This window comes from Pseudomonas sp. BT76 TE3572, assembly GCF_050435365.1.
Classification (GTDB): Bacteria; Pseudomonadota; Gammaproteobacteria; order Pseudomonadales; family Pseudomonadaceae; genus Aquipseudomonas; species Aquipseudomonas fluorescens_W.
Genome location: NZ_JBNDKE010000001.1, coordinates 2,896,030 through 3,125,673 on the forward strand (window position 1 = coordinate 2,896,030; position 229,644 = coordinate 3,125,673).

General features: G+C 59.0%; 198 protein-coding genes, 1 tRNA gene and 7 pseudogenes (2 of these 206 cut by a window edge). 95 read left to right on the plus strand and 111 right to left on the minus strand.

Annotated elements, in window-relative coordinates; all coding sequences use genetic code 11:
* Both ABH912_RS13290 and ABH912_RS13295 read right to left on the minus strand, forming a co-directional pair.
* Positions 1-992: the beginning of an ATP-binding protein gene (locus ABH912_RS13290; RefSeq protein WP_429510859.1), read on the minus strand. It extends 1,297 nt beyond the left edge of the window; the window shows 992 of its 2,289 coding nt (coding positions 1-992); the start codon lies at positions 990-992; the stop codon falls past the left edge of the window.
* A complete protein-coding gene (locus tag ABH912_RS13295) occupies positions 976-2,241 on the minus strand; it encodes a DNA cytosine methyltransferase (protein WP_429510860.1) in 1,266 nt (421 codons plus the stop codon). The genes ABH912_RS13290 and ABH912_RS13295 overlap by 17 nt, the downstream gene beginning before the upstream one ends.
* A gap of 727 nt (positions 2,242-2,968) precedes the next feature.
* Between ABH912_RS13295 and ABH912_RS13300 the strand changes: the two genes are divergently transcribed.
* From ABH912_RS13300 to ABH912_RS13315, 4 genes are all read left to right on the plus strand, one after another.
* Positions 2,969-3,502, plus strand: a complete 534-nt coding sequence (locus ABH912_RS13300) for a BRO-N domain-containing protein (protein WP_429510861.1) — start codon at positions 2,969-2,971, stop codon at positions 3,500-3,502.
* 121 nt (positions 3,503-3,623) lie between these two features.
* A complete protein-coding gene (locus ABH912_RS13305) occupies positions 3,624-4,337 on the plus strand; it encodes an HNH endonuclease (RefSeq protein ID WP_429510862.1) in 714 nt (237 codons plus the stop codon).
* A 95-nt stretch (positions 4,338-4,432) separates the two neighbouring features.
* A complete protein-coding gene (locus ABH912_RS13310) occupies positions 4,433-4,849 on the plus strand; it encodes a very short patch repair endonuclease (protein WP_429513104.1) in 417 nt (138 codons plus the stop codon).
* 27 nt (positions 4,850-4,876) lie between these two features.
* A complete protein-coding gene (locus ABH912_RS13315; protein ID WP_429510863.1) occupies positions 4,877-5,866 on the plus strand; it encodes a hypothetical protein in 990 nt (329 codons plus the stop codon).
* 6 nt (positions 5,867-5,872) lie between these two features.
* On the opposite strand, the gene ABH912_RS13320 is transcribed toward ABH912_RS13315, so the two are convergent.
* On the minus strand, positions 5,873-6,688 hold the full coding sequence (locus ABH912_RS13320) for a sulfite exporter TauE/SafE family protein (RefSeq protein WP_429510864.1): 816 nt from the start codon (positions 6,686-6,688) through the stop codon (positions 5,873-5,875).
* A 111-nt stretch (positions 6,689-6,799) separates the two neighbouring features.
* Between ABH912_RS13320 and ABH912_RS13325 the strand changes: the two genes are divergently transcribed.
* From ABH912_RS13325 to ABH912_RS13335, 3 genes are all read left to right on the plus strand, one after another.
* The gene (locus ABH912_RS13325; RefSeq protein WP_429510865.1) at positions 6,800-7,567 is read left to right on the plus strand and encodes an AraC family transcriptional regulator; all 768 of its coding nucleotides are present in this window, start codon (positions 6,800-6,802) and stop codon (positions 7,565-7,567) included.
* A gap of 93 nt (positions 7,568-7,660) precedes the next feature.
* The gene (locus ABH912_RS13330; protein WP_033056760.1) at positions 7,661-7,978 is read left to right on the plus strand and encodes a helix-turn-helix transcriptional regulator; all 318 of its coding nucleotides are present in this window, start codon (positions 7,661-7,663) and stop codon (positions 7,976-7,978) included.
* An 11-nt stretch (positions 7,979-7,989) separates the two neighbouring features.
* Complete coding sequence (locus ABH912_RS13335; RefSeq protein WP_429510866.1) at positions 7,990-8,250, plus strand: XRE family transcriptional regulator; 261 nt, start codon at positions 7,990-7,992, stop codon at positions 8,248-8,250.
* Between the two features lie 51 nt (positions 8,251-8,301).
* On the opposite strand, the gene ABH912_RS13340 is transcribed toward ABH912_RS13335, so the two are convergent.
* Positions 8,302-9,360: an MBL fold metallo-hydrolase gene (locus ABH912_RS13340; protein WP_429510867.1), complete on the minus strand. Its 1,059-nt coding sequence runs from the start codon at positions 9,358-9,360 to the stop codon at positions 8,302-8,304.
* Between the two features lie 214 nt (positions 9,361-9,574).
* Between ABH912_RS13340 and ABH912_RS13345 the strand changes: the two genes are divergently transcribed.
* Positions 9,575-10,183 carry a TetR/AcrR family transcriptional regulator gene (locus tag ABH912_RS13345; RefSeq protein ID WP_033056763.1) on the plus strand — a complete coding sequence of 203 codons (609 nt, stop codon included), beginning with the start codon at positions 9,575-9,577 and terminating at the stop codon, positions 10,181-10,183.
* A gap of 139 nt (positions 10,184-10,322) precedes the next feature.
* Entirely contained in the window at positions 10,323-10,862 is a 540-nt protein-coding gene (locus ABH912_RS13350) for a DUF1003 domain-containing protein (RefSeq protein ID WP_429510868.1), read from the plus strand.
* Positions 10,863-10,869: 7 nt separating this feature from the next.
* Here ABH912_RS13350 and ABH912_RS13355 read toward each other — a convergent pair whose 3' ends face one another.
* Positions 10,870-11,811, minus strand: coding sequence for a LysR family transcriptional regulator (locus tag ABH912_RS13355; protein WP_429510869.1), 942 nt, complete (start codon positions 11,809-11,811; stop codon positions 10,870-10,872).
* Between the two features lie 15 nt (positions 11,812-11,826).
* On the opposite strand from ABH912_RS13355, the gene ABH912_RS13360 reads away from it, so the two are divergent.
* Both ABH912_RS13360 and ABH912_RS13365 read left to right on the plus strand, forming a co-directional pair.
* Positions 11,827-12,534, plus strand: coding sequence for a CTP synthase C-terminal region-related (seleno)protein (locus ABH912_RS13360; protein ID WP_429510870.1), 708 nt, complete (start codon positions 11,827-11,829; stop codon positions 12,532-12,534).
* On the plus strand, positions 12,531-12,854 hold the full coding sequence (locus ABH912_RS13365) for an antibiotic biosynthesis monooxygenase family protein (protein WP_429510871.1): 324 nt from the start codon (positions 12,531-12,533) through the stop codon (positions 12,852-12,854). The genes ABH912_RS13360 and ABH912_RS13365 overlap by 4 nt, the downstream gene beginning before the upstream one ends.
* Here ABH912_RS13365 and ABH912_RS13370 read toward each other — a convergent pair whose 3' ends face one another.
* Positions 12,855-13,220, minus strand: a complete 366-nt coding sequence (locus tag ABH912_RS13370) for a DUF2025 family protein (protein ID WP_429510872.1) — start codon at positions 13,218-13,220, stop codon at positions 12,855-12,857.
* A 234-nt stretch (positions 13,221-13,454) separates the two neighbouring features.
* Here ABH912_RS13370 and ABH912_RS13375 point away from each other — a divergent pair, with 234 nt between their 5' ends.
* From ABH912_RS13375 to ABH912_RS13385, 3 genes are all read left to right on the plus strand, one after another.
* The gene (locus ABH912_RS13375; RefSeq protein ID WP_429510873.1) at positions 13,455-14,582 is read left to right on the plus strand and encodes a glycerophosphodiester phosphodiesterase; all 1,128 of its coding nucleotides are present in this window, start codon (positions 13,455-13,457) and stop codon (positions 14,580-14,582) included.
* Between the two features lie 108 nt (positions 14,583-14,690).
* The gene (locus tag ABH912_RS13380) at positions 14,691-14,996 is read left to right on the plus strand and encodes a PepSY domain-containing protein (RefSeq protein ID WP_033056770.1); all 306 of its coding nucleotides are present in this window, start codon (positions 14,691-14,693) and stop codon (positions 14,994-14,996) included.
* Positions 14,997-15,130: 134 nt separating this feature from the next.
* Entirely contained in the window at positions 15,131-16,309 is a 1,179-nt protein-coding gene (locus ABH912_RS13385) for a GAF domain-containing sensor histidine kinase (RefSeq protein ID WP_429510874.1), read from the plus strand.
* On the opposite strand, the gene ABH912_RS13390 is transcribed toward ABH912_RS13385, so the two are convergent.
* The gene (locus ABH912_RS13390; protein ID WP_429510876.1) at positions 16,306-16,743 is read right to left on the minus strand and encodes a hypothetical protein; all 438 of its coding nucleotides are present in this window, start codon (positions 16,741-16,743) and stop codon (positions 16,306-16,308) included. The two genes, ABH912_RS13385 and ABH912_RS13390, sit on opposite strands and share 4 nt — an antisense overlap.
* Before the next feature lie 112 nt (positions 16,744-16,855).
* Positions 16,856-18,481 (minus strand): methyl-accepting chemotaxis protein, encoded by a 1,626-nt coding sequence (locus tag ABH912_RS13395; protein WP_429510877.1) that lies wholly within the window; start codon positions 18,479-18,481, stop codon positions 16,856-16,858.
* Positions 18,482-18,784: 303 nt separating this feature from the next.
* On the opposite strand from ABH912_RS13395, the gene ABH912_RS13400 reads away from it, so the two are divergent.
* Both ABH912_RS13400 and ABH912_RS13405 read left to right on the plus strand, forming a co-directional pair.
* Entirely contained in the window at positions 18,785-19,807 is a 1,023-nt protein-coding gene (locus ABH912_RS13400; RefSeq protein WP_429510878.1) for a transporter, read from the plus strand.
* A gap of 233 nt (positions 19,808-20,040) precedes the next feature.
* On the plus strand, positions 20,041-21,654 hold the full coding sequence (locus ABH912_RS13405) for an inorganic phosphate transporter (protein WP_429510879.1): 1,614 nt from the start codon (positions 20,041-20,043) through the stop codon (positions 21,652-21,654).
* A gap of 43 nt (positions 21,655-21,697) precedes the next feature.
* Here the strand turns inward: ABH912_RS13405 and ABH912_RS13410 are convergent, their stop codons facing one another.
* Positions 21,698-22,135 carry a multidrug/biocide efflux PACE transporter gene (locus tag ABH912_RS13410; protein ID WP_033056777.1) on the minus strand — a complete coding sequence of 146 codons (438 nt, stop codon included), beginning with the start codon at positions 22,133-22,135 and terminating at the stop codon, positions 21,698-21,700.
* A 90-nt stretch (positions 22,136-22,225) separates the two neighbouring features.
* Between ABH912_RS13410 and ABH912_RS13415 the strand changes: the two genes are divergently transcribed.
* Positions 22,226-23,080, plus strand: a complete 855-nt coding sequence (locus ABH912_RS13415; RefSeq protein WP_033056778.1) for a LysR family transcriptional regulator — start codon at positions 22,226-22,228, stop codon at positions 23,078-23,080.
* Between the two features lie 142 nt (positions 23,081-23,222).
* On the opposite strand, the gene ABH912_RS13420 is transcribed toward ABH912_RS13415, so the two are convergent.
* The 3 genes from ABH912_RS13420 to ABH912_RS13430 all read right to left on the minus strand — a co-directional run bounded on the left by ABH912_RS13420 (position 23,223) and on the right by ABH912_RS13430 (position 25,356).
* Entirely contained in the window at positions 23,223-24,500 is a 1,278-nt protein-coding gene (locus tag ABH912_RS13420; RefSeq protein WP_429510880.1) for an RNA polymerase sigma factor, read from the minus strand.
* Positions 24,500-24,850, minus strand: coding sequence for a YciI family protein (locus ABH912_RS13425; RefSeq protein WP_008151161.1), 351 nt, complete (start codon positions 24,848-24,850; stop codon positions 24,500-24,502). The genes ABH912_RS13420 and ABH912_RS13425 overlap by 1 nt, the downstream gene beginning before the upstream one ends.
* Before the next feature lie 80 nt (positions 24,851-24,930).
* Positions 24,931-25,356, minus strand: a complete 426-nt coding sequence (locus tag ABH912_RS13430) for a YybH family protein (protein WP_429510881.1) — start codon at positions 25,354-25,356, stop codon at positions 24,931-24,933.
* A gap of 141 nt (positions 25,357-25,497) precedes the next feature.
* Between ABH912_RS13430 and ABH912_RS13435 the strand changes: the two genes are divergently transcribed.
* Together ABH912_RS13435 and ABH912_RS13440 are read left to right on the plus strand one after the other, a co-directional pair.
* Positions 25,498-25,983: a GNAT family N-acetyltransferase gene (locus ABH912_RS13435; RefSeq protein WP_033056781.1), complete on the plus strand. Its 486-nt coding sequence runs from the start codon at positions 25,498-25,500 to the stop codon at positions 25,981-25,983.
* A gap of 7 nt (positions 25,984-25,990) precedes the next feature.
* Positions 25,991-26,596, plus strand: coding sequence for a pyridoxamine 5'-phosphate oxidase family protein (locus ABH912_RS13440; RefSeq protein WP_429510882.1), 606 nt, complete (start codon positions 25,991-25,993; stop codon positions 26,594-26,596).
* Between the two features lie 136 nt (positions 26,597-26,732).
* On the opposite strand, the gene ABH912_RS13445 is transcribed toward ABH912_RS13440, so the two are convergent.
* The 3 genes from ABH912_RS13445 to ABH912_RS13455 all read right to left on the minus strand — a co-directional run bounded on the left by ABH912_RS13445 (position 26,733) and on the right by ABH912_RS13455 (position 28,534).
* The gene (locus tag ABH912_RS13445; RefSeq protein WP_429510883.1) at positions 26,733-27,221 is read right to left on the minus strand and encodes a GNAT family N-acetyltransferase; all 489 of its coding nucleotides are present in this window, start codon (positions 27,219-27,221) and stop codon (positions 26,733-26,735) included.
* A 97-nt stretch (positions 27,222-27,318) separates the two neighbouring features.
* Positions 27,319-27,804 (minus strand): GyrI-like domain-containing protein, encoded by a 486-nt coding sequence (locus ABH912_RS13450; RefSeq protein ID WP_033056784.1) that lies wholly within the window; start codon positions 27,802-27,804, stop codon positions 27,319-27,321.
* Positions 27,805-27,871: 67 nt separating this feature from the next.
* Complete coding sequence (locus tag ABH912_RS13455; protein WP_429510884.1) at positions 27,872-28,534, minus strand: LysE family translocator; 663 nt, start codon at positions 28,532-28,534, stop codon at positions 27,872-27,874.
* Between the two features lie 139 nt (positions 28,535-28,673).
* On the opposite strand from ABH912_RS13455, the gene alaC reads away from it, so the two are divergent.
* Entirely contained in the window at positions 28,674-29,891 is a 1,218-nt protein-coding gene (gene alaC / locus ABH912_RS13460) for an alanine transaminase (protein ID WP_429510885.1), read from the plus strand.
* Between the two features lie 179 nt (positions 29,892-30,070).
* Here the strand turns inward: alaC and ABH912_RS13465 are convergent, their stop codons facing one another.
* Together ABH912_RS13465 and ABH912_RS13470 are read right to left on the minus strand one after the other, a co-directional pair.
* Positions 30,071-31,423, minus strand: a complete 1,353-nt coding sequence (locus ABH912_RS13465; RefSeq protein ID WP_033056787.1) for a GntP family permease — start codon at positions 31,421-31,423, stop codon at positions 30,071-30,073.
* Positions 31,424-31,505: 82 nt separating this feature from the next.
* Positions 31,506-32,039, minus strand: coding sequence for a gluconokinase (locus ABH912_RS13470; RefSeq protein ID WP_033056788.1), 534 nt, complete (start codon positions 32,037-32,039; stop codon positions 31,506-31,508).
* A 215-nt stretch (positions 32,040-32,254) separates the two neighbouring features.
* Here ABH912_RS13470 and ABH912_RS13475 point away from each other — a divergent pair, with 215 nt between their 5' ends.
* The 3 genes from ABH912_RS13475 (at position 32,255) to ABH912_RS13485 (ending at position 35,012) form a co-directional block, all read left to right on the plus strand.
* Positions 32,255-33,286, plus strand: coding sequence for a LacI family DNA-binding transcriptional regulator (locus ABH912_RS13475; RefSeq protein WP_429510886.1), 1,032 nt, complete (start codon positions 32,255-32,257; stop codon positions 33,284-33,286).
* Between the two features lie 312 nt (positions 33,287-33,598).
* Positions 33,599-34,231 carry a glutathione S-transferase family protein gene (locus ABH912_RS13480; RefSeq protein WP_033056791.1) on the plus strand — a complete coding sequence of 211 codons (633 nt, stop codon included), beginning with the start codon at positions 33,599-33,601 and terminating at the stop codon, positions 34,229-34,231.
* Between the two features lie 40 nt (positions 34,232-34,271).
* Positions 34,272-35,012, plus strand: a complete 741-nt coding sequence (locus ABH912_RS13485; RefSeq protein ID WP_033056792.1) for an NAD-dependent epimerase/dehydratase family protein — start codon at positions 34,272-34,274, stop codon at positions 35,010-35,012.
* Positions 35,013-35,130: 118 nt separating this feature from the next.
* Here the strand turns inward: ABH912_RS13485 and ABH912_RS13490 are convergent, their stop codons facing one another.
* From ABH912_RS13490 to ABH912_RS13500, 3 genes and pseudogenes are all read right to left on the minus strand, one after another.
* Complete coding sequence (locus ABH912_RS13490; protein ID WP_429513105.1) at positions 35,131-35,670, minus strand: methyl-accepting chemotaxis protein; 540 nt, start codon at positions 35,668-35,670, stop codon at positions 35,131-35,133.
* Between the two features lie 3 nt (positions 35,671-35,673).
* Positions 35,674-36,456: pseudogene (locus ABH912_RS13495) on the minus strand (PAS domain-containing protein); the annotation flags it as partial.
* Between the two features lie 408 nt (positions 36,457-36,864).
* Entirely contained in the window at positions 36,865-37,737 is an 873-nt protein-coding gene (locus tag ABH912_RS13500; RefSeq protein WP_429510887.1) for a LysR family transcriptional regulator, read from the minus strand.
* Positions 37,738-37,836: 99 nt separating this feature from the next.
* Here ABH912_RS13500 and gstA point away from each other — a divergent pair, with 99 nt between their 5' ends.
* Positions 37,837-38,439 (plus strand): glutathione transferase GstA, encoded by a 603-nt coding sequence (gene gstA / locus ABH912_RS13505; RefSeq protein WP_429510888.1) that lies wholly within the window; start codon positions 37,837-37,839, stop codon positions 38,437-38,439.
* A gap of 31 nt (positions 38,440-38,470) precedes the next feature.
* On the opposite strand, the gene ABH912_RS13510 is transcribed toward gstA, so the two are convergent.
* The 4 genes from ABH912_RS13510 to ABH912_RS13525 form a co-directional block, all read right to left on the minus strand.
* Entirely contained in the window at positions 38,471-39,484 is a 1,014-nt protein-coding gene (locus ABH912_RS13510) for an ABC transporter substrate-binding protein (RefSeq protein ID WP_429510889.1), read from the minus strand.
* Positions 39,481-40,023 carry a sigma-70 family RNA polymerase sigma factor gene (locus ABH912_RS13515; RefSeq protein ID WP_429510890.1) on the minus strand — a complete coding sequence of 181 codons (543 nt, stop codon included), beginning with the start codon at positions 40,021-40,023 and terminating at the stop codon, positions 39,481-39,483. Before ABH912_RS13515 ends, ABH912_RS13510 begins: the two co-directional genes overlap by 4 nt.
* Before the next feature lie 221 nt (positions 40,024-40,244).
* Positions 40,245-41,036: a phosphate/phosphite/phosphonate ABC transporter substrate-binding protein gene (locus tag ABH912_RS13520; RefSeq protein ID WP_429510891.1), complete on the minus strand. Its 792-nt coding sequence runs from the start codon at positions 41,034-41,036 to the stop codon at positions 40,245-40,247.
* 8 nt (positions 41,037-41,044) lie between these two features.
* Complete coding sequence (locus ABH912_RS13525) at positions 41,045-41,986, minus strand: fatty acid desaturase (RefSeq protein WP_033056799.1); 942 nt, start codon at positions 41,984-41,986, stop codon at positions 41,045-41,047.
* 192 nt (positions 41,987-42,178) lie between these two features.
* On the opposite strand from ABH912_RS13525, the gene ABH912_RS13530 reads away from it, so the two are divergent.
* Both ABH912_RS13530 and ABH912_RS13535 read left to right on the plus strand, forming a co-directional pair.
* A complete protein-coding gene (locus ABH912_RS13530) occupies positions 42,179-45,109 on the plus strand; it encodes a hypothetical protein (protein WP_429510892.1) in 2,931 nt (976 codons plus the stop codon).
* A 263-nt stretch (positions 45,110-45,372) separates the two neighbouring features.
* Positions 45,373-45,789 (plus strand): GNAT family N-acetyltransferase, encoded by a 417-nt coding sequence (locus ABH912_RS13535; protein WP_033056801.1) that lies wholly within the window; start codon positions 45,373-45,375, stop codon positions 45,787-45,789.
* Between the two features lie 12 nt (positions 45,790-45,801).
* Here the strand turns inward: ABH912_RS13535 and def are convergent, their stop codons facing one another.
* From def to ABH912_RS13550, 3 genes are all read right to left on the minus strand, one after another.
* Entirely contained in the window at positions 45,802-46,341 is a 540-nt protein-coding gene (gene def, locus ABH912_RS13540; RefSeq protein WP_033056803.1) for a peptide deformylase, read from the minus strand.
* On the minus strand, positions 46,338-47,297 hold the full coding sequence (locus ABH912_RS13545; RefSeq protein ID WP_033056804.1) for a YihY/virulence factor BrkB family protein: 960 nt from the start codon (positions 47,295-47,297) through the stop codon (positions 46,338-46,340). Before ABH912_RS13545 ends, def begins: the two co-directional genes overlap by 4 nt.
* 170 nt (positions 47,298-47,467) lie before the next feature.
* Positions 47,468-47,659 carry a CsbD family protein gene (locus ABH912_RS13550; protein ID WP_033056805.1) on the minus strand — a complete coding sequence of 64 codons (192 nt, stop codon included), beginning with the start codon at positions 47,657-47,659 and terminating at the stop codon, positions 47,468-47,470.
* Positions 47,660-47,857: 198 nt separating this feature from the next.
* On the opposite strand from ABH912_RS13550, the gene ABH912_RS13555 reads away from it, so the two are divergent.
* Positions 47,858-48,235 carry a hypothetical protein gene (locus tag ABH912_RS13555; protein WP_033056806.1) on the plus strand — a complete coding sequence of 126 codons (378 nt, stop codon included), beginning with the start codon at positions 47,858-47,860 and terminating at the stop codon, positions 48,233-48,235.
* 192 nt (positions 48,236-48,427) lie between these two features.
* On the opposite strand, the gene fadD1 is transcribed toward ABH912_RS13555, so the two are convergent.
* Together fadD1 and fadD2 are read right to left on the minus strand one after the other, a co-directional pair.
* The gene (fadD1, locus tag ABH912_RS13560; RefSeq protein ID WP_429510893.1) at positions 48,428-50,128 is read right to left on the minus strand and encodes a long-chain-fatty-acid--CoA ligase FadD1; all 1,701 of its coding nucleotides are present in this window, start codon (positions 50,126-50,128) and stop codon (positions 48,428-48,430) included.
* A 348-nt stretch (positions 50,129-50,476) separates the two neighbouring features.
* Entirely contained in the window at positions 50,477-52,165 is a 1,689-nt protein-coding gene (gene fadD2 / locus ABH912_RS13565) for a long-chain-fatty-acid--CoA ligase FadD2 (protein WP_429510895.1), read from the minus strand.
* Positions 52,166-52,410: 245 nt separating this feature from the next.
* On the opposite strand from fadD2, the gene ABH912_RS13570 reads away from it, so the two are divergent.
* Together ABH912_RS13570 and ABH912_RS13575 are read left to right on the plus strand one after the other, a co-directional pair.
* Positions 52,411-53,355: a lysophospholipase gene (locus ABH912_RS13570; protein WP_429510896.1), complete on the plus strand. Its 945-nt coding sequence runs from the start codon at positions 52,411-52,413 to the stop codon at positions 53,353-53,355.
* 41 nt (positions 53,356-53,396) lie between these two features.
* Positions 53,397-53,867 carry a MaoC family dehydratase gene (locus tag ABH912_RS13575; protein ID WP_033056810.1) on the plus strand — a complete coding sequence of 157 codons (471 nt, stop codon included), beginning with the start codon at positions 53,397-53,399 and terminating at the stop codon, positions 53,865-53,867.
* 234 nt (positions 53,868-54,101) lie between these two features.
* On the opposite strand, the gene ABH912_RS13580 is transcribed toward ABH912_RS13575, so the two are convergent.
* The 4 genes from ABH912_RS13580 to ABH912_RS13595 all read right to left on the minus strand — a co-directional run bounded on the left by ABH912_RS13580 (position 54,102) and on the right by ABH912_RS13595 (position 57,788).
* Positions 54,102-54,971: an efflux RND transporter periplasmic adaptor subunit gene (locus tag ABH912_RS13580; RefSeq protein WP_429510897.1), complete on the minus strand. Its 870-nt coding sequence runs from the start codon at positions 54,969-54,971 to the stop codon at positions 54,102-54,104.
* Between the two features lie 10 nt (positions 54,972-54,981).
* Positions 54,982-55,188 (minus strand): DUF1656 domain-containing protein, encoded by a 207-nt coding sequence (locus tag ABH912_RS13585; RefSeq protein WP_429510898.1) that lies wholly within the window; start codon positions 55,186-55,188, stop codon positions 54,982-54,984.
* Positions 55,175-57,163: an FUSC family protein gene (locus ABH912_RS13590; RefSeq protein ID WP_429510899.1), complete on the minus strand. Its 1,989-nt coding sequence runs from the start codon at positions 57,161-57,163 to the stop codon at positions 55,175-55,177. The genes ABH912_RS13585 and ABH912_RS13590 overlap by 14 nt, the downstream gene beginning before the upstream one ends.
* Positions 57,164-57,320: 157 nt before the next feature.
* Complete coding sequence (locus ABH912_RS13595) at positions 57,321-57,788, minus strand: PA2169 family four-helix-bundle protein (protein WP_429510900.1); 468 nt, start codon at positions 57,786-57,788, stop codon at positions 57,321-57,323.
* Between the two features lie 203 nt (positions 57,789-57,991).
* Between ABH912_RS13595 and ABH912_RS13600 the strand changes: the two genes are divergently transcribed.
* Positions 57,992-58,228, plus strand: a complete 237-nt coding sequence (locus ABH912_RS13600) for a DUF3820 family protein (RefSeq protein WP_429510901.1) — start codon at positions 57,992-57,994, stop codon at positions 58,226-58,228.
* Positions 58,229-58,264: 36 nt separating this feature from the next.
* Positions 58,265-59,446: an aminotransferase class V-fold PLP-dependent enzyme gene (locus tag ABH912_RS13605; RefSeq protein ID WP_429510902.1), complete on the plus strand. Its 1,182-nt coding sequence runs from the start codon at positions 58,265-58,267 to the stop codon at positions 59,444-59,446.
* Between the two features lie 2 nt (positions 59,447-59,448).
* On the opposite strand, the gene ABH912_RS13610 is transcribed toward ABH912_RS13605, so the two are convergent.
* The 4 genes and pseudogenes from ABH912_RS13610 to zwf all read right to left on the minus strand — a co-directional run bounded on the left by ABH912_RS13610 (position 59,449) and on the right by zwf (position 63,195).
* Entirely contained in the window at positions 59,449-60,174 is a 726-nt protein-coding gene (locus tag ABH912_RS13610; RefSeq protein ID WP_429510903.1) for an intradiol ring-cleavage dioxygenase, read from the minus strand.
* 167 nt (positions 60,175-60,341) lie between these two features.
* Positions 60,342-61,007, minus strand: coding sequence for a bifunctional 4-hydroxy-2-oxoglutarate aldolase/2-dehydro-3-deoxy-phosphogluconate aldolase (locus tag ABH912_RS13615; RefSeq protein WP_008151112.1), 666 nt, complete (start codon positions 61,005-61,007; stop codon positions 60,342-60,344).
* A gap of 17 nt (positions 61,008-61,024) precedes the next feature.
* Complete coding sequence (gene pgl, locus ABH912_RS13620) at positions 61,025-61,738, minus strand: 6-phosphogluconolactonase (protein ID WP_033056816.1); 714 nt, start codon at positions 61,736-61,738, stop codon at positions 61,025-61,027.
* Positions 61,725-63,195: pseudogene (gene zwf, locus ABH912_RS13625) on the minus strand (glucose-6-phosphate dehydrogenase). Before zwf ends, pgl begins: the two are co-directional and overlap by 14 nt.
* Positions 63,196-63,438: 243 nt before the next feature.
* Here zwf and ABH912_RS13630 point away from each other — a divergent pair.
* Positions 63,439-64,299 (plus strand): MurR/RpiR family transcriptional regulator, encoded by an 861-nt coding sequence (locus tag ABH912_RS13630; RefSeq protein WP_177318169.1) that lies wholly within the window; start codon positions 63,439-63,441, stop codon positions 64,297-64,299.
* Between the two features lie 160 nt (positions 64,300-64,459).
* Here the strand turns inward: ABH912_RS13630 and ABH912_RS13635 are convergent, their stop codons facing one another.
* The 11 genes from ABH912_RS13635 to edd all read right to left on the minus strand — a co-directional run bounded on the left by ABH912_RS13635 (position 64,460) and on the right by edd (position 78,198).
* On the minus strand, positions 64,460-65,317 hold the full coding sequence (locus ABH912_RS13635; protein ID WP_033056818.1) for a D-hexose-6-phosphate mutarotase: 858 nt from the start codon (positions 65,315-65,317) through the stop codon (positions 64,460-64,462).
* 108 nt (positions 65,318-65,425) lie between these two features.
* The gene (locus ABH912_RS13640; protein ID WP_033056819.1) at positions 65,426-66,772 is read right to left on the minus strand and encodes a carbohydrate porin; all 1,347 of its coding nucleotides are present in this window, start codon (positions 66,770-66,772) and stop codon (positions 65,426-65,428) included.
* A gap of 208 nt (positions 66,773-66,980) precedes the next feature.
* The gene (locus tag ABH912_RS13645; protein ID WP_033056820.1) at positions 66,981-68,141 is read right to left on the minus strand and encodes an ABC transporter ATP-binding protein; all 1,161 of its coding nucleotides are present in this window, start codon (positions 68,139-68,141) and stop codon (positions 66,981-66,983) included.
* 2 nt (positions 68,142-68,143) lie between these two features.
* Positions 68,144-68,989: a carbohydrate ABC transporter permease gene (locus ABH912_RS13650; RefSeq protein ID WP_033056821.1), complete on the minus strand. Its 846-nt coding sequence runs from the start codon at positions 68,987-68,989 to the stop codon at positions 68,144-68,146.
* Positions 68,982-69,890 (minus strand): carbohydrate ABC transporter permease, encoded by a 909-nt coding sequence (locus ABH912_RS13655; protein ID WP_033056822.1) that lies wholly within the window; start codon positions 69,888-69,890, stop codon positions 68,982-68,984. The genes ABH912_RS13650 and ABH912_RS13655 overlap by 8 nt, the downstream gene beginning before the upstream one ends.
* A 149-nt stretch (positions 69,891-70,039) precedes the next feature.
* Complete coding sequence (locus ABH912_RS13660; RefSeq protein WP_033056824.1) at positions 70,040-71,341, minus strand: ABC transporter substrate-binding protein; 1,302 nt, start codon at positions 71,339-71,341, stop codon at positions 70,040-70,042.
* A 117-nt stretch (positions 71,342-71,458) separates the two neighbouring features.
* Entirely contained in the window at positions 71,459-72,718 is a 1,260-nt protein-coding gene (locus tag ABH912_RS13665; protein ID WP_429510904.1) for an AGE family epimerase/isomerase, read from the minus strand.
* Between the two features lie 328 nt (positions 72,719-73,046).
* On the minus strand, positions 73,047-74,516 hold the full coding sequence (locus ABH912_RS13670) for an ATP-binding protein (RefSeq protein WP_429510905.1): 1,470 nt from the start codon (positions 74,514-74,516) through the stop codon (positions 73,047-73,049).
* Complete coding sequence (locus ABH912_RS13675) at positions 74,506-75,237, minus strand: response regulator (RefSeq protein WP_033056827.1); 732 nt, start codon at positions 75,235-75,237, stop codon at positions 74,506-74,508. Before ABH912_RS13675 ends, ABH912_RS13670 begins: the two co-directional genes overlap by 11 nt.
* Positions 75,238-75,415: 178 nt before the next feature.
* The gene (locus tag ABH912_RS13680) at positions 75,416-76,375 is read right to left on the minus strand and encodes a glucokinase (RefSeq protein ID WP_429510906.1); all 960 of its coding nucleotides are present in this window, start codon (positions 76,373-76,375) and stop codon (positions 75,416-75,418) included.
* Positions 76,372-78,198 (minus strand): phosphogluconate dehydratase, encoded by a 1,827-nt coding sequence (gene edd, locus ABH912_RS13685; protein ID WP_008155848.1) that lies wholly within the window; start codon positions 78,196-78,198, stop codon positions 76,372-76,374. Before edd ends, ABH912_RS13680 begins: the two co-directional genes overlap by 4 nt.
* Positions 78,199-78,418: 220 nt before the next feature.
* Here edd and gap point away from each other — a divergent pair, with 220 nt between their 5' ends.
* From gap to ABH912_RS13775, 18 genes and pseudogenes are all read left to right on the plus strand, one after another.
* Positions 78,419-79,420 carry a type I glyceraldehyde-3-phosphate dehydrogenase gene (gene gap, locus ABH912_RS13690; RefSeq protein ID WP_033056829.1) on the plus strand — a complete coding sequence of 334 codons (1,002 nt, stop codon included), beginning with the start codon at positions 78,419-78,421 and terminating at the stop codon, positions 79,418-79,420.
* Positions 79,421-79,449: 29 nt separating this feature from the next.
* Positions 79,450-79,914, plus strand: a complete 465-nt coding sequence (locus ABH912_RS13695) for a methylglyoxal synthase (RefSeq protein WP_008155845.1) — start codon at positions 79,450-79,452, stop codon at positions 79,912-79,914.
* A gap of 90 nt (positions 79,915-80,004) precedes the next feature.
* Positions 80,005-80,523: an RNA polymerase sigma factor gene (locus ABH912_RS13700; protein WP_429510907.1), complete on the plus strand. Its 519-nt coding sequence runs from the start codon at positions 80,005-80,007 to the stop codon at positions 80,521-80,523.
* A gap of 123 nt (positions 80,524-80,646) precedes the next feature.
* Positions 80,647-81,612: a FecR family protein gene (locus ABH912_RS13705; RefSeq protein ID WP_429510908.1), complete on the plus strand. Its 966-nt coding sequence runs from the start codon at positions 80,647-80,649 to the stop codon at positions 81,610-81,612.
* A gap of 122 nt (positions 81,613-81,734) precedes the next feature.
* Positions 81,735-84,299 carry a TonB-dependent receptor gene (locus ABH912_RS13710; protein WP_429510909.1) on the plus strand — a complete coding sequence of 855 codons (2,565 nt, stop codon included), beginning with the start codon at positions 81,735-81,737 and terminating at the stop codon, positions 84,297-84,299.
* 114 nt (positions 84,300-84,413) lie between these two features.
* Positions 84,414-85,010, plus strand: a complete 597-nt coding sequence (locus ABH912_RS13715; protein ID WP_429510910.1) for a biliverdin-producing heme oxygenase — start codon at positions 84,414-84,416, stop codon at positions 85,008-85,010.
* A gap of 118 nt (positions 85,011-85,128) precedes the next feature.
* Entirely contained in the window at positions 85,129-85,518 is a 390-nt protein-coding gene (locus ABH912_RS13720) for a YbaN family protein (protein ID WP_033056834.1), read from the plus strand.
* A gap of 451 nt (positions 85,519-85,969) precedes the next feature.
* Positions 85,970-86,929 (plus strand): annotated as a pseudogene (locus tag ABH912_RS13725) (chemotaxis protein); the annotation flags it as partial.
* A gap of 378 nt (positions 86,930-87,307) precedes the next feature.
* Positions 87,308-87,835: pseudogene (locus ABH912_RS13730) on the plus strand (methyl-accepting chemotaxis protein); the annotation flags it as partial.
* 72 nt (positions 87,836-87,907) lie between these two features.
* Positions 87,908-89,236, plus strand: coding sequence for a CoA transferase (locus ABH912_RS13735; protein WP_033056837.1), 1,329 nt, complete (start codon positions 87,908-87,910; stop codon positions 89,234-89,236).
* A gap of 166 nt (positions 89,237-89,402) precedes the next feature.
* Positions 89,403-89,768 carry a DUF5064 family protein gene (locus ABH912_RS13740; protein WP_033056838.1) on the plus strand — a complete coding sequence of 122 codons (366 nt, stop codon included), beginning with the start codon at positions 89,403-89,405 and terminating at the stop codon, positions 89,766-89,768.
* Positions 89,769-90,012: 244 nt separating this feature from the next.
* Positions 90,013-91,521 carry a sigma-54-dependent transcriptional regulator gene (locus ABH912_RS13745; protein WP_033056840.1) on the plus strand — a complete coding sequence of 503 codons (1,509 nt, stop codon included), beginning with the start codon at positions 90,013-90,015 and terminating at the stop codon, positions 91,519-91,521.
* Positions 91,522-91,969: 448 nt separating this feature from the next.
* The gene (gene gcvH, locus ABH912_RS13750) at positions 91,970-92,353 is read left to right on the plus strand and encodes a glycine cleavage system protein GcvH (protein WP_033056841.1); all 384 of its coding nucleotides are present in this window, start codon (positions 91,970-91,972) and stop codon (positions 92,351-92,353) included.
* Positions 92,354-92,364: 11 nt separating this feature from the next.
* Positions 92,365-95,217 (plus strand): aminomethyl-transferring glycine dehydrogenase, encoded by a 2,853-nt coding sequence (gene gcvP / locus ABH912_RS13755; protein ID WP_429510911.1) that lies wholly within the window; start codon positions 92,365-92,367, stop codon positions 95,215-95,217.
* Positions 95,218-95,423: 206 nt separating this feature from the next.
* Entirely contained in the window at positions 95,424-96,800 is a 1,377-nt protein-coding gene (locus ABH912_RS13760; RefSeq protein WP_033057607.1) for an L-serine ammonia-lyase, read from the plus strand.
* A gap of 38 nt (positions 96,801-96,838) precedes the next feature.
* Positions 96,839-97,963: a glycine cleavage system aminomethyltransferase GcvT gene (gene gcvT, locus ABH912_RS13765; RefSeq protein WP_429510912.1), complete on the plus strand. Its 1,125-nt coding sequence runs from the start codon at positions 96,839-96,841 to the stop codon at positions 97,961-97,963.
* 403 nt (positions 97,964-98,366) lie between these two features.
* Positions 98,367-98,579 (plus strand): cold-shock protein, encoded by a 213-nt coding sequence (locus ABH912_RS13770; protein WP_003175786.1) that lies wholly within the window; start codon positions 98,367-98,369, stop codon positions 98,577-98,579.
* Between the two features lie 96 nt (positions 98,580-98,675).
* Positions 98,676-99,164 (plus strand): RDD family protein, encoded by a 489-nt coding sequence (locus ABH912_RS13775; RefSeq protein ID WP_429510913.1) that lies wholly within the window; start codon positions 98,676-98,678, stop codon positions 99,162-99,164.
* Between the two features lie 63 nt (positions 99,165-99,227).
* On the opposite strand, the gene nadA is transcribed toward ABH912_RS13775, so the two are convergent.
* The 18 genes from nadA to ABH912_RS13865 all read right to left on the minus strand — a co-directional run bounded on the left by nadA (position 99,228) and on the right by ABH912_RS13865 (position 113,647).
* Positions 99,228-100,286 carry a quinolinate synthase NadA gene (nadA, locus tag ABH912_RS13780; protein WP_008146918.1) on the minus strand — a complete coding sequence of 353 codons (1,059 nt, stop codon included), beginning with the start codon at positions 100,284-100,286 and terminating at the stop codon, positions 99,228-99,230.
* Between the two features lie 272 nt (positions 100,287-100,558).
* Positions 100,559-100,634, minus strand: a tRNA-Lys gene (locus ABH912_RS13785).
* Between the two features lie 63 nt (positions 100,635-100,697).
* The gene (gene queC, locus ABH912_RS13790; RefSeq protein ID WP_033057619.1) at positions 100,698-101,390 is read right to left on the minus strand and encodes a 7-cyano-7-deazaguanine synthase QueC; all 693 of its coding nucleotides are present in this window, start codon (positions 101,388-101,390) and stop codon (positions 100,698-100,700) included.
* Position 101,391: 1 nt separating this feature from the next.
* A complete protein-coding gene (gene queE, locus ABH912_RS13795; RefSeq protein WP_033057618.1) occupies positions 101,392-102,039 on the minus strand; it encodes a 7-carboxy-7-deazaguanine synthase QueE in 648 nt (215 codons plus the stop codon).
* Positions 102,040-102,204: 165 nt separating this feature from the next.
* Positions 102,205-103,044, minus strand: coding sequence for a tol-pal system protein YbgF (gene ybgF / locus ABH912_RS13800; RefSeq protein ID WP_033057602.1), 840 nt, complete (start codon positions 103,042-103,044; stop codon positions 102,205-102,207).
* 6 nt (positions 103,045-103,050) lie between these two features.
* Entirely contained in the window at positions 103,051-103,548 is a 498-nt protein-coding gene (gene pal, locus ABH912_RS13805; protein ID WP_003178634.1) for a peptidoglycan-associated lipoprotein Pal, read from the minus strand.
* 52 nt (positions 103,549-103,600) lie between these two features.
* Entirely contained in the window at positions 103,601-104,881 is a 1,281-nt protein-coding gene (tolB, locus tag ABH912_RS13810; protein ID WP_166675809.1) for a Tol-Pal system beta propeller repeat protein TolB, read from the minus strand.
* Between the two features lie 17 nt (positions 104,882-104,898).
* Entirely contained in the window at positions 104,899-105,978 is a 1,080-nt protein-coding gene (gene tolA / locus ABH912_RS13815; RefSeq protein WP_033057600.1) for a cell envelope integrity protein TolA, read from the minus strand.
* Entirely contained in the window at positions 105,978-106,430 is a 453-nt protein-coding gene (gene tolR, locus ABH912_RS13820) for a protein TolR (protein WP_161807482.1), read from the minus strand. Before tolR ends, tolA begins: the two co-directional genes overlap by 1 nt.
* Before the next feature lie 23 nt (positions 106,431-106,453).
* On the minus strand, positions 106,454-107,149 hold the full coding sequence (gene tolQ, locus ABH912_RS13825) for a protein TolQ (RefSeq protein ID WP_008147369.1): 696 nt from the start codon (positions 107,147-107,149) through the stop codon (positions 106,454-106,456).
* On the minus strand, positions 107,139-107,606 hold the full coding sequence (gene ybgC, locus ABH912_RS13830; RefSeq protein WP_008147372.1) for a tol-pal system-associated acyl-CoA thioesterase: 468 nt from the start codon (positions 107,604-107,606) through the stop codon (positions 107,139-107,141). Before ybgC ends, tolQ begins: the two co-directional genes overlap by 11 nt.
* Before the next feature lie 127 nt (positions 107,607-107,733).
* Positions 107,734-108,795 (minus strand): Holliday junction branch migration DNA helicase RuvB, encoded by a 1,062-nt coding sequence (gene ruvB, locus ABH912_RS13835; protein WP_429510914.1) that lies wholly within the window; start codon positions 108,793-108,795, stop codon positions 107,734-107,736.
* Entirely contained in the window at positions 108,796-109,413 is a 618-nt protein-coding gene (gene ruvA / locus ABH912_RS13840) for a Holliday junction branch migration protein RuvA (protein ID WP_059182263.1), read from the minus strand.
* A gap of 115 nt (positions 109,414-109,528) precedes the next feature.
* Positions 109,529-110,053: a crossover junction endodeoxyribonuclease RuvC gene (gene ruvC, locus ABH912_RS13845; protein ID WP_008147379.1), complete on the minus strand. Its 525-nt coding sequence runs from the start codon at positions 110,051-110,053 to the stop codon at positions 109,529-109,531.
* Between the two features lie 127 nt (positions 110,054-110,180).
* The gene (locus ABH912_RS13850) at positions 110,181-110,927 is read right to left on the minus strand and encodes a YebC/PmpR family DNA-binding transcriptional regulator (RefSeq protein WP_033057597.1); all 747 of its coding nucleotides are present in this window, start codon (positions 110,925-110,927) and stop codon (positions 110,181-110,183) included.
* A gap of 125 nt (positions 110,928-111,052) precedes the next feature.
* Positions 111,053-112,828: an aspartate--tRNA ligase gene (aspS, locus tag ABH912_RS13855; RefSeq protein WP_033057595.1), complete on the minus strand. Its 1,776-nt coding sequence runs from the start codon at positions 112,826-112,828 to the stop codon at positions 111,053-111,055.
* A 122-nt stretch (positions 112,829-112,950) separates the two neighbouring features.
* The gene (locus tag ABH912_RS13860; protein WP_010457489.1) at positions 112,951-113,172 is read right to left on the minus strand and encodes an FmdB family zinc ribbon protein; all 222 of its coding nucleotides are present in this window, start codon (positions 113,170-113,172) and stop codon (positions 112,951-112,953) included.
* 115 nt (positions 113,173-113,287) lie between these two features.
* Positions 113,288-113,647: a ribbon-helix-helix domain-containing protein gene (locus ABH912_RS13865; RefSeq protein WP_033057594.1), complete on the minus strand. Its 360-nt coding sequence runs from the start codon at positions 113,645-113,647 to the stop codon at positions 113,288-113,290.
* A gap of 566 nt (positions 113,648-114,213) precedes the next feature.
* Between ABH912_RS13865 and ABH912_RS13870 the strand changes: the two genes are divergently transcribed.
* Positions 114,214-114,816, plus strand: a complete 603-nt coding sequence (locus tag ABH912_RS13870) for a cold-shock protein (protein ID WP_008147390.1) — start codon at positions 114,214-114,216, stop codon at positions 114,814-114,816.
* Positions 114,817-114,886: 70 nt separating this feature from the next.
* Here ABH912_RS13870 and ABH912_RS13875 read toward each other — a convergent pair whose 3' ends face one another.
* Both ABH912_RS13875 and ABH912_RS13880 read right to left on the minus strand, forming a co-directional pair.
* Positions 114,887-115,093, minus strand: a complete 207-nt coding sequence (locus tag ABH912_RS13875; RefSeq protein ID WP_033057593.1) for a SlyX family protein — start codon at positions 115,091-115,093, stop codon at positions 114,887-114,889.
* Positions 115,094-115,096: 3 nt separating this feature from the next.
* Positions 115,097-115,522 (minus strand): HIT family protein, encoded by a 426-nt coding sequence (locus ABH912_RS13880; protein ID WP_033057591.1) that lies wholly within the window; start codon positions 115,520-115,522, stop codon positions 115,097-115,099.
* Positions 115,523-116,435: 913 nt separating this feature from the next.
* Between ABH912_RS13880 and ABH912_RS13885 the strand changes: the two genes are divergently transcribed.
* Entirely contained in the window at positions 116,436-117,776 is a 1,341-nt protein-coding gene (locus tag ABH912_RS13885; RefSeq protein WP_033057590.1) for an OprD family porin, read from the plus strand.
* Positions 117,777-117,850: 74 nt separating this feature from the next.
* Here ABH912_RS13885 and ABH912_RS13890 read toward each other — a convergent pair whose 3' ends face one another.
* Together ABH912_RS13890 and ABH912_RS13895 are read right to left on the minus strand one after the other, a co-directional pair.
* A complete protein-coding gene (locus ABH912_RS13890; RefSeq protein ID WP_033057589.1) occupies positions 117,851-118,693 on the minus strand; it encodes a mechanosensitive ion channel family protein in 843 nt (280 codons plus the stop codon).
* Between the two features lie 187 nt (positions 118,694-118,880).
* Positions 118,881-119,366, minus strand: a complete 486-nt coding sequence (locus tag ABH912_RS13895) for a YajQ family cyclic di-GMP-binding protein (protein ID WP_007906601.1) — start codon at positions 119,364-119,366, stop codon at positions 118,881-118,883.
* 141 nt (positions 119,367-119,507) lie between these two features.
* On the opposite strand from ABH912_RS13895, the gene ABH912_RS13900 reads away from it, so the two are divergent.
* The 3 genes from ABH912_RS13900 to ABH912_RS13910 are packed head-to-tail and all read left to right on the plus strand — an operon-like array spanning position 119,508 to position 123,091.
* The gene (locus ABH912_RS13900; RefSeq protein ID WP_046054748.1) at positions 119,508-120,425 is read left to right on the plus strand and encodes a putative 2-dehydropantoate 2-reductase; all 918 of its coding nucleotides are present in this window, start codon (positions 119,508-119,510) and stop codon (positions 120,423-120,425) included.
* Between the two features lie 45 nt (positions 120,426-120,470).
* Positions 120,471-122,507 carry a sensor histidine kinase gene (locus ABH912_RS13905; protein WP_033057617.1) on the plus strand — a complete coding sequence of 679 codons (2,037 nt, stop codon included), beginning with the start codon at positions 120,471-120,473 and terminating at the stop codon, positions 122,505-122,507.
* 2 nt (positions 122,508-122,509) lie between these two features.
* On the plus strand, positions 122,510-123,091 hold the full coding sequence (locus tag ABH912_RS13910) for a cob(I)yrinic acid a,c-diamide adenosyltransferase (RefSeq protein WP_429510915.1): 582 nt from the start codon (positions 122,510-122,512) through the stop codon (positions 123,089-123,091).
* A 112-nt stretch (positions 123,092-123,203) separates the two neighbouring features.
* Here the strand turns inward: ABH912_RS13910 and ABH912_RS13915 are convergent, their stop codons facing one another.
* The 4 genes from ABH912_RS13915 to secA form a co-directional block, all read right to left on the minus strand.
* A complete protein-coding gene (locus ABH912_RS13915; RefSeq protein ID WP_429510916.1) occupies positions 123,204-124,148 on the minus strand; it encodes a Nudix family hydrolase in 945 nt (314 codons plus the stop codon).
* A complete protein-coding gene (locus ABH912_RS13920; protein WP_033057582.1) occupies positions 124,145-124,777 on the minus strand; it encodes a glutathione S-transferase family protein in 633 nt (210 codons plus the stop codon). Before ABH912_RS13920 ends, ABH912_RS13915 begins: the two co-directional genes overlap by 4 nt.
* A gap of 92 nt (positions 124,778-124,869) precedes the next feature.
* Positions 124,870-126,087, minus strand: coding sequence for a bifunctional glutamate N-acetyltransferase/amino-acid acetyltransferase ArgJ (gene argJ / locus ABH912_RS13925; protein WP_008147411.1), 1,218 nt, complete (start codon positions 126,085-126,087; stop codon positions 124,870-124,872).
* Positions 126,088-126,209: 122 nt separating this feature from the next.
* Positions 126,210-128,945 carry a preprotein translocase subunit SecA gene (secA, locus tag ABH912_RS13930; RefSeq protein WP_149628437.1) on the minus strand — a complete coding sequence of 912 codons (2,736 nt, stop codon included), beginning with the start codon at positions 128,943-128,945 and terminating at the stop codon, positions 126,210-126,212.
* A gap of 307 nt (positions 128,946-129,252) precedes the next feature.
* Here secA and ABH912_RS13935 point away from each other — a divergent pair, with 307 nt between their 5' ends.
* On the plus strand, positions 129,253-129,708 hold the full coding sequence (locus ABH912_RS13935) for a DUF721 domain-containing protein (RefSeq protein ID WP_008147416.1): 456 nt from the start codon (positions 129,253-129,255) through the stop codon (positions 129,706-129,708).
* A gap of 115 nt (positions 129,709-129,823) precedes the next feature.
* On the opposite strand, the gene ABH912_RS13940 is transcribed toward ABH912_RS13935, so the two are convergent.
* Positions 129,824-131,311 (minus strand): helicase HerA-like domain-containing protein, encoded by a 1,488-nt coding sequence (locus ABH912_RS13940; protein ID WP_429510917.1) that lies wholly within the window; start codon positions 131,309-131,311, stop codon positions 129,824-129,826.
* 189 nt (positions 131,312-131,500) lie between these two features.
* On the opposite strand from ABH912_RS13940, the pseudogene ABH912_RS13945 reads away from it, so the two are divergent.
* The 5 genes and pseudogenes from ABH912_RS13945 to ABH912_RS13965 all read left to right on the plus strand — a co-directional run.
* A pseudogene (locus tag ABH912_RS13945) lies at positions 131,501-132,532 on the plus strand (HAMP domain-containing protein); the annotation flags it as partial.
* 93 nt (positions 132,533-132,625) lie between these two features.
* Entirely contained in the window at positions 132,626-133,390 is a 765-nt protein-coding gene (locus ABH912_RS13950) for a methyl-accepting chemotaxis protein (RefSeq protein ID WP_409077343.1), read from the plus strand.
* Between the two features lie 243 nt (positions 133,391-133,633).
* Positions 133,634-134,755, plus strand: coding sequence for a glycosyltransferase family 4 protein (locus tag ABH912_RS13955; protein ID WP_429510918.1), 1,122 nt, complete (start codon positions 133,634-133,636; stop codon positions 134,753-134,755).
* Positions 134,748-135,524, plus strand: coding sequence for a DUF2334 domain-containing protein (locus tag ABH912_RS13960; protein ID WP_429510919.1), 777 nt, complete (start codon positions 134,748-134,750; stop codon positions 135,522-135,524). The genes ABH912_RS13955 and ABH912_RS13960 overlap by 8 nt, the downstream gene beginning before the upstream one ends.
* Entirely contained in the window at positions 135,521-136,516 is a 996-nt protein-coding gene (locus ABH912_RS13965) for a lysylphosphatidylglycerol synthase transmembrane domain-containing protein (protein WP_429510920.1), read from the plus strand. The genes ABH912_RS13960 and ABH912_RS13965 overlap by 4 nt, the downstream gene beginning before the upstream one ends.
* Here ABH912_RS13965 and ABH912_RS13970 read toward each other — a convergent pair.
* Both ABH912_RS13970 and purU read right to left on the minus strand, forming a co-directional pair.
* Complete coding sequence (locus ABH912_RS13970; RefSeq protein ID WP_197281742.1) at positions 136,503-136,679, minus strand: hypothetical protein; 177 nt, start codon at positions 136,677-136,679, stop codon at positions 136,503-136,505. The two genes, ABH912_RS13965 and ABH912_RS13970, sit on opposite strands and share 14 nt — an antisense overlap.
* Before the next feature lie 86 nt (positions 136,680-136,765).
* Positions 136,766-137,614: a formyltetrahydrofolate deformylase gene (gene purU, locus ABH912_RS13975; protein ID WP_008147434.1), complete on the minus strand. Its 849-nt coding sequence runs from the start codon at positions 137,612-137,614 to the stop codon at positions 136,766-136,768.
* Between the two features lie 340 nt (positions 137,615-137,954).
* Here purU and mvaT point away from each other — a divergent pair, with 340 nt between their 5' ends.
* Positions 137,955-138,332 (plus strand): histone-like nucleoid-structuring protein MvaT, encoded by a 378-nt coding sequence (mvaT, locus tag ABH912_RS13980; protein ID WP_007945872.1) that lies wholly within the window; start codon positions 137,955-137,957, stop codon positions 138,330-138,332.
* 99 nt (positions 138,333-138,431) lie between these two features.
* Here mvaT and sbcB read toward each other — a convergent pair whose 3' ends face one another.
* The gene (sbcB, locus tag ABH912_RS13985) at positions 138,432-139,862 is read right to left on the minus strand and encodes an exodeoxyribonuclease I (protein WP_033057575.1); all 1,431 of its coding nucleotides are present in this window, start codon (positions 139,860-139,862) and stop codon (positions 138,432-138,434) included.
* A 183-nt stretch (positions 139,863-140,045) separates the two neighbouring features.
* Here sbcB and ABH912_RS13990 point away from each other — a divergent pair, with 183 nt between their 5' ends.
* Genes ABH912_RS13990 through ABH912_RS14015 form a run of 6 tightly spaced genes read left to right on the plus strand, consistent with a single transcriptional unit; the run spans position 140,046 to position 146,762 of the window.
* Positions 140,046-140,771, plus strand: a complete 726-nt coding sequence (locus ABH912_RS13990; protein WP_429510921.1) for an RDD family protein — start codon at positions 140,046-140,048, stop codon at positions 140,769-140,771.
* Positions 140,768-141,745, plus strand: a complete 978-nt coding sequence (locus tag ABH912_RS13995; RefSeq protein WP_033057573.1) for a stage II sporulation protein M — start codon at positions 140,768-140,770, stop codon at positions 141,743-141,745. The genes ABH912_RS13990 and ABH912_RS13995 overlap by 4 nt, the downstream gene beginning before the upstream one ends.
* The gene (locus tag ABH912_RS14000; protein WP_429510922.1) at positions 141,732-143,276 is read left to right on the plus strand and encodes a DUF4129 domain-containing protein; all 1,545 of its coding nucleotides are present in this window, start codon (positions 141,732-141,734) and stop codon (positions 143,274-143,276) included. The genes ABH912_RS13995 and ABH912_RS14000 overlap by 14 nt, the downstream gene beginning before the upstream one ends.
* Complete coding sequence (locus tag ABH912_RS14005) at positions 143,273-144,436, plus strand: DUF4350 domain-containing protein (protein WP_429510923.1); 1,164 nt, start codon at positions 143,273-143,275, stop codon at positions 144,434-144,436. Before ABH912_RS14000 ends, ABH912_RS14005 begins: the two co-directional genes overlap by 4 nt.
* Positions 144,433-145,434 carry an AAA family ATPase gene (locus ABH912_RS14010; protein WP_033057568.1) on the plus strand — a complete coding sequence of 334 codons (1,002 nt, stop codon included), beginning with the start codon at positions 144,433-144,435 and terminating at the stop codon, positions 145,432-145,434. Before ABH912_RS14005 ends, ABH912_RS14010 begins: the two co-directional genes overlap by 4 nt.
* The gene (locus tag ABH912_RS14015; protein WP_429510924.1) at positions 145,431-146,762 is read left to right on the plus strand and encodes a DUF58 domain-containing protein; all 1,332 of its coding nucleotides are present in this window, start codon (positions 145,431-145,433) and stop codon (positions 146,760-146,762) included. Before ABH912_RS14010 ends, ABH912_RS14015 begins: the two co-directional genes overlap by 4 nt.
* Positions 146,763-146,770: 8 nt before the next feature.
* On the opposite strand, the gene ABH912_RS14020 is transcribed toward ABH912_RS14015, so the two are convergent.
* The 4 genes from ABH912_RS14020 to ABH912_RS14035 all read right to left on the minus strand — a co-directional run bounded on the left by ABH912_RS14020 (position 146,771) and on the right by ABH912_RS14035 (position 162,005).
* Complete coding sequence (locus ABH912_RS14020) at positions 146,771-150,808, minus strand: hypothetical protein (RefSeq protein WP_429510925.1); 4,038 nt, start codon at positions 150,806-150,808, stop codon at positions 146,771-146,773.
* Positions 150,801-154,874: a neuraminidase-like domain-containing protein gene (locus ABH912_RS14025; RefSeq protein ID WP_429510926.1), complete on the minus strand. Its 4,074-nt coding sequence runs from the start codon at positions 154,872-154,874 to the stop codon at positions 150,801-150,803. The genes ABH912_RS14020 and ABH912_RS14025 overlap by 8 nt, the downstream gene beginning before the upstream one ends.
* A 55-nt stretch (positions 154,875-154,929) precedes the next feature.
* Positions 154,930-158,385, minus strand: coding sequence for a Tc toxin subunit A (locus ABH912_RS14030; protein ID WP_429510927.1), 3,456 nt, complete (start codon positions 158,383-158,385; stop codon positions 154,930-154,932).
* 350 nt (positions 158,386-158,735) lie between these two features.
* A complete protein-coding gene (locus ABH912_RS14035) occupies positions 158,736-162,005 on the minus strand; it encodes a hypothetical protein (protein WP_429510928.1) in 3,270 nt (1,089 codons plus the stop codon).
* Positions 162,006-162,201: 196 nt separating this feature from the next.
* Between ABH912_RS14035 and ABH912_RS14040 the strand changes: the two are divergent.
* Positions 162,202-162,363, plus strand: a pseudogene (locus ABH912_RS14040) (DUF6124 family protein); the annotation flags it as partial.
* Positions 162,364-162,456: 93 nt separating this feature from the next.
* Here the strand turns inward: ABH912_RS14040 and ABH912_RS14045 are convergent.
* Both ABH912_RS14045 and ABH912_RS14050 read right to left on the minus strand, forming a co-directional pair.
* Positions 162,457-162,816: a PilZ domain-containing protein gene (locus tag ABH912_RS14045; RefSeq protein WP_033057560.1), complete on the minus strand. Its 360-nt coding sequence runs from the start codon at positions 162,814-162,816 to the stop codon at positions 162,457-162,459.
* A gap of 242 nt (positions 162,817-163,058) precedes the next feature.
* Positions 163,059-163,445 carry a tetratricopeptide repeat protein gene (locus ABH912_RS14050; RefSeq protein WP_429510929.1) on the minus strand — a complete coding sequence of 129 codons (387 nt, stop codon included), beginning with the start codon at positions 163,443-163,445 and terminating at the stop codon, positions 163,059-163,061.
* Positions 163,446-163,602: 157 nt separating this feature from the next.
* Between ABH912_RS14050 and pyk the strand changes: the two genes are divergently transcribed.
* A complete protein-coding gene (gene pyk / locus ABH912_RS14055; protein WP_033057558.1) occupies positions 163,603-165,054 on the plus strand; it encodes a pyruvate kinase in 1,452 nt (483 codons plus the stop codon).
* Between the two features lie 208 nt (positions 165,055-165,262).
* Here pyk and ABH912_RS14060 read toward each other — a convergent pair whose 3' ends face one another.
* The 3 genes from ABH912_RS14060 to ABH912_RS14070 are packed head-to-tail and all read right to left on the minus strand — an operon-like array spanning position 165,263 to position 168,075.
* Entirely contained in the window at positions 165,263-166,012 is a 750-nt protein-coding gene (locus ABH912_RS14060) for an enoyl-CoA hydratase-related protein (RefSeq protein WP_033057557.1), read from the minus strand.
* A 28-nt stretch (positions 166,013-166,040) separates the two neighbouring features.
* Complete coding sequence (locus tag ABH912_RS14065) at positions 166,041-166,976, minus strand: iron-sulfur-binding ferredoxin reductase (protein WP_429510930.1); 936 nt, start codon at positions 166,974-166,976, stop codon at positions 166,041-166,043.
* On the minus strand, positions 166,969-168,075 hold the full coding sequence (locus tag ABH912_RS14070) for a GGDEF domain-containing protein (protein WP_429510931.1): 1,107 nt from the start codon (positions 168,073-168,075) through the stop codon (positions 166,969-166,971). Before ABH912_RS14070 ends, ABH912_RS14065 begins: the two co-directional genes overlap by 8 nt.
* Positions 168,076-168,610: 535 nt before the next feature.
* Between ABH912_RS14070 and ABH912_RS14075 the strand changes: the two genes are divergently transcribed.
* The 7 genes from ABH912_RS14075 (at position 168,611) to ABH912_RS14105 (ending at position 183,369) form a co-directional block, all read left to right on the plus strand.
* The gene (locus tag ABH912_RS14075) at positions 168,611-170,134 is read left to right on the plus strand and encodes a fumarate hydratase (RefSeq protein WP_007945624.1); all 1,524 of its coding nucleotides are present in this window, start codon (positions 168,611-168,613) and stop codon (positions 170,132-170,134) included.
* A gap of 206 nt (positions 170,135-170,340) precedes the next feature.
* On the plus strand, positions 170,341-174,879 hold the full coding sequence (locus ABH912_RS14080; protein ID WP_429510932.1) for a SpvB/TcaC N-terminal domain-containing protein: 4,539 nt from the start codon (positions 170,341-170,343) through the stop codon (positions 174,877-174,879).
* Positions 174,876-177,671 carry an RHS repeat domain-containing protein gene (locus ABH912_RS14085; RefSeq protein WP_429510933.1) on the plus strand — a complete coding sequence of 932 codons (2,796 nt, stop codon included), beginning with the start codon at positions 174,876-174,878 and terminating at the stop codon, positions 177,669-177,671. The genes ABH912_RS14080 and ABH912_RS14085 overlap by 4 nt, the downstream gene beginning before the upstream one ends.
* Before the next feature lie 202 nt (positions 177,672-177,873).
* Positions 177,874-179,640 carry a sensor histidine kinase gene (locus ABH912_RS14090; RefSeq protein ID WP_033057611.1) on the plus strand — a complete coding sequence of 589 codons (1,767 nt, stop codon included), beginning with the start codon at positions 177,874-177,876 and terminating at the stop codon, positions 179,638-179,640.
* On the plus strand, positions 179,634-180,968 hold the full coding sequence (locus tag ABH912_RS14095) for a sigma-54-dependent transcriptional regulator (protein WP_429510934.1): 1,335 nt from the start codon (positions 179,634-179,636) through the stop codon (positions 180,966-180,968). The genes ABH912_RS14090 and ABH912_RS14095 overlap by 7 nt, the downstream gene beginning before the upstream one ends.
* 296 nt (positions 180,969-181,264) lie before the next feature.
* Complete coding sequence (locus ABH912_RS14100; RefSeq protein ID WP_033057548.1) at positions 181,265-182,584, plus strand: MFS transporter; 1,320 nt, start codon at positions 181,265-181,267, stop codon at positions 182,582-182,584.
* 155 nt (positions 182,585-182,739) lie between these two features.
* Complete coding sequence (locus ABH912_RS14105) at positions 182,740-183,369, plus strand: flavin reductase family protein (RefSeq protein ID WP_429510935.1); 630 nt, start codon at positions 182,740-182,742, stop codon at positions 183,367-183,369.
* On the opposite strand, the gene ABH912_RS14110 is transcribed toward ABH912_RS14105, so the two are convergent.
* Positions 183,370-183,600 (minus strand): hypothetical protein, encoded by a 231-nt coding sequence (locus tag ABH912_RS14110; RefSeq protein ID WP_429510936.1) that lies wholly within the window; start codon positions 183,598-183,600, stop codon positions 183,370-183,372.
* A gap of 42 nt (positions 183,601-183,642) precedes the next feature.
* Positions 183,643-183,996, minus strand: a complete 354-nt coding sequence (locus ABH912_RS14115) for a putative quinol monooxygenase (RefSeq protein ID WP_033057542.1) — start codon at positions 183,994-183,996, stop codon at positions 183,643-183,645.
* Between the two features lie 335 nt (positions 183,997-184,331).
* On the opposite strand from ABH912_RS14115, the gene ABH912_RS14120 reads away from it, so the two are divergent.
* On the plus strand, positions 184,332-185,261 hold the full coding sequence (locus ABH912_RS14120; RefSeq protein WP_429510937.1) for an AraC family transcriptional regulator N-terminal domain-containing protein: 930 nt from the start codon (positions 184,332-184,334) through the stop codon (positions 185,259-185,261).
* A 206-nt stretch (positions 185,262-185,467) separates the two neighbouring features.
* On the opposite strand, the gene ABH912_RS14125 is transcribed toward ABH912_RS14120, so the two are convergent.
* The 6 genes from ABH912_RS14125 to ABH912_RS14150 all read right to left on the minus strand — a co-directional run bounded on the left by ABH912_RS14125 (position 185,468) and on the right by ABH912_RS14150 (position 192,889).
* The gene (locus tag ABH912_RS14125; protein ID WP_008156048.1) at positions 185,468-186,523 is read right to left on the minus strand and encodes an ABC transporter ATP-binding protein; all 1,056 of its coding nucleotides are present in this window, start codon (positions 186,521-186,523) and stop codon (positions 185,468-185,470) included.
* 15 nt (positions 186,524-186,538) lie between these two features.
* Positions 186,539-187,387: an ABC transporter permease gene (locus ABH912_RS14130; RefSeq protein ID WP_033057537.1), complete on the minus strand. Its 849-nt coding sequence runs from the start codon at positions 187,385-187,387 to the stop codon at positions 186,539-186,541.
* A complete protein-coding gene (locus tag ABH912_RS14135; RefSeq protein ID WP_046056484.1) occupies positions 187,384-188,292 on the minus strand; it encodes an ABC transporter permease in 909 nt (302 codons plus the stop codon). Before ABH912_RS14135 ends, ABH912_RS14130 begins: the two co-directional genes overlap by 4 nt.
* Positions 188,293-188,484: 192 nt before the next feature.
* Positions 188,485-189,588 carry an ABC transporter substrate-binding protein gene (locus tag ABH912_RS14140; RefSeq protein ID WP_033057532.1) on the minus strand — a complete coding sequence of 368 codons (1,104 nt, stop codon included), beginning with the start codon at positions 189,586-189,588 and terminating at the stop codon, positions 188,485-188,487.
* Between the two features lie 218 nt (positions 189,589-189,806).
* Complete coding sequence (locus ABH912_RS14145; protein ID WP_429510938.1) at positions 189,807-191,255, minus strand: aldehyde dehydrogenase family protein; 1,449 nt, start codon at positions 191,253-191,255, stop codon at positions 189,807-189,809.
* Positions 191,252-192,889 carry a 5-guanidino-2-oxopentanoate decarboxylase gene (locus ABH912_RS14150; RefSeq protein WP_033057530.1) on the minus strand — a complete coding sequence of 546 codons (1,638 nt, stop codon included), beginning with the start codon at positions 192,887-192,889 and terminating at the stop codon, positions 191,252-191,254. The genes ABH912_RS14145 and ABH912_RS14150 overlap by 4 nt, the downstream gene beginning before the upstream one ends.
* A gap of 159 nt (positions 192,890-193,048) precedes the next feature.
* Between ABH912_RS14150 and ABH912_RS14155 the strand changes: the two genes are divergently transcribed.
* Positions 193,049-193,930 carry a LysR substrate-binding domain-containing protein gene (locus ABH912_RS14155; protein ID WP_429510939.1) on the plus strand — a complete coding sequence of 294 codons (882 nt, stop codon included), beginning with the start codon at positions 193,049-193,051 and terminating at the stop codon, positions 193,928-193,930.
* A 217-nt stretch (positions 193,931-194,147) separates the two neighbouring features.
* On the opposite strand, the gene ABH912_RS14160 is transcribed toward ABH912_RS14155, so the two are convergent.
* Positions 194,148-194,762, minus strand: a complete 615-nt coding sequence (locus tag ABH912_RS14160) for an NAD(P)-dependent oxidoreductase (RefSeq protein WP_429510940.1) — start codon at positions 194,760-194,762, stop codon at positions 194,148-194,150.
* A gap of 174 nt (positions 194,763-194,936) precedes the next feature.
* Positions 194,937-195,818, minus strand: coding sequence for an MBL fold metallo-hydrolase (locus ABH912_RS14165; RefSeq protein ID WP_429510941.1), 882 nt, complete (start codon positions 195,816-195,818; stop codon positions 194,937-194,939).
* Between the two features lie 208 nt (positions 195,819-196,026).
* Here ABH912_RS14165 and ABH912_RS14170 point away from each other — a divergent pair, with 208 nt between their 5' ends.
* Positions 196,027-196,932, plus strand: coding sequence for a LysR family transcriptional regulator (locus ABH912_RS14170; protein WP_429510942.1), 906 nt, complete (start codon positions 196,027-196,029; stop codon positions 196,930-196,932).
* Between the two features lie 217 nt (positions 196,933-197,149).
* Positions 197,150-197,326 carry a hypothetical protein gene (locus tag ABH912_RS14175; protein WP_170206612.1) on the plus strand — a complete coding sequence of 59 codons (177 nt, stop codon included), beginning with the start codon at positions 197,150-197,152 and terminating at the stop codon, positions 197,324-197,326.
* A gap of 9 nt (positions 197,327-197,335) precedes the next feature.
* Here ABH912_RS14175 and ABH912_RS14180 read toward each other — a convergent pair whose 3' ends face one another.
* Positions 197,336-198,232 carry a helix-turn-helix domain-containing protein gene (locus tag ABH912_RS14180; protein ID WP_033057522.1) on the minus strand — a complete coding sequence of 299 codons (897 nt, stop codon included), beginning with the start codon at positions 198,230-198,232 and terminating at the stop codon, positions 197,336-197,338.
* Positions 198,233-198,420: 188 nt separating this feature from the next.
* On the opposite strand from ABH912_RS14180, the gene pobA reads away from it, so the two are divergent.
* Both pobA and ABH912_RS14190 read left to right on the plus strand, forming a co-directional pair.
* Positions 198,421-199,605 (plus strand): 4-hydroxybenzoate 3-monooxygenase, encoded by a 1,185-nt coding sequence (gene pobA / locus ABH912_RS14185; RefSeq protein WP_429513108.1) that lies wholly within the window; start codon positions 198,421-198,423, stop codon positions 199,603-199,605.
* 80 nt (positions 199,606-199,685) lie between these two features.
* A complete protein-coding gene (locus ABH912_RS14190; RefSeq protein ID WP_429510943.1) occupies positions 199,686-201,203 on the plus strand; it encodes an MDR family MFS transporter in 1,518 nt (505 codons plus the stop codon).
* A gap of 87 nt (positions 201,204-201,290) precedes the next feature.
* On the opposite strand, the gene ABH912_RS14195 is transcribed toward ABH912_RS14190, so the two are convergent.
* The 4 genes from ABH912_RS14195 to ABH912_RS14210 all read right to left on the minus strand — a co-directional run bounded on the left by ABH912_RS14195 (position 201,291) and on the right by ABH912_RS14210 (position 205,350).
* The gene (locus tag ABH912_RS14195) at positions 201,291-202,139 is read right to left on the minus strand and encodes a cache domain-containing protein (protein ID WP_429510944.1); all 849 of its coding nucleotides are present in this window, start codon (positions 202,137-202,139) and stop codon (positions 201,291-201,293) included.
* 279 nt (positions 202,140-202,418) lie between these two features.
* Entirely contained in the window at positions 202,419-203,291 is an 873-nt protein-coding gene (locus tag ABH912_RS14200) for an ATPase (protein ID WP_429510945.1), read from the minus strand.
* Between the two features lie 118 nt (positions 203,292-203,409).
* Entirely contained in the window at positions 203,410-204,402 is a 993-nt protein-coding gene (locus tag ABH912_RS14205; RefSeq protein WP_033057516.1) for an NAD-dependent epimerase/dehydratase family protein, read from the minus strand.
* A gap of 54 nt (positions 204,403-204,456) precedes the next feature.
* Complete coding sequence (locus ABH912_RS14210) at positions 204,457-205,350, minus strand: LysR family transcriptional regulator ArgP (RefSeq protein WP_008156078.1); 894 nt, start codon at positions 205,348-205,350, stop codon at positions 204,457-204,459.
* Between the two features lie 96 nt (positions 205,351-205,446).
* Between ABH912_RS14210 and ABH912_RS14215 the strand changes: the two genes are divergently transcribed.
* From ABH912_RS14215 to ABH912_RS14265, 11 genes and pseudogenes are all read left to right on the plus strand, one after another.
* Positions 205,447-205,848 carry an ACT domain-containing protein gene (locus ABH912_RS14215; RefSeq protein ID WP_033057513.1) on the plus strand — a complete coding sequence of 134 codons (402 nt, stop codon included), beginning with the start codon at positions 205,447-205,449 and terminating at the stop codon, positions 205,846-205,848.
* Positions 205,849-205,855: 7 nt separating this feature from the next.
* Entirely contained in the window at positions 205,856-206,458 is a 603-nt protein-coding gene (locus tag ABH912_RS14220; protein WP_429510946.1) for a LysE/ArgO family amino acid transporter, read from the plus strand.
* Positions 206,459-206,634: 176 nt separating this feature from the next.
* On the plus strand, positions 206,635-207,231 hold the full coding sequence (locus tag ABH912_RS14225) for a superoxide dismutase (protein WP_008156084.1): 597 nt from the start codon (positions 206,635-206,637) through the stop codon (positions 207,229-207,231).
* Between the two features lie 421 nt (positions 207,232-207,652).
* Positions 207,653-208,614 (plus strand): annotated as a pseudogene (locus ABH912_RS14230) (IS110 family transposase).
* Between the two features lie 700 nt (positions 208,615-209,314).
* Entirely contained in the window at positions 209,315-211,366 is a 2,052-nt protein-coding gene (locus tag ABH912_RS14235) for a putative bifunctional diguanylate cyclase/phosphodiesterase (protein WP_429510947.1), read from the plus strand.
* Between the two features lie 209 nt (positions 211,367-211,575).
* Complete coding sequence (locus ABH912_RS14240) at positions 211,576-212,922, plus strand: imelysin family protein (protein WP_429510948.1); 1,347 nt, start codon at positions 211,576-211,578, stop codon at positions 212,920-212,922.
* 189 nt (positions 212,923-213,111) lie between these two features.
* Positions 213,112-214,539, plus strand: coding sequence for a di-heme oxidoredictase family protein (locus ABH912_RS14245; protein ID WP_429510949.1), 1,428 nt, complete (start codon positions 213,112-213,114; stop codon positions 214,537-214,539).
* A 26-nt stretch (positions 214,540-214,565) separates the two neighbouring features.
* Entirely contained in the window at positions 214,566-215,630 is a 1,065-nt protein-coding gene (locus tag ABH912_RS14250) for an imelysin family protein (RefSeq protein ID WP_429510950.1), read from the plus strand.
* Between the two features lie 14 nt (positions 215,631-215,644).
* Positions 215,645-216,742 (plus strand): DUF1513 domain-containing protein, encoded by a 1,098-nt coding sequence (locus ABH912_RS14255; protein WP_429510951.1) that lies wholly within the window; start codon positions 215,645-215,647, stop codon positions 216,740-216,742.
* Between the two features lie 250 nt (positions 216,743-216,992).
* Positions 216,993-218,141, plus strand: coding sequence for an efflux RND transporter periplasmic adaptor subunit (locus tag ABH912_RS14260; protein ID WP_429510952.1), 1,149 nt, complete (start codon positions 216,993-216,995; stop codon positions 218,139-218,141).
* Positions 218,142-218,154: 13 nt separating this feature from the next.
* Positions 218,155-221,181: a multidrug efflux RND transporter permease subunit gene (locus ABH912_RS14265; RefSeq protein ID WP_429510953.1), complete on the plus strand. Its 3,027-nt coding sequence runs from the start codon at positions 218,155-218,157 to the stop codon at positions 221,179-221,181.
* Between the two features lie 143 nt (positions 221,182-221,324).
* Here ABH912_RS14265 and ABH912_RS14270 read toward each other — a convergent pair whose 3' ends face one another.
* The 5 genes from ABH912_RS14270 to colR form a co-directional block, all read right to left on the minus strand.
* Positions 221,325-221,552, minus strand: a complete 228-nt coding sequence (locus ABH912_RS14270) for a hypothetical protein (RefSeq protein ID WP_080932046.1) — start codon at positions 221,550-221,552, stop codon at positions 221,325-221,327.
* A 2-nt stretch (positions 221,553-221,554) separates the two neighbouring features.
* Positions 221,555-222,268: a lipopolysaccharide kinase InaA family protein gene (locus ABH912_RS14275; RefSeq protein ID WP_429510954.1), complete on the minus strand. Its 714-nt coding sequence runs from the start codon at positions 222,266-222,268 to the stop codon at positions 221,555-221,557.
* A gap of 4 nt (positions 222,269-222,272) precedes the next feature.
* Entirely contained in the window at positions 222,273-222,941 is a 669-nt protein-coding gene (locus ABH912_RS14280) for a methyltransferase domain-containing protein (RefSeq protein WP_429510955.1), read from the minus strand.
* 153 nt (positions 222,942-223,094) lie between these two features.
* Complete coding sequence (locus ABH912_RS14285; protein WP_429510956.1) at positions 223,095-224,378, minus strand: sensor histidine kinase; 1,284 nt, start codon at positions 224,376-224,378, stop codon at positions 223,095-223,097.
* Positions 224,368-225,051, minus strand: a complete 684-nt coding sequence (gene colR / locus ABH912_RS14290) for a two-component system response regulator ColR (RefSeq protein ID WP_008155536.1) — start codon at positions 225,049-225,051, stop codon at positions 224,368-224,370. Before colR ends, ABH912_RS14285 begins: the two co-directional genes overlap by 11 nt.
* A gap of 218 nt (positions 225,052-225,269) precedes the next feature.
* Here colR and ABH912_RS14295 point away from each other — a divergent pair, with 218 nt between their 5' ends.
* Positions 225,270-226,013 carry a phosphatase PAP2 family protein gene (locus tag ABH912_RS14295; RefSeq protein WP_429510957.1) on the plus strand — a complete coding sequence of 248 codons (744 nt, stop codon included), beginning with the start codon at positions 225,270-225,272 and terminating at the stop codon, positions 226,011-226,013.
* 191 nt (positions 226,014-226,204) lie between these two features.
* On the opposite strand, the gene groL is transcribed toward ABH912_RS14295, so the two are convergent.
* The 4 genes from groL to ABH912_RS14315 form a co-directional block, all read right to left on the minus strand.
* Positions 226,205-227,848 carry a chaperonin GroEL gene (gene groL, locus ABH912_RS14300; RefSeq protein WP_033057493.1) on the minus strand — a complete coding sequence of 548 codons (1,644 nt, stop codon included), beginning with the start codon at positions 227,846-227,848 and terminating at the stop codon, positions 226,205-226,207.
* A gap of 49 nt (positions 227,849-227,897) precedes the next feature.
* Positions 227,898-228,191: a co-chaperone GroES gene (locus ABH912_RS14305; protein WP_033057492.1), complete on the minus strand. Its 294-nt coding sequence runs from the start codon at positions 228,189-228,191 to the stop codon at positions 227,898-227,900.
* Between the two features lie 248 nt (positions 228,192-228,439).
* Positions 228,440-228,916, minus strand: coding sequence for an FxsA family protein (locus ABH912_RS14310; RefSeq protein ID WP_429510958.1), 477 nt, complete (start codon positions 228,914-228,916; stop codon positions 228,440-228,442).
* A gap of 66 nt (positions 228,917-228,982) precedes the next feature.
* Positions 228,983-229,644 carry the 3' portion of a HugZ family protein gene (locus ABH912_RS14315; RefSeq protein ID WP_429510959.1) on the minus strand. Its footprint extends 70 nt past the window's final position, so the window shows 662 of its 732 coding nt (coding positions 71-732); its start codon lies off the right edge, out of view; the stop codon is at positions 228,983-228,985.

Below are 229,644 nucleotides of genomic sequence, written 5' to 3' on the forward strand. Positions count from 1 at the left end.
TCTCCAACAGGGTAAACCCGGAATCCATTTTTAAACAAAAAAACTGAGCCAAAGTTAATTGACGATATACCCATCCGTCTTGCAAAAGTGCTTTTCGCAGATCTATTTAGATAAAAAAGATTACATTCAAAACCAGCGCCATCAAGCTCCAAATAAGGATTAGGCTCAGACACCTTATACAGCACCTCTCCCCTATCAATTAACTCGGACACAACCATACCATCGATAATCTTAGTCGAAAGCCAAGTAGTTTTTTTCTGAAGAGTTTCAAATATAAAATTCTGGACAGCACTATTTACTATCGCATTAGGTGGGAGTTCACCGTCAAAATCTGAAATCAACCTCTCATCTTCGGACAACTCTTCAATGCAGTGAAACTCAATACCAAAAGTCTCAGAGGTACTATTGAATGGATTTATTAGCTTCGACAAAGAACTTTTCAAACTTAAAATTCGATCCCGAGACCATTCATCTCTAAGCTCGTAAATTTTTAATACTGTACCAGTACCACTGGGAGGCTCCACAGCTTTAGGCAGTTTGAAAATCGCTAATCGATCATACTCAACTTGCACATCAACAAAATTCTCTACAGAAGAGTCTTCAAAATCTCCCCAATCAACCCTCACTCTAGATACGTAATCACCATCAAGCGCTCTAGACATCATAGAGAGCTTTACGCCAAGCCGGTCACATGAAAATCGACCCACTCCTTTACTTCCAGCATAACGCTGTGTTGCTCCATCATCCTCAGTACCGTCATTTTTCGCTGAATAAGCGACATAAAGCCATTTATGCTCAATATCCTCAAACGACATCCCCTTGCCATTATCAACGATATAAATACAATCGCTAAAAAAGTGTATATGCACCTTAGTGGCACGAGCGTCATATGAATTTTTAACTAATTCAAATATCGCAACATAATCATCAGTAATTAGATCTCTTCCGATAATAGACTTTAACTGCGGACTGACTTTAAAGTTCAGCTGCATTTTTCTTGTCCTTACAAAGACTAATATCGTCGAAAGCTGCTTTAATGACCTGAGCAATGGCTTCTGACAGAAGAGGAGGGACCGCATTACCTACTTGCGTATAGCGAGGACAATCAAGTTTCCTACGTGCCCCCCCTGTGGTGTATTTGCCTAGAAATTCAAACCAATCAGGGAAAGATTGCAACCTTGCGGATTCTCGAACTGTCAAAATCCTAGCTTCTGAATAATGAATTATGTCATCAGGCAAGGTCGTTACTGTCGGTGCGGGTTGATTCCTTCCAAGCACCGTAATTGCTTGTTTTTTTATACCAAGACTCTCTCGTACACTTTTTGATACCGAGCGCCCAGGAATTGATGCAATCTGTATTCTCTTAAAATTAACAATGGTATCAGGTGCATGCCTAGGCAATCGAAGACTGTTAGGCGCAAGATCACTCCCAGCCCTCATTAAAGACAAGTAATTAGATTTAACATCAGGTTCAACATAGTCAATTTGAGCAAATCCTGATCTATCGCCATCTACAGATGGTATTAGCCGCTTAGTTCCAATCTCCAAATCCGATAGAGCTTCAAATACAGAGGTGGGCCGATCGAGGTTAAGCTTCTTACTGGACAAAAATTGCTTTGAAGATCCGATCAAACTGTCAAACAATGGTTCAGCCAACTTCTTTAACGAACAAATTATCAAATATCTATGTCGATTTTGGGGAACGCCGAAATTTGAACAATTGACCAGTCCAGAACTCACCGAATATCCTAAACCTTCTAAACTATCGACAATAAACTCGGCGTACGAAGCCTTACTAAACTTGTCATTCAACTCATTGTTCTTAGTTTCGTTAAATCTTGAGGCGAATCCTGAGACGTTCTCAATCACAAGATAGGTGGGTCTTAGTATGCTAACCAGCTTTAGATATTGCTCTGCCATTTGATTGCGTGGATCAGATGGATTTCGCCTTCCAGCTGTCGAAAAACCTTGGCAAGGTGGGCCACCAACTAACAAATCAATCGTTCCAGATATTTCTGCGAGTTCAGTTGAGTACTCAGAGAGAAGTTCTTCACAACTCATTGCTTTTTGAGGAAGCCATTCCGGCCAATCAAATTGGAATTTTTTTCCATTTATCAAGTTATGCTGAAGGGTGGAAAATGCCATCGGATTTTTTTCGATAGCAAAGACGCCAGACATCCCAGCTTGCAGCAGCCCCAAGGAAAGACCACCACACCCCGCAAAAACGTCAATAAAACGCATCTTTACCTCGCCACCCATAATAGACATTCACACGCAACCGAAAATCAATTGAGATCAAGGATCTACGACCCAGAACTTCAACATAAAATAACTATGTAAACTGTGATGTATCCCCAAACCTAAAGATAACAACACCACTTTCAATAAACCGCCAAAAACAATCGAGAAGTTTATTCTTATGCGTCCCCATGAATTCTCACACTCCTTGTAGCAATCCTATGGTGCACAATATCTAAGGTAGGAATTTTCGCGAAGTCTCGCGGCTTTTTTCTCGAGACTTTGTCATCCATATCGAGCGGGCCAACGCTACTGCTTTGCCATCATTTTGTCTACAAGATAAGGAGACAAATTTAGAGGTTTCCTCGGCCGAAAATCGGCGAGTAAACGTATTGACCAGAGAGTGGAGAGCTCATAGTCTCTTGCCCATGGTGCCTAAGAAACACCTCACACAGCGGACTGACCGCACCCGACAGTAGCGGCTTTTTTGTGCCTACGGTTTCTCCGTGCGCATCAAAAAATCTCTGTTATGCCGGGAGTGGACTAATACAAGACCCGAAAGGGGAATATGTCCGGCCCTCTGTGTGGGGTTTCTTAACTCCCGGCACCCAGCCCTAAGAAAGCTGACATCACACAGAGGTAAAGGATATGCCTAAAAATCTCTACTTCTCTCCGAAGGTAATCTGCTTTAGCCGCGTCATCTTTGAGCTTCCATCTGCGGAGGCTTGCCATGATTGACCCCTACACCCCTACAATCTTCACCCGCCACAAGCTCCCCCTCCACGCCCTCCTTCTTGAAAACCAGCCATGGTTCTGCGCCCGCGATCTCGGTCGGTTAATGGGCTTCCATTTGAACGATCGTGTGGTCAGCAAACTGGACGAGGATCAGCGGCATACGTTGCTGATTGAGTGCCACGGCCAACCGGAGAAGCGGTTGATGCTCAGTGAGTCCGGCGTGTATGCGTTGTTGGTGTATCACTACGCGCCAGGGAACCGGTTGTTGCGTGAGTGGCTGACACATCAAGTGGTGACGGCCTTGCGCGATGCGGGACAGTCGAAGAACGCTGATCGACCGATGTTGAGCTTGTTGGATTGGCCGGAGATGTCGTTGAGTCTGTTGCATTGGCAGGATGAAGGCTGGATTCGGCTGCGTGACATGCCTTGTCTACTGTTAAATCGCACGCGGCGGCGGGTTCCGGTGGTTAAGCCTTGGTGGCGGAAGGTGGCAGAGGTATTTCAGTCTTCGAATCATTCAGTGGGTTAGTACCGTTACTCCTTTGTAGCGATCGATTGAACGTTGTGTCGGTTATTTCTGTAGGAATTTTCGTAGACAATCGTAATGGCCACTCAGTATCGTCCGAGGGTTTTCAACCCTCGGCGATCTTATGGATATTGAAACAAACAACACCGATTGGAGTGTCACCGAGCTCGAAGCAGCTGTTGACGCTTACCTGAAAATGTTGGAACTCGAAAAGATCGGGCAGAAATTCAACAAGGCCCAGGAAAACCGTACTCTGCGAGCAGGCGCCTTGGCTGGGCGCACCGAAAGCTCCATCGAGTTCCGGATGCTAAACATTTCAACTGTGCTGGAGCGGATGGGCAAAAAGCGCATCAATGGTTACAAGCCAGCACCTCATGTCGGTTCGAATGTCGAAAACTCAATTCGCGACGTCCTTGCCGGCCGAGGTATTTTGGCTGGCGACGAGTGCATTCCAACCGCTGATGACGAGACCCTGGAACGTCGCGCCATTGCGCTTCAAAAGCAAAAGATTAAGGAACCGCCGAAGGGCATCCTGAAACCGAAACGCGCGCCAAGCTTAGGTAAGGTGTATGTGCGTGATCCCGAGGTTAGGGCCTGGGTTCGAAACGAAGCAGAAGGCCAATGTGAAGCCTGCGATGAGCCAGCTCCGTTTCAAAAGCTTGGCCTGCCTTATCTAGAAGTTCACCATGTAAGGCCACTCGCCGAAAAAGGTTCGGATCGCATCACTAATGCCATAGCGCTGTGCCCGAACTGCCATCAGCGCTGTCATCATTCGAATGATAGGCACGATTACACAGAGTCGCTGTATTCGAAGATCGGTCGACTGATTCGAGAGTAGGCGGTCGAGCCGTTCTCCAGACTAACCTTGACCTAACGGCAACACCGTTAGCATGCTCTCCTAAGATGCAAGGCAGTCGAGAAGGCAAATCTGAAATGTGCGCTGACAGACTCACACCAGAACAACGCTCCAAAATCATGGCGCAGATAAAGGGCAAAAACACGAAACCAGAGATGGTTGTTCGATCCTTGTGCCATGCGATGGGGCTGCGCTTTCGGCTGCATCGAAGAGATCTGCCCGGAACACCCGATCTAGTGTTCCCCAAACATCATCTATGTCTGTTTGTTCACGGTTGTTTTTGGCATCAACACGGGTGCAAATATACGTCCACACCTAAAACCCGCCCCGATTACTGGGCAAAGAAGTTCGACATAAACACCAGTCGTGACGAGCGATGCATCAATCGATTAAAACTGATGGATTGGCGGGTGGATGTGATTTGGGAATGCGAGCTAAAAGACCTCGACCGCATCAAAGAAAAACTCCAAATGCTCACCACCCACCTCGACTAGACGCTTTACCAAAAGGACTTACCCCCAATGAAATTCGACCTCGCCTACTGCCTCAGCCTCGACGACAAGCTGTCGATCTATGACGTGCGCGATTTGAATTTCGACGAAACCATGGAGTTCGACTCCGCCAAGGAACACTTCCAATGCCCCAACGATGCCTGTCGTTTGGCGTTCGATGTGGCGAATGTGTTGACGACGTTCAACGCCAAGAACGTGAATTACGTGCGCACCCCGCACTTCAAGAACACGCCCAGCACCCGGCATGTGGTGGATTGTCCTTATGTCAGTCTCAAGGCGTCGGCGTCAGGTGTGGATGCGGACGGTGCGGAAACGGATGACAGTCGCGAGGAGCATTTTCCGTCGGAGTTGTTGCTGACGCGGCGTGAGTATGTGCGTAAGCCGTCGAACCCGGCGGTGGCCGATGATGTGAAGCGGGACGATCCGAAACCGCCTTCAGCGGCCAGTAATGTCGAACACCCGAGCCGCGAATCAGCACCGGACAAGACCAGTGTCTTCGCCCATCCGGTGGAGTGTTTTGTGTCGAACTTCGAGGACAAGGAGTTGCTCAAGCGCATGCCGCTGAAGATTGGCGAGCACACGGCGCCTTATGGGTCGTTCTTTAAGAAGATCGAATATCTGCAAGACAACAAGGGGCTGATTTACTGGGGCAAGATCAAGGAGATCAAGGATTACACGCAGAGCTTTCGCATCGATTTCGAACAGAAGGTCTGGTTCAAGCAAGCGGACGAGGCGAAGAAGAAGCCTTATTCAGTCAATGTTTACCTGAGCAAAAAGCTGATCGACAACTACCGCAAGCGCAAAGCGTTTCTGGAAGAGATCAAGCACGCCAGTGAGAGCGGGAAGGAGTTGTATTGCTTCTTTTATGGCGTGACGCCGGAGTTGAAGCAGGTGCCGAGCAAGAAAAACCCCGAGCAGACGTTCGGGGTGTTCAGTGCGAATATTGAGAACCTGGATCACTTCATCATTCGGGAAGCGCCGGGGTTGGAGGCGAAGTAACTGCGATTAACTCAGGCACAGGCTGATCATCACCACCACCAGCAAACCTACATACACCCGCGCATGGGATCGATCCGGTATCCGCCCAATCCACGGCGTAGCCAACCGAATCCCCACCAGCGACCCCACAGTCAACACCGCAAACGCCAGCACATCCACATAACCGACAAACCACGGCCCCAGATCAAACTCGGTGAAACCGGCCATGGCCATGTAAGTCAGCGTCCCGGCCAGCGCCACGGGCAAACTTAGCGGATTGGCCATGGACGTCGCCTGGGACATGCTCAACCCACAACGCCGCAATAACGGCACGGTCATGACGCTGCCGCCTACGCCGAGAAACGTGGCGATGGTGCCGATTCCTACACCGCCGCCAGACACTTCTGCCCTTCCCAACCGCCGTGGGATGACGGAATCGGACGCTGTGAGAAAGCCGCGTCGCAACAGGCAATCCGCTATGGTCACGCTCAGGTAGGCGATGAAGGCGTAGCGAATCACCTCGCCACTTGCCCACATCGCCGCTACGGCGCCGACTACCGCGCCCACGCCGATAAACCCGCCCAATGGCCACAGGTAATGACGAATGAGATTTCCCGCGCGGCGGTGTTTTCCGGTGGCGATCGTGGCGTTGACGATCATTACGCAGGTCGAGGTTGCCACAGCAATGTGCATCGCCGATTGGCTGACGGGGTCGTCTGTGCCGTGGCTGGTCATGAGTATGCGGTAGAGCAATGGCACGACGACGAAGCCGCCGCCGAAGCCGAACAGCACCGCGGTGATGCCGGTCATGCAGCCGAATAGTGCCAGCAGGAGATAGAACATTGCGCGTCGTCCGTTGGTTGAGAGCGGTCGACGATAGAGCGATGCGCCTTGGCCTGCTTCAGCAAGTCAGCCAATAATGTTCGCGTTTACGCCAACCGCTGGGACTGCTCGATGCGCAATGTTTCGATTGATCTGCTGGACTACACGCCACGGCCGGTGGTGGCCATCGGTACGGATTATTCCCACGGCCATTTGTTGCCTCGTCATACACATCGGCGAGCGCAATTGCTGTACGGCGCCACCGGGATGATGCAGGTCAGCACGCTCGACGGCAGTTGGGTGGTGCCGCCGCAGCGGGCGGTGTGGATTCCGCCGGGGGTGGCGCATGAGGTGCTGATGCTGGGGGTGAGCACGCGCAGTGTGTATATCGAGCCGGGGGCGGTGGATCTGGGGGATCGCTGCCAGGTGATCAGCGTTTCGCCATTGATGCGGCATTTGCTGATGGAGGCGGTGGAGATCCCGCTGGCGTATGACGAGCGCGGGCGCGACGGTACGCTGATCGGCTTGCTGCTGCATGAACTGGCGCGCAGCACTCACCTGCCGTTGCACATTCCGCTGCCCGTCGATGCGCGGCTGCTCGCGTTGTGCCAGGGCTTTGTGCAGCGGCCCGACGCTCATCAGTCGCCACAGCAATGGGCCGATCAGTTGCACATCAGCCTGCGTACGTTCAATCGCCTGTTCCGCCAACAGACAGGCCTGAGTTTCAGCCAATGGCGGCAGCGGGCCTGCGTGGTGCTGGCTCTGGCGCGGCTGGTGGTGGGCGAACCGGTGACGCGCATTGCCTTGGATTTTGGCTATGACAGCCCGGCGGCGTTCTCCACGATGTTCCGCCGCGTACTGGGACAGGCGCCAACGACCTGGCTGGACGGGACGAGATAGAACCGATCAAAAAATGAGTTTGATTCGGGCTCAAAACAACTGTACAAAAACACAGTATTTTTTGAATCAGCACTCTTGAGCCCGGAGAACACCATGGCCTCTCTTGCGATGAAAATCACCCTGGAACGTATCGCCCTTTTCCAATTCACCCCCGCGCATAGCGTTCAGGCCCGAGCGATGCTGGGTTGGAGTGTGGAGGAATTGTCTCGGGAATCCGGGGTTTCGGTTGACGCTATACAGCGATTTGAGGATGAACGCGATGTGCTGGATGTTACGCGGCTGGCGCTGGCCTATCGGTTTGAATCAGAGGGATTGGTGTTCTTCCCGGGGTTCGCGCCGGGTCGAGGGATGAATGTGAAAGGGTCTACGCCTGATCCGGTGGGGCGGGCGGATTATGCGATGGTTGAGTGAGGTGTCAGCGAATGAATGAAGTCGATGGAAGCGACAGCTGTGTTTATGAAGAGCTGGGATATCCCGATGCGGGTGAGATGCGGGCCAAATCTGAGTACGTTATGAAGATTGGCATACTTCTCGAAACCGGTCGGCTGAGTAAGACTGAGGCGGCACAAAAGCTCGGACTGTCTCAGGAGGAGCTGAATGAAATGCTCCGCGGAAAATTTCGCGATTTGACCGTGGCAAAGATCTCGGAATATCTAAACCTGTTACTGGATGAACGCAGCTAGTTTAGTTGTGAAATTCGGGCCGCTCCCGTGTGGCGGCCCGGCGGCACGTTATCAAGCGCTCTGAGGCTCCACCTGATCGCCAACGTTTTCCATCTCCGACCACCAGGCACTCCCCCGCTGCGGATACATCACATTGAACGCCTGACCCATCTGCGGCGTGGTGATCGACACATTCCGCTCCCAGGCCAACGCCAGAATGCGGTCGAAAGGTTCAAACCAGGCATGCATCGACAAATCGAACGTGCCGTTGTGAATCGGTAATAACCAGCGCCCCTTGAGGTCGATGTGCGCCTGCAGGGTTTGCTCCGGCTGCATATGAACATGCGGCCACTCGACGTTGTAGGCACCGGTTTCCATGAGCGTCAGGTCGAATGGGCCGTACTGTTCGCCGATGCGTTTGAAGCCGTCGAAATAACCGCTGTCGCCGCTGAAGAAGATTCGCGTGTCGCCGTCGATCATCACCCACGAGGCCCACAGCGTGCTGTTGCCATCGAACAGACCGCGGCCGGAAAAGTGTTGCGAAGGGGTGGCGATGAACTGAATTCCGTCGACCTCAGTGCCTTGCCACCAGTCCAGTTGTCGGACTTTGCTGGCGTCGATGCCCCATTTGATCAGGGTGTCGCCCACGCCCAGTGGCGTGAGGAAGTACTGGGTCTTGTCCGCCAGTTTGAGCACCGCCTGATAATCGAGGTGGTCGTAATGATCGTGGGACAGGATCACCGCTTCGATCGGCGGCAGTTCTTCGAGGCTGATCGGCGGCTGGTGAAAGCGCTTCGGCCCGGCCCATTGCACCGGTGAGGCGCGCTCGGCGAAGACCGGGTCGGTGATCCAGAATTTGTCCCGCAGTTTCAGCAGTACGGTGGAATGACCGAGACGGTAAACGCTGTGGTTGGGGGCGGCGATCAACGCTGCCTGAGTCAGGGTTTGCACCGGGACAGGCGCCGTCGGGCGGGTGTTACGCGGTTTGTGGAAGATCATGTTCCACATGATGCGCACCATTTTGCGAAAGCCTTCACGTTGCACGGGCGCATGGTTTCGGAAGTGCCCTTCTGCCTGACGGGATGCTTCAGGTGTGGAGGCGTTGTCCGCAGGGGAAGTTGAAGTGGCCATGACTGAATGACTCCAGGAAAACCTCATGATTCGCAGTTTTCCGCTTAAGACGATAAATGGCCAAGGCACGCACGCATCAGCCGGAGATCTATTGTTCACTGCGCAGGATTAACAAAACATTACACTGCACAGTGTAGTTTCTAGGTTGCATCAAACCCGATCACAAGTAAACTGCCAAGTGTAATTCTCCACTTCTTCCTGCCGAAGCGTACTTATGACAGCTCCACAGCGCCTCACCGACCGAAAACGCGAAGCCATCATTCAAGCGGCGATTGCCGAATTCCGTGCCAACGGTTTCGACATCACCAGCATGGACAAGATCGCCGCCACCGCTGGCGTGTCGAAGCGCACGGTGTACAACCATTTCCCCAGCAAGGAAGAGTTGTTCGCCGAAATCCTCAATCAATTATGGGCGCGGGTGACGTCAGAACAGGAAACGCCCTACCACCCTGACCAGCCGCTGCGCGACCAGATGCGCCGGATGCTGATGGCGAAATTGCAGATGCTGGGCGATGACAATTTTCTCGACCTGGCGCGGGTGGCCATCGCCGCCACCATCCATTCCCCTGAGCGCGCCCAGAATATGGTTGCGCGAATGGGTGAGCGCGAAGAAGGCCTGACTGTGTGGATCCGCGCCGCCCAGGCTGATGGCCGTTTGAAACCGATCGCCCCCGAATTCGCTGCACAACAGATTCAGGGAATGCTCAAATCCTTTGCGTTCTGGCCACAGATTTCCATGGGCCTGCCCGGCCTGTCAGCCGAGATGCAGACCACGGTGGTGGATTCGGCGCTGGACATGTTCCTGGCCTGTTATCAGCTCTGAATCGAGTTGCAATAAATGACAAGGTCTGCCGATTTACCGATCACAGGTCGCTCTGAATAAAACACCGCAATGTGTTTCAGAATGAAACTGGCGCTGGGGCTATAGTGAGCCTCAGTCCCAGCGCCATGCAGAGAGCACCATGACCACCACGACCTCCGACACTCAACCCGCCCTCCCCGTTGACCATCTGCGCTTTCATCGCCCCCATGCCCACCTTGCGCCCACGTTCGGCAACGACAAGTTTGCGCTGCGTGCCGAGGCCTTTGCGCGGTTCTTCGGCACGCCGACCTTTCTCGGTGCGCAGACGCTGATCGTGGTGTTATGGGTTTGCCTCAATGTGTTTGGCGTGGCGCACTTCGATCTCTACCCGTTCATCCTGCTCAACCTGGCGTTCAGCCTGCAATCGGCGTATGCCGCGCCGTTGATTCTGCTGGCCCAGACCCGTCAAGCGGCGCGGGATAAAGCCCAGTCCGACGCCGACGCCCTGCACCGCGAAACCCTGGCCGTCGCCAACAGTGAACGTCAGGCGCAAGCGGCGCAGAACACCGCGCAACTGCTGGAGTTGCTCGAACAAAACACCCGGCTCACCGAAATGACCAAGGCCCTCACCGAACGCATTGAAAGCCTGACCTCGGAAATGCATCAACACTTCGTGCGCAAGGATCAGCCGAAGGTTTAGCGCTCGGTCAAGGCAATCGAAGCGCCCGCCCCAGCTCATCGAACAACGTCACCACCGAGCGCAAGGCGCGGCAGTCCGGGCGGGTCAGCAACCAGAGCGCTGTGTCGTAACCGTGTAGCGGCTCACTCAACGGTTGCAGCCCGTCACCGATGAGGAAGTCCGGCAATGCCGCGACACCGAGCCCGGCCCGCACCAACTCAGTCACCGACAACATGCTGTTGCAGCGATAACCCGGTGTGACGCCGGGCAACTGCTGACGGCGCCACGCGACGGTGGGGTGATCGGGAAGGAAGTCGTCCGGGGCGATCCAGGTCAGCGAAGCCAAGTCTTCGGAATCGACCGATTTCAGATACGCCTCGCTGGCGCAGACTCGATACGACACCTGGGCCAATCGCCGGCCTACCAAGTGCTCGGGCGGTGTACGAGTCAGGCGCAAGGCGATATCCGCGTCCCGGCGGCTGAGGTTGGCGAAGTCGTTGGAGGTACTCAACTCGATGGTCAGCGCCGGGTAGCCGGGCATGAACTTCGCCAACGCCGGCAGCAGCAAGCCTTGCAAGACCGAGTCGGTGCAGGTCAGGCGCACCGTGCCGCTGATGACTTCACCGCCCTGCTCCACGCCAATGCGCGCCGCCTCCAGCGCCTGTTCGGCCCGCTCAGCCTGCTCGGCCAGGGTTTGCGCCAACGTGGTGGGCAAGTAGCCGGCGCGGCTCTTTTCGAACAGTTGCTGGCCCAGCGCGGCTTCCAGTCGGCGCACCGCGCGAAACACTGTCGAGACGTCGACTTTCAACAGCGTCGACGCCCGGGCCAGAGAGCCGCCGCGCACCAGCGCGAGGATCAGGGACAGGTCGGGGTAATCCAGTCGATAGTGCGTCGGTGCATTGATCAATTGGGATAACGCCAATATTGAGTGCGTGAACGCCAATTTATAGTGGGTACCAGGAATCAACAAGCGTGGAGCGCACTCATGGAAACCCGCCCAATCCGCATCGCACTGATCGGCGATTACGACCCGCACGTCACCGCTCACCAGGCCATCCCCATCGCCCTCGGCATGGCCGCTGAACAGGCGAAAACAGACGTGCAGTTCCAGTGGCTGGCCACCGACCGCATCGGCACCGATGCGCCATTGGCTGGCTTCGACGGTTTCTGGTGCGTGCCCGCCAGCCCTTACCGCGATATGGACGGTGCGTTGCGGGCGATTCGTTTTGCCCGTGAACAGCAACGGCCGTTTCTTGGCACCTGTGGCGGTTTTCAACACGCCGTACTCGAATACGCCCGACATGTTCTGGGCTGGGAAGATGCCGAACACGGCGAGACATCGCCCGATGCGACGCGAGCGCTGATCACGCCACTGAGCTGTTCCCTGGTGGAGGCCGTCGACAACATTCATCTGGTTGAAGGCTCGTTGATCGCCGAGACATACGATAGCGCTGAGATTGTCGAAGGATATCGCTGCCGCTACGGCGTTAATCCAGCGTTCGAACATGAGTTATTGACCCAACAGTTGTGCGCTGTTGGACACGATGCTTCGGGCGACTTGCGTGCGGTGGAACTCAAAGGGCATCCGTTCTTCGTCGCAACGCTGTTCCAACCTGAACGCGCAGCACTCAAGGGCAAGCTGCCGCCGCTGGTCCGTGGGTTGATCGCAGCTTGCAAGAGGCAGAAGTCATGATCGCCAAGACTCCACCAGCGCCTTACTACGCGGTGATTTTTACCTCCCTGCGCACTGACGGTGATCAGGGTTACGAGCAGGCCGCCACGCGCATGGTCGAACTGGCCCGTGAGCAACCCGGTTTCCTGGGTGTGGAATCGGCCCGGGGTGACGACGGGCTCGGGATTACGGTGTCCTACTGGGCCAACGAAGCGGCGATCCTGGCGTGGAAACATCATCCCGAGCACAGTGAGATTCGCGAACGCGGGCGCTCGACCTGGTATTCGTCTTGCCATACGCGGGTGTGCAAGGTCGAGCGGGCGTATCGGTTTGATCAGTGACTACTTGGCGCTCTGAAGAACGCCACCACAGCCACCGCAACAGCTCTGCACCAGACTGCGAACCGCCGAAATCTCCGGCACTTCCCGCCGATTCATGTACACCCGCAACGGCTCGGTGATGTTGATCCGGTCATCGATATTTTGATCCAGCAACAACTGAATCAACTCACGCTTGAGCGTCATGGCCTGCGCGGAACCTAGGGCCCAGACGAATTCGCTGGTGGGAATAATGCCGTCATCCGCCACGTCCATGCCGAAAGAGTCTTCGCTGAAACGAACGATGTACTGGCCAGTCTTGCGATTGAGGCCGACGAAGCCTTTGAGTTGGTCGGCGGCCTGGCAGATGAGCTCGGAAGTGATGCGCATGATAAACCTCACAGAAGGTCGCAAAGGACCGGTGATCGATGGTTTACACGCAGGGCAAGCGAATGGGCGTTCCCTCTGCCGGGGTAACTGCCGGGGCCAAGAGTACTGCAAAGAAGCGCACAAAAGCGCTGAAAAAATCTGCTTTAAACACGTTTATGTCGGTCTGGCGATAGCGCAAGCGGCGCTCAGTTGTTAAAAGATACGTCTTTGAAAATCTGCGAAAGGACCTCGACCATGCCTGTTACCTTCACCAAGAGTGCCCTGCTGCTGAGTCTGATGCTGGGTCTCGGCCAGGCACAGGCCGCCAGCGAGCCAAGCCCCACCGCGCTGGCCACCCGCATGGGCATTCCGCATCCGGCCGTGATCGCCCACCGTGGCGCGTCCTTCGATGCACCGGAATCCACCGCCGCCGCCTACAAACTGGCCCGCGATCTGGGTGCCGATTACCTGGAACTGGACCTGCAACGCAGCAAGGATGGCGTGCTCTTCGCCCTGCACGACAACAACCTGCAACGCACCACCGACGTCGCCAGCAAATTCCCTGAACGCAAGGACCGCCCGGCCAACGAGTTCACTATCGCCGAGCTGAAAACCCTCGATGCCGGCAGCTGGTTCAACACCGCCTACCCGGATCGCGCGCGTCCTGCGTACGTCGGTCTGAAAGTTCTGACCCTCGACGAAATCATCGACATTGCCCAAGGCAACCCGCTGCACAAACCCGGCCTGTACATCGAAACCAAAGAACCGAAGCAGTTTCCCGGGATCGAGCGCGACCTTAAGGAAAAACTCCAGGATCGCGGCTGGTTGAGCCCGGCCGGTTCGAAACTGGCGAAGAGCGATCTGGCGGTTGGCCAGGGCAAAGGTAAAGTCGTGCTGCAAACCTTCGAGAAAAGCAGCCTCGAACTGCTCGAGAAGGAAATGCCGAAAGTGCCGAAAATCCTCCTGTTGTGGGTCGGCGAAGGCAGCATCGAACCGAAATCCAAAGTGACGTTTGCCGAGTCCGGCGACAAGGACAAAGCCACTTACTACGCCAAACAGCAACCGAAAGACAAAGCCGAATTCCAGCAATGGGTCGAGTACGCCAAAGCCCAGGGCGCGATCGGCACCGGCCCTTCTGCCGCGCTGACCCAGGGTGGTGATCAGAGTTACTCGGATCTGGTGCAACCCTGGATGAACCAATACACCCACGATCAGGGCTTGTTGGTGCACGTGTACACCATCGACGATGCCGTGGATTACCAGAAAGTCATGGACGCCGGCGTCGACGGCATTTTCACCAACCGCGCCAGCGAACTGCTCAAGTTCTACAAACGCCCGGCGGCGGCCAGTGTTGCGCAGTTGCTGCAGAACAACGGTTACTGATGAACGAGGGGCGGTCTTCGCTCAGTCGCGTTGGGAGAATTAAGGGTGGATTAAGTTGCGCCGGTTAGCCTGATCCCACTTAAACAGATCACCCAAGGATAGAACCTCATGAAAACCCTGACCGCCCTGTTCACTGCCGCTGCGCTGACCCTCACCGCTGGCCTGGCCCAGGCCGATGTCCGCGTCGACCAGATCCCTGAGCTGGTCAAAAGCGGCAAGATCAAGCCATTGGAAGAAATGAATCAGGCTGCGCTGAAACTGCATCCGGGTGCGACCATCACCGACACGGATCTGGATAACCATTTCAACAACTATGAATACGAAGTCGAACTGAAAGCCGCTGACGGCACCGAGTGGGACGTGGATTTCGATGCCGCCACCGGCAAAGTCCTGAGCGACAAACAAGACACCTGATGCACAAACACCAAGCCGCACGATCTTCGGATCGTGCGGCTTTTTTGCACGTCAAATTCAGGTAATCAAGTCGCGCCAACGCCGCGTGAGCCCGCTAGAATCCCACCACACCATTCATACAGGGATAGATTGAAATGGGGCAAGCAGCGGCAGCAGACATCGCCATGATCGGTCGGATCAGCGCGGTGCCGGCGATTCTTCAAGTGATCCGAGAACTGACGGGCCTGCGCTTCGCCGCCGTGGCCCGGATCACCGAACATTCGTGGACAGCCTGTGCGGTACTCGACCAGCTGAATGTCGGTTTGCAGGTCGGCGATGAGCTGGATCTTGTCACGACCCTGTGCCACGAAATTCGTCAGGCGCATCATTCGGTGGTCATCGACAAGGCCAGTGATGACCTGCTTTACCGCGATCACCACCCCCCTCGCCTCTATCCGTTCGAAAGCTACATCGCCGTGCCGATTGTCCGCACCGACGGACGCCTTTTCGGCACCCTCTGCGCACTTGATCCCAATCCTGCCCCCCTCAAATCCAGCACGATCCAGAGCACCATGGAATCCTTCGCCCGGATGCTGGCGCTGCAAATCGAGGCCGAAGAAAACCTGCAAAAGACCGAAGCAGCGCTGAGGAAGGAACGGGAAACCGCCGAACTGCGCGAACAGTTCATTGCCGTGCTCGGGCATGATCTGCGCAACCCCTTGTTCGCCATCAGCGCCGGCGCTGAAATGTTCCTGCGCAAACTACCCGATCCGGCGAATCAGCAGCGGGCCCGGCACATCCTCACCAGCGCCCGACGTGCGGCCAAACTGGTCGATGACGTTCTGGATTTCGCTCGCGGCTCTTGGGGACGTGGCATTCCCGTGAACATCAAGCCGTGCCCGGATCTCGAGGATGCATTGCGGCGTGTGATTTCTGAAGTTCAGAGCGTCCATCCCGGCCGTACCCTTCAATCGTCCATCGGCGACCTGCACAGCGTTCAGTGTGATCGCGAGCGGGTCGCACAGTTACTCTCCAATCTGGTGGCGAACGCGGTTGCACATGGCGATCCCGACGGCCCGATCGATATCAGCGCGCAGATCAATGAAGGACAGTTCGTGCTGAGCGTGAACAATCAGGGGTTGATTGCGGAGGATACGCTGCCCCATCTGTTCCGGCCTTACTCGCGATCGGCCAGCGGAACACCGCAGGCCGGCCTCGGGTTGGGGTTATACATTGCCAGTCAGATTGCGCAGTCCCATGGCGGAAAACTGGACGTGGTTTCGACCGAGCAACAGGGCACGACGTTTACTTTCAGCCTTCCAATCCGGACTTAAGCGGTCGTACTGACCAAGGAGCCGGAAGTACTGCCACCCTCATCCTGCAACGCCTGCAACAACGCTGCCGTCGCGGTCTGCAACGAAGCTGAAGTGGCCGCCATCTGCGACTGAACCGCCGCGACGTCCGCCGCTTTGGCTTCGGCGCTTTCCTGTTTGGCCTGCGCCGCTTGCAGTTGCTGCTGTTGTTCCTGCAATTGCTTTTGCAGCTCGGCGATCTGCTTGCGCAGCTCTTTCACCGTATCGGATTCTTCGCTGCTGCTGGCACTGCTGCCGCTCGCTGCAGGGGCGCCACCAGCGGATACCTTGGTGGTGTCGCTGGACGCCTCAGCGGTTGCCGTGACCGACGTGTCTTCGGTGCTGTCGCTGACAGCAGTCTTGTTCGAAGCAGTCGTGGCCGTCGGGGGGATCGAAACGGATGTGATGCTGACCATGGCGGTTCTCCATTGGGTTTATAGGATTACCGTGGTCATCGACATCGACACTGCGGACTTGAGATCGACTGTGTACCGACTCGGTAAGCAAACCGGTACACAGCCATTCCCGTTATGCGCTTAAACGTGCCGTTACTTCATTCAACTGCCCCGACAACCCGTGCAGGTTGTGGCTGGCCGCTTCGGTGCGCTGCACGTTGTCCAGATTGGTGCTGGCGATGCTGGTGATCTCGGTGAGGTTGCGCGAGATGTCTTCGGCCACCGACGTCTGCTCTTCCGCGGCGGTGGCGATCTGGCGGTTCATGTCGCGGATGGCTTCCACGGCAAGGGTGATGCGCTCCAGCATGGCGCCAGCCTGAGTCACTTGCTCGACACTTTCCTCACTGCGTGACTGACCGCTTTCAATAGCCTGAGCGGCGTCCACCGCACCGGTTTGCACCGTTTGAATGATCTGGTTGATCTCGATGATCGACGCCGCCGTGCGCTGGGCCAGGCTGCGGACTTCATCGGCCACCACCGCAAAACCGCGCCCGGCTTCACCGGCACGGGCTGCTTCGATGGCGGCGTTGAGCGCCAGCAGATTGGTTTGCTCGGCGATGCCGCGAATCACTTCCAGTACCTTGCCGATGCGCCCGCTGTCGGTTTCCAGACGACGGATGACCGTGGCGGTATTGGCGATTTCGCCGCGCATTTGGGTGATGGTGTGAATGGTGCCCTGCATGACCTTTTCGCCCTGCTGGGCGGACTGGTCGGCATCATCGGCGGCACGTGCCGCATCGGCTGCGTGACGTGCGACTTCTTGTGCGGTAGCAGACATTTCGTTCATCGCCGTGGCCACCTGATCGGTGCGGTTGAACTGCTCGTTAGTGCCGCTGGCCATCAGGGTGGCGATGGAATTCAGCTCACCGCTGGCACTGTCCAGATCCTTGGCGCTGCGCTGTAAACGGCTGAAGGTTTCGGCGAGGAAGTCGCGCAAGGTGTTGGCCGCTACCGCCAACCTGCCCAACTCATCCTGACGGGTGCTGGCCACGCGTTCGGCAAACTTGCCTTGGCTGAGTTGCGCCACGTATTCGATCAGTTTGCGAATCGGTTCGACCAGGTTGCGGTTGATCAGCCACAGGCTCAACAACCCGATCAGCAGACCCGAGACGAGCATCACTATGATCCCCAGCAACACGGTGCGGTCGGCTTCGGCGCTGATCAGTTTCGATTGCTCGGCACCCTGCTTGCGCAGTTCGCTGACCAACTCGCTCATCTGATCGCTGGTTGCGCGGTCCACACCTTTGACCGCCGTGTCGCCAGCCGTTGGGTCGGCGCCTGCCGCCACGTAGGCGTCACGGCCCTTCTGATAAGCCGCGCCTAACAGACGATGTTCGTCCCGCAGGCGTTCGATACGAGTCTTGAGTGACGGCTCGATACCCTTCTGTCCGGCCAGTTCACCGAGGATGCCCTGCACGTCGCGCTGACGGTCTTCGAATTGCTTCCAGTATTTGTCCAGGTCCGCAGGCTGCTTGCCGCGTAGCAGGACGTTTTTCCACTCCTGTACCTGCACCTTGAATTGCAGGTTGGCTTCATCGATCAATTGCGAGGTGTGCAGTGGGCCTTCGACCAGATTCGCGTAGTTCTGAACACCGCTGGACAGAAAGTGAAAGCAGGCCAGGGCGATCAGCAGCATCGCGAACAGACTGCCGCTCAGCAGGGCGAGAATTTGCGCTCTCAAGGACTTTTGCAAAAACATCGGGAGGTACTCATGACAGGAATGAGGCACGCCGCAACAAGGCGTGAAAGGTGTCCGGACATCCCTGTCTGCGACCTTGGTTCGTGGCCAAAGCCGTGCAAGTTAACGTCAGCGTAATCGGCGTCCCAGAGCGGTTCTTGAATGAAATCCGACCATCGGTACGGCCACTATTTTGCCGCCATCCAACTGTCACAAAACCGTCAAAACTCCTTGCGATGATGCGGCTCAAGTGAACCTGCAAAATCCGCCGTAACGCGACCTGCTACACAAAGTGACCGACAGCGCCTCCTTCAGTGAGACCTCATGAACCACAGCATCGACCAAAGTCATCGCGACACGGACCTGTTCGGTCTGCTGTACGGTTTCAGTTTTCGCCCCGGCGAGCGCGGGCGGGAGCTCGATTCGGCCAAGGCCTTGCAGTGCCTGCAACATCCCGGCGACAACGACGAATTTCTCTGGCTGCACCTGAATCTGGCTCATGCGGCGTGCGAGCGCTGGATGAAAAGCCATCTGGAATTGCCCGACGAGTTTTTCGAAGCGCTGCATGAGGGCTCCCGTTCGACGCGCATCGAGCATGTGGATTCGGCGTTGCTGGCGGTGGTCAACGACGTGGTATTCAACCTCAGCAGCATGGTCTCGTCCGATGTTTCGACGCTGTGGGTTTGCGCCCGCAGTCGGCTGATCATCAGCGCACGGCTGCAACCGCTGCACTCGGTGGACAAGCTGCGCTCGTCGGTGAAGGCCGGTGAGTGCTTTCGCTCGCCGCTGGAATTGCTGGTGCATCTGCTGCGCGATCAAGGCGAAGTGCTGACCCAGATCGTGCGCAAGACCAGCCTCAGTGTCGACCAGATCGAAGATGAGCTGCTGTCCTCGCGGCTGTCGACTAATCGTGCTGAGCTGGGCGCCAACCGACGGGTGCTGGTGCGCCTGCAACGCTTGTTGGCGCTGGAACCGGGCTCGTTGCTGCGCCTGCTCAATCGCCCGCCGCAGTGGTTGCAAAAGGAGGACGTCAAGGAGCTGCGCAAGTCCACCGAGGAGTTCGCGCTGATCATCAACGACCTCACGGCGCTGGGCGAACGGATCAAGCTGTTGCAGGAAGAAATCGCCGCCAACCTCAACGAACAGAGCAACCGCACGCTGTTCACCCTGACCGTGGTCACGGTGCTGGCGTTGCCGATCAACATCATCGCCGGGTTCTTTGGCATGAACGTCGGTGGGGTGCCGCTTTCCGGCGACCCGGAAGGGTTCTGGATTCTGGTGGCATTGGTCGCGACGTTTACCGTGATCGCCGGGCGTTGGGCGTTTCGCAAGCGCCAGGATTATTGAACATCCCACCACCACCGTCCCGTAGGAGCGAGGCTTGCCCGCGAATGAAGCGCCTCGGTTTAACTGAATGACCGCGTTATCGTTCTTCGCGGGCAAGCCTCGCTCCTACGGGGACGGGGTGGACTCGGATCAACGGATCTGTAAAAACCCAAAACACTGACCCAGCGCAGCTTCCCTGTAACATTCAGCAACGATCATGGGCGACACTCCTTCTTCCCTCAGGATTGTCCGTCATGGCTACTCCTTCCTTCACCGCCGCCCAGGCGCCCGCCCGTAGCGCCAAACCGCAACTCGATAAAAAGCCCAGCTTATTGACCATCGTTATTTTCTTCGCCGTGCTGGGCAGCGGGCTGTTGTTCACCGCCTACAGCCTGATGCACGACATGAGCGAACTCGGCACCGTGGTCACCACCTGGACGCCGTTTCTGCTGTTGGGCGTGGCGCTGCTGATTGCCCTCGGCTTTGAGTTCGTCAACGGTTTCCACGACACCGCCAACGCGGTGGCCACGGTGATTTACACCAACTCCTTGCCGCCGAATTTCGCGGTGGCCTGGTCCGGGTTCTTCAACTTCCTCGGGGTGCTGTTGTCCAGCGGCGCGGTGGCGTTCGGCATCATCGCCCTGCTGCCGGTGGAGCTGATTCTGCAAGTCGGTTCCTCCGCCGGTTTCGCGATGATCTTCGCCCTGTTGATCGCCGCGATCCTGTGGAACCTCGGCACCTGGTGGCTGGGCTTGCCGGCGTCTTCGTCGCACACCCTGATCGGCTCGATCATCGGCGTCGGCGTGGCCAATGCCCTGATGCACGGTCGTGACGGCACCAGCGGTGTGGACTGGGCGCAGGCAACCAAAGTCGGCTATGCGCTGTTGCTGTCGCCGCTGATCGGCTTCGCGTTTGCCGCGCTGTTGCTGCTGGCCTTGCGTGCTTTCGTGAAGAATCGTGCGCTGTATAAAGCACCGAAGGGTGACACTCCGCCACCGTGGTGGATTCGCGGCATGTTGATCCTGACGTGCACTGGCGTGTCTTTCGCCCACGGTTCCAACGATGGCCAGAAAGGCATGGGCCTGATCATGTTGATTCTGGTCGGCACGCTGCCGATGGCTTACGCGCTGAACCGCACCATGCCGGCAGACCAGGCGCTGCAGTTTGCCGCCGTGGCCGAAGTCACCCAGCAAGCGCTGGTCAAAAGTGCGCCGCTGCCAGCGCCGGCCGACCCGCGTCCGGTGCTGTCCGATTACGTGCGCAGCAAGGAAGTCACGCCGCAACTGATCCCCGCCCTCGCCGCGTTGACCGGCAACATCGGTAACGAAGTGAAGGGCTACGGCTCGCTCTCAAAAGTCCCGGCCGAGGCCATGGGCAACGTGCGTAACGACATGTACCTGACCAGCGAAACCATTCGCCTGATGGACAAAAACAAGGTCGGCAACTTCGACGCCGACACCACCGGCAAACTGCAACTGTTCAAGCAGCAGATCGACAACGCCACGCGGTTCATTCCGCTGTGGGTAAAAATCGCGGTGGCCATCGCCCTGGGGTTGGGCACCATGGTCGGCTGGAAGCGCATCGTGGTGACGGTCGGCGAGAAGATCGGCAAGACCCACCTGACGTATGCGCAAGGCGCCTCGGCGGAAACCGTCGCGATGCTGACCATCGGCGCGGCAGACATGTTCGGCCTGCCGGTCTCAACCACGCACGTGTTGTCTTCGGGCGTGGCCGGGACCATGGTCGCCAACGGCGGTGGCTTGCAGATGAAGACCATCCGCAACCTGCTGATGGCCTGGGTGTTGACCTTGCCGGCGGCGATTCTGTTGTCGGGCAGTTTGTATTGGTTGTTCACCCGGTTGTTCTGAGATCAGGTGGTGTTTTTGTAAACGCCACCAAGATCTTTTGCTTTTATCCCGAGACAGCCTGGCGCATCACCACCCGCTCGCGCACCACGTCATAGACCCAGTGGTAGACGTAGGTGTACGGCAGGAAAAACAGCAACACGCCGATATCCAGCACGAACGCTTGCCACAGGCTGACCTTCAGCCACCAGGCTATCAACGGCACACCCACCGCGACCAGACCGCCTTCGAACAACAGCGCATGGACTACACGTACCCACGCGTTGTGCGCGATGTCGTAGTGTTGGAGCGCACGGTCGAACAATCCGTTGAAGATCACGTTCCAGACCAGGGCGAGTGCCGCGAGAGCCATGGTCACGAGGCCCATGTCGAGCATCGGTTTGTCCATGATCCACGCCAGCAACGGGGTACAGATCAGGATGGCCAGCAATTCGAAACCAATGGCCTGGAAAATACGTTCAGTGATGGATTTGTTGGCGCTCATGGCCAGACTCCTCTGAGTGACTGTGGTTGCCATGATCCTTCTTCACACCGATACTTCATAACCAATAACCATCGATCAAGGCGATAGTTCATGGCCTCTCAAGAAGTGTTGCAGGCGTTTGTGCAGGCAGCGACTCAAGGCTCGTTTTCCGCCGCAGCGCGCAAACTGGGCCGCAGTCAGTCGACCATCAGCGCCGCCGTGGCCAGCCTTGAAATCGACTTGAACCTGACTCTGTTCGACCGCAGCAGCCGAAAACCGAGCCTGACCCCGGCCGGGCACGTGATGCTGCAACGGGCCGAGGAAATCCTGGCCGCCACCAGCCGACTGGAAATGACTGCCAGCCAATTGTCCCAAGGGGTCGAGCCAAAACTGACCGTGGCGATTTCAGACACGTATCAGTCCGACCGCTTCGAAGCGGCGCTCAGTGCCTTCGAGCAGCGTTATCCGGATCTGGAACTTGAATGCCTGATCGCCGAGTGCGATGACCTGGTGGCCCTGGTGCAACGGGGTCGGGCGCATGTCGCCTTCGCCGAAAAGCAAGACAGTTACCCGCCGGACCTGGTCAGTTCGACCGTGGAAGAACGAACCGAAATTGCCCTGTTCGTGTCCCGCGAGCATCCGTTGGCGGCGCTGAACCACATCGATCAAGACGTGCTGCAACAACACCGGGAGCTGCGTCTGGCGACGATCGTCAATCCGTATGAAAGCCGTGCGAAGGGGCGCGTCTGGTCGGCGCCGAGTTATCTGATGCTGCTGGAAATGGCCCAGGGCGGATTCGGCTGGGCGCCGTTGCCGCGGTGGCTGGTGGAGCGGTTTGGGCCAGGGACGTTGCAGGAACTGGACGTGCGCGGCTGGCCGAAACCGGTGTTCGTCGATGCACTGTGGTCGCGGCTGCATCCGCCAGGGCCGGCGGGGAGTTGGTTGCTTGGCAAGATGCTGGAATAGCGTTGGCGATGGTAAGGGCCACCCCTCACCCCAGCCCTCTCCCCACGGGGGAGAGAGGGAAAGGGAGCTCGATCTCCATAGTTTTCAGAACCTGAGTTCGACTCGATTTTTCAGGTCGATGTAACTCGAAAGAACACCTCGGTCAGTCCCCTCTACCCCCTGGGGATAGGGTTAGGGTGAGGGGTCGATCTAACTCCCGCAACCGGGCCTCAATAAACCGCCGCTCCGGAACTTGCTGCGTCAACTCCGACGCCCGCTCATAAGCCGCCCGCGCCTCATCAATCCTTCCCAGCTGCCGACAAAACTCCGCCCGCGCCGCGTGCGCCAAGTGGTAATCCAGCAAATCACCCCGCGCCAGAATCCCTTCAACCAACGTCAGCCCCGCCAACGGCCCATCCCGTTTGGAGATCGCCGCCGCACGGTTCAGTTCGATCACTGGCGAAGGCGCCGCCCGCAACAGCACGTCATACAGACCCACAATCTCCCGCCAGTCCGTTTCCGCCGCCGTGGGCGCTTCGGCATGCGACGCCGCTATCGCTGCTTGCAGGCAATAAGGACCGAATTGCCGAGTCGTCAGCGCCCGCTCCACCAGTGCGCAACCTTCTTCGATCATCGAAGCGTCCCACAACGAACGGTCTTGCTCATCCAGCACGATCAACTCCCCGCTCGCCGACGTCCGGGCCGGGCGTCGGGACTCATGCAACAGCATCAGCGCCAGCAGCCCCATCACCTCGGGTTCGGGCAACAGTTCCATCAACAGGCGACCGAGCCGAATCGCCTCGCGGGTCAAATCCTCACGGGTCAGTTCCGCGCCCATGGACGCGGAATAGCCTTCGTTGAACACCAGGTAAATCACCCGCAGCACGCTGTCCAGGCGCTCGGGCAATTCCGCCAGGGTCGGCACTTGATAAGGAATTTTCGCGTCACGGATTTTTGCTTTAGCCCGCACGATGCGCTGGGCGATGGTCGCTGGCGCCGACAGAAAGGCCCGGGCGATTTCTTCCGTGGTCAGGTCGCAGACTTCCCGCAGTGTCAACGGCACCTGGGCGTCCGCCGCGAGTGCCGGGTGGCAACAGGTGAAGATCAGGCGCAGGCGATCGTCTTCCACGTCTTCGTCACTCCAGTCGGCCTGCTCCAGCGCCTCCAGTTGAGCGATCAACATCGGTTGCGACGCGATGAAGCGTGCACGTCGACGCAACACATCGATGGCCTTGAAGCGCCCCGTGGACACGAGCCAGGTACGCGGATTGTCCGGCACACCGTCACGCTGCCAGCGCTCGACCGCGACGAAAAACGCCTCGTGCAAGGCTTCTTCGGCGAGGTCAAAATCGCCGAGCAAACGGATCAGGGTCGCCAGAATCCGCCGTGAGTCCTCGCGGTAAACCTGCTCAACCTGCGCCCGTACCGACTCGGCCGACATCAGGCGCCGGGATTCAACTGACGAACGGGACGCACCTCGACACAGCCGACCCGGGCCGCCGGAATATTGCCGGCAACCTGGATGGCTTCATTCAGGTCCTTGGCATCGATCAGGTAGAAGCCGGCCAATTGCTCCTTGGTTTCGGCGAACGGGCCGTCGGTGATCGACATTTTCCCGTTGCGCATACGCACGGTCGTCGCGGTCTGCACCGACTCCAGCGCCTCGGCGGCGACCATTCGACCGCTGCCCTGAATCGCCTCGGCGTAGGCCATGCATTCCGCGTCATTCGGGCTTTCGGGCAGCGAGTGCAACTCGTGCTCGTTGCTGTAGACCAGGCATAAATACTTCATGGGGCTCTCCTGAATCGAACGGATCAACTATGGCTGCTGATTGACGCTTTCGCGACATTCCCGACGAATCGGCCTGACGGTCAGGGTTCCAGGTTGAACAGCGCCGTGCCGCTCATCATGTCGAACGGGGCCGACCAGTGTTCGTGGACGATGCGCCAGTGCCCATCGTCGCGCCGATAGCAGGCGGTCACGCGCATCCAGCAAGCTTGGGTTTCGCCCTTCTCGTTGGTGCCGCCGCAATGGGCCAGCCAATGGGCGAAGGCGATGTGCTCGTCCGCGACGATGTTCATATGGTCGAAGTCGAACTTGTGCGCGCCCTGGCACATTTCCATGCATTCCTGCCAATGCGCGCGGTAGGCGGCCTTGCCCCGGAATTGCAGGGCTTTGACAGCGTCATAGGAGACGATGTCCTCGGCGTACAGGGGCATGAGTTTCTCGATATCCTTGGCGATGACCGCCTGACGATAGGTGTCGATCAGGGCCTGGATTTCGTGGGTAGCGTTCATGGTGGTTCTCCGTGGTTTTTGTTGTGAAGACACCCTTAGTCGTCTGGCGAAAAGCCAAATCGACAGTCAAATAAAAAATAATCCATGGGCGCAAACTCGTTAGAATTCGAAACACATTTATGTTGGAAAAAGGACACTCCAGTGACAGCCCGACTCGTGCCTTACGACAGCCTGAACGCGCTCCAGCGCCAGCAGGTCGAGGCCATTGAAGTTCATAAAGAACAAATCAGGTTCTCCGGCGACATCCACGGTGCGTTGCACACCTTGCTGTCCAAACCCGGCCCCGGCGTCAAAGGATTCGCGCTACTGGTCGAGGATATTCCCGTAGCCTTTCTCCTGCTCAAGCGTCCGCCCGTATTGCCAGCGTGGGCCGATGAACACAGTGCCACCCTTCACGCACTGCAAGTCGATCATCGGGCTCAGGGCAAAGGCTATGGCAAGGCCTGTCTGCAAGCCCTGCCCGAGGTGGCGCGTCAGGCGTTTCCGGAAATAAAGGGGCTGGAGTTGTCGGTGGATGCGGATAACGCATCGGCCATCGCGCTCTACGCAAAATTCGGCTGGGTCGACAGTGGCGAAGCCTACAGGGGCCGGATCGGTTACGAACGGCGCATGGGTCTGATTTTCTGAGGTGGTTATGCTCAACAGCATCGAAGAACTGGAAGCCCTCTACGGCCAGCCCCACGACCGCGCCGTGCGCAAGCAGATCCCTTTTCTGAACGAGGACTACCAAGCGATGGTCCGCACCTCGCCGCTGGTGATCATCAGCTCGGTGGGGCCTGACGGGATGGACGGTTCGCCGCGGGGCGACACGCCGGGTTTCGTGCGGATCATTGATGAACGCACCCTGGCGATCCCGGATCGGCCGGGCAACAACCGCATCGACACGCTGCGTAACGTCGTGCTCGATTCGCAGGTGTCGCTGTTGTTCATCATTCCAGGGATTGGCGAAACGTTGCGGGTTAACGGCACAGCACAGATCAGCGCCGAGCCTGGGTTGCTGGAGAGCTTTGCGGTGAATGGCAAACCGGCGCGCACGGTGATGCTGGTGACGGTGGAAGCGGCGTTTTTTCACTGTTCGAAAGCAATCGTGCGCTCAGACTTGTGGAACCCTGAAAAACATCTGGAGCGCTCGGCACTGCCGACGGCGGGTGCCTTTCACAAGCGGTTGAACGATGGGCAGTTCGATGCCGAGACGTATGACCGGGAAGCGCCGGCCAGGGTGCGCGACAGCCTCTACTGACACAACGCCCCCCTGTAGGAGCTGTCGAGTGCAACGAGGCTGCGATCTTTTGATTTTGGTGGTTTTGAAGCTGCTGAAGATCAAGATTAAAAGATCGCAGCCTCGTTGCACTCGACAGCTCCTACAGGGGTCGTGTTTACAGGTTCAGGATCATCTCATGCCACGCCATCCCGCCATGGTCAGACGCTGAAGGCTTGATGTAGGCAAAGCCAAACCCGGCATACAGCGGAATGTGCTGCTCCTTGCACATCAGATGGATGCTGGTCTTGCCCAACACCCGCATCCGCTCGATGAATTCGCCCATCAACCGTTTCGCCAGGCCCTGGCCCTGATAATCCGGGTGCACCACCACCGACATGATCACCACGTGCGGGCCGGCCGGGTCGTGGCCGATCAGTTCCTTGAACGCCTCGTCCGACATTTCTACCTGAAACGCCGCACCGGAATTGATGAAGCCGGCTACAACGCCATCGACTTCGGCCACGATGAAACCTTCGGGCCAGGTGGCAATGCGCGTGGCGATTTTTTCGCGGGTGGCGGCTTCGTCGCCTTCGTAGGCAACGGTTTCGATGGCGTAGCAGCGATCCAGATCAGCAGGTGTGACGTGGCGGATGACGGTGTTCATGGCAGCTCGAAATCAGCGAGGGAATGGCTGGGGATCATAAATCAGCGCCACCACGACATCGAGAGGCGAATCACCGATCCGCCTCCCGATGCAGTCATTACGGTTTGAGTGGCAGCCAGATTTCCAGCACGCCGGTGTTGAGCTTCGGGTTGAAGTCTTCGCTGTAGCGTTCGAATTCCGGCGCGTCCGCCGCCTGATAACCGGACTGCGGCAGCCAGGTTTTCCAGATGTACTGGAAGGTCTGGGGCAACTGATCGAGAGAGCCCTTGTGCTCGAAGACGGCGTAGTGCTGAGGTTGAACCTCAACCCAGCGGTACTTTTCGGGCAGGTCGTCGAGCTTGCTGATTTCAACGCCAGCAATGTATTCGAAGCCACCCTTGCCATCTGGATTGCAGCAGATGCCGTAGGTCACTTCGCTTTTTTGACCGGGAATTTTGCCAATCTCGGGAATGAATTTCTCCCAGAGATCGGGAATGCCTTTAGTCGTATCTGCAGTAAATCGTCCGCCGAGCCCTGCGATGAGCAGGAAGTGCCCGTGTTCGAAGCGTGGCTTGGCGGTTTCGACGCCTGTTTGCTCATCCATGACTCAACTCCTGGAACAAAAAAGTGGGTTCGGCTGGGAGTATAGAAGCCAAACCCGATTCGCCCAATTACAGTGCGTGCAACTGCTCGACGGCACCTGCGCCGACGAACTCGTTATAACCCGATAGGATCACGTAGACCGCGAAATAGCAGAAGATCGCTGCCGATGCCATATAGGAGTAGCGCAACAGTTTGTCCCCCAGCAACTTGCCGCCGTGACTCGCTGCGAAGCACAAAGCCACGCACCAGAGCAGCCCGGCACAGAGAAATCCGCCAAGAAACAGCGCCGAGCTGAGGGCGCCACCGCCGCCGGAACGAGCGATCAATGTGCCGCCCACCGCCGCGAACCAGAGAATGGCGCTGGGTGAAGACATGGCGAGGAAGATCCCGCGGAAAAACTCCCGTCGATGGGAGTTCTGCCCCACCTCCTCGGCCTGCGCCAGGACCGCCTCATGGTGAATCGCCGAATAGATCATCTTCGCCGCGAAGTACAGCAACAGCGCCGAACCTCCGATCCACAGCACCCAGCGCACCGTTTCGTATTGCAACAAAACGGTCATCCCGGCCAAGGCCAGCACGGCGTAGATCAGGTCACCGACACACGTCCCCAAACCCAGCGCAAAGCCTTGAAAATAGCCGCGCTGCATCGCCAACGTGATCATCGCGATGTTGGCCACGCCGATGTCCAGGCACAGCGAAAGGCTCAGCAAGAAGCCACTGGTAAATTCCATCAACCGATTTCCTTCGGACAAATTTGTTTACATAGTCGCTGGACAGTTTGCCACATCAGCCCTTACATTCCGCCACAGGTCACCGCAGTGACCAGCGTCGCTCGGACGGTTCCGGGCGCTCACGTTATCCGAGGCAACAATGGCTAACCCAGGTTCGCCGCGCCGCTTTGCGCGCATAGATCGACTCCCCCCTTACGTATTCAACATCACTGCCGAGCTGAAGATGGCCGCCCGTCGTCGTGGCGAAGACATCATCGACTTCAGCATGGGCAACCCTGATGGCCCTACTCCGCCGCACATCGTCGAAAAACTGGTGACCGTCGCCCAGCGCGAAGACACTCACGGCTACTCGACGTCCAAGGGCATTCCGCGTCTGCGCCGGGCGATTTCCAATTGGTACAAGGATCGCTACGAGGTCGACATCGACCCGGAAAGCGAAGCCATCGTCACCATCGGTTCCAAGGAAGGCCTGGCGCATTTGATGCTGGCCACCCTCGACCAAGGCGACACCGTTCTGGTGCCGAACCCGAGCTACCCGATTCACATCTACGGCGCGGTGATTGCCGGCGCCCAGGTGCGTTCGGTGCCGTTGATTCCGGGCGTGGACTTCTTCGCCGAACTGGAAAGCGCCATTCGCGGCTCGATTCCGAAACCGAAAATGATGATCCTCGGCTTCCCGTCGAATCCCACTGCTCAATGCGTGGAACTGGATTTCTTCGAGCGGGTGATCGCCCTCGCCAAGCAGTACGACGTTTTGGTGGTGCACGACCTGGCTTACGCCGACATCGTCTACGACGGCTGGAAAGCCCCGTCGATCATGCAAGTACCAGGCGCCAAGGACATCGCGGTGGAGTTTTTCACCCTGTCCAAGAGCTACAACATGGCGGGTTGGCGCATCGGTTTCATGGTCGGCAATGCCGAACTGGTCAACGCCCTGGCGCGGATCAAGAGCTACCACGACTACGGCACGTTCACCCCGCTGCAGGTCGCGGCGATTGCGGCTTTGGAAGGCGATCAGCAGTGCGTCAAGGACATCGCCGAGCAGTATCGGCAGCGTCGCAACGTGCTGGTCAAAGGCCTGCATGAACTGGGCTGGATGGTCGAGAACCCGAAAGCGTCGATGTATGTCTGGGCGAAGATTCCTGAGGCATATGCGCACTTGGGCTCGCTGGAGTTCGCCAGGAAACTGCTGGCCGAGGCCAAGGTTTGTGTTTCACCGGGCGTAGGGTTTGGTGAGTATGGGGATGATCACGTGCGCTTTGCGCTGATCGAAAACCAGGACCGGATTCGTCAGGCCGTACGCGGGATTCGCGGGATGTTCCGGGCGGATGGGTTGGTACCGAAAACTAACGGTTAACACATAACCTGTAGGAGTGAGCCTGCTCGCGATGAGGCCATCACCTCCAATTGAGGTGTGAACTGGCGCCACCGCTATCGCGAGCAGGCTCACTCCTACAATGGTGATGTCTTGAGTCATGAAATCATCACCCACAAAAAAACCGCATCGCTGCGGTTTTTTTGTGTTTGGCGTTTGTGTCAGACAAACAGCGACAACAGCAGGATGAAGCCCAGGCCCACCACGGACAGGATGGTTTCCATCGCGGTCCAGGTCTTGAAGGTTTCCGCCACGGTCATGTTGAAGTACTGCTTCACCAGCCAGAAACCCGCGTCATTGACGTGCGACAGGATCAACGAACCAGCACCGGTCGCCAGTACCAGCAGCTCACGGTTCACACCTGGAATCATCCCCACCACCGGCACCACAATGCCCGCGCCAGTAATGGTCGCCACCGTTGCAGAACCCGTGGCGATACGGATCACCGCTGCCACCAGCCACGCCAGCAGGATCGGCGAGATCTGTGCGTTCACCGCCATGTGGCCGATCACGTCACCCACGCCGCTGGTCACCAGCATCTGCTTGAAGCCACCACCGGCACCGATGATCAGAATGATCGCGGCGGTCGGCGCAAGGCTCGCGTCGAGCAACTTGAGGATCTTGTTCGAGCCCATGCCCTGACGGTGGCCGAAGGTGTACAGCGACAGCAGCAACGCCAGCAGCAGCGCCGAAATCGGGTGACCGATCAGGTCCATGAAGGTGCGGAAGAAATTGCCGTCCGGCAGCACCACGTCAGCAAAAGTCTTGAGCAACATCAGGAACACCGGCAACAGCACGGTGATCAGGGTGATGCTGAAGCTCGGCAGTTCAGCCGCATCTGGCTCGCGCGCCAATTGATCGACCAGTTCCTGGTTGGGATGACCCGGAATGTACTTGGCGATGAACGTGCCGTAGATCGGGCCGGCGATGATGGCCGTCGGCAGCGCAACGATCAGGCCGTAGAGAATGGTTTTACCGATGTCGGCACCGAACACGCCGATGGCCAGCAGCGGACCCGGGTGCGGCGGAACCAGACCGTGCACCGCGGACAGACCGGCCAGCAGCGGGATACCGATCTTGATGATCGACACGCCGGTACGCCGGGCCACGATGAACACCAGCGGGATCAACAGCACGAAGCCGATTTCGAAGAACAGCGGAATGCCGACCAGGAACGCGGCAAACATCATCGCCCATTGCACCTTGTCCTTGCCGAACGCGCGAATCAGGGTTTGGGCAATCTGATCCGCCCCACCCGACTCGGCCATCATTTTGCCGAGCATGGTGCCCAGCGCGAGGATGATCCCGACGAAACCAAGCACCCCACCGAAGCCGTCCTGGAACGCCTTGATGATGGTGCCGATCGGCATGCCGGAAGTCAGCCCGAGAAAAGCGGCGGCGATGATCAGAGCAATGAACGGGTGAAGCTTGAACTTGGTGATCAGGACGATAAGCCCGATCACCGTAACCACTGCATCGAGCAGCAGGAACGTCTCGTGGGACATGCCAAACATTAGGGGTGTCTCCTGGTTGTTGTTGTTATTAAAGCGGGTAATTCGCAAGCCAACAGGACAGCGCTATCTCTTCTGGCAAAACTCATACGGCGTGTTTCAGGCCATGAGCCTGCCACCAGTCATGAGCTTGCTTCGCCAATTGGTCGACGCTGTGAGTCGAAGCGTCCAGAGCCAGGGTCAGGGGCTCGCCAACGGGCGATTCAAGGGTGGCGAACTGGCTGTCGATCAAGGTTGACGGCATGAAGTGGCCCGGCCGATGGGAGACACGATCGGCGGCAACTTCAGGGGTCAGTTCAAGGAACACGAAGCCCAGGCCCGGCAAGGCGCTGCGCAGACGTTCACGGTAAATGTGTTTGAGGGCCGAGCAGGTCAGCACCGGGCGTTCGCCCTTGGCGTCGATGCGGCGCAATTCATCGCACAGGCTGTCGAGCCAGCCGGCACGGTCGTCGTCGTTCAGGGGGATCCCCGCGCTCATCTTTTCGATATTGGCGGCAGGGTGGAAAGTGTCGCCTTCAATGGCGGTCGCGCCGCTGAGTTGGCACAAGGCCTCGCTGACGCAAGTCTTGCCGCAACCGGCAACGCCCATGATGACCAGGGCGGTGATGGGATGATTCATGTAACACCTCAGCGCGCAGACAGCGCTACCTTTGCCGGTTATGACACTAGAACAAAGGTAGAAGTTGCCGACGCCTTCTTGTCATTTTTGTGGGTTGCAGCATGTTCGTTCCCAACGCCAAAAAACGGGGATCAGGCAAACCCCGCTCACGCATTTGCAGCTGCGTCGAGACAGCGCTACCTTAGTGCCTCGAATTTTGTTTGGCAAGCCGTCCGATGATCTCCCCTAAAAACGATAAAAATACGCGCACCACTGGCCGCCCCACTTTGAACGAAGTCGCACGCCTGGCCGGTGTCAGCCCGATCACCGCCTCTCGCGCCCTGCGCGGGGTCAGCACGGTGGCCACCGAACTGGTGGAAAAAGTCCAGAAAGCCGCCCTCGACCTTAACTACGTGGTCAACCCCGCCGCCCGCGCGTTAGCCTCGGCCCAGAGCCATTCGGTGGTGGTTTTGGTGCCGTCGCTGTCCAACTTATTGTTCATCGACACGCTAGAAGCCATTCATCAGGTTTTGCGACCAAAGGGCTTCGAAGTGCTGATCGGCAACTTCCATTACTCACGTGATGAAGAAGAAAACCTGCTGCGCAACTACATGGCCTATCAGCCTCGCGGATTGCTGCTGACCGGTTTCGACCGCACCGAAAGTTCGCGACGGATGATCGAAGCCAGCAACATTCCCTGCGTGTACATGATGGAACTGGACAGCGCCGCCGGCCTGAATTGCGTGGGTTTTTCGCAACTCGCGGCTGGCGAAACAGCGGCCGGGCATTTGCTGTCGCGCGGTCGTAAACGCTTGGCCTACATCGGCGCGCAACTCGATCAACGCACGTTGCTGCGCGGCGAAGGGTTCCGCAAAGCCCTGCAAAAGGCCGGTTTGTATGACCCGGATCTGGAAGTGCTGACCCCGCGCTCTTCCTCCGTCGGTCTCGGTGGTGAACTGTTCCTGCAACTGCTCGCCAGTCATCCCGATGTCGATGCGATCTTCTTCGGCAACGACGACCTGGCCCAGGGCGCACTGCTCGAAGCCCTGCGCTGCGGGATCAAGATCCCCGAGCAAGTGGCGATCCTCGGCTTCAACGACCTGCCGGCCTCGGCCCACATGGTGCCGCGTCTGAGCAGCATCAGCACCCCGCGAGAAGCCATCGGCCGGCGCGCAGCGGAGCAGATGTTGACGTTGATGGCTGGCAACACGGTCGCCAAACCGGTGCAGGACATGGGGTTTGAGCTGAAAGTGCGCGAGAGTACGTAGCCGGCAAGAACTTTTGTGGCGAGGGAGCTTGCTCCCGCTGGGTTGCGAAGCAGCCCCAAAATCTGCAAACGCGCCTTTCAGGTAAACCGCACTCGACGGGTTACGACTGCTGCGCCCGGGCGCGGATCGGCCGGCGGGAGCAAGCTCCCTCGCCACAGGTCAGCGTTTACTCCATCACATATCCGCACCGTCAAGCGGTGCATCGTCCACGACGTTGGTTTTCAACTAACCTTGATTGTGTTCCTCATCCTGTTTGATCTGCCGGAAACGCTGCTAAATTCCGAAGCCTCGATCCGCTAACGGAGTAGCTCAATGGAACATGCACTGAAGATTCTGGGTAAAGCCTCGTCCATCAACGTCAGAAAAGTCCTGTGGACCTGTGAGGAACTGGGTGTTGCCTACGAACGTGAAGACTGGGGCGGCGGTTATGCGTCGACCCACACGCCGGAGTTTCTCAGGCTCAACCCCAACGCACTGGTGCCCGTGATCATCGATGAGGCCGGCGTGCTGTGGGAGTCCAACACCATCTGCCGCTATCTGGCCGGTAAACACCACAACACCGATCTGCTACCCCACGAACCGGCGGCCCGCGCTCGGGTGGAACAGTGGATGGATTGGCAAGCGACTGAACTCAATGCCTCCTGGAGCTATGCGTTCACGGCATTGGTACGCAAAGATCCGGAGTTCCAGGACGCGCATCACATTGCCGCCGGTGTACACGGCTGGAATCAGAAAATGGGCATCCTCGAGCATCAGCTCGCGGCCACCAAAGCGTATGTCGCCGGGCCTCACTTCACGCTGGCGGACATCGTCATCGGGCTGTCGATCAACCGCTGGCTGATGACACCGATGGAACGCCCCGACTACCCGGCCATCGACGAGTATTTCCAACGATTGGCACAACGCCCGGGATTCCTGAAACATGGCTGCAACGGCCTGCCATAACACCAAACCCGCAACGCTCCTACCCTGAAAAGAGAGACTCATGAACGGACTCAACGTACTGCTGACCGGTGCCTGCGGCAGAATCGGCAAAACTTTTTTCGAAGCCTCAAAAGACCGCTACACCTTCGTCCTGACGGATCGCGTCGAGCCCGACTTTGTGGTCGATGCGCCTCACCGTTTCGTCAGCCTGGACCTGTCCAGCCCCGCGGCCATGGGCGAAGTATTGAAAGGGATCGACGTCATCGTGCACCTGGCCGGCATTCCTCACGCCACTGCCACTTTCAATGAGCTGCTGCCCAATAACATTCTGGCCACCACTTACCTGTTCGAAGCTGCGGCAACGGCTGGCTGCAAACGACTGGTGTTCGCCAGCAGTGCGCAAACCATCGAAGGCTATCCGGTGGACCGGCAGATCACCCCGGGCATGCAGGTCATGCCGGCCAATCTGTATGGCGTCAGCAAGTGTTACGGCGAAGCGTTGTGTGCGTTCTATGCTGCCAAACGCAACCTCTCGACTATCGCGATACGGATCGGCGCTTTCGAATTCCCGGACCGTCATGAACTGACCAATGCCCGAGACCTGAGCGCCTGGCTGAGCCCGCGCGATGCGGTGCAGTTGCTGCAACGTTCGGTGGAGGTCGAAGGCGTGCAACACCTGATCGCCCACGGCATTTCCAACAACCGCTTCAAGCGTCTGGACCTCAGCGAAACCATGCGGGTGTTGGGTTACCGGCCGGTGGATGATGCGTTTCAGACGTTCGATATCCCGATTGCGCCATAACCCCTCCGATCAGGGCACCTTCGCCTAGGCGACGTTTCTCGGGTTGTTCCTTGGCGCGAGCGAACCTGCAATCAATAAAAGAGGGTCCCTTCGAGGGACCCTTTTCAATGTGCCGCTATCAACTTATCTGCAACGTCGAATTAAACTGACTGATCGCATCCACCACATGCCGCGACCCTTGTTGAATCTCCAGAATCACGGCTCCCGCCTCATTCGCCAGTTCCACCCCAAGCCCGGTTCGACTCAAACTGGACTGCATGCTCGACACCGCACTCAATGACAAATCGTGGTTCTTGCGCACCACTTCAACGATCTCCACCGTTGCCTGGCTCGTTCGTGCCGCAAGGCTGCGAACTTCATCGGCGACTACCGCGAACCCGCGCCCGTGTTCCCCGGCCCGGGCCGCTTCGATCGCGGCGTTGAGCGCCAACAGGTTGGTCTGATCGGCAATTCCACGAATGGTCTGAACGATGGTGCCGATGATGTCGGACTGTTTGCTGACGGCATCAATGCTCAGCGCCGCTTCGTTCAAGTTTTTGGAAATGTCCTGGATGATCTGCACCGTTTGCTGCACCACCTCAGAACCCTTCTGCGCACAGGCGTCGTTTTGAACCGAGGTGCTGTGGGCCGACTCTGCGGCGGTTTGCAGGGTGGTCACTTGATCGGTGATGTCGCTGGCGAACTTGACCACTTTGTACAACCGCCCCTTGGTGTCGAACAGCGGGTTGTAGGAAGCCTCCAGAAAAACCGTATGACCGTGCTTATCTTTGCGCTCGAAACGGCGCGATTGATATTCGCCGCGATTGAGCGAGGCCCAGAACGCTTTGTAGGCCTGAGATTCAGCTTCAGCACGATGACAAAACAGGCTGTGGTGCTGGCCAACCACTTCGTTGAGCGAGTAATGCATCGTCTTCAAGAAGTTGTCGTTGGCCGTGATGACTTTGCCATCCGGGGTGAATTCGATCACGGCCATGGAACGACTGATCGCCGCGAGCACGCTCTCGTTTTCGTGTTCCTTGTAGGTCCTGGCTGAGATGTCAGTGGCGACTTTGATCACACTCCGGACCTGACGATCGGCGCCGAACACCGGCATATAGCTGGCTTCGAGCCAGATCTCCTTGCCGCTCCTGTTCAAGCGTAAAAAGGTCCCGCTCACCGGTTCGCCGCGGGCCAGGTCACGCCACAACTTGGCGTAGGCTTCGCTTCGATAAAACGCTTCTTCGCAGAATATCCGGTGATGTTTACCGCGTACTTCTTCGGCGCTATATCCCATGACATTGCAAAAGTTGTCGTTGGCATCGAGCACGATCCCTTCGGGGGTGAACTCAATCATCGCCATCGAGCGGCTGACCGCGGCCAACTTCGCGTTAGCCTCGGTCAGCGCGCAATTGAATCGTTCGATTTCCAGCAAGTCAGACTTGTGACGTCGGTTAAACATAGTCATATCACCTTCAGCGCGGTCTTTTGTTTGATGAAAGTTCTTTGGTCTTTCAACAGCTCCAGCACTACGTTCCAAGGAACAGGCACACGCATCCCTCCACAGGAAGGACTGGGTCAGGTGATCAATGATGTTTAATCGGAGAGTCCATGCTGCAACGCTCTTATCAAGACATCCTTCTCTTGATAGCCCGGAATCGGGCCAGCCCTAACGTTCTGATAAGACATTCCATTGACCGGACAGCTCCATGTTGTTCAGCGTCGGCGCCTTGGGTTGCGCGCACTTCTAACGTGTATGACGGCCTTCACATGGCAGACATAGTTAGTTACGAGTCAGCATAGACAGGCGAGGAAGGTACGCAAGGCCACTAGTCGGCCAGTATCGAGGACAAAATCGGTTCAGCATCGGTATGCGTCATTTCTCAGCGAGCATGCCCATTAACGCCTGCACTGCTGCCGAAGGTGGCTTATTCGCAGCGGCCACCAATGCAAACTCTCGATCGATGCGCGGTTTGACCGGCACCACACGCAGCCCCTGAAGTTGGCCCGGCAGTGTCATCTCCGGCACCAGCGTCACGCCGATGTTTTCCCGCACCAGAGTGAACGCACTGCTCCATTCACGGACCTCGACCCGCACATCAAGCAGTTGCAGCCCGGCATCCTCTGCCAGGCTGCGAGCGTTGGTCGAACAACCGCCTGTGGCCAGTACAAAAGGTTGTTCCGCCAACTCCGCCAGGGAGACGCCTTCTTCATTCGAACGGCGAGCCAAGGGATGGCCGCCGGGCACCACCGCCATCCAGGCATCACGTCCCAGGCGACCGGCATTGCGCTCCGGTGCCGGGTTCAACACCACGCCGACATCCACCAACCCGGCGCCGAGCAGCGTTTCCACTTCATCGTCGCTGACCTCCAGCGCGACCACCTGAATGCCGGGATAAAGCCGGTTGAACTGACGCAGCAGCGGCGGCAGGAAAGTCGCCAACACCATGGGGAAACTGGCCAGGCGAATCGTCCCGCGCTGAATGTCTTTGGTGGAATCGACAGTACTGCGAATGGTTTCCAGAGCACCGAGCATGGTTCTCGCGTGTTCGATCACAGACAGGCCGATTGCCGTCGGCAAGGTCTGGCGATTCTCTCGACTGAACAGTTGAACGCCCAGGGTTTCTTCAATCAACGCCAAGGCCTGGCTGGCACCGGACTGCGTCATGCCGACCCGCTCGGCAGCCCGCGTAATGTTGCCCGTGTCAGCCACGGCCACCACCATTCGCCAGTGCATCAGATTCATCATGGCAGTAGCTTTCCTTATGGCGGCTTTCTGAAAGATTAATTTTACCGAGGGTGCCGCGCACTATGACACTGGCGCAAATCCCCAACCAGAGCCCTGCCGATGAAGTTGTATTACGCCCCACACGCCTGCTCGCTGGCGCCACATATCGTGCTGCGCGAACTCGATCTGCCGTTCGAATTGATCCGCGTCGACAACACCACCAAGCGAACCGCCAACGGCGACGACTTTCTCGCCATCAACCCAAAGGGCTACGTCGCGGCACTGCAATTGGATAATGGCCAAGTACTGACCGAAGGTCCGGCGATCCTGCAATACCTGGCTGACCTGCGCCCCGAAGCGTACCTGGCCCCCGTGAGCGGGACGTTCGAGCGGGTGCGGTTGCAGGAGTGGCTGAATTTCGTTTCGACGGAGATTCATGGCGGGCTGGGTTGGCTGTTCAGTTCGCAGTTCCCGGATGAGGTCAAAGCGCTGATCAAGGAGAAACTGTTCAAGCGGTTTGCGGTGTTATGTCAGACGCTGGAGCGCCAGGATTATTTGATGGCTGACGGGTTCAGCATTGCCGATGCGTATTTGTTTACGGTGTTGCGCTGGGCGCACCTGTTTGCCATCGATTTGGATGAGTGGCCGGCGTTGGCGCAGTTTCAGGCGCGGGTTGATCAGCGGCCCGCCGTGAAGGCTGCATTGGCCGCTGAGTCGGAGTAAGGCTTTAGATCCCTTCGAGAGCGCCACCGAACTACAAACTTGCACTCACTTTGGTGGCCACTTCACCGGGCACCCAGCCCTTCCACACCTGCGGCTGATCACGCAAAAACGTTTCGGCCACCTGACGCGGTTGCAGGCGCTTTTCGCTCATCTGGCCGAGCGTCTGGTTCAGCAGATCGATCGGCAGATCGACCTTTTCGAAGAACGCCACCAGGTCCGGGTACTGCGCCTTGAATGGCGCGGACACGCCGATCGCCAGGCTTGCCGGCATCGACCGCGTGCCTTTCGGATTCGGGTTGTTGGCGTCGGCCAGAGTTTTCCAGGCGTCGGCATCGAAAGCCGGCTCGTCGAGTTTCACCAGTTTGAACCGCCCCAACAGCGGCGTCGGCGACCAATAGTAGAACAGCACCGGTTTGCCACGACGGATCGACGAAGCCACCTCGGCATCCAGTGCAGCGCCAGAACCCGTGCGGAAGTTGACGAAGCTGCCGGTCAGGTCATAGGCCTTGAGCTTCTGACTGTTGACGATCTCCGAGGTCCAGCCGGTCGGGCTGTTGAGGAAGCGTCCTCGGCTCGGGTCTTCCGGGTCGCGGAACACATCTTTGTAACGTGCCAGATCAGCGACGGATTTCAACTCCGGGGCCAAGGGTTTGATGCCGCGTTCGGGATCGCCCTTGATCACGTATTCCGGCACCCACCATCCTTCGGTGGCGCCTTTGACCGTGTCGCCCAGCCCAAACACTTTGCCTTCCGAGGCGGCTTTGACCCACGCCGGACTGCGCCCAGCCCACTCTTCACCGATCACTTGAATATCGTTCTTGGCCAACGCCGCTTCGAGGCTGACGGTGCTGCCCGGCAGGGTATCGGTCGGGTAGCCGTAACCTTTCTCGACTATCAATCGCAGGATTTCGGTGATGAGGCTACCGCTTTCCCAGGTGATGTCGCCGAAGTGGATCGGCGCGGTTTTCTCCGCGGCCGGTACGTGGGTTGCCACAAGGCTCAGGGCCAGCAGCGAACTGCCGAGCAGGGTTTTGATCGATCTCATGCGGACCTCCGGGTCAGGGAATTCAAGGATTGGTTGGCGCTGTGCCGGGCGCACAGGGCTTGGGTACGCGTCATGTAAACGCTGACCGAACGCTGGGAAATGCCCAGTTCGGCGGCGATTTGCGGGTAGGTCAGACCGTCGATTCGCGACAACAGGAACGTTGCCCGCACCTTGCCCGGCAAGCGCTCAAGCGTACGGTCGAGGCCATGCAACGCCTGGGTCAGTTGCACCCGTTCTTCTGGTGAGATCGCTTGCTGCTGATCGAGGTGTTGCCACTGATCGAGGTGTTGGCGTTCCAGATCACGGCGGCGCCAGAGCTGATAAATCAGCCGCTGGGCAATGGTGGTGAGCAAGGCGCGAGGCTCGCGGATCGGGGTCAGTCCCGGCGACTCGAGCAGCTGTAAAAAGGTTTCGGCAGCGATGTCTTCGACGCTGGAACTGGCGCCCAGATGCCGGCGCAACCGTGTGCACAGCCAGGGGTAATGCGCGCGGAACAAGCCGCCCACGTCGTTGCGATGGGAAAGGTCGGTGCCGGACATAGAGGCTCCAAAGGTTAGGGGTCGCTGAATGTCCGGTGATCCGGTGACGCGATCCTAGCAAGGAGCCTTATTCATTAATAATACTTAAAAAGCATTTTTATATTCCATTGGAGAATTAAACATCAAATAAACGCAGCCTCGTTTCACTCGACAGCTGCTACAGATGCACACCGACTTTCTGTAGCAGCTGTCGAGTGCAACGAGGCTGCGATCTTCCCCCCCTACCGCAATCGCCCATACCCCAACGCCTCAGCCTCCTGCTGATAGTCGAGCACAATCCGATAGTCGCTTTCGCCGGCCGGCAATACCTCTCGCAGCCCGAGTGTTTCACTGACGTCGGGCAACTCCTGCAACGACGTGTTCATCACCTGCCGCAGCGCCTCGACCTGTTCATCGGTGACGGTCGCGGCGGTGATGAACGGCAAGGTCGGACTGAACGCACTTCGCGCAATCACCCGCAGACCAGCCACTTCTTCTTCGGCGTGCCGCGCCAGATAGGCGAAGGTGACGCTGTCGATGGCCGCCAGGTCCGCCCTCTCTTCACGCAACCAACGCAAGCTTTCGCGGTGGCTGCCGCTGATACCGACACTGGCGAAGAACTGCCCGTCTTGATGCAGCGGCGCCAGTCGGTGGCGCAACAGGTTCATGCCGCTGTTGGAGTCTTCGCCATTGATCACCCCACGGCTGTCGCGAAAGGCCGGCAAGCTGCGCCGTGGATCATCGGCGCGACTCAGCAACAGGCTGCAATGGTTGCCGCCGTTGGCGTCCGGCAGTTCATAACGAGGACGACCGATGACCCGGACCCGACCGCGCAACGCGGTCATCAGCGGATAGCCGCAGGTTTGGGTCAGCAGCAGATCCGGCGAGAGCCAGAGTTCGGGCAGCGACAGGCCTTCGGCACTCAAACGGTCATGGCCCAGGTGATCGAGTATGCGCGAGAGCCAGCGCTCGTTGGCCTCGCGGATCACCTCGGGGGCGACGTACATCAAAAGTTCTGCATAGGCTGAAGTCATTGGATTTCTCAACTGAACGGATGCCGAGGGCTGTCGATGGCCTTCACCCCGTACCGGCGCCACAACTGACCATAACCCTGCACCAGAAACCCGCCGCTGCGCGCCAGCCACTGCTCGCGACGCGCGTGGTAGGCGCGGGGCAAGTCGTACCAGGGCAACCCTGGCAAGTCGTGATGCACCAAATGCAGATTGAGGTTGAGGAACAGCCAGCGCCACGGCCAGGCGGCTTCATTGATAACCGTCCTTTGCTCGGGCTCGGCGTGGGGACGGTGTTCATAGTAGGAGCGAATCATCGCAATCGATAGCGCCGGCACGCTAATCAGCAACAGGTAATGCCACACCGGCAGCACGCTGTAACGGGCGACAAACAGCAACATCAGCAGGGTCAGCGTGCCGTGGCTCAACCACATCAACCAGGCCTGCCGCTCACCTGCTTTCAGACGTTGCAGCTCTTCCCGGGCCAGCGCCAGCAAGGCCAGCGGTGCACCGAGGACGAAGCGGCCGAGCACGGTTTTGTTCAGCCAGTGCAGGCCTTGTTCAAACAGTGAACTGCCCTGCCACTGCTCGGCGCTCAGATAACGACTTTCCGGATCGCGCCCCGGAAGGGTCAGGTCTTCGTCGCGGTGATGCAGCAAATGGCTGTCGCGATACAGGGTGTAGGGATACCAGACGGCGAACGGCGCGTAGCCGAGGACCTTGTTCAGCGATGTCCAGCGGGTGGGATGACCGTGCAGCAATTCGTGCTGCACCGATAACCAGAGCACCACCAGTGGAATCAACAACACCGTGCTCCACCCGAGCCCCAGCCGATGGCTTCCTAAAACAATGCTGAACCAACCAGCGTACACGCCGACCAGCAACAGCCAGGTCGGCCACTCGGTACGAGCGGTCAAGCGTTGGCGCAGGGTGTCGATTTCTTCACGGTGGGCGGTATCGAAGTAATGGGGCATGGCGTTGCTCAGATCGGGGACCAGTCCTTCTCTGTGCAATGACGCTGATGAATCTTGCAGATTATTTCGTAAGTGTTTGACCATTCGTCTGAACTGTCATTTCTGACAGTAGCGGTGGAACCTTGGCCAAGCGCCTCATGTTTCCACGTCGATTCCGTCGACGGCAGATCATGACTCGACAGGAGCCAAGACATGAGCCTTTACATTCCACGATCAGAAAATCTCAGCGAATTCATTGACACGTCCGACTCGGCAGCGCTATCGCCGCTTAAGGTTGGCGGCATGATTGAAAACGTGGTCGACGCCGACTTCGCCTTGGGCATTGATCAGCTCAGGAACGGCGCAGTGTGCGCAATCGACCATTACCTGAATATGGCGGTAGGTGACACTGTCGAATTGTTTTTTACGTCCCAGGATCGTGCCGACGCTTACAAATTCATCCGCAAGGAAGACATCGATAATCCCGACGGGCGCATTGTCTTCACTATCTCTCGGTCGAGCTTCATCTCCAGGACGTACGAAAACGTTCACTACCGGGTCACGCGCTTCAGCGGCTCACCCGAGAACTCTCCACTTCAAAAGGTCCTGGTGTTGTTGACTCGCCCCGGCGGTGTCGACAAAAACTCGGACCCCATCAGTCATTCGGAACTGCATCAGACCCTGGAGCCCGACGTGGCCGAGCGCGGCATTGACGCAGAGCGCGCCAAGGCGGGCACCTGGGTGACGATTGAGCCTTACCCGTTCTTGCGTGTACGCGACAGAATCGAATTGAAGTGGGGCACCGAGTCGCTGCGTCATGTCGTCACCAAAGAACAGGCCGAAGCCCCCAATAGCAACCCGATCAAGATCTTCGTCAGCAGGACCGTCATCGAAAACGCCGGCAGCTCGAACAAGCTGCCGGTCATGTTCAAACCGATTGACGAAGCCAACAACCTGCCCGATGAAAACGGCCCGTGGTCAACTCCTTCCTACGTGGATGTCGATCTGGATGACTCGAAACTGGTCGAACCCTTTGTCGAAAAAGCCGACTACATCACCGGCGAGATCGACCTCAAGGCCTTGAACGGCGAGGACGTGAAGGTCGAGGTCCAGACCAATCGTCAGCATTACACACCAGGGAGCCGAATCTACCTGACCTGGGCAGGCGAAACCGTTGACGGCACACCGGTCTCGCAGACGTTCGAGATCCCTGTCGACGTCCCCGGCCGGACGTATGAAGCCTTTGTCAGCTATGAAAATGTCAAAAACATTCCCTTCGGCCGGGCCACCGTTTCCTACGAGGTGCAGACCGACAAAGGTCGGCTCTATTCGAAAAAGACCTTTGTGCGCGTCGTCGGTCAGCTCAATGCCTTGCTCGCCCCCACCATCGACAAGGCCAACGGCAACTATTTGCCGCCGAACCTGAGCAAAGTCACCGCCACTATCGCGTACTACCCTGGGCGTACCGCCAACGATCTGGTGATCCTATTCATCAGCGCCGTGCGGCCCGGCGGCGATACCGAGCTGTACGAGGATGCGCGACTGGTCGGTGACTTACCGCCCGGCCTGCCGATTCTCCGGGATATCCAGAAAGCAGATCTCGATCGTTTCGACGGACTTAACATCACGGTTCTGTATGAGATTCATACCACCAGTGTGCGAACGTCCGACGCGTTGAAACTGACCGTCGGCGAGCCAAGGAAAGAACTGCCGCCGCCGGATCTGGAAGGCGCAACGGAGGACAACGTGTACGATCCGGTCCCTGATCGCGAAGTGATTTATCGGATACCGCTGATCCTGACCATAACCAAAGATAAGGGCTCGTGGTATTTCCAGGGCGTGAATCAGGCGGCCAGCACTCAGGGCACGTTCGAACTGATGATCGGATCGTCCGCCAGGCCCATCCGCATCCCGCTGGCCCGCCACTACGTCGACCTCAATCAGGGGCATACCGTCCGGATGTTCTACAACCTGACGCGTGACGGGAAGGTGATTTACTCTGATTTCCGCGAAGTGCGCATTGGCACCCCGCTGCCGACGCTGCTGGAGCCAACCGTGGTAGAGGCGCCGGATCGCATGCTAGACCCGAACCGCTATCAGGACGGATTCACCGTTCGGGTGATGACGTCGACATTCGAACCGGATGACGCCATCGAACTGACTGTTCACGGACGTCCGGGAGATGGCTCGACGACTCCAGAACGCAAGAGGGTCAACGGCCAGGCGTCTGTGGATTTCAATGTTCCTGCCGCCATTACCGGCGCCAATCTGAAAACGGTGGTGGATATCAGCTACAAAGTGATTCGGTTGGGGCAGGAAACGCCGTCGAAAACCCTTGAACTGAGCATTGGCGCATTGTTGCAGCAGAGCATGCCGAGACCGTTGATCGAGGGGTTCGTCGGAGAACTGCTGCAAATCGGTTCAATCAAGGCCAACACCAAGGTGCTGAGCGACAAGTGGCCGTTCCAGCGCTCCGGCCTCCCGATCTGGTTAAGTTATGTGGAAAGCAGAACCGACGGAACTACGCGCTCCAGAGAGCAGTTCGTGGGCACGTCACATGATCAGGGGGCGGGACTGAGTTATACGACCGAGGTGCAGTGGCTGCGGGAGTGCAAGGCGGATTCGAAGCTGGCGATTGTTTTAAAGGTGGGGTTGTTTAAAGAGGCTACGGTGAGTGATGCGGTGGAGTGTCAGGCCAGGGTTTATACGGTCAAGACGGGGCTGGACAAACTAACAACCTTTACCGATTTCGATTGGGACCAATGGACATTGCTCGAAGATTATTACAGAGCACAAATATCACTTTTAGCAGGGGAGTATTTTGTAGAGTCAATAAGACCTGCTAATGGCACTCACTATGTGCAAATGCGAAAAATCTTCCAGGACATCAAGATTGGTGAGCAGTATCAGTTCTCTTTTGACTACCGAGTGGCAGTCAACTCGACCTTTCATATCACACAAAACGGTACGCTGGTCCAAATCATCACCATCCCGGGAGGCAGCGGATGGCAGTCCAGAAGCGTCAGTTTCTACTCAGGGACGACGCAAACAGCGTCACCCATGACAGTAGCTTTCTATGTAGGTGGCTCGGTTAATGTTGTGCAAATAGATAACATTCGTCTAAGGGAAATTGCGCATAGCTAGCCTTAGGTCTTCAGCCATTACGGTGTCCCGTAATGGCTGTTTTTGGCTTTCAATGACCGAACACATCCACCTTCTTGGCCTTCTTGTCCGCGCGCTTTTCATCGGCGGTTTTTGCCGGTTTCTTCTTTGCCGCTTTTTTTGAATCCATGCCTTTGGCCATGATACGTACTCCACTCATACGGGATGTGAGATCAGGTATACACCTATCCCTGCGCGCGCGTTCTTTTATAATCGCCCGCTTTGCGCACCGACAGTCGAAGACCATGCCCAACACCCAGTACACCTTGCTCGCCGAGCCTTTATGGCCCTTGATGAACAAGTTTTATCGCGCTCACCAATCCTCGATGAAAGCCGTTCGCGACGCTCAACTCTGGGTGGCCAGGCGCGAGGAGATCATTGGCGCACTGTGTTTGCGACCGGTGGCGGACGGGCATTGGCTGACGGGTTTGTTTGTCGATCCGGCCTGCCGTGAACAGGGCATCGCTGCGGCGCTGATCGCCGAGGCGCTCAAGGAGCTTGAAGGCCCGGTGTGGCTGTTTTGTCATCCGGACTTGCGCGGGTTTTATGAACGTCGCGGTTTTACCTTCGACCCGCCACTGCCCTACTCCATGGCGGAACGCTTGAGCCGTTATGCGCGGAGCAAACCGATGATCGCCATGGGGTTGGAAGCCTCTGGATGACTCAGAAAGGCGTCAGTCGTCTGCAGCAGGATCGAGATCCGGGAACATCACGTCGGTAAACCCGAACTTGCTGAAGTCACTGATGCGCGACGGGTATAAGCGGCCGATCAGGTGATCGCATTCATGCTGCACTACGCGCGCATGGAATCCCGAGGCGATGCGCACGATCGGATTGCCCTTGGGGTCGAAACCTTCGTACCGGATGTGCTGATAGCGATCCACCGCGCCGCGCAGGCCGGGCACCGACAGGCAGCCTTCGAAACCCTCTTCCAGCGTCGGGCTCAACGGTGTGATCAGCGGGTTGATCAGAATCGTCTGCGGCACCGCTTCGGCGTCTGGATAGCGTTCGCTGTGCTCGAAACCGAAGATCACCAGTTGCAGGTCGACGCCGATCTGCGGCGCAGCCAGGCCGACCCCGCCGACGCTTTCCATGGTCTGGAACATGTCGTCGATCAGTTGCCACAGCTCGGGGCTGTCGAACATTTCGGCCGGTACCGGCGGGGCGATGCGCAGCAGGCGCTCGTCGCCCATTTTCAGGATTTCACGGATCATTTGATGACTTCGTCAGTGGTCGGCTTGATCGAGTGGTCCCGACCCAGTCCAGAAACGTGGAGTTTGGGTTCTTCGTGGGCGAGTTCGCCGGGGACTTTTTCGCCATCATTCTTGCCCTCGGACGACATGTGCTCAATCACGGCATTCATCTCCGCGCCGAGCAACAGCACCGCGGCGGAAATGTAGAAGTACAGCAACAGCACGATGATCGCGCCGATACTGCCATACATGGCGTTGTAGTTGGCGAACATCTTGACGTACAGACCGAAACCCAGCGACGCGATGATCCACACCACCACCGCCAGCACCGAGCCTGGGGTGATGAAGCGAAACTCCTGTTTGACGTCGGGCATGACGTAATAAATCAGCGCCACCGCCATCATCAACAGAATCACGACCACCGGCCAGCGCACGATGGTCCAGAGCGTCACTATAAAGTCTTCGAGGCCGACTTGCGAGGCGATCCAGGCCATCACCTGCGGCCCGAGCACCATCAGCGCAGCGGCGATCAACAGCATGCCGGCGATGCCGACGGTGTAGATAATCGACAGCGGAAAGCGCTTCCACGCCGGCCGACCTTCAACCACGTCGTAGGCGGCGTTCATCGCGCTCATCATCAGCCGCACACCCGCGGATGCAGTCCACAGGGCAATCACGATACCGACCGACAGCAAGCCACCCTTGGATTGCTGGAGCTGGTCGATGACCGGGTTCACCTGCTCCAGCGCCTGGGGCGGCAGGACCAGTTCCGATTGCAGGCGCAGCCAGGAGAAGAAATCAGGAAGGTGCAGGAAACCGATCAGGGCGATCAGGAACAGAATGAAGGGAAACAGCGAGAACAGCATTTGATAGGCCAACGCCGAGGCATAGGTCGACATCTCGTCGTCGACGAACTCGGTGATCGTGCGCACCATGACACGGTGCAGGCGCAGACCTTTCATGTGTGGGAAAAACATTAGCGTCTCCGTTCGCCGTAAAAAGGTTGAAGTCGTGGCGACTCAGGGGCCGTTTTCTACATCAAAGTAGCCTACTTGGCGAGTTTGAAACAATTTCCTTGTGCAAGTTCAGGCTGACACAAAAACGGCCATCCGCGGATGGCCGTTACTGTTGCTCATCAAAGGCCGGATCACGCCTTGTCGATGCCTTTTTTGAGAGCATCCTTGGCTTTGCCGACCGCTTGCTGGACTTCGCCTTTCTTTTCCTGCACGACGCCTTCGGCGCGCATTTTGTCGTTACCGGTAGCCTTGCCGACGCCTTGCTTGACGTTGCCGACGGCTTCGTTGGCCATGCCTTTTACTTTATCGCCAGTGCTGCTCATGGTGTTTCTCCTGTGAACCATTCAACGGGAAAGTCGTTACACAAGGTTGACCGGAGGCGTTTGCGCGGAGTTTCATTTATTTTCACGGCGACATTTCATCGTTCAGTGCAGGTTGGGCTTTATGTTTGCCCACCAACCCCCGAGAATGCGCAACGTATTCAGGCCATGGCGCTGAAGATCCAATCCCGTAGGAATGTTATGAAACTCGATAAAAAGCAGGCCATTGCCCGCAGAAACCAGGAACTTGGCGGTGCTGTGCTTGGCGTCAACAACTGCCATTTCACCGAATTGAACCGCAACCGTAATATCTGGTGGTTCGATATTCCGGTCGCACGCCTGGCCATTGGTCAGTACGAGTGGGTTCACCTGCTGATGCACACCCCGGATACCGACGAACTGCTGCACCTGAAAGTGCCGACGGTATTCCTGCGCGAGAAGCTCGAAGGTCTGGTGGTGCGCAACGAAGGTAAACGCAAAGCGGCCTTGAGCCTGGAACTGAGCGCCGACAAGGACTCGTACCTCCAGGACATGCGCCCGGCGGGTACCAACGTCAATTTCGCGCAGTTCCGCCTCTGAATAGCACTGAGCACCTGTGGCGAGGGAGCTTGCTCCCGCTCGACTGCAAAGCAGTCGCTATCCAGGCGATGGAGATACATCAAAAGTATCGCAGTGTCTGATCTGGGGCCGCTTCGCAGCCCAGCGGGAGCAAGCTCCCTCGCCACAAGAGCACCAACAAAAAGCCCCGCATCTGCGGGGCTTTTTTTTTTGTTACGCGCTGACCTTCTTGACGCCGAGCTTCTTCAGCTCTTCGTCGCGCAACTCGCGGCGCAGGATCTTGCCGACGTTGGTGGTCGGCAGCGCGTCGCGGAACTCCACGGAGCGCGGAACCTTGTAACCGGTGACGTTGGCGCGCATGTGCTCCATCACCTGTTCCTTGGTCAGGGTCACGCCCGGTTTGGCGACGATGAAGATCTTGATCGCCTCGCCCGACTTCTCGTCCGGCACGCCGATGGCTGCGCATTGCAGCACGCCCGGCAGGGTCGCGAGTACGTCTTCCAGTTCATTCGGGTACACGTTGAAACCGGAGACCAGGATCATGTCTTTCTTGCGATCGACGATGCGCATGTAACCGTCAGGCTGGATCAGCGCGATGTCACCGGTCTTCAACCAGCCTTCGCTGTCGAGGATTTCATCGGTGGCGTCCTGACGCTGCCAGTAGCCCTTCATCACTTGCGGACCTTTCACACACAGCTCGCCGATGTCGCCTAACGGCTGTTCAACGCCAGCATCGTCGATGACTTTGCACAGGGTCGACGGCACCGGAATGCCGATGGTGCCGATCTGGATGTTCTGGATCGGGTTGACGGTGGCCACCGGGCTGGTTTCGGTCATGCCGTAACCTTCGCAGATGGCGCAACCGGTGACCGCTTTCCAGCGCTCGGCCGCAGCCAGTTGCAGGGCCATGCCACCGGACAGGGTGACTTTCAGTGCCGAGAAGTCCAGCTTGCGGAAGCCTTCGTTGTTGCACAGCGCCACGAACAGCGTGTTGAGGCCGACGAAACCGCTGAATTTCCACTTCGACAGTTCCTTGACCATCGCCGTCAAATCGCGCGGGTTGCTGATCAGGATGTTGTGGTTGCCGATCAGCATCATCGCCATGCAATGAAAGGTGAAGGCATAGATGTGGTACAGCGGCAGCGGCGTGATCAGGATCTCGCAACCTTCATTGAGGTTGGAACCCATCAGCGCCTTGCACTGCAGCATGTTGGCCACCAGGTTGCGGTGGGTCAGCATCGCGCCCTTGGCCACGCCGGTGGTGCCGCCGGTGTATTGCAGCACGGCAACGTCGCTGCTGGCCGGGTTGGCTTCAGCGACTGGCTGGCCGTGGCCCTTGCTCAGTACGTCGTTGAACTTGATGGCCTTGGGCAAGTGATACGCCGGGACCATCTTCTTCACGTACTTGATGACGCTGTTGACCAGCAGGCGCTTGAGCGGCGGCAGCAGGTCGGCCACTTCGGTGACGATCACGTGCTTGACGCCGGTTTTCGGCACGACGAGCTGGGCCAGGTGCGCCATGTTGGCCAGGCAGACCAGGGCTTTGGCACCGGAGTCGTTGAATTGGTGTTCCATTTCCCGCGCGGTGTACAGCGGGTTGGTGTTGACCACGATCAGCCCGGCGCGGATGGCACCGAAGACGGCGACCGGGTACTGCAACACGTTGGGTAACTGCACGGCGATTCGATCGCCCGGCTTCAAGTCGGTATGCTGTTGCAGGTACGCGGCAAAGGCACCGGACAATTCGTACAGTTCACCGTAGGTGATTGTCTTGCCCAGGTTGCTGAACGCCGGTTTGTCGGCAAAGCGTTGGCAGGACTGCTTCAACACCGCCTGAATATTCGGATACTCGTCCGGATTGATGTCGGCAGCAATCCCGGCAGGGTACTTATCCTTCCAAAAGTCTTCGATCATGGAAGCCCACTCCTCAGCAACGCGAATTCATCACCGCATTTGATGCGATTATTATTGGTGTATGTTTTTTTATTGGTGTCTGTGTGTTGGTGAGTCTGGCTTTATATATAGGCCGAGAAGTCACAAAGCGCGCCGAGAGTAGCAGCTTTGCCAGAGGCCGACTAGAGCCAAAAACAGCCTCTACAGTCACATTTGTGACTCAAGACCAATCAATGGTCTTTTTTAGAGCAAAGATTCTATACAGGCTTTAAGCCCTCTAAAACAGGGGTTACAGCCAAACTGCGAAGACAAAAAAAGGGGCGTCCGTATTTGGCCGCCCCTTTTTGATGCTGCGTCGCTAACAATTCATTACGCGATATCGCGCAACTCCCGCCGCAAGATCTTGCCCACCGGCGTCATCGGCAACGACTCACGCAAGACGATGTGCTTGGGCACTTTGTACGCCGTGAAGTTTTCCTTGCAGTAGGCTTTCAGCTCTTCAAGGCTGACACCCGTTTCACGGGCCACCACAAACAGCTTCACCGCCTCCCCCGAACGCTCGTCCGGCACGCCGATCACCGCACAGTTGGCGACTTTCGGGTGAGCCATCACCACGTCTTCAATTTCGTTCGGGTACACGTTGAAGCCCGAGACGATAATCATGTCTTTCTTGCGATCGACGATGCGCACAAAACCGTCCGGGTCGATCACCGCGATGTCACCGGACTTGAACCAGCCTTCGGCATCCAGCACTTCGGCGGTGGCTTCGGGTTTCTGCCAGTAACCCTTCATGATCTGCGGGCCCTTGATGCACAGTTCGCCGCGCTCGCCCAGCGCCTGCTCGACGCCTTCATCGTTGATGACCTTCAGCGTGGTGCCCGGCACCGGCAGGCCGACCGTGCCGAGGCGCGACTTGTCGCCGTACGGGTTGGTGCAAGCCACCGGCGAGGTTTCGGTCAGGCCGTAACCTTCGGTGATGCGGCAACCGGTGAGCTGTTCCCAGCGCTCGGCCGTGGCCTTGACCAACGCGGTGCCGCCGGAGTTGGTGAGTTTGAGGCTGGAGAAATCCAGGGTCTTGAAATCCGGGTGGTCCATCAGCGCGACGAACAGGGTGTTGAGCCCCAGCAGCGCCGAGAACCGCCAGTTCTTCAGCTCCTTGATGAAACCGCCGATGTCCCGCGGATTGGTGATCAGTACGTTGTGGTTGCCCGAAACCATCATGCACATGCAATTCGCGGTGAACGCATAGATGTGGTACAGCGGCAGCGGCGCGACCATGACCTCTTGCCCTTCGCGCAACAGCGGCTGGCCGTCATTGCCGAACTGCTCCAGGCACGCCCGCACTTGCTGCATGTTGGCCACCAGGTTGCCGTGGGTCAGCATCGCGCCCTTGGCCAGCCCGGTGGTGCCGCCGGTGTATTGCAGCACAGCGATGTCGTCGAGCCCAACCTTCAGCGGCTTGATGCCCAGGCCCCGGCCCAGGCGCAGCGCGCTCTTGAAGGAAATGGCCTGGGGCAAGGAGTACGCCGGGACCATCTTCTTGACCTTGCTCAACATCGTATTGACCAGCCAGCCTTTGGCGGCGGGCATCAGGTCGCCCATCTTCGCTTCGATCAGGTACTGGATGTCGGTGTCGGGCAGCACTTCCTGGACTTTGGCCCCGAACATGTTCAGGTAGACCAGCGCCCGGGCACCGGAGTCCTTGAACTGATGACGCATCTCCCGCGCGGTGTACAACGGGTTGGTGTTGACCACGATCAGCCCGGCGCGCAAGGCACCGAACACGGCAATCGGGTAATGCAGGACGTTGGGCATCTGCACCGCAATGCGATCCCCCGGCACCAGGTCAGTGTGGGCTTGCAGGTAACCGGCGAACGCTGCGCTGTAGCGTTCCAGTTCGGCGTAGGTCAGGGTTACGCCCATGTTGCTGAATGCCGGGCGGTCAGCAAATTTCTTGCAGGAACGCTCGAACACCTCGATCACCGACTTGTAGGCCCCTTGATCGATGTCCAGGGGCACGCCGGCCGGGCGTTTGTCATTCCAGAAATCAGGTTGCATTGTTCTTGTCCTCTTTACCTGAACCTATCCGGGGCCGCTTTTCTGTCCTTTTTCAAAACAAAGAGCGAAAAAGCGGGTTGCACGGACACTAGCAGCTATGGCGAATCAGGCAAATATGCGCACGGTCGACATTGATCGTGTGAATCTTGCTGCCGTGGCGTGGCCTGATCAGACGGCACGCTTTGGATGCGCTATACAATGCAACGACGTCCATGCCACATGCAGCCCTACGCAAAGGAACCGCCATGATCCACGACACCTTCTGGCTGACCGCGAGCGACCGCAGCCGCCTCTTCGTCAACCAGTGGCTGCCCGCCGCGCCATTAAAAGCAGTGATCCTGCTGGCCCACGGCATGGCGGAACACAGTGGCCGCTACGCGCGTCTGGCGGAAAAACTCTGTGATCAGGGCTACGGTGTGTATGCGCCGGACCTGCGTGGACATGGCAAAACTGCCGAAAACGGGACACTCGGCCATTTCGCCGACGATGACGGTTGGTGCAAGGTGGTCGGCGACCTGGCGAGCCTCAATCAGCACATCGGCCAACAACATCCGGGAGTGCCGATTGTGCTGCTCGGTCACAGCATGGGCAGCTACATCGCCCAGGCCTATCTGCTGCACCACAGCGCCAGCCTGCACGGGGCCGTTCTCAGCGGGTCGAACTTCCAACCGGTGGCGCTCTATCGCGCGGCGCGGCAGATTGCGCGGCTGGAACGCTTGCGCCAGGGCCCGAAGGGTCGCAGCGCGATGATCGAATGGCTGTCGTTCGGCTCGTTCAACAAGAAATTCAAACCAGCGCGCACGCGGTTCGACTGGCTCAGTCGCGACCCGGCGGAGGTCGACCTGTACGCCAACGACCCGCTCTGCGGCTTTCGCTGCACCAATCAGCTGTGGATCGATTTGCTCGGTGGGTTGCAGCAAATCAGCAAAGCGTCCAATCTCGCTCAGATTGATCCGGGCCTGCCGTTGTTGGTGATTGGCGGTGAATGTGATCCGGTGAGCGAAGGCAAGCGTCTGAAAGATCTGGCCCATGCGCTGCAAGCAGCCGGCAGCCGGAGCCTGCAACTGACTATTTACCCGCAGGCGCGGCATGAACTGTTCAACGAGAGCAACCGCGATGAAGTGATCAATGACGTGTTGAGCTGGATCGCCCAGGCGCTGAGCCACCGTCGGCCACCCAGATCGGAATAGTTTTTTCTGAATTTATTTATTCGTGACAGGAATTGAAACAGATGACCCAGGTTACCAACACCCCTTACGAAGCCCTTGAAGTCGGCCAGACCGCCAGCTACAGCAAGACGGTCGAAGAGCGCGACATTCAGTTGTTCGCCGAGATGTCCGGCGACCACAACCCGGTGCACCTGGACGCTGAATTCGCCGCCGCTACCATGTTCAAGGAGCGCATTGCTCACGGCATGTTCAGCGGTGCGCTGATCAGCGCTGCCGTTGCCTGCGAGTTGCCTGGGCCGGGGACTATTTATATCGGTCAGCAAATGAGCTTTCAGAAACCGGTGAAAATTGGCGACACGCTGACCGTGCGTCTGGAGATTCTCGAGAAGCTGCCGAAGTTTCGTGTGCGGATTGCCACTCGCGTATTCAACCAGCGTGATGAGTTGGTCGTGGATGGCGAGGCGGAGATTCTGGCGCCGCGTAAGCAGCAGACGGTGACGTTGGCCAAGCTGCCGGCCATCAGCGTCGGCTGATTCGGGGAGGGGTGTCAGCTGAATCCCCCCCTCACCCTAACCCTCCCGAAACGTCGGACCGCCCCAGAGGGTAGAGGGGACTGACCGAGGTGTTTGGACGAGCTACTGCGACCTGTAATTCCGAGTCGAACTCAGGCTCTGGAAACAACAGAGATCAGCTCCCTTTCCCCCTCTCCCCCGTGGGGAGAGGGCTGGGGTGAGGGGTGGTTCTTAAATCAGGCATCGGTCTAAAACTCACCGCGACCGCTCACCCTCCCCAACCTGCACACTCGCCGTCATCCCCGAACTCAGATTCATCCCTTCCGGCAACTGATCAATCTTGATCCGCACCGGAATCCGCTGCGCCAATCTCACCCAGTTAAACGTCGGCTCCACCTCCGCCAGTAACTGCCCATCCGGCGTGGTATTGCGATCGGTAATCCCGCGACTGATGCTTTCCACATGCCCCTGCAACGCCTCCCCCGCGCTCATCAACCAGACCTTCACCGGATCGCCAACACGAATCCGTGGCAATTTGGTTTCCTCGAAATACGCCTGCACATAGAAAGTCGAATCGTCGATCAACGCCATCACCGATTGCCCGGCATTCACGTAGTTGCCTTCAGCCAGACGCAGGTTGGTGATGTGACCATTGCGTGGCGCATGAACCTGACTACGGGCGAGATTGAGTTCCGCCACCTTGGCTTCGGCCTGGGCTTCGCGCAGTTCGCCACGGGCGATGCCGGCGTTGATTTGCGCGTTTTCACGCAGTTCGGCGCTGATGGCCTGCGGACCGAGGGCAGCGCGACGGCTGGCTTCATGTTCACGCAGATTCAGTTGCTGCTGACGGGTCTGCACCACCGCTTGGGCTTTCTCCAGCGCCGCTTCGAAACGGTCGCGATCAATGCTCAGCAATAAATCGCCGGCCTTGACCTGCTGGTTATCAAAAGCCTTGAGCTCACGCACCCAACCCGAGACATCTGGCGCGATCACCACCACGTCGGCGCGAATCCGCGCATCCCGGGTCCAAGGCGTGAGCATGTAGTACTGCCACAAATGGAAGCCGGCAAAAATCGCCGCCGCCACCAGGCACAAGGTCACCGCGACACGTATGGGTGTACGCATTTCCAACTCCTTATAAAGGTCCGAGGACGACGGTGATCAAGGTCAATACACAGACGTACAAGGCGCAATCAAACAATGCTTCGTGCCAGATCCAGCGGCCCACCGGTGTCAGGCGCAAGAGCATGCGCAAGGCTCCAGTGACGAGCAGCGCCAGCAGCACATAAATCAGAAACGGACTGAGCAGCACGCCACCCACCGACCACTCACACAAGCCCATGGCTTTGCTCCTGTTGACGGCACCATGCGCGCCAGCTGCTTTGCAATTGCAGCACCGCGCCTTGGGCCAGTTTCACCGCATCGCTGGGGGGCAATGCGTACAAGGTCTTCAGAAAGTCTTCACTCGGCTGCGCCAACGCCTCGGCGCGACTGCCAGCCGGACCTTGCTCGAGGATTTTTTGCAGCTGTTCAAGATAACGCCGCTGAGGCGCACTGACCGGTGCCTGTGCCACCGCCAGACTTAAACGCAAATGCAGCAGTTCGTCGCCGATATCCAGGCCGAGCAGGCCATCGTCCCAGCGACTGCGCGCCGGTTCCGGCAACTCGGGATAGTGTCGCGCCAATTGCAGCAAGCGGTCGGCCATGCGCCCGCCAAACCAGCTTTCGGCACCGCGCAGGTTGCGCCGGGTCAGGCGCACCAGATCGTCGAGGGTTGCCGCCAGCAAACGCCGGCCATGCCACGTCGGGTCGCGCAGGATCAACAAATGGAACGCTAGCACGGCGGCGCCAACACCGATCAGCATGGCCTGAGCGCTGTTGAAAAAGGTAGCGACATCAAACTTCATCGTGTTGAGCGGCGATACCAACACAATGAAGTGCAGACAAAACGAGGTGGCCGTGGCGCCGATCTGCGGTTTGGCCATGCCCAATGCACCGAGAAACAACGGCACGCCCATGCCCATGCACAGCAACGCAAAACCACTCCATTGCGGCAGCAGAATCTGTCCGACGAAAAACGCCGCGGGAATCGCCAACAGGATCCCGCGCAGGAAACTCATGCCGATTTGCGCACCGTTCTCGCGACTGGCGAACAGACTGCAAACCACACACGTCAGCACCAACGCACCCGAAGCGGCAGGCCAGGCCGTCGCTAGCCAAAAGCACGAGACCACCAGAAAGGCCAGCGCACTGCGGGTACCGAACATCAGCGCCAATGACAGGTCGCGGTGCGGGGTCAGGGTTCTCGGTGGATCGACCGTTTCCTTGCCCTCCTCCACCGCTTTCAACGCCGCCGTCGCCGCCATGGCGGTATCGACCAGCAAGGTGAAACGGACCAGGCAATAGCTTTGTGCAGAACTGACGTGTGGACCGTGGGAGGCGTCGAGCAACCGCGGCCGCAAGACCTGGAGGGTGGCGGTATCGGAGCCGGCGAGCGCCTCTTGAACCTCGGTCATCCAGGGCAACAGTTGCTCGGCTTCCTGGGGTTCCAATTGCTTCCACTGACGGCGTACCGAACGGGCGATGCGCAGCAGCATCAACAGCTTTTGGCTCAAGCCGCTGATCGCCCGCGCTCGTTGCCGCCCCAGGCTTCCTTCAAACCAGGCATGTTCGCGCTGGGCATCGACGGCGACAATTCTCCCGAGGATTTCCAGCAAGCCTTTACGCGCCTGAGCATCACCAGCCAGGGTCGCACGCGCGGCATTCATCCCGCTTTGCCACGCTGCTCGCGCCTGATCCGCCAGTTGCCGTTCGACCCGCATCGGCCAGAGCAGTGCACTGGCGGCGGTGGCGCAAAGAATGCCCAGGCAGATTTCTGTGCAACGAGCCACGGCTTGATCGAACACCGTCAGCGGATGAGTAATGGCCGGTAGCGCGATGATCGCCACCGTATAACCCGCCAGCACGAATGAATAGGACCAGGCGCTGCGCAGCAAGGTCGAACTCGCCGTACACAACCCCAGCCACAACGCCAAGGCCAACAAAAACAGCCAAGGCGTCTGGGCAAACAACCCCATGAACACCACGGACATGATCGTCCCGACCAGCGTCCCCAGCAATCGCGCCAACCCCTTCTGCACCACCATCCCCGACAAGGGCTGGGCGACGATGAACGCCGTCATCAACGCCCACGCCGGTTGCTCCAGGCCCCAGCGCAATGCCAGCCACAGCGCCAGGCCGCCACCGATCAAGGTCTTGATTGCGAATTGTAAGGCTCGGCGGTCAGGCGCAAACAAAGCCTGCAGGGTGATAGGCACGTAATGGACTCTTGGAAAGACGATTTAACGATAGTCGGGATCGGTTCAGTCACTTGATAAACAAATTATTAGCTAGCTAACTAACATCCGTCCAGTGCTAATTCCCGGACACAAAAAAACGCCAGACTGGCTGGCGTTTCTGACAGACAACGAACGCTTACGAGCGTGCGCGAGCCTGATTACGCAGGGCTTTTACCTGATCGTGATTGCGTTGCACGCCGTGGTACTGACGCTCAACCAGGTCACGAATGCCCACCAGGTTGTGTTTGTTGATTTTTTCCATGGCTTCTTTGTAAGCCTTCAGTGCATGGTCTTCACCCCGCTCGGCTTCGTTCAGCACGGCTTCTTCATCCTTGCCGGTGAACATCGCTTTCACGTCGACCCAGCGACGGTGCAGGTCAGCGCTGACACTGGTGGACGTTTCCGGATCGCCGCCTAGCGAACGCACCTGCGCTTGCAGTTCGGAAGCCGCAGTGGCGCAGTCCGCCGAGCGTTGCACGAACAGGGTTTTGAGTTCAGGGTGTTTGATGTCTTCAGCGCAAGTCTTGAACCCTTCCTGACCGTCTTTGCTGGTTTCAATCAGGTCGTTGAGTACAGAGATGGCTTCTTTATTCATGTCGGTCATTTTCAATTCCTCGCGGGTTGATGAAAGATGCAATAGGTATTGCACCCTGCATGCCAGCTTTGAATTGATAAATTATTTCTTATATTTCAACTGCTTATCGATCAACCCGAAATCTGTATCCGCTTTTTTTGCATGATCTGTCATTTGGCCTGCATGCAGAATGCCTGTATTTTCCAGACTGTTTGAATCAAGACGACTGATTGATGAACCCTGAAAAGCTCGAACTGTTGATTACCCGTGAAATGCCCTTCGGCAAATACAAGGGCCAGATCATTGCCGACCTCCCCGGCCAATACCTGAACTGGTTCGCCCGGGAAGGTTTCCCCCATGGTGAACTCGGCGGCTTGCTGGCCTTGATGCAGGAAATCGATCACAACGGGCTGTCGGAGCTGCTCGAACCGCTACGCGCCAAACATGGCAAACCCGCACCGCGCCATTGACCCGACATCCATACCTGGCCCCTGATTGAGTAGCCCATGCCCGATAACACCCGCCGTGCCCGTGATGAAGCCTTCTGGCGAACCTTTGCCGACCGATATGCGGTTGAACCCGGCCCGGTCAACCTCGAAAACGGGTACTTCGGGCGCATGTCGCGCACGGTAGTCGAGGAATATCAGCGCAATATCGAGCTGATCAATCGCAGCAACTCGGTGCACGTGCGACAACGCTTCGAACAGGGCGAAAGCCTGAAGATTCGCAAACAGCTCGCCGATCTGGTGGGCGTACCCGCCGACACCGTCGCCCTCACCCGCAACGCTTCGGACGGTCTGCAATCGCTGATCCGCAACTACAACCGCCTGACACCGGGCGACCAGGTGCTGATAAGTGATCTGGAATACGACACGGTCAAAGGGGCCATGCGCTGGCTGGCACGTCATCGCGGCGTCGAGGTGATCGAGATCGAACACGCGCACCCCGCCAGTTTCGACAGTTTGCTGACCACTTACCGCGAAGCTTTCGTGCGTTATCCGCGACTCAAACTGATGGCCCTGACCCACGTCACCCATCGCTCCGGGTTGGTGATGCCGGTGCAGGCCATTGCCGCAGCCGCCAGGGAACATGGCATCGACGTGATCCTCGACGGCGCCCATGCGTTCGGCCAACTCGAGTTCAATCTCGATAAACTGGGCATCGCCTTTGCTGGCTACACCCTGCACAAATGGATCGGTGCACCGCTGACGCTGGGCTTCATGTACATCGCCCCCGAGCGCCTGGCGGACATCGACCCGGACATGGGCGAGATGCATTTCCCGGTTACCGATATTCGCGCCCGCACGCCATACAGCACGCCCAACATCCCGGCGCTGCTGACCCTGCCGCTGGTGTTCGAGGAACATCAGGCCATGGGCGGTTCCGCCGCCAAGGGCGCTCGGCTCAATTACCTGCGCAACCGCTGGGTGAGCGCGGTACGCGAGTTGCCGGGGATCGAAGTCATGACCCCGGACGACCCGCGACTGTATTGCGGCATCACCTCGATGCGCTTTACCCGGCATGCCGATCAACAGGTGATGGTCGAGCGGCTGCTCAAGGACTACAACCTGTTTACCGTGGCGCGCAGTGGTGCCGCGAGTGGTCCGTGCATTCGCATCACCCCGGGGCTTACCACCACCGGTGCAGACATGGATCTACTGGTCCGGGCGTTGACCGAACTGCGCTGACGTCACACGGTGTATTTGTCGAAGTCCTCGGGCTTGATCTGCGTCGATACCGCGAAGGTGTCGATGCCGATGGTCGTGTGCCCGAAGTAGCCGTCTTTATTCGAATCTCGACTCAGGCTGTGAACGGTCAGCGTCGAGGCTTCGCCGCCCATGTTTTCATAGAAAAAGTCTTGTTCGTTGGTCCGCGGCGAAACGGCTCGGCCGCGGTACTCCCTGGCGTTGAGTACCGAGCGCGAGGCGACCTCGGGAAAGTAGAGCTGACCGACCCAGGCAACATGTCGCTCTTCCAGGTAATTGTTGCCTTCCATGATGCGTACCACGACGTGAATGTGCAGGGCACGGCCGGCATAGAACCCCGGATAGATCGTGGTAAACCGCACGATGCCGTTTTTGTCCGTGAACTGCCCGCCTCGCAGGTAAGTGTCGTCGTCGGTGCGCGGGATCGAGCCTATGTCGCCGACGTCGACTTCCTTGTCCGGATTGACCTTGGTCCAGCCCGAATACGCCCCGCGTGCATTGCAATGCCAGATATCCACCAGGGCGTCTGTCACCGGCTGCCCCGTCATGGCATCGACGATCGTCAGCCTCAGCACCAAGGGGATGCCATCCATGCCTTCGCTGATGTTTCGTCTGATCAATTTCGGATTTCGGAAATAAGGCCCGGCGATCTGTTCAGGTGAAAGCAGGTAAACCGCTGGTGAGGGTGAAACCGCAGTGTTGTCGTCCATGACGTTCTCTCTTCCATAAGATGAACGCAGGTTAGGGCGGGACGAAACCCGATGTGCGGTAATTATTTATCGCATTGCACGGTTTTCACCGGGCAAAAAAAAACGGTGCACCGACCAAGCGCACCGTAAAGCCGTAGAACACACAACGAAGTGTTTGGTAAAGCCGATCAGTCCAGCAGCGCCAGTGCCTCGGCGGTGCATTCCTGAATGCGGGCCCAGTCGCCGTTCTTGATCCACTCGGGATCAAGCATCCAGCTACCGCCCACGCACATCACGTTTTTCAACGCCATGTAGCTCTTGATGTTGGCCGGGCTGACGCCGCCAGTCGGGCAGAATTTCACTTCGCCGAACGGGCCGCCCAGGGCCTTGATGGCCGCGACACCGCCGCTGACTTCCGCCGGGAACAGCTTGAAGCGGCGATAACCCAGGCCATAGCCTTCCATGATGCCGGAGGCGTTGCTGATGCCCGGCAACAGCGGAATCGGGCTGTTGACGCTGGCTTCCAGCAGGTCACGGGTGATGCCCGGCGTGACGATGAACTGCGAACCGGCCGCTTCGGCAGCCGCCAGCATGTTGCGATCCAGCACAGTACCGGCACCGGTCACCAGTTCCGGGCGTTGCTCGCGCAGAATCTGGATAGCCTTGAGGCCGAACTGTGAACGCAGGGTCACTTCCAGGGCTGTCAGGCCACCGGCCGCGAGGGCGTCGGCCAGCGGCAGGATGTCCTGCTCGCGAGCGATGGTAATCACCGGCAGGATCCGCGCCTTGGCGCAGAGGCTGTCGATCAGGGCAACTTTGTCCGCCATGGAAACGGTCGGGGATGGGGTTGTCATAGCGGCTGTTCCTTGGCTCATGGGCACCAGTAAATCTCTAACGTAGGTTGCAGAAACGCGCGAATCGGCATGGCGGCGACATCATCACCGGCCAATGCGGCACTCAGGGTGGTCAGCTTGGACTGACCGGAAATCGATAGAACGGTGGTCTTGGCCGAGGCCAGCAGCGCGCGGCTCATGGTCAGGCGCTGATGCGGCACGGTCGGCGCCAGCATCGGGTAGCAACGACGTGTGCCGTCGGCTTTCAAGGCATCGCTCAGGTTCGGGCTGTTGGGGAACAGCGAAGCGGTGTGACCGTCGTCGCCCATGCCGAGTATCAGCACGTCGATCGGCGGCAACTCGGCGAGCAAACGGTCCGCCTGCTCGGCTGCCAGCTCAAGGTTCGCGGTAGCGCTGTACAGGCTCAGAAACTGAGCCTTGGCCGCTGGGCCTTGCAACAAATAGCGCTTGAGCAGACCGGCATTGCTGTCGGCGTGTTCAACCGGTACCCAGCGCTCGTCGGCCAGGGTCACCACGACTTTTGACCAGTCCAGCGTCTGCTTGGCCAGGTGCTGGAAAAATGCCACCGGGCTGCGTCCACCGGACACCACCAGCGTCGCGGTGCCGCGCGCGTCGATCGCGTCACTCAGTTGCTTGGCCACATTCAGCGCCAGGCCTTCGGCCAACAACACCGGGCTTTTAAATGCATGGGCGCTGACGCCCTGAGGCAATTGCAAATTAGATATCGCCATACCACGACCTCCCATCCCGCGTGATCAGAGCAATGGAGCTCATCGGCCCCCAGGACCCGGCCGCGTAAGGCTTGGGCGCATCACCGGATTTTTTCCACCCGGCGATCAACTGGTCACACCACTTCCACGCGGCTTCGATTTCATCTTTACGGACAAACAGGTTCTGATTGCCGCGCATCACTTCCAGCAACAACCGCTCGTAGGCATCGGGAATCCGCGCGCTACGCCAGGTGTCGGGAAAAATTCAGCTGCAACGGACCGCTGCGCAGCTGCATGCCCTTGTCCAGGCCTTGTTCTTTGGTCATCACGCGCAAGGAAATGCCTTCGTCCGGTTGCAGGCGGATAATCAGCTTGTTGCTGATTTGCAGGCGCTGCTCGGGAGCGAAGATGTAGTGGGACGGTTCCTTGAAGTGGATGACGATCTGCGACAGCTTCTGCGGCATGCGCTTGCCGGTACGCAGGTAAAACGGCACACCGGCCCAACGCCAGTTGCGGATATCGGCACGCAGCGCAACGAAGGTTTCGGTGTCGCTCTGGGTGTTGGAGTTCGGCTCTTCCAGGTAACCGGGAACCGATTTGCCTTCGCTGTAACCGGCAATGTATTGACCGCGCACCACCTGAGTGGTAAGGCCTTCCGGGCTGATCGGCGCCAGCGCCTTGAGCACTTTGACTTTCTCGTCACGGATGCTGTCAGCAGACAGGTCGGCCGGCGGGTCCATGGCGATCAGGCAGAGCAGTTGCAGGAGGTGATTCTGGATCATGTCCCGCAGCTGGCCGGCCTTGTCGAAGTAACCCCAGCGGCCTTCGATCCCGACTTTCTCAGCCACGGTGATTTCCACGTGGGAGATATAATTCTGGTTCCACTGGGTTTCGAACAGGCTGTTGGCGAAACGCAGGGCGATCAGGTTCTGGACGGTTTCTTTGCCCAGGTAGTGGTCGATGCGGTAGGTGCGGTTCTCCGGGAAGAACTGCGCCACGGCGTCGTTCACCTTGCGCGAGGATTCCAGGTCCGAACCAATGGGTTTTTCCAGCACCACGCGGGTGTTTTCAGTCAGGCCGACCTTCGACAGGTTCTCGCAGATCGCGCCGTAAACGGCGGCCGGTGTCGCGAAGTAGGCAATCACTCGCTGGGCGCTGCCGGCCATTTCGGCCAGGGCGACGTAATCGTCAGCCTTGAGGAAGTCGACGTGCAGGTAACTCAGGCGGGCCAGAAAGCGTTCGACCACGGCTTCGTCCAGCTCTTTGGCGACGACGTAGCGGCGCAGCTCGGAGGCGATGAACGCCAAATGCTCTTGCTCGCTGCCAGGCTCACGGGCCAGCGCGATAATTCGCGTGTCCTCGTGCAAGAGGCCTGCGCCATCGAGCTGATAAAGGGCAGGAAACAGCTTGCGCAGGGCCAGATCGCCAAGGGCGCCGAACAAGGCAAAGGTGCACGGTTCAACCGTAATCGAAGGCATGATGTTTGTTCTTTTATCAAGTTAAGCTACAAATACCTTTTTTCAAGGCATCACTCAAGGGAAAATGTAGTAATAACCACAACATTTTCGCAAAATACAGATTCCGAGTGGTGGACGGTCGGAGCCATCAGTAGGATAGGCCACCGTTTGGGGCCGCATCAAAGGCCCAATTTGCATAGCAACACGCTTGTTTGCATTGCAGATGCACTCTTGTAGGCGAACCAAGGAAACCATATGGACCGCGTGCGAAATTTACTGGAACAGATCCAGAATCGCCTTGAAGACCTGAACAAGGCAGAACGCAAAGTCGCCGAGGTGATCCTGCTCAACCCACAGCAGGCCACCCGGTTCAGCATCGCCGCCCTCGCCCAGGCCTCAAAGGTCAGCGAGCCGACGGTCAACCGTTTCTGCCGTTCGTTCGGCGTCAGCGGCTACCCGGAACTCAAGCTTCAATTGGCGCAGAGCCTGGCCAGCGGCGCGGCGTATGTCAGCCGTGCGGTCGAGGCCGACGACAATCCCGAGGCGTACACCAAGAAGATTTTCGGCAGCGCCATCGCTTCGCTGGACAGTGCCTTGCAGGCGCTGGACCCGAACCTGATCAGCCGCGCCGTCGACCTGTTGATCCAGGCCCGGCAGATCCACTTCTTCGGCCTCGGCGCCTCGGCCCCGGTGGCGCTGGATGCGCAGCACAAGTTCTTCCGCTTCAACCTGGCGGTCACCGCCCACGCCGACGTGCTGATGCAGCGCATGATTGCGTCGGTGGCACACACCGGCGAGTTGTTCGTGATCATTTCCTACACCGGGCGTACCCGCGAACTGGTGGAAGTGGCGCGTATTGCCCGGGAGAACGGTGCTTCGGTGCTGGGTTTGACCGCCGAAGGTTCGCCGCTGGCCAAGGCCAGCACGTTGAGCCTGAACATTCCGCTGCCGGAAGACACCGACATCTATATGCCGATGACGTCGCGGATCATTCAGCTGACCGTGCTGGACGTGCTCGCCACTGGCATGACCTTGCGCCGAGGCGTGGACTTCCAGCCGCATTTGCGCAAGATCAAGGAAAGCCTGAACGCCAGTCGGTATCCGATTGGGGATGAGTTTAACTGAGGCTGCAAGAGCCACCCCTCACCCCAGCCCTCTCCCCATAGGGGAGAGGGGGAAAGGGAGCTGAGCTTCAAGCGTTTCAAATCCTGAGTTCGACTCGGTTATTCAGGTCGATGTAGCTCCAAGAACACCTCGATCAGTCCCCTCTCCCTCCGGGAGAGGGTTAGGGTGAGGGAGTCCGCGCCTGCAAACTCAAATGCGCCCTCTCCCCCGGTGCCAGGCTCAGGCTATCCGTCCCGCCACTCGCGGCTTCCACACAGACAAACTCCGAAATCTCATTCCAGCTCACCCCCAACAACGGCCGCGTGCCCGGATGCCAGACCACCGTGTCCGCATGGTCGCCGGTATCGATGCACAATTCGCGTTGCCAGGCGTGGTCCTTGAGCTGTAATTCGCCGTCATGCTGGAACACCCGCTGACAGCCACCCTCTACCCGCAACTCGCCTTCCTGATGACAAACCTGCCGGTTCAACTGGTCGTAACCCTGCGCCCCGTCGAGGCCAGACAGCGCTATCTCACCGACGTCGCCAATACGCCAATACGCATGCAACGCCTGACTCAATTGGCACGGCAGGCTGTCCTGATGCTCGGTACTCAGGCGTAAATCCATGCGGTCGCCCAAGTGCGCGTGCAGGTCCACTTGCCAGTCGCACAACTGAAGTTGCCAGTGCAGGCGCACGCCATCGTCATCGGCGCTGCTGTCCAGCAGCTTCCAGTCGATCAGCCGTGCCCAACCATGGGAAGGCCAGGCGTTTTCGCTCGGATGACGGCCATACCACGGCCAGCACACCGGAACGCCACCACGTATCGCGCCGACCTGCGGCCACTTCGCCGCGCACCAGAGCCAGGGTTTCTGACCCTTTGGCTGGAAGTGCAGCAACTGCGCCCCCTGCCGACTGAACACCGCCTGACACAGCGGATGGTCGATCACCAGCACGTCGCGCTTCTGATAGCGCTCCCACGCAAACACCGGACGTTCGCGCAAGGATTTGAAGAAGCGTTGTAGCGGATGCTCATGCATGTGCCACGGTCCTGAATATCACCCGGGGTGCGCCGCCCCCAAAAAAAAGCGGACAGCCAAGGCTGTCCGCAAAAATGCGCACATGGAGAAGAGCTTATCGCAACAGCGTTAGAACACCGACTGAATTTTCAGGCCGGCGACCAGCGCGTTGTCGACTTCATCAACACCACCTGGGTGAGTGATGTATTGCAGGTTAGGACGCACGGTCAGCCAGTTGGTAACGTGGAAGCCGTAGTTGATCTCGTAGTTGTACTCGGTGCTACGCAGTGGCGAGAACAGTGGATCTTCATACTCGGTGACACCATTGGCGGCGTTGACCAGTTCGGCGTTTTTCTTCACGTCATCGTTGACATGGATACGGGCGAAACCGATACCCATGTCATCTTTTGGACGTGCATCGAACGGGCCCTTGTACACAAACATCAGCGACTGGTAGTTGTCGACGAAGTTGGTGTCCTTGTCGTGGAAAGTGGCGTTGGCTGCGATGTTCAGACCGCGAGATTTGTCGCCGTTGTGGCTGGTGAGTTGTTGTTGGGCAACAAACCAGTAGCCGTGCTTGCTGTCGTGGCTGCGGTAGGCGTTGCCGCTGGTGGCTGCGTCATTGCCATTGTCATCCTTGCGGACGTCATCGGCATTGGCGGTGCTTTTGTAGTAACCGACACGGTATTCGCCCGGCAGGTTATTCGGGTTAGGCAGCCACACCAGTTCGACTGGCAAAACGGTGCCGGCAGTACCGCTGCCGCTGAGCTTGAAGCCGTTACCGTGCTCCAGTTGCGTCGGGTTCTGGTTATACGCGCCGATCTGCGCATACCACTCAGGCGAGATGTTGTACTTCACGCGAACCGCAGCCTGCATGACCGGCCAGTTGTACCAGATGTTGGTGGCCCAGTTACCCGCTTGGGAACCGCAGAATGCCAGGTTCTGGAACTCGCAAGGGAAGGTGTTGAAGTCCTCGCCTTCACCGAAGTAACCGGCTTTGACGTCCAGTTTACCGTCGAGGAACTGGTGCTTGATCCACAATTGGGTCAGACGGACCATATGGCCTCGGCCGTAGACTTCCTGGGACGAACTCAAGGTGCCGGCACGCGGGTCGCCGACACGGTCATTGGAGATGTTCTGACCGTTACGGTTGGTGAGCTGGATCTTGGCCTGGGTGTTATCCCAGCCCCACAGTTTTTGCAGGTCCAGCGCCACGCCCAGACCAAACTGGTCGGCGTAACGCGCCGTCTTGTCATCATTAAACCCGCCGTGGAGGTTGCCGCCCACTTCACCGACGTAGTCCATCTTGATGTCGATACCCTGCTCGATCAGCTTGGTCCGCTCGCCACCCCAATCACCGGTCATCCATTCCGAATCGGCGCTGAACGCGTCAGCCGCGTGCACGCTACCAGCCAGCATCATTGCCGCAACGGCTGACAACTGGCAGATAAGCTGAGCGTTGTTCTTCTTCTTCATCCCTACATCCTCGTTTTATTGTTATTAACTGTTTTTATTTAACGCGGTGACATCCGGTGCAGCGGGTGACAGGCCACCCGCCGCATATCCCCCTGTAGGAGTGAGCCGGCTCCGGGCGGCGTTCCGACGATTGCGGACTTTCATTCAACATTTTTGTCGACTGATACACCGCTATCGCGAGCAGGCTCGCTCCTACATTTTTTGATCTTCAGCGGCCTTTGAACTGCGCCACATTGGCACTGTGAGTCTCGGTTTTAGGCTGACCGGCCACCCCCAGGCGCTCACCGGTCTTGGCATCGAACAACAGCACTTTCGATGGATCGAATTGCAGGGTCAGGGTCTCGCCCACGGCCGGTGCAACGTCTGGCGCCAGACGGCAGCAGACTTTGGTTTCGTTGAGATTGACGAACACCAGGGTGTCGGGACCGGTTGGCTCGGTGACCTGGACTTCGGCGCGAATGATCGGCAAACCATTCGGCTCGCTGCCCGCCAGAACGATCTGTTCCGGGCGCATGCCGAGGATCACTTCGCGGTCTTCAAGACCGGCGTCCTGCATGCCCAACGGCAATTCGCAGCGCGCCTGACCACTGTCGAGCAGCGCCACCAGACGACCGTCCTTGCGCTGCAAACGCAGGGGGATGAAGTTCATCGGTGGCGAACCGATGAAGCTCGCCACAAACAGGTTGGCCGGGTTGTTGTAGATGTCTTTCGGCGTGCCGAACTGTTGGATGATCCCGTCCTTCATCACCGCCACTTTGTCGCCCAGGGTCATGGCTTCGATCTGGTCGTGGGTCACGTAGACCGTGGTGGTTTTCAGGCGCTGGTGCATCAGTTTCATTTCGGTGCGCATCTCGACGCGCAGCTTGGCGTCGAGGTTGGACAGCGGTTCGTCGAACAGGTAAATCTTCGGCCGCCGCGCCAGGGCACGGCCCATCGCCACGCGCTGTTGCTGACCACCGGAGAGCTGGCCGGGTTTGCGGCCGAGCAAATGTTCGATCTGCAACAGCTTGGCTACCCGCGCCACTTCCGCTTCGATGTCGGCGGCGGGCATTTTGCGGATCTTCAAGCCAAAGGCGATGTTCTCGCGCACGCTCATGGTCGGGTACAGCGCGTAGGACTGGAACACCATGGCGATGTCGCGGTCTTTCGGGCTCATGCCGCTGACGTCCTGGTCACCGATCATGATCGCGCCGCCGGTGATGGTCTCCAGACCGGCGATGCAATTCATCAGGGTCGATTTGCCGCAACCCGAAGGTCCGACCAGGATCAGGAACTCACCGTCCTTGATCGACAGTTCGATGTTCTTGAGGGTATCCGGCAAGCCGGGGCCATAAGTCTTGTTTACATTGCGAAGTTCGAGCGTAGCCATGATTACCCCTTGACTGCGCCGGCCGTCAGCCCGCGCACGAAATACTTGCCTGCGACCACATAGACCAGCAGGGTCGGCAGCCCGGCGATCATCGCCGCCGCCATATCAACGTTGTATTCCTTGGCCCCGGTACTGGTGTTGACCAAGTTGTTCAACGCCACCGTAATGGGTTGCGAGTCACCGCTGGAGAACACCACGCCGAACAGGAAGTCGTTCCAGATCTGGGTGAACTGCCAGATCAGGCAGACCATGATGATCGGGGTGGACATCGGCAGGATGATCAAGCGGAAGATGGTGAAGAAACCCGCGCCATCCAGCCGCGCCGCCTTCACCAGCGCATCGGGAACGCTGACGTAGTAGTTACGGAAGAACAGCGTGGTAAACGCCAGGCCGTAGACCACATGCACGAACACCAGGCCCGTGGTGGTGCTCGCCAGGCCCATCTTGCCGAGGGTGAACGAGGCCGGCAGCAGGACGGTCTGGAACGGCAGGAAGCAACCGAACAGCAGTAAACCGAAGAACAGTTGCGAGCCTCGGAAGCGCCACATCGACAGCACATAACCGTTCAATGCACCGATGGCAGTGGAGATCATCACCGCCGGGACGGTGATCTTGATCGAGTTCCAGAAGTACCCGTCCACCGTGCCCCAGGCCTTGACCCAGCCAATGCCGCTGACCACGGTCGGCCAGCTCAGCAGGTTGCCGGAGTTGATGTCTTCCGGCGTCTTGAAACTGGTCAACAGCATGACCACCAGCGGTATCAGGTAAAGGAATACGGCAAGGATCAGCACGCCGTAGATCGCGATGCGACTCAGGCTGATGGAAGGTTTGGCAGCGAAACTAGTCATGGCGCTTGGTCCTCAGCTCGGAGTACAGGTAAGGCACGATGATTGCGAGAATCGCACCGAGCATCAGAATCGCACTGGCCGAACCCATGCCCATCTGGCCGCGACTGAAGGTGAAGGAATACATGAACATCGCAGGCAGGTCGGAGGAGTAACCCGGGCCACCGGCGGTCATTGCCGCCACCAGGTCGAAACTCTTGATCGCGATGTGGGCCAGGATCATGACCGCACTGAAGAACACCGGACGCAGGCTGGGCAACACCACTTTCAGGTAAATGCGCGGCATGCTCGCGCCATCGATCTGGGCGGCACGGATGATCGATTGATCAACACCACGCAGGCCGGCGAGGAACATCGCCATGATAAAGCCCGAGGCTTGCCATACCGCAGCGATCACCAGGCAGTACACCACGCGGTCCGGATCGATCAGCCAGTCCAGGCGAAAGCCTTCCCAGCCCCAGTCACGCAGCAATTTGTCCAGGCCCATGCCCGGGTTGAGCAGCCACTTCCAGGCGGTACCGGTGACGATCATCGAGAGCGCCATCGGGTACAGGTAAATGGTGCGAATGAAACCTTCGCGACGAATGCGCTGATCAAGAAACACCGCCAGCAGTACACCGATCACCAGGGTGATACCGATGAACATGCCGCCGAAAAGCGCCAGGTTCTTGCTCGCTACCCACCAACGGTCGTTGTCGAACAGCCGCTCATATTGCGCCAGGCCCGCCCATTTGTAGGTCGGCAGGAAGGTCGACGTGGTGAACGACAAGACGAACGTCCACAGGATATAGCCATAGAAACCGACCAGGACGATGAACATGCTGGGCGCCAGCACCAGTTTGGGGAGCCAGCGCTGCAGTGCATCGAACGGCGAGGCCTTGCTGAACACAGCAACAGAACTCATGGGAAGATCCCGTACGAAGAGAAAATTTACGTTGGAAATGCTTCCCCTTGCAGGAGTGAGCCTACTCGCGATAGCTGAGTGTCAGACTCTGGATGTATCAACTGATACACCGCTATCGCGAGCAGGCTCGCTCCTACAGGGGCCAAGCATTACTTGGCAGCTTTGATGGCAGTGCCGAGCTGCTTGGCGGCAACGGCAGGATCGGCTTTCGGATCGTTGATGAAGTTGGTCACGACATCAAAGAACGCACCTTGTACCGCCAGCGTGGTCGCCATGTTGTGCGCCATGCTCGGCTGCAGGCCGCCGGACTTGGCGTCCGCCAGGAAGTCCTTGGCAGCGGTCTGGGCGCAGGAGTCGAAACCGTACTTGCCCATGTCGCTCAGCATGTCGATTCGAACCGGAATCGAACCCTTGTTGATGCTGAAGACTTTCTGGAAGTTCTCACCCAACACGATCTTGGCAATGTCCTGCTGAGCGGCAGCAGTGCCCTTGTCTTTCTGCTTGAACACCGCCAGGGAGTCGATGTTGTAGGTGAAGGCCTTGTCGGTGCCCGGGAAGGCTACGCACTCGTAGTCTTTGCCGGCGACTTTCTTGGCCGCTGTCCACTCGCTCTTGGCCCAGTCACCCATGATCTGCATGCCGGCCTTGCCGTTGATGACCTTGGCCGCTTCCAGGTTCCAGTCCTGGCCTTTGCCGTCGGCGTCCATGTAGGTCGCGACTTTCTTCAGCTCGGTCAGCGCCTTGACCATTTCAGGGCCGGTCAGTGCAGCGTTGTCGAGGTCGACCAGGGCTTTCTTGTAGCCGTCGACGCCCATGACCGAAAGCACCACCGCTTCGAACACGGTGCTGTCCTGCCAAGGCTGGCCGCCGTGGGCAAGCGCAATGAAGCCCGCCGCCTTGAGCTTGTCACCGGCCGCGTAGAATTCCTGAAGGGTGGTTGGCGCTTTTTCGATGCCGGCTTTCTTGAAGACTTCCGGGTTGATCCACAACCAGTTGACGCGGTGGATGTTCACCGGCACGGCCACGTAATCACCGTCGTACTTCACGGTATCGGAGACTTTCTTGTCGAGCAGGCTGTCCCATTTTTCTGTTTTGGCAGCGTCTTTCAGGACGTCGGTGTCGAGCAGACCGGTAGACGCCCATTCCTGGATGTCCGGACCTTTAATCTGCGCTACGCCCGGCGGGTTACCGGCAACGGCGCGGCTTTTGAGTACGGTCATGGCCGTAGCACCGCCGCCACCGGCGACTGCGCCGTCCTTCCAGGTAAAGCCGTCTTTTTCGACTTGAGCCTTCAGAACATCGACCGCGGCCTTTTCACCACCAGAGGTCCACCAGTGAACGACTTCCACCGAACCTTTGGAATCGGCAGCAAGCGTACTCAGCGGGAATGCAGAAAGGGGAAGCAATGAGGCGAGAGAAATGACAGTAGCGAGGCGAGAAATCGCATTCATCTAGTAGTACCTTTCTTGTTGTTATGCATGCAAGTCTGGTGCTTGCGCTGCATAGGATTCTAAACAGGAGTGATCCCTTCGCAGGTAACGAAGGGACGTTCGAATGTCACCACATGGTTACACAGGAGCGCTCTGGGATAACTGTGCCAGGGCAGTCGCCATGCTCGGCGCCAGAGGCAATCGCGGGATCAATACGGCTTGCCAGGCGTGATAAAGATCAGGTTTACCAGCCCAGATATCGGCGCTCGGGCGATTCTGCGGATCGAGTTCGTGATGCCAGCTGCCGCTTTCACGGTCGATGAAATGGCTGTCGCAGAATTCCCAAAACAGTCGGTACCAGCTTTCGTATTGCGCATCGCCTGTGCGTTTAAGCAGCGCACTGGCGGCGGCGCTGGCTTCGCAATGGGTCCAGTGCAAGCGATGGCGAACCACGGCGCGATTGTCCCAGTCGAGGGTGTAGACAATCCCCGGCGCCCCGTCGATATCCCAGCCGTGACGGCAGTTGTGGTCGAAGAGTTTTTGCGCGTCGGTGGCGAGCCAGCCCGGCGTGAGCATCCCGGCCTTAACCCGCGCCGCTTCGAGATGCAGCATTAGCCGGGCCCATTCGAAACCGTGCCCCGGCGTGGTGCCGTAGGGGCGAAAACCATCGGCCGGGTTGTCGTGGTTGTAGTCGCGCAAGGGTTGCCAGTCGCGGTCGAAATGTTCGACCACCAGGTAATCGTTGGCAGCGGCGTGACCGTGGATCACACGCTCGACGATGCGCTGGGCGCGGCACAGCCAACGGTTCTCTTCGGTGACATCGGCCAACGCGAGAAAGGCTTCGGTGGCGTGCATGTTGCTGTTGGCGCCGCGATAGCGTTCCTCTTCACTCCAGTCGCGGTTGAAGGACTCGCGCATCGCGCCCTCTTCCTCGCTCCAGAAATGCGTGTCGATGATGTCGATGGCATCGTCGAGCAAGGCCTGCGCGCCGGGACGCTGAGCGACGACCGCAGAACTGGCGGCCAGCGCGACGAAGGCGTGCAGGTACGCCGCCTTGCCGGTGTTGCCGTCGCGAAGTTCGGGAGCCGAAAACCAGCCACCGTGTTCGGCGTCACGCAATGGGCCGCTGAGGGCTTTGACGCCGTGATCCACCAGCTCGGCGAAACCCGGCAAGCCCTGAATGTGGGCCATGGCGAAGCTGTGGATCATGCGCGCGGTGTTCATGGTTTCGGCGTGGGCGTTGGCCGGGAGGCAGCCCTTTTCATCAAGATTGCCGAAACCTTCGGGAAGCTTTGAAGCCTTGGCAAACGCCAGCAGGCGCAGGCCTTCGGCGGCGAGCCAGTGCTGATGGGCGGGTGCGTTCAGCCAACTGCTGAACGCGGGTTGGAAGGAGTCCATGGGGTGCCTTTTTTGTTGTTATGACTGGGGGCAGTCTAAACAACGGGCGGTGGTGGGCTTGTAACGAAGGGGGCAGGTTTTGTCACTGGGTGGTGACAAATGATTTAGGGGCTGTGTCGGGCTCAAAATCCACCCCTCACCCTAACCCTCCCGAAACGTCGGACCGCCCCAGGGGGTAGAGGGGACTGACCGAGTTGTTCTTGGAGTTACATCGACCTGAAAAATCTGAGTCGAACTCAGGATCTGAAAGTTCTGGAGATCGGCTCCCTTTCCCCCTCTCCCCCGTGGGGAGAGGGCTGGGGTGAGGGGTGGATCTAAAGGCAGAAACTCAATCCAACGACCGAGGCAAATGCAACGTCACCCGCAACCCACCCTCACGCAGATTTTGCAGGCTGACTTCGCCGCCATGGCTATGCGCAATATTTCGCGCAATCCCCAACCCCAACCCATAACCCTGCTGCTGCCCGGCCAGGCGGAAGTGCGGTTCGAACACCTGCTCCATTCGCTGTTCCGGCACGCCTGGGCCTTCGTCGTCCACATGCAGGATGAACGCACTCTGGTCGTCATCAATGTGCAGATGCGCTTTCTGCCCATACTTCAAGGCATTGTCGATCAGGTTGCCGATGCAACGCTTGAGCGCCAGCGGCTTCCCCGGATACGCCGCCAGCGCACGCCCTTGCTGAGTGACGCGACCATTGCCGTTGGGTGCCAGATACGGCTCCACCAGACAATCCAGTACATGGTTGAGATCGACCGGTTCGATGTTTTCGTGGATGTCGGTGTCTTTCACGCATTGCAACGCGCCTTTGACCAGCAGCTCCAGCTCATCCAGATCCCGCCCGAACTTGGCTTGCAGCGTTTCGTCTTCGAGCAATTCAACCCGCAACCGCAAACGGGTAATCGGTGTGCGCAAGTCATGGGAAATCGCGCTGAACAACTGGCTGCGCTCGGTCAGGTAACGGCTGATACGCTCGCGCATCGCATTGAAGGCGCGACCGACCTCGACCACTTCACTGCCGCCGCCCTCGGCCACCGGTTCGACTTCCGCGCCGAGGGACATGTCACGGGCTGCCCGCGCCAAACGCTTGAGCGGCCGGCTCTGCCAGTGCACCAGCAGACCAATGAACAACAGCAAAAAGCCGCTGGTGAGCACGATGAACCAGACTTGCTGCGCCGGCAGGCCTTGTTCTTCAAGACTGGTGTAGGGCTCGGGCAACAGTGAGGCGATGTACAGCCACTCGCCCGGTGCCATCTGGATCTGGGTGACCAATACCGGCGGGTTAACCGGCTCCAGGGTCAGCGCGTAATGCGCCCAGGAGCGCGGCAATTCATCGAGTTTCAGCCCGCTGTTGAAGATCCGCAGGTCTTCGGGGCTGACGAAGGTCACCGAGATATCGGTGTCCTGGCCCAGGGATTGGCGCAGCACTTCGTCCACCGCTTTGAGCACGGCTTCCTTGCGTGGGGTGATCGGCAGCACTTCCATGCCCAAGGGTTTGTCGTTGAGTGTCACCACAAAACGGGTGCCGCCCATGCTGCGCAACTGGTCGAGTACCAATGGCCGAAACGCTACCGGCAGAGAGCGGAAGTAACTGACGCTGGCGGTCATCGAATGAGCGAGGCTTCGGGCGCTGGTGACCAGGCCTTCAAGCTGGGTGGCGCGCAGTTGCGAGACCCAGATCACGCTCGACAACGTCTGGGCGAACAGCACCGCCAACAGCGTCAGCAGTAACATCCGCCCGAGCAGAGAACGCGGCACGGGAATCCGTGCGGCGAGCTTGCGGAAAAACTCAGTGGCCATTGCTGGCAACCACATTGGCGGCCAGTTGGTAGCCGCTGCCGCGTACGGTACGGATCAGACGCGCTGGTTTTTCGGTGTCACGCAGGCGCTGGCGCAAACGGCTGACGGCCATGTCGACGATGCGATCCAGCGGCATCAAATCACGACCACGGGTAGCGTTGCCGATGGTGTCGCGGTCGAGAATTTCCTGGGGGTGATCGAGGAACAGTTTCAGCAGCGCGAAATCGGCGCCGGAGAGAATCACTTCTTCGCCGTCGATGTGGAACAGCCGGTGGCTGACCATGTCCAGCCGCCAGTCATCGAAGGCCAGCACTTCACTGCCGGAACGTTCCTGACCGAACTGCGCGCGACGCAACAAGGCTTTGATGCGCGCCTGCAACTCACGCGGGCTGAAGGGTTTGCCGAGGTAATCGTCGGCGCCCAATTCCAGACCGATGACGCGGTCGGCCTCGTCGGAGCTGGCCGTAAGCATGATGATCGGCACCTGCGCCTGACGCGGGTGCTGGCGGATCCAGCGGCAGAGGCTGAAACCGTCTTCGTCCGGGAGCATCACATCGAGGATCACCAGATCGCTCGGTGCCTCGTTCATCGCCTGACGAAAGCCTGCGCCGTCGGGCGTGGTACGAACCTGGAAACCGGCGCGGGTCAGGTAAGTGTCCAGCAACTCGCGTATCTCTTGATCGTCATCGACCAACAAAATCGACTTGTTGACTGAGCTCACAGGGGCGGCATCCTTGTTGTTTGAATTGGGCGGATTATGCCTTAAGCGCGGAATCTACAAACACCGCAAAACTACTGTAGGAGTGAGCCTGCTCGCGATTGCGGTTGGACTTCCAATATTTCCGTCTACTGACACACCGTCATCGCGAGCAGGCTCACTCCTACAGGTTGATTGCATTTCAAACGGGGATGGATTGCTCCAGCGCTACCCCTGCCCCCATCAGGCCGGAATACGGCGCCGTCACCAGCCACACCGGGATGCCTTTGAAGTAATCGCTCATGCAGCCCTTGTCGGCAAAGCACCGGGCAAAGCCGCTTTCGATGAAGAAATCGGCAAACCGCGGAATTACCCCACCGACGATGTACACGCCACCCCGTCCGCCCGTGGTCAGCACGTTGTTGCCGGCCACACGACCCAGCCAGCAGCTGAACTGCTCAAGCACTTCCAGGGCAATCGGGTCGCCCGCCAGACCGGCCGCGGTAATCGACTCGGGGGAATCCAGCACGGGCTCATGACCGTCCACCGCACAAATCGCCCGGTAAACCCGCGGCAAACCGCTGCCGCTCAAGGCTGTTTCAGCGCTGACATGACCGATCTCATTGAAGATGTGCTGCCACAACTGAGTTTCCCGCGGGCTGCTCAGTGGCAAATCGACGTGACCGCCCTCCCCCGGCAACGCAGCGAAACGACCTTCGCCGAGGTCGAGCAACGTGCCGACACCGAGGCCAGTCCCCGGACCGATCACCACCGCCGGCCGCAACGGTTCCGGCGTGCCTTCGCAGACCACCCGAAACTCGTCCGGCTGCAAACGGGTCATGCCCAGCGCCATCGCCGAGAAGTCGTTGACCAGCAACAGTTGATCCACCTGCAAGGTCTTGCAGAAACCCTTGCGGCTGAGTCGCCAGTGATTGTTGGTGAACTTGAATTCATCGCCGCTCACCGGGCCGGCCACCGACAGGCACACCGAACCGATCGAACCCGGTTCCAGGCCAAGCCCGCTCAGGTAGAGCGCAATTGCCTCTTCCGGGCTGGCGTGGTCGGCCGTTGCCAGCACCTGGATCGATTCCAGTTGCTGGTTTTTCCACAACGCGAAACGTGCGTTGGTCCCACCGATGTCACCGACCAAAGCCAGTTTCAATTAAGCGTCTCCAGGGCAGAAGTAAAGGCGCTGGCGCCCTGCTCCGCCGAGCTGAAGGCCATGCGCATGAAACCAAACAGTTCGCGACCGCTGCCGATGTTATTGCCCAACAGGCCCTTGGCAGGTTCGCGCGCTGCGAATTCTTCGGCGTCCACCTTAAGCTCCAGGGTGCCTTTGACGCCATCGACGCGAATGATATCGCCCTCTTGGACGCGCGCCAAAGCGCCGCCCACATACGCTTCGGGGCTGACGTGAATCGCCGCCGGAATTTTCCCCGACGCACCGGACATGCGCCCGTCGGTGACCAGCGCCACTTTGAAGCCGCGATCCTGTAGCACGCCGAGGAACGGCGTCATCTTGTGCAGCTCCGGCATGCCGTTGGAACGCGGGCCCTGGAAGCGCATCACCGCGACAAAATCCTTCTCCAGCAAACCAGCCTTGAATGCATCGGCCAGGTCCTGCTGATCCTGGAACACCATGGCCGGTGCTTCGACGACCTGGTTTTCCAACGCAACGGCGGACACTTTCATGACACCGCGGCCGAGGTTGCCTTCCATCACTCGCAAGCCGCCCTCTGGCGAGAACGCACGAGCGACCGGACGCAGGATGGTTTCGTCGAGGCTTTCGATCGGGCCTTCGCGCCAGACCAGTTCGCCGTTTTCGAGGAACGGTTCCATGGTGTAGCGGCTCAGGCCGTGACCCAGCACCGTGTTGACGTTTTCGTGCAGCAACCCGGCTTCCAGCAGTTCGCGGATCAGGAACGACATGCCGCCCGCCGCCTGGAAGTGGTTGATGTCGGCTTTGCCGTTCGGGTAGACGTGGCTCAGGGTCGGCACCACCTCGGAGAGGTCGGCCATGTCCTGCCAGGTCAGTTGAATACCCGCCGCCATGGCAATCGCCGGCATGTGCAAGGTGTGGTTGGTCGAGCCGCCAGTGGCGTGCAACGCGACGATCGAGTTGACCAGCGAACGTTCGTCGACGATTTCGCCGATCGGCATGAAGTCGCCGCTCTGCTTGGTCAGACGCGTGACCTGATGCGCCGCTTCGCGGGTCAGGGCATCACGCAACGGCGTGTTCGGGTTGACGAAAGAGGCGCCCGGCAAGTGCAGGCCCATGACTTCCATCAGCAACTGGTTGGTGTTGGCGGTGCCGTAAAAGGTGCAGGTACCCGGGCTGTGGTAGGACTTCATCTCCGATTCCAGCAGCTCTTCGCGGCTGGCCTTGCCTTCGGCATAGCGCTGGCGCACGTCGGCTTTCTGCTTGTTGGAAATGCCCGAGACCATCGGCCCGCCCGGCACGAAGATCGTCGGCAGATGACCGAAACGCAGCGCGCCCATCATCAGGCCCGGCACAATCTTGTCGCAGATGCCGAGCATCAGCGCGCCGTCGAACATGTTGTGGGACAGCGCCACGGCGGTGGACAGCGCAATCACTTCGCGGCTCGGCAGGCTCAGTTCCATGCCCGGCTCGCCCTGGGTCACGCCATCGCACATGGCCGGGGTGCCACCGGCGAACTGGCCGACGGAGCCGATTTCGCGCAGGGCCTTTTTGATCTGTTCAGGAAAGACTTCGTACGGCTGGTGCGCCGAGAGCATGTCGTTATAGGACGAAACAATCGCAATGTTGGCGGAGTTCATCATCCGCAGACTGTTCTTGTCGTCGGTGCCGCAACCGGCTACGCCGTGGGCGAAGTTGGCGCATTGCAGCTTGCCGCGCATGGGACCGTCGCTGGCAGCACCACGAATCAGTGCAAGGTAAGCCTCACGCGTGGCGCGGCTACGGGCGATAAGCCGTTCGGTGACCTCAAGGACGCGGGGATGCATGTTTAGAACTCCAGGCTAACGGATGTGGCGACCTGATTGTCTATGCTGATCAAGAGCTGTTGTCGATGGGATGACAGACGGTTTTCTTGATCGGTCGGACCAGTTGATTCAGGTCACTCGTTGTAGATTGAACAAAATATTGCCATTAAAAAGGCTTGTTTTCTATTTTTATGCGAATAATCTTGTAATTCCAACAACAAAACGACGGCGGCCCTGTTAAATGACTCTTCGAATCGCAATCAATGGTTTTGGCCGAATTGGCCGTAACGTCCTGCGCGCACTGTATACCCAAGGTTATCGCCAGGATCTGCAGATCGTTGCCATCAATGATCTGGGCGACAGCGCGATGAACGCTCATCTGCTCAAGTACGACACTGTTCACGGCACGTTCGATGCCGATGTCCAGCACGATAAGGAAAGCCTGACCGTCAACGGCGACCGTATTTCTGTCAGCGCCATTCGCAACCCGGCCGAACTGCCTTGGGCCGCCGAGAAGATTGACGTCGTATTCGAATGCACCGGTTTGTTCACCGACCGCGACAAAGCCGCCGCGCATATTACGGCCGGCGCACGCAAAGTAATCATCTCGGCCCCGGCCAAAGGCGCCGATGCCACGGTGGTGTATGGCGTTAACCACGACATTCTGCGCCAATCGCACCAGATCATTTCCAATGCTTCGTGCACCACCAACTGCCTGGCCCCGGTGGCCCAGGTGTTGCACCGCGAGCTGGGAATCGAAAGCGGCCTGATGACCACGATCCACGCCTACACCAACGATCAGCACCTGACCGACGTCTATCATGTCGATCCGTACCGTGCGCGTTCGGCCACCCAGAACATGATCCCGAGCAAAACCGGCGCGGCTGAAGCGGTCGGCCTGGTGCTGCCGGAACTGGCGGGCAAACTGACCGGTATGTCGGTACGCGTGCCGGTGATCAACGTGTCGCTGGTGGACCTGACCGTGCAACTCAAGCGCGAAGCGTCGGCCGATGAAGTGAACGCGCTGCTGAAAGAAGCCAGCCAGCACTCGAAGATTCTTGGCTACAACACCCTGCCGCTGGTCTCCAGCGACTTCAACCACAACCCGCTGTCGTCGATCTTCGACGCCAACCACACCAAGTCCAGCGGCAAGCTGCTCAAGGTATTGGCCTGGTACGACAACGAATGGGGCTTCTCCAACCGCATGCTCGATAACTGCCTGGCGCTCTGCAACGCTGAGTAACCCGCCGTGAAAAAGCAGGAGCAGCACCGATGATCGGTATCAGCTTTACGCAAAAGACCATGGCAGCGCGCAAGCGTATTGCCTTGGTCGCCCATGACCACTGCAAAGTGTTTTTGCTGGACTGGGCCGAGCGGCAGAAAGACAGGCTCGCGCAGCATGAACTGGTCGCCACCGGCACCACCGGGTTGTTGTTGCAACAACGCCTGGATTTGCCTGTGGAGAGCATGATCAGCGGCCCGTTGGGCGGCGACCAGCAACTCGGCGCGCGAATCGCCGAGCAGCGGGTCGACATGCTGGTGTTCTTCTGGGACCCGTTCGAACCACAGCCGCACGACCCGGACATCAAGGCGTTATTGCGCGTCGCGGCGGTCTGGAACATTCCCGTCGCCTGCAACGAATGCAGCGCCGACTACCTGCTCAGCAGCCCGATGATGGAGCAGGCGCACGAACATCGGATTCCCGATTACGCGACCTATCTGCTGGGCCGCGCCTAGCCCTTCGAAAATCAGCTTCACAAATCAATACTTGACCACTCGAGCGGATGATAAGCATTATCATTCGCTCGAAATGGATCAGGTTCTCCCGTGAGTCAATCTCGCTTCAATCACGTCTTCATCGCCCAGCGAGTCTCTCTGCTGCGCACCTTGGAGAGGATGGTCAACAATCACAGCACCGCCGAAGACCTCCTGCAGGAGACCTACCTGCGAGTGACCCGGGCGCTCAATGAGCGGGCCATCGATCACCTTGAACCCTTCGTTTTCCAGACCGCCCGCAACCTGGCGCTGGACCATTTACGTGCGCGGCGCATCCAGTCCCGCACGATGCTCGACGACGTGCCGCTGGACGTGGTGGAAAGCGTCGCCGCCCCCGCCAGCAGTGCCGAGGACGCCGCCCATGCCGAACAATTGCTTGAGCGTTTGAACGTGAGTCTCAATGAACTCAGCGCCCGTCAGCAGCAGATCTTCATCCTCAGCCGTCTGCACGGGCACAGCTATCTGGAGATCGCCGAGAAGCTCGGCGTGTCATTGAGCACCGTGCAAAAGGAGCTGAAATTGATCATGGCGATCTGCATCGGCGTGGCCGAACGGTTAAACGGCGACTGAATCTGTAGGTTTATTCTCCATGCATGAGGATGACCTGCACTGACTATCGGGCTTTGCTACCCTTGCCCACTTTCAAGCTTCACTAAAAAAACAGCGGTGCCAAGACACTGCCGAGGAAACACCGTGACGGACACCCACCGCTCCCTTCCGCCCTCCCCGGCGCGGGACCCTGCAAGCGCGATGGACCAGGCCCTGGACTGGCTGATCGTGCTGGACAGTCCGAGCGAGGAACAGACCCGACAGTTTCATGACTGGCTGACCGCCCATCCGTCGCATGCCGAAGCGTTCGCCAAGGCTCAGGCGATCTGGGAGGGTCCGCAGGTCGTGCAATGCGCGCAAAGCCTGGCCGCCCGGCCGCCGAAAGTGACCGTCCTGTCGCGCCTGCGCCCCCACTGGAAACCCTTGGCCACCGCCGCCGTGCTGATCCTCGGTTTGTTCAGTTTCAGCAATCTGCCGATTCGCCTGCAGGCTGATCACCTGACCGTGGTCGGTGAACGCCAGCGGCTGCAACTGGAGGACGGCTCGAAGGTCCTGCTCAATACCAACTCGGCGTTCTCCAGCACCATCAACGATCAACAGCGCGTGGCCCGTTTGTATCAGGGCGAGGCGTTTTTCGAGGTGGCGGCCAATCGCGGCCAGCCGCTGGAAATCGACGCAGGGCCGGTCAAGGCCAGCGTGCGGGACACCGCGTTTGCGGTGCGTTATCTGGACGGCGTGGCACAGGTTCGGGTGCAGCGTGGGGATGTCGACCTGCGAGCGACCCGCGACGACGCGCGAATTCGATTGTCCGCCGGAGAAAGCATTCGCATCGGCCCCAACGGTTTCGATCGCCCCGTAAAACTCGATGCCGCGACCGAGCTGGCGTGGGTCCAGGGCCGACTGGTGTTCGAAAACTGCCCGCTAAGCCAGGTGCTGGCGGAGCTGCGTCGCTACTACCCAGGCTGGATTATCAACAACAACGAGCAGTTGGCCGACATCGCCGTCACCGGCAATTACCGCCTCGACCAGCCGCTGGACGTGGTCCGTTCGCTGGCCCACATCACCTCGGCACGGCTCCAGGAATTCCCGGCGCTGGTGATTTTGAACTAAATGAGAATTATTTTTACTCGATAGCCAAACCCCGTACGTCTCGTTATAGCCAATGCAATTGATTCGCATCTTCAGATGCCAGTCAGCACCTATAAAGATTCGTGCGACACGGAGCGCTATCGATGTCCTCTCGCCTTACCCGCCAACCTTCTTCACCTTCTCGCGTGCTGTCGCTGCTGACCGCCGCCATCCTGATGGCCGGCAGCGCGCAGCTCTGCGCCGCCCCCGCAGCAGAGCAACCGACCCGCAACATGGGTGATTACGCGTTTGCCATCCCTCAGCAGTCGTTGGTCTCGGCACTCAATGCCTTTACCGCCGTGACCGGTTGGCAGGTCGGCTTGCCGGCAGAACTGGCTGAAGGCGTGGCCTCGCCGGGCGTACGGGGTTCGCTGCCACCGGAGAAAGCCCTCGATCGCCTGTTGGTGGGGACCAACCTGAGCTATCGCAAACTGGGCAGCAACAACATCGTGCTGGAGAAGCGCAGCAACAGCAACGCGCTCAACCTGGACCAGGTGACCATCAGCGCCACCCGTAACGAGCAGGACGTCAACAGCGTTCCGGCGACCGTCACCGTCCAGACCCGCGAAGACCTGGACCGCAACAACGTCAATAACATCAAGGATCTGGTGCGCTACGAGCCGGGTGTTTCGGTGGGCGGTGCCGGTCAACGCGCCGGCCTCACTGGCTACAACATCCGCGGCATCGACGGCGACCGCGTACTGACCCAGGTCGACGGTGTGCAGGTGCCCGATAGCTTCTTCAACGGCCCTTACGCCCAGAGCAACCGCAACTACGTCGACCCCGAGATCGTCAAGCGCGTCGAGATTCTGCGCGGCCCGGCGTCCGTGCTCTACGGCAGCAACGCCATTGGCGGCGCGGTCAGCTACTACACGCTGGACCCAGACGACATCATCAAACCGGGCAAGGATGTCGGCGCACGCCTGAAAACCGGCTACAGCTCGGCCGACGACAGCTGGCTGACCTCTGGCACGGTGGCCGGTCGCACCGGCGACTTCGACGGCCTGTTGCACTTGAGTCAGCGCAATGGTCATGAAACAGAGTCCTACGGTGAAACCGGCGGCACCGGCCTGAACCGCACCGAGGCCAACCCCGAGGACGTACGCACCACCAACGTGCTGGCCAAACTGGGCTGGGACTACGCCGACGATGCGCGCTTCGGCCTGACTTACGAGCACTACAAGGATGACCGCGACACCAACCAGCTGAGCGCAGTGGGTGGACCGTTCAACGCAGGACGCGGTTTCGGCTTCTATAAATCCCGTACCGGCAACGACACCGTCACTCGCGAACGCTTCGGCCTGGAACACAGCTTCGGCCTGGACAGCATCCTGGCAGACAACATCAAATGGACGCTGAATTACCAGATCGCCAAGACCGACCAGAGCACCGAAGAAATCTACGCGCCGTCGCGCACCGTGCTGCGCAATCGCGATACCACCTACAAGGATCGCCAATGGGTGTTCGATGCCCAGGCTGACAAGTCGTTTGCCATCGCCGACACCGACCACCGCGTCACCTATGGCACCACCCTCAAACAGGACAAAGTCACTGGCCTGCGAACCGGTAGCGGCACCTGCCTGACCGTGGCTGGCGCTTGCCGGGTAATCGGTGCCCCTAGCGCCGCCGACACCCTCAAACCGGCCAGCGACTTCCCGGACCCGACCATCAACAGCTACAGCCTGTTCGCCCAGGATCAGATCAGCTGGGGCAACTGGACCTTCCTGCCCGGTGCCCGCTACGACTACACCGAGCTCAAGCCGCACATCACCGACGAGTTCCTGGTCACCGCCGACCAGAGCGGCAATGGCGTGGTGAGTGACAAGACAAAGACCTGGCATCGTCTGTCGCCTAAATTCGGCACCACCTATAGCTTCAACGACCACTACACCTGGTATGGCCAATACGCCGAAGGCTTCCGCACGCCGACCGCCAAAGCCCTGTACGGTCGCTTTGAGAACCTGGCTGGCGGCTATCAGGTCGCACCTAATCCCGACCTGGAACCGGAAAAGAGCAAGAGCTATGAAACCGGCCTGCGCGGCCAGTTCGACGCTGGCACTTTCGATGTGGCGGTGTTCTACAACAAATACCGCGACTTCATCGACGAGAACGCCATCACGCCCGGCTACACCGAGACCACCTTCCAGAGCAACAACATCGCGCACGCCACCATCAAAGGCGTCGAGCTCAAGGGTCGCCTGAACCTCGACAGCTTCGGCGCCCCGACCGGTCTCTACACCCAAGGTTCGATGGCCTACCTGTATGGCCGAAACGATGACAGCGGCCAGCCGCTTAACAGCATCAACCCGCTGACCGGCGTGTTCGGTCTGGGTTACGACCAGGACAACTACGGCGCCCTGTTGAGCTGGACACTGGTCAAGCGCAAGACCCGCGTCGACAGCACCAGCTTCAAAACCCCGGACGGCACCAGCACTCAGTTCAAAACCCCGGGCTATGGCGTGCTCGACCTGGCCGGCTTCTACAAGGTGACCGACGACGTAACCGTCAACGCCGGTTTGTACAACCTGACCAACAAGAAGTACTGGCAGTGGGACGACGTGCGCGGTTACGACAGCGTCGGCGAAGCCTCGGTCACTCAACCGGCCAACCTTGATCGCCTGACCCAACCCGGTCGCAACTTCGCGATCAATCTGGTCTGGGATATCTGACCCCATCACCTCACTGCGTTGCTTTTAGAGAAGTGGCGCAGTGAGGTTTTTTTACTGTCAGGCGCCACGTCATTCGTCTCGTTACCAAGCGCCTCATTTTCCCAAGGACTTCTCATGACCACTCAGGACACCGCTTTGCGTTCACAACGTTTGAACCAGATCACCAACGAGCCTCACACCAGACTTGATGCCTTGGTCAAAGCCCACGCACCGTTTGAAACCCAGGCCAACTTCGCGCGTTTTGTGGTGGCTCAGTATTTGTTTCAGTCGGAACTGGTGTCGCTGTACAACGATGCCGAATTGACCGCCATCGTCCCGGACCTGCCGGCTCGTTGCCGTGCTGAAGCGGCCAAGGCGGACCTGGCGGATCTGGAAACTGAAGTGCCGGAGCCAGTCACAGGCGCCGTGAAGAATCCAACCAGAGCCGAAGCACTTGGCTGGCTGTTCGTGTCGGAAGGTTCGAAACTCGGCGCAGCATTTCTGATCAAGCGTGCTGTGGGTCTTGGGTTAAGCGAAACCTTTGGTGCCCGCCATCTCGGCGAACCGGCCGGCGGTCGCGCGGAAGGCTGGAAGCGCTTCGTCAAAACCCTCGACGGACTGGAACTCAGCGCACAAGAAGAAGCCGAGCTGGATAAAGGTGCTATCGACGCGTTCAACCGCTTCACCGTGTTGCTGGAACAGGCCTACGCCTCCACCCCCGAACACGCCTGACAACACCTCCCTGTAGGAGCGAGGCTTGCCCGCGAATGGTACGGCGCGGTACTTCAGACAGACCGCGTTATCGTTCTTCGCGGGCAAGCCTCGCTCCTACAGAGCATTCGTAAACTTTATGAGCACCACTTCAAAACTCGCCCGAATCCTCTTCGGTCTGCTCGCCTACATCAGCCTCGGCATCGGCCTGATCGCCATCGTCGTGCCCGGCCTGCCGACCACCGAGTTCATCCTGCTGGCCGCCTGGGCCGCGACCAAGAGTTCGCCGCGCCTGAGCGCCTGGCTGGAAAACCATCGGCTGTTCGGTTCCATCCTGCGTAACTGGCGCAACGGCAAAATCATCGCCCGCCGAGCCAAAGTCAGCGCCACCGTCAGCATGCTGCTGTGCGCCGGGTTGATGCTGGCGATGCTCGATCCTGGCTGGCCGATCTTCCTGGCGATTGCCGGCATGAGCCTGGGCAATCTGTGGATCTGGTCGCGACCGGAATCGCTGCCGACAATTTCCTGAATTTCTGCCCTTTTCAGGGCATTTTCCTGCGCAAACGTTCACCTGTTACCGTTCGTCGGCTTCGCGTTCATGCAACCTGCGCCCACGCCGATGTGCATTAAATGGCGCTGAATGGACTTGGCGAACCGGGTCGATCCCGACTCACAGCCAACACCTCATCCATTCGCGAGTTCGTCCTATGTTCGACTCTCTCTCCATCCGCCTGAAAATCGTCCTGCTGTCCGGTCTGTGCCTGCTGGGCGTGGTCGTCCTGATCGTCGGCATGAACATCTACCAGACCGATCAGAACGATGAACTGGTCAGCGCCTCCAGCAGCAAGATGCTCACCGCCAGCGTGCAGAACCTGCTCCAGGCCAAGGCTGCCGAGCAAGCGGTGCGGGTGCAGAAGACCTTCGGCGAAAGCCTGCTGGTGGTGACTGCCCTGGCCGATCAGATCAAGGACATGCGCAACATGGCGAGCAATCGCTCCCTTGACGCCGGCGCCCTGCGTGAAGAGTTGAACCAGAGCCTGAAAACCGCCTTCGAGCGCAACAGCAAAGTGCTCGGCATCTGGCTGGCATTCGAACCCAATGGTCTGGATGGCAAGGACAGCGAATTCGCCAACGATGCCGCTCGCCAATCCAATGAAGCTGGTCGTTTCGCCAGCTACTGGAGCCGTGCCGGCGGTGTCGGGATCAACACGATCATGGTCGAAGACGACATGACCAAAACCACCTTGAGCCTCAGCGGCACACCCTATAACAGCTGGTACACCTGCCCCCGCGACAGCAAGCGCACCTGCCTGCTCGACCCGTATGCCGACACCGTCGCCGGCAAGGAAATGCTGATGACCACCATTTCCGTACCGCTGCTGGTGGATGGCAAATCCATCGGTGTGGTCGGTGTGGACATCGCCCTCGACGCACTGCAAGCGGCGGCTGTCGACTCCCAACGCGATCTGTTCAACAGCGCCGGGCACATGCTGATCGTCTCCGGCAGCGGCGTACTCGCCGGTTACAGCGTCGACGCGAGCAAGGTCGGCAAAAGCATCGGTGACACCCTGGGTGCAGACGGTAAGGACGTCCTGCAATTGCTCAGCGCTGGCACGCCGAAGATTCTCGAGCAGGGCGACCTGATCCGTGCGGTGTACCCGGTCAGTCCGATTGCCGAGTCCAAGGCCTGGGGCGTGGTGATCGACCTGCCGAAACAAGTGTTGCTGGCCGACTCGGTCAAGTTGCAAGCCGTACTCGATGACGCCCAGCAAAGCGGCACGATCAAAGCCGTTTTGCTGGCGGTGATTGCCGGGCTGGTCGGACTGGTGCTGATCTGGCTCACGGCGTCCGGCGTGACCCGGCCGATCAACAGCGTGGCCCAGATGCTCAAGGCGATTGCCAGCGGCGACGGCGACCTGACGCAGCGTCTGCACTACAGCAAGAAAGACGAACTGGGCGAACTGGTGAGCTGGTTCAACCGTTTCCTCGACAAGTTGCAACCGACCATCGCGCAGATCAAACAAAGCATCACCGACGCGCGCGGCACCGCCGACCAGTCTTCGGAAATCGCCCGCCAGACCAGCGAAGGCATGCAGGTGCAGTTCCGCGAAATCGACCAGGTCGCCACCGCGTCCAACGAAATGAGCGCCACCGCCCACGACGTCGCCAACAGTGCCTCGAACGCAGCGAACGCGGCCAAGGGTGCCGACCAGTCGGCCCGCGATGGCATGCAGATCATCGAACGCAGCACCCGCGACATCAATCAACTGGCCGACGAAGTCAGTAAGGCAGTGACCGAAGTCGAAGCACTGGCGGTCAACAGCGAGCAGATCGGCTCGGTGCTGGAAGTGATCCGCAGCATCGCCGAACAAACCAACCTGCTCGCGCTCAACGCGGCGATTGAAGCGGCGCGTGCCGGCGAGAGCGGTCGTGGGTTTGCGGTGGTCGCCGATGAAGTGCGCAACCTGGCCAAACGCACCCGGGACTCGGTGGAAGAAATCCGCATCGTGATCGAGCGCATCCAGACCGGCACTCGCGGCGTGGTGGCCACGATGCATTCGAGCCAGACCCAGGCTCACAGCAATGCCGGGCAGATCCAGCAAGCGGTGCAGGCCCTGAGCAAAATCAGCGACGCTGTGACAGTCATCAGCGACATGAACCTGCAAATCGCCAGCGCCGCCGAACAGCAAAGCGCCGTGGCCGAAGAGGTCAACCGCAACGTCTCGGCGATCCGCACCGTCACCGAAACCCTGACCGGCCAGGCCACCGAATCGGCGCAGATCAGCAGCCATCTCAACTCGTTGACCTCGCACCAGATGAAATTGATGGATCAGTTCAGGGTTTAAACAGGCGCCACCGAACGATCATCGCAGGCAGCATTTTGATCTATGATCAGGCCCTCTCCCGGAGGGCCTTCGATGACTGATTTACTCACGTCCATTCAAGCCGCACTCGGCTTGCCTCACACCCAGGTCAAGTTCACCTCGAGCGGCGCCCTGCCCTCGGCGTTTGCCGTCACCGACCTGGCGTGCGCCAGCATTGCCGCTGCCGGCCAGGCTGTCAGCGAATGGCTGCAGCTACAAACCGGTCGCTTACCCAGCCTTGAGGTCGACCGCCGCCTGGCTTCTTTCTGGTTTGCCACGTCGATCCGCCCGGTAGGCTGGAGCATCCCGCCGCTATGGGACCCGGTCGCCGGTGACTACGCGACCAATGACGGCTGGATCCGCCTGCACACCAACGCGCCCCATCACCGCGCCGCCGCCGAAAAGGTGCTCGGCGCCTGTGCCGACCGTGCCGCGATGGCGAGCAAGGTTGCTCAATGGGCCAAAAGCGATCTGGAGCTGGCCGTGGTCGAGGCCGGTGGCTGCGCCGCCGAGATGCGTAGCTGGGCGCAATGGCAGGCGCATCCCCAAGGTCAGGCGGTGAACGCCGAACCGCTGATTCAGTTTGCTGACAACAGTCACCAGAGCGCGAAACCGTGGCAAGGCTCGGTGGCGCAACCGCTGGCCGGGATCAAGGTGCTGGATTTGACCCGAGTGCTCGCCGGGCCGATCGCCAGCCGTTTTCTGGCAGGCCTCGGCGCCAACGTTTTGCGGATCGACCCACCGACCTGGAACGAACCGGGGGTAGTGCCGGAAGTCACCCTGGGCAAACGCTGCGCGCGCCTGGATCTGCACGACAAGACGGATCGCGCGGTGTTCGAAAGCCTGCTCAAGGACGCCGACATTCTGCTCCACGGCTACCGCGCCGACGCACTGGAACGCCTGGGTTATGGTGTCGCCGAACGCCAGAAACTGGCGCCCGGCCTGATCGACGTCAGCCTCAATGCTTACGGTTGGAGCGGCCCGTGGCAGAACCGCCGCGGCTTCGACAGCCTGGTGCAAATGAGCAGCGGAATCGCCGACGCCGGCCTGCAGTGGAAGCGCGCGGACAAACCGACGCCATTACCCTTGCAAGCGCTCGATCACGCCACCGGGTATTTGATGGCGGCCAGTGCGATTCGATTGTTGGGGCGTAGTGGATCGGCGCGGTTGTCGTTGGCGCGTACGGCGAAGTTGCTGATCGAAAATGGTGCGGGAACAGATGAGCCGTTGCGGGCGGAGGATGACAACGATCAAGGACTGTTGATTGAGCAGACGCCTTGGGGACCGGCGCATCGACTTCATGTGCCACTGAAAATAACGGGGACACCGCTGCAGTGGACACTTCCGGCTTCGGAATTGGGCTCCCATCGCGCGCAGTGGTAAACCACTGATCGTTCCCACGCGGAGCGTGGGAACAGACTGGAAAAGTCGCGGTGATCGGTCCACTCTCGGACACGGCGACACCCGGATAAGCTATCAATAAAAGAAACTCCGAGGGCAGGCCTGAGGTCTGCCCTGATTCAATGCCTTTTTGAAGGAGAGACGTTAAATGGCAACGTTCGAGCCCGGTCACCTGCACATCGAGCGCCACGCGCTGAACAAGGAAGATTACAGTTTCAGCCTGAGTATCGACTATGAAGTCAGCCAGGACCCCAAGGAAGGTCAAGGCATGCTCTTCAAGATGCATGGTTCGGTCGAGGGTAAGGACCTGAAGGAAGAATTTTTCCTGCCCAAGGATCAGGCGTTCGACTTCGCCCGACATGCCACGCGCATCGCGCAAAAATACGGCTTGCCCAAGGAAGCCAGCATCGTTTCGATTCACAAGCAATATGACGAGATGTTTGAAGATGTGCGCGCGCAGCTCGACGTCAAATCCGGCGACCCGATAAAACCCGAGCATCTGGATCGAATCTGAAGGCCACCCCGAGGGGCGAGGGGACTGACCACGTTGCTCTTTCGAGCTACATCGACCTGAGATATCGAGTCGAACTCAGATTTTGAAAGCGACAGATATCTGCCCCCTTTCCCCCTCTCCCCACTGGGGAGAGGGCTGGGGTGAGGGGTGGCTTTCGAATCCACCATCAATCTCAAGATTTCACCCCAGCCCTCCTCCAAGGCATACTTGCCACCCTCCGCACTCCAGAACCCAACAACGCCCCATGCGTATCCACGTCAGCTTCATCGACCGCGTCGGCATTACCCAGGAAGTCCTGGCCTTGCTCGGTGGGCGCAATCTCAATCTGGATGCGGTGGAAATGGTCCCGCCCAACGTCTACATCGACGCCCCGACCCTGAGCCCGGAAGTCCTCGAAGAGCTGCGCGATGCGTTGTTCAGCGTGCGCGGCGTGCAAGCGGTGACGGTGGTCGACATTCTTCCCGGTCAGCGTCGGCACCTGCAGCTTGATGCGTTGCTCGCGGCCATGACCGACCCGGTCCTGGCGCTGGACAGTGCCGGCAAGGTGCTGCTGGCCAACCCGGCACTGATCGCCTTGTACGGTCGCGAGCCTGACGGCGAAAGCATCGCCGACCTGTTCGCCGACCCGACACTGCTCGAAGCCCTGCTGGAAAACGGCTTCCGCCTGCCGCTGCGGGAAGTCACCGTCAACGGCCAGACATTACTGCTGGACGCCACACCGATTACCGATGCCGGCGCCCTGCTGACCCTGTATCAACCCAACCGCATCGGCGAACGCCTGTCGGCGCTGCACCACGACCATGCCGAAGGTTTCGATGCGCTGCTCGGTGAGTCCCCGGCGATTCGAACCCTCAAGGCCCGTGCCCAGCGCGTTGCGGCGCTTGATGCGCCGTTGCTGATCCAGGGCGAAACCGGCACCGGCAAAGAACTGGTGGCGCGTGCCTGCCACGCCATCAGCGCCCGGTACAGTTCACCATTTTTGGCGCTGAACTGCGCGGCATTGCCGGAGAACCTCGCCGAAAGCGAACTGTTCGGCTACGCCCCCGGCGCCTTCACCGGCGCACAACGGGGCGGCAAACCCGGGCTGATGGAACTGGCCAACCAGGGCACGGTGTTTCTCGATGAGATCGGCGAGATGTCGCCGTACTTGCAGGCCAAGTTGCTGCGTTTCTTGAACGACGGCAGCTTCCGCCGGGTGGGCGGGGATCGTGAGGTGAAGGTCAATGTGCGGATCCTCAGCGCCACGCACCGCGACCTGGAAAAAATGGTCAGCGAAGGTTCGTTCCGCGAAGATTTGTTCTATCGCCTCAACGTCCTGAACGTCGAAGTCCCGCCCCTGCGCGAACGTGGCCAGGACATCCTGCTGCTGGCCCGCTACTTCATGCAGCAGGCCTGTGCGCAGATCCAGCGTCCGGTCTGTCGCCTGGCGCCCGGCACCTATCCGGCACTGCTCGGCAATCGCTGGCCGGGCAACGTGCGGCAACTGCAGAACGTGATCTTCCGCGCCGCCGCCATTTGCGAAAGCAGCCTGGTGGACATTGGCGACCTCGATATCGCCGGCACCTCCGTGGCACGGCAGAGTGACAGCGACGTCGATAGCCTCGAACAGGCGATGGAAGAGTTCGAAAAAACCCTGCTGGAAAAACTCTACGTCAGCTACCCCTCGACCCGCCAACTGGCCAGCCGCCTGCAAACCTCCCACACGGCGATTGCCCATCGGTTGCGCAAGTACGGCATTCCGAATAAGCCGTAAGCCTGACAATTCAATCTCTCTACCAACACCAAACCACTGTAGGAGTGAGCCTGCTCGCGATAGCGATATGTCAATCGCTGCATGTATTGACTGATACACCGCTATCGCGAGCAGGCTCACTCCTACAGGTTTTATGTCCGGCTTGAAATCTGTTCAAAAACGACCTCCATCTGTACTGAAAGCGCTACAGTGGAACGATATCGCTACACTCTCTTCCGATCACCGCTGTGCAAGGCTTTGATCCACTTAGGCTTTTTTCTCCACCTTGTGCTGTAGCGATTTCGCTACAGCCAGCAAATCGCTGCACCTCGAAAAAACACATAAAGTATTGATATTTAACAATAAAAAAACATTGGCCGCGATTTTGCTTAGTAACCATCCATAAAGCAGGGCTTTGCCCAGTATTCAATCGCGTCCACCAGACGAGTCTGGCCCCTTAGGAGTTTCCATGAGCGAGTTGCGTTTTACTGAAGATCACGAATGGCTGCGTACCGAAGCTGACGGCAGCGTCACAGTCGGCATCACCGCTTTCGCACAAAACGCCCTGGGCGACGTGGTTTTCGTACAACTGCCTGAGCTGCAGTCCTACGACAAAGGCGCTGAAGCCGCCACTGTGGAATCGGTAAAAGCCGCCAGCGGCGTGTACATGCCACTGGACGGTGAAGTGCTGGAAGTGAACCCGGCACTCGACAGCAGCCCTGAACTGGTCAACGAAGACCCGCTGGGCGAAGGCTGGTTCTTCCGCTTCCAGCCAAGCGACGCCTCGGCTGTCGCCAAACTGCTGGATCAAGACGCTTACGACCGTCTGATCAAAGCCAACGCCGAAGCCTGAGGAGCGCTGACATGACTCAAGTAAGCCTGACCACCGCCAACGAATTCATCGCCCGCCACATCGGCCCGCGCGCCGGCGACGAGCAAGCCATGCTCAACAGCCTGGGTTTCGACTCGCTGGAAGCCCTGAGCGCCAGCGTCATCCCCGACAGCATCAAGGGCACCAGCGTCCTCGGTCTGGAAGACGGCCTGAGCGAAGCCGATGCCCTGGCCTTGATCAAGTCCATCGCCGGCAAAAACCAGCTGTTCAAGACCTTCATCGGCCAGGGCTACTACGGCACGCACACGCCGTCGCCGATCCTGCGCAACCTGCTGGAAAACCCGGCCTGGTACACCGCCTACACCCCGTATCAGCCGGAAATTTCCCAGGGCCGTCTCGAAGCGCTGCTGAATTTCCAGACCCTGATCAGCGACCTCACCGGCCTGCCGATCGCCAACGCCTCGCTGCTGGATGAAGCCACCGCCGCTGCCGAAGCCATGACCTTCTGCAAACGCCTGAGCAAGAACAAAGGCAGCCATGCGTTCTTCGCCTCCGTGCATTGCCACCCGCAAACCCTCGACGTGCTGCGCACCCGCGCCGAGCCGTTGGGCATCGATATTGTCGTTGGCGACGAGCAAACACTGACTGACGTGACGCCGTTCTTCGGCGCCCTGTTGCAATACCCGGCGAGCAACGGTGATGTGTTCGACTACCGCGAACTGACCGAACGCTTCCACGCCGCCAATGCGCTGGTGGCGGTCGCCGCCGATCTGTTGGCCCTGACCGTGCTGACCCCGCCGGGTGAGTTCGGCGCCGACGTGGCCATCGGCAGCGCGCAACGCTTCGGCGTGCCGCTGGGCTTCGGTGGTCCGCACGCGGCCTATTTCTCCACCAAGGACGCGTTCAAGCGCGACATGCCGGGCCGTCTGGTCGGCGTCTCGGTGGACCGTTTCGGCAAGCCGGCGCTGCGCCTGGCGATGCAGACCCGCGAGCAACACATCCGCCGCGAGAAGGCCACGTCGAACATCTGCACCGCCCAGGTGCTGTTGGCCAACATCGCCAGCATGTACGCCGTGTACCACGGCCCGAAAGGCCTGACGCAGATCGCCAACCGCGTGCATCACCTGACCGCGATTCTGGCCCAAGGCTTGAAAACCCTCGGTCTGAACGTCGAGCAGGAAAACTTCTTCGACACCCTGACGATCAAGACCGGCGCCAACACCGCCCAGCTGCACGAGAAAGCACGCGCCCAGCAGATCAACCTGCGCGTGGTCGATGCCGAACGTCTGGGCCTGTCCCTCGACGAAACCACGTCGCAAGCGGATGTGGAAACCCTGTGGGCCCTGCTGGCCGACGGCCAGACCCTGCCGGACTTCGCCGCCCTCGCCGCCGCTGTTCAAAGCACGATCCCGGCCGACCTGCTGCGTCAGTCGCCAATCCTCAGCCACCCGGTGTTCAACCGCTATCACTCGGAAACCGAGCTGATGCGCTACCTGCGCAAACTGGCGGACAAGGACCTGGCGCTGGACCGCACCATGATCCCGCTGGGTTCGTGCACCATGAAACTCAACGCCGCCAGCGAAATGATCCCGGTGACCTGGGCCGAATTCGGCGCCCTGCACCCGTTCGCCCCGGCCGCGCAAAGCGCCGGTTACCAGCAACTGACCTTTGAGCTGGAAGCGATGCTCTGCGCCGCCACCGGCTACGACGCGATCTCGCTGCAACCGAACGCCGGTTCCCAGGGTGAATACGCTGGCCTGTTGGCGATTCGTGCGTACCACCAGAGCCGTGGCGAAGACCGTCGCGACATCTGCCTGATTCCGTCGTCCGCCCACGGCACCAACCCGGCCACCGCCCACATGGCCGGCATGCGCGTGGTCGTCACCGCCTGCGACGCCCGCGGCAACGTCGACATCGAAGACCTGCGCGCCAAGGCCATCGAGCACCGCGAACACCTCGCCGCGCTGATGATCACCTACCCGTCGACCCACGGCGTGTTCGAAGAAGGCATCCGCGAAATCTGCGGCATCATTCACGACCACGGCGGCCAGGTGTACATCGACGGCGCCAACATGAACGCGATGGTCGGCCTCTGCGCGCCGGGCAAGTTCGGCGGCGACGTGTCGCACCTGAACCTGCACAAGACCTTCTGCATCCCGCACGGCGGTGGCGGCCCGGGCGTCGGCCCGATTGGCGTCAAGTCGCACCTGACCCCGTTCCTGCCGGGTCACGCCCAGATGGAACGCAAAGAAGGCGCGGTTTGTGCCGCACCGTTCGGCAGCGCGAGCATTCTGCCGATCACCTGGATGTACATTCGGATGATGGGTGGCGCGGGCCTGAAGCGCGCGTCGCAATTGGCGATCCTCAATGCCAACTACATTTCCCGTCGCCTCGAAGAGCACTACCCGGTGCTGTACACCGGCAGCAACGGCCTGGTGGCGCACGAATGCATCCTGGATCTGCGTCCGCTGAAAGACAGCAGCGGCATCAGCGTCGATGACGTCGCCAAGCGCCTGATCGACTTCGGCTTCCACGCCCCGACCATGTCGTTCCCGGTCGCCGGCACGCTGATGATCGAGCCGACCGAAAGCGAATCCAAGGAAGAACTGGACCGCTTCTGCGACGCCATGATCCGCATCCGCGAAGAAATCCGCGCGGTGGAAAACGGCACCCTGGACAAGGACGACAACCCACTGAAAAACGCCCCGCACACCGCGGCGGAAATCGTCGGCGAGTGGACGCATCCGTACAGCCGTGAGCAAGCGGTGTATCCGGTTGCGTCGCTGATCGAAGGCAAGTACTGGCCACCGGTCGGTCGCGTCGACAACGTGTTTGGCGACCGCAACCTGATCTGCGCCTGCCCGTCGATCGAAAGCTACGCTTAAACGAATAAGGGGGCGGGTTCACTCGCCCCCTCTTTCAAGAACACCACAAAACCCTTGTAGGAGTGAGCCTGCTCGCGATGACGGACTGACATTCACCATAAATGTCGACTGAAAGATCGCTATCGCGAGCAGGCTCACTCCTACAGGGGGTCCGTGCAAAGCCCCAGATTCCGTGAATTCCTATAACAAGAAACCGGAGAACAACCATGTCTTTAAGCGTGTTCGACCTGTTCAAGATTGGCATCGGCCCCTCCAGCTCCCACACCGTCGGCCCGATGCGTGCTGCCGCACGTTTCGCCGAAGGTTTGCGCCGTGAAGGGCTGCTGGCCGCGACCACCTGCGTCAAAGTCGAGCTCTACGGATCACTCGGCGCCACCGGTAAAGGCCACGGCAGCGACAAGGCTGTGTTGCTGGGCCTGGAAGGCGAACACCCGGATACCGTAAACACCGAAACCGTCGCCGCCCGTCTGCAAGAAATCCGTGGCAACGGGCGCTTGAACCTGCTCGGTGAACACAGCATTGCGTTCAATGAGAAAGAACATTTGGCGATGATCCGCAAACCGTTGGCCTATCACCCCAACGGCATGATCTTTCGCGCCTTCGATGCCGCAGGCTTGCAAATCCGCAGCCGCGAGTACTACTCGGTCGGCGGTGGTTTTGTGGTCGATGAAGACGCCGCCGGCGCCGACCGCATCGTTGAAGACGCCACACCACTGACCTTCCCGTTTAAAAGCGCCAAGGACCTGCTCGCTCACTGCACCACCTATGGTCTGTCGATCAGCCAGGTGATGCTGACCAACGAAAGCGCCTGGCGCCCGGAAGCGGAAACCCGCGCCGGTCTGCTGAAAATCTGGCAAGTGATGCAGGACTGCGTCGCTGCCGGTTGCCGCAACGAAGGCATCCTGCCGGGTGGTTTGAAGGTCAAACGGCGGGCGGCCGCGCTGCATCGGCAACTGTGCAAGAACCCGGAGTCTTCACTGCGCGATCCGCTGTCGGTGCTGGACTGGGTCAATCTCTACGCACTGGCGGTCAACGAAGAAAACGCCAACGGCGGGCGCGTGGTGACGGCGCCTACGAACGGTGCGGCTGGGATCGTCCCCGCTGTTTTGCATTACTACATGCGCTTCATCCCCGGCGCCAACGAAGACGGCGTCGTGCGTTTTCTGCTGACCGCGGCCGCGATCGGCATTCTCTATAAAGAAAACGCCTCGATCTCCGGCGCTGAAGTCGGCTGTCAGGGTGAGGTCGGCGTAGCCTGTTCCATGGCCGCCGGTGCTTTGTGTGAAGTCCTCGGTGGCACCGTGCAGCAAGTGGAAAACGCCGCCGAAATCGGCATGGAACACAACCTCGGCCTGACCTGCGACCCGATTGGCGGGCTGGTGCAAGTGCCTTGCATCGAGCGCAACGCCATGGGCTCGGTGAAAGCCATCAACGCGGTACGCATGGCCCTGCGTGGCGACGGTCAACACTTCGTCTCCCTCGACAAGGTCATCCGCACCATGCGCCAGACCGGCGCCGACATGAAAAGCAAATACAAGGAAACCGCCCGTGGCGGTTTGGCGGTCAACATTATCGAGTGCTGATGCTTACGCGCATCTGCACACTTTTTCAGGAGCTGAATATGTCCACCGAACAACTGTCGAAAACTCCGCTGCACGCACTGCACATCGAACTCGGCGCCCGCATGGTGCCGTTTGCTGGCTACGACATGCCGGTGCAATACCCGCTCGGCGTGATGAAAGAACACCAGCACACCCGTGATCAGGCCGGGCTGTTCGATGTCTCGCACATGGGCCAGATCCGTCTGACCGGCGCCAATGCTGCCAAGGCGCTGGAAACCCTGGTGCCGGTCGACATCATCGACCTGCCGGTGGGCATGCAGCGCTACGCGATGTTCACCAACGAGACCGGCGGCATCCTTGACGACCTGATGGTCGCCAACCTGGGTAACGACGAACTGTTCCTGGTGGTCAACGCCGCCTGCAAGGACCAGGACCTGGCGCATCTGCGCAAACACATTGGCGACCAGTGCACCATCGAGCCGCTGTTCGAGGAACGCGCCCTGTTGGCGCTGCAAGGTCCGGCTGCCGTCACCGTACTCGCGCGCCTGGCGCCTGAAGTGGCGAAGATGACCTTCATGCAGTTCGCCCGCGTGAAACTGCTGGGTGTGGACTGCTTTGTCAGCCGTTCGGGCTACACCGGTGAAGACGGTTACGAAATCTCCGTACCGGCCGCCAACGCCGAAGCCCTGGCTCGCGCCCTGCTGGCCGAACCTGAAGTAGCGGCCATCGGCCTTGGCGCTCGCGACTCCCTGCGCCTGGAAGCCGGCCTGTGCCTCTACGGCCACGACATGAACACCGAGACCACCCCGATCGAAGCGAGCCTGCTGTGGGCTATCTCCAAGCCTCGTCGTGCTGATGGCGCTCGTGCTGGCGGCTTCCCCGGCGCAGAAACCGTGTTCGGACAGCAACAAGCCGGTGTCAGCCGCAAACGCGTTGGCCTGTTGCCACAGGAACGTACGCCGGTGCGCGAGGGTGCAGAGATCGTCAATGAATCAGGCGAGATCATTGGTGCGGTTTGCAGCGGTGGCTTCGGTCCGACCTTGGGCGGCCCTCTGGCGATGGGTTACGTCGACAGTGCTTATATCGCTCTCGATACGCCGGTATGGGCAATTGTTCGTGGGAAAAAGGTGCCTTTGCTTGTAAGCAAAATGCCATTTGTTCCACAACGCTACTACCGCGGCTGATTGACTGTTTCTATAAGTAACGCGGTTGCGTTAACCGTGCACTAATGTGTAACGCAACCGCCATGAAACAGTGCATTACTTTACCAGTCAGCTTCGTTTATGAACTTTGCTTATAACGATCGAAAACAATTGAACACGGCGATTGCATAAGCCAACACTAGTTGCGGTATAACGCCCCGGCGCGAGCAAATCCGGGCCCTCCACAGGGCTTGTTTTTTCTCCCGTAGTTGGCGTAGAGTTTGTTCACTGTGTTTGCATGGGTCGCTTGGAATCGTGACCTGGGCAGTAGCCTACAAGTTAGCTACATCCCGTTCGACGTCTTCTTACTCTCCTGCAACCAGCCCCAGTACTCTTTCACAAGAAGGAGGCTGTCATTAATTTTTTGCGTCAAAGGAAATAAGAAATGTCCCAACGTCAGAGCGGTACCGTCAAGTGGTTTAACGACGAGAAAGGTTTTGGTTTTATCACTCCAGAAAGCGGTCCGGATCTGTTCGTACATTTCCGCGCTATTCAGGGCAACGGCTTCAAGAGCCTGAAAGAAGGCCAGAAAGTGACTTTCGTTGCTGTGCAAGGCCAGAAAGGCATGCAGGCTGACGAAGTACAAGCAGAAGCCTAATCTTCTGTAACGAAAAAGCCCCTGATGCTGACATCAGGGGCTTTTTTGTGCGCGTAAATCCGTAAAATGGCTTCTTTTTTCCGTCCAGAGGCTGCCATGTCGAAACACCTGCTCAAACCCCAGGGCGACTTTCCCGCCGCCACCCTGGGCCGTCGCCTGGCAGCGATGTTCTATGACTTCTTGTTGTGTACCGCCCTGCTGATCGTCACCAGCGGCATTTACAAGATGATCCAGATGGCGCTCATCGGCGAAGACAAAATGCGCACCCTGACCGAAGCCGGCGCGCTGGACGGCGATCCATTGCTGTCGACGGTGCTGCTGTTTGTGCTGTTCGGCTTTTTCGCCAAGTTCTGGACCTGGTCCGGCCAGACCCTGGGGATGCAGGTCTGGTGCATCCGCGTGCAAAACGCCGACGGCTCATCCATCAGCCTGTGGCAGGCGTTGCTGCGCTTTGTGGTGTCGATTGCGTCCTTGCTGTGCGTCGGGCTGGGTTTCTTCTGGTCGCTGTTCGACAAACAGAAACGCAGCTGGCATGACATCTACTCCAATACCCAGCTCGTGCGGATTCCAAAGAAAACCAAGTAATCCAGCAGATGCAAAAACGCCCCGATCGAATCGGGGCGTTTTTTTTGGCTCACTGTCGGCGAATCAGGCGTTGCCGGCCAATTTCATCCGCGCTGCCTGTGTGAAGTCGAGCATGCGCTTGAGCGGCCGAATCGCTTGTGGAATCAGTGCGGGATCGACAAAGATCTCGTTAGTCCCTTCCTTCAAGCTCTTGAGCGTGCGCTCAAGGGTATTCATCGCCATCCACGGGCAATGTGCGCAACTGCGGCACGCAGCGCCGTTACCGGCCGTTGGCGCTTCGATGAAGACCTTGTCCGGGCACAGCTGCTGCATCTTGTAGAAGATGCCGCGATCAGTGGCGACAATAAAGGTCTTGTTCGGCAGGCTCTGCGCTGCCGCAATCAACTGACTGGTGGAGCCGACGGCATCCGCCAACTCGATCACTGAAGTCGGCGACTCCGGATGCACCAGAATCGCTGCGTCCGGGTACAGCGCCTTCATGTCTTCGAGTTGCTTGGACTTGAACTCTTCGTGAACGATGCAGGCACCATCCCACAGCAGCATGTCCGCGCCGGTCTGACGCTGGATGTAAGTGCCCAAATGTTTATCCGGGCCCCAAATGATGGTCTCGCCGTTATCCATCAGGCTTTCGACGATCTCCAGCGCGCAGCTTGAAGTCACCACCCAATCCGCCCGGGCTTTGACCGCCGCCGACGTGTTGGCATACACCACCACGGTACGTTCCGGGTGCTGATCGCAAAACGCTGAGAACTCGTCCACCGGGCACCCCAGGTCCAGCGAGCAAGTCGCTTCCAGGGTCGGCATCAGGATGCGTTTTTCAGGGTTGAGGATTTTAGCGGTTTCGCCCATGAACTTCACACCGGCGACCACCACGGTCTTGGCCGGGTGAGCATTGCCGAAGCGGGCCATCTCCAGCGAGTCGGAGACGCAACCGCCGGTTTCTTCGGCCAGGGCCTGAATAACCGGATCGCAATAGAAGTGAGCAACCAGCACCGCGTCCTGAGCCTTGAGCTCGGCGGCGATGGCGGCACGGTAATAGGCCTCCTCCTCGGCAGTCAGCGGCTTGGGCTGCTTGGCGTCGAGGTGGGCTTGAACCAGAAGGCGTTCGGAAATCTGCGTCATGTTCGCAAGACCTGCAGGCGCTTTCGCGCGAAAGTCGAGTATACACCCGGCTCCGGACCCTTCAGGGTACCGCCGGGAGAGTGAGTATCATCAGGCACGGACAACGTTGGAGCTGCGCAAGGCTACAGAATATCCCGTGGATGCAAAAGATGATTCTGACCTGCGTCATGCGGTGCAGCCCCGCCGCGAGCCGAGCTCAAATCGCGGGCAAAAAAAAATCCGGAAATCCTCACTTGCGTGGGCCTTCCAGACTTTTAAAACTGCTACAAAAATGGTGGGTCGTGTGGGATTCGAACCTACGACCAATTGGTTAAAAGCCAACTGCTCTACCAACTGAGCTAACGACCCGCTGTGTGGTGGCGCGTATAATACTGATTTTTAAGGACTATTCAACACCTAATTTGAAATAAATCAAAAATAAGGTGTTGGGTCGCTGATTCCGGCTGCCGCAAAGCCTTCTGCACGCAGGCGGCAGCTGTCGCACTTACCGCATGCGCGGCCTTTATCGTCGGCCTGATAGCAGGAAACAGTCAGCCCGTAATCAACACCCAGCTTCACGCCAGCCTGGACGATCTGCGCCTTGCTCAGGTTCTGCAGTGGCGCCTGAATACGGAAGCCATTCCCTTCTACGCCGGCCTTGGTCGCCAGATTGGCCATGCGTTCGAAAGACTCGATGAACTCGGGACGGCAGTCTGGGTATCCGGAGTAATCCACGGCGTTCACACCAATAAAGATGTCACGCGCGCCCAGCACTTCGGCCCAGCCTAATGCCAAGGAGAGAAACACGGTGTTGCGCGCCGGCACGTAAGTCACCGGAATACCTTCACCCGGCACTTCCGGGACATCGATGCTGCTGTCGGTCAGTGCCGAACCGCCGATACCGTTCAGGTTCAGACCGATCACCTTGTGTTCGACCACACCCAGGTCGCGCGCAACACGTTCAGCGGCGTGCAGTTCGGCATGGGACCGCTGACCGTAGTCGAAGCTCATGGTGTAGCAGCTGTAGCCTTCAGCGCGAGCCATGGCCACGACGGTCGCCGAGTCCAGGCCGCCGGACAGCAAGATGACTGCACGCTTTTCGGTAGTGTTCAGTTGTTCAGTCATTTCAGCGCCCCGGCTCGTCATTCCAAAGATATTTATGCAGCTGCAATTGCAGACGCACTGGCAGGTTGTCCGCCACCACCCAGTCAGCCAGATCCCGAGCATTCAGGTCATGGTGGCTTGGCGAGAACAGAACTTCGCCGGCACGCTGATCCAGACCGTACTGGATCAGCTTGGACACAGCCCAGTCGTAGTCTTCCCGCGAGCAGATGACAAACTTCACCTGATCGTTGGGCGTGAGCAGTTCGATGTTTTCGTAGCGGTTGCGATGGGCTTCTTTCGAACCCGGCGTTTTCAGGTCGACAACGCGACTGACCCGGGAATCTACCGCCGAGATGTCGAGCGCACCACTGGTTTCCAGTGACACTTCGTAACCGGCGTCGCACAACTGCTTGAGCAATGGGATGGCGTTGGGTTGTGCCAGCGGCTCGCCGCCGGTAACACAGACGTAACGCGGGCGAAAACCGGCCACTTGCTCGAGGATGTCGTCGAGCGTGCGAATGGTTCCGCCAGTGAACGCGTAGGCGCTGTCGCAGTACTGGCAACGCAATGGGCAACCGGTCAGGCGCACAAAAACAGTGGGCAGCCCGGCAGTCCGCGTTTCACCCTGCAACGAGTAGAAAACTTCGGTGATTCTCAATGTGTCTTGCATAGTCGCCACGGGCATAACAGCTAAACAGGCTGTCCGCCTCCGTCAGGCACTTCAAGGAACCCCGCCACCGCGTAGATCCCAAAAAGCGTGTTTCAAAAAAGGGTGTGAATTCTAACGAAAAAACCCGCGACAAGCGCGGGTTTCTTCGAAACAGGTCAAGCAACCTTACATTTTTTGCAGATCCCGCTGAGCCAGCTGAGCGGCGGAAGTGCCCGGGTATTGCGACACGACCTGTTGCAGAATGCCTTTGACCTTGTCGGGATGACCAAGGCGGCGCTCTACATCTGCCAGCTTGTACAGCGAGTCAGGCACTTTTGGGTGCTTGGGATAGAGCTGTGAAACCTTGGCAAAAGCCTGACCCGCACCTTGCAGATCGCCTTTGGCCAGGTTCACTTCGCCCAACCAGTACTGGGCATTACCCGCGTACTGACTGTTCGGGTATTTGCGCAGGAATGCGGCAAAAGCCTGGCTGGCCTTGTCGAAATCCTTGGCTTTGATCAGGTCGAAGGCTGCATCGTAATACAGTTTTTCCTTCGCCGGATCAGCCGGTTCGCTACCCGCGGCAGGCGCTTGAGCGGCTGCCGCTCCTGCGGCTGCGCCCGCTGCTGCACCGGGGGCATTCAAGCTGCCACCGGCGGAAGAATTATCAGGAGTCGCGGCTGGTGCAACGCCGGTTCCTATGCGCCGATCAAGATCCTGATATCGCTCCAGGTTCTCTTGCTTCATGCGCGCTACATCATTTTGCAGAACTTCGATGATGCCTTGTTGGCGCGAGATCTGCTCCTGCATTGATTGCAGTTGGTTGAACAGCTCGCCCTGTGCCGAGACAGGGGCCGAAACCCCTCCCCCGGCATAGGCGCCGTTCGTACCGTAACCTGCAGGCGGATTATTAGTCCCGCTATTGGTATAGCCGGAGTCATTATCGACCACAGGAACCGCAGCCCACACCGCAAGCGGTGCGAGGCTGAGAGCCAGAACAGTTACAGCACGACGGCACGTTCGCATGACGAATTACTTACGCAGTTCGACGCGACGGTTTTGAGCCCAGGACTGCTCGTCGTTGCCGGTAGCAACTGGACGCTCTTCGCCGTAGGAAACCAGTTCCAGCTGAGCTGGGGAAACACCTTGCAGTACCAGGTAACGCTGAACGGCTTTCGCACGACGCTCGCCCAGTGCCATGTTGTACTCACGAGTACCACGTTCGTCGGTGTTGCCTTCCAGAACAACGCGAGCGCCGTTTGCTTTCAGGTCTTTGGCGTGAACGTCCAGAGCGCGCATGGCTTCTGGCTTCAGGTCCGAGCTGTCGTATTCGAAGTAGAAAGTGGTGATTGCGCGCAGAGCAGCTTCTTCGCTCAGGGAGCCGTCAACTGCACCAGTGTTTGCGCCGTAACCAGCGTTTGGATCTACAGCGCCTTCACCGGCATTGTCGCCGCCTTTGGACGAGCAACCTACAGCTACAGCCATGGCCAGAGCCAGCGCAGCAAATTTACCAAACTTCAGCATTTCCATCGTGAAACTCCTAATGAACCCCAATGTGTTAAGTACAACGTGTAGCGCCGCGTCAGTTCAGGTAAGGGGACCAGGAAGGTTCTCTGACTTCGCCTTGTGCGGTAGGAAGCGGGAGCCTTACGCGTCCATTAATGGACACGAGCATCAAGACTCCCCGGCCCTGCTGGCGGGTGGCGTAGATTACCATGGTGCCGTTGGGCGCAACAGTAGGCGACTCGTCCAGAGTGCTATCAGTGAGGATCTTTACACTACCTCGCTGCAAATCCTGGGCCGCCACCTTGAAATTAGTGAAACCTTCCTGACGATGGATCATCACCAGGGTCTTTTCGTCAGCCGAAAGTTTAGGGTTGGCGTTGTAGTTACCGATAAAGGTCACACGCTCCGCACCACCACCGCCTGCGCTGGTTTTGTAGATCTGAGGCTTGCCGCCACGGTCCGAGGTGAAGTAGATGGTCGAACCATCTTTACCCCAGAACGGTTCGGTGTTGATGCCAGGACCGTTGGTGACACGCGTGATCTGACGCGAACCCAGGTTCATCACGTAGATGTCCGGGTTGCCGTCTTTCGACAGTACGAATGCCAGACGATTGCCATCCGGCGACCAGGCTGGCGCGCCATTCAGGCCTTCGAAGTTGGTGATCTGCTCACGGCGACCGGTGTCGATGTTCTGCATGAAGATACGCGGACGCTTCTGCTCGAACGACACATAAGCGATGCGCTTGCCGTCCGGTGCGAAACGCGGCGACAGGATCGGCTCGCGCGATTGCAGCAGGGTCACGGCACGGGCACCGTCATAGTCCGAACGTTGCAGCGTGTAGCGAGTGTTCTTCTCGGAGAAACGCTCGGCTGTCACGTACAGCAGACGAGTCGAGAACGCACCTTTGATACCGGTGAGTTTTTCGAACGACTGGTCCGCGATGTAGTGCGACATGTCGCGCAGTTGATCGACGCTGCCCGACACGCTGCCGGTCAGCACTTGCTGCTCGGTGGCGACGTTGAACAGTGCGTATTGAACCTGCAGGCGACCGCCCGCAGGAGCAATGCTGCCGACCATGACGTACTGGGCACCCAGCGCCTTGAAGTCACGGAAGATGATTTCGCTGGCCTGGCTTGGCTGGCTGATCATGTTCTGTTTTGGAATCGGCGAGTAGTAACCCGAGTTGCGCAGGTCGTTACCGATGATTTCGGCCATGTCGTCCGGCAGCACGCTGCCGCCCTGGTTGCCAAACGGAACGACTGCAATCGGGGTGGCCCGATCACTGCCGCTGGTGACCAGAATGTTTTTTTCATCGGCTGCCGCTATCCCTGCCATGCAGCAGATAACGACAAGCATTCCTCGAAGAAGGTTTCTCACAAGGCTAGATCCTCAGGTGTGAATGTCATCTTGAATGAACGATACGGAGCGAAATCGCTCGGCTTCATTCCCTGCATTTCTGTCAAACGTCCAATATTCTTGACCGCCGCAACAGCCGACGCGTCGAACGGACCATCGCCACTGGACTTGGCCACACTGACCGAAGTCACCGTACCGTCCGGCAACATGCCGATTTGCAACACGACTGTCATGCCTTTGCGGGCTGAAGGTGGACGAGCCCAGCCTTCCGCTGCACGAGCACGGATCAGATCATCGAAACTGCCGGCGACTTCGTCACCCTGCTCATCCGCCAAGGCTTGCTGACGCTGCGGCGTGTCGGAAAGCAAATCTGCCAAGGCCTGAGCCTTTTTGTCTTCGGCGGATTTACGTGCCGCTTCCTGCGATTTTTTCTTCGCAGCATCGGCAGCAGCTTTCTTCTTCGCGTCTTCGGCGACTTTCTTCTTCGCGTCTTCAGCTTCAGATTTCTTCTTGGCGTCTTCCGCGGCTTTCTTTTTCGCGTCTTCGACGATCTTTTTCTTCGCTTCTTCAGCGGCCGCTTTCTTGGCCTCTTCTTCAGCTGCTTTCTTGGCGTCTTCTTCGGCTTTCTTCTTGGCTATATCAGCCAATTGTTTCTCTTCGGCCTTTTTGGCTTCGGCGGTCTTCTTCGCTTCATCGGCTTTCTTGGCTTCATCAGCCTTTTTTGCCTCTTCCGCTTTCTTCGTCTCGTCGGCCTTTTTGGATTCTTCGGCTTTTTGAGCCGCGTCTTCCTTCTTTTGTTCCGCGGCTTTGATCGCTTCCTGCTCGATCTTTTTCTGTTCCATCTGTTCGACTTCGGTCTGGCGCGCGGCGGATTTCTTCGCCTCACCCGCAATCTTCTGATTGGTCTGGGTGGTCGCCTGACTTTTCGATTTCAGTTGGTACAGAGTCGCCTGGACAATCGGCTTGGCCGGCGGCAGTTCCGGTGTGAAGGCGAAACTGACGAACAGCATGCCAAAAACCAGCACGTGCAAGACAAGCGCCCAGACACTAGGCCAGAAGTAGCTTTCCGAGGCGGACGGCTCTCGCATTTGCTGCATCAGGGTGCCTCGGTAATCAAGCCAACATTACCGACCCCGGCTTTCTGCAACCCGCCCATGGCGCCCATGACGGAACCGTAGTCGACGGTCTTGTCGCCGCGGATGAACACCTGGGTACGCTTGCCACCTTCAGTGCCGGCGCGAATGATCTTGGTCACGGCGTCAGTCATCTGCGGCAAGGTCATGGCCTTGTCCTGTTGCTTTTCAGTGTCGACTTCGCTGCCAAGGTTCCAGTAGTAGGTCTTGTCAGCCTTGATCGAAATGGTCAGGACCTGGGTGTTGTTGTCCTGCGGCAAGGCTTCGCTGGAAACCTTGGGCAGATCAACTTTCACGCCCTGATTGAGCATCGGCGCGGTCACCATGAAGATGACCAGCAGCACCAACATCACGTCGATGTAAGGCACCACGTTCATCTCGGCAACCGGCTTGCGCTTTTTGCGAGCTCGAGCGATTAAAGCCATTGGAAATTACCTGCTTATTCTTCGCTGGTGTGCACTTTGCGGTGCAGGATCGCCTGGAATTCATCGGCGAAGGTGTAGTAACGGCCCAGCAAGGTTTCACTGCGAGCAGCAAAACGGTTGTAAGCGATAACGGCCGGGATGGCGGCGAACAGACCGATCGCGGTAGCAATCAGTGCTTCGGCAATACCTGGAGCCACAGTGGCCAGGGTCGCTTGCTGGGCAGTAGCCAGACCACGGAAGGAGTTCATGATCCCCCAGACAGTACCGAACAGACCGATGTACGGGCTGACGGAACCTACGGTCGCGAGGAACGGCAGGCTCTGCTCGAGCTTTTCTTCTTCGCGGGAAATGGCGACGCGCATGGCGCGGGCCACGCCTTCCATGACCGCTTCCGGGTCAACGCCTGGCTGCTGGCGCAGACGGGAGAATTCCTTGAAACCGGCACGGAAGATCTGCTCTACGCCCGAATCCGGATCAGGGTTGCTGCCGGCCTGACGGTAGAGTTTGGACAGGTCGATACCCGACCAGAAGCGCTCTTCAAAGCTCTCCAGGGCACGTCGACCGGCGCGCAGCAGGTTGCTGCGCTGAAAGATCATGATCCATGAGGTCACCGATGCGGCTACCAGGATCAGCATTACCAGTTGCACCACGATACTGGCATTGCTGACCAGGCTCCACATGGAGGAATGGTCGACGACGTTAGCTTCCACGCTTTATCTCCTGCTTTGAGTGTGTACCCGCGCCGCTCACGTCGGCAAAGGCCGCACGTAGAGCTTCGGGAATGGCCCGGGGTTTCAAACTGTTAGTGCGCACACAGGCCACCAAAAACTGCCCTTCGCAGAGCAGCGCATTATCCGTGGCTCGCCTGACCTGCTGTTTGAAGCGCAGGCTGACACGGTTCAATTCGATTACTTCAGCGCTTACCAGCAGTTCGTCATCCAGTCGCGCCGGCGCGTGGTAACGCGCTTCGCTGGAATGCACGACGAACAACAGGTCCTCACCTGCCAGCTGGGATTGGGCAAAGCCCAGTTCCCGGAGCCGCTCGGTTCGAGCCCGTTCCATAAACTTGAGGTAATTGACGTAATACACGATGCCGCCCGCATCGGTGTCCTCGTAATAAACGCGACAACGAAGTGCGAAAGGCTCAAGCCCGTTTTGCGCGCGCATACTCTAGTGCTTACTCCTCAGGTTGCCAATCCGGCCAGGCAACTGTTTTTCATTGATTCACGGCTTTCTGGCGAAAGTACGGTCCTACGACCGCACAAACCCCGAATAAATCAGCGCGCAAAGGTTATTAATCGTCCACGGCATCGAGGAACTCGTCTACCACGGGCATCTCGCCCAATCGTGACGGGATGTTTAAACCGAAGTGCAGGTACGCATGCCGAGTCACCACCCGCCCCCGTGGCGTGCGCATAATGTAGCCCTGCTGGATCAGGTATGGCTCCAGCACGTCTTCAATGGTGTGGCGTTCTTCACTGATGGCTGCGGCGAGGCTATCGACCCCGACCGGCCCACCGTCGAACTTCTCGATCATCGTCAACAACAGACGTCGATCCTGGTGATCGAAACCACGCTCGTCGACATCCAGCAGGTTCAAGGCCAGGTCCGCGATCGGTTTGGTGATGTGGCCCTTGGCGCGTACTTCGGCGAAATCCCGAACCCGGCGCAGCAAGCGGTTGGCGATCCGCGGTGTACCACGGGCACGGCGGGCGATTTCGAAGGCGCCTTCCGGGTCCAGCGGCAAGCCGAGGATGTTAGCCGAACGACTGACAATCGTTGACAGGTCAGCGGTGTTGTAGAACTCCAGGCGCTGGACGATGCCGAAACGGTCGCGCAGCGGATTAGTCAGCATCCCCGCCCGCGTCGTCGCACCGACCAGGGTGAACGGCGGCAGATCAAGCTTGATCGAGCGCGCGGCCGGCCCTTCGCCGATCATGATGTCGAGCTGGAAATCTTCCATGGCCGGGTACAGCACTTCTTCGACGATCGGCGAGAGCCGATGGATTTCGTCGATGAACAGCACGTCGTGTGGCTCAAGATTGGTCAGCAGCGCAGCCAGATCACCCGGACGCTCAAGCACGGGGCCCGAGGTGCTCTTGATCGAGACCCCCATTTCCTGGGCGATGATGTTGGCCAGGGTAGTTTTACCCAGGCCCGGCGGGCCGAAAATCAGCGTGTGGTCCAGGGATTCATTGCGCCCACGAGCCGCCTGGATGAACAACTCCATTTGCTCGCGAACGGTCGGCTGGCCAATGTATTCGGCCAGGCTGACAGGGCGAATCGCGCGGTCCTGGACTTCCTCGCGGTCACGAGGGCCAGGTGTGGCGGCAATCAGACGATCAGCTTCAATCACTTAGATCATTCCCTTCAGGGCACGACGAATCAGGTCTTCACTGCTCAATCCTTTCTCCTTGATCGCAGAAATCGCCTTGCTGGCTTCCTGCGGCTTGTAGCCCAGGGAGATCAGCGCGCTGACCGCGTCATTTTCGGCGGTAGCGACCGGCGCTGGCGCATCCGGCCCACCCGGCTGGTTTGGTACCAACGCGAACATCGCCGGTACGGTTTCCCAGGCCTTGAAGCGATCCTTGAGTTCCACCAGCAAACGCTCGGCCGTCTTCTTGCCCACGCCCGGCACCTTGGTCAGTGCCGAGGTGTCCTGGGACTGCACACAACGGACCAGTTCATCGACTTCCAGGCTCGACATCAGGGCCAGGGCCAATTTCGGCCCTACACCATTGAGACGGATCAACTCGCGAAAAAAGTCTCGCTCACGCTTGCCGAAGAAGCCATAGAGTAACTGCGCGTCTTCGCGTACGACTAAATGGGTGTGCAAGGTCAGCGGTTCACCGACCGACGGCAAGCGATAAAGCGTGGTCATGGGCACTTCCAGCTCATACCCCAGACCGTTTACATCCAGAATCAGGTGCGGCGGCTGTTTCTCAGCCAGTGTGCCGCGCAAGCGTCCAATCACGTTTCAGATCCTTGAGCGTTGGCCAGATCAGTGCTGGCGACTGACAGAACAAGCGGTTTTGCGCCGACGGCACAGGCGCAAAACCCTCGTTCCATAAAAATGATTGCTGATGCTATCAGAGACGCAGGCGCCCGCCACGACTGCGTGCCGTACCCAGGCCATGCGGCAACAGGCTGGAACGGGTGTGAGCATGGCAAATGGCAATGGCCAGGGCGTCCGATGCATCAATTTGCGGCTTGCTGGTCAGTTTCAGCATGTGCATGACCATCATTTGCACCTGCTCTTTATTCGCCGCGCCGGTCCCGGTCACCGCCTGTTTGACCTGGGTCGCGGTGTACTCAGCGATTTCCAGGCTTTCTTCCGCCCCGGCAACAATAGCTGCGCCGCGAGCCTGGCCAAGTTTCAACGCAGAGTCGGCGTTGCGCGCCATGAAGACCTTTTCGATGCCCATGGTCACCGGGCCATAGGTCTGGATGACTTCGCGCACACCGCGATAGACGATTTGCAGGCGTTCATGCAGCTCGCCGGAACCTGTGCGAATGCAGCCCGACGCCACGTACACGCAACCTCGCCCGGTATCACGCACTACGCCATAACCGGTAATGCGCGAACCGGGGTCGATACCAAGAATTAAAGTCATAACGCCTGCAGCTTCAAAATGATGCCCGCCGGCAAACACTTGCACGGCGTAAAGGCAGAAGCCGGACGTGCGTGGCGGTGAATTCATCACGGCCTGCACTTCCGGCTTCAAGAGTATTGCAGATCAATCAACCGAGCTGTGCGGCGACTGCCTCTGGAATGTCCGCGTTGGAGTAAACGTTCTGCACGTCATCCAGGTCTTCAAGCATGTCGATCAGCTTGAGCACCTTCTCGGCGCCTTCCAGGTCCAGTTCGGCACTGGTGGTCGGCAGCATCACGATTTCCGCATCATCACCTTTGAAACCGGCCGCTTCCAGCGCGTTACGCACGGAGTAGAAACCGGCGAACGAGGTGAATACGTCGATGGAGCCGTCTTCGTGGGTGACCACGTCATCGGCATCGGCCTCCATCGCCGCTTCCATCAGCGCATCTTCATCGACGCCCGGCGCGAAGGAAATCTGCCCCTTGCGCTCGAACAGATAGGCCACCGAACCGTCCGTACCGAGGTTGCCGCCGCACTTGCTGAACGCATGGCGAACAGCGGCAGCGGTGCGATTGCGGTTGTCGGTCATGCACTCGACCATCACCGCCACGCCACCCGGGCCGTAACCTTCGTAGGTCAGCTCGACCATGTCGTCGGTGTCGGCAGCACCGGCGCCGCGGGCGACCGCGCGATCGATGATGTCGCGACTCATGTTCGCGCCAAGGGCCTTGTCCAGCGCCAGACGCAAACGCGGGTTGGAACCCGGATCACCACCGCCCTGACGGGCAGCAACGGTCAGTTCACGAATCCACTTGGTGAAAATCTTGCCCTTCTTGGCATCCTGACGTTCTTTGCGGTGCTTGATGTTCGCCCACTTGGAATGACCCGCCATATCTCGCTCCGAATTCTCTTTGAAACATTGCCCGCCGCGCCATGACGCGCGCCAGCCGGCAAATAAAAATCTCGACCATTCTATAAAGAAAGGGCGCATCCGAAGATGCGCCCTTCTGGCCAGCCTTACTCAGCTTTAGGCGTTTCGCGCAGACGAATGTGCAGTTCGCGCAATGCCTTGGCATCTACCACACCCGGAGCCTGAGTCATGACGCAAGCGGCGCTCTGGGTTTTCGGGAAGGCGATTACTTCACGGATCGACTGGGCGCCGGTCATCAGCATCACCAGACGGTCCAGACCGAAGGCCAGGCCACCGTGCGGCGGCGCGCCGTATTTCAGGGCGTCGAGCAGGAAGCCGAACTTCTCTTCCTGTTCCGCTTCACTGATACCCAGCAGACGGAACACCGACTGTTGCATTTCCTTGCGATGGATACGGATCGAACCGCCACCCAGCTCGGTGCCGTTCAGAACCATGTCGTAGGCACGGGACAGAGCGGTCGCCGGGTTGGCTTCCAGTTCTTCCGGGGTGCACTTCGGCGCGGTGAACGGGTGGTGCAAGGCAGTGAAGCTGCCGTCGTCGTTCTCTTCGAACATCGGGAAGTCGACAACCCACATCGGTGCCCACTCGCACGTCAGCAGGCTCAGGTCGTGACCAACCTTGATCCGCAGCGCGCCCAGGGCTTCGCTGACGATCTTGGCTTTGTCGGCACCGAAGAACACGATGTCGCCGTCAACCGCGCCAACGCGATCAAGGATCACATTGAGGTTGGCTTCAGGGATGTTCTTGACGATCGGCGATTGCAGACCTTCAACGCCTTTGGCGCGCTCGTTGACCTTGATGTACGCCAGGCCCTTGGCACCGTAGATGCCGACGAACTTGGTGTAATCGTCGATCTGCTTGCGCGGCATGCTCGCCGCGCCAGGAACGCGCAGAGCGGCAACGCGGCATTTCGGGTCGTTGGCAGGACCGCTGAACACCTTGAAGTCGACTTCTTTCAGTTGATCGGCAACGTCAACCAGTTCCAGCGGGTTACGCAGGTCCGGCTTGTCGGAACCGTAACGACGCATGGCCTCTTCGAAGGTCATGTGCGGGAAGTCGCCGAACTCCAGGTCCAGCACTTCCTTGAACAGGTTGCGGATCATTTGTTCGGTGATGCCCATGATCTCTTTTTCATCGAGGAAGCTGGTCTCGATGTCGATCTGGGTGAATTCCGGCTGACGGTCGGCGCGCAGGTCTTCGTCGCGGAAGCACTTGGCGATCTGGTAGTAACGGTCGAAGCCGGCGACCATCAGCAGCTGCTTGAACAGCTGTGGCGATTGCGGCAAGGCGAAGAAGCTACCTGCGTGAGTACGGCTCGGCACCAGGTAGTCGCGAGCGCCTTCTGGCGTGGCGCGGGTCAGGATCGGCGTCTCGACATCGAGGAAGCCGTTCTCGTCCAGGAAGCGACGGATGCTGGTGGTCATGCGCGAACGCAGACGCAGCTTCTCGAGCATTTCCGGGCGACGCAAGTCGAGGAAGCGATAACGCAGGCGGGTTTCTTCGCCGACGTCGGAGAACTCGTTGAGCGGGAACGGCGGGGTTTCCGCTTCGTTCAGTACTTCCAGCTCGTAGCCCAGCACTTCGATCATCCCCGACGCCATATTGGCGTTGGTGGCACCGGCCGGACGCAGGCGAACCTTGCCGGTGATCTTGACCACGTATTCGCTACGCACGCGATCGGCGGCGGCGAAGGATTCAGCGCGGTCCGGGTCGAACACCACCTGGGCCAGACCGTCACGATCACGGATATCGAGGAAAATCACCCCACCGTGGTCACGGCGACGGTGAACCCATCCGCAAAGGGTAATTTCCTGGCCTTCCAGGCTTTCGTTCAGTTGGCCGCAATAATGGCTGCGCATCATGGTAGTGGTTTCGCTTCTCGTAATTCGAAATTCGGTTGGAGACCTTGCTCATATCCTGCCCTTGTGAAAGGCGCCAGACGATGCAAGAGCTCGCTCGTGTCGTTCAACTCAGGCTCAAGACCCTAGTCAGCTTTGTCGCCGCCGGCCAGATTCTTCTTGGAACCGGTCTTGAAATCGGTTTCGTACCACCCGGTGCCGCTAAGGCGGAAGCCCGGCATGGACAGCATCTTCTTAAGCTCTGGCGCCTGGCAGGCAGGGCAGTCGACCAGCGGTGCTGCGCTGATCTTTTGAATGGCTTCCAACTGATGACCACAGGAAGCACATTGATAGTCGTACATCGGCATGGGGGTTGTCTCGGCGATCAGATTGCTACCGCACACGCTGGGTTTTGCGGCAAAGAGCGGGATTATATCCATTAAATGCAGCCTGTGCAGCCGTAAGACTGCACAGACCGACACTCTACCCATTCCACCCCTGTGGCTGAGGCATGGCGACGCAGCCGCCTTCCTTCAGGCTGTGCACGACGCACACAACCCGCACCAGCCCGGTGAAGTTCTTGACCCCGCCGTGACGCAAATGCACCTCGCGGTCCACATGGGACAACAGCGCACTGACCGTACAGCAGTTGACCTTGGCCATGTCACCCAAAATATCCCAATAGACCTGTTCAAGCCGCAAACAGGTTGCAAAACCATTCAACCGCACTGATCGGGATAAAGGCTGGGCCAGGCCCATATCAAATTCACTGACAAATGGATCGATCCTTATATCCTTGACTGGACCGCCACTCCCCTCGCTTCGCCTGTCTTCGTAAACCATATCGTTGACACTCCTTTGCCATCCTTGCTTTTTATAAGAGCAACAAGCTGTTTCTCTATAAAAGCGCAGGCGCAAAGTTATATCCAGATGACTTTATGACCATCAACGTAGGATAAGCCAACAACGGAAGAGCGATCATGGAGACCGTCCTACTCTAGATAATTTCCTACACGCCTGGGCGCAATATCGTTCAACAGAAGACACTAAAAGTTACGAGAGGACCGGGCGCGAACAGCACCCCAAGAGCGCAATCCGCGTCGATTGCCATGCGTTCCCTTAAAGGTGATGAACTCACCCATGGGTGCAGGACCACTCCAGCAAGCCTGCCGACACCCCCGTATTCTCGGGTTACCTGCGACAAATCGCACCTCAGGGCACCGCTGGACTGCCTGATTTGAGTAGCTGCAGGCTTTGCTGTTAAATAGAGAGTGTGTCGCTACCGCCTATTTTCCGGGGGCTGCGCATAGGCTGATACCGGGTACGTGTCCAACGCCTCTTATTGTTCTGAAGCGAACCGTGCTCAATCAGCTCTTCCTTGTGATCCGTCTTAACGTGAGTTACTCAAAATGTTGAAAATTGTCCACCTGCTAATGGGCGCAGCAGCCTTGCTGTTGTCCTTCATCCCTAGCCTGCGATCCGAAGCCGTACCTTACCTGCAACAACCTGATGCGCTGTACCTGGCCTTTTTCGGCCTGCTCAACCTCACCCTCGCTCCTGTCATCCCTTACTGGAACAAAGGCCCGCGTCATCAACTGCAAAACCTGGTCAGCGCCCTGCTGGTTCTGACTGTCGTCCTGCAAACCCTGACGCTGATCGCGCCAATGCCTGTCATTGCCGGTCAACCTGCTGTTCTGTTCAGCCTGGTCGCTGCCCTGATTGCCGTTCTTCTGCACCTGGCCATCAGCTTCTACAAATCTTCACCGGCCGCCGCCTCGCCAAGCTATGACATGAGCAACCGCGATACCGGTACCGTAAAGTGGTTCAACACCTCTAAAGGCTTCGGCTTTATTTCCCGTGATTCCGGCGATGATATTTTCGTGCATTTCCGGGCCATTCGTGGCGAAGGTCATCGTGTTCTGGTCGAAGGCCAGCGCGTGGAGTTCTCCGTTATGAATCGTGACAAAGGCCTGCAAGCCGAAGATGTGATCGCCGCTCTGCCGCGCCGCTGATTCAAGGCTAAAAAAAACCGCGAACAGCCTGGCTGATCGCGGTTTTTTATTGCCTGCCTGTTGGTCACACTCAGTAATGCGGCGGTGGCGCTTCTTCTTCAAACGTCTCGAATTGACCGGCCATTTCCTCTTGCCGTTTGAGCAAGGCGGTCATTTGCAGTTGCAGGCGCTCAACCGCACGCTGCTGCGTCGCCAGCACATCACTCAATGCCTGGATGGTGTCATCCTGAAACGCCAGCTGGCTCTCCAGATCGGTAACGCGTTCTTCCAGGCTCATGATTCAACCCTCCAGAAACGTAAAATCATCGGTCAATACCAGGCGCAACCGCTCGCGAATCAACGCGATCTGCTCCGGGTTATAAGGCTTGGCCGGGTGTTTACCCCAGACCGGCGCTGGCCAGGCGGCATCCTCACGCTTGCGCACAATCACATGCATGTGCAACTGACTGACGACGTTACCCAGGGCCGCGACATTCAACTTGTCCGCGTCGAACGAGTCCTTGAGCGTTTCCGCCAGTGCGGTCGTTTCCTGCCACAACTGCTGTTGATCGGCGACATCCAACTGAAATATCTCACTGATATCGTCGCGACGTGGCACCAGAATGAACCAGGGGTAGTTCGAATCATTGGACAGCAGCAACCGGCACAGTGGGAAATCACCGATCGGTAACGTGTCTTGTTGAAGCCGTGGATCTAAAGCGAACACTGCGCGCACTCCCGCCTGGTCATCAATTTCAGCTTAGCGTCCATCCCGAGAGACGGCGCACCAAGCGACAGGACGGCAGCATACCTGCGAACGTCGCTGGCTTCACGACGAACCATTGTCGAAGCTTCCCCGAGAAAATACGAACGACTGGTCGCGCGCCCCGACATGAGTCATTTTCGATCAGGGCGCACCATTACAGAACCAACCTCCATGCAAAAAACGCCGAACTGACTGAAAAATAACGACGCGTTCGCGCTTGGCAAACAGCCGCACTGTATGAATTCAGTACAGCGATTAAAATTTTTTGCACCAAAACCGCACAGTGCGTCTACGCTGAGTCGGTCAGGCATCCCCCATTTACTCACTGGTGGGGTGAACCGGTAACATTTTTGGTTGTCACGCAGTCGACCATGAGGGTACAACACGATGCAAACCATGGCGTCAAGCCCAAACAAAACGTGCTTGAACACCCCGGTTTTATGAGGTTTTTACAGCGACACGCAGGCTTTCAGAAAAAAAACCAGCAGGATTCTGATTTGTGCACGCTTGTTGCATTACACCTACATCGCCTCTAAAGCGTCCGCTGGAAGTGGAAGCCTTAAGGCAAATAAAAACAGTGGCAGGGTTGCCCGATGGAGATTCAAGCGTTTCACCAGGGACTCTTTTTACCAATGCTCAGGCCCTGGAAAACAACGCTAAAGTTGCCAGCCCGCTTGCATTGAGGCTGTAAATTTGCGACATCTACCAAGCTGTTTGCGACAGGGTCGTAAAGAAGCTGAAAGGTTAGATACGCAAGTATCGCCAACATGGTCGGCGTGATATAAGTTTGCGCCGACACAAAAAGAAAGAGCCGCCCAGATAATAAATCAGGTGGGACGGCAGTACTCTTCTAAAACCAAAGGAGCAAATCACGATGCGCGTGATGAAGTGGAGCATGATCGCACTGGCAGTTGCAGCAGCAGCCAGTACTCAATTGGCTACGGCCGCACCTTTTGTAAGTGACCAGGCTGAAGCCAAGGGTTTTGTTGAAGACTCCAAGTTGAACTTGAATCTTCGCAACTACTACTTCAACCGTGACCGCAAAAATGGCTCAAACGATCAGAAAGACTGGACCCAGGGTTTCTGGGCTAACTACAGCTCCGGTTACACCCAAGGTCTCGTAGGCGTCGGCGTTGATGCGTTCGGTTACCTGGCGATCAAACTGGACGGTGGCGACGGTACTGGCGGCACGGGCAACATGAGCCGCGACTCCGATGGCCATGTCAACGACAGCCAAGGCAAATCCGGTGCGGCCGCTAAATTCCGCATCTCCAAAACCGAGCTGAAAGTCGGCGACATGCAGCCAAGCACTGCTCCAGTGTTCGCTGTTGGTGGCTCCCGCGTCCTTCCGCAAACTGCCAGCGGTTTCCAACTGCAGAGCAGCGAAGTCAAAGACCTTGACCTCGAAGCCGGTCATTTCTACTCGTCGACCAGCCAGGACAAAAACGCTCGCGACGGCGGCCTGTGGGCAACCTACGCTGGCGTGGAAGCCAACTCCATCGACTACTTCGGTGGCAAGTACGGCATCACCGACAACCTGAGCGCATCGCTGTACGGCGCCAAGCTGGAAGACATCTGGAACCAGTACTACGCCAACCTGAACTACACCATCCCAATGGGTGGCGATGAGTCGGTTAACCTGGACGGTAACATCTACCGCACCACCGACACCGGTGACGCTAAAGCAGGCGAAATCAGCAACACCGCCTACTCCCTGGCAGCCGCTTTCTCGTTCCTGAAAGCACACACCATTACATTGGCGTTCCAGAAAGTTAACGGCGACACGCCGTTCGACTACATCGGTGTAGGTGGTCACAGTGGCGCCACTAACCGCGGCGGCGACTCGATCTTCCTCGCCAACTCCATCCAGTACTCTGACTTCAACGCCCCAGGCGAGAAGTCTGCCCAGATCCGTTACGACCTGAAAATGGCTGAGTATGGCGTTCCAGGTCTGAGCTTCATGACCCGTTACGTGAAAGGCTGGAACATCGACGGTACCAACACTCCAGCAGGCAGCCCGTACACTGGTCTGTATGGCGAAGATGGCCGTCACCACGAAACCAACCTGGAAGCCAAGTACGTCGTACAAACTGGCCCGGCAAAAGATCTGTCCTTCCGTATTCGTCAAGCATGGCACACTGCTAACGCCGAGGAAGGTGAAGGCGATATCAAAGAGTTCCGCCTGATCGTCGACTACCCGATTTCGGTTCTGTAATTGCCGAAAGCTAGTTCGCGGTAATAAAAAAAGGCCCATCTTCGGATGGGCCTTTTTTGTTGCTTGCTTGTTACTTATTGCACCGCCGATTCCTGAACCACTCGAATCACCCGCTGTGGAAACGGAATATCGATACCGGCCGTTTTCAATCGATCACGGGACTGTTCGTTGAACATGAACATCACGTCCCAGTAATCCGCCGTCTTTACCCACACTCGCAGGGAAACAGTAATCGAACTGTCACCCAGGGTAGAAATCACTGCCTGAGGTGCCGGATCAGCCAAAACACGCTCATCTTTGGCCAGGTCCAGCAAAACATGACGGGCCTTCTGCAGGTCCGCTTCATAATCAACACCTACATCAAACACAACTTTGCGCGTCGGCTGACGGTTAGTGTTGGTGATGATGCCGTTCGACAGGTTGCCGTTCGGCACGATGATGGTTTTGTTATCGCCGGTGCGCAGGACGGTGTGGAAGATCTGAATGCTGTCGACCGTACCGGCAACACCTTGGGCTTCGATCCAGTCACCAATGCGGAACGGGCGGAACAACAGAATCAGCACACCACCGGCGAAGTTCGCCAGGCTGCCCTGCAAGGCCAGGCCGATGGCCAGACCTGCCGCACCGATAGCTGCGACGAATGAAGTGGTTTCCACCCCGATCATCGATGCCACGCTGACGATCAGCAGAACCTTGAGAATGATGTTTGCCAGGCTGCTGATGAAGCCTTGCAGCGCGAGGTCGGCGTTACGCAGCGCCAGCAGGCCACCGAGCTTTTGCGTGACCTTGTTGATCAGCCACCAGCCGATGGCCAGGGTGATCACCGCCAGCAGCACGCGGCTGCCGTATTCCATGATCATCGGAATCCAGGCTTGAGACGCCTTGACCAGGTTGTCCACTTCAGTATTCAAATCCATCTACATTCTCCTGATTTCCGGCTACCCGGCACGCGAAAAAATGAGCGGCAGGAAATTGCCACCAGGTTAAACACAATCCGGGTAGGAGTGAGCCTGCTCGCGAAAGCTGCGTGTCAGTCACCGTTAATGTTGAATGACACACCGCTTCGCGAGCAGGCTCGCTCCCACAAGGTTCCCGCCTGAAAAGTCAGTCGCGGAAGTTATTGAACTGCAGCGGCATATCGAAAGTCTTGGCGCGCAGGGCCGCGATGGCTTCCTGCAAGTCGTCACGCTTCTTGCCGGTAATGCGCACCTGCTCACCCTGAATGGCAGCCTGAACCTTGAGCTTGGCGTCTTTGACATGAGCGACGATTTTCTTCGCCAGCTCTTTGTCGATGCCTTCCTTGAGGACCGCTTCCTGCTTCATCAGTTTGCCCGACGCATAGGCATCCTTGACTTCAAGGCACTGCACGTCGATTTTGCGCTTGACCAGGGCCAGCTTGAGGATCTCAATCATCGCTTCGAGCTGGAAATCGGCTTCAGCAGTCAGGTTGACGGTCAGGTCCTTTTCCTTGAACTCGAAGGTGCCTTTGCCTTTCAGGTCATAACGACGATCGAGTTCCTTGACGGCGTTTTCGACCGCGTTGGTGACTTCGTGTTTGTCCAGTTCGGATACCACGTCGAACGACGGCATGTAATCTCTCCAATAAAAGGGCATGCTCGATCACGATGGAGCACGCCTGGCTTGCGGTTAAAATCCGCGCTGATTATAACGGGTCTTTCCCATCATTCACTGCGAGCCTCCCATGCGCGCGATAAACAGAGCAAAAAGCTGATGTCCACCACCTGGCATGTTCTGGGCGCCGGCAGCCTTGGCACCTTATGGGCCACTCGACTGGCGCGGGCCGGTGTGCCGGTCAAGCTGATCGTGCGGGACGCTGCGCGCTTGCAGGCGTATGAGGCGGCGGGCGGGTTGACGCTGGTCGAACACGGTAAAGCGCAGTGCTATCCAGTGCCCGCCGAGACACCCGACAACAATGAACCGATCAACCGCCTGCTGGTGGCCTGCAAAGCCTACGATGCCGAGAAAGCCGTGGCCCAACTGGCACCGCGCCTGGCCCCAGACGCCGAGCTGATCCTGTTGCAGAACGGTCTTGGCAGCCAGGACGCCGTCGCCACACAGGTCCCGCAAGCGCGCTGCATTTATGCGTCGAGTACCGAAGGTGCCTTTCGCGATGGCGACTGGCGCGTGGTATTCGCCGGCCACGGTTACACCTGGCTGGGGGATGCCGGGCATCCCGTGGCGCCGATCTGGCTGGATGACGTGAGCGCCGCCGGTATTCCCCACGAGTGGAGCACCGACATTCTGACCCGGTTGTGGCGAAAACTGGCGCTCAACTGTGCGATCAATCCGCTGACCGTGCTGCACGATTGCCGTAATGGCGGTTTACAGGAACACCACTGCGAAGTCGCCACCCTTTGCGGCGAATTGACCGAGTTGCTTGAGCGCTGCGGTCAACCGGCAGCGGCCGAAGACCTTCAACAGGAAGTCGAACGGGTGATTCACGCGACCGCCGCCAACTACTCTTCGATGTACCAGGACGTCGCGAACCAGCGCCGGACCGAGATCAGCTATCTATTGGGTCATGCCTGCAAAGTCGCCGCGAGGCATCAACTCAACCTGCCACACCTCAATCAGCTTGAGCAAAGGTTGATCACCCATCTGCACAGCCTTGGATTGCCCAGCGACTGAGCAGCGGCTACGCTGGCCACTTGTTCCTATTCAGCGATGAACCTGATGCCATTGCGCCAGCGCCTTGAAAACCTTCCGGTCGGCCAGAAATTGCTGGCCGCCCTGCTGGTGCTGTTAACCACCGTCCTGCTGGTCGCCAACCTGACCTTTATCAGCGCCGCGTACTACATCTCCCAGGAAAGCATGGCCCCTCAGGCCTTGCAGACCATCGGCCGCCTGGTGTCCAACCCCAGCCTGGTGTCCGAAGCCTTGCAGTCACCGCAAAGCGCCGAACGCCTGCTTAATGAGCTCAACAGCTATTCACCGTTGCGCGCGGCGGCCCTTTATGACGGCAAGGGCGAGCGTCTGGCGCAGTTGCAGCATGGCGACAATCTGAGCCTGCCAACGCGTTACCGGCACATTGAATCCTGGCAAGCCACCGAGTTTCGCAGCAATCAAATCATCACCCTGCCCCGCCCCGGCACCGCGCCCGGCCACCTGTTACTGGTCGCCAGCAGCGAACTGCCGATGGCGTTCTACACCGGGACCCTGACCGCGAGCCTCGGGATTCTGATCTTCAGTGTGCTGTTGTGGCTGGTGATCGCCCGGCAGATCAAACGCCTGATCACCCGCCCAATTCATCAACTGGAAGAGCTGTCCCGGCAAGTGACCCGGGAAGAGAACTACGCCCTGCGCGCCTCCCGCGGCAACCATGACGAAATCGGCAGCCTCGCCGAGGCGTTCAACACCATGCTCTCGCGGATCGAGGCCCGCGAGCAGCAACTCAAGCGGGCCCGGGATGACTCCCAGGCTGCGTATGACCAGGCTCAGGGGCTGGCCGAAGAAACCCGGCATACCAATCGCAAGCTGGAACTCGAAGTCCAGGTGCGCAGCAAGATCGAGAAGAAGCTCACCGGTTTCCAGAACTACCTCAACAGCATCATCGATTCCATGCCCTCGGCGCTGATCGCCCTCGATGAACAGCTCTACGTGACCCAATGGAATCAGGAGGCCAGCGCCCTCTCCGGCACGCGCCTCGACGAAGCCTTGAACCAGCCGATCTTCCTTGCCTTCGAACCGCTCAAGCCGTTTCTGCCACAGCTCAAGCAAACCGTCGAGCAGCACACAGTGGCCAAGATTGAACGGGTGACGTGGCTCAAGGACGAAGAACCCAAGCACTACGCGCTGACGTTCTACCCGCTGATGGGCGGTGCCGGGCGTGGTGTGGTGATCCGGATCGACGACATCACTCAGCGCCTGTCGCTGGAAGAAATGATGGTGCAGTCGGAAAAAATGCTCTCGGTCGGTGGCCTCGCTGCGGGTATGGCCCACGAGATCAACAACCCGTTAGGCGCGATCCTGCACAACGTGCAGAACATTCGCCGACGCCTTTCGCCTGATCTGCCAAAGAACCTCGAACAAGCCGAGCAAACCGGAATCTCGCTGGAAACGGTCAACAAATACCTGCAAGCGCGCGAAGTCCCACAGTTGCTCGACGGCATTCAACAAGCTGGCGCCCGGGCGGCAAAGATTGTCACGCACATGCTCAGTTTCAGCCGCCGCAGTACCCGGCAAATGGCCCCGTGCGACCTGCCGGCGCTGATCGATCAGGCGGTGGAAATCGCCAGCAACGACTTCGACCTGGCGATCGGTTTCGACTTCAAGGGCCAGGCGATCATTCGCCAGTTCGATCCAGCGTTGGGCCCGGTGCCCGGCACCGCGAACGAACTGGAGCAAGTGCTGCTCAATCTGCTGAAAAACGCCGCGCAGGCGATTCACCAACGTGAAGACGACCGCGAGCCGGGACGGATCATTCTGCGCACCAAACTGAATCCGCCGTGGGCGGAAATCCAGGTGGAGGACAACGGCATCGGCATGAGCGAGAGCGTGCGCAAACGCACCTTCGAGCCGTTTTTCACCACCAAGGAAATCGGTCAGGGCACCGGCCTTGGCCTGTCGGTCTCGTATTTCATCATTACCAATAACCACAAGGGACAGATGGAAGTGCAATCGACCCTGGGCCAAGGCACGTGTTTCACCTTGCGCCTGCCCTTGGCGGGCACCCCGCTCGTCTCTCAAGAACTCAATCAGCTATCGAGGTAACCATGGGCTTTCGCTTGTCGAAGATTTACACCCGCACCGGCGACAAAGGCGAAACCGGGCTGGGCGACGGCCGCCGCGTGCCCAAGGATCATCCGCGGATCGAAGCCATTGGCGAAGTCGATACGCTGAACAGCCAGGTGGGTGTGCTATTGGCCGGGTTGGCGGCGGAAAGTGGCACCTATCCGGGATTAAACGAGGTGATCGAGGTTTTGGCGCCTTGCCAGCATCGGTTGTTCGACTTGGGTGGTGAACTGGCGATGCCGGTGTATCAGGCACTGAACACGGCAGAAGTCGAACGTCTGGAAGCCGCGATTGATGTGTGGAATGAAGAACTGGGACCGCTGGAGAATTTCATTCTGCCGGGTGGTTCGGCGTTGATTGCCCAGGCCCATGTGTGCAGAAGCCTGGCGCGCAGTGCCGAGCGGCGGTGTCAGCATTTGAACGCTGTCGAACCGTTGGCCGGGGTTGGGTTGGCGTACATCAATCGGTTGTCGGACTTGTTGTTTGTGGTGGCGCGGTTGATTGCCAAGCGACAAGGGATTGCCGAGATTCTTTGGCAGTCGGCTGCCAAACCAGAGGCTTGATCGGCGTATCCAAAGACGCCTTCGCGGGCAAGCCTCGCTCCTACAGGTCTCATGTGATTCTGTAGGAGCGAGGCTTGCCCGCGAAAGGGGTCAGCGGCTTCACTGCAGAATCTCAGGCTTGGGGCCAAAATGCGCGAATACCCGCCACACCCTGTGCGCCCGTTTCCCAGGCTTTCTGAAGATCCGCCGGGCCAACGCCACCCAGCAAAAACACCGGCTTGCTGAAACCTTCGATCAACGCGCTAGCCTGCTCCCAACCCAGCGGCTGAGCCCCCGGATGCGTCAGGGTAGGCTTCACGGGTGACAGGGTCACAAAATCCACCCCCATCTGTTCGGCCAACGCCAGCTCTTCAGCGTTATGGCAGGACGCCGCCAGCCAGCGTGACGCCGGTAACGGGCGGCCAGCCGCCGCGTATTTGCGCAGTTGCGCGGAGGTGATGTGCCAACCGGCGGACGGGAAATCTCCCAGCCACTCGAACGGCCCCTTGATCATCAACTGCGCCTTGCCGGCACACAGCCCCGCCGCGTCCACCGCCAGATCGCGGTACTTCGGATCGTAGCCGTTGGGTGCCCGCAACTGGATCAGCTTGATGCCGCCGGCAATGGCTTTCTGAATACCACGCAGCAAGGCCGGGGTTTCCAGATCTTCCGGGGTAATCAGGTACTGCGCCGGTAACCGTGCAGCCGCGACAATCGGCTGGTTGGCCGCCGGGAACTCGTAGTTCAGCAGATCGCGGGGCGCGACCCATTCCAACGGCTGGCCTTCGGCGCCGTGCGGTTCGCCGGTAAAGGCCGACACTTCCCAAACGTCCAGCAACACTTGCTTGTCCGGGTAGTCGTGCCGGACCTTGATCAGCGGGCGAGCCGCGTTGACCACGATGCCCAACTCTTCATGGAGCTCGCGAGCCAGGGCGGTTTCGACGGACTCGTCGGCCTCGACCTTGCCACCGGGGAATTCCCACAGGCCACCCTGATGTTGGGTGTCGGCACGGCGGGCAATGAGGATCTTGCCACTGCCATCGCGGATGACGGCGGCGGCTACGTGTACTCGCTTCACTGCCCGACCTCCTCCAGACCCGCCTTCTGCCACGCCTTGAAGGCTGGCCATTGGTAGATGGTTTCGACGTAGGCCGAGTCCGCTGCGGGCAGCCTTACCTGATAGGTGCGCAGGCGCACGGCGATCGGTGCGAAGAAGGCATCGGCCAGGGTCGCGCCGCCAAACAGGTACGGACCGGTTTCGGTGGCGGCGGCGCGGCACTCGGCCCACAACGCCAACATCCGCTCAATGTCGGCCTGGACGTCAGCCGGGGTCGGCGACAGCGCAGCGTCGTGGCTCAGGTCGAATGGCATGTTGCCGCGCATGGCGAAGAAACCGCTGTGCATCTGCGCACAGGCCGAACGGGCCTGGGCGCGGGCGGCGGTGTCTTTGGGCCAGAGGCCGGCGTCGGGGAACTGCTCTGCCAGATACTCGGCAATCGCCAGGGAGTCGGCGATGGTGCCGTGTTCGGTTTTCAACAGCGGGACTTTGCCGGTCGGCGAGTGCTTGAGCAGACGTTCACGCGTATCCGGCTGGTTCAGCTTGATCAGTTCTTCTGTGTAAGGAACGCCGGCCAGGTCGAGGGCCAACGCGCCGCGAAGGGACCAGGAGGAATGCAGTTTGTCGCCGATGATCAGGTGAAGGCTCATGTTCGGGACCTTTTGATGAGGGAAGCAGGCCAGTCTTGTGGTGACTGACAAACCGCCTTCGCGAGCAGGCTCGCGAAGGCCGCGACTCGGTCTTAAGTACGGTATTCGGCGTTGATTTTCACGTATTCGTGGGACAGGTCGGTGGTCCAGATGGTTTCGCTGCAATCACCGCGACCCAGCTCGATACGGATCGTGATTTCTTCCTGCTGCATCACGGCCGCGCCCTGAGCCTCGGTGTAGGTCGATGCGCGCGCGCCACGGCTGGCGATACACACTTCACCGAGGAACACGTCGATCTTGCTCACGTCCAGGTTCGGTACGCCAGCACGGCCCACGGCGGCCAGAATGCGGCCCCAGTTCGGGTCGGAGGCGAACAGTGCGGTCTTGATCAGCGGCGAGTGAGCCACGGTGTAACCGACGTCCAGGCATTCCTGGTGATTGCCGCCGCCGTTGACTTCAACGGTCACAAACTTTGTCGCGCCTTCGCCGTCGCGAACGATGGCCTGGGCCACGTCCATGCACACTTCGAACACGGCCTGTTTCAGCTTGGCGAACAAATCACCGCTGGCTTCAGTGATTTCCGGCAGTGCAGCCTGACCGGTGGCGATCAGCATGCAGCAGTCGTTGGTCGAGGTGTCGCCGTCGATGGTGATGCGGTTGAACGACTTGTTGGCACCGTCCAGCAGCAGGTTTTGCAGCACGTCGCGGGAGACTTTGGCGTCGGTGGCGATGTAGCCGAGCATGGTCGCCATGTTCGGGCGGATCATGCCCGCGCCTTTGCTGATACCGGTGACGGTGATGGTCACGCCGTCATGCTGGAACTGGCGGCTGGCACCTTTGGGCAGGGTGTCGGTGGTCATGATGCCGGTGGCGGCAGCTTCCCAGTTGTTGACCGACAGGTCGTCGAGGGCGGCTTGCAGAGCCCCTTCAATTTTCTCGACCGGCAGCGGCTCGCCGATGACACCGGTGGAGTACGGCAGCACCAGGCTGGCGTCGACGCCGGTCAGCTCAGCCAGCTTGGCGCACGTGCGCTCGGCGGCGGCAAGGCCAGGTTCGCCAGTGCCAGCGTTGGCATTGCCGGTATTGGTCAACAGGTAACGCACCGGACCTTGCACGCGCTGCTTGGCCAGGATCACGGGAGCCGCGCAAAAAGCGTTCAGGGTGAACACGCCCGCGACCGTGGAACCTTCGGCACAGCGCATGACCACAACATCCTTGCGCCCCGGGCGCTTGATGCCAGCCGAGGCAATACCGAGTTCAAAACCGGCAACCGGGTGCAACGTTGGCAAAGGACCAAGACCAACAGCCATGAATGCGCTCCTTAATAAATGATGTCAGCACCGCTTTCAGGAAGAACGGTGGTTTAAATGGCAAAACGCCGCGACGGCATAAGCCGGTCGCGGCGCGGGTATTTCAGCGTATGAAACGGGTTTTACTGGATCTGCCCGTGGCAATGCTTGAACTTCTTGCCCGAACCGCAGTAGCAAAGTTCGTTGCGGCCCAGCTTCTGTTCATTGCGTACCGGCGCGATGGCCAGGGCGACATCGACCTCTTCACCCAGCAGTTCCGGTTGCTCAAGCCCCGGTGCTTCGTCGTGCTGGAACTGCATGCGCGCAGCCAGCGCTTCGGCTTCCTGGCGCAGGCGTTGTTCTTCTTCGATCGGATCTTCGCGGCGAACCTGAACGTGGGACAGCACACGGATCGAGTCGCGCTTGATCGAATCCAGCAGCTCGGAGAACAGCGTGTAGGACTCGCGCTTGTACTCTTGCTTCGGGTTCTTCTGCGCATAACCACGCAAGTGGATGCCGTGACGCAGGTGATCCATGGTCGACAGGTGGTCTTTCCACAAGTCGTCGAGCACACGCAGAACGATTTGTTTCTCGAAGGTGCGCAGCGCTTCGGCGCTCGCCTGCTCCTCTTTCTCGTTGTACGCGGCCAGCAGCTCGGCCATGAGCTTCTCGCGCAGGGTTTCTTCGTACAGATGATCGTCTTCGTCGAGCCATTTCTGGATCGGCAGCGCCACACCAAAATCGCTCTGCAGCGCCGCTTCCAGACCGGCCACGTCCCACTGCTCAGGCAGCGATTGCGGTGGAATGTGCGCGCTGACGGTTGCGTTGAGTACGTCCTGACGGAAGTCGGCGATGGTTTCACCGATGTTGTCGGCGGCCAACAAACTGTTACGCATGTGATAGATCACTTTACGTTGTTCGTTGTTGACGTCGTCGAACTCGAGCAGTTGCTTACGAATGTCGAAGTTGCGGCCTTCAACCTTGCGCTGAGCCTTCTCGATGGCGTTGGTCACCATGCGGTGCTCGATCGCCTCGCCAGGCTGCATGCCCAGGGCCTTCATGAAGTTCTTCACCCGATCAGAGGCGAAGATGCGCATCAGGCTGTCTTCCAGCGACAGGTAGAAACGGCTGGAACCGGCGTCACCCTGACGACCGGCACGACCACGCAGCTGGTTGTCGATACGGCGCGATTCGTGACGCTCGGAAGCAATCACCTGCAAACCGCCCGACTCGAGCACTTGCTGGTGACGTTTCTGCCAGTCGGCCTTGATCTGGGCAATCTGCTCAGGGGTCGGGTCTTCCAGGGTGGCCACTTCCACTTCCCAGTTACCGCCCAACAGGATGTCGGTACCACGACCGGCCATGTTGGTGGCGATGGTCAGTGCGCCTGGGCGACCGGCCTGGGCAATGATCTCGGCTTCTTTTTCGTGGAACTTGGCGTTCAGAACCTTGTGTTCGATGCCTTCCTTCTGCAGCAGCGCAGACATGTGCTCGGACGTTTCGATGGTTGCAGTACCCACCAGCACCGGACGGCCCTGGGTCATGCATTCCTTGATGTCATTGATGATCGCCGCGTATTTCTCTTCGGCGGTCAAGAACACCAGGTCGTTGTAGTCTTTACGCGCCAGCGGTTTGTTCGGCGGGATAACCATCACCGACAGACCGTAGATCTGGTGGAATTCGAACGCTTCGGTGTCGGCGGTACCGGTCATGCCGGACAACTTGTTGTACAGACGGAAGTAGTTCTGGAACGTGGTCGAGGCCAGGGTCTGGCTTTCGGCCTGAATGTTCAGGTTTTCCTTGGCTTCGATGGCCTGGTGCAGGCCTTCGGACAGACGGCGACCCGGCATGGTACGACCGGTGTGTTCGTCGACCAGGACGACCTGGCCATCCTGCACGATGTATTCGATGTTGCGATTGAACAGTTTATGAGCGCGCAGACCAGCATAAACGTGGGTCAGCAGACCGAGGTTGTGCGCCGAGTACAGGCTCTCGCCTTCAGCCAGCAGGCCAACGCGGGTCAGCATGTCTTCGATGAACTGGTGACCGGCTTCGTTGAGCTCAACCTGACGGGTCTTCTCGTCGACGGTGTAGTGGCCGGCCTTGGTGACTTCGCCTTCCACTTCTTCGATGTGCAACTCAAGCTGCGGGATCAGTTTGTTGATCTCGATGTACAGCTTGGAGCTGTCCTCGGCCTGACCGGAAATGATCAGCGGGGTACGGGCTTCGTCGATGAGGATGGAGTCGACTTCGTCGATCACGGCAAAATTGAGTTCGCGCTGGAATTTTTCTTCCATGCTGAACGCCATGTTGTCGCGCAGGTAGTCGAAACCGAATTCGTTGTTGGTGCCGTAGGTAATGTCGGCAGCGTAAGCCAGACGTTTCTCTTCCGGCGGCTGGAACGGCGTGACAACACCGACCGACATTCCGAGGAATTCGTAGAGTGGACGCATCCAGTTGGCGTCACGACGGGCCAGGTAGTCGTTCACCGTCACAACGTGCACGCCCTTGCCGGACAGTGCGTTGAGGTAAACGCCCAGTGTTGCCACCAGGGTCTTGCCTTCACCGGTACGCATTTCCGCGATCTGGCCTTCATGCAAGGTCATGCCGCCGATCAACTGGACGTCGAAGTGGCGCATACCCATGACGCGCTTACCGGCTTCGCGGGCGACCGCAAAGGCTTCTGGCAGCAGCTTGTCGAGGGTTTCCCCTTTGGCGATGCGGGCCTTGAACTCATCTGTCTTGGCACGCAATTGATCGTCCGAAAGGGCCACCATTTGCTCTTCGAAGGCATTGACGAGTTGCACCGTCTTGAGCATGCGTTTGACTTCACGCTCGTTCTTGCTTCCAAAAAGTTTCTTTAACAAAGGCGCAAACATATCGGCAGGATCTTCCACACTAAAGGGATGGAGGGCGGCCCCGTGAGTCGCCCGAGCAGCCCTCATGGCCGCATGCGAACGAGCATTCTACCCGGAAACGATGGTGAGGAAAGTGGCGTTGTTCCACGATGCATGCACTGCGCTATAACGGGGCTCACTTAAAATAAGGGCTTTTTGCACAACTTCAAGCCATTCGCGGCAGAAGTTACTTGTTGATTTAATGGGTAAAGCGCTCGCAAAGCAATGGCTCGGGTGCATCCGGTGCTTTCTGCTACCATGGCGGCTCTGTTACTTCAGGTGTCTGATCATGGCATTTCGCCCTCTTACGGCCAGAGCACCCGCCGTCCTGCTTCGCGAAGCCAAACCGCTGAAAGCCATCTTCGGCCACGCTCAACGCCTGGGTCATTTACAACGCCTGCTGGAAAGCCAATTGCAGCCCGCTGCCCGCGAGCATTGCCATGTGGCGTCGTGGCGCGAAGGCAGTCTGTTGCTGATAGTGACCGACGGTCATTGGGCAACCCGCCTGCGTTATCAGCAAAAGCGTCTGCAACGGCAACTACAGATGTTCGACGAATTCGCCAGCCTGACGCGGATTCTGTTCAAGGTACAGCCACCGACCGTTCAGCAAGGGGCGGCTGGCCATACCATCAGCTTGTCGACTGATGCAGGCGCGACCATTCAGGCCACAGCCGACGGGATCAGCGACCCGAATCTGCGGGCGGCGCTGGAACGGTTGGCGGCTCACGCCAAACCCAAGACCTGAAATCACTACATTCCCCTGTAGGAGCGAGGCTTGCCCGCGAAGCTTTTAGCGCCCTCACGGGCCTCTTCGCGGGCAAGCCTCGCTCCTACAGGGGATGTGTCAACTCAAAAGTTATTCAGCGGCGTTTACTTCCGCCGAGCAGCGAGCCCATCAACCCGCGCACCAACTGTCGGCCCAATTGATTGGCCGCCTGGCGCATCGCTGATTTCAGTGCCTGCCCCGCTGCGGTGCCGAGGAATTCCCCGGCCTTGTCGGTGAAGCTTGGCTCTTCGGCGGCCGGTTTGCCCGGCACAGCGTCAGGCTCTGGCGCCAACCCTTTGCGCCCCATCAACACTTCATAAGCCGATTCGCGATCAACGGGTTTGTCATACCGCCCCTTGAATGGCGACCCCGCGATAAGCGCTGTGCGTTCAGTCTCGCTCAACGGCCCGATCCGCGATTGCGGCGGTGCCACCAACACCCGCTGGACCATCTCTGGCGTGCCCTTGTCCTGCAACGTGCCGACCAGCGCCTCGCCAATCCCAAGCTCGGTCAGCACCGACAAGGCATCGAACGCCGGGTTCGGCCGGAAGCCTTCGGCCACCGCTCGCAGGGATTTCTGCTCCTTGGCGGTGAACGCGCGCAGGCCATGCTGAATGCGCAAACCGAGCTGAGCCAGCACGTCATCCGGCAAGTCGCCCGGCGATTGGGTGACGAAATACACGCCAACACCTTTCGAGCGAATCAGCCGCACCACTTGCTCAAGACGATCCTGCAACGCCTTGGGCGTACCGGCGAACAATAAATGTGCTTCGTCGAAAAACAACGCCAGCAGCGGTTTGTCCGAATCGCCGCGCTCTGGCAGTTGCTCGAACAGTTCGGCCAGCAGCCACAACAGGAACGTTGCGTAGACCTTCGGCGCTTCGTGCACCAGACGGCTGGCATCGAGCAGATGAATGCGCCCGCGGCCCTCGGCGGTCGGCTGCAGAATGTCTTCGAGTTGCAGTGCCGGCTCACCGAACAGCGCTTCGGCGCCCTGCTGTTCCAGGGTCGCCAGACGCCGCAACAGCGCCTGACTGGAACCGGTGGTCATCAGCGCGGCGTCCTCACCGAGCAATTCGGGGTTGTCACGCAGGTGATTGAGCAGTGCCTTCAGATCCTTGAGGTCCAGCAGCAACAGCCCTTCACGGTCCGCCACCTTGAACGCGGCGTACAGCGCCGACTGCTGACTGTCGGTCAGCTCCAGCAGACTGCCAATCAATAACGGCCCCATTTCGCTCAAGGTTGTGCGCAACGGATGACCGGACTGACCGTGAATGTCCCACAGGGTCACCGGATACGCTTGAGGCGTGTGGTTCAGCCAGGGCATCCCGGCGATCCGCTCGGCGATTTTGCCTTGAGGGTTGCCGGCGGCGCCCAGACCACACAGGTCACCCTTGATATCGGCGGCGAACACCGCCACGCCGGCATCGCTGAATGCTTCGGCCATCCGTTGCAGGGTGACGGTTTTGCCCGTCCCGGTAGCGCCCGCGACCAAACCATGACGGTTCGCCAGACGCATGGCCTGGGCAATGGGCTGCCCGGCGAGATCGGCACCGATAACGAGTTGTAATGAGTCAGGCATTTTGTCACCCATGGTTAATCTTTGATCCTTCACGGCCGATAGGAATAAGCGAGAGACCCAATTGAAAGCAAGGTCCGACATTCCCCTATGGAGAGCAGGAATTACCGACTCGCTCCATTGCGCACTCATTTTGCGCGCATTCACAGCAACGCGCCCCGAACAATAAGACCTTAGCGGACCCCTCAAGCCATGAACAAAAATCTGCGCTTCAGCCATAAAATCCTGCTGGCCGCCGCCCTCATCGTCATTGCCGCCTTCGCCTCGTTCACGCTGTACAACGACTATTTGCAGCGCAATGCGATACGCCGCGATCTGGACAATTACTTGCAGGAAATGGGCAGCGTCACCGCGAAAAACATTCAAACCTGGCTGGCCGGCCGCAGCCTGCTGATCGAAAACCTGTCGCAAACCGTTGCCTTGAACGCAGATACAGCCAATGTTTCCAACCTGCTGGAACAGAAGGCCGTGTCGTCGACCTTTATGGGCGCCTACCTGGGCAACAAAGATGGCACCTTCATCATCCGCCCGGACAGCAAGATGCCCGACGGTTATGACCCTCGTGCCCGTCCTTGGTACAAGAGCGCGCAAAGCACCAGCGGTTCTGCCCTGACCGAACCCTACATCGACCTGGCTTCTGGCCAGTTGGTGATTTCCATCGTTAATAGCGTACTCAAGGACGGTCAAAACATTGGCGTGGTCGGTGGTGACTTGAGCTTGCAGGTGATCACCGACAGCCTCAACGCACTGGACTTCGACGGCATGGGTTATGCGTTTCTGGTCGGCGCCGACGGAAAAATCCTGGTCCACCCGGACAAAGCGCTGGTGATGAAGTCCCTGAGCGAGGCGTACCCGAAAAACACCCCGCGCATCAGCAGCGACTTCAGTGAAGTAGACGTCGACGGCAAAACTCGCATCGTGACCTTTACACCGATCAAAGGGCTGTCCTCAGTCAACTGGTACATCGGCCTGTCAGTGGACAAGGACAAAGCCTTCTCCAAACTCAGCGAATTCCGCGCCTCGGCGCTCATTGCGACGGTCATTGCCGTGGCCATCATCATTGCTCTGCTGGGCATGCTGATCCGCATCCTGATCCAGCCGCTGCACGTCATGACCCGCGCCATGGCAGACATCGCCGACGGCGAAGGCGACCTGACCAAACGTCTGACCATCGTGAACAACGATGAATTCGGTGTCCTCGGTACCGCGTTCAACCGCTTCGTGGAACGCATTCACGGTTCGATCCGCGAAGTGTCGTCGGCCACCGGGCAAGTCAACGAAGTGGCTCTGCGTGTCGTGGCCGCCTCGAACTCGTCGATGTTCAACTCCGACCAACAGGCTTCGCGCACCAGCAGCGTGGCCGCAGCGATCAACCAGCTCGGCGCCGCCGCTCAGGAAATCGCCCGCAATGCCGCACAAGCCTCGAGCCAGGCCAGCGATGCCCGCAGCCTGGCCGAAGATGGCCAGCAAGTGGTGGATCGCAGCATTGTCGCGATGAATCAGCTGTCGAGCATGCTCAGCGCCTCGAGCACCAACATCGAATCGCTGAACAGCAAAACCGTGAACATCGGGCAGATTCTCGAAGTAATCACCAGCATCTCCCAGCAAACCAACCTGCTGGCGCTCAACGCGGCCATCGAAGCAGCACGTGCCGGTGAAGCCGGTCGGGGTTTTGCCGTGGTGGCCGATGAAGTGCGCAACCTGGCGCACCGCACTCAGGAATCGGCGCAACAGGTGCAGACCATGATCGAGGAGCTGCAAGTCGGCGCCCGCGAATCCGTCAGCACCATGAGCGACAGCCAGCGCCACAGTCAGGACAGCGTCGAAATCGCCAACCTGGCCGGCGAGCGGTTGAACAGCGTGACGTTGCGTATTGGCGAGATTGACGGGATGAACCAGTCGGTGGCCACGGCGACCGAGGAACAGACGGCGGTGGTGGAGTCGATCAACGTCGACATTACCGAGATCAACACACTGAATCAGGAAGGGGTGGAAAACCTGCAGTCGACGTTGCGGGCGTGTGCCGATCTTGAGCAGCAGGCGGCGCGGCTGAAGCAGTTGGTGGGCAGTTTCCGTATTTAAACTTCAAGATCCCGCCCTCTCCCCAGTGGGGAGAGGGGAAAGGGAGTCGATCTTCAAGCCTTTCAAACCTGAGTTCGACTCGGACTTTCAGGTCGATGTAGCTCTAAGAACAACTCGGTCAGTCCCCTCTACCTCTGGGAGAGGGTTAGGGTGAGGGGGCGCGATCGACGCCCCGCCACAAAACCCCAACCGAACATCTATCCTTCATAAAGGTCAACCAAGGGAGCTCAACGGACCGGAGGGATGTTCATCGTGCATATCGCTGACATAACCATGTTCTACGCCCCTGCCAGCGGTGGCGTGCGCACGTATCTGGATGCAAAGCACCGTCGCCTGAGCATCAAGCCGGGCATTCGCCACAGTCTGCTGATCCCTGGGGCTCACTTGAGCGAACAGGATGGCGTTTACACGGTTCCGGCCCCCGCCCTGCCCTTCGGCAAGGGTTATCGTTTCCCCCTCCGTCTAGCGCCCTGGCGCAATGTTCTGCAGGATTTACAGCCTGACCTGATCGAGGTCGGCGACCCCTATCTCACCGCTTGGGCGGCCCTCGACGCCCGGCGGCAACTCGATGTCCCGGTGATCGGTTTTTATCATTCAGACCTGCCGCTGCTGGTCAGCAATCGCATGGGCAACTGGGTCACCACCAACGTCGAAGCCTATGTCAGCAAGCTCTATGGCAACTTCGATCGGGTTCTGGCGCCCAGCCAGGTCATGGCCGACAAACTGATCGGGCTGGGGGTGAAGAACGTTTTCGTGCAACCGCTGGGCGTCGACTTGCAAACCTTCAATCCCACTGCACGAGACTCGGGTTTGCGGGCCGAATTGGGCATTGATGAGAACACTCATCTGCTGATCTTCGCCGGGCGCGGCTCCAAGGAAAAAAACCTGCCGGTGCTGCTCGACTGCATGAAACACCTGGGCCGACGCTATCACCTGCTGCTGGTAGGTTCGTCGATGCCGGCCGCAGTGCCCGACAACGTTACCGTGATCGGTGAGTTCTGTACGGCGGCACACGTGGCGCGATTGATGGCCAGCGCCGATGCGCTGCTGCATGCCGGTGACCAGGAAACCTTTGGCCTGGTGGTTCTTGAAGCCATGGCCAGTGGCATTCCGGTGGTGGCCGTGGCGGCCGGGTCCTTTCAGGAAATCATCACCGAACAATGCGGCCTGCTCTGCCCGCCGAATAATCCATTGGCGATGGCCAACGCGGTCCGCGAGCTGTTCAGTTCGGGCAGCGTCGTTTTGGGCAAACAGGCCCGCAGCCATGTCGAGCGGCAGTACTCCTGGGACACGGTGGTCAACAGCCTGCTGGGGCATTATCACGCGGTGCTCGGCAGCCACTGGCCGCTGACCGCCAATGGTTGAGCCCATGAACCCGCCCAGCCTGTTACTCGTGCTGCACGACGTCGCACCGCAAACCTGGGCCGATTATCAACCCTTTGTTGAAACCGTCGACGCCTTGGGCGAGGTGCCGATGACCTGGTTGGTGGTGCCCGATTTCCACAAGCACAACGATCTGGAGGAGCATCCGGGATTTCGCCGTTTGCTCAACAGCCGTATCGCCCGAGGTGACGAACTGGCATTACACGGTTACTTTCATTGCGATGAAGATCCGCCCCCCCACACACCACGAGATTGGTTCATGCGCCGGATCTACACCCACGAAGGCGAGTTTTACAGCCTGTCTCAAGAAGCCGCCCTCGCCCGCCTGCGCGCCGGCATCGAAGTGTTCCACCGTTATCTCTGGCCGCTGGAAGGCTTCGTCGCTCCGGCCTGGTTGATGAGCGAAGGGACGCGCCAGGCCTTGCGCCAGTTACCCCTGAGATACACCAGCGATTCGCAGCATCTGTATCGTCTGCCGGACTTCACCGCGGTCGACGCGCCGGGCCTGGTCTGGAGTGCGCGTAGTGCCTGGCGTCGGGGGTTGTCGAAGCTCGTCAGCGATCAACGCGAACAACGCTGGCAGCAAGCACCGGTGATTCGTCTTGGCTTGCACCCGGTCGATATGCGCCACGAGTTCTCGCGCACTTACTGGCTGCAAACCCTCAAGCGCTTGCTCGACGAAGGACGTGTACCGATGACCAAGGCGCGCTGGCTGGCGCTGCAAAGCGACCGTATGGGTCGCGCCGCATGAGTCGCGGGATTCTGCTGCTCGTCGCGCTGCTCGCTGCGGTGCTGATTCCGTCGCTGCTGGGCGGTAACGAAACCTGGTATCGACTGCGAAGCTTTCCGCTGACATGGCTGCTGATCATGTTCGGCATGATCCTGCTGTGCTGGGTGCTGAACACGATGCGCTTGCGCCTGTTGCTCGGGGATCAGCGTGACAAGGTGGGCCCGCTAAAAAGTCTCGGGGTGGTGATGGCCGCCGAGTTCGCCTATTGCGCTACCCCCGGCGGCAGCGGCGGGCCGCTGACGATCATGGCGCTGCTGGCACGCAATGGCGTCCGGCCAGCCAGGGGCAGCGCCGTGTTTGCCATGGATCAACTGAGCGATTTGCTGTTTTTTCTCTGCGCGCTGAGCGGGATCCTGATTTATGCGTTGTTCCAGCACCTCAGCCAACGCATGGAATGGCTGCTGACCGTCAGCGCCATTTCAATGTTCGGCGGGTTGTTCAGTTGCGTGGTGGTCGCCCGCTACCATCGAGTGCTGATTCGTCTGAGCGGTCGGTTGCTCGCTCGCCTGAATGTCAAAACCACCACACGCCTGCGCTGGGCGCGAAAACTCCTGCACTTTCTGGCGGCGTTCACGGACACATTGAAGCTGCCCTTTCAGACGCTCATCACGGTGTTTGCCCTGACCTGCCTGCATTGGGTCTTGCGCTATAGCGTGCTGTATCTGGCATTGCGTGGGCTCGGGGCGGATTTGCAGTGGGCCTGGAGCTTTCTGATCCAGATGCTTTCGCTGAGCGCGGGGCAATTCAGCCTGTTGCCGGGCGGTGCCGGGGCGGCGGAGTTGACGTCGGCGGCGCTGCTGGCGCCAATGGTGGGAAAATCCACCGCGGCGGCGGCGATTCTGATCTGGCGGGCGGTGACTTATTACTTTTATCTGGTGGTTGGTGGCCCAGTGTTTTTGCTGATGCTTGGGCGGCCGCTGCTGAAGAAGTTGATGAAGTTCAAACAGGCTTGATTTTATCGTCGGGCTCGTTCTGCAACTGTTCCCACAACTCGGCGGCACCGGGAAACTCCGTGCCGTCTTCGGGGTTCATGTCATCCGGGTCGTAGCGGCTCAAACAGCCCTCTCCCAATGTGGCAGGCGCCTTGGATGTCGCTTTGTCGAGTGGATCGGCCATGGTCATGTCCTCAGTGCAGAAACGGCGAAGGGCCTGAAGCGATTGAACGCCCAGGCCCTTCGAATTTCAACCGTGTTGAATGGCTGTCAGAAAACGACGGTTTTGTTGCCGTGCACCAGCACCCGATCTTCCAGGTGATAACGCAGACCACGGGCCAGCACCATCTTCTCGACGTCCCGACCGAAACGCACCATGTCGTCGATACTGTCACTGTGGCTGACGCGAACAACGTCCTGTTCGATGATCGGACCAGCATCCAGTTCTTCGGTCACGTAGTGGCAAGTAGCGCCAATCAACTTCACGCCACGCATCGATGCCTGGTGATACGGTTTGGCACCGACGAACGACGGCAGGAAGCTGTGGTGAATGTTGATGACCTTGTGAGCATATTCGCGGCACAACTCGGGCGGCAGTATTTGCATGTAGCGGGCAAGTACGACCACTTCGGCGTCGTGCTGTTTGACCAGGCGTGAGACTTCGGCGAATGCCGGTTCTTTATCCTGTGGATTGACCGGTACGTGGTAATACGGAATCCCGTGCCACTCGACCATGCTGCGCAAGTCGTCATGGTTGGAGATCACGCAGGAAATTTCGCAATCCAGCTCATCACTGTGCCAGCGGTGCAACAAGTCGGCGAGGCAGTGAGACTCGCGACTGGCCATCAGGACCACGCGCTTTTTCTGCTCGGTATCGGTGATGCGCCAGTTCATCGAGAACTCTTCGGCAATCGGTGCAAACGCTTCGCGAAAGGCATCGATACCGAAGGGCAGCGAATCGGCACGAATTTCGTGACGCATGAAAAACCAGCCACTGAGATTGTCCGAGTGATGGCTCGCTTCAGTGATCCAGCCGTTATGTGACGCCAGAAAGTTACTGACTTTAGCAACGATGCCGACGCGGTCCGGGCAAGCAATCACCAGCCGAAAAGTGCGCATGAGGGTCAAACTCCAGAACTTCGCAAAGGCGGCCATTCTAGCGATTGCGCAGCAAAACTGCAGTATTGATGACGTTTGGGCCGGCACAAAGGTGGGCGGCACAGGTTCTGGCAGCACCCGCTACCCGCGCGATGGTGTTCATGTTGCCAATCTTCAAGTGCCCAATTGTGAACATCTGTGATGACTGCATCACACTATTTAACTGCACCGGCAATTTATTCCCTATTCACCGTAACTAATTTAAATAAAACTCCGGTTAAATGTTTACTTGATGAAACACCCTGACTATTATTGCCGCACTGTCACCTGCCATCCAGCGCCTCAACATAAGGTAGTCCTCATGTCCTTGATCAACGAATACCGCGCCACCGAAGAAGCTATCAAAGAGCTGCAAGCCCGTTTGAAGAACCTGTCCCAAGACGACAAACTGCAAACCGAGCTGGAATTCGAAGGCAAACTGCGCACCCTGATGGGCGAGTACTCCAAGTCTCTGCGTGACATCATTGCGCTATTGGATCCAGAGTCCAAATCCAAAGCACCACGCGGCGGCGCAGTAAAAACTACTGGCACCAAGCGTGCTCGCAAAGTTAAACAATACAAAAACCCGCACAACGGCGAAGTCATCGAAACCAAAGGTGGCAACCACAAAACTCTGAAAGAGTGGAAAGCCAAGTGGGGCGGTGACGTGGTTGAAGGCTGGGCTACCCTGCTGGGCTAAGCCGTAGCGCTTGTCGCAGACCATCCGCGACAAAAAAGAACGCCAGCATCTGCTGGCGTTTTTTTATGCCCGGGATTCAGCACCCGGACATTTTCGATTTCAAAGATTCAAACGTTTGCGTAATTCCTGGACATAATTCTGCCATTCATTCAGCACCTCTCGCTGAAACGATGTAGCCGTAATACTCCATTGGGCGGCGGCCTCTTCAAAAGTTTCCAGCGTATTTGGCGCCCCCCACTCGGGTGCTGACAAACGTTGCTGACAGAATATTCGCCAGCGTTCTTGCTCTTCGAAACTCAACGTATCGGGGAAGTTGCGTGCGCGATATCGAAACAATAATTCAGGCAATCGTTCATCATCGAAAGGCCATTGTTGTTGCGCTAATTGAGCAGGGTCGGCAGACCGGACTTGCTCACAAAGACGCCGATCCCGATCACCGATAAAACCATCGTATAACTGTTGCTCAGGGTCTTGGCTCGAGGTGAAATCTTCGCTGGCGTAAATCGCCTGAACTTTATCTCGCCAAACTGTTTGTGCGTCACTTAGCCGCAGCGTGCGCTCTTGGTAGAGCGACATATCCAGCCCCAAACGTTGCTGATCTTCAGAGCGAAGTACCGACAACGGCGCCACCACCGGGCATTTATTGATGTGGATAAGTTTGAGCGGCACCGGCAACTCGCCCTCGGCCAAGTCATCGCGGCGGGTATACAGCCGTTGACGCAAGGTGTCGGCATCAAGATCCAGCAAACCCTGAGGGTCCAGGTGCAGATCACAGACAATCAAGGCGTTTTTGTTGCGCGGGTGCCAGGCCAAGGGCAGCACCACACCGACATAACTGCGCGCCGCTGAAAAGCGCCCGGAGATGTGCACCATCGGCTGCAACAACCGAATCTGATCCATCACCTTTTGTTTACCGCGCAACTGAAACAACCAGTCATACAACTTCGGCTGCTTTTCCCGGATCAGACGCGCCAGGGCGATGGTGGCTCGAACGTCCGATAGCGCTTCGTGAGCATTTCCGTGATCAATGCCATTGGCGGCGGTCAGGCGTTCGAGTTTGAGCGTTATCCGCCCCTCGTCGTCCGTCGGCCAAACGATGCCGTCAGGGCGCAAGGCATACGCTGCACGCACCACATCGATCAGGTCCCAGCGGCTATTACCGCCCTGCCACTCGCGCGCATAAGGGTCGAAAAAGTTTCGGTAAAGACTGTAACGGGTCATCTCGTCGTCGAAACGCAACGTGTTGTATCCCGCCCCACACGTGCCGGGCGCAGCGAGTTGGGCATGCACCCGGGTCATGAAATCGGCTTCGCTCAAGCCTTGCTCGGCCAGTCGGCCGGGCGTAATACCCGTGATCGCACAAGCCGCCGGATGGGGCAGGATGTCTTCACTGGGCTGGCAGTAAAGGTTGACCGGCTCGTCTATTTCATTGAGATCGAAGTCAGTGCGAATCCCCGCCATCTGGAGTGGGCGGTCGCAACGGGGGTTGATGCCAGTGGTTTCATAGTCGTACCAGAAGATAGAGGTCACGGGCTATTCCTGAACTGAAGATCGGCGAAGTCTAGGCGTTCACATCCCGCCCCGGCCAGTAATCTCGTCATTCAATCACCTCTGGCCACTTGCCGTGCAATACATAGTTATGTCGTTTTCCCCCGAGAGGCTGCTAGCATCGGACGGACATCGAATCCCGAACAGGCCACATCAAGGTTGCCCATGCTCGAGACCACAGCACTGCCAAGGAAAGCGACGCTGTCCCCGCCACTGGATACGCGGTACCAAGTCGAAACGCCGGAAGGCATCGACCTGCCACTGCGCCCGGCCGGGTTGATGGTTCGTGCGCTGGCGTTCTCCATTGATCTGGCGCTGCGCGGTTTGATCGTCGGCCTGCTATTTATTGTCCTGGCATTCCTCGGAAAACTCGGTGCAGGGCTCGGCTCGATTCTGTTGTTCGTGGTGAGCTGGTGGTACATGGTGCTGTTCGAAGTGCTCAATCAGGGTCGTTCGCCAGGCAAGCACTGGATGGGCCTGCGGGTGGTACAAGACGATGGCACGCCGATCGGCTGGTCTGCTTCGCTGCTGCGCAACCTGCTGCGATTTGTCGACATGCTGCCGTTCGGGTATTTCCTCGGGGCCATCAGTTGCCTGCAACATCCCACCTTCAAGCGCCTCGGTGATCTGGCCGCCGGCACGCTGGTGATCTACCGCGAACAACCGCTCGCCCGACCACAACTGCCCACCGCTCAGCCCCGGCGCCTGGCCTTTGCGCTGACGCTGACAGAACAACGCGCCATCCTCGGGTTTGCCGAGCGTCAGGGTGAACTCTCTGAAGCACGGGTCAAAGAGCTGGCGTCCATACTCGCGCAACCATTGCAGGTGTCGGCGCCAGGGGCCGTGGACGAACTCAACGGCATCGCCCGCGGCTTGTTGGGTCCCACATGAAGCAAAGCCTTTTCGAAAGTCGCCACAAGGCCGAATGGGAGCAATTTACCCTTGTGCTTGAACAACTGGAGCAAGGCAAGGAAGCCGAACAAGTCGCCGGCTTCCCCAGTGATTATCGTCGTCTCTGCCAACACCTGGCGCTGGCCCGGGAACGTGGTTACAGCAGCTTTCTGATCGATTCGCTACAGCAACAAGTGCTGCGCGGGCATCAACAGCTTTATCGCCACCGCAGTCGACTGGGTGCCAACGTGCTGGGCTTCATCCTGGCTGACTTCCCTCGACTGGTACGCGAACAGTGGCGCTTCGTGCTCGCCGCCGGCCTGATGTTTTTTGGCAGCCTGATCGGCATCGCACTGCTGGTGTATCTGTTCCCCGACCTGGTCTACAACCTGATCCCGGCCGAGCAGGTCAGCGAAATGCAAGGCATGTACGACCCCGAGGCCGGTCACCTGGGACGCTCGGCGGAACGGGCGGCCAGTGAAGACTGGGTGATGTTCGGTTACTACATCATGCACAACATCGGCATCGCCTTTCAGACCTTCGCCAGCGGTTTGCTGTTTGGCCTGGGCAGCGCGTTTTTCCTGTTCTTCAACGGTTTGATGATTGGTGCGGTGGCCGGGCACTTGACGCACATCGGCTACGGGCAAACCTTCTGGTCATTCGTGGTTGGTCACGGCGCCTTCGAACTGAGTGCGATTGCCCTGGCCGGTGCCGCCGGCCTGCAACTGGGTTGGGCATTGATCGCGCCGGGACGCCTGCCCCGCTCCGAAGCCCTGCGATTGGCGGCACGCAAGAGCGTGCTGCTGATTTGCGGGGTCATGCTGTTTCTGCTGATTGCGGCGTTTATCGAAGCTTACTGGTCGTCCACGGTCGGGGTCGCGCCAATGACCAAGTACCTGGTCGGTGCTGCGCTCTGGTTGTTGGTGGCGACTTATCTGCTGTTTGCCGGACGGGCCCGCCATGCGCCTGAGTGACGCCACGGTTGTCATCCGCCCGCGCACGACCTGGGAAGCCATGGACCTGGGCGTCCTGCTGAGTCAGCGACACCGGCGCCTGCTGATGACCAGTTGGGCCATCGTGACCTTGCCGGTTTTCGCCCTGCTCAGCTGGGCGCTGTGGGATTCGCCCTCTCTCGCCGTGTTCATCTTCTGGTGGCTGAAACCGGCGTTCGACCGCCTGCCGCTGTACATCCTGTCCAAAGCCATGTTTGGTGAAACGCCCACGCTGAAGCAGGCGCTGCGCCAATTTCCGCGGCTGCTCAAACCGCAACTGCTGGAGAGTCTGACCTGGCGGCGCTTGAGCCTGAGCCGCAGTTTCCTGATGCCTGTGATGCAACTCGAAGGCCTGAGTGGTCAGCCACGACAACAGCGCTTGCAGGTGCTGTTGCAGCGCAACGCCGGTGCCGCGCGGTGGCTGACCATCATCGGCGTACACCTGGAAAGCGCGTTGTGGATCGGCCTGATGGTGCTGTTCTATATGTTCTTGCCGCAACAGGTCGAACTCGACTGGAGCTGGCAGACCTTGATCACCGCCGCTACACAAGACTGGCGATGGCTGGAACACCTGACCAATGCCTTTTACGCACTGGTGCTGATTGTCTGGGAACCGGTTTATATCGCCTGCGGTTTCAGCCTTTATCTGAATCGGCGCACGGTGCTGGAGGCCTGGGATATCGAACTGGTGTTCCGCCGCATGCGTCAACGCTTGACCAGCGCCGCCGTCGCCCTGTTGCTGGCGGTATTCCTGTTGATGCCGACAGCACAAACCGTATGGGCAGCCGAGCCAGTCATTTCACCCGACAGCCCACGCTTGCTGGACCAGCCACTGACCAGTCAGGCATCCCGGGACAGCATCAAGGCGATCCTCGATCAGCCTCCGTTCAAGAACAAGGAATCGGTCACGCGCTATCGGTTTGGCGAGGACAAACCAGCCGCCGATACAGCGGACGATGACCCATCAACCGAATGGCTGGAGGCGCTGCTCAAGCTGCTGGACAACCAACGCTTCGGCGCAGCAGCCACGCTGATTGAAGTTGTGTTGTGGGGGGTCGTGATCGGTGCCATTGGTTTATCGATCTGGCATTACCGTGACTGGTTGCAAGCCTTCGTCAGCCGTCGACCGGCCTTGAACCGCAAGGTCGCGCGGCCGTTACCGCAACAGGCTTTCGGCCTGGACCTCAACCGCGAAACCCTGCCCGCCGACATCGCCGCCAGCGCCGAACGCCTCTGGCAAACCCACCCTCGCGAGGCCCTCGGATTACTCTATCGCGGTCTGCTCAGCCACTTGTTGCACGACTTCAACATGGCGCTGAAACCCGCCGACACCGAAGGCCAGGTCCTGGAGCGCATCGAACACCTGCAACAACCTGCCTTGCTGGCCTTCAGTAAAAACCTGACCGGGCACTGGCAGAACATGGCCTACGGGCATTGCCTGCCTCCCGCGCATTTGCAACAGGAACTCTGTGACGGCTGGCGGGCCCTGTTCGGCCCGGGAGCGGTGCGTTGAACCGGCAACGCTGGCTGGCGCTCGGCGTGTTCATCGCCGTGCTATTGATCGCGCTGAGTGTTTATCTGTACGTCAAGGCGACGCCCTATCAGGCAGACATCGATCACGGCCCCTCGCCCGAAGCCCAGGCCAACCCTTATCTCGCTGCCGAGCATTTCCTGCGCAAACAGGGCCTGTCGGTGAGCCACGCCAACAGCCTCGACATTCTGCCCACCCTGGAGCCGCGTCAGCGCAGCCTGTTGTTACTCGGGGACCGGTACAACATGACCCCGCGTCAGATCGATCAAGTGCTGAACTGGACCCGGGCCGGCGGACGTCTTTTGTTTGTTGCCCAGTCGCTGTGGGATGAAAAGACCGGCCAAAGCAATGACCTGCTGCTCGACCGGGTGCAGTTGCACCAGTCGCTGAGCAAAGACCTCAAGGACCCGCCGCCCGCAATCGACGACGATCCTTATCCCAAGCTGACCAAGCTGTATCTGGAAGACGAAAACGCGCCGGCCTACGCCGGTTTCGATACCGCATTCCATCTCGAAGACCCGAAAAACCTCGCGCAAGCCTGGGCCAACAGCGGCAAGGCCACGCACATGATGCAGCTCAATCACGGGCTCGGTTCGATCACCGTGGTCACCGACGCCGACCTGTGGAAAAACCCGGCCATCGACCAGTACGACAACGCCTGGCTGCTGTGGTACTTGACTGCGGACACGAACGTGACCTTGCTGTTCAACACCGATCACGACAGTCTGCTGACCTTGCTCCTGCGCTATTTCCCTCAGGCTCTGGTCGCCCTTTTTGCCCTGATCGGTCTTGGCTTCTGGCACGTCGGCGTACGCCAGGGTCCGCTGCTGGAGCCGGCCCCAAGAGCCCGCCGCCAACTTCAGGAACACCTGCGCGCCAGCGCCGATTTCATGTTGCGCCGCAACGGTCAGCAGCACCTGATGCAAGCCTTGCAGCACGACATCTTGCGTCGTGTGCGACGCCGTCATCCCGGTTTCGAGCAACTCGGCGTTGCCGAACAATGGCTGGTGCTCGCACGCCTGACCGGCCAACCCACACGCGCTATCAGCCAGGCCATGAGCCCGCGACCGAAGCAGCGGCTATCCAGCGCTGAATTCAGCCGTCAGGTCGCCCACCTGCAAACCTTGAGGAACGCCTTATGAGTGAACAGATCGAGCCCGGCACACTGAGCCACACGGCGCAGCAACGTCAACGCGCCAGCCAACTGGCCCAAGCGGTACGGACCGAATTACAAAAAGCAGTGATCGGCCAGAACACCGTGATCGACGACGTTCTCACCGCGTTGATCGCCGGCGGCCACGTGCTGCTCGAAGGCGTGCCTGGGCTGGGCAAGACACTGCTTGTTCGCGCCCTCGCCCGCTGCTTCGGCGGCGAGTTCGCACGTATCCAGTTCACCCCGGACCTGATGCCCAGCGACGTCACCGGGCATGCGGTGTACGACATGCAGACCGAGCAATTCAAACTGCGCAAAGGTCCTTTATTCACCAACCTTTTACTGGCTGACGAGATCAACCGCGCCCCGGCGAAAACCCAGGCCGCGCTGCTCGAAGCCATGCAAGAACGGCAAGTCACCCTCGAAGGCCGCGCCCTGCCCATCGTGCAACCGTTCATGGTGCTCGCCACACAAAACCCCATCGAACAGGAAGGCACTTACCCGCTGCCGGAAGCAGAGCTTGATCGCTTCATGCTCAAGGTGCGCATGGACTACCCCGACGCCGATCAGGAGCTGAACATGGTCCGCCAGGTCAGTCGCTCGACCCGGGCCGACATGCTCGATGTGCAACCCCTGCGCACGGTGTTGCAAGCCAAGGACGTGCTGGCCTTGCAGCGCATTGCCAGCGATTTGCCGCTGGACGATCAGGTGCTCGACTATGCCGTGCGCCTGGCCCGCACCACCCGCAACTGGCCGGGCCTGATCCTCGGTGCCGGGCCTCGGGCCTCCATTGCCCTGGTGCGTTGCGCTCGGGCGCGAGCGTTGTTGCGTGGCGGCGAGTTTGTGATTCCGGATGACATCAAAGGCTGCGCCCTCGCGGTGTTGCGTCACCGTGTGCGGATTGCGCCGGAGCTGGACATCGAAGGGCTGGACGTCGATCAAGTGCTCAAGCAACTGCTCGACCAAGTGCCGGCGCCACGCCTGTGAAACCCTCGCGCCTGTTACTGATCTGGCTTGCATTGCTGCTAGCCATCGGCATCGTGCTGGGCGCGTTGCGGGCATTGGAATTCGCGGTTCCATCGAGCCTGTTGTCGATCAATTGGGGATTGCTACTAGCGCTGCTGGCCCTGGCAATACTCGACGTCGTCCGCCTCAAACGACTGCCCTCGCCCCGCCTCCAGCGAAAAATGCCCGGCAGTCTTGCACTCGGTCGATGGGGTGAAGTGCGACTGGAGCTCAAACATGACTTCGCTCAGCCACTGACCGTACAAATTTTCGACCATGTGCCGGAAGGCCTGAGCTTCGAATACCTTCCCCTGTCGGTCGACCTGCAACCCGGCCAGCACAGCCACATCGGTTATCGATTGCGCCCTCTCAAACGCGGGCACTTCAGTTTCGAGTTCTGTGAAATCAACCTGCCGAGCCCATTGGGGCTGTGGTCCGACAAACGCTTGCTCAACGTGGTCGACAACACCCGCGTCTACCCGGACTTCGCCCGCCTGTACGGCGGCCAACTGCTGGCGGTCGACAACTGGCTCAGCCAACTCGGCGTGCGCCAACGCCAACGACGCGGCCTGGGCCTGGAGTTTCATCAACTGCGCGAATTCCGCGAAGGCGACAGCCTGCGCCAGATCGACTGGAAAGCCACCGCCCGCCAACGCACACCCATCGCCCGCGAATACCAGGACGAGCGCGATCAACAAATCATCTTCATGCTCGATTGCGGCCGGCGCATGCGCAGCCAGGACGATGAGCTGTCGCACTTCGACCACGCGCTGAATGCCTGTCTGCTGCTCAGCTACATCGCCCTGCGCCAAGGCGATGCGGTAGGCCTGAGTACGTTCGCCTGTGACCGGCCGCATTACCTCGCCCCGGTCAAAGGCACTGAACAACTCAAGGTCCTGCTCAACACCGTCTACGACCTCAACAGCACCCAACGCCCCGCTGATTACCAGGCCGCCGCCAACCAGTTACTGGCCCGCCAAAAACGCCGGGCGCTGGTGGTGCTGGTGACTAACTTGCGGGATGAAGACGATGAAGAACTGCTGACCGCCGTCAAACGCCTGAGCAAGCAGCATCGGGTGCTAGTGGCGAGTCTGCGTGAGGACGTGCTCGACACGCTGCGGCATACGCCGGTGCAAACATTGCCGGAGGCGCTGGCCTATTGCGGGACGGTGGAATATTTGAATGAACGGGCGGAGCTCCATGAGCGGTTGAGTGCTCATGGAGTGCCCGTTGTAGATGCTCGGCCCTCAGAATTGGGGGCCGAACTGGTGACGCAATATCTGAGCTGGAAAAGAAGCGCCGCGTTTTGATTTTTCAATCAGTCCACTACCGTGACATCTACGGCGCCAATGTCCGAGGAACCATCAGAATTCTCAACCTTGACGGCCAGGGACACGACATCCGATGTGTCCATCGGCCTCCAATAGCTCAGGTATTTTCCGTTGTGGTCGGTAGTGGCATCTATGAATGGCGCGCCATTATTGGAAACCAGAATGCCCCTGCCTGACATTGGCTGACGGGTTTCCTTGTCCACTATCTGCGCAGTCATCGTGACAAACGTGTTCACCGGAACCGGATTCACCGACGCGACAACGGACTCGACAGCCGCATGACTCGCTTCAAGAACGGTTAATACCAACGATTTCGTATCCCATCCAGCCAGGCCCCCTTTCACCGATGCCCATAACACAGCCTCACCCGACACCCCCGGGGTGAAGCGAACCGTGGCCTTTCCATCCGCATCGGTCAGTGTTGGCGCCAAGGACGTGTTGTCGTATTCCCACATCACCTCGACATTCACCAAGGGCTCATCCGTGTTGGCTGAAATCACCAAAACCCGGGCGGTCTTTTCTTGCCCCGGATAACCGGGCGGATCATCGCTGACCAACTCTTTTATCTGACGAGGCTCACTCAGGTAAAACGGCAACGAAACCGAATCCGAATTCAGCGCATCCCCGACCGACGCCGTCAGTTCAAACGCACCCGGTGTGGCTGGCATGAAACGAATCTTCGCCACCCCGTAAAAATTGGTGATCGATGTGGTTACGCCAAGATCAGGGCTGCGCCAGGTCACGGTCAGGCCCGACATCGGTTTGCCGGTTATTCTCGAGACAACGGTGATTTGTTCCGACACCTCCGCGCCCCACAGCAGCGTCTGGTTGACACGCTGACGCTCGGCGATTTTCACCACTTGAGAGCCCTCACCCAACGACATCGCATTGGCCGGCGACAGGCTTGCCAGTCGCTCCGACGACAGGCGCAACGCAAAACTGCCATCCTTCAAATCGCCAACGTTGAATAGGTACTGCAATCCCGCGTCGTAGAATGGCCGGGGCACGCCAAGCCCTTCCGACAAAAACCTGATCCCCAGTTCGGCAGGTCCGGTGCCGGTCATTCCCAGCGTCAAGGGATGACCAAACAATGGACTGTTACTGGCGGCCTCCAGATCGACAGAATGCTCCCCCTTGCGACGCGGGAACCAGGTTTTTTCGCCCCAAGGCTGGAAGGGTTGCTTGTCAAAACTGACCCTCAGCCCTTCCCACGGATCGCTCGCCAGCGCAGTGACCGTCATGGCGCGTTGCTCTTGATAACCGTCGTAAGGGCTCACTACCAACGCCTCTACCCGATGCTCCAAATTACCGGCTGCGGGCGCATAAGCAAAACCAGACCAGCCATCGTCATCGGTTTTCGCCTCACTTGAGCTCTCTGATGTCGTCCATGTCACCGGCACCTGATCCACGGCATTCCCGGTGAAATGAGAGAACACCCGAACCCACTGCCAGGCAGGGTCTTGTCCGACGACCGGGTCCACAGGCGATTCACGAAACGTCTCAATCCTGACTTTGTTATGCGCCAGTGCCATCGGGTTGGCTGTGGCAACGAAATCCAGCTGCGGCAGTGCCAACGCCAGGGCAAATTGGCCAGGCTTCTCGCTGGCGGTAAAGTCCAACGTCCAGAGTGCGCCCGCGTCGCTGATGGGTTGAGGGAGGTTCAAAGCGGGTTTTACAGTTGCACCCAACTGGTCGGCAGGTGTCCCCGACCACGTCAGCGATGACATCAACCCCACCAACGGGCTCAACGCATTGGGCTGCACGTTCAAGCGATGAAGCGCACCCAGACAGGGATAGAGCGTCTGACCGTCAAGCGTTGCCGGGACCTGATCCAGTACCAGGCTCACTTCTTCTGTCAGATCCACGGACGCCAACCGCCCAGACAGCTCTCGAACGGTTGAAACCCCATCAAGGCGTAGTTCCAGTTCAAACAGACTGCTTAGACTGGTATTCGCCTCCGAGACGAGCGTCCATTCCACACCGTTTGCCAGCAGGGGTTTGGGTGTTCCAAGGTCACCAGGCACCAATCCGATATCAGGCGCTGCACCTCGCCAGTGCAAACTGATGTTTTTGCCAACCCATGAGCTGCCGGAGACAGGCGCGACCTTCAGAGTATGTGTCTGACCACGTCGGCAGAGTACGCCAAGCGCGACCCGATCAACCTCGACGTTATCGAGCAGGATCTTGACCTCGCTCTTCCATGGACTGGTCGCCAGCGGCTTCACATTGAAAGGCTGTTCTATTGGCACCGCCTCTGTGTGAGCCCTGACTTTGGCAGTGATGTCGTGAGGCTCAGCGCGTTTAGGCGTATACAGCAAACTGGCCCAGCCGCCTCTACCCGTAACAGTGGAAACGGTTGCTTCAGGGGTCTCCCAGTCAACCAGCGCATTGATGACAGGACCACCGTCGCCGCTAGCCACGACATGCAACACCTGCACCCTCAGCAGCACACGTTCCTGTTCATCCACCACCGGAAACTTGTTGGCTTCACGCACGTCACCGATCTTCACCAGGTTACGCGCCAGTGACATGCGTTTTTTCGGCGATGGCAGCAACAACTTCGAGCAGACCAGCGACAGCTCAAAACGGCCGTCAAGACGGTCCTCACTCGTCAGTGTCCAGAGAACGTCCGAGCCTTCGACCGGCACCGGCGTTTCAAGCGCCGGATTGACGGTAACCCCCAATTGTTCAACAGAATCGCCGCTCCAGTGCAGACACACATCCGTTCCCGACAATACCGCGGGCAGTTTCACGTAAACCTGATAGGTTGAACCCCGATTGGGATAGCCGATCCTTTCCTCCCAAGGCGTCCCCTGCTCCTCGACAACCGCCAGGACCTCCTTCCACGGATCCGTCGCTAACACCCGCACCGTCAGCATTTGAGTCACGACGCCAGTGGCGTAATACGGGCTGTCGACCGAGGCCTGGATGTCGTATTCACCCGCATCCGTCGGCTCAAAAGGGAAGTATGCCCAGCCATCGGTATTGGTGACGGCAGCACTTTTGACGCCCGTTGCGGTGACCGTCCAGTTCACCGTCCGTCCGCTGAGAAACTGACCGGTGTAATACGACGCCACTCGAACCCCCAGACAAACGCTTTGCCCCGGAATCGGGTAGTAAGCCGCTTCCTGCACATCACGAAACACCAAGCGGTGATGCCCCAGCGACACCGTGATCGGGTAAGGTTCGGCGGTGTACTGGTTAAGCAGGTTTATCGAAAAGAGGTAGGGTTCTTCATCTCCGATCCACGGGCAATCGAGCCGCCATTGATCCTCAAGCGGATGGTCAACACCCCAGCCAGGCGTTGTGACAATCGCCTCTTGCGGGTTGTCGTTGCTGGTCAACGCGGCCTTGGTGCCCAGCCAGGTATTGTCTGGTGCGAGGTCGAACTTCAGCTGGTGAGTAAAGCTCGCGGCAGCCCCAAGGCATAAGTGCAAAGTCCCCGACGGTAGCACCGGTTCATCGTCAAGGATCAGCCGTTGCATCTGCGCCGGCTCCAGATGCAACAGAAGCTTGATCCGGGTAATACACACCTGCGACGTGTAGTCCCCGAGCTCGTTGGGCGGGCTGAACACGCTGACGGTGATGGTGTCTTGGCCGAGGAACGGCAGATCCAGGTCGACTTCGTATTCGATCGGCTTGAATACCAGCGGCTGGCCGCTCTTCAAACGCGCCTGATCCTCCTCCAGATCCCGGGGTTTACCCGGCAACAACAGGATTTCCAACGTCTCTTGCTGCCCGTCGATACTGACTACCAATCTGCCCGCTTCGGTATGCCGCATCTCGCACAGGAAACTGAGGACATAGCGAGCTTGAGCACCCGGATCTTTTGGAATCGTCAATGACTGACTGACCGAAGACTTATTACCGGCCTTCAGAAAGCTAATCAGTATGCCTTCATAAGTTTCGCTCGACGTACCCAGCCAGTCCTGATTGACCGGGCCTTTTTTCCAATGACTGAATCCCTTCTCGAATTCGCCATCGAGCACCAGATTCTCATTGGCCAGAATAATTGGTTTACCCATGACGGCTTGCTCCTTCGACGTTAAAGCTCTGGGCTGGCATCTCGGCTCGGGTCACCAGGTCTTCCACGGCTCGAATGAACGTCGGCTCCCCGGCTTTGGCCGTGTAGCGAATGCGCACAATGACGTCCGTCAAAGAGAGCAGCATGGCGAGCTGTGACTCTTTTTTCGGCCAAGGAAAGTTCAACTTCCAGCGAGATACCCCCCCGGTATTTTCGAAGGGGTTGAGCAAGCCTTCATCAGGTTTCATCGCGGTCATGCCGTTGTCGGCCAGCCCTGCCGACAACGCTATTTGCTGACCGCTGCGCAGGTTGATTTGCACGTCGGCGGGGGCCACGGCACCGTCAGGTTTGTGCAAATACCTCACCGACGGGGTCGATGCCTTGGTCGCGATCATGCTGCCGACCTGGAGCAAAGTGGCCCGCACATCCTGGAAAGGCCCGGTCAGCACCGGCAGATCGACCTCGACCGAGCTGATTTGCCGGCAGTAATGCCCCGGATGGTCACGATCAAAAAGCAACTGCGTGAGCCTGAACTCCAGCGTTCCTTTATCCCTCAATTGTTTCAATGCATCCGTCCAGGTGGCAAAACCCGGCTGCGGATCGATCGTGTCCTCGAACAATTGCCGAAGCGAAACGGTTTTGACCAATTCCAGCCGTCGCTCATACCGTTGCAGATACTCACGTTCCATGCGCAGCAAATGCCCGCGCAGGTGCTCGCCTGCCGTCAGACCGTGGCGGTTGTCCAGCCAGACTTGGGGCAACGGAGTCTGAGCGTCGTAATCGCCGGTTTCGGCGCTCAGCGAGGCCTGGGCGCTGAGGCACAAGCTGACGACCGCATCGTACGCCTGGTAGTGCAACGCCTTGAACTGGCCGAGCAACCAGCCGAACAGTTCGGCATTGGTCGCACGCTTCTTGAGGAAGTTGTAAACCGTCAACGACTGACTGTTGGCCCTGAGGGTTTGCTCCAGGCTGGTTTGAGCAGCCTGCACGGCGCAGGTCTGTGCAGTGACTTGCTCATCGATTGCACGGACTTCCGCCAACGCCTGATCACGTTGCAGTTCCCATTCACCGCGGCGACGGCGGTAGCCTTCAGTGGCGGCCTGTTTGTCTGCGTCCATTTGCACCACCGACGAGGCGACGCCCAATCCGAAGACAACCGCATCGACAGTTTTCTCGAGACGATGCCCACCATTCGAAAAACCGAAAATGTTGGGCATTGAAGCAAGCACCGCGCCGGCGGGTTTGATGCTTGAGGCCGTCAACGACAATTGTTTTGACAGATACAGATTTTCCATGACCTCGTACTCAACCGCCGACACATTCTCGTCATAGCGTTGTGCATAGGCATCAGCCCGTTCCTGCGCGACTGCCCGGCTTTGCGCCAGGGCGGTCACGTTCGCTTGCAGTTGGGCGATGGTTTGCTCCTGTACGGTCTTGGCATAAGTTCCAAGCTCCACCAGATGGTTTTGCTGCATTTCTTCCTGTTCGGCGCGATCCCGTTGCTCAAGCAAGCGCAGTACTTGATTGCCGTACTCCTGCAGGACCTGCACTGCACGCAACGCAACCTCGAACGTCACGCGCCAACGGAAGGCACCGACCACCAGCCGCCCGCCCATCGGTCTTGGCCCGCCAACACCTCCAGACGCGAGATCACGCAACAATTGATTGGGATCCGTGGGCGGGCTGAAGAGCGGTATATCCAGCGGTTTGCCATCGAGTGTCAGATTGTTGCGCAGGTTATGCAGGCGCTGGCCCGGCAAGTCGTACAGCGCGAGCAACTGTTCATTGATCGGGCAGGTGAAGGGTTCGTTTGCCAGTAGCCCGAGCTCGGGAGGCGCCTCGGCGGCGGGAAAGTCCGTCAGACTGTACGCGAGGTTTTGTTCAAACTGCTCAAGCGCTGGTCGCGAAGCGCTCCGGTTTAACAGACTGTCCACCGTCTCTGTTTGCCAACGGTTCGCCGTTCGCACCAACGGTGGTTGGCCCATCAGGAACTCAGCCTGGACATAGCACAGCTTTGCCGCGACCAGACTGTCACGGGTGAGTTGACGGTAATACCAGTCCCCCCAGGCCACCAGATTCTTGACGTAGTCCGTGAACACCAGAACCTTGAAGTGATAAGGCGCGGAATAGCCAATGGCGTCCGGGTCGGTCGGGGCTCGGGTTTCACAGCCCACATTGCCTTCGACGTTCAGTGGACGACAGCGCCAATACAGGGGTTTTGGATTCGGACGTGATGGTTGTTCAGGATCCGCCGGCGCCTGCGGATCAAACAGGTAATGCAGCCATTTCTGCGCCTCCAGGTAACGATCCTCCGCCCGTAGACGCGTCGCGACCAGATGAGGCAAATGGAAAAACAGCTCCCAGAAAAACAATCCGTTGGCGCCGTTGAACGCACCGTTCGGCTCGTTGATCGGGCCTGATGCCGGGGGCGGTTCCGGCAGAAATTGTGTGTCCCAATCGAGTACGGCATCGACGGAGATGTTCGAACGCTGTACCAGTTCCGGGCCGAACAGTGAGTTCAGACGGACGAACTTGAGCCCCAGGTCTGACTTTGTCAGATCGAGAAATTGTGCCGCATCGAGGGTGTTTTTCAGCAGCACAGGCGGGATGAAGTCGGTAACGTTGACGATCGTCAATTCAAATGTTTTACGTCCCCCCGTAGCGGAACCAAAGGTAAAGGTCGGATTGCTCCATGTCCCTTTTGCTCGTCTGAAAACCTGCCATTCGGTTCCCCAGCCACCGGCATTCGGCTTGGTTATCTTGATCGGCTCCGGGTCCGGGGAAGTTTTGCCCGTAAACGTCAATTCAAATTCAGCGTTGCCGGCAACGAGTGTGGGCCGCAAGAAGCCCCGAACAACAAGCACATCGTCAACACCGTCGCGATACGCGACAGCCTGCAGGTCCAGGTAGGGCAACAGGGGGCCCGCAGTCTCCTGACTGACAACGATTGTCGGCTGATCCATCAGCGGATGCTGCACCGTCTCGGCAGTGATAAAGCGATGCTTCGCCGCGTAATCCAGCCAACCGCCATCATCGTCGGTCAACGGACGGAACAGCACATCACGCACTGCATAGACATTGAGGGAATTGGCGTCAGACTTGCCGTTAGTCAACAAGACCCCCAGCTTGCCTTTGGGGTTGTGATCATCGGCCCACACGGTCGCAATCAGCCGTGCTCCCTCAGAAAGGTCCTTGGGTGGCTCGGAACTGTGCAGGCTCAACGGTGCCGACCATTGGCCATTCTGCGTCATGAAGGCCACGCTGATGTCCAGCCTGTGCGGCAAAAACTCGCCAGGCTGTTGCCCCTCCACCCTTTCGCGCCACTCAGCCCACACCAGGCACAGCCGCCCGTTCCAGAACACCGGTCGCATGTCCAGCACCCTCGCACCGGTGGGAATATCCACCGGCTGCCACTCACTCCACGCCGCCGGATTGATGGCAACATCGGCTGTCGAGAGCTCCACCTCGGCCTTGCGCCAGAAGTACTGGAAGGACGGCACGCGCTGGCGACCGACAAAGTAATAATCGGCGCGCGTGGGTGATCCACCGTCCATGTAGCTGCTGATCACGTCCAGATTGCAGGTCTGCTCGAACGTTTGCAGATAGTCCCGCAGGGCGGCTTGAACGGAGTCGCTGTTCAAACGGGTCTGGTTCAGGTTGTTTTCAAGCGTTTTGAACAGGCTGGTTTTGCGCTGCCGCACAAAGGGGTTGATGAAGTTTTCCGGGTAAAGCGCAATCAGCTGTAGCGCTGCCCAATCCGGGTAATTGCTGTAAAGCTCCCAGGTGGCCAGATCCTGCTTGTCGAATTCGATCGACCCATAGCCCGGTTCGAGCTTGCGGTATGCGGCATGAATGAACTGCTGGGCGCAGCTCGTCGCTTCGGCGACCCAGGAGCTCTGAACCGGGTAGCTGTCCAGCGGATCCATGCGCAGCAGTTCGAACAAATCCGCCGGCGTTCTCAGGAAGCCCAACGTCGGCTTGTCTCCTTTGCCAACTTGCCCGATGCAGTACTCGACCAACGCGTTACGGCGTTTTTCGAGCAACCCAGCCATATTGTTCAGTGCCATGATCCTTCCTCCAGAAGGTGTAAATCGGGGACACACAACCAGCGAGCGACGCCGTTCACAGGCCAGCCTCTTGGCCATCAAAAGTGATGGTTTCAAAATGCTCGACCGACTCACCGGCCTCGCTCATGACACTGATCTTGAACTTTCCACCGGTGGAACTGGAGACGAACACGCGCGTCAGGCCCTCCTGGTTCGTGTAGCCCTGCGCCGGGCGAATGACCAGCAAAGGTGGCGCAATACCGGACGCCTCTGACTCGGAAGACCATCTCACGAGGCTGTTTTTCCCAAGGTTTCGGTAGTCATCCATCAGCGTGGCGTAAAGTTCGATTTCCTCGCCGAACGCCACAGGCCCCAACGGCACCCGCGCCATGAGCGGTGGCGGAAATTGCAAGCTGGCGTTGTCGGCGATGACGTTGATGGGGGGGGCGTACTTCGGTTCAAACAGATCCAGCCAGTACAGCGGGGTGTCCGTCCCCATGACATTGCCGGGTATGAACTGCGCCTCGACCGTGCCATCAGGCTGCGTTGCTGCGCTGGCAATGCTGCCCAGGGTGGCGCTCCAGTAAACGTTGACACCGCTCAGCGGTTGTCCGTCGATGCCCCTGAGAGTCACGATGAAGGTGATGGTTGCCCCCGGTTTGTTGGCAATCACCTCGTTCTTGTTGTCCTTGACAGTACAGGTCATGGTGACGAGCTGTTTCAGATCCTCGGAGAAGGCAAGCTCAGGCGCAGGGGTTTCGGACAGGCTCAGCAAAGCATGCTCTGCAGCATCCTTGTACTTCGTCTTGTCGACGGTCTCCGGCAATGTGCCGATCAGGAAGATCGTCAAGGCATCCATGCCGGTGTGCCTGGCCAGCACCCGAACGCGCATCAGCAGATCCAGCTGGGTCAGGTTTTTCAGGACTTTGAGTTGCGGATCAATGCGGCCGACGCACTCGCGCACCTCCTGCACGCTCCAGTCGAAAAACTCGGCCAGCCGGATCGATGCCGCTTGTTGGGCCAGAAGCAGTGCGTGTCCGGTCAGCGCGGAAGGCAGTGCGTTGACCTCGCGCAAATAAGCGAGCAGTTTCTGTGCGGGTTGCTCGCTCAGCTCGAACGCCCGGGTGAGTGACGTCAAGTAATAAAGCGTACTGACCGTGAACGCGTGTTTGTCGTCCTGGTTCAACCAAGCCCTATGGCCATAGTCCAGATAATCCTGCAACAGCTCGGCCCCGAGCTCCAGTTTCGTCACCACCGCACTGCGGCGGCGTACGTCGGCCAACAGCGTGAGCAATGGATCAGATTGTTCGTTACGCCCCCTCACAGACTCGTCAAGATCCAGCCCCGTACGCTCGAGCACCTGGCGCAACAGCCAGTACACCGTGGCATTGGCCCAGGCCAGAACCAACAATGCCTGCTCGGCGTTGACGCCCGCATACACCGCCAGGCACTCCTTGACCACCGACACCTGAGTCTCTCTGGCCTGCAGGAGCACGGTGAGCATTTTTTCGACGATGACAGCGCGCACGCTTGCATTGCTTTCACCCAGGCCATCCTTCACCGCTTGATCAAGCGCTACGCGTGCAAAGACCAGATACTCGGCCTCCGTTCCCGTTGGAGCCTGGATCAATCCGTCGGGATCGACCAGCGCCGTCAGCAGGCCCAGCCAACTGGCACCCGCCAGCGCTGGCACACCGGCCGCCAACAACGCTGCGTTGGTGAACAGTGCACCGGGCAACAGATTGCGCACCTGTTCAAACAACTGGCGTTCATTGTCAGAGACGGCGGCCAGAGCCTGTGGCGCCGAGACCTGCTGCAGCATCCAGAGCACCGGAATGTTGCGATCTGCACACCATCCCGCGCAGGAATGCATCGCATAGATGAGGTTCAACGCATCCGGCGTACTGACGATGGCCGTATTTAATGGGAACCGACTGATCAGGGGAGCCCCCGCCAGGCCATCGAGCCAAGACTCCCCACCCAACAATGTGAGCATCAGGACGCCTTCGACCGGCGTAATGCCCAACAGGCGCGGCAGCTTCACCAGGCGGTAAAAACTGGACAGGGTCGCCGCGTTACGCGTCAGATTGTTGCCCGCGACACTCTGTGCTTCGGCAATCGCCAGGGCCAGATAACTGTAGGTCTGCAGATCGATCGCCAACGCGCTGCATATCTGGATGACCGTCAAATCGGGCACGCCCTGTGCCGGCAGCACCGGGAACGTGTCGTTATCGAGCACCAAGGCTTGACGATAATCGCCCTGCCCATTGAAGACTTGATCGAATTGCGAGAGCGCTTCACCACGACCGTAAATCGACAACTCGTCGATAAACACGGCAAAGTCTTGCGCCGTACACCCATAGCGCTCGCGCAATGACTGAAACAGGCCCAATGCGTGCACGACTCTTTCCGTGATCTGCCATGCAGCGGCCTGCGCACCACCGCGCGCTTCAGCCCTGATGGCGGCCACCAATAGTGCATCCACCTGCTCGCTGGGCAGCTCCAGCCACTGATCCAGGCGCAGTTTGCGGTTCATCCGGTCGTATCGGTCAAAACCAGTGGTATTGTCGGGATCTGCTGTCAACCGATGCAGAAACGAAGGCTCTCCTACGCCGTCCGCAATACTGACGCCAGGGTGGGTATTGGCATTGAGGTAAACCGAACCGGAGCGCCCGCTTTCCGGCTCCACAGGCGCCGATCCCTGGAACGTCACATTGGCAGAGCGCACAGGGGCGAAGCTGCGAACCGACAGCAGCGCCTCGAGCCCCGGAGTGTCGAGTTTGGTTCGCCCGCCGAAGAATGGAACTTGATTGAGGTTCTGCCAAGTCACCCCATCGGCACCGAAATTCCGTGCATAGAATCCCTCCATATCTGTAAATGCCGGAGGATCTTCCGTCAGCAACGTTCGTTGATAAGGTCCCAGCCGCGACGCGTGGGCCAGGGCCCGAGCCGCATCGTTGTCCCAGGCCTGATCCTGCAAAAAATAGGGAAAGGAGTTGTCCACCATGTGCGCAAAATTGCCCACCGACAGGCCATGGTGACGGGCGACCGCATCCAGGGTGACCCAGTGCTGGTAGTACGGGAGCCCGTTGGGATATCGCGCATCGATCATCGCCTGCTCAAGATCCGCGTCATCCCTGCTTCCGCTTTCTTCCCCGTATTGATTGATGAACGTTTCAAGCACTGGAACGATGATGTCGACCGAGGACACTGATCGATGTACCGCGTTGAAGTCGACGGCCAGCGGCTTCAGGTCTTTGCGGCGGTCATGCAGCAGCAGCTTGCCATCGGTGTTTTGCAGGGACTCGATGCGGCGCTGGATCCACCGCAACAGCTCGATCAGATACGCCACTGGCGAGGCGAGAGACTCCAGAGCATCCGGGGGGCACAGGCTGTCGAACCTGGGGCTGAACAGACGCTCAAAACTGGGTCCGTCAACCATCGACAACAAACCGCTGCGCGGCCCGGCACCCTCTGCTTTATCACCGTGCAGGCTGTGCTCGATAAACTGGCGCCGCACGTAGATGGCCATGCTGTTGGCCCGGCGCAAAAACCGGCGCGCGTCATCGGGGCTAATGCCGTAGTCCATCACCAGCCCTTGAACGCCCTTTTCCACCAGCGAAAAGATCGACCCGCCTTCCCTCAGGTAAGTCCCGAGGCCGGCGTACTGTGTGAGTTGTTGTTCACTGAATACTTGATTCAGCAGCTGCAAGGCAGGGCGAGAGTCAGTCATGGTCAGGTTCCTTGGGTCGATAACGTCCCTGAACGGCCTGGAAAACCGCTCAGGCCGTGCGTTCGATTGAAGAGATTTGGCGCCTTGGCGCGGTCACAATCCACTGTCATAACTGACAGTTTTGATGACCGCTCGTCGGTAATCGGATGTCAGGGCTCCGCTACCGGGGGCACGCTTTCGAAGCGTTTGCTCTCGACCCAGTCGGAAACCGTCGCGCCATCGGCAACATCAGTGATGCTTTGCCTGAACCGGCACCATTGGCCACCCAGGGGCAGCGATTGCTGCGCCTCCCCCTGCCAGGCCCCACCCGTGACGGGAAGATCGGGCGCCCATACTTGATCCGGACTGAACCAGCTCACCACTTGCCCAACGCCAGGCCTGCCCCGGCCTTTGAACCCGACCGGATGACTGACCCACTGCCCCTGCGCTGGCGCATCGACGGGAGGCTGATACGTACCCAACACCACCGCACGCGCAGTAGAATCGCCCGAATCGAACCCGTCGCACGACGCTACAGCCACCAGTGCGTAGAGGCCGCCGGGCTGATCGAACGCCACCGTCACCGACCAGGTGCGATCCTCCAGCACCGGACTGAGTCCCAGCACAGAATGTGTGGCATCGGCCAGCTTCACAGTCACACTGTCCCCCGGCACACCGAAGCCTGACACCACCACCCGCCGACCGATGTGCTCGTCCGTGGCCGGGGTTTCGATAAACGGGGCCGCCGGCACGACGTTGTAGTTAAGAGGCTGGCTGTCCTTGGATGTCCATCTATCAAACGTTTGCCTGGCCCAGATGGTTTTGGCGCCGACCGGCAACTTCGTTACCTCGGCTTGCCAGAAGCCGTCATTACCCACCGCAATATCCGTCAGCAAAGGCACGGCAGCATCCTTCAACCAAACCTCTACCCGCCCGCCCGGCATGGCCCATCCCGAAAGAGTCGAGGTTCGCGGCAGATCGCCGTTTTCCATCGGCACCGAAATGACCGGCGGCGCCAGCACCACCTCAAACACACGGGGTTCACTGCGCTCGGACGCCCCTTGATTGAGCTTCTGCTGCGCGTCAATGGTGTAGCGACGAAATTCCAGCCCGGTGAGATCCATTGACCATTCACCGTCCTCGGTCAATACCTTGGGCTCGCCCAGAGCTCTGTCGAATTGAGCGTCGCGCAGCTGCATCGTCGCCCCGTTGTAGCCCTTGTCGCCCTTTACGGTGAAGTCGCGCCACACGTCTGCCTTATCATCAGGGCCGGTAATCTGCGGTGTTGGCAATTTGACTGCAAATTGTCGGGACGCCGGGGGGGACGGCTCCAGATCAGCAAAAGTCTGTGTCGCAGTGACCGTATATTCTTCTGTCGGGGTGAACGGAGTCGGGCGTTTAAAAACCCAGGTGCCGTTGATGACATCAGGCTTATGCACATCAGCGCTGTCGTTGAACTTCAGAGTGACCACCGCCCCGGCCCAGCACGTGCCCGCCACTTCCGCATGTAACTCGTCAACGGTGACACGGGTGATCTCAGGTGCCAGCAGCCCGATGGCGACATTCAGTTCAACAGGCGTAGAGGTCAATCCATCTTTTTTATGGACCACAAAGACTTTTCGCGACTTTGTCGGCCCCCAAGTGGCCGACGCTGCGATTGACCAGCCTGGACGGGTGAGCAGAACAGGGCGAGTGACATCGTTATTGCCCGCATCCAGAACGTGAATCGTCGCCCCGACAATGCCCTTGCCGGTAAAGGTTGGCGTGTAGTCCGTGACGCTGTAGGCCACCTCGCTCGGTGGCGCAAGATTTTCGATGGTGACCTTGATCTCGACGAAAGCAGAAGTCGCCGTTTCGATTTTCTGCACCACCTTGATGGATCGCGAGTTCACCGGCGCCCAAGGTGCCCTGGCACGGGTCAACCAGGTTCCGGCGTTGACGGAAGCATCCGGTACATCCACGGAGCCGCCTGCAGTGTCCGTGATGATAACTGTTGCCCCATTCTCGCCATTGCCAGTGAAAATCGGCGTGCGGTCGTCCACGGTGTACTTAACGTTGGTGGGCGGCGGTACGGCCCTGACCACATCGAATGTGTTCGGCTGCGAAGGTATCCAGCCATTGGCATTGTCGGGCACTTTCTGAACCGCACTCAGCTTGTATGTACCAAAGGTCCAGTTCGCCGCCGTGGTTTCCCACTGGCCGTTTCTCACCTGTACGGCGGGCGGTGCCGTTCCCCCGGGGCCGCTGACAACGGTGATCTCGACCGTGGCGCCAGTATGGCCAACACCTGAAAACTTCACGCTTGCTACAGGTGTGGTCAGAAATTCCGTTTTGATGGCCGCCAATTGGGGCGGGCGGATTTTGAAGCCGCGCGCCTGACTGCGTCCGGAACGCTCACCGCTGCCATGGATCCGCTCCGCCACAAGGGAAAGAGACCCCGGGGGCAAGCCACTGAGTGCCACGCTCCAGTTTCCATTGTCCTGGAGACTATGGCGGCCCCAAGACGTGTCTGTAAGATCGGTAAAGACCTCGATCTGGACACCCGTATTACCCAACCCATTGTTACCCAATCCACTGTTACCGATCAGCGTAAACGCCGGTTCCTGCTCCGTCCCCGCGCCAGGGCCAGTGATCGAAGGTACACCCGAGACAACCACTGGAACCGCGGTCGACCACCTACTCAAACCACCATCCTTGGTCTGCCATGCATGCAGGGAGTTGGCGCCTTGCGGCAAAGGCCGTGTGAGCGTCGTCGACCAGCTACTGTCTGATCGTACCTCTACGGCGCCATACGGTATTGCATCATCAAACTTGTGGATAACGACCGTTGCGCCTGGCTCACCCCTTCCTGAAACAACCGGCTTGCTCACCCAGATCACTTCATCTTTAACTGGAGTAGTAATGCTCGGTGGTGGGCGCAAGTGGAAGGTGAAGCTATCGGAGTACAACGCAGTGTAGTTAGTTATCCAATGTTTAACGATTGCCGTGTAAGTATCGGACACTAATGACTCATTAAGTCCGAGTAACCAATTAGAGTTTCTTTGCAAGGTCCCTACACCGCTGAGCGGTTGCAGATTGTCTGCCCGAAGAATTTGTACATGACCGCCAATCGTTGCGGTTCCTGAAACCGTCCCAAAAGGCCCCCACAGCGCCTGTTCTGGCGTGGGTGAGCTGACTGTCACCGGGTCACTGACGTAAAATTTTGCCGAAGCGTACCAGTCAGACCATCGGTTACTGCTCGTATTGAAATACTGGTAATGAACTTCGTATTCACCGCTGTCTAAATTATCTATTGCCCGATGAGTAAAAGGTAAAGATATATTAGTTAACAGATCTTCTTTTACAAACCTGCCGTAGCGGTAAAAATGTAGCTTGACCTCTGCGTCTTTCAGGTCTTGACCTGAAGGCCCTCTGATCAAGACCTCCTGGCGCGATACCATTGCGTTCACCTCAGGGCTCCCCAACGGTCGGTACTGAGGAGCAAAGGTCTGATCTGGTTGATCTGGTTGATCTGGTTGATCCAACACGATGGCGCTCCGATGCGAGGCATTCAGCCACTTTATTGAAGCCATTTAAAACCTGAAGGCAGTGCGCAAAACACCTGTCAGATATGACAGGTCAGACGAACGGTCACCCTACGAAACCTTTTCGTCAGTCAGCATCCTGCTGCTCGACCTGGCTGAAAGCCTGGACGACAAGCCGCGACATCTGGCGATGGCGATTTATCAGTTAAGTGAGTTGGGGTTGTTGCTGGTGGAGAGGTGGCTGGAGAACGAGATGGCGACTGCTATGGCTTAGCTGTTAGTTATTGGTGTCTGCAGAACGCCGCCCGGAGCGAGCTTGCTCCGGGCGGCGTTCCGACGATGGCGGTGGTGAAGACACCACAGGGCTTCAGGCCGAAGCAGGCAACGGCTGAAAACTGAAGTATTGCTTCAAGGCCTCCACCAATTGCCCATATTCCGGCGGCGCCCGTTGCAGGCTGAACCCTGCGTCATAGTGGTGAGGAGTCGTGTCTTCATGGCACCACAGGCAACACGCCTGAAGATCAATGACCTGAATGCAGCCATCGCTGGCGGGGATTTTCAGGCGCAAATCGAATTCAGCGCCGATCATCATCGGCAACTGACTGATCAGCATCAGCCCTTCATCGGACACGTTGCCCAGAAAGCCGATGGGTTTGTCAGTGACGCTGTTGAACACTCTTAGAAAATACGGCAGTTGATGCCGCTCGATCCGGCGGTCAGTAAACATGAGCAAATGGCCCAGCAAGGCTCTTAAGCAGAGCCGCACTAATGCTTCGGAACGGGCCTGCTTCTTTTAATACAGAGGCATGGGCTCGCTCTCCCTGATCCCGGTGCGACAGTCCATAAAGCCGCTGCCGCTTACTCCTGCCGATCACAGGTGTTGCGTCGATTAGAGGCAAGGCTCTAAACCGATCTATTCGACTATAGCTCACCCCCGCCGGTGGGCCAGCCTTTGAACAACCAGGACAATCAGAACTGCGTCGGGCGCACGACCGCAGTTGCACTGCGCAGCGGATAGTGGCCCAGCGACTGCAAGGTTTCCAGGCGGGCGCGAGCGCGGTAGGCGTATTCACTTTGCGGGTACGAGGCGATGATGAACTGATAGGTTTGCGCCGCATCGACAAACATTTTCTGACGTTCCAGGCACAACCCGCGCATCATCGATGCTTCCGGCCACACGTAAGGCCGAGCTCGGCTGGCGCGTTCGACTTTGGACAGTTCGAGCATCACCTGCTCGCAATTGCCACGGTCATAGGCGCTGTAGGCGTTATTCAAATGATGGTTCATCGACCAACGGGTGCAGCCCGTGATACTGAGGGCACTGATGGCAAGGGCGGCAATGAGCACGAATCGCATGGGGGTTCTCCTGTCTTGAGCTCTGTATCGACCCGTGGCGCGAAATCTTCAGGAATGTTCGTTTAAAGAAACAAACGAAAAAGTAGTGCACATGAACAATGACTACACCCGAGGACCATAGTAGCCTCACTCAGCGCTTGAACTCAGGAGTCTATGCATGTCCGTCCGTCGCACCAAAATCGTCGCTACCCTTGGCCCGGCCAGTAACTCGCCGGAAGTTCTCGAACAGCTGATTCTGGCTGGCCTGGACGTCGCCCGCCTGAACTTCTCCCACGGCACCCCCGACGAGCACAAGGCTCGCGCGAAGCTGGTGCGTGACCTCGCTGCCAAGCACGGCCGCTTCGTCGCCCTGCTGGGTGACCTGCAAGGCCCGAAAATCCGTATTGCCAAATTCGCCAACAAGAAGATCGAGCTGAAGATCGGTGATCAATTCACCTTCTCCACCAGCCATCCTCTGACCGAAGGCACCCAGACCATCGTCGGCATCGACTACCCGGATCTGGTCAAAGACTGCGGCGTAGGCGACGAGCTGCTGCTCGACGACGGTCGCGTGGTCATGCGCGTTGATACCGCCAATGCCACCGAGCTCAATTGCACCGTGCTGATCGGCGGCCCGCTGTCCGACCATAAAGGCATCAACCGTCGCGGTGGCGGCCTGACCGCTCCGGCCCTGACTGAAAAAGACAAGGCCGACATCAAGCTCGCTGCCGAGATGCAAGTCGACTACCTCGCCGTGTCCTTCCCGCGTGACGCCGCCGACATGGAATACGCCCGTCAACTGCGCGATGAAGCCGGCGGTACTGCCTGGCTGGTGGCGAAGATCGAACGCGCCGAAGCCGTGGCTGACGACGAAACCCTCGACGCGCTGATCAATGCATCCGACGCCGTCATGGTGGCTCGTGGTGACCTGGGTGTGGAAATCGGCGACGCCGAGCTGGTGGGCATTCAGAAGAAAATCATTCTGCACGCGCGCCGCCACAACAAAGCTGTGATCGTGGCGACCCAGATGATGGAGTCGATGATCCAGAACCCGATGCCGACCCGCGCCGAAGTGTCCGACGTAGCCAACGCCGTACTCGACTACACCGACGCCGTGATGCTCTCGGCTGAAAGTGCTGCTGGCCTGTACCCGCTGGAAGCGGTGCAAGCCATGGCGCGCATCTGCATCGGCGCTGAAAAGCACCCGACCAGCAAGACCTCCAGCCACCGCATCGGCAAGGTTTTCGAAAGCTGCGACCAGAGCATCGCGTTGGCGGCCATGTACACCGCCAACCACTTCCCGGGCGTAAAGGCGATCATTTCCTTGACCGAAAGTGGCTACACGCCGTTGATCATGTCGCGCATCCGTTCCTCGGTGCCGATCTACGCGTTCTCCCCGCACCGCGAAACCCAGGCCCGCGCGGCCATGTTCCGTGGCGTCTACACCGTACCGTTCGACCCGGCATCGCTGCCGCCTGAGCAAGTCAGCCAAGCCGCGATCGACGAGTTGCTCAAGCGCGGCGTAGTCGAGAAAGGCGACTGGGTCATCCTGACCAAGGGCGACAGCTACCACACCATCGGCGGCACCAACGGGATGAAAATCCTGCACGTTGGCGACCCGATGGTCTGAGTGACCGGTTGCTGAAAAACAAAAGCCCCGCCATGTGAATGGCGGGGCTTTTTGGTTTCTGGATCCGGAAGATGTGTTGCCTGGGCGGGCCTCATCGCGAGCAAGCTCGCTCCCACATTGACCGGTGTTGTTTACAAATCATGTGACCACCACAAAACCCTGTGGGAGCGAGCTTGCTCGCGATGAGGCCTGCCCAGGCAACGCGAATTTAGTGGCGTTTGATAAACCCGGTCAACGCCGCAATCGCTTCCGGCGAGCGCAGCCGTTGGGTGAACTGTGCGCTCTCTTCTTCTATTACCTTGCGCAGTTGTTCGCGGTCCGGGGCTTTCATCAATTGCTTGCTGATACGCACCGCTTGCGAAGGCAGCGACTCGAAACGCAACGCCATCTCCCGCGCCTTGGCCAGCGCCTCTTCGCCACTGCCCAAAGCTTCGGTCGCAATCCCCCACTGCGCGGCCTGCTCACCACTGAAACCTTCGCCCAGCAGCAACAATTCAGCGGCTTTGGCATGCCCGAGCAATCGCGGCAGAAGCAGGCTGGAACCAAACTCCGGGCATAACCCGAGATTTACGAACGGCATCCGAAGGCGCGCATCGCGGCTGACATACACCAGATCGCAATGCAGCAACATCGTCGTGCCAATGCCCACGGCTGCACCGGCCACGGCGGCGATCACCGGTTTGCGGCATTCGAGCAGGGTGAGCATGAACTGAAACACCGGGCTGTCGAGGTTGCTCGGCGGTTGCTGGATGAAGTCGGCGATGTCGTTGCCAGCGGTGAAGCACTCGGCAGAACCGGTGATCAGCACGGCGTTGATTTCAGGGTCGGAATCCGCCAGTTGCAGCGCTTCGGCCAAGTGGCTGTACATGGCGCGGGTCAGGGCGTTTTTCTTGTCGGGACGGTTGAGGCGCAGGGTCAGCAGGCCGCGCTCACGTTCAAATCGGATGGCATCGCTCATGGTCGGTCTCGCGTCTGAAAATCAGCGCTCAACCGCGGAGAACAAAGACATCCGCCAGCAGTTGATTACGCGGCAATCCCGCCAGGTACAAGCGCCGGGCAAAGGCGTCGACGCTGTCAGGGGCCCCGCAGAGTAAGGCCAGGGTTTGCCGTGAAACAAGCCGCAGTTGCGCCAAAGCCTCTGGCAACTCGGCCGCGGTCCACAGTTCAATGCTCAGGTTCGAGCGGCTGGCGGCCATGGCCTGCAGGGGCTTGGCCAGGTAATGCGCCTCGGCATCATGGGCCAGGTGAATGACGCGAATGGCACCTTGGTGATCTTGCCGTAGCGCTTCACGCAAGATACCGAACAACGGCCCCAACCCCGTGCCGGCGGCCAACAGCCAAAGCGGTCGGGTGTTCCAGTCCGCGTCGTAATGCAACGCCCCGCCGCGCAACTCGCCGAGGCGGATCGAATCGCCGATTTTCAGCTGGCGGGCCGCGTCGCTGAATTCCCCCGGATGGCGACAATCGAGATGAAACTCCAGAAAGCGGTCTTCTTCGGGCAGGCTGGCCAATGAATACGGGCGCGCCACGTTGCCCGCCCACAACACCAGATGCTGCCCGGCGCTGTAGCGCAAAGGGCTTTGAGGGGTCAGGCGCAAACGCAACACGCTGGCGCTTAACCAATCGACAGCCGCCACCTCGGCCGGGCGGCCATCCTGCTGAGGATCGAAGGTGTGCACCTGCAAGTCCTCGACCACCTGACACTGACACGCCAGGCGCCAGCCTTGCTGGCGCTGGTCTGCGCTCAGGGCGTCGGGGCGGCTGTCACTCGGCAGCCCTTGGACACATTGCACCAGACAGGCATGGCAGCTGCCGGCGCGACAGCTATAGGGCACCGATACGCCGTTCTGATTCAACGCATCGAGCAGATTGCTGCCCACCGCCACCGACCATTGGCGTTCGCCGACCCGTAACTCAGGCATCGACGTTCTCCCACGCCGCCGCGCAACGATTGCGGCCGTCACGCTTGGCGCGATAAAGCGCCTGATCGGCGCGCTGCAAGGCTTCATCGAGATCGTCGCCCAGTTCGAGCAACGTCATGCCCGCCGACAAACTGAGATGGGCGACGTTGAGTCCGATCAGTTCTACATCGGTGAACGCAATGCGCAGCCGCTCGCAACAGGAGGTCAAGCGCTCGGCGTTGCAATCGGGCAACAGCACGACGAACTCTTCGCCACCGTAACGGGCCAGAACATCGCCATCGCGCAGGCAGGCGGTGGCCACGGCGGCAAAGGCTTGCAGCACCTGATCACCGGCGGCATGGCCGTGCACATCGTTGATTCGTTTGAAATGATCGAGGTCGATCAGCGCCAGGCCATGCATGACATCGGCGTCCATGGCCTTCAGCTCACGGGAAGCCAGGCGTAGGAAATGCCGGCGATTAAACAACCCGGTCAGTTCGTCGGTGGCCACCAGGTCTTCGAGCTGGCGCATCATCCCGCGCAGGGTGTCCTGATGCGCCTGCAAGGCAAATCGGCGCTGACGCATGCGTTGGCGGGAGGCCTGGACGTGACGGGCATAAAGTTCCAGCCAGACCAACACGATGAGCAGCACGCACACCTGCAACGCGGCCAGCGCCGGGTCGGGTAACTGGAAGTGGTAGCCCTCCCACAGCGTGATCGCGCTGAAACTGAAAAACACCAACAGCGCGCACCGCAAAAAGGCCATGCGCGAAAGATGGAACAACCCGAACAGCAGAATCAGCACGTAAAACACCAGGAACGTGCCGCGTGCCTCGTCCAGATGGGCGATCAGCCAGGTTTGCCAACCCAGCCCCAGCAACACCTGCGCTTCCGTCAGGCTGGGGTCGGAAAAACGCAGGTTGCAGCCACTGTAAAACACCGCAAACAACGCCGCCTGACTGATGACCACCAGCGCACTGCCGATGGCCACGTTGGGCAGGGATTCATCGTAATGACCGGTGAAAAACGCCAGCCACAATAGCAGCAAAGCCAGGGCGTAGGTGCCGGCTGCGAGGGCAAAGCGTTTGAGCAACAAGCGCTGGATGGCGTTATGGGTCAATCGTTGACTCACCGTGCGAAGGGAGGCTGCTTGAGTGTCCTACTCTACAGACCGACTGCCACTTTAGTAGTGTGCCTGATAAATGACCATTCAATTTTTAGTGCGGAAAACTGGCGTCAATGCCATGACTGCGCGTGTACACCATTTCCCCTCACCCTAACCCTCTCCCCAGGGGGCGAGGGGACTGACCCAGGTGTACTTTCGAGTTACATCGACCTGAAAGTCCGAGTCGAACTCAGGTTCTGAAAGGCCCCCAATCTGCTCCCTTTCCCCCTCTCCCCCGTGGGGAGAGGGCTGGGGTGAGGGGTGGATCTCACAATGGAAATCCAATTCCCCCCAACCACCCCCAACCCTATACGACCAACGATTGACTACCGGCGGGTGTGCCCGGAACCGAGGCGCGTTATACTGCCGCGCCTTTTTAGCGTCGCGCCAGCAGCCCCGGCGTGCCTTGTAAAGGTGCTTGCAACCGACCGATGCACCCAAGCTGCAAGCACCTTATTGAATGTTCCCGTCTTTTAGAGGAGCGCGACTCATGACCGTGATCAAGCAAGACGACCTGATTCAGAGCGTTGCCGACGCCCTGCAGTTCATTTCCTATTACCACCCCGTTGACTTCATCCAGGCGATGCACGAAGCCTACCTGCGCGAAGAATCGCCAGCGGCCCGTGACTCCATCGCGCAAATCCTGATCAACTCGCGGATGTGCGCCACCGGCCACCGCCCGATCTGCCAGGACACCGGCATCGTGACCGTCTTCGTTCGCGTGGGCATGGACGTACGTTGGGATGGCGCCACCATGGGCCTGGACGACATGATCAACGAAGGCGTGCGCCGGGCTTACAACCTGCCGGAAAACGTCCTGCGTGCCTCGATCCTCGCCGACCCGGCGGGCGCTCGTAAAAACACCAAGGACAACACACCGGCCGTTATCCACTACTCCATCGTTCCGGGTAACACCGTGGAAGTGGACGTGGCGGCCAAGGGCGGCGGTTCCGAGAACAAGTCGAAAATGGCCATGCTCAACCCGTCCGACTCGATCGTCGACTGGGTTTTGAAAACCGTTCCGACCATGGGCGCCGGCTGGTGCCCACCGGGCATGCTCGGCATCGGCATCGGCGGCACCGCCGAGAAAGCCGCCGTGATGGCCAAGGAAGTGTTGATGGAATCCATCGACATTCACGAGCTGAAAGCACGCGGCCCGCAGAACCGCATCGAAGAAATGCGCCTGGAGCTGTTCGAGAAGGTCAACCAACTGGGCATCGGCGCCCAGGGCCTGGGTGGCCTGACCACCGTGCTCGACGTGAAGATCATGGATTACCCGACCCACGCCGCTTCGTTGCCGGTGTGCATGATCCCGAACTGCGCCGCCACCCGTCACGCGCACTTCGTGCTCGACGGTTCCGGTCCGGCCTCGCTGGAAGCGCCACCGCTGGACGCCTACCCGGAAATCGTCTGGGAAGCCGGCCCGTCGGCTCGTCGCGTCAACCTCGACACCTTGACCCCGGAAGAAGTGCAGAGCTGGAAGCCGGGCGAAACCGTCCTGCTCAACGGCAAGATGCTCACCGGTCGCGACGCCGCGCACAAGCGCATGGTCGAGATGCTGAACAAGGGTGAAACCCTGCCAGTGGACCTCAAAGGTCGCTTCATCTACTACGTCGGCCCGGTTGATCCGGTGCGCGAAGAAGTGGTGGGCCCTGCCGGTCCGACCACCGCGACGCGCATGGACAAGTTCACCCGTCAGATCCTCGAGCAAACCGGCCTGTTGGGCATGATCGGCAAATCCGAGCGCGGCCCGACTGCAATCGAAGCGATCAAGGACCACAAAGCCGTTTACCTGATGGCAGTCGGCGGCGCGGCTTACCTGGTGGCACAAGCCATCAAGAAATCCCGCGTGGTGGCTTTCGCCGAACTGGGCATGGAAGCGATCTACGAGTTCGACGTGAAAGACATGCCTGTGACTGTTGCAGTCGACAGCAAGGGTGAGTCGGTACACATCACCGGTCCTGCCATCTGGCAGAAAAAGATCAGTGACAGCCTGGCGGTGGAAGTGCAGTAAGCGCTTCAGCCTGCCACTACGGCCGGGTCGTCTTATAGATGACCCGGCCGTTTTTTTTGGCAACGGTTTTACCATTCGCGATAAAGCGCCGTGCCGTCCACCTTATTCGTTCTAAAAATATCGGCCTTACCTGTCACATCTGACAGGTCACGCAGCACCTTGATCTTGTTAGCGTTGCTTCATCACGCAACTCCAGGATCAACCCCATGGAAGACCAAGCCTCCCTGAGCATTACTGAACCCTCCATCGCCAAGAGTGCTTCCATTGCCACGATTGGCAAAAGTTGGGGTTCGGTCGGCGTAACGGGCAGTGCCTCGTTCGAGTTGCCGCTGCCCCTTTCAGCAGGACGCGGTTTCGACCCCTCCATGGCGCTGAGCTATGACAGCCAGGCCGGTAACGGTACGTTCGGCTTTGGCTGGGGTTTGGGCATCAGTGCCATCACTCGCCGGACCCGCAACGGCGTGCCCGATTACCTTGCCACGGACATCATGATCGGCCCCGGTGGCGAGGAGTTGATGCCCGAGCTGGATGACGAAGGCAAGCCAAAGTCCAGAATCGAGACTCAATACCGCAAGCTCCCCATTGGTGAGCACCGCGTTGTGCGCTACTGGCCACGGGTCGAGAGTTCGTTCGATCTGATCGAGCTGTGGCGTTCTGACGTCACCCCTCAAGGATTCTGGCTGGTGCACGGTGCGGACGGCAGCCTGCATCTTTATGGCAAAACCGAAGCCTCCCGTCGGGCAGCCCCTGAGGCCGAAGACCGGGTGGGCGCTTGGCTTCTGCAGGAAAGCATGAATACCCATGGCGAGCACATTTGCTTCGAATACAAGCCAGAAGAAACTCATGATCCAGACGATGCACATGACTACAGCACACAGCGTTACTTACAGCGTGTGCTTTATGGCAATTTTGAGGCAAGCAGCCACTTGTATGGCTGGAACGTACTGAAGCTGGCACCACCTTCGTGGCATTTCCACCTGCTGTTCGACTACGGCGAACGCACCCCCGACCTGGAAAAGAAACCGCTCTACGGCCCACCGTTTGATGCTCCCGGCGAGGGTTTTGGTGAGTGGCAACTGCGCAGCGACCCCTTCCACAGCTACACCTATGGTTTCGAACTGGGCACCCGACGCCTGTGCCATCAGGTTTTGATGTTTCACCATTTCCCCGAGCAGTTGGGCCCGAAACCGGCGCTGGTTCGTCGATTGCTGCTGCAATACCAAACAACATCACTGTCCTACACCCAACTGGTGGCCGCGCACTATCAGGCGTACGACGCCAGCGGTGCCGTGGAAAACATGCCACCGGTGGAATTCGACTATTCACGCTTCGAACTCAATAAGCAGTCGAGCCCGTTTTTCCCCTTCGAAAACATGCCCGGCATCGAGGACGGCGCGCACCACCAATGCGTCGATCTGTTCGGTGAAGGTGTGCCCGGATTTATCTGTCGTTACGACCAGAGCTGGTATTACCGCGAACCCTTGCGCGCGCTGACGGGGGCCGATGACATCCACTACGGTCCATGGACAGAACTGTCCCGAATTCCTGTGGCCGATCGCAATCAACCGACTTATCAGGCGTTGACCGATCTGACCGGCGACGGTCGGCTCGACTGGATCCTCGCCTCACCCGGCATGAGCGGTTTCCACACCCTCAACCCCGATCGCAGCTGGTCGGGGTTCATTCCCTTTACGGCGTTCCCGGTGGAGTTCTTCTCCACGTTTTCACAGTCTGGCGATTTGATGGGCGACGGGCTCAGCTCGATGGCGCTGATCGGCCCGCGAAGCGTGCGCCTGTACGCCAATCGGCGTGAGGAAGGTTTCGCGCCGGGCCAGGAAGTCGAGCACAAACCGGACACCGATCGCCTGCCGCTGTTCAGCAACTCACGCACCGAACTGGTGATGCTGGGCAACTTGCTGGGCAGCGACATGACCGAGCTGTGCCGCATCCGTCACGACGAAATCAAATGCTGGCCGAACCTCGGCCACGGTCGGTTCGGCGAGGGTTTTGTCATGAGTGCCCTGCCCTTCGACTACGCGACATTCGACGCGGCGCGGGTGCGGATTGCCGACCTCGACGGCTCCGGTGCACCGGCACTGATTTACCTGAAGTCCGATAGTTTCGAGATCTATTTCAATCGTGGCGGCAATGGCCTGGAACAGATCCCCGTCACGATCCCTTGGCCCGACGGCATTCGCTACGACAACCTGTGCCAGGTCACCCTCGCCGACCTGCAAGGCCTGGGTTGCGCGAGCCTGATCCTGACTGTGCCGCACATGAAGCCGCGGCACTGGCGCTACGATTTCGTCAGCGCCAAGCCTTACATGCTGGTCGCCAGTAACAACAACATGGGCTGCAGTACGCAGGTGGTGTATCGCAGTTCCGCGCAGGAATGGCTGGATGAAAAGAATCGGATACTCAAGTTCAAGCGTTTACCGATTTGCTACTTGCCGTTCCCGGTGCCCGTGGTCAAGCAACAACGTCAGCTCGACGAAATCACCGGCAACCGCCTGAACCAGTTTTTCCAGTATTCACAGGGTTATTACGATGGCCGCAACCGAGAGTTTCGCGGCTTCGGCCTGCTGCGCCAGACCGACAGCGAAACCGGCACCAGTGAAGATGACATCGGCTTCACCGCCCCGGCACTGGTCTGCACCTGGTTCCATACAGGACGGCTGATCGACCTGCCACGCGATGGTTACTTTGATCGTGATCCCGAAGCCCTTGCCTTGAAGCCCACGTTGTTTTGCCAGTATCACCGCAACGACCATTTTGATGATCCTGTCCCGCCCGCCGACGAAGCCACCGTCCATGAAATCACCCGCGCCCTCGCAGGTTCAGTGCTGCGCGTGGAGACCTACGCCGCCGACGATGACTTGGCCACAGCGGTGCCTTTCGCCGTGGAGGAAAGTCGTTACAAGGTCCGCGAACTGCGCAAAAAGGGAGGTCATGACGCCTACCCGATCATGCTGCCCTTGCAACTGGAGAAGATCAGCTATCAGTACGAACGCTTCGAGAATGACCCGCTGTGCCGTCATGAAATCTCGTTGAGCCATGACGAGTGCGGTCTGCCCAACCATTCCATCACCGTCAGTTACGCACGGCGAAGGACCAACACCGAGATAGAAAACCCCTTCGAAGATCCCGACGAAAGAACATGGTGGTCGGATGCCCACGACCCGGCCCAACAGTCCTACTACTTGAGTGAATCCCGCGCCACATTCATTCACCTGAAAGAGAGTCTGCAAGGCTGGCGACTGGGCCTGCCTTATCTGCAACGTGGCAATGCATTGGTACTGCCCAAGAAGCCAGCTTCCGGGGGGCTCGCCCCCGCAGACATTTCCTATGAAGGGTTGAACAAGCTGTACGCCTCGCCCGAATGGGCCGCTAAGCGGCTGCTGACCACGCAGTCGGTAAATCGCTACTTCAAGACTGACGACCGGACAGTGCTTGCCGACGGCAAGGCCGATTTCGAGGCACTGCGGGCACCGCTGGAAATTGCCCAACTGGACAAGACAGCACTGCAAGCCTACGACACGGTGCCGTCGCTCGTTATTCGGGACGAACTGGCAAAAATCGGCTATTCGGCCATGCCTCTGGTGCTGGGGGTAGACGAGGAGGCAGACAAAAAAGAGGACCAGGAAAGAAACCTATGGTCGTCCCGGTATGGTTTTGCCAAGTACGGCAAGCTCGATAGTTTTTACAAAGTGATGGAGTACAACGAAACGCCCAGTTACGGCATCACGACAGCCTGCTACGACGCCTACTGTCTGCTGCCGAAAAGCATCACGCAGCCGGACGGGTGCGAAGCCCGTTTCGAATATGACTATCACGCGCTGCAACTCAAGCGCAGCATCGATGCCAATGACAATGTCGAGGAGGCCCTTTACGAGCCGTCCGGACAACCCCTTGCCATCAGTTTTCATGGCACTGAAGACGGCGAAGAAATGGGGTTTCGCCCCCTCGACGAACACGAACGTCCTGCGGACCATCGTCCGGACCCTGCCATCGAAAATCCCAAAGGCGCCCTGCAAAAAGCGGCCAGTGTATTGCGCAAGGACCTGTTCAGCTGGATGGGCGAACTCCCCCATTCCGTCAGGCAGACACCTGACTGGCTGGCCACCTGGATTGCGCAAGGTGACGTGTTACCCAGCCTGCACATTCGCGCCAGCGCCCGACGTCGCCTGGCCCGACTCACCTCCCTGAGCGAGCCGGAGCAAACGCTACTCGACCTGATCCACGCCGCTCATCGCGAACCGGTGCACAGCGTTGTCCTCACCGCTGACCGCTATTGGGATGATGAGCTGCAGCAAATCCAGATCGTTAAAGCTTTCGTGGATGGCTTCGGCCGGCCACTGCAGATCAAGCAACTGGTCGAACCCGGCCTGGCGTTTGTGGTGGAAAACGGTGAGCTGGTGATTGAAGACGGCAAGCCAAAGGTCGCGCACGCCGACCCGCGCTGGCGCGTCAGCGAACGCGTGGAATACAACAACAAAGGCCTGGCTGTTCGGGTATTTCGCCCTTACTTCGCCAATGGGCACCGCTATATCAATGACCATTCCTTCCGTGAGTCTGGCCATCACGATCAGAACTTTTACGACGTCCTGGGTCGCCAGAAAAAAGTCATCAACGCCAAAGGAGATGTCGCGCTCGAGATCATCCACCCCTGGTACACCACCAGCCTGGACTTTAATGACACCTACGTCGCGCCGCCTGAAAGTGAGTTGAAGGCAGGCAAGCCATGACGACCGGGGTCCATTGGCGCACCCCGAACCTGACGGTCATTGATAGTCGGGGCTTGCCGATTCGCCAGGTTTCCTACTTGCGCAAGGTCGATGGCGGGTCGCTGGAAACCCTGATCTCCCGCCAGCGACATGACGCCGCCGGGCGACTGCTCGAACAATGGGACCCGCGACTGTTCGGTGTCGTCCCCAACCTGGCCACCGTCTACCGCCTGTCCGGCGAGCCGTTGAAGGTAGATTCCGTCGACGCCGGCTGGCGCTTGAGCCTGCCAGGCTTGGCCGGGGAAGTGTTGGAGCGTTGGGACCAGCGTGGCAGTCATTGGCGCACCACCTACGACCCTCTGTTGCGCCCGCTCGCCATCGAGGAAAACGCTGAGCCAAACGTCGAAACCTTTACCTATGCCGATGCCTCCGCCGACCCCGCCCGCAACCGGCGCGGTCAGTTGACCGAACACCTCGACCGCTCCGGCACCTTGAGTCTCGACAGCTACAGCCTGCTGGGACAGCCACTGCGCGAAACCCGAACCCTGGTCGAGAACAAGCCACACCGCAGCAGCCAAAGTTACAGCCCGCTCGGCAAGCTGTTGAGCCAGACCGATGCCGGTGATCACCAGCAACAGTCGCGTTACGACGTCGCCGGGCAGCTCAAGCAGGTTCAGCTGCGGATAAAAGGCAGCTCGAACTGGCAGCCAGTTTTGAAAGACGCGCAGTACAACGCTGCCAGTCAGATCATCGAACAACGCGCCGGCAATGACGTAGTCAGCAGCTGGACCTACGACCCGGCCGATGGCCGCCTGTCCACGCAGCACGCGCAAAAAAACGCCGAGCCGGCGCTGCAAAAATTCGAATATCTCTACGACCGCGTTGGCAACATCACCCGCATCGAAGACCTCGCGTTCAAACCGATTTACTTCGCCAACCAGCTCATCGACGGCCACCGCGACTTCACCTATGACTCGCTGTACCGGCTGACCAGCGCCAGCGGATACGACGATGCGCCACCATCGGATATTCCGGGCCGGCCCCTGCCCGGCGACCCCGGCAATCGGCTCAACTACCAACAAGACTATGAATACGATCGCGGCGGCAACCTGATCAAGCTGCGTCATGTGCGGGCGGGTGCCTCACATACCCGCGAGATGCGCATCGACCTCACCAGCAATCGCGGTGTGCGCTGGAAAGAGGGGGATCCTGTACCCGATTTTCCTGAGTTGTTTGACCGCCACGGCAACCTCCTGGACTTGCAACCGGGAAAAGCCTTGCGGTGGAACAACCTGGATCAACTGGAATCGGTGACGCTGGTCAAACGCGCCAACGGCCCCAACGACGAAGAGTTCTACCGCTACAGCCAGGGCATGCGCGTGTACAAACGGCATGAAACCCACACGCCGTCACTGACCCACTTTCAGGAGGTGATCTACCTGCCGGGGCTGGAAATCCGCACCCGCGACAACGGCGAGGAACTGCACGTCATCACCCTGCCCAGCGGACACGGCAGCGTGCGTTGCCTGCACTGGGTCAGCGGCAAACCCGCAAAAATTTCCGCCGATCAATTGCGCTACAGCCTCAATGACCATTTGGGTTCCAGCACACTGGAACTCGACCAACAGGTGCAAGTGATCAGTGAGGAAGGTTATTACCCGTTCGGCGCCACCGCCTGGTATGCGCGGGGAAGTGAGGTGGACGTCGACTACAAAACCATCCGCTATTCGGGCAAGGAAATGGATGACAGTGGGTTGTATTACTACGGTGCGCGTTATTTCGCACCGTGGTTGCAGCGTTTGGTCAGTGCCGACCCGTCGCAGGCTGACGGACTGAACAGGTATGCATACGTGCAGAACAACCCGATGCGCTATGTGGATCCTGACGGGAAAACCAAAGCCGAAAGCGTGATCATGCTTTATTCGGGGTTTATTTCTGCCGTCGGTGGACATGCCGAGCAGACACTGGGGCAACTCCACAACATCATCCAGCAGAAGAGCCCCATACGAAGTCTGGCAGCGAATATGGCGGGCGAGGTAGCAGGGGGAATCGCTGGCTATGAGGGTGGCCTTAAAGGTAGTGGGATAGCGGGCGCTGTTCTGCCAAATGCCCCTCATACCATCCAGTTCACGGATCCGAACTCGCTGATCGGCGGTAACGCAGGTGGGGATGTGGGCGGCGCGATGGCAGCCCCGATAACGACCAGCAATAGTTGGTTTGGCCCACTTATTCCGCAAACCTCGAATATGTCCGTTGCTGCGATTGATCGCCAGTTAGGCATCCCTGATGCCGTTAACGAAATCAACAGCTGGAAAGACGTAAAGAGTGAGCTGATCAACCCGGCGCTCAACGCAGTCCTCAACCCTGAATTTATGATGAACAGGGTGATGGCCTCATGGATATCGATAATCCCGGGCGCTCTCAATATGTTTGCTCGCGCCATAGAAGCCGAAGACATCAAGAACCGGCTCGATCCGGTCAAGATCGGCAAAATCGAAACAATGCTCAGCGATTGGAAAACGGCTATTGAGCAGCGTTCGGCCTGGAGCGAAGCGGCCTTCGATGCATTGGGAACCGACGTTGTCTTCCTTCCCAATGCCAACAACATGGCATCCGGAGAAAACTCGGCACCGATTAACCGGTCAGCCTTGCGCCAGCAAACCAGCGCCGTCCTTGCCGACATAAAACACGCTCGAGGAGTGATCGCCGCCTACAAAGAGATGGGTACCACGGATAATCAGTTTTTAAGACGGCAAGCTCATCCGGCCCCCGCAAGTCGCTCCAGGTTGGTCAACTGGTGGAATAATGGATAGTTCTGTCTATTGGCGTACGCCCTCGCTCACGGTGAATGAAAGTCGCAAGAAGCGGCATCAAACAGGCCAGAAACCTGGCGGGCAGAGTCTCGCAGCACCTCATTGAAAAGCACGCCGCCTGACGTGCCCGGCAAAAACCGATTGGCCGCCGTCACTCCATGTTATGGTGCCGGCCCCGACCTTTTATGCGTTTGCGACAAGCATGCTGCCGACTTCCCGTACGTTGCGTTTGACGCTTTATACCTTGCTGATCGTCGCCGGTGCCGCGCTGGCAGCAGGGCTCGCCATGCGTCACACCGAGCGCCAGGCGCTGGTCGAAGACGCCGCCCGTGCCAATCAGCAATTGGCGCTTTATGCCAATTCCCTGCACACCCTGATCGATCGCTACCGCGCCCTGCCCGCCGTGCTCGCGCTGGACCCGGAGTTACGCGCAGCCCTCAAGGGTTCGGTATCGACTGAACAGCAGGACGCCCTGAACCGCAAACTGGAAAAGATCAACGGCGCGGCGCAATCCTCGACCCTCGAATTACTGGATCACACCGGTCTGGCCGTAGCCGCCAGCAATTGGCGTTTGCCCAGCAGTTACGTCGGTCACAACTATGGCTTTCGCCCCTACTTCAGCGAGACACGCACCCAGGGCACCGGGCGTTTTTACGCAGTGGGCGTGACCAGCGGGATTCCCGGTTACTTCCTGTCCAGCGCGGTCACCGGTGACGACGGCCAGTTCCTCGGCGCGATGGTGGTGAAACTCGAATTTCCGGAGCTGGAGCGCGAGTGGCGTCAGGGCAGCGACACGCTGCTGGTCAGCGATGCACGAGGGATTATCTTCATCGCCAACCAGCCGGGCTGGCGCTATCGCCTGTTGAAACCGCTGAGTGACAGCGATCACGCCGAACTCAAGGTCACCCGCCAATACGATAAACAACCGCTGACACCGCTCGAGTATCAATCGGTGCGGCGCTTCGACGACAACAGTGATCTGACGCGGGTCGTGGGTCCGGACGGCACGGCGAATTACCTGTGGGAATCGCTGCCGCTGAGCACTGAAGGCTGGACGTTGCACCTGCTGCGCCGCCCGCAAGTTGCGTTCGAAGACAGCCGCAACGCCGGGCTCGCCGCCGCCGGGTTGTGGCTGGCCGTGGTGTTTCTGTTGCTGTTCCTCAATCAGCGCTGGCGTCTGGCCAAGCTGCGCCAGCGCAGTCGCGAAGAGCTCGAACAACTGGTGGAAGAGCGCACTCGCGACCTGCGCACCGCTCAGGACGGTCTGGTGCAATCGGCCAAACTCGCCGCGCTCGGCCAGATGTCTGCCGCGCTGGCCCATGAAATCAACCAGCCCCTGACCGCCCAGCGCATGCAGCTTGCGACGCTGAGGCTGCTGCTCGATCACGGTCGGGTCGATGACGCTTACAAGGCACTCAAACCGGTGGATGACATGCTGACGCGCATGGCCGCCCTCACCGGCCACCTGAAAACCTTCGCCCGCAAAAGCCCCAGCGGTTTACGCGAACGCCTGGACCTGGCGGCAGTGGTCGACCAATCGTTGCAACTGCTCGACACGCGGTTGCGCGATGAACAGGTCAGCACGGTGCTGCACCTGACGCGCCCGGCGTGGGTACGTGGCGATGCGATTCGCCTGGAACAGGTGCTGATCAATTTGCTGCGCAATGCCCTGGACGCCATGCAGGACAAACCCTGCAAACGCCTGGAAATCCGTATCGAAGCCGACGAACAACTCTGGCGTCTGACGGTGGCTGACAACGGTGGCGGCATTGCCGAAGAGCACTTGGCCAACGTGTTTGATCCGTTCTTCACCACTAAACCGGTGGGTGATGGCTTGGGCCTCGGGCTGGCCGTATCCTTTGCCATCGTTCACGAATCGGGCGGACGCCTGAGCGCCGACAATCATGCAAACGGCGCGGTGTTCACCGTGACCTTGCCCATCGACCTGGAGGCCCCTGGCTCATGCTGAATTCAGTGATGGTGGTCGACGACGAAAGCAGTATTCGCAGTGCCGTTGAACAATGGCTGAGCCTGTCGGGGTTCGAGGTGCAATTGTTCAGCCGCGCCGATGAGTGCCTGGCGCAGCTGCCGAAGCATTTCCCCGGGGTGATCCTCAGCGACGTGCGCATGCCTGGCATGACCGGCCTGGAACTGCTGGCCGAGGTTCAGCGGCGCGATGCCGACTTGCCGGTGATTCTGCTGACCGGCCATGGCGATGTGCCGATGGCGGTCGAAGCGATGCGCGATGGCGCCTACGACTTCCTTGAAAAACCCTTCAGCCCCGAAACCCTGCTCGGCAGTCTGCGCCGTGCGCTGGACAAGCGGCGGCTGGTGCTGGAAAACCGCGCCCTGCACGAACAGGCAGACAACCGCGCCAAACTCGATGCGACGTTGCTGGGTGTGTCCCGTGGTTTGCAGACGCTACGTCGGCAAGTGCTGGACCTGGCGACGTTACCGGTCAATGTGTTGATTCGCGGTGAAACCGGCAGCGGCAAGGAGTTGGTTGCCCGTTGCCTGCACGACTTCGGTCCACGTGCCGACAAACCCTTTGTGGCATTGAACTGTGCGGCGATCCCCGAGCAGTTGTTCGAGGCCGAACTGTTTGGTCACGAGAGCGGCGCGTTCACCGGCGCCTCGGGCAAACGCATCGGCAAACTCGAATACGCCGACGGCGGCACGCTGTTTCTCGATGAAATCGAAAGCATGCCATTGGCCCAGCAGGTGAAATTGCTGCGGGTGTTGCAGGAGCAGAAGCTGGAGCGGCTAGGCTCCAATCAGAGCATCCGCGTGGATTTGCGGATCATCGCCGCGACCAAACCCGATTTGCTCGACGAGGCCCGGGCCGGACGCTTTCGCGAGGACCTGGCCTATCGATTGAACGTGGCCGAGTTGCGGCTGCCACCGTTGCGCGAGCGGCGTGAAGACATTCCACTGTTGTTCGAGTCGTTTGCGCACAATGCCGCCGAGCGTTTGGGGCGCACTTTTCCACCACTGAGCGGCCCGCAGTTGAGCCACCTGCTGAGCCACGACTGGCCGGGCAACGTGCGCGAATTGGCGAACGTGGCTGAGCGACAAGTGTTGGGACTGGGCGAGCCGGAACCCGTGGGGATTGATCCTGGGCAATCGCTGGCAGCGCAGCAGGAAGCGTTTGAAGCGCATTGTCTGCGCGCGGCGTTGACCCGGCATAAGGGCGATGTGAAAGCGGTGTTGGAAGAGCTGCAACTGCCGCGCCGGACGTTCAATGAAAAGATGCAGCGGCATGGGTTGAGTCGGGAGATGTTCCTTACTGACAACTGATTTTTGTGGGCATCGACGGCCCCATCGCGAGCAGGCTCACTCCGACATTTGAACCGTGTACACCGCCCCCCTGTAGGAGTGAGCCTGCTCGCGATGAGGCCGGCCCACGCAAAGCAATTCCATGTCAGCTAAGCGAAAAACCGCTCACACACCATCCAGCATAAGCGGAATTCCGCTCACCAATTCCCCGCAACCCCTCTAAACCGGCCCTCCTCCCCTTGGCACATCTCCTGCTATAGCCCAAGCAGGCTGCGTTTCAACGCGCTCCACAAAAACAATTAAATGAAGGATCCGTCATGGATAACTCACAAACCCTGCCTCTTGGGTCGGCAGCTTCGCCTGCCAAAGAAAGAACCACTGCCAGTCGCATCAAATCGATCTTCAGCGGCTCTGTCGGCAACATGGTCGAGTGGTACGACTGGTACGTCTACGCCGCCTTCTCCCTGTACTTCGCCAAGGCCTTTTTCCCCAAAGGCGACACCACCGCACAACTACTGAACACCGCCGCGATTTTCGCCGTGGGCTTCCTGATGCGCCCGATCGGTGGCTGGTTGATGGGCCTCTACGCCGACAAGGCCGGTCGCAAGAAAGCACTGATGGCTTCGGTGTATCTGATGTGTTTCGGCTCGCTGCTGATTGCCCTGAGCCCTGGTTATGAAACCATTGGCATTGGCGCACCGATCCTGCTGATTTTCGCCCGCCTGCTGCAAGGCCTGTCGGTCGGTGGCGAGTACGGCACCTCGGCAACGTACCTCAGCGAGATGGCGACCAAGGATCGTCGCGGCTTCTACTCCAGCTTCCAGTACGTGACCCTGATCTCCGGTCAGCTCATCGCGTTGGCCGTGCTGATCGTGCTGCAACAGACCCTGACCACCGAGCAGCTGTACGCCTGGGGCTGGCGCATCCCGTTCGCCATCGGCGCGCTGTGTGCCGTGGTCGCGCTGTACTTGCGTCGTGGCATGGAAGAAACCGAGTCGTTCACCAAGAAAGAGAAGGCCAAGGAAAGCGCGATGCGCACCTTGATGCGTCATCCGAAGGAACTGATGACCGTGGTCGGCCTGACCATGGGCGGCACCCTGGCGTTCTACACCTACACCACGTACATGCAGAAATACCTGGTGAACACCGTCGGCATGAGCATCTCCGACTCCACCACCATTTCCGCTGCCACGCTGTTCCTGTTCATGTGCCTGCAACCGATCATCGGTGGGCTCTCGGATAAAGTCGGTCGCCGGCCAATCCTGATTGCCTTCGGTATTCTCGGGACGCTGTTCACCGTGCCGATCCTGACCACCCTGCACACCGTGCAGACCTGGTGGGGCGCGTTCTTCCTGATCATGGCGGCGCTGATCATCGTCAGCGGCTACACCTCGATCAACGCGGTGGTCAAAGCCGAACTGTTCCCGACCGAAATCCGCGCCCTGGGCGTCGGCCTGCCGTACGCGCTGACCGTGTCGATCTTCGGCGGCACCGCTGAATACATCGCACTGTGGTTCAAGAGCATCGGTATGGAAACCGGTTACTACTGGTATGTCACCGCGTGTATTGCCGTGTCGTTGCTGGTCTACGTGACCATGAAAGACACCCGCAAACATTCGCGGATCGAGACGGACTGAGTCAGCCAGCGCGATAAAAACAGGGGCAGACCTTAACGGGTCTGCCCCTTTTTCATGGTCTCGACACAGAACCCTAAGGGAGCGCATCGCTGGAAATTATCTGTTCGTCCCAGCACTATGAACGCCCACGAATAAAGCCCCAGGAACCCGCGCCCATGCCCGACGACATCCATTTCTACGAACCCGCCAACGGCCACGGCCTGCCGCATGACCCGTTCAATGCCATCGTCGGCCCGCGTCCCATTGGCTGGATTTCCTCTCAGGATGCCGATGGCCGCCTGAATCTCGCGCCCTACAGCTTCTTCAATGCGTTCAACTACATTCCGCCGATCATTGGTTTTTCCAGTGTCGGGCGCAAAGACAGCCTGAATAACATCGAGCGAACCGGCGAATTCGCCTGGAACCTGGCGACCCGTCCGCTGGCCGAGCAGATGAACCAGTGCTCTGCCATGGTCCCGCCTGAGGTCAACGAGTTCGAACTGTCGGGGCTCACGCCGGCAGCGTCGAAAATCATTCAGGTACCGCGCGTCGCCGAAAGCCCGGTGTCTTTCGAGTGCAAGGTCACGCAGATCATTCAGTTGCAGCGGGCCGACGGCAACGTGGTGCCGAGCTGGCTGATTCTCGGCGAAGTGGTCGCCGTGCATATCGCCAAGTGGCTATTGAAGGATGGGGTGTACGACACCGCCGCGGCAGAACCGATTCTGCGCGGCGGCGGGCCAGCGGATTATTTCCAGCTGGGGCCTGAGGCGTTGTTCAAGATGTATCGCCCGGGGGCGGTCAAGTAATTACCAGACCAGGTCGCCGTCTTCGCTGACGTCTTTGAGGTGTGTCAACTGCAGCGCGGCGGCTTCATCGGCCTCGCGGGCTGTTTTGAAGGTCTGTTCTTCGAGCAACTTGTGAAAGCGCGGTGCACCCGAACCACCGATGGCTTTGGTGGCGATTGCGGCGTTATAACCGCCCTCGCGGGGTACTACGGCTGATACGGCTTCGAAGGTTTCAAAGGCTTTGCGTGCCATGTCGTGGATCCTGGCTGAATGGAGAATTGAGCCATTAAACCCTCAACCCGCCATTTTGTGTACCCACGACTGGGACTGCCCTTGCGCTTGGGCGGCCGACACGTCCTTGAAGGTATGAAAATCCAGGCTGTTGACCACCAGGTCCTGCACTAACCCGGCAAAAATCTGCATGGCCGGGGTGCTGAAATAAGCAGTCATGGCCTGCTGGTTCATCCAGAAACCGGACACCAGCCACAACTCCGGATCGCACTGCGAATGTTGCAGGGCAAAATTCAGGCAACCCGGTGCGTTGCGGGACGGCTCGATCAAGGCGCTCAGGCGCGCACCGAGCTCCGCCGAACGCCCGGCGCGGGCGCGGACAAAGGCCATATGACTGACGGGGATCTGCGTAGACATGTTCAACCCTCCCAGGTACTCGAGTGGCAGCCGTGGGACGGGCTGCGACAGGATCCAAGGTTAAGCGCGCAGGTAGAAGCGCGGTTAGTCGATTCCTGCCGGCTTATTGCACAATCCTGCGCGGCTTGTCGAAAAACCTGTAACAACCTGTTAAAGCTTTCGTGCCAATGAAACAGGGCTTTCAAGCAAGTTTTCCTTGGGCGGCCCTGTCATAGAGGCACCGTTAATACACGCCATGCAGAATCAGGCAAGCTTGAGGCAGGATGTGTCTACCGCTTTGTCTTGCACAAATTTAAGCTCAGCTCATTACCAACGCCTTGCCGAGGATGCCTAGCATGTCGTCGCTCGATCATTTTCAAGCCCCGCTGGACGCCGACATGGAGAAACAGCGGGCGGAACTGGCCGCCATCATCCGTCGTAACACCACGGAGGATGGCAATTATGCGACTGCCATCGGCTCCCTGTTCATGTCCAAACACAGCAAGTCCCATGACTTTGCCCCGGTGCTGGCGCAACCGGCGCTGTGCATCATGGCGCAGGGCAGTAAAGAGGTCAGGCTGGCCGATGAATACTTCAATTACGATCCGCTGAATTACCTGGTGGTGTCGGTCTCGATGCCATTGAGCGGGCGCGTGGTGAATGTCACGTCTGAAGAACCGATCCTCGCGGTGCGGCTGGATATCGACCCGGCGGAAATCACTGCGCTGATTGCCGATGCCGGTCCTCTCGGTGTGCCGACCCGGCCGACGGGACGCGGCTTGTATGTCGAACGGATCGACACCGCGATGCTCGACGCGGTGTTGCGCCTGGCGCGTTTGCTGGATGCACCGAAAGACATCGCCATGCTCGCACCGCTGATTCGCCGGGAAATCCTGTATCGACTCTTGCGCAGCCAGCAGGGTTATCGGCTGTACGAAATCGCAATTGCCAACAGCCAGAGCCATCGCATCAGCCAGGCGATCAAATGGCTCAACGGCAACTATGAACAGCCGCTGCGCATCGATGATCTGGCGAAGGAAGTGAACCTGAGTGTGTCGACGTTGCATCACCGCTTCAAGGCGATGACGGCGATGAGTCCGTTGCAGTATCAGAAGCAACTGCGCCTGCAAGAAGCGCGGCGGTTGATGCTGGCGGAAGGCTTGGAGGCTTCGGCAGCGGGGTATCGGGTGGGGTATGAAAGCCCCTCGCAATTCAGCCGGGAATACAGCCGATTGTTTGGGGCTCCGCCGTTGCGGGATTTGGCGCGGTTGCGGTTGACGGTTTGAGGTTGTGTATTGCCGTCAAAATCCACCCCTCACCCCAGCCCTCTCCCCAGAGGGGAGAGGGGGCCGACGGCGTTGTTCTGTCGAGTGACATCGACCTGAAATATCGAGTCGAACTCAGGCTTTGAAAAGCGTGGAGATCGGCTCCCTTTCCCCCTCGCCCCTTTGGGGAGAGGGTTGGGGTGAGGGGTGGATCTAACGGCAGGAACTCAGGCGCCGAGTACGCGACAAGCCTCAGCCGGAAGGGTCACCGACACCGGATTGCCAATGCTCAACCCAAACCCCTGACACGGCGTGCTCAACGCTGTAAACGAAACCCCGGAACACTCCACGGTCGTCTCAATCGTCGCGCCAATGTCACGCACGAACGTCACCTTACCGAGCAACCGATTCCCCGCCGTCGCCTGTGGATGCGACAGTTGCAAGTCTTCCGGGCGAATCAGCATCTTCACCTTCTCACCCACCACAATGCTGCTGCAGATCGGCACTTCCAGCGCATCGCCACCCGGCAACCCAACCTTCCCGTTGCCCAGTGCGGTGGCAGGGAAAATATTCCCCGAGCCGATAAAGTCCGCGACAAATTCATTGGCCGGGTGACGATAAATCTCAATCGGCGTGCCCACTTGCTGCACCCGATGTTCACCCAATACCACGACGATATCCGCCATGGTCATGGCTTCACGCTGGTCGTGGGTCACCATGATGGTGGTGATGTTCAAGCGTTGTTGCAGCTGACGGATTTCCACCTGCATCGACTCACGCAGCTTGGCGTCCAGCGCCGACAACGGCTCATCCAGCAGCAGGATTTTTGGTCGCGAAGCAATCGCACGGGCAATCGCCACGCGCTGACGCTGCCCCCCGGAGAGTTTTGCCACCGGGCGATCAATCATCTCGCTCAGCTGGATCAACTCCAGCAACTCCACCACCCGCGCCTGCTGATCAGCCTTGCTGACGCCACGCAGTTTCAGCGGATAGGCGATGTTCTCCCCCACCGTCATGTGCGGGAACAGCGCCAGCGATTGAAACACCATGCCGAAATTACGTTGATGCGCCGGCGTGTGGCCGATGTCTTCACCGTCCAGGCGAATCTCGCCGCCGCTCAGGGTTTCGAGCCCTGCAATCATTCGCAGCAACGTGGTTTTACCGCAGCCCGACGGGCCGAGGAAACACACCAGTTTGCCCTCAGGCAAATGCAGGTTTACATCCTTTACCGCGCAGGCCGAGCCGTAATGTTTCTCGACGTTTTCCAGAATCAGACCAGTCATGTTGCACCTCAAGAATCAGAACGAAACGCCACCTTCACCAACCAGCTTCTCCAACGCCCAGATCAGGACGAAGTCGATCAGCACGATCAGCACGGCAAACGAGAAAACGGTTGGGTCGAGCGAAGACACGGTGCGGCTGTACATCCAGATCGGCACGGTCATGACGTCGATGGTGTAGAGGAAGTAGGTCACGGTGAATTCGTTGAACGAGACGATGAACGCCAGCAGCATCCCCGCCAGAATCCCTGACTTCATCAACGGCACCACCACATCGATAATCGCCCGGGTCGGTGAAGCGCCGAGCATCTGCGCGGCCTCTTCGACTTCGCTGCCGATGGAGAGCATCGCGGCGGTGCAGTTTTTCACCACGAACGGCAGCGCCAGGATCACGTGGGCAATCACCAGCCGCGACGTAGTGATTTGAAATGGCAGGCTGTCGAACACCAGCAGCAATGCCAGCCCCAACACCACCATCGGAAACACCAAGGGCAGCGACATCAGTTGCAGCGCCACGGCTTTGCCGCGGAACTCACAACGGGTCAGTGCGTAAGCCGCCGGCACCGCGACAATCGTTGCGAACACCATGGTCAGGCACGCCACCATCAGGCTGGTGGTCATGGCTTTGCCGAGGCTCAGCACATCGCTGGCATCCGGCGACACGAAGGTGTGCCAGGCGGCCTTGTACCATTGCAGGCTGTAGCTGCTCGGCGGGAAGTCGAGGTTCGACGCACCGCTGAACGACATCACGATCATGGTCAGGATCGGCAACACCGCCAGCAGCAGGATGAAGCCCGACAGGATGCCGGCAAACTTGCCGGTTTCGCCAGGCAGCAGCCCATAACGTTTCTTGATCAGGGTGCTCATTGGGAAGCCTCCAGCATGCGCCGACGACGGCCAGTGATGTATTCGGACAAGGTCATGATCGCGAGCGTGGTGACAATCAACACCACACCGGCAGCGGAGGCGGCAGGCCAGTTCATCAGCGGGGCGATCTGGTCATGGACCATCACGGCCAGCATCGGCACGCGTCGGCCACCGAGCAGCAAAGGCACCACGAAGCTGCTGGCGTTGTAGGCGAACACCAACGTCGCGCCCGTGATGATCCCCGGCATGCTCATCGGCAGCACCACCTGACGGAACACCTGCAAACGGCTGGCACCCAGCGTTGCGGCGGCTTCTTCATAAGTACGAGCGACGCCGCGCATGGCGCTGGCAATCGGCAGCACGGCCAACGGGAATGCGGTTTGCACCAGGCCCATCAGTACGCCGTTCTGGTTGTAGAGCAACATGATCGGGCGCTTGATCAAGCCCAGGCCCATTAGCGCCTGGTTGAGCATCCCGCCCGGGCCGAGAATCACCAGCCAGCCGTAGCTTTGCAGCAGCAGGTTGACCAGCAATGGCAGCAGCACTGCGGCGAGGAAGATCCGTCGCACAAACGGTGAGGTCAGCCGCGACATGGTGTAGGCCACCGGGATCGCCAGCACGACTGCAATCACTGCGCTGATCAAAGCCAGACGCAGGGTCAGCAGCAAGGATTTGAGGTAATACGGTTCCAGCAGCTGGGCATAACTGGCCAGGCTGAACCCGGTCCATTCCGCACCTTTGGTGCCCACGCTCATGCGCAGAACCAGCAGGCTGGCGGCGATCAATACGCCCAGAAACAGCATCGACGGCGAAAGGAAAAACCAGGCACGCGTCGTCGGCGAAACACCCCGATTGACGCGCACAGGAGCGGCGGCGACCGGATGAGTCAGAGGTTGGTGTTCCATAGCAAGGGTCTCGTCAATGGAAAGCAGCTGGCAAACACAGGTCCTCAGGACACCCCGGTCCCTTGTAGGAGTGAGCCTGCTCGCGAAAGCGGTGTGTCAGTCACATCTATGCTGGATGTGCCGACGCAATCGCGAGCAGGCTCACTCCTACAGGGATCTTCAGTGGTTGAAGATCCTGTGTTCGTCACTCGATCAGGAAGAAAAGATTTCCGTGTAACGACGAATCCATTGGTCATGCACGGTGGCCAGGAAGGCGTTGTCGTGCATGATCGCCTTCTCGGCAATCTGCTCAGGCGTGAGGATGTACGGGCTCTTGCGTGCTTCGGCGGAGATGATCGCCTTGGCGTTGACCGGACCGTTGTAGATGTCTTCAGCCATCTTGCCCTGCACCAGCGGATCCAGAGAGTGGTTGATGAAGGCATACGCCATGTCGGTGTCGCCCGGACGGTTCTTCGGCATCACCGAGAGCATCAGGTCGGTGTAGAACCCTTCCTTCATGCCGAACGTGGCGCCCAGGCCGTAGGCCGGATCGCGGATCTGTTTCGGGAAGAATGCCGGCGCGTACAGGCCGCCCATGTCCAGCGAACCGGTGCGGAACAGTTCGGCGATCTGGTTCGGGTTTTCACCCAGGGTCACTACGCGGTCTTTCAGCTCGGCGAGCTTCTTGAAGCCAGGCTCGATGTTGTGTTCGTCACCACCGGCCAGTTTGGCGGCGATGATGATCAGGTCCATGGCCTCGGTCCAGTTTGGCGGCGGCAGGAAGATGTTCGGCGCCAGCTCCGGGTCCCAGAGGGCGGCGTAGCTGGTCGGGGCTTCTTTCTGGGTACGGGTGCTGTAAACCAGGCTGTTGCACCAGAGCAGGTAACCGATACCGTGGCCATTGGCGCCGGTGCGGTATTTTTCCGGTACGTCGACCAGGTTCGGAATGCGGTTGAGGTCGGGTTTTTCCAGCAGGTTGGCGGCGGCCAGACCTTCAGCGCCGACGCCGGCCAGGGTGATGATGTCGTACTGCGGACGATCACCGCCGGCCTTGAGTTTGGCGACCATTTCCGAAGTACTGCCGGTACGGTCAGCGATGACCTTGCAGCCGTACTTGTCTTCGAAAGTTGCCGCGATGTTACGCAGGGCTGCCAGGCCGGTGTCATCGGACCAGGTCAGCAAACGCAGGGTCTTGCCCGCAAAGCGTGTGTCGCTGGCGTTAGCCTTGATGAACGGCATGCTCATGGCGGCCGCTGCCACCGAGGCTACGCCCACGGTTTTGATAAATTGACGTCTGTTCAGATCATGCTCGCCCATTACGGACTCCCTTTGTTTTTGTAGGTATGAGGCTGGTCGCAACCGTTGCATCTGCGCCGCCAGATCTGCTTCAAGCCCCCGTATTCACGGGGTTTGCGCTGAGCCGACGGGTTCATCCTGAGGTCGTGTAAAACACCTGACTATCGATAAAAACTCATTGAAGCCATGACGCCAGCGCATGCCTCATCACGAGGCATGCGCTGACCCTTTTCGAGCCGTCAGACCGCTCGAATCACGTGTTTGATTTCCTGGAAAGCCTGCAAACCCCACGGCCCCAATTCGCGGCCGATGCTGCTCTGTTTGTAGCCACCCCAAGCGGTCTGCGGGAAGATCACTTGCGGCGCGTTGATCCACACAAGCCCCGCCTGCAAAGCGTTGGCGACCCGATCTGCCGCTTCGGCGTCGCGAGTGACCACGCTGGCCACCAGACCGAACTGGCTGTCATTGGCCAAGGCAATCGCCTCGGCTTCGGTGGCAAAACTGCGTACGCAGATCACCGGGCCGAAAATCTCTTCACACCACAGCGCACTGTCGAGGGGCACTTCGGTGAAAATCGTCGGCTGCAAAAAATAGCCGCGCGACAGGTCCGCCGGACGATTGCCGCCGCAAACCAGCTTGGCACCAGCACTTAAACCACGGTCGATGTGCCCCAGCACGCGTTGGTATTGCGCTTGGTTAACCAGTGCGCCCATTTCCACGTTCGGGTCGAACGGGTCAGCCACGCGAATCGCTTCGGCGCGGGCCTTCAAACGGATGAGGAATTCGTCCGCCAGTTCATCGGCGATCAGCACGCGGCTGGTGGCCGAACACATCTGCCCGGCGTTGAAGAAACCGCCGCCACAGGCCACTTCCACGGCCAGTTCGATGTCTGCGTCTTTGAGCACCAGCAGCGAGGATTTGCCGCCCAGTTCCAGGCTCACGCCTTTGACGGTTTCTGCTGCGCGCTGCATGACCTGCACGCCGACGGCGTTGCTGCCGGTGAAGGAAATCTTGGCGATGCGCGAGTCGGCCGACAACGGCGCGCCGACCGCCAGGCCCGTGCCGCAGACCAGGTTGAACACGCCCTTGGGCAGACCGGCCTCGGCGATGATCTTCGCCAGTTCCAGCTCCGGCAGCGGTGTCACTTCGGACGGCTTGAGCACCACGCAGCAACCGGCGGCCAGGGCCGGGGCAAGTTTCCAGGCGGTGGTGACCATCGGGAAGTTCCACGGCACGATCAGGCCGACCACACCGCACGGCTCACGGCGCACACGAGCGCTGAAGTCGTCGGTTGGCAGTTCGACATTGCTGTCTTGCTTGGCATCGAGACCTTCGGCCAGACCTGCGTAGTACTCGAAGGTGGCGATCACGTCGTCGACATCGATGGCGGCTTCAAACAGCGGCTTGCCGTTGTTGCTCGACTGCAAATGCATTAACTGCTCACGACCGGCCTGCACGCCCGCAGCAATTTTGCGCAGGATCGCACCGCGCTCGGCGCCGGTGGTTTTCGACCAGTCGGCGAAGGCGGTGGTCGCAGCCGTGACGGCTTGTTCGACTGAGCGCTCATCGCCGCCGTTCACGGTGGTCAACAGGGCTTCGGTCGCCGGGTTGATCACGCGCAGATGTTCATTGCCCGCCGACCATTGGCCATTGATGTAGAGGCCATCGAGAGTAGTAGGGAAACTCATTTCGACACCGCCTTCATCCACACAGTCTGATCGATCTCAATCAGGGTCGGGCCCTGACGATCGGCGGCGGCGCGCAGTGCGCTGCGCAATTGCTCGACACCGCAGACGGCTTCGGCTGCACAGCCCAGCGCCTTGGCCACGCCGATGAAGTCCGGGGTGTAGATGTCGACGCCCACCGGTTCGATGGCGCGGTTGACCATGTATTTCTTGATCTCTTCGTAGCCCTGGTTATTCCACAGCAGGACGATCACCGGGGTGCGCGCTTCAACGGCGCTGGCCAGTTCCGGCAGGGTAAATTGCAGGCCGCCGTCGCCGATCAGGCACACCACCGGAGGACGTGCGCCGTTTTCAACGCTGCCGCCGAGCCAGGCGCCAATCGCTGCCGGCAAGGCGTAACCGAGGGTGCCGTAACCGGTGGACGAGTTGAACCAGCGACGCGGGCGCTCCGGGTTGAACGTCAGGTTGCCGGTGTACACCGGTTGGGTCGAATCGCCGACGAAAACGGCCTCTGGCAATTCGTGCAGAACAGTTTCCAGAAAACGGGTCTGGGCCAGGGTCGGCGCGTCCCAGGTGGCGGCGAGGTCTTCGCGCAAGCGTGCGGCACGGACCTGGCCCCAATCGTTACGGCGCTCGGCCAGCGAGTGGTGGGACAGTTCGCTCAGCAAGGCTTGGGCGGCGTTGCGCGAGTCGGCTACCAATGCGACTTTCGGCGGGTAGTTGCGCACGGTCTGGTCGGGATCGATGTCCACACGCAGCAGCACGCCAGGAATCTCGAAACCGCCGGCGAAGGTGACGTCGTAATCGGTCTCGGCCAGTTCGGTGCCGATCGCCAACACTACGTCAGCTTCAGCCACCAAAGCACGCGTCGCGACCAGGCTTTGGGTCGAGCCGATCAGCAATGGATGGTTGGATTCGAGCATGCCTTTGGCATTGATGGTCAGGGCCACCGGGGCGTCCAGCAGTTCGGCCAGTTCAGTCAACTCGGCAGCGGCATCGATGGCGCCGCCACCGGCGAGAATCAGTGGGCGCTTGGCACCGGCCAGCAGCGCGGTCATGCGGCTGATTGCGCTCGGCGAGGCACCGGCGCGGTCGATGTTCACCGGTACGCTGGCGAGCAAGTCATCTGCCTCTTCGACCAATACGTCCAACGGAATTTCGATGTGAACCGGACGCGGACGGCCGGCCTGGAACAGAGCAAAAGCGCGAGCCAGGACGCCCGGCAATTCAGCCGCCGACATCAAGGTGTGGGAGAACGCCGCAACGCCACCGACCAATGCGCTCTGGTTTGGCAGCTCGTGCAGCTTGCCGCGACCGCCGCCCAACTGGCTGCGCGATTGCACGCTGGAGATCACCAGCATCGGGATCGAGTCGGCGTAGGCCTGGCCCATGGCGGTGGTGATGTTGGTCATGCCAGGGCCGGTGATGATGAAGCACACCCCCGGTTTGCCGCTGGTGCGAGCGTAACCGTCGGCCATGAAACCGGCGCCCTGTTCGTGACGCGGAGTGACGTGGTTGATGCTCGAACGGGCCAGCCCGCGATACAGCTCCACGGTGTGAACCCCGGGAATGCCGAACACCTGCTCAACCCCGTAATCTTCGAGTAACTTGACCAATACTTCGCCGCACGTCGCCATGTCTTTGCCCTTTTTGTTCGTTTGAGACGCCGGACCTGCGCAGTGTTTATGATGAGTGGGCAGGTCCAGGGATGGCCTCATTGGAACGGGCGACACGTAGCCGCAACAATGGATAAAAAGTCATACTAGCCATGTCCTCACGTCATACCTTGGATCCCAATGAAACGATTGCCTCCCCTGCCGGCGCTGCACACTTTTCTGATTACCGCGCAGTGCTGCAACTTCACCCGTGCTGCCGAACAGCTGTACATCACCCAAGGTGCGGTGAGTCGGCAGATCGCCGGGCTGGAAGAACATCTGGGTTATGAACTGTTCATTCGCCAGGCCCGAGGCCTTGACCTGACGGCCGAAGGACGGGAATGGCTGCCACGGGTCCAGCAGATTTTCGGCTTGATCGACGAGGCGGTGGAGCAGATCGGCGAGAAGCGCGAAACCCTGCAACTCAAGGCCCCGACGTGCGTCATGCGCTGGCTGTTGCCACGGTTGTTGCAGTGGCAACGGGAGCGCCCGGATGTGCCGGTGGAATTGACCACCACGGTCAAGCACGGCGTGGATTTTCATCGCGAGCAGTTCGACGCAGCGGTGATGTACGGCGCACCGCCGGACAGCGCGCTGGCCTCTTTTCATTTGTTCGATGAGCAACTGACACCGGTCTGCTCCAAACCTCTACTGGAAGGTCCAGTGCCGCTGATGACGCCGGAGGATCTGGAGCAGCACATGTTGCTGCACCCGACACGGGATGAACGTGACTGGAAGGCCTGGCTGGCCACCGCGGATGTTCGTTTGAGCAATGTCGGCAAGGGTCAGCATTTCGAAACGCTGGACCTGGCGATGTCGATGGCGTCCCAAGGGACAGGCGTGGCGATCGGGGATTGGTCGCTGATTGGCGATGATTTGAGTGCCGGGCGGCTGGTCATGCCGTTTGGATTGAAGGTGAAAACCGGGTTGGCGTATTACCTTGTTTTCCCCGAGAAACCCGGGCCTTCGCCGAAGTTACGTGAGTTGATGGGGTGGTTGGTGGAGCAGGCTCAGGCGCGGTGAATGTGTGTGGCGTGGTGTGTCAGCTAGATCCACCCCTCACCCTAACCCTCCCGAAACGTCGGACCGCCCCAGAGGGGAAAGGGGGAAAGGGGGAAGATCTGAGGCCGTTCAAAATTTGAGTTCGACTCGGAATTTCAGGTCGATGTCACTCGAAAGAACACCTCGGTCAGTCCCCTCTCCCTCCGGGAGAGGGTTAGGGTGAGGGCTGGTTTTCAGCTCAATACCCGACTGCAAACCGTTGCCGAGGGTGCTTCGGCGCTTCCAGTTCATCAATCATCGCAATCGCATAATCGGCAAACGTAATCCAGCTACGCCCTGCACTGCTCACCAGCAAATCATCCTTGCCGATCCGAAACGTCCCCGTGCGTTCACCTTCGACAAACTCTGCCGACGGCGACACAAAGGTCCAGTCCAGCTCTTTTTCCTGCCGCAGGTTTTCCAGAAACAGCGCACCGGCACTGGCCTCAGCCTTGTACGCCTGCGGAAAACCCTCGCTGTCGATGACGCGGGTTCCGTCCGGCAGCAACAGCGAACCGGCACCGCCCACCACCAGCAGACGTTTTACGCCGGCCTGTTTCACCGGTCCGATCACAGCATCAGCAGGAAGGGTCGAGAAGTGCGCAGCACTGATCACCACGTCATGGCCCGCAACAGCCGCCTGCAACGCTTCGGGATCGAGGGCATCGACATTCTTGGCGACCACACCGGCGCGCTGGCCGATCTTCGAGGTGTCGCGGGCTATCGCGGTAACGCTGTGACCACGACGCAGGGCTTCTTCCAGCAGTTGGCTACCGGCACGACCGGTGGCACCAATGATTGCGATTTTGCTCATGACGTTCTCCAGCTGTTTGAGTGGCTTTATGTGTTACCTGTGGCGAGCGAGCTTGCTCCGGGCGGCGTTCCGAAGCTGGGCTGCGTAGCGGCCCCAAAATCCTGCGAGTGCTACGCACTCGAGCGGGAGCAAGCTCCCTCGCCACAAAAGCGGTTCAGCTTCAGGTGCGGCGGGTTACCACTTCATCTCGCCCTTGGCGACTTTGGCGCTCAGTTCAAGCGAGCTTTCTTCACCCAGCGTCGGGTAGCGTTTTTTCATCGCGGCGATCAGCGCGGCAGCATCTTTTGCCTTGGCGGTTTCTTCGTCGAAGGCCTTGATGTAATCGGCGGTGAACTGCACGGCGGCCAGCGAGCGGGCGCTCTCACCGAGGTAGTGACCCGGCACGATGGTTTTCGGTTTCAGGGTTTCGATGGCGTGCAGCGTGGTCAGCCAATCGGCGTGGGACTGCGGCGTCTGGGTGTCAGCCATCCACACGTGGATGTTTTCCGCAACGACAACGCCACCGACCACAGCCTTGATCGACGGAATCCAGACGAAGGTGCGATCCGGTTGCTTGCCGTCCAACCCCACCACCTGCAACTTCTGCCCTTCGAGCATCAGGCTGTCGCCTTTGAGTACACCCGGCACGATGGTTTTGGCTGGCACGTCGGCGCCCATTTTCGGCCCCCAGAACGCCAGTTTGCCGTCGACGGTTTTCTGGATGTGATCCACGGTCGGCTGCGAGGCGAGCACTTTGGCGTTGGGGAAGGCGGCGGTCAGGGTATCGAGGCCGAAGTAGTAATCCGGGTCACCGTGGCTGATGTAGATGGTGGTCAGTTGCTTGCCGCTGGCGCGGATCTTCTCGACCACTTGCTCGGCCTGGGATTTGCCAAATTGGGCATCCACCAAAATCGCGTCTTTCTCGCCGCTGACCAACACCGAGGTCACCGGGAAAATCGCCTTCTCGCCCGGGTTGTAGACGTCCAGGGTCAGGCTCGATGCAGCCGCTGCATGGGCGGCGAAACCGAGGGTGGCGGTGGCCAGCAAAATACGTTTAAGCGAGGTGAAGCCGATCATCTGTTGCTCCGTTGTCGACGGCCAGGGTTGGCCAATGGCTCTGTAGCAGCTGTCGAGTGAAACGAGGCTGCGATCTTTTGATCTTGCCTTTACAAGCTCGCAGCCTCGTTTCACTCGACAGCTGCTACAGGGGACAGAGCTTAGTTGCATGACTCAGTACAAAAAATGCGATGCTGGGACATAGTTTGTTTCTGAAAGTGAGCAAATGATGGATCGTCTACAAGCAATGCGGGTGTTCGTCACGGTGGTTGACCTCGGCAGCCAGTCGGCCGCCGCCGATCACCTGGACCTGTCACGGCCCGTGGTTTCACGCTATCTGGCGGAGCTGGAGGATTGGGTCGGCGCACGCCTGATGCACCGCACCACGCGCAAGCTGAGCCTGACCGCCGCCGGCAGTGAAATCCTGCCCCGTTGTCGGCAGATGCTCGACCTGTCCACGGACATGCAGGCCGCCGTCAGCGAGCCGGACGACGCGCCGCGCGGCCTGCTGCGGATCAGCGTCAGCACTTCGTTCGGCCAGGCACAACTGGCGGATGCCATGGCCGCTTACGTCAAACGTTACCCTGGCGTCAGCATCGACATGCAGATGCTCGACCGCACAGTGAACCTGGTGGATGAGCGCATCGATCTGGCGATCCGCACCAGCAACGACCTGGACCCGAACCTGATCGCGCGACGGCTGACGGTCTGCCGCTCGGTGATCTGCGCCTCCCCCGCTTATCTGCTCGAACACCCGACACCGCTGCGGGTCGAGGATCTGAGCCAGCACAATTGCCTGACCCACTCCTACTTCGGAAAAAGCCTCTGGCATTTCGAGGAGGACGGTGAGCAGGTGTCAGTGCCGGTACAGGGCAACATCAGCGCCAACGAAGCCAGCACGCTGTTGCGCGCGGCGATGGCCGGCGCCGGGGTGGCGATGCTCCCCAGTTATCAGGCCGGCGTGCATATCCACAGCGGCGAACTGATTCGCCTGCTGCCCCACGCCGAGCCCAGGCAGATGAACGTTTACGCGGTGTATACCTCACGTAAACACATGCCGGCGACACTGCGCAGCATGCTGGATTTTCTGGTGCTCAGATTTCCGGAAGAACCGGCGTGGGATGTGGGTCTTTAAGCGGACCAATGTGGGAGCGGGCTTGCTCGCGAAAGCGGTCGATCATTCAACAATGATGGCGACTGACCCACCGCTTTCGCGAGCAAGCCCGCTCCCACAGAGGTTCATCAGTGTTCTGAATGTCGGGGTAGATGCAGCGGCACCGTTGCTGGCAACTCACCGGCACTGACCTATGCTCAAAGTAATACCGAAGGGTATTCGTTCAGAGGTCAACGCCATGAACATCAAAACAAGAAGATACCTCGCGATCTTCATCACCTGCGCGGCCACGCTCGCGCTGTATGGCACCGCGGCCTGGCGCGTCGAGCAGTTGCGACAACTGCCCCGTGAATACGCGAGCTGCAACTTCGAACGCTGCATTCCCCACAACGCGACCCTCAACGCCCTCAAGTAACGAAGGGGATCAGGCCTCGTTGTCCTGATCGGCCTTCAAGCGGTCGCGAAATGCCTTGGGCGAGATCCCCACTCGACGCCGGAACAGGCGCGTGAAGTTGGTCGGATCAGAGAACCCCAACACGTCGGACATTTCATAAATGGTCATGCTGGTGTAGGTCAGCAAGCGCTTGGCCTCCAGCAATTGACGCTCGTGCATGATCTGCAACGCCGGTTGCCCCGCCAGTTCACGGCAAGTGCCATTGAGGTGGGACACGGAAATCCCCAGCCGATGCGCCAGGTCCTCGACCTTGACGTGTTGGCGATAGGTCTCTTCCACCAACTGGATAAAACCGTTGAGGTATTCCCGGGCACGTTGCGGACGCTGGCTGGCGTTGCGGCGGGAAATCACCTGGCGGCTGACCCACACCATGATCACGCTGACCAGCGAATGCATGAGCATTTCGCGAGCAGGCTGGTGGCCGGTGTATTCGTCTTGCAGCGCTGAAAACAGGCTGTTGAGGTATTCGCTTTCCTTGCCCGCCGGGTAACTTTCGGCCTGGGCCAGGGCGTTCACCGAGTTGCCCAGTTGCGCCTGAAGATGGGCGACCAGCGGCGCGGCAAGCGTCACCACAAATCCTTCGACGTCCTCGGAAAAGCGGAAACCGTGAACGGACAGCGGTGGCAGGATCTGGATCGCCGGCTCGGTCAGTTGCGTACGTTTGCCTTCGATTTCAAGCTCTGCCTGACCTTTGAATACGAAGAGCAACTGGCACAAATCGGCGTGGCGGTGGGGTTTGATTTCCCACTGGTGTTCGCGGCTGCGTTTGGAAATGGTTTCACAGTGCAGCAAGTCCGGGGTCGGCCAATCCAGGCTTTCACCGTAGAGCTTGAACACTGGAATCGAAGGTAGGTCAGGCTTGTTCATCACTTCAATCCAGGCCTCGGGGGTAGACGGGCGATAATCGCACCGATTGGCAGAATGTACAGCTATCGGCTCAGTTTTCCCCTTCAATTGACAGACTCGCGAGAGAAAAATGCAAGCACTCGATCCATAAAAATTATTCACCGGCCCAGGTCGCGTGAAGCTTGCGAGTCATAAAAACAATGAAAATACTGAAAACCCAAATCGCCATCATCGGCGCCGGTCCGTCCGGTTTATTGCTCGGCCAATTGCTGCACAACGCCGGCATCGACACCCTCATTCTCGAACGCCAGACCCCGGACTATGTGCTCGGACGAATCCGGGCCGGCGTCCTCGAACAAGGCATGGTAGAGCTGTTGCGCCAGGCCGGGGTAGGTCAGCGCATGGACGCCGAAGGGCTGGTCCACACAGGCTTCGAACTGGCCCTCGACGCACGCCGCGTACACATCGACCTGCAAGCCCTGACCGGTGGAAAAACGGTGATGATCTACGGTCAGACCGAGGTCACCCGCGACCTGATGGCCGCTCGTCGGGAGGCCGGTGCGCAGACGATTTACGAGGCAAGCAACGTCGTTCCTCACGGGATGAAAACCGAAGAGCCGTTCGTGACTTTTGAGAAGGACGGCGAGCTGTATCGACTCGATTGCGACTACATCGCCGGGTGCGACGGTTTCCATGGTGTGGCCCGGCAGTCGATTCCTGCCGAGTGCCTGAACGTGTTCGAGCGGGTCTATCCGTTTGGCTGGCTCGGCATCCTCGCTGACACGCCGCCTGTTCACGAAGAACTGATCTACGCCCGCCATGAACGCGGTTTTGCCCTGTGCAGCATGCGTTCGGCCACCCGCACTCGCTATTACCTTCAGGTACCCGCCGACGAGCACGTCGAGAACTGGTCTGATCAGCGCTTCTGGGATGAACTCAAATCCCGTCTGCCTGGCGCGTTGGCAGCGTCGTTGGTGACTGGGCCTTCCATCGAAAAAAGCATCGCGCCGTTACGCAGTTTTGTCGTCGAACCGATGCAGTACGGGCGGATGTTTTTGGTCGGTGATGCCGCGCACATCGTCCCGCCCACCGGCGCCAAGGGCCTGAACCTGGCGGCCAGCGACGTCAGTACGCTGTTCAACATTCTGCTAAAGGTTTACCAGGAAGGCCGTGTGGATTTGCTGGAGAAATACTCCGAGGTTTGCCTGCGCCGGGTGTGGAAAGCCGAACGGTTTTCCTGGTGGATGACCTCGATGCTGCACCGCTTTGACGATAACGAAGCCTTCAGCCAGCGGATTGCCGAGTCGGAACTGGAGTACTTCGTCGACTCCGAGGCCGGTCGAAAAACCATTGCTGAAAATTACGTCGGACTCCCATACGAGGCTATCGAATAGCCTGCTATCGACTTACACTGGCGAGCATCCCCGCTCGCCTTGCACCTTGCGGGTCAATCACTGTCCGCAGGTTCTAACCCGTGACCAATCTCAACCAGCCTGAAACGCCAAAACCGGCCATTCGCAGCGTGTTGATCGCCCTGATGCTGGCGATTTTTCTTGGCGCGCTGGACCAGACCATCGTTGCCGTTTCGATGCCGGCCATTTCCGCACAATTCAAGGACGTCAGCCTGCTGGCCTGGGTGATTTCCGGCTACATGGTGGCGATGACGGTGGCCGTGCCGATCTACGGCAAACTGGGCGATCTGTACGGTCGCCGCAAGTTGATGCTGTTTGGCATGGGGCTGTTCACGGTCGCTTCGTTTTTCTGCGGCATGGCCCAGAGCATGGAGCAGTTGGTGCTGGCGCGGATTCTTCAAGGCATCGGCGCCGGCGGGATGATTTCGGTCAGCCAGGCGATCATTGGCGACATCGTGCCGCCCCGGGAGCGCGGCCGCTATCAAGGCTATTTCAGCAGTATGTACGCAGTGGCCAGCGTGGCCGGCCCGGTACTCGGCGGTTACATGACCGAGTACCTGTCGTGGCGCTGGGTGTTCTTGATCAATCTTCCGTTGGGCCTGGGAGCCTGGCTGGTGGCCAATCGAACGTTGGTGGGTTTGCCAGTGCCGCAACGCAAACCGATCATCGATTACCTCGGCACGTTGCTGATGATCATCGGTTTGACCGCTTTGTTGCTGGGCATCACCCAGTTCGGTCAGGGCCATTCGTGGCGCAGCGCCGAAGTGCTGGGCCTGCTCGGTTGTGCGGTGTTGGTTCTGGCGCTGTTCGTCTGGCATGAACGCCGGGCGCGGGAGCCGCTGCTGCCGATGCATTTGTTCGCCAATCGCAATGCGATCCTGTGCTGGTGCACGATCTTCTTCACCAGTTTCCAGGCGATATCGCTGATTGTGTTGATGCCGCTGCGCTTCCAGAGCGTTACCGGCGCCGGGGCTGATAGCGCCGCGTTGCACCTGTTGCCGCTGGCGATGGGCTTGCCGATCGGGGCGTATTTCGCCGGGCGCCGGACCTCGGTGACCGGGCGCTACAAACCCATGATCCTGATGGGCGCCGCGCTCATGCCGATCTCGATTCTCGGCATGGCGCTCAGTCCTCCCCAGGCATTTGTGCTCAGTAGTCTGTTCATGTTGTTCAGCGGGATCGCTAGCGGCATGCAGTTCCCGACGTCCCTGGTCGGAACGCAGAACGCGGTGGCACAACGGGACATCGGCGTCGCCACCAGCACCACCAACCTGTTCCGCGCCCTGGGCGGCGCGGTGGGTGTGGCGTTGATGTCAGCCCTGCTGTTGGCATTGTTGCAGGACTCAAGTTTTGCCCACCTGGCCGGCTCTTCGGTGATTGCCGAGGGCAGTTCAGGGAACGTCTTGCTCGATGGTTTGAGCGCCGCACCGGGGGATGCGCAAAACGCCTTGCGCGCCGAACTGCTGCTGACTTTCCGGCACTTGCTGATGGTCAGCGCGGCGGTGTCGCTGTTGGGGCTGGCGGCGGCGATAGCCATGCCGAATATGGTGTTGCGGGGGCGCGAGGATAAGGTCCGCTAAAAGCAAAAGATCGCAGCCTGCGGCAGCTCCTACAAGGGTGTACACATTCCACTGTAGGAGCTGCCGCAGGCTGCGATCTTTTGATCTTCAAGGGCTGTAATACCCGACAGCCACCAGAAAATGCCCGACCTTTTTCAGGTAGGCATGCTTGTCCTCGACCTTGCCGGTCACCGGGTTTTTCCAACGGTATTCGTATTCGCCGTAGTCCTGCTTGGCCATCAGCGCCAGGATCGGCTCGCCAACCGGCTTACCTTCCGGGTCCTTGATCTTGCTGAAATCGGTATTGATCAACCGCAGGTTGGTGCCGTGGGCGACATAACGCTGGTTATTCAGGTCGACGACGAAGACGTACAGGTCATCCTGCAAGTACCCGCCCTTGAGGGCGTTGATGGCCGTAAGCGTGCCCTTTTCGTCCTTGGCCAGATCGGCCGCCGCTTTGTTCAGCAACGCCATCGCCTGTTCCGCTGAAGCCCGTGGCAAGTAGTAACCGACCGCCAGGATCCGTTGGCCGACGCGCTGGTAGAACACATGCTTGCGCTCGACCTTGCCGTCGGACCAGTTCTGCCAGCGGTATTCGGCCTGCTGAATGCCATTGCCCTCCGGCACTTTCAAGGCGTCTTTGAAGGCTTTCTGCACATCCGGCCCGAGCACATCGGACACATCACGACCAATCAACGCCGAAGACGGCCCGCCGCTGGCGAGCATCACGCCCTTGGTGTCGACCACGAACACGTAACGATCCTTGTCGACGAACTCGCCCTGCCGACTGAAAGCAGCGAAGGCCTTGTCGCCATGGTCGTGGTAGTACGCCAGGGCTTTTTCCAGCAAGGCTTTGGCAGCCTGGCTGTCGTCCTTTTCCGTGCCGGCAGCTTGAACCTGGCCAAGACACAGCAAAAGCATCACGCCCAGCAAGGCCAACCTATGCAAAAACCCCATTGCGCATCCCTCGTTCTTGTTGGTGTTTCAAGAGCGTAGACGGCGTGGGGTTATGTACGAATATTCAGGAAAGCACAGGGCGTGTAGCCGCTGTCGAAAACTGCATTCGGCCCTGTAGCAGCTGTCGAGCCCCAGCGAGGCTGCGTTCGGCTGCGCAGCAGTCGTAAATCAACCAACGCGGTGCTTCAGGTAATCCGAGTTAATCGAATTGACGACTGCTTCGCAGCCGAACGCAGCCTCGCTGGGGCTCGACAGCTGCTACGCAGGCCGGTTGAAGGCTCAAGGCCGGGCGCGCAGCTGCTGCTGCAAATTCTGGATCTGCGCCTGAAGGGTGTTGATGTTGCGGGTGACCTGGCTACGGAAGGCGTCGAACTCGGCGGTATTCGTCCCGCCTGCCGTCGCGGCCGGGCGATTGTCCTGTTGGCTTTTGAGGATGATGACTTCCTGCTCCAGACGCTCGATGGCGGCGCTCGGGTTGCCTTGTTTCTTCAGTGCAACGATGTCTGAGCCAAGGCTTTTTAGCTGTGCGTCGAATTTTTCCGTGTCCGCCGGGGTGCTTTTCAGCACGGCTACATCGCTGTTCAAGACTTTGACTTGAGCCTGTAATTGAATGGTGGCGGTCTGTTGCTCAGTGGTCTGAGCGGTCATTTGCGCCAGACGCTTGTCCAGATCAGTGGTCTGGGCGGTCATCTGCGCCAGACGCTTGTCCAGATCGGTGGTCTGGCCGAGAACGCCTTGCTGTTGTTTGCTTTGATCCTGGAGCTTGCTTTCCAGCTGTTTGATTTGCAGCTTCAAGGCTTCGCTGTCGCTACTGACGTTGGTCTGACTGGCGACAACCTTGCCGGAAATGTCCTGCAAACGCCCCGCCGCTTCTTCACTGATACGCGCGAAACTTTCCTGGGTCGCCACCAATTGCTGTTCCATCAGCGAAAGCTGCTGGAAGCTCCACCAGGCAAGGCCTGCAAACGCAAAGAACAAGGCGCCGACCAGCGCCCACAGCGGGCCGGTGCTCGGGCTTTTGACTTTGACGACTGGCGCGGGCCGCGAATGCACGGAGGTGCGAGCGGTGGTCGGAAAATCATCGTCGTCGAGGCTGTCGGCACGCAGGCTCGGTACATCGAAGTCGTCGTTGGCATCGTTACGCATGGACATTGAGTCAACCTTTGTGGAACGCAGTGATGGCTTGATGCGGCGCAGTATAACCCCCCCTGCCGCATCGATTGACCCTCAACCCCGAACTCGGTTCAGTGATGCGGCACTAACCCATGCGTCAGCGAATGTCCTGGGCCTTCCACCAGCCGCAGAATTCATCGAGGGCGGTCCAGAGACTGACTTTTGGATCGTAGTCCAGATAATGCCGGGCGCGACTGATGTCCAGGGTGAAGTTTTTGTTCATCACCTGCATGCCCAGGCGCGACAGGGTCGGTTCGGGACGACCCGGCCACAACTTGCACACCCCCTCGTTGAGCGCCGCAACGGTGTAGGCCAAGCCGTAGGAACGGTAGCGCGTGACCTGTGGGACTTCCATCTTGCGCATCACGTAATTGACCACGTCCCACAGCGGAACCGGCGCGCCGTTGCTGATGTTGTAGGCCTTGCCCAACGCCGAACCACTGGCCAGCAAACTGCTGAGCAACGCTTCATTGAGGTTTTGCACGCTGGTGAAATCAACCTTGTTCAGGCCGTTGCCGATGATCGCGAGCCGTCCTTTACGCTGCATGTTCAGCAGCCGCGGGAAGATGCTCATGTCGCCAGCCCCCGTCACGAAACGCGGGCGCAGGGCCAGGGTTTCGAGGCCGAACTCCTGAGCGCCGAAAACTTTTTGCTCGGCCAGGTATTTGGTCGCGGCGTAGGGATGCTTGAAGCGCTTGGGCACCTGTTCTTCAGTCAGCCCCAAATGATCGCGGCCATCGAAGTAGATCGACGGCGACGACAAGTGCACCAGTCGCCGAACCCGCTGTTTCAGGCAGGCCTCGACCACGTTTTCCGTAACCTGGACATTGCCTTGATGGAAGTCCTGATAACGCCCCCACAAACCGACCGCACCGGCACAATGCACGACGGCTTCAACGTCTGAGCACAGGTCGCGTGCCAGTTCCGGGTCGCTCAAATCACCCTGGATGAACTCGGCGCCACGGCGCACCAGATGCTCCACACTTTCGGCCCGGCGACCGTTGACCCGCACGTCCAGGCCCTGCTCCAGGGCGAAACGCGCAAAGCGCCCGCCGATGAAGCCGCTTGCGCCGGTAACCAGAATCTTCATGAATTGCTCCGAATATTTCGTTTTGCGTATTGCGTGAGGTCTTGACGCTGCCCGTCAGTCCAACGGCACCAGCCATTGCTTCGACGAACGCACCAACTGATCGGTGAGTAACCCCAGCAACTGACCGCCATTGCGCCAATGATGCCAGTACAGCGGCACATCAATCGGCTTATCGGGCAAAAGTTCCACCAATACACCGCGCTCCAGTTGCTCGCGCACCTGCAGTTCAGGCACCAGCCCCCAACCGAGTCCCGCTTCCGTGAGGCGGATGAAGCCTTCGGACGAGGGGCATAAATGGTGTTCGAATCCGCCATCGACGCCGAGGGACGCGAGGTAGCGATGCTGTAGGAAATCGTCCGGGCCAAACACCAACGCGGGGGTTTTCGACAACAGATCGGCGCGCACACCTTCAGGAAAATGCCGGGCAATGAATGCCGGGCTGGCCAGCGCACGGTAGCGCATGGCCCCCAGCAAAACGCTGCGCGCGCCGGCCACCGGGCGCTCACTGGCGCAGACGCACGCCGCGACTTCACCGGCGCGCATGCGTTTGAGGCCGACGGTCTGGTCTTCGACCACCAGATCGAGCAGCAAATGTTGTTCCGCGCAAAAATCCCCGACCGCCACGGCCCACCACGTGGCGAGGCTGTCGGCATTCAAGGCGATGCGCAGACGTTCCGGCAGGCCTTCTTCGTCGAGTGCCGGCACCAGTGTTTGCAAGTCCCGTTCAAGCAGACGCACCTGCTGCACATGGTTGAGCAGCCGTCGGCCGATTTCGGTCGGGGCCGGCGGTGTCACCCGCACCAGCACCGGTTGGCCGACCCGCGCCTCGAGCAATTTGATGCGCTGGGAGATTGCCGATTGCGACAAGCCGAGCACCTGAGCCGCACGTTCGAACCCGGCCTGCTCGACCACCGCGGCCAAGGCAGAAAGCAATTTATAGTCGAACATCAGTTTTCCTAATGAGCGATCAGCATGATTGGTTTTTCTTATACAGCCTGACACCGGAGAATGGCCAGCAAGAACTCTTCAACAAGGATCATCGACATGGCTGGCGAAACTTCATTGGCAACCCTGCTGCGCAGCATGAGCCCGCAACTCAACGTCGGCGAATACGTGTTCTGCACCCTGCGCGACGGCAAGTTGCCGGCAGGCCTTGAAATTGTCGGCAGCTTTCGCGAGCAGGAAGGTCTGACGGTGATTCTGGAACGTTCCCACGCCGAGAAGGCGGGTTTCAGTTTCGATTACGTCGCGGCCTGGATCACCTTGAACGTGCACTCGGCCCTCGAAGCCGTCGGCCTGACCGCCGCGTTCGCCACGGCATTAGGCCAGGCGGGCATCAGCTGCAACGTGATCGCCGGCTATTACCACGACCATTTATTCGTCGGCCAGGCCGATGCCGAACGCGCCCTGCACGTGCTGCGGGATCTGGCGGCCAACGCGGAGTAAACATCTTATGTGGCAAAGCTATGTGAACGGCCTGTTGGTGGCCGCGGGGCTGATCATGGCGATCGGTACTCAGAATGCGTTTGTGTTGGCCCAGAGCCTTCGGCGTGAACATCACCTGCCCGTGGCGGCACTTTGCGTGACCTGCGATGCCTTGCTGGTGGCCGCCGGAGTATTCGGCCTGGCGACGGTGCTGGCGCAGAACCCGACGTTGCTGGCAGTCGCCCGTTGGGGTGGCGCGGTGTTTCTGATTTGGTATGGCAGCCTGGCGTTGCGTCGAGCCTGCTCGAAACAGAGCCTGCAACAAGGCGAAAACCAGACCGTGCGTTCGCTGCGTGCAGTGATGCTCAGTGCTTTGGCCGTCACGCTGCTTAACCCGCACGTTTATCTGGATACCGTGTTGCTGATTGGCTCCCTCGGTGCCCAACAAACAGAGCCCGGCGCTTATGTCGTGGGCGCGGCCAGTGCGTCGTTGCTGTGGTTTTTCACCCTGGCGTTGGGCGCCGCATGGTTAGCGCCGTGGCTGGCCCGGCCGAGCACCTGGAGAATTCTCGATATGCTGGTGGCGGCGATGATGTTTACCGTGGCCTTTCAATTAATCGCCGCAGGCTGATTATTCCAAAAGGCTCTGGAACCTCTATTCCACACAGTTGTTGCGTGGTTATGCCGCACCCCCGGTGCTATGATCCGATCCGATGCGCCGCAAAGAGTACAAACTCCCCGGCGCTTGTCTGGCCGCCCGTGATCGGCCTTGCGCTCACCGCAACTGACCTGATTAGGAGAATCATCATGGCTTTCGAATTGCCGCCGCTGCCTTACGCACACGATGCCCTGCAGCCGCACATTTCCAAGGAAACTCTGGAATACCACCACGACAAGCACCACAACACCTATGTCGTGAACCTGAACAACCTGGTGCCAGGCACCGAGTTCGAAGGCAAGACTCTGGAAGAAATCGTCAAATCTTCCTCCGGCGGTATCTTCAACAACGCCGCTCAGGTCTGGAACCACACTTTCTACTGGAACTGCCTGGCGCCAAACGCCGGCGGTCAACCAACCGGCGCACTGGCTGAGGCGATCAACGCAGCCTTCGGTTCGTTCGACAAGTTCAAGGAAGAATTCAGCAAGACTTCCATCGGCACCTTCGGTTCCGGTTGGGGCTGGCTGGTGAAAAAGGCTGACGGTTCCCTGGCCCTGGCCAGCACCATCGGCGCCGGCAACCCGCTGACCAACGGCGACACCCCGCTGCTGACCTGCGACGTCTGGGAACACGCTTACTACATCGACTACCGCAACCTTCGTCCAAAATACGTCGAAGCGTTCTGGAACCTGGTCAACTGGAAATTCGTGGCTGAGCAGTTCGAAGGCAAAACCTTCACCGCTTAAGATCGACGCCAGTCAAAAAAACCCGGCTTTTGCCGGGTTTTTTTATGCACTAGGGAAAGTCTTGGGGCGGCAGTTGGACCGCCTTCGTCGGATCGCTGCCTCGAGCCGGCTCGCTCCGACAAGGACACCACTGTACCTGTGGGAGCGAGCTTGCTCGCGATAGCGGTTTGTCTGTCACAAAGATGTTGAATGTGCTGCCGTCATCGCGAGCAAGCTCGCTTGTATGTTTAGACTTGAAGGGGTGGGCGTGACTAAAAGCTCGATTCCGACTCTAGCCAGTACGGACCGTGGGAGACTTCTCGTCCCGCCCTTTCTACCCAAAGCGCCGATAAGGAATTCATCGGTAAAACCGACGATAGAGGCAAGCCAGCGCAACGGTAGACCCCGACAAGCTCTTAAACCCTAGCTCCGAGGATTCGTCATGACAATCCTTACTTCGCAGACGGTTGTTGGCATCGATATCGCCAAGGCTGAAATAGTTGTCTATCGCTCCGACCTGCAATCCACTGACGCCATCAAGAACGATCGAACAGCCCTTAAACGCTGGCTTAAAACATTGCCCGCCCAAAGCGCTATCGCCGTTGAAGCCACCAACATCTACCACCTGGACACTGTCGAGCTGGCCCATGCGATGGGTCACCAGGTCTATGTCGTGGATGCTTATCGGGTAAGCAACTATCGCCGCGGCATCGGCCAGCGCGCCAAGAACGATCCCTGCGATGCCCGTCTGCTGGCGCGCTATTTGACGAACGAACAAGACGGACTACGGATCTGGAGCCCGCCACCCAAGGCCTACACCTCGCTGAAAAGCCTGCTCCACAGACGTGCAACGCTGATCCAGAACCATGCTGGCCTGATGCTGAGCTGGGCCAATGAACCCTTGTTGAAGAAAGTGCAGGCCGCCCAGCAAAAGGCCTTCAAGCAAGCGGATCAGGCCATTCAGAAACTGCTGCGCAAGGTCAGCAAAGAGGCGGGAATTGAAGAGAATATCGACCGCTGCAAAGCCATCGAAGGTGTTGGCGAACTGACTGCAACCGGGTTGGCGACGACCTTTATGCGCGGTGATTTTGCCAATAGTGATGCGTTCATCGCGTTTCTAGGGATGGACCTTACGGTCGATGACTCCGGGAAGAAGAACGGCCCCCGGCACCTGAGCAAAAAAGGGGATCCGGAAGTACGCCGGTTGGCTTACAACGCCGCAATGGCAGCCTGTCGCTCAGCTAAATGGAAACCGTTTTACGAGTCGTATTTGGCAAGAGGCTTCTCGAAAACCCAGGCATTGGTGGCCCTTGCCCGGAAACTCTGTCGGGTGGCATTTGCCCTGATGAAAAATCAGAGCGAATACCAGCCGGCCTGAAGTTGCAGGGTTGCCCTGCAACATAGAATCTCCCACAGGGGATTGATGTATGACCGGAAGAAAATGGTCGGCTGTCAGGCCGCCATCGCGAGCAGGCTCACTCCCACAGTGGGACGGTGTACACCCGAGGCTTCTCACCACTCAACAGGCCGAGCGTTAGCTCGCCTTCAGCTTTTGATCTTGATCCACCCGCCCCCTCGGTAGGCTGAGTGGAGGTGTGCATCCGGGGAGTGGCGCGCAGCGCCGTTCGACGCAGTCGAACACGCTGCATGTAGGTCGTAGCGAAGCAGACCGGAGGGCAGTGTCCCCGGATGGATACCGGAACGAAGGAACGCCGAGCCTAAGCGAGGGGCCGGACGCTCGGGGCGAGACCTTTTGGTTCCTTTTGGGGCGTTTGCCAAAAGGGACTCGCCGTAAGGGCGAAACCCTAAGCCGCCGTTACCGCAGCAACGGATATACACACCAGACCAAATCCCCACAGCGAACCCTTGCCCCAACGCCACAGCCGTCTAACATCAACCAAACGGAAAATATGTCCAAATCCCCCTCAAGTTGAAGGCCCCAACAACCGACACAGTACGAATAGCGCAAATACTCCAGACGACAGCATTTCAGCCAAGCTACAGGCAAAACCCCATGTGATTGATTGTCCCTTTGACTGCCATCACCGGATTGCCAATACTCATGGCAACTTGACGCTACCCGCACGGAACAAGGAATGACTCTTTGAAGCTGGAACTCAAGAACAGCTTGTCGGTGAAGTTGCTTCGGGTCGTGCTCCTGTCGGCATTGATCGTCGGCGTGGTCTTGAGCTGCGCGCAGATCGTTTTCGATGCCTATAAAACACGCCAGGCCGTGGCCAGCGATGCCCAACGCATCCTCGACATGTTCCGCGACCCCTCGACCCAGGCCGTCTACAGCCTGGACCGGGAAATGGGTATGCAGGTTATCGAAGGCCTGTTTCAGGACGACGCTGTGCGCAAGGCCTCCATTGGCCATCCCAACGAAGCCATGCTCGCGCAAAAGGCTCGCGAGCTGCAGCATTCCGACAGTCGTTGGCTGACCGACGTGATCCTCGGCAAGGAACGCACCTTCACCACCCAACTGGTGGGTCGCGGCCCTTACAGCGAGTATTACGGCGACTTGAGCATTACCCTCGACACCGCCACCTATGGCCAGGGTTTCATCATCAGTTCGGTGATCATCTTCATCTCCGGCGTGTTGCGTGCGATGGCCATGGGGTTGGTGCTGTACCTGGTCTATCACTGGCTGCTGACCAAGCCGCTGTCGCGGATCATCGAGCACCTCACGGAAATCAATCCGGATCGCCCCAGCGAACACAAAATCCCGCTGCTCAAGGGGCATGAAAAGAACGAACTGGGGATCTGGATCAACACCGCCAACCAGTTGCTCGAGTCCATCGAGCGCAACACCCATTTGCGCCACGAAGCGGAAAACAGCCTGCTACGCATGGCCCAGTACGACTTCCTCACCGGCCTGCCGAACCGCCAGCAACTACAGCAGCAACTGGACAAAATCCTGGTAGACGCCGGCAAGTTGCAACGACGGGTCGCGGTATTGGTGGTCGGCCTGGATGACTTCAAGGGCATCAACGAACAATTCAGCTACCAGACCGGCGACCAACTGCTGCTGGCCCTGGCCGATCGCCTGCGAGCTCACAGTGGACGCCTTGGCGCCCTCGCCCGCCTCGGCGGCGACCAGTTCGCCCTGGTTCAGGCCGACATCGAACAACCCTACGAAGCGGCCGAACTGGCCCAAAGCATTCTCGATGACCTGGAAGCGGCATTTGCCCTCGATCATCAGGAGATTCGCCTGCGCGCCACCATCGGCATCACCCTGTTCCCCGAGGACGGTGACAGCACCGAGAAACTGCTGCAAAAAGCCGAGCAGACCATGACCCTGGCCAAGACTCGCTCGCGCAACCGTTATCAGTTCTATATCGCCAGCGTCGACACCGAGATGCGCCGCCGTCGCGAGCTGGAGAAAGACCTGCGCGACGCCCTGGTCCGTGGCCAGTTCTATCTCGTCTACCAGCCGCAGATCAGCTATCGCGATCACCGGGTAGTGGGTGTCGAGGCGCTGATTCGCTGGCAGCATCCCGAGCACGGACTGGTTCCGCCGGACTTGTTCATCCCCCTGGCCGAACAGAACGGCACCATCATCGCCATCGGCGAATGGGTCCTGGATCAGGCGTGCAAACAATTGCGCGACTGGCATGACCAGGGTTTCGCCGACCTGCGCATGGCGGTGAATCTGTCCACGGTGCAGCTGCACCACGCCGAGTTGCCGCGGGTGGTCAACAACCTCCTGCAGATGTATCGCCTGCCACCGCGCAGCCTGGAGCTGGAAGTCACCGAAACCGGCCTGATGGAAGACATCAGCACTGCCGCCCAGCATCTGCTGAGCCTGCGCCGCTCCGGTGCGCTGATCGCGATCGACGACTTCGGCACCGGTTACTCGTCACTGAGCTATCTGAAAAGCCTGCCGCTGGACAAAATCAAGATCGACAAGAGCTTCGTTCAGGATCTACTCGATGACGACGACGATGCGACCATCGTTCGAGCCATCATCCAGCTGGGCAAGAGCCTGGGCATGCAGGTGATTGCCGAAGGCGTGGAAACCCCCGAGCAAGAGGCCTACATCATCTCCGAGGGCTGTCACGAAGGTCAGGGCTATCTCTACAGCAAGCCGCTGCCGGCGCGGGAATTGAGCGCGTACCTGAAACAGGCCCAGCGCAGTAACGCGGCCATTTTGTAAAAGATCGAGAAATCGCAGCCTCGTTTCACTCGGTAGCAGCTGTCGAGTGAAACGAGGCTGCGATCTCTTGATCCACGACACAACTCCCGCCTGAATAAGAAATATTTACAACCACAACCCTTTACACATAATGCGAAAGATTTGCATTATGTCGCAGTTTTGCGCGCTTGCTGCGCCTCTCCACCCTCTCTCGAAGCAGGATGTTCGCCATGATTCGTATGCCTCTGGCTACCGCCAGTCTGTTGGCCATCGCTATTTCCCTCGCCGGTTGTGGCGAAGGTAAAGACAAAGCTGCCGCTGCGCAGACGCCGACTCCGGCCGCCAGCACCACGGCCCCGGCCGTTGCACCTGCCGCTACCAGTAAAGTCGACGAAGCCGCCGCCAAAGCCGTTGTCGCGCATTACGCCGACATCGTCTTCGCCGTTTACAGCGATGCCGAATCCACCGCGAAGACCCTGCAAACCGCCGTCGACGACTTCCTCGCCAAGCCGAACGCCGACACCCTGAAAGCTGCCAAGGCTGCCTGGATCGCTGCCCGCGTTCCTTACCTGCAGAGCGAAGTGTTCCGCTTCGGCAACACCATCATCGACGACTGGGAAGGTCAGGTGAATTCCTGGCCACTGGACGAAGGCCTGATCGACTACGTCGACAAATCCTACGAGCACGCACTGGGTAACCCGGGCGCCACGGCCAACATCATCGCCAACACCCAGGTTCAGGTTGGCGAAGACAAGGTCGACGTGAAAGACATCACCCCGGCAAAACTTGCCAGCCTGAACGAGCTGGGTGGTTCCGAGGCCAACGTCGCCACCGGCTACCACGCCATCGAATTCCTGCTCTGGGGCCAGGACTTGAACGGCACCGGCCCTGGCGCCGGCAACCGTCCTGCTTCCGACTACCTGGAAGGCAAAGGCGCAACCGGCGGTCATAACGATCGCCGTCGCGCTTATCTGAAGTCCGTGACCCAATTGCTGGTCAGCGACCTGGAAGAAATGGTCGGTAACTGGAAGCCGAACGTGGCCGACAACTACCGCGCCACCCTGGAAGCCGAGCCAGCTGAATCCGGCCTGCGCAAAATGCTGTTCGGCATGGGCAGCCTGTCCTTGGGCGAACTGGCGGGCGAGCGCATGAAGGTTTCCCTGGAAGCGAACTCCCCGGAAGACGAACAGGATTGCTTCAGCGACAACACCCACAACTCGCACTTCTACGATGCCAAAGGCATTCGGAACGTGTACCTGGGCGAATACACCCGGGTCGACGGCACCAAAATGACCGGCGCCAGCCTGTCGTCCCTGGTGGCCAAAGCCGACCCGGCTGCCGACACCGCGCTCAAAGCCGACCTGGCCGCCACCGAAGCCAAAATCCAGATCATGGTCGATCACGCCAACAAGGGTGAGCACTACGACCAGCTGATCGCCGCCGGCAACACCGCTGGTAACCAGATCGTCCGCGACGCTATCGCTTCCCTGGTCAAGCAGACCGGTTCGATCGAAGCCGCCGCTGGCAAACTGGGCATCAGCGACCTGAACCCGGACAACGCTGATCACGAGTTCTGATCAACGCTGGCTGAATAAAAAGGCGACCTTCGGGTCGCCTTTTTCATACCCGCCTGAATGCAATCCCACAGGGTTGTGGGTGCCCAGAAAAAATGCTCCACATCAACCAAACGATAATTCCTCTTATTCAAACTCCCCTGCCCTGTTAGACTTTGCGCCCCTTGTTTTGCTCGTCTTGCAGGATGTCCGATGCCCTCGCTGCCTCTTCGCTTGTCCGCACTGTTTCTGGCCCTGGGCCTGAGTGCCTGCGATGACGCCCCGCGTTTTACCCAAGCCGAACCCGGTGAAGCCCGGTCCGGTGGCAGCGCAACTGTGCGCAAGACCGATCAGAACTCATTTTCCCTGCCGTCCGCCAACCTGCCACCCTCACGGCGCGTTGACTTCAGTGTCGGCAACAGCTTTTTCCGTAACCCCTGGGTGATCGCGCCGTCGACCACCACCGCCAGGGACGGACTCGGGCCGTTGTTCAACACCAACGCGTGCCAGGGCTGCCACATCAAGGACGGACGAGGTCATCCGCCCACGCCTGATGCGCAGAACGCCGTGTCGATGCTGGTACGCCTGTCGATTCCCGATGCGCCGGCCTATGCCAACGTCATCGAGCAGCTCGGTGTCGTCCCGGAGCCGGTCTACGGCGGACAACTCCAGGACATGTCTGTGCCGGGTGTCGTGCCGGAAGGCAAAGTGCGGGTCGATTACTCGCCCGTTCCGATTCGCTTCAAGGACGGCACCGAAGTCGAGTTGCGCAAGCCAAGCTTGAACATCACCCAGCTCGGCTATGGTCCGATGCACCCTGACACGCGTTTCTCGGCCCGGGTCGCTCCACCGATGATTGGCCTGGGCTTGCTCGAAGCGATTCCCGACGCGGCGATCCTGGCCAATGCCGAGGCTCAGGCAAAAGACAAAAACGGTATCGCTGGACGCCCGAACCGGGTCTGGGATGACGCGCAGCAAAAAACCGTCCTCGGACGATTTGGCTGGAAGGCTGGCCAACCCAACCTCAATCAGCAAAATGTTCATGCGTTTTCCGGTGACATGGGCCTCACCACCAGCCTGAGACCCGTCGACGACTGCACCGCCGCGCAAACCGCCTGCAAGCAAGCGCCCAACGGCAATGGCCCGGATGGCGAGCCGGAAGTCAGCGATAACATCCTGCGTCTGGTGCTGTTCTACAGCCGTAACCTCGCCGTACCGGCCCGCCGCGATGTCAGCGCCCCCGAGGTGCTGGCCGGCAAGACTCTGTTTTTCCAGGCTGGATGCCAGTCCTGTCACACCCCGAAATACACCACCGCCGCCAACGCCGCAGAACCTGAACTGGCCAATCAAGTGATTCGCCCTTACAGCGATCTGCTGCTGCATGACATGGGCGACGGTCTGGCCGACAACCGTACCGAATTCCAGGCCAGTGGCCGCGACTGGCGCACCCCGCCGTTGTGGGGCATTGGCCTGACGCAGGCGGTCAGTGGGCACACCCAGTTTTTGCACGATGGCCGCGCCCGCAATCTGCTCGAAGCCGTGCTCTGGCATGGCGGCGAAGCCGCAGCGGCGCAGCAACAGGTTTTGTCTTTCAATGCCGAACAGCGCGCTGCGTTGCTGGCGTTTTTGAATTCCCTTTAATACGTATTCCATAGCGGGAGCCCGACATGTTCCGTCCCAAATTGTTGTTCACCAGCCTTGCCGCGCTAGCCTTGGGCGCCTGTTCGCCTCAGGATCCGCAGGCCGTTACCTCAGCAGCCATCGCCAAGTCGGTGATCCTGCCAACCTACACGCGCTGGGTTGAAGCCGATCGCCAACTGGCCGTCAGTGCGTTGTCCTACTGCGAAGGCAAGGAAAACCTCGAGACCGCTCGCGCCGACTTCCTGCACGCGCAGAAAGCCTGGGCCGAGCTGCAACCGCTGCTGATCGGGCCGCTGGCCGAAGGCAATCGCGCCTGGCAGGTGCAGTTCTGGCCGGACAAGAAAAACCTCGTCGGCCGTCAGGTCGAACAACTGGTCACCGCGCAGCCGCAGATCGACGCCGCTGCCTTGGCCAAGTCCAGCGTTGTGGTTCAAGGCCTTTCCGCCTACGAATACATCCTGTTCGACAGCAAGCCTGATGTGGCCAACGCTGAACAGAAAGCCAAGTACTGCCCGCTGCTGATCGCGATTGGCGAGCGTCAGAAACAGCTGGCCGAAGAGATCCTGAAAACCTGGAACAACACCGACGGCATGCTCGCGCAATTGAGCAAATTCCCGAACCAGCGCTACGCCGATTCCCACGAAGCCATCGCCGACCTGCTACGTGTGCAAGTCACCGCCCTCGACACCCTGAAGAAAAAACTCGGCACGCCGATGGGCCGTCAGACGAAGGGTGTGCCACAGCCGTTCCAGGCCGATGCATGGCGCAGCAAGTCGTCCCTGACCGGCCTCGAAGCCAGTCTCGCCGCCGCCAAAACAGTATGGGAAGGCGTCGACAACAAAGGCCTGCGCGGCCTGTTGCCGAGCGAGCAGAAACCCTTGGCCGACAAGATCGACGCCGCTTACGCCGCGGCCCTGAAACTGTTCGCCAGCAACCAGCGCTCGCTGACTGAAATGCTCAATGACGATGCCGGTCGCCAGCAACTCAACGACCTCTACGACGGCCTCAACGTCGTCCACCGCCTGCACGAAGGCGAACTGGCCAAGGCGCTGGGCATCCAACTGGGCTTCAACGCCAACGACGGTGACTGATGAGGGCAAGTTCCATGCTGCGACGCCAGGCTTTGACGTTAGGTAGTTTGCTGCTGGGTGCGGTGACACTGGGCGGCTGGACGCTGTTCAAGCAAAAGGACAAAAGCCCGCTGCTGCTCTCGGCGCGGGACGATACCGACGGCAAGCACTACGCCGTCGGTTATCGGCTGGACGGCACCCGGGTGTTTGCCACCCAGGTCGGCCAGCGTTGCCACGACATCATCAACCATCCGATGCTGCCGATTGCGCTGTTCGTCGCCCGTCGTCCGGGCACCGAGAGTTACTTGATCGACCTGCGCGACGGCACGTTGCTGCAAACCGTGACCTCGCTGCCGAACCGGCATTTCTATGGTCACGCAGTAATTCACAAAAGCGGCGACTGGCTGTACGCCACCGAGAACGACACCTCCGACCCGGGTCGCGGCTTGCTCGGTGTGTATAAGTTCGAAGGCGAGCGGCTGGTGCACAGCGGCGAGATGTCGACCCACGGCGTCGGCCCGCATCAGGTGTCGTGGATGCCCGATGGCGAAACTCTGGTGGTGGCCAATGGCGGCATTCGCACCGAGGCCGAAAGCCGCGTCGAGATGAACCTCGACGCCATGGAACCGAGCCTGGTCCTGATGCAGCGCGATGGCACCCTGCTAAGCAAGGAAACCCTCGCCCAGCAGATGAACAGCGTGCGTCATTTGGGGATTGCCAGCGACGGCACCATCGTCGCCGGCCAGCAGTTCATGGGGCCGTCTCACGAGTCGTCGGAGCTGCTGGCGATCAAGCGGCCCGGCCAGCCGTTCGTGGCCTTTCCGGTGCCTGAGCATCAGTTGCAGGCCATGGGGCATTACACCGCCAGCGTCGCGGTGCACAGCGAACTGCGCCTGGTGGCGTTGACCGCGCCCCGGGGCAACCGCTTTTTCATCTGGGACCTGGACAGCGGTGAAGTGCGCCTGGACGCGCCGCTTCCCGATTGCGCCGGGGTCGGCGCGGTAGCCGATGGCTTTGTCGTGACCTCGGGTCAAGGACGCTGCCGGTTTTACGACTGCCGCCAGACAAGCCTTGTTGCAAAACCCCTCGATCTACCCGCAGGGCTCTGGGACAACCACCTTCACCTCATTTGACCTTGCCTCTCCTGCTGGAGGTTTTTCCCTGTGGCGAGGGAGCTTGCTCCCGCCGGGCTGCGCAGCGGCCCTGAAAAAAGGGACTGCTACGCAGTCCAGCGGGAGCAAGCTCCCTCGCCACAGGTTTGTGTTCCATCCCGTCCGCGCTGACATGCAGGCCTACCTGTAAGTTCTGCCAGTTGGAAACCCCCTCTGACTCGGAGTAATGTGCCCGACTGTGTCACCTGATTTTCTCCAAGGAAGTGGAAATATGCTGCGTCGCCGCATGCTGATCATGTTGGGTGTTGTTTTGCTGATCGTGCTGGTTCTGGGCGGTTACAAAGCCTTCTCCATCTATACGATGATTCAGGGCTTTGCTGTGCCGAAACCAGCGATCAGTGTCGCCGTGGCCACGGCCACCGAACGGCCGTGGCAAGCCCGCCTGCCCACCGTCGGCACCTTGAAGGCGCTGCAAGGGGTCGACCTGAGCCTGGAGACCGACGGCACCGTCATCGATTTGCGGTTCGAGTCAGGGCAGAAGGTCAAGGTCGGCCAACCGCTGCTGCAACTTGATAGCGTGGTGGAAACCGCCCTGCTCGAAACCGCTCAGGCGGACCTGGGTCTGGCGCAGCTCGATTACGGTCGCGGCAGCCAATTGGTCGGCAGCCGGGCCATTTCAAAAGGCGAATTCGACCGGCTCTCGGCGGTGTTGAAAAAGAGCCAGGCCACGGTTAATCAGCTCAAGGCGGCGCTGGCCAAAAAACGCTTGCTCGCACCGTTCAGCGGGACCATCGGCATTCGTCAGGTGGACGTCGGTGACTATCTCGCCAGCGGCACCATGATTGCCACCCTGCAAGACCTCAGCAGCCTCTACGTAGACTTCTTCGTGCCCGAGCAGTCGGTACCGAAGATCGCCCTCGGCCAACCGGTACAGATCGTTGTCGCGGCCTACCCGACACAAACCTTCCCCGGCACCATCAGCGCGATCAACCCGAAAGTCGAAAACAGCACGCGCAACGTCCAGGTCCGCGCGACCCTGGCCAATCCCGACGGCAAACTGCTACCGGGCATGTTCGCCAGCCTGCAAGTGTTGTTGCCCGACCCACAGCCGCGCATCGTCGTGCCGGAAAGTGCGATCACTTACACGCTGTACGGCAACTCACTCTATGTCGTCGCGCAGAAAAAAGCCGAAGACGGCAGCCTGGAAAAAGACGACAAGGGCCAACCGATCCTGATCGCCGAACGGCGTTTCATCGAAACCGGCGAGCGCCGCGATGGGCAAGTGATGATCACCAAAGGCGTGCAGAACGGCGAAAAAGTGGTCACGGCCGGCCAGATCAAACTGGACAACGGCGCACACATTGCGATCAGCGACGACAAGACCTTAGCCGAGAAGAACAGCCCGCCGCGCGCGGACTGATCAAGGAACCCCCATGGCTTTTACCGACCCGTTCATCCGCCGCCCGGTGCTCGCCACCGTGGTCAGCCTGTTGATTGTGCTGCTGGGCTTCCAGGCCTGGAGCAAGTTGCCGCTGCGCCAATACCCACAAATGGAAAACGCCCTGATCACGGTGACCACCGCTTACCCCGGGGCCAACGCCGAAACCATTCAGGGCTACATCACCCAACCGATGCAACAAAGTCTGGCCAGTGCCGAGGGCATCGACTACATGACCTCGGTCAGTCGCCAGAACTTCTCGGTGATCTCGATCTACGCGCGCATCGGCTCCAACAGTGACCGCCTGTTCACCGAACTGCTGGCCAAGGCCAACGAGGTGAAGAACCAACTGCCCCAGGACGCCGAAGACCCGGTATTGAGCAAGGAAGCCGCCGACGCCTCGGCGCTGATGTACATCAGTTTCTTCAGCAAGGAGCTGAGCAACCCGCAAATTACCGACTACCTGTCGCGGGTCATCCAGCCGAAACTGGCGACTCTGCCGGGCATGGCCGAAGCCGAGATTCTCGGCAACCAGGTGTTCGCCATGCGTCTGTGGCTGGACCCGGTCAAGCTCGCCGGTTTCGGCCTGAGTGCCAGCGACGTGACCGATGCCGTGCGCAAATACAACTTCCTTTCCGCCGCCGGCGAAGTGAAAGGCGAGTACGTCGTCACCAGCATCAACGCCAATACCGAGCTCAAGTCCGCCGAAGCCTTTGCCGCGATTCCGCTCAAAGTCGAGGGCGACAGTCGTGTACTGCTCAGCGATGTGGCGCGGGTTGAAATGGGTGCGGAAAACTACGATTCGATCAGCTCCTTCGGCGGCACCCCTTCGGTGTACATCGGCATCAAGGCCACGCCCGGCGCCAACCCGCTGGACGTGATCAGGGAAGTGCGCAAGATCATGCCGGAGCTGGAAGCCCAGCTTCCGCCGAACCTCAAAGGTGAAATCGCCTACGACGCCACGCTGTTCATCCAGGCCTCGATCAACGAGGTGATCAAAACATTGTTCGAGGCGGTGCTGATCGTCATCGTGGTGGTGTTCCTGTTCCTCGGCGCACTGCGTTCGGTGGTGATCCCGGTGGTCACCATCCCGTTGTCGATGATCGGCGTGATGTTCTTCATGCAGATGATGGGCTACTCGATCAATCTGCTGACATTGCTGGCGATGGTATTGGCCATCGGCCTGGTGGTGGACGACGCCATTGTGGTGGTGGAAAACATCCACCGGCACATCGAAGAAGGCAAGACGCCGCTGGATGCGGCCATCGAAGGCGCCCGGGAAATCGCCATGCCGGTGGTCTCGATGACCATCACCCTGGCGGCGGTCTATGCGCCGATCGGCTTCCTGACGGGGCTCACGGGGGCGCTGTTCAAGGAGTTCGCCCTGACGCTGGCCGGCGCGGTGGTGATCTCCGGCATCGTCGCCCTGACCCTGTCGCCGATGATGTGCGCCTTCCTGCTGCGTCACGACGAAAACCCCAGCGGTCTGGCCCATCGCCTGGACCTGATTTTCGAAGGCCTCAAGCGCCGTTACCAAAGCATGCTCCACGGCACCCTCAACACCCGGCCGGTGGTGCTGGTGTTCGCGGTGATCGTGCTGTGCCTGATTCCGGTGCTGCTCACGTTCACCAAGTCGGAACTGGCGCCGGACGAGGACCAGGGCGTCATTTTCATGATGGCCAACGCCCCGCAACCGGCCAACCTCGACTACCTGAGCAGCTACACCGACGAGTTCGTCACGATCTTCAAGACGTTTCCCGAGTACTACTCGTCGTTCCAGATCAATGGCTTCAACGGCGTGCAATCGGGGATCGGTGGCTTCCTGCTCAAACCGTGGAACGAACGCAGCCGCACTCAGATGCAAATCCTGCCCGAGGTCCAGCGCAAACTGGAGAGCATATCCGGGCTGCAGATCTTCGGCTTCAACCTGCCCTCCCTGCCGGGCACCGGCGAGGGGCTGCCGTTTCAGTTCGTCATCAACTCCGCCAACGATTACGAGTCGCTGCTGCAAGTGACCGACCGAGTGAAAAAGCGGGCAATGGAATCCGGCAAGTTCGCCTTCGTCGACCTCGACCTGGCGTTCGACAAACCTGAAGTGGTGGTGGATATCGATCGCGGCAAGGCCGCACAGATGGGTGTTTCCATGCAGGACCTGGGCGGGACGCTCGCGACGTTGCTGGGTGAGGCGGAGATCAACCGCTTCACCATCGAAGGCCGCAGCTACAAAGTCATCGCGCAGGTCGAACGGCCCTTCCGAGATAACCCCAACTGGCTGAACAATTATTACGTCAAGAACACCCAAGGCGAACTGCTGGCCCTGTCGACCCTGATCACCGTGACTGACCGGGCGCGTCCACGGCAATTGAATCAGTTCCAGCAACTCAACTCGGCCATCCTGTCCGGGGTGCCGCTGGTCAGCATGGGTGAAGCCATCGACACCGTGCGCCAGATCGCTCGGGAAGAGGCGCCGGTGGGTTATGCCTTCGACTATGCCGGAGCATCCCGGCAATACGTCCAGGAAGGCAGTGCGCTGTGGGTCACCTTCGCCCTGGCGCTGGCGATCATTTTCCTGGTACTGGCCGCCCAGTTCGAAAGCTTTCGCGATCCGCTGGTGATTCTGGTGACCGTCCCCTTGTCGATCTGTGGCGCGTTGATCCCGCTGTTCCTCGGCTGGTCGAGCATGAACATCTACACCCAGGTCGGCCTGGTGACGTTGATCGGGCTGATCAGCAAACACGGAATCCTGATCGTCGAATTCGCCAACCAGTTACGCAAGGACAAAGGCCTGACGCCGCGCGAGGCCGTGGAGGAAGCGGCGGCCATTCGTCTGCGTCCGGTGTTGATGACCACTGCTGCAATGGTGTTCGGCATGGTGCCGTTGATCATCGCCACGGGGGCGGGCGCCGTCAGCCGGTTCGACATCGGCACGGTAATCGCCACGGGGATGTCGATCGGGACGCTGTTTACGCTGTTTGTGCTGCCGTGTGTGTACACGCTTTTGGCAAAACCCGATAAACCCTGAAATCAAAAGATCGCAGCCTTCGGCAGCTCCTACAGGGTGTACCCCATTCAATGTAGGAGCTGCCGAAGGCTGCGATCTTTTGATCTTGCAATCTAAAAAAAGGCCTCGCATTAGCGAGGCCTTTTATTTGGGCTTCAATCTGTTCAACTCTGTGGCCTCAATCCTTGAGAAAGGCCGAACATGAACAGCAATAAATCATGATCGGGTTGGGTTGCCACGGATGCCTTCGCAACCCGTGGCAATGGACAGTGTGCGTCGCCGTTCACTGAACTGAGGACTTGCGTGCGGGGCTGCTCCCAAGCCGCCACCGCTAGTGAAGCAACTGCCAAGGCTCCTATTAAAAATACACCTCGTGCAATTTCGAGTTTCATTGCTATAAACCCTTGATAGCGCTGCCAAACGCCGTCTTATAAAAGTAGACGAGTTTCTGCCAGTCCGTCGTGCTGAACGACGAGTGGCGACGCAGTTGCTTCATGTCATGAGTAGCCGCTTGCCCGGCGGTCAAACGCTGCCGACATTTCTCCAGATCAATCAAGGCCACTTCAACGTTGGCAGCCTCGCCTTCACCGGTGACGCGCACGAATACGTGCTTGGCATAAAGGCAGCTGTGCTGCCAGCGGCCCTTGTGCATCCGGGCCAGGTTCTCGGCCAGTTCCTTCAACACTCGATCATGCACAGCCTCACCGTGACGCTCGCGACCGCCGCCGGCGTACCAGTGGTCAATTTCCTCGAAGCCGTCCAGCGCCTTGGTGATCAGCAATGCGCGCCATTTATGCACCGGATCGCGCTGTGCGCCGCAGAAAACGATTTCCGGAACGAGAACGTCGAGCCGGTTCAGGCCGATGAGCGCATCGCGCTCGCGCAACACCGTCGGCCGACCGAACGGGTGCAGCAAGCTGCGATGGATATGCCCGAATTGACGTTTAACGTACAGCAGTTGTCCATTGCCGCTCACGACGCGCTGCACACCGCTTTCGCCACCGCGACGGGCGTTCGGTTCTTCTACCCATTCACCGCGCTGATTCCAAAAATAATCGAAGCGGTCCTGAGGAGGGATTTCCGTTTCTGCTGCACATCGCACTGCCATTCTGTTACCTCTTGCGTAATACGTAGACCCGCCACATGGCATAGAGCGGTAAAAAGTCCAGTTGTTCCTGGATGCGGAAACCCGCCTGCTCAAATTCCTTTTCGACGGTAGCAGCGGGTAACACAAATCGATTTTGGTAACCTTCCTGCTCACGGGTTTTCTCGAGGCGCTTGCGTCTCCACGCTTTGAAATTGCCGTCCACCCACAAAGAAAGGATCACGCTGTCGCGAGTGACTCGCTCGAATTCGCGCAAAATAGCCAGTCGATGCTCGGCTTCACCGATGTGATGGAGCAATCGCATGCAGAAAATGCTGTCGACGGCGTTATCAGGCAAGGCGATGTCGAATGCAGAAGTGTGCAAGGGTTGTACCCGTTTCACCACCTCGGCAGGTTGCGACTGCATGGCAATCTTCAGCATGGACTCGGAGTTGTCAGCCCCAATGATCGCACGATTGGTTTTTTCCGCCAGCAATGGCCAAAAGCGCCCCGCACCGCAGGGTAAATCGAGGATCAGCCCCGGCTCGTCGGCCAGTGCCAACGCCTTGCGCGCCAGTTGCTCGTCACGCCAGTGAGACAGGCGGCGAGCAAGGCCATCCTGGTGTTTGCGCAGGTATCGTTGAGCGTGTTGATCGTCGTATTTTTCGGAAAAATCCAGTTTGATCGGGCCGTCCATCACCAAGGTCTCCTTAGCTGCTGATGGCACCTATGATAGAAAGCGCCGTGTCAGCGTCAGGTCATCCCGCTGTGAAAAAAACGTCATGTAAAATCCCGAATCATTTCGAGGTTTTACAGCGCGGCAACGAAGGCTCTGGGCCATTACGAGCGATTAGCTCACATCCGACAAACACAACTCCACCTGAAAACGACAGCCGTTGGGCTCCATGTTCGTCAGGCTGACGCTCCAACCCTGGTTTTCGCAGATCCGTTGCACCAGCGACAGTCCCAGCCCCAGGCCTTCGCCGCGTTTCTCGCTGCCCCGCACGAACGGCTCGAACATCGCCTCGCGTTTTTCTTCGGGAATACCCACGCCACTGTCTTCGACAATGAAACCGGTGGCCGTCAGCGTCAGGCGAATAAACCCGTGCTCGGTGTAATGCAGCGCATTACGCAGCAGGTTGCCCATGACCGCGTGCAGAAGGGTTGCGTTGAAGCAGGTGTCTACCGGATTGCCCGGTTCAAAGATCATCGCCAGCCCCTTGGCCTCGATCGGCTCGCGCCACAGATTGAGCAGTCCATCGGCTACCTGGCTCAGGCTCTGCTGGGGCGACATGCTGGCGTCTTCACGTTGTGCGCGGGCCAACATCAGAAAGGTTTGCACCAGCTCGCGCATCTCTTCACAGGCGCGGGCGATTCGCTCGACCTGTGCTCGTCCACGCTGATCGATGCCAGGGTTTTCCAGCAGCAGCTCGCAGGAACTGGCCAGCACCATCAATGGTGTGCGCAACTCGTGGCTGACGTCACTGGTGAACAACCGTTCGCGGGTCAACGCCTGGCGCAAGCGCCCCAGAGTGGCGTCGAAGGCCACGGCCAACTCGCCCACCTCATCAGCGGCATAATCCGGTGCCAAGGGTGGCGCCAGACCTAATAATTGATCACGGTGACGGACCTGACGGGCCAGTCGCACCACGGGCGCCATCACTTTGCGCGCCAGTATCCAGCCGAGAAACACCGCCAAGGCCAGACTCAGGACGAAGCCCACCAGCACCACGGCAAACAGCACCCGTTCACGCTCTTCGAAATCGCTCTGATCCTGCAACAGCACATAATGCCGGCCGTCGACGACTTCGACCATCGCGTGATACGACAGCTGCTCACGAAACACTTCGTGAAAACCCGGCTGCAGATGGCGTAAATCCTTGGGCAACTGAAAATCGCCCGGCCCGCCGCTGAAATAGAACAGCTGGTCCGGCTCGGGACGATGGCTCCAGTCCGTAACACTGTCCATCAGCAACAAACGCTGTAAATCGCCGCCCAGACCTGCCGAAATCAGTTTTTCTTCGACCAGGTGAACGGTCGCCACAATGCCCATGGCGAAGGCCCCTGCCACCAACGCGCTCATCAGCGCAAAAGCGATGATGATCCGTTGAGCAAGGCTCTGTTTAAACTCCATCTCGGCCCTCGGCCAAGCGATAACCCACACCGTGCACGGTTTGCAGCAACGGTTTGGCGAAGGGCTTGTCGATCACCTGGCGCAATTGATGGACGTGGCTGCGCAGGCTGTCGCTGTCCGGGCAATCATCGCCCCACAGCGCTTCTTCGAGAATTTCCCGGCGCAGCACATGAGGACTTTTCTGCATCAACACGGCCAGCAACTTCAGGCCCACCGGGTTGAGTTTGAGCAGACGACCTTCGCGGGTGACTTCCAGGGTGTCGAGGTCGTAGTTCAGATCGCCGACCTGTAAAGTACGGCGACCGCCACCCTGGGTGCGACGCATGACCGCCTCGATGCGCGCCGCCAATTCAGACAGGGCAAAGGGTTTGATCAGGTAGTCATCGGCGCCGGATTTGAAGCCTTGCAGCCGGTCGTCCAATTGATCGCGAGCGGTGAGCATGATCACCGGCGTGTCGCGGCGCGCGTCTTCACGCAGACGTTTGCACAGGGTGTAGCCGTCGATGCCAGGCAACATGATGTCGAGCACGATCAGGTCATAATGCTCGGTGGCCGCCAGGTGCAAGCCTGACAAGCCGTCCTGCGCGCAATCCACGGTATAACCTTTGAGCCCCAGGTAATCGGCCAGATTGGCCAGGATATCGCGGTTGTCTTCAACCAATAGAATTCGCATGGGTATCTCCTGCGTACACAGTAACGGCCGTCTTGGCCCGCGCAGCTTAAGGCCAAGTGTGGCTGAGGGCTAGGACTGCGTGCAGTTGTAAATCCACCCCATAAACCCGGGGCGGCTATAACGACTTTTTCACTATCGATTCACACGCTGACAACAGCATCAGGCTCAAACTCCACGCCGCTGCGTTTTCTGAACATTTCACCGACCAAGGAACTGCCATGGTTTCGACTACCGTCCGCCCCGCCTCTCGCCCTCTGAACTTCTGGGTGTGCCTCGGCGTTCCCGCCATCGCGGCGATCGCTCTGGTGCTGCTCGAACTGACGTCCCTGGACATGGACCTGGCCAAGCTGTTCTATGACCCGGTCGCGGGGGATTTCATCGGGCGGCACAGTTACTTCCTGGAAAACATCTTGCATGACCGCGCCAAGCAGGTGGTCATCGCCTTCTCAGTGTTGGCCATCTTCGGTTTCATCGCCTCCTTTTTCATGGACAGTCTCAAACCGATCAAACGGGAACTGGGCTGCCTGGTGCTGTCTCTGGCGCTGGCGACCTCCTTTGTCACGCCAGTCAAAGCGGTGACGGCCGTTCAATGCCCGTGGAGCCTTGAGCAGTTCGGCGGTCACGAAACCTATAGCGAGTTGCTCAGCCCTCGCCCGCACACCGACAAACCAGGCCGCTGCTGGCCCGGCGGTCATGCGGCGACCGGTTTCACACTGTTTGCGCTGTTCTTTGTCCTGCGTGACCGTCGTCCGCGTCTGGCGCGCAAGGCGTTTGTGTTCGCTTTCGCGTTAGGCACGGTGTTTTCCATCGGCCGGATGATGCAGGGCGCACACTTCTTTTCGCACAACGTGTGGACGGCGATTTTCTGCTGGCTGATTTGTCTGGGGGCGTATTACTACATCCTTTATCGGCCGGCCTCGAAGGCTGAGCGAGAGTCCAAAGCAGAACCGGTCAGCGCCTGAAACACAGATCAAAAGGTGGGAGCGGGCTTGCTCGCGAAGGCGGCGTTTCAGTCACTGATGATGTTGACTGATACGGCCCCTTCGCGAGCAGGCTCGCTCCTACAATGGATCGAGGTGACCCTCGAAATCCGGGCAATAAAAAGCCCCGCCTGCTTATCGCAGGCGGGGCTTTTTATAGGGGTAAGGCTGGCTTACATCATGCCGCCCATGCCGCCCATACCGCCCATGTCTGGCATGCCGCCGCCAGCTGGACCGTCTTCCTTGATCTCAGCGATCATGGCTTCGGTGGTGATCATCAGGCTGGCAATCGACGAAGCCGCTTGCAGAGCCGAACGAGTCACTTTAGCCGGGTCCAGGATACCCATTTCGATCATGTCGCCGTATTCGCCGGTAGCAGCGTTGTAACCGTAGTTACCCGAACCCTGCTTGACCTTGTCGACCACTACGCTTGGCTCGTCGCCGGAGTTGGCAACGATCTGGCGCAGTGGCGCTTCAACAGCGCGACGCAGCAACTGGATGCCAACGTTCTGGTCATCGTTGTCGCCTTTCAGCTCGGAGATAGCCTGCAGAGCGCGAACCAGTGCCACGCCGCCGCCAGGTACCACGCCTTCTTCAACGGCTGCACGGGTAGCGTGCAGGGCGTCTTCAACGCGGGCTTTCTTCTCTTTCATTTCAACTTCGGAACCAGCGCCAACCTTGATCACTGCAACGCCGCCGGACAGTTTGGCCAGACGCTCTTGCAGTTTTTCACGGTCGTAGTCGGACGAAGTGTCAGCCACTTGCTGACGGATCTGCAGAACGCGAGCCTGGATGTCAGCCTCAACGCCGGCACCGTCGATCACGGTGGTGTTTTCTTTGGACAGGATCACGCGCTTGGCATTACCCAGGTGTTCCAGGGTAGTGCTTTCCAGGCTCAGACCGATCTCTTCGGAGATGACGGTACCGCCAGTCAGAACAGCGATGTCCTGCAGCATGGCCTTGCGACGGTCGCCGAAGCCTGGAGCCTTGACGGCTGCGACTTTAACGATGCCACGCATGTTGTTCACAACCAGAGTCGCCAGGGCTTCGCCTTCAACGTCTTCGGCAACGATCAGCAGTGGACGGCCGGCTTTGGCAACGGCTTCCAGTACTGGCAGCATTTCGCGGATGTTCGAGATCTTTTTGTCGACCAGCAGGATCAGCGGACCGTCCAGCTCGGCAGTCATGGTCTCTGGCTTGTTGACGAAGTACGGGGACAGGTAACCACGGTCGAACTGCATGCCTTCAACAACCGACAGTTCGTTTTCCAGGCCCGAGCCTTCTTCAACGGTGATCACGCCTTCTTTGCCGACTTTTTCCATGGCTTCGGCAATGATGTCGCCGATGGAGCTGTCGGAGTTGGCCGAGATGGTGCCGACCTGAGCGATGGCCTTGGTGTCAGCGCAAGGCTTGGACAGGGCTTTCAGCTCTTTGACGATAGCGATGGTCGCTTTGTCGATGCCGCGCTTGAGGTCCATCGGGTTCATGCCGGCAGCGACGGCTTTCAGGCCTTCGTTGACGATCGATTGAGCCAGAACGGTAGCGGTGGTGGTGCCGTCGCCTGCGTCATCGTTGGCACGGGAGGCAACGTCTTTGACCAGCTGCGCGCCCATGTTTGCGAAACGATCTTTCAGTTCGATTTCTTTGGCAACGGACACGCCGTCCTTGGTGATGGTCGGAGCGCCGAAGCTCTTCTCGATGATCACGTTACGGCCTTTAGGGCCCAGGGTCGCTTTTACTGCGTCAGCCAGGACGTTAACGCCCTCAAGCATTTTCTTACGGGCGGAATCGCCGAATTTAACTTCTTTAGCAGCCATGATCGATATTCCTTAAATACTTTGTAGTAACGGGAAAATGAGCGGGGAATCAGCCTTCGACAACAGCGAGAATCTCGTTCTCAGCCATTACCACCAGGTCTTCGCCGTCGACTTTCACAGTGTTGCTGCCGGAGTACGGGCCGAACACAACCTTGTCGCCCACTTTCACGGACAGTGCACGCACTTCACCGTTGTCCAGCACTTTGCCTGGGCCTACAGCGAGGACTTCACCCTGGTTTGGCTTTTCAGCAGCCGAACCTGGCAGGACGATACCGCCAGCGGTTTTCTTTTCTTCTTCGCTGCGACGGATAACGACGCGGTCATGCAGAGGACGAAGCTTCATTGTCGATCTCTCCTAATTGTGGTTTTCATCGGCCGGTGTATTCCCGGCGGGTTTAACAAATCCGGCGGTGCCGGGTGCGGTTCGTCGAGCGAACCGCGGAAGTCTGTCTGGCGCAATCACCAGAAACCTTGCGGTGACCGTTACATAAGGGCGCATAAGCTTATTACAAGGGTGAGGAAGCAAATTTTTTCAGGTTGCTGCCCCACAAACGAACACGGCACCCGAGGGTGCCGTGCCAGTGTTGCGGTTTACTTGGTATCGCGGTGTTCGAACTCGCCTTCGATCACGTTCGGCTCACGGCCCAGCGGCTCGCGGGTCGCAGGGCCGCCACGTGGCTGTAGGTCGTCGGCGAATGCACGCTGACGGATTGCAGCCTCTTCGGCACGCTGGCGCATTTTATTGGCCAACAGTCGACGAGAGATCGGCAGCAACATGATCAGACCCAGCACGTCAGTGACGAAGCCCGGCAGGATCAACAGACCGCCCGCCAGCGCCAGCATCAAACCTTCGAGCATGGTCTGGGCCGGCAACTCGCCGCGGTTCAGGCTTTCACGAGCACGCAATGCGGTTGCCAGACCAGCGATACGCAGCACGAACACGCCGAGCATCGAGCCGAGAATGACCAGCAGCAGGGCCGGGAAAAACCCGATCGCCCCACTTACCTTGACGAATACGAACAGCTCCAACACCGGAAACAGTACAAAGAGCAACAAAAAAGGGCGCATCAAATGGTTCCTCAACGCAAGAATGCCTTGCCAGTCTTCCCTAGATGACGTCGCCGATTCGTGAATTCAAGCGTCGGCCACTTCATTTTTCGGCCAATGTTCGGCGTGAGCCAGGAAAACCAAGGCTTCGCGCACTTGTGTCGGCGTATTACACGGCGCTTGAAACGGTAACCAATAGACCCCTTGGCCAATGCGCAAGTGCATGCCTTCGGTGTCGATACCCGCCAGTTGCGCCGGCTCGGTTTTCGGCAGGCCCGCCAGTTCGACATAGTGGGCGATGGCTTTGGCGTGATCGGCATTCATGTGCTCGACCATGCTTGCTTCGGCTTTTCCGGCGAACGGGTTGGCCAGGGTCAATTGATCGACCCAGTGAATCGCACCGAAACCGCCGATGTAGCGATGACGTACCGGTTTGAGCACCCAAAAATCGAAATCGTGGGCCTTGTGGTAGCTCTGTGAATCCGGGAAATAGCGGTAGTAACGCTCAGCCGCCGCTTCGATGGCGGCCTCGTCCTCGAGCTTTTCTGCTTCGGCGAGGTAGGTCAGGCGACCAACGGCTTGCACGTCTTCGGCCCCGCGCTCGCCCACAAACAGTGAGCATTTTGGATCTTTCTGCAGGTTGTGGGTGTGCTGGGCGATACGGCTGATAAGGATCAGCGGCCGGCCCTGTTCGTCCAGACAGTAGGGAACCACGGAGCCAAACGGGAAACCGGGCATCGCCTTGGAGT

What these genes read in the sequence shown, in the direction of transcription:
- ABH912_RS13535 (WP_033056801.1), top strand. Translation starts at nt 45,373, where the DNA reads ATGCCCAACACCCAGTACACCTTGCTCGCCGAGCCTTTATGGCCCTTG.
- ABH912_RS14245 (WP_429510949.1), top strand. Translation starts at nt 213,112, where the DNA reads ATGCCCTCGCTGCCTCTTCGCTTGTCCGCACTGTTTCTGGCCCTGGGC.
- ABH912_RS13430 (WP_429510881.1), bottom strand. Translation starts at nt 25,356, where the DNA reads ATGAACGCTACCCACGAAATCCAGGCCCTGATCGACACCTATCGTCAG.
- ABH912_RS14200 (WP_429510945.1), bottom strand. Translation starts at nt 203,291, where the DNA reads ATGTCCATGCGTAACGATGCCAACGACGACTTCGATGTACCGAGCCTG.
- ABH912_RS14035 (WP_429510928.1), bottom strand. Translation starts at nt 162,005, where the DNA reads ATGGTATCGCGCCAGGAGGTCTTGATCAGAGGGCCTTCAGGTCAAGAC.
- ABH912_RS14110 (WP_429510936.1), bottom strand. Translation starts at nt 183,600, where the DNA reads ATGGCACGCAAAGCCTTTGAAACCTTCGAAGCCGTATCAGCCGTAGTA.
- ABH912_RS13485 (WP_033056792.1), top strand. Translation starts at nt 34,272, where the DNA reads ATGAACGGACTCAACGTACTGCTGACCGGTGCCTGCGGCAGAATCGGC.
- ABH912_RS13330 (WP_033056760.1), top strand. Translation starts at nt 7,661, where the DNA reads ATGGCCTCTCTTGCGATGAAAATCACCCTGGAACGTATCGCCCTTTTC.
- ABH912_RS14050 (WP_429510929.1), bottom strand. Translation starts at nt 163,445, where the DNA reads ATGCGATTCGTGCTCATTGCCGCCCTTGCCATCAGTGCCCTCAGTATC.
- ABH912_RS13305 (WP_429510862.1), top strand. Translation starts at nt 3,624, where the DNA reads ATGGATATTGAAACAAACAACACCGATTGGAGTGTCACCGAGCTCGAA.
- ABH912_RS13350 (WP_429510868.1), top strand. Translation starts at nt 10,323, where the DNA reads ATGACCACCACGACCTCCGACACTCAACCCGCCCTCCCCGTTGACCAT.
- ABH912_RS14270 (WP_080932046.1), bottom strand. Translation starts at nt 221,552, where the DNA reads ATGAAACTCGAAATTGCACGAGGTGTATTTTTAATAGGAGCCTTGGCA.
- gcvP (WP_429510911.1), top strand. Translation starts at nt 92,365, where the DNA reads ATGACTCAAGTAAGCCTGACCACCGCCAACGAATTCATCGCCCGCCAC.
- ABH912_RS13390 (WP_429510876.1), bottom strand. Translation starts at nt 16,743, where the DNA reads ATGGTCAGCATCACATCCGTTTCGATCCCCCCGACGGCCACGACTGCT.
- ABH912_RS14280 (WP_429510955.1), bottom strand. Translation starts at nt 222,941, where the DNA reads ATGGACGGCCCGATCAAACTGGATTTTTCCGAAAAATACGACGATCAA.
- ABH912_RS14175 (WP_170206612.1), top strand. Translation starts at nt 197,150, where the DNA reads ATGAACATCAAAACAAGAAGATACCTCGCGATCTTCATCACCTGCGCG.
- ABH912_RS14145 (WP_429510938.1), bottom strand. Translation starts at nt 191,255, where the DNA reads ATGAGTTTCCCTACTACTCTCGATGGCCTCTACATCAATGGCCAATGG.
- ABH912_RS14130 (WP_033057537.1), bottom strand. Translation starts at nt 187,387, where the DNA reads ATGAGCACCCTGATCAAGAAACGTTATGGGCTGCTGCCTGGCGAAACC.
- ABH912_RS14045 (WP_033057560.1), bottom strand. Translation starts at nt 162,816, where the DNA reads ATGTTTACTGACCGCCGGATCGAGCGGCATCAACTGCCGTATTTTCTA.
- pyk (WP_033057558.1), top strand. Translation starts at nt 163,603, where the DNA reads ATGTCCGTCCGTCGCACCAAAATCGTCGCTACCCTTGGCCCGGCCAGT.
- ABH912_RS14085 (WP_429510933.1), top strand. Translation starts at nt 174,876, where the DNA reads ATGACGACCGGGGTCCATTGGCGCACCCCGAACCTGACGGTCATTGAT.
- ABH912_RS14000 (WP_429510922.1), top strand. Translation starts at nt 141,732, where the DNA reads ATGCGCCTGAGTGACGCCACGGTTGTCATCCGCCCGCGCACGACCTGG.
- ABH912_RS13425 (WP_008151161.1), bottom strand. Translation starts at nt 24,850, where the DNA reads ATGAAGTATTTATGCCTGGTCTACAGCAACGAGCACGAGTTGCACTCG.
- tolB (WP_166675809.1), bottom strand. Translation starts at nt 104,881, where the DNA reads ATGCTTGTCGTTATCTGCTGCATGGCAGGGATAGCGGCAGCCGATGAA.
- ABH912_RS13895 (WP_007906601.1), bottom strand. Translation starts at nt 119,366, where the DNA reads ATGCCGTCGTTCGACGTGGTATCCGAACTGGACAAACACGAAGTCACC.
- ABH912_RS14100 (WP_033057548.1), top strand. Translation starts at nt 181,265, where the DNA reads ATGGATAACTCACAAACCCTGCCTCTTGGGTCGGCAGCTTCGCCTGCC.
- ABH912_RS14135 (WP_046056484.1), bottom strand. Translation starts at nt 188,292, where the DNA reads ATGGAACACCAACCTCTGACTCATCCGGTCGCCGCCGCTCCTGTGCGC.
- argJ (WP_008147411.1), bottom strand. Translation starts at nt 126,087, where the DNA reads ATGGCTGTTGGTCTTGGTCCTTTGCCAACGTTGCACCCGGTTGCCGGT.
- ABH912_RS13445 (WP_429510883.1), bottom strand. Translation starts at nt 27,221, where the DNA reads ATGAACACCGTCATCCGCCACGTCACACCTGCTGATCTGGATCGCTGC.
- aspS (WP_033057595.1), bottom strand. Translation starts at nt 112,828, where the DNA reads ATGATGCGCAGCCATTATTGCGGCCAACTGAACGAAAGCCTGGAAGGC.
- ABH912_RS14255 (WP_429510951.1), top strand. Translation starts at nt 215,645, where the DNA reads ATGCTGCGACGCCAGGCTTTGACGTTAGGTAGTTTGCTGCTGGGTGCG.
- ABH912_RS13400 (WP_429510878.1), top strand. Translation starts at nt 18,785, where the DNA reads ATGAACCACAGCATCGACCAAAGTCATCGCGACACGGACCTGTTCGGT.
- ABH912_RS13480 (WP_033056791.1), top strand. Translation starts at nt 33,599, where the DNA reads ATGGAACATGCACTGAAGATTCTGGGTAAAGCCTCGTCCATCAACGTC.
- ABH912_RS13850 (WP_033057597.1), bottom strand. Translation starts at nt 110,927, where the DNA reads ATGGCGGGTCATTCCAAGTGGGCGAACATCAAGCACCGCAAAGAACGT.
- ABH912_RS14285 (WP_429510956.1), bottom strand. Translation starts at nt 224,378, where the DNA reads ATGGAGTTTAAACAGAGCCTTGCTCAACGGATCATCATCGCTTTTGCG.
- ABH912_RS13870 (WP_008147390.1), top strand. Translation starts at nt 114,214, where the DNA reads ATGTTGAAAATTGTCCACCTGCTAATGGGCGCAGCAGCCTTGCTGTTG.
- ruvC (WP_008147379.1), bottom strand. Translation starts at nt 110,053, where the DNA reads ATGACTTTAATTCTTGGTATCGACCCCGGTTCGCGCATTACCGGTTAT.
- ABH912_RS14125 (WP_008156048.1), bottom strand. Translation starts at nt 186,523, where the DNA reads ATGACTGGTCTGATTCTGGAAAACGTCGAGAAACATTACGGCTCGGCC.
- ABH912_RS13660 (WP_033056824.1), bottom strand. Translation starts at nt 71,341, where the DNA reads ATGAATGCGATTTCTCGCCTCGCTACTGTCATTTCTCTCGCCTCATTG.
- ABH912_RS13545 (WP_033056804.1), bottom strand. Translation starts at nt 47,297, where the DNA reads ATGTTTTTCCCACACATGAAAGGTCTGCGCCTGCACCGTGTCATGGTG.
- ABH912_RS14265 (WP_429510953.1), top strand. Translation starts at nt 218,155, where the DNA reads ATGGCTTTTACCGACCCGTTCATCCGCCGCCCGGTGCTCGCCACCGTG.
- ABH912_RS14275 (WP_429510954.1), bottom strand. Translation starts at nt 222,268, where the DNA reads ATGGCAGTGCGATGTGCAGCAGAAACGGAAATCCCTCCTCAGGACCGC.
- gcvH (WP_033056841.1), top strand. Translation starts at nt 91,970, where the DNA reads ATGAGCGAGTTGCGTTTTACTGAAGATCACGAATGGCTGCGTACCGAA.
- queC (WP_033057619.1), bottom strand. Translation starts at nt 101,390, where the DNA reads ATGACTGAACAACTGAACACTACCGAAAAGCGTGCAGTCATCTTGCTG.
- ABH912_RS13615 (WP_008151112.1), bottom strand. Translation starts at nt 61,007, where the DNA reads ATGACAACCCCATCCCCGACCGTTTCCATGGCGGACAAAGTTGCCCTG.
- ABH912_RS14060 (WP_033057557.1), bottom strand. Translation starts at nt 166,012, where the DNA reads ATGAGCGATGCCATCCGATTTGAACGTGAGCGCGGCCTGCTGACCCTG.
- ABH912_RS14155 (WP_429510939.1), top strand. Translation starts at nt 193,049, where the DNA reads ATGAAACGATTGCCTCCCCTGCCGGCGCTGCACACTTTTCTGATTACC.
- ABH912_RS14220 (WP_429510946.1), top strand. Translation starts at nt 205,856, where the DNA reads ATGTGGCAAAGCTATGTGAACGGCCTGTTGGTGGCCGCGGGGCTGATC.
- ABH912_RS13410 (WP_033056777.1), bottom strand. Translation starts at nt 22,135, where the DNA reads ATGAGCGCCAACAAATCCATCACTGAACGTATTTTCCAGGCCATTGGT.
- ABH912_RS14180 (WP_033057522.1), bottom strand. Translation starts at nt 198,232, where the DNA reads ATGAACAAGCCTGACCTACCTTCGATTCCAGTGTTCAAGCTCTACGGT.
- ABH912_RS13415 (WP_033056778.1), top strand. Translation starts at nt 22,226, where the DNA reads ATGGCCTCTCAAGAAGTGTTGCAGGCGTTTGTGCAGGCAGCGACTCAA.
- ABH912_RS13740 (WP_033056838.1), top strand. Translation starts at nt 89,403, where the DNA reads ATGGCAACGTTCGAGCCCGGTCACCTGCACATCGAGCGCCACGCGCTG.
- ABH912_RS13955 (WP_429510918.1), top strand. Translation starts at nt 133,634, where the DNA reads ATGTTCATCGTGCATATCGCTGACATAACCATGTTCTACGCCCCTGCC.
- ABH912_RS13345 (WP_033056763.1), top strand. Translation starts at nt 9,575, where the DNA reads ATGACAGCTCCACAGCGCCTCACCGACCGAAAACGCGAAGCCATCATT.
- ABH912_RS13900 (WP_046054748.1), top strand. Translation starts at nt 119,508, where the DNA reads ATGTCCACCACCTGGCATGTTCTGGGCGCCGGCAGCCTTGGCACCTTA.
- ABH912_RS14020 (WP_429510925.1), bottom strand. Translation starts at nt 150,808, where the DNA reads ATGGGTAAACCAATTATTCTGGCCAATGAGAATCTGGTGCTCGATGGC.
- purU (WP_008147434.1), bottom strand. Translation starts at nt 137,614, where the DNA reads ATGCGCACTTTTCGGCTGGTGATTGCTTGCCCGGACCGCGTCGGCATC.
- ABH912_RS13520 (WP_429510891.1), bottom strand. Translation starts at nt 41,036, where the DNA reads ATGACTTCAGCCTATGCAGAACTTTTGATGTACGTCGCCCCCGAGGTG.
- ABH912_RS14210 (WP_008156078.1), bottom strand. Translation starts at nt 205,350, where the DNA reads ATGTTCGACTATAAATTGCTTTCTGCCTTGGCCGCGGTGGTCGAGCAG.
- ABH912_RS13760 (WP_033057607.1), top strand. Translation starts at nt 95,424, where the DNA reads ATGTCTTTAAGCGTGTTCGACCTGTTCAAGATTGGCATCGGCCCCTCC.
- ABH912_RS13370 (WP_429510872.1), bottom strand. Translation starts at nt 13,220, where the DNA reads ATGCGCATCACTTCCGAGCTCATCTGCCAGGCCGCCGACCAACTCAAA.
- ABH912_RS13865 (WP_033057594.1), bottom strand. Translation starts at nt 113,647, where the DNA reads ATGGTTTACGAAGACAGGCGAAGCGAGGGGAGTGGCGGTCCAGTCAAG.
- ABH912_RS13970 (WP_197281742.1), bottom strand. Translation starts at nt 136,679, where the DNA reads ATGGCCGATCCACTCGACAAAGCGACATCCAAGGCGCCTGCCACATTG.
- ABH912_RS14115 (WP_033057542.1), bottom strand. Translation starts at nt 183,996, where the DNA reads ATGTCTACGCAGATCCCCGTCAGTCATATGGCCTTTGTCCGCGCCCGC.
- ABH912_RS13645 (WP_033056820.1), bottom strand. Translation starts at nt 68,141, where the DNA reads ATGGCTACGCTCGAACTTCGCAATGTAAACAAGACTTATGGCCCCGGC.
- ABH912_RS13295 (WP_429510860.1), bottom strand. Translation starts at nt 2,241, where the DNA reads ATGCGTTTTATTGACGTTTTTGCGGGGTGTGGTGGTCTTTCCTTGGGG.
- ABH912_RS13320 (WP_429510864.1), bottom strand. Translation starts at nt 6,688, where the DNA reads ATGTTCTATCTCCTGCTGGCACTATTCGGCTGCATGACCGGCATCACC.
- ABH912_RS13860 (WP_010457489.1), bottom strand. Translation starts at nt 113,172, where the DNA reads ATGCCGATGTACGACTATCAATGTGCTTCCTGTGGTCATCAGTTGGAA.
- ABH912_RS13635 (WP_033056818.1), bottom strand. Translation starts at nt 65,317, where the DNA reads ATGCATGAGCATCCGCTACAACGCTTCTTCAAATCCTTGCGCGAACGT.
- ABH912_RS14260 (WP_429510952.1), top strand. Translation starts at nt 216,993, where the DNA reads ATGCTGCGTCGCCGCATGCTGATCATGTTGGGTGTTGTTTTGCTGATC.
- ABH912_RS13665 (WP_429510904.1), bottom strand. Translation starts at nt 72,718, where the DNA reads ATGGACTCCTTCCAACCCGCGTTCAGCAGTTGGCTGAACGCACCCGCC.
- ABH912_RS13310 (WP_429513104.1), top strand. Translation starts at nt 4,433, where the DNA reads ATGTGCGCTGACAGACTCACACCAGAACAACGCTCCAAAATCATGGCG.
- ABH912_RS13965 (WP_429510920.1), top strand. Translation starts at nt 135,521, where the DNA reads ATGAGTCGCGGGATTCTGCTGCTCGTCGCGCTGCTCGCTGCGGTGCTG.
- ABH912_RS13640 (WP_033056819.1), bottom strand. Translation starts at nt 66,772, where the DNA reads ATGAAGAAGAAGAACAACGCTCAGCTTATCTGCCAGTTGTCAGCCGTT.
- gstA (WP_429510888.1), top strand. Translation starts at nt 37,837, where the DNA reads ATGAAGTTGTATTACGCCCCACACGCCTGCTCGCTGGCGCCACATATC.
- ABH912_RS13875 (WP_033057593.1), bottom strand. Translation starts at nt 115,093, where the DNA reads ATGAGCCTGGAAGAACGCGTTACCGATCTGGAGAGCCAGCTGGCGTTT.
- pal (WP_003178634.1), bottom strand. Translation starts at nt 103,548, where the DNA reads ATGGAAATGCTGAAGTTTGGTAAATTTGCTGCGCTGGCTCTGGCCATG.
- ABH912_RS13385 (WP_429510874.1), top strand. Translation starts at nt 15,131, where the DNA reads ATGGGGCAAGCAGCGGCAGCAGACATCGCCATGATCGGTCGGATCAGC.
- ABH912_RS14215 (WP_033057513.1), top strand. Translation starts at nt 205,447, where the DNA reads ATGGCTGGCGAAACTTCATTGGCAACCCTGCTGCGCAGCATGAGCCCG.
- ABH912_RS13550 (WP_033056805.1), bottom strand. Translation starts at nt 47,659, where the DNA reads ATGAGCAGCACTGGCGATAAAGTAAAAGGCATGGCCAACGAAGCCGTC.
- ABH912_RS13745 (WP_033056840.1), top strand. Translation starts at nt 90,013, where the DNA reads ATGCGTATCCACGTCAGCTTCATCGACCGCGTCGGCATTACCCAGGAA.
- ABH912_RS14080 (WP_429510932.1), top strand. Translation starts at nt 170,341, where the DNA reads ATGGAAGACCAAGCCTCCCTGAGCATTACTGAACCCTCCATCGCCAAG.
- ABH912_RS13470 (WP_033056788.1), bottom strand. Translation starts at nt 32,039, where the DNA reads ATGAATCATCCCATCACCGCCCTGGTCATCATGGGCGTTGCCGGTTGC.
- ABH912_RS13960 (WP_429510919.1), top strand. Translation starts at nt 134,748, where the DNA reads ATGGTTGAGCCCATGAACCCGCCCAGCCTGTTACTCGTGCTGCACGAC.
- ABH912_RS14090 (WP_033057611.1), top strand. Translation starts at nt 177,874, where the DNA reads ATGCTGCCGACTTCCCGTACGTTGCGTTTGACGCTTTATACCTTGCTG.
- ABH912_RS13580 (WP_429510897.1), bottom strand. Translation starts at nt 54,971, where the DNA reads ATGCGTACACCCATACGTGTCGCGGTGACCTTGTGCCTGGTGGCGGCG.
- ABH912_RS13525 (WP_033056799.1), bottom strand. Translation starts at nt 41,986, where the DNA reads ATGCCCCATTACTTCGATACCGCCCACCGTGAAGAAATCGACACCCTG.
- ABH912_RS13655 (WP_033056822.1), bottom strand. Translation starts at nt 69,890, where the DNA reads ATGAGTTCTGTTGCTGTGTTCAGCAAGGCCTCGCCGTTCGATGCACTG.
- ABH912_RS13455 (WP_429510884.1), bottom strand. Translation starts at nt 28,534, where the DNA reads ATGGAATTTACCAGTGGCTTCTTGCTGAGCCTTTCGCTGTGCCTGGAC.
- ABH912_RS13315 (WP_429510863.1), top strand. Translation starts at nt 4,877, where the DNA reads ATGAAATTCGACCTCGCCTACTGCCTCAGCCTCGACGACAAGCTGTCG.
- ABH912_RS13475 (WP_429510886.1), top strand. Translation starts at nt 32,255, where the DNA reads ATGATCTCCCCTAAAAACGATAAAAATACGCGCACCACTGGCCGCCCC.
- fadD1 (WP_429510893.1), bottom strand. Translation starts at nt 50,128, where the DNA reads ATGATCGAAGACTTTTGGAAGGATAAGTACCCTGCCGGGATTGCTGCC.
- ABH912_RS13935 (WP_008147416.1), top strand. Translation starts at nt 129,253, where the DNA reads ATGGCATTTCGCCCTCTTACGGCCAGAGCACCCGCCGTCCTGCTTCGC.
- def (WP_033056803.1), bottom strand. Translation starts at nt 46,341, where the DNA reads ATGATCCGTGAAATCCTGAAAATGGGCGACGAGCGCCTGCTGCGCATC.
- ABH912_RS14170 (WP_429510942.1), top strand. Translation starts at nt 196,027, where the DNA reads ATGGATCGTCTACAAGCAATGCGGGTGTTCGTCACGGTGGTTGACCTC.
- ABH912_RS14310 (WP_429510958.1), bottom strand. Translation starts at nt 228,916, where the DNA reads ATGCGCCCTTTTTTGTTGCTCTTTGTACTGTTTCCGGTGTTGGAGCTG.
- ABH912_RS14010 (WP_033057568.1), top strand. Translation starts at nt 144,433, where the DNA reads ATGAGTGAACAGATCGAGCCCGGCACACTGAGCCACACGGCGCAGCAA.
- ABH912_RS13365 (WP_429510871.1), top strand. Translation starts at nt 12,531, where the DNA reads ATGATCGCCAAGACTCCACCAGCGCCTTACTACGCGGTGATTTTTACC.
- ABH912_RS13335 (WP_429510866.1), top strand. Translation starts at nt 7,990, where the DNA reads ATGAATGAAGTCGATGGAAGCGACAGCTGTGTTTATGAAGAGCTGGGA.
- ABH912_RS13555 (WP_033056806.1), top strand. Translation starts at nt 47,858, where the DNA reads ATGAAACTCGATAAAAAGCAGGCCATTGCCCGCAGAAACCAGGAACTT.
- edd (WP_008155848.1), bottom strand. Translation starts at nt 78,198, where the DNA reads ATGCATCCCCGCGTCCTTGAGGTCACCGAACGGCTTATCGCCCGTAGC.
- ABH912_RS13670 (WP_429510905.1), bottom strand. Translation starts at nt 74,516, where the DNA reads ATGGCCACTGAGTTTTTCCGCAAGCTCGCCGCACGGATTCCCGTGCCG.
- ABH912_RS13695 (WP_008155845.1), top strand. Translation starts at nt 79,450, where the DNA reads ATGATCGGTATCAGCTTTACGCAAAAGACCATGGCAGCGCGCAAGCGT.
- ABH912_RS14065 (WP_429510930.1), bottom strand. Translation starts at nt 166,976, where the DNA reads ATGCCTGAGTTACGGGTCGGCGAACGCCAATGGTCGGTGGCGGTGGGC.
- queE (WP_033057618.1), bottom strand. Translation starts at nt 102,039, where the DNA reads ATGCAAGACACATTGAGAATCACCGAAGTTTTCTACTCGTTGCAGGGT.
- ABH912_RS13405 (WP_429510879.1), top strand. Translation starts at nt 20,041, where the DNA reads ATGGCTACTCCTTCCTTCACCGCCGCCCAGGCGCCCGCCCGTAGCGCC.
- ABH912_RS13720 (WP_033056834.1), top strand. Translation starts at nt 85,129, where the DNA reads ATGAGCACCACTTCAAAACTCGCCCGAATCCTCTTCGGTCTGCTCGCC.
- ABH912_RS13375 (WP_429510873.1), top strand. Translation starts at nt 13,455, where the DNA reads ATGCCTGTTACCTTCACCAAGAGTGCCCTGCTGCTGAGTCTGATGCTG.
- ABH912_RS14120 (WP_429510937.1), top strand. Translation starts at nt 184,332, where the DNA reads ATGTCGTCGCTCGATCATTTTCAAGCCCCGCTGGACGCCGACATGGAG.
- ABH912_RS13715 (WP_429510910.1), top strand. Translation starts at nt 84,414, where the DNA reads ATGACCACTCAGGACACCGCTTTGCGTTCACAACGTTTGAACCAGATC.
- fadD2 (WP_429510895.1), bottom strand. Translation starts at nt 52,165, where the DNA reads ATGCAACCTGATTTCTGGAATGACAAACGCCCGGCCGGCGTGCCCCTG.
- ABH912_RS13595 (WP_429510900.1), bottom strand. Translation starts at nt 57,788, where the DNA reads ATGACCGACATGAATAAAGAAGCCATCTCTGTACTCAACGACCTGATT.
- ybgC (WP_008147372.1), bottom strand. Translation starts at nt 107,606, where the DNA reads ATGCGCGCGCAAAACGGGCTTGAGCCTTTCGCACTTCGTTGTCGCGTT.
- ABH912_RS13905 (WP_033057617.1), top strand. Translation starts at nt 120,471, where the DNA reads ATGCCATTGCGCCAGCGCCTTGAAAACCTTCCGGTCGGCCAGAAATTG.
- ABH912_RS14165 (WP_429510941.1), bottom strand. Translation starts at nt 195,818, where the DNA reads ATGATCGGCTTCACCTCGCTTAAACGTATTTTGCTGGCCACCGCCACC.
- colR (WP_008155536.1), bottom strand. Translation starts at nt 225,051, where the DNA reads ATGCGAATTCTATTGGTTGAAGACAACCGCGATATCCTGGCCAATCTG.
- mvaT (WP_007945872.1), top strand. Translation starts at nt 137,955, where the DNA reads ATGTCCTTGATCAACGAATACCGCGCCACCGAAGAAGCTATCAAAGAG.
- ABH912_RS13500 (WP_429510887.1), bottom strand. Translation starts at nt 37,737, where the DNA reads ATGATGAATCTGATGCACTGGCGAATGGTGGTGGCCGTGGCTGACACG.
- ABH912_RS14205 (WP_033057516.1), bottom strand. Translation starts at nt 204,402, where the DNA reads ATGAAGATTCTGGTTACCGGCGCAAGCGGCTTCATCGGCGGGCGCTTT.
- gcvT (WP_429510912.1), top strand. Translation starts at nt 96,839, where the DNA reads ATGTCCACCGAACAACTGTCGAAAACTCCGCTGCACGCACTGCACATC.
- ABH912_RS13570 (WP_429510896.1), top strand. Translation starts at nt 52,411, where the DNA reads ATGATCCACGACACCTTCTGGCTGACCGCGAGCGACCGCAGCCGCCTC.
- ABH912_RS13605 (WP_429510902.1), top strand. Translation starts at nt 58,265, where the DNA reads ATGCCCGATAACACCCGCCGTGCCCGTGATGAAGCCTTCTGGCGAACC.
- ABH912_RS14195 (WP_429510944.1), bottom strand. Translation starts at nt 202,139, where the DNA reads ATGGGGTTTTTGCATAGGTTGGCCTTGCTGGGCGTGATGCTTTTGCTG.
- nadA (WP_008146918.1), bottom strand. Translation starts at nt 100,286, where the DNA reads ATGACGCAGATTTCCGAACGCCTTCTGGTTCAAGCCCACCTCGACGCC.
- ABH912_RS13710 (WP_429510909.1), top strand. Translation starts at nt 81,735, where the DNA reads ATGTCCTCTCGCCTTACCCGCCAACCTTCTTCACCTTCTCGCGTGCTG.
- secA (WP_149628437.1), bottom strand. Translation starts at nt 128,945, where the DNA reads ATGTTTGCGCCTTTGTTAAAGAAACTTTTTGGAAGCAAGAACGAGCGT.
- ABH912_RS13450 (WP_033056784.1), bottom strand. Translation starts at nt 27,804, where the DNA reads ATGGATGAGCAAACAGGCGTCGAAACCGCCAAGCCACGCTTCGAACAC.
- ABH912_RS14030 (WP_429510927.1), bottom strand. Translation starts at nt 158,385, where the DNA reads ATGGCCATCTACGTGCGGCGCCAGTTTATCGAGCACAGCCTGCACGGT.
- ABH912_RS13990 (WP_429510921.1), top strand. Translation starts at nt 140,046, where the DNA reads ATGCTCGAGACCACAGCACTGCCAAGGAAAGCGACGCTGTCCCCGCCA.
- ABH912_RS14225 (WP_008156084.1), top strand. Translation starts at nt 206,635, where the DNA reads ATGGCTTTCGAATTGCCGCCGCTGCCTTACGCACACGATGCCCTGCAG.
- ABH912_RS13340 (WP_429510867.1), bottom strand. Translation starts at nt 9,360, where the DNA reads ATGGCCACTTCAACTTCCCCTGCGGACAACGCCTCCACACCTGAAGCA.
- ABH912_RS13395 (WP_429510877.1), bottom strand. Translation starts at nt 18,481, where the DNA reads ATGTTTTTGCAAAAGTCCTTGAGAGCGCAAATTCTCGCCCTGCTGAGC.
- ABH912_RS14105 (WP_429510935.1), top strand. Translation starts at nt 182,740, where the DNA reads ATGCCCGACGACATCCATTTCTACGAACCCGCCAACGGCCACGGCCTG.
- ABH912_RS13770 (WP_003175786.1), top strand. Translation starts at nt 98,367, where the DNA reads ATGTCCCAACGTCAGAGCGGTACCGTCAAGTGGTTTAACGACGAGAAA.
- ABH912_RS13650 (WP_033056821.1), bottom strand. Translation starts at nt 68,989, where the DNA reads ATGACTAGTTTCGCTGCCAAACCTTCCATCAGCCTGAGTCGCATCGCG.
- ABH912_RS13940 (WP_429510917.1), bottom strand. Translation starts at nt 131,311, where the DNA reads ATGCCTGACTCATTACAACTCGTTATCGGTGCCGATCTCGCCGGGCAG.
- alaC (WP_429510885.1), top strand. Translation starts at nt 28,674, where the DNA reads ATGGCTAACCCAGGTTCGCCGCGCCGCTTTGCGCGCATAGATCGACTC.
- ABH912_RS13530 (WP_429510892.1), top strand. Translation starts at nt 42,179, where the DNA reads ATGAGCCTTTACATTCCACGATCAGAAAATCTCAGCGAATTCATTGAC.
- ABH912_RS13585 (WP_429510898.1), bottom strand. Translation starts at nt 55,188, where the DNA reads ATGGGCTTGTGTGAGTGGTCGGTGGGTGGCGTGCTGCTCAGTCCGTTT.
- ABH912_RS14150 (WP_033057530.1), bottom strand. Translation starts at nt 192,889, where the DNA reads ATGGCGACGTGCGGCGAAGTATTGGTCAAGTTACTCGAAGATTACGGG.
- ABH912_RS14140 (WP_033057532.1), bottom strand. Translation starts at nt 189,588, where the DNA reads ATGGGCGAGCATGATCTGAACAGACGTCAATTTATCAAAACCGTGGGC.
- ABH912_RS13610 (WP_429510903.1), bottom strand. Translation starts at nt 60,174, where the DNA reads ATGGACGACAACACTGCGGTTTCACCCTCACCAGCGGTTTACCTGCTT.
- ABH912_RS13950 (WP_409077343.1), top strand. Translation starts at nt 132,626, where the DNA reads ATGTTCAACTCCGACCAACAGGCTTCGCGCACCAGCAGCGTGGCCGCA.
- ABH912_RS13420 (WP_429510880.1), bottom strand. Translation starts at nt 24,500, where the DNA reads ATGTCGGCCGAGTCGGTACGGGCGCAGGTTGAGCAGGTTTACCGCGAG.
- ABH912_RS13910 (WP_429510915.1), top strand. Translation starts at nt 122,510, where the DNA reads ATGGGCTTTCGCTTGTCGAAGATTTACACCCGCACCGGCGACAAAGGC.
- ABH912_RS13600 (WP_429510901.1), top strand. Translation starts at nt 57,992, where the DNA reads ATGAACCCTGAAAAGCTCGAACTGTTGATTACCCGTGAAATGCCCTTC.
- ABH912_RS13465 (WP_033056787.1), bottom strand. Translation starts at nt 31,423, where the DNA reads ATGTTTGGCATGTCCCACGAGACGTTCCTGCTGCTCGATGCAGTGGTT.
- ABH912_RS14095 (WP_429510934.1), top strand. Translation starts at nt 179,634, where the DNA reads ATGCTGAATTCAGTGATGGTGGTCGACGACGAAAGCAGTATTCGCAGT.
- pgl (WP_033056816.1), bottom strand. Translation starts at nt 61,738, where the DNA reads ATGGCGATATCTAATTTGCAATTGCCTCAGGGCGTCAGCGCCCATGCA.
- ABH912_RS13325 (WP_429510865.1), top strand. Translation starts at nt 6,800, where the DNA reads ATGCGCAATGTTTCGATTGATCTGCTGGACTACACGCCACGGCCGGTG.
- ABH912_RS13775 (WP_429510913.1), top strand. Translation starts at nt 98,676, where the DNA reads ATGTCGAAACACCTGCTCAAACCCCAGGGCGACTTTCCCGCCGCCACC.
- ABH912_RS13735 (WP_033056837.1), top strand. Translation starts at nt 87,908, where the DNA reads ATGACTGATTTACTCACGTCCATTCAAGCCGCACTCGGCTTGCCTCAC.
- ABH912_RS13515 (WP_429510890.1), bottom strand. Translation starts at nt 40,023, where the DNA reads ATGTCCGGCACCGACCTTTCCCATCGCAACGACGTGGGCGGCTTGTTC.
- ABH912_RS13995 (WP_033057573.1), top strand. Translation starts at nt 140,768, where the DNA reads ATGAAGCAAAGCCTTTTCGAAAGTCGCCACAAGGCCGAATGGGAGCAA.
- ABH912_RS13360 (WP_429510870.1), top strand. Translation starts at nt 11,827, where the DNA reads ATGGAAACCCGCCCAATCCGCATCGCACTGATCGGCGATTACGACCCG.
- ABH912_RS14160 (WP_429510940.1), bottom strand. Translation starts at nt 194,762, where the DNA reads ATGAGCAAAATCGCAATCATTGGTGCCACCGGTCGTGCCGGTAGCCAA.
- ABH912_RS13920 (WP_033057582.1), bottom strand. Translation starts at nt 124,777, where the DNA reads ATGAGCCTTCACCTGATCATCGGCGACAAACTGCATTCCTCCTGGTCC.
- groL (WP_033057493.1), bottom strand. Translation starts at nt 227,848, where the DNA reads ATGGCTGCTAAAGAAGTTAAATTCGGCGATTCCGCCCGTAAGAAAATG.
- ybgF (WP_033057602.1), bottom strand. Translation starts at nt 103,044, where the DNA reads ATGCGAACGTGCCGTCGTGCTGTAACTGTTCTGGCTCTCAGCCTCGCA.
- ABH912_RS14075 (WP_007945624.1), top strand. Translation starts at nt 168,611, where the DNA reads ATGACCGTGATCAAGCAAGACGACCTGATTCAGAGCGTTGCCGACGCC.
- ABH912_RS13885 (WP_033057590.1), top strand. Translation starts at nt 116,436, where the DNA reads ATGCGCGTGATGAAGTGGAGCATGATCGCACTGGCAGTTGCAGCAGCA.
- ABH912_RS14295 (WP_429510957.1), top strand. Translation starts at nt 225,270, where the DNA reads ATGGTTTCGACTACCGTCCGCCCCGCCTCTCGCCCTCTGAACTTCTGG.
- ABH912_RS13575 (WP_033056810.1), top strand. Translation starts at nt 53,397, where the DNA reads ATGACCCAGGTTACCAACACCCCTTACGAAGCCCTTGAAGTCGGCCAG.
- ABH912_RS13510 (WP_429510889.1), bottom strand. Translation starts at nt 39,484, where the DNA reads ATGAGATCGATCAAAACCCTGCTCGGCAGTTCGCTGCTGGCCCTGAGC.
- ABH912_RS14025 (WP_429510926.1), bottom strand. Translation starts at nt 154,874, where the DNA reads ATGGCACTGAACAATATGGCTGGGTTGCTCGAAAAACGCCGTAACGCG.
- ABH912_RS13440 (WP_429510882.1), top strand. Translation starts at nt 25,991, where the DNA reads ATGCTCAACAGCATCGAAGAACTGGAAGCCCTCTACGGCCAGCCCCAC.
- ABH912_RS14240 (WP_429510948.1), top strand. Translation starts at nt 211,576, where the DNA reads ATGATTCGTATGCCTCTGGCTACCGCCAGTCTGTTGGCCATCGCTATT.
- ABH912_RS14250 (WP_429510950.1), top strand. Translation starts at nt 214,566, where the DNA reads ATGTTCCGTCCCAAATTGTTGTTCACCAGCCTTGCCGCGCTAGCCTTG.
- ABH912_RS13300 (WP_429510861.1), top strand. Translation starts at nt 2,969, where the DNA reads ATGATTGACCCCTACACCCCTACAATCTTCACCCGCCACAAGCTCCCC.
- ABH912_RS13890 (WP_033057589.1), bottom strand. Translation starts at nt 118,693, where the DNA reads ATGGATTTGAATACTGAAGTGGACAACCTGGTCAAGGCGTCTCAAGCC.
- ABH912_RS14305 (WP_033057492.1), bottom strand. Translation starts at nt 228,191, where the DNA reads ATGAAGCTTCGTCCTCTGCATGACCGCGTCGTTATCCGTCGCAGCGAA.
- ABH912_RS13380 (WP_033056770.1), top strand. Translation starts at nt 14,691, where the DNA reads ATGAAAACCCTGACCGCCCTGTTCACTGCCGCTGCGCTGACCCTCACC.
- tolA (WP_033057600.1), bottom strand. Translation starts at nt 105,978, where the DNA reads ATGCAGCAAATGCGAGAGCCGTCCGCCTCGGAAAGCTACTTCTGGCCT.
- gap (WP_033056829.1), top strand. Translation starts at nt 78,419, where the DNA reads ATGACTCTTCGAATCGCAATCAATGGTTTTGGCCGAATTGGCCGTAAC.